Source organism: Pseudomonas putida (assembly GCF_050989985.1).
GTDB classification, from domain to species: Bacteria; Pseudomonadota; Gammaproteobacteria; order Pseudomonadales; family Pseudomonadaceae; genus Aquipseudomonas; species Aquipseudomonas putida_AI.
On the sequence record NZ_CP158815.1, the window covers coordinates 6,193,426 to 6,424,111 of the forward strand.

At 61.0% G+C, this 230,686-nt stretch carries 190 protein-coding genes, 2 tRNA genes, 9 pseudogenes and 1 riboswitch (2 of these 202 running past the window's edge); of the genes and pseudogenes, 90 read left to right on the forward strand and 111 right to left on the reverse strand.

The features are described 5' to 3' along the window. On the reverse strand, positions 1 to 1,469 hold the beginning of the coding sequence (locus ABTV29_RS28300) for a dermonecrotic toxin domain-containing protein (RefSeq protein WP_433767826.1). 3,793 nt of this gene lie to the left of the window's left edge; only the first 1,469 of its 5,262 coding nucleotides appear in the window; its start codon is at positions 1,467 to 1,469; its stop codon lies beyond the left edge, outside the window. A gap of 246 nt (positions 1,470 to 1,715) precedes the next feature. Between ABTV29_RS28300 and ABTV29_RS28305 the strand changes: the two genes are divergently transcribed. Both ABTV29_RS28305 and ABTV29_RS28310 read left to right on the forward strand, forming a co-directional pair. Continuing rightward, on the forward strand, positions 1,716 to 2,843 hold the full coding sequence (locus tag ABTV29_RS28305; RefSeq protein WP_433767827.1) for a sensor histidine kinase: 1,128 nt from the start codon (positions 1,716 to 1,718) through the stop codon (positions 2,841 to 2,843). A 163-nt stretch (positions 2,844 to 3,006) separates the two neighbouring features. Continuing rightward, complete coding sequence (locus ABTV29_RS28310; protein WP_433767828.1) at positions 3,007 to 3,840, forward strand: RHS repeat-associated core domain-containing protein; 834 nt, start codon at positions 3,007 to 3,009, stop codon at positions 3,838 to 3,840. A gap of 43 nt (positions 3,841 to 3,883) precedes the next feature. On the opposite strand, the gene ABTV29_RS28315 is transcribed toward ABTV29_RS28310, so the two are convergent. Beyond that, positions 3,884 to 4,189 carry a chaperone modulator CbpM gene (locus tag ABTV29_RS28315; RefSeq protein ID WP_433767829.1) on the reverse strand — a complete coding sequence of 102 codons (306 nt, stop codon included), beginning with the start codon at positions 4,187 to 4,189 and terminating at the stop codon, positions 3,884 to 3,886. A 23-nt stretch (positions 4,190 to 4,212) separates the two neighbouring features. After that, positions 4,213 to 5,160: a DnaJ C-terminal domain-containing protein gene (locus ABTV29_RS28320; RefSeq protein WP_433767830.1), complete on the reverse strand. Its 948-nt coding sequence runs from the start codon at positions 5,158 to 5,160 to the stop codon at positions 4,213 to 4,215. A gap of 296 nt (positions 5,161 to 5,456) precedes the next feature. On the opposite strand from ABTV29_RS28320, the gene ABTV29_RS28325 reads away from it, so the two are divergent. After that, positions 5,457 to 6,731, forward strand: coding sequence for an Hsp70 family protein (locus tag ABTV29_RS28325; protein ID WP_433767831.1), 1,275 nt, complete (start codon positions 5,457 to 5,459; stop codon positions 6,729 to 6,731). A gap of 115 nt (positions 6,732 to 6,846) precedes the next feature. Here ABTV29_RS28325 and ABTV29_RS28330 read toward each other — a convergent pair whose 3' ends face one another. The 3 genes from ABTV29_RS28330 to ABTV29_RS28340 all read right to left on the reverse strand — a co-directional run bounded on the left by ABTV29_RS28330 (position 6,847) and on the right by ABTV29_RS28340 (position 9,261). Beyond that, on the reverse strand, positions 6,847 to 7,860 hold the full coding sequence (locus ABTV29_RS28330; protein ID WP_433767833.1) for an AI-2E family transporter: 1,014 nt from the start codon (positions 7,858 to 7,860) through the stop codon (positions 6,847 to 6,849). A gap of 236 nt (positions 7,861 to 8,096) precedes the next feature. After that, a complete protein-coding gene (locus tag ABTV29_RS28335) occupies positions 8,097 to 8,402 on the reverse strand; it encodes a PsiF family protein (protein ID WP_175375493.1) in 306 nt (101 codons plus the stop codon). A 64-nt stretch (positions 8,403 to 8,466) separates the two neighbouring features. Further along, the gene (locus tag ABTV29_RS28340; RefSeq protein ID WP_433767834.1) at positions 8,467 to 9,261 is read right to left on the reverse strand and encodes an AraC family transcriptional regulator; all 795 of its coding nucleotides are present in this window, start codon (positions 9,259 to 9,261) and stop codon (positions 8,467 to 8,469) included. A 96-nt stretch (positions 9,262 to 9,357) separates the two neighbouring features. Here ABTV29_RS28340 and ABTV29_RS28345 point away from each other — a divergent pair, with 96 nt between their 5' ends. After that, the gene (locus ABTV29_RS28345) at positions 9,358 to 10,284 is read left to right on the forward strand and encodes a DMT family transporter (protein ID WP_433767835.1); all 927 of its coding nucleotides are present in this window, start codon (positions 9,358 to 9,360) and stop codon (positions 10,282 to 10,284) included. 51 nt (positions 10,285 to 10,335) lie between these two features. Here ABTV29_RS28345 and ABTV29_RS28350 read toward each other — a convergent pair whose 3' ends face one another. From ABTV29_RS28350 to ABTV29_RS28360, 3 genes are all read right to left on the reverse strand, one after another. Continuing rightward, entirely contained in the window at positions 10,336 to 11,226 is an 891-nt protein-coding gene (locus tag ABTV29_RS28350; protein WP_433767836.1) for an alpha/beta fold hydrolase, read from the reverse strand. 103 nt (positions 11,227 to 11,329) lie between these two features. Beyond that, positions 11,330 to 11,635 (reverse strand): DMT family transporter, encoded by a 306-nt coding sequence (locus ABTV29_RS28355; protein WP_095192092.1) that lies wholly within the window; start codon positions 11,633 to 11,635, stop codon positions 11,330 to 11,332. After that, positions 11,636 to 12,274 (reverse strand): FMN-dependent NADH-azoreductase, encoded by a 639-nt coding sequence (locus tag ABTV29_RS28360; protein WP_433767837.1) that lies wholly within the window; start codon positions 12,272 to 12,274, stop codon positions 11,636 to 11,638. It abuts the gene before it with no gap. Positions 12,275 to 12,394: 120 nt separating this feature from the next. Between ABTV29_RS28360 and ABTV29_RS28365 the strand changes: the two genes are divergently transcribed. From ABTV29_RS28365 to ABTV29_RS28375, 3 genes are all read left to right on the forward strand, one after another. After that, complete coding sequence (locus tag ABTV29_RS28365; RefSeq protein ID WP_433767838.1) at positions 12,395 to 13,285, forward strand: LysR substrate-binding domain-containing protein; 891 nt, start codon at positions 12,395 to 12,397, stop codon at positions 13,283 to 13,285. A 167-nt stretch (positions 13,286 to 13,452) separates the two neighbouring features. After that, positions 13,453 to 14,220 carry a hypothetical protein gene (locus tag ABTV29_RS28370; protein ID WP_433767839.1) on the forward strand — a complete coding sequence of 256 codons (768 nt, stop codon included), beginning with the start codon at positions 13,453 to 13,455 and terminating at the stop codon, positions 14,218 to 14,220. Between the two features lie 392 nt (positions 14,221 to 14,612). Next, on the forward strand, positions 14,613 to 15,005 hold the full coding sequence (locus ABTV29_RS28375; protein WP_433767840.1) for a hypothetical protein: 393 nt from the start codon (positions 14,613 to 14,615) through the stop codon (positions 15,003 to 15,005). 73 nt (positions 15,006 to 15,078) lie between these two features. Here ABTV29_RS28375 and ABTV29_RS28380 read toward each other — a convergent pair whose 3' ends face one another. Further along, complete coding sequence (locus ABTV29_RS28380) at positions 15,079 to 17,148, reverse strand: AsmA family protein (protein WP_433767841.1); 2,070 nt, start codon at positions 17,146 to 17,148, stop codon at positions 15,079 to 15,081. A 386-nt stretch (positions 17,149 to 17,534) separates the two neighbouring features. Here ABTV29_RS28380 and ABTV29_RS28385 point away from each other — a divergent pair, with 386 nt between their 5' ends. From ABTV29_RS28385 to ABTV29_RS28415, 7 genes are all read left to right on the forward strand, one after another. Beyond that, a complete protein-coding gene (locus ABTV29_RS28385; RefSeq protein ID WP_433767842.1) occupies positions 17,535 to 17,951 on the forward strand; it encodes a hypothetical protein in 417 nt (138 codons plus the stop codon). A 173-nt stretch (positions 17,952 to 18,124) separates the two neighbouring features. Continuing rightward, positions 18,125 to 18,757, forward strand: coding sequence for a TetR family transcriptional regulator (locus ABTV29_RS28390; protein ID WP_433767843.1), 633 nt, complete (start codon positions 18,125 to 18,127; stop codon positions 18,755 to 18,757). A 270-nt stretch (positions 18,758 to 19,027) separates the two neighbouring features. Beyond that, complete coding sequence (gene ureE / locus ABTV29_RS28395) at positions 19,028 to 19,528, forward strand: urease accessory protein UreE (RefSeq protein WP_433767844.1); 501 nt, start codon at positions 19,028 to 19,030, stop codon at positions 19,526 to 19,528. Further along, positions 19,525 to 20,199: an urease accessory protein UreF gene (locus ABTV29_RS28400; protein ID WP_433767845.1), complete on the forward strand. Its 675-nt coding sequence runs from the start codon at positions 19,525 to 19,527 to the stop codon at positions 20,197 to 20,199. Before ureE ends, ABTV29_RS28400 begins: the two co-directional genes overlap by 4 nt. A 36-nt stretch (positions 20,200 to 20,235) precedes the next feature. Continuing rightward, positions 20,236 to 20,850: an urease accessory protein UreG gene (gene ureG, locus ABTV29_RS28405; RefSeq protein ID WP_077045358.1), complete on the forward strand. Its 615-nt coding sequence runs from the start codon at positions 20,236 to 20,238 to the stop codon at positions 20,848 to 20,850. Positions 20,851 to 20,879: 29 nt separating this feature from the next. Continuing rightward, positions 20,880 to 21,452 carry a HupE/UreJ family protein gene (locus tag ABTV29_RS28410; protein ID WP_433767846.1) on the forward strand — a complete coding sequence of 191 codons (573 nt, stop codon included), beginning with the start codon at positions 20,880 to 20,882 and terminating at the stop codon, positions 21,450 to 21,452. A 173-nt stretch (positions 21,453 to 21,625) separates the two neighbouring features. Further along, positions 21,626 to 22,759: an AGE family epimerase/isomerase gene (locus ABTV29_RS28415; RefSeq protein WP_433767847.1), complete on the forward strand. Its 1,134-nt coding sequence runs from the start codon at positions 21,626 to 21,628 to the stop codon at positions 22,757 to 22,759. 121 nt (positions 22,760 to 22,880) lie between these two features. Here the strand turns inward: ABTV29_RS28415 and ABTV29_RS28420 are convergent, their stop codons facing one another. From ABTV29_RS28420 to amaB, 9 genes are all read right to left on the reverse strand, one after another. Then, positions 22,881 to 23,651, reverse strand: coding sequence for an SDR family oxidoreductase (locus tag ABTV29_RS28420; protein WP_433767848.1), 771 nt, complete (start codon positions 23,649 to 23,651; stop codon positions 22,881 to 22,883). A 113-nt stretch (positions 23,652 to 23,764) separates the two neighbouring features. Next, the gene (locus ABTV29_RS28425; RefSeq protein ID WP_433767849.1) at positions 23,765 to 24,199 is read right to left on the reverse strand and encodes a hypothetical protein; all 435 of its coding nucleotides are present in this window, start codon (positions 24,197 to 24,199) and stop codon (positions 23,765 to 23,767) included. 282 nt (positions 24,200 to 24,481) lie between these two features. Continuing rightward, positions 24,482 to 25,201, reverse strand: a complete 720-nt coding sequence (locus tag ABTV29_RS28430; RefSeq protein ID WP_433767850.1) for an ABC transporter ATP-binding protein — start codon at positions 25,199 to 25,201, stop codon at positions 24,482 to 24,484. Beyond that, positions 25,198 to 26,070, reverse strand: coding sequence for an ABC transporter ATP-binding protein (locus tag ABTV29_RS28435; protein WP_433767851.1), 873 nt, complete (start codon positions 26,068 to 26,070; stop codon positions 25,198 to 25,200). Before ABTV29_RS28435 ends, ABTV29_RS28430 begins: the two co-directional genes overlap by 4 nt. Beyond that, entirely contained in the window at positions 26,067 to 27,350 is a 1,284-nt protein-coding gene (livM, locus tag ABTV29_RS28440) for a high-affinity branched-chain amino acid ABC transporter permease LivM (RefSeq protein ID WP_433767852.1), read from the reverse strand. Before livM ends, ABTV29_RS28435 begins: the two co-directional genes overlap by 4 nt. Positions 27,351 to 27,353: 3 nt before the next feature. After that, the gene (locus ABTV29_RS28445; RefSeq protein ID WP_110966091.1) at positions 27,354 to 28,268 is read right to left on the reverse strand and encodes an ABC transporter permease subunit; all 915 of its coding nucleotides are present in this window, start codon (positions 28,266 to 28,268) and stop codon (positions 27,354 to 27,356) included. A gap of 171 nt (positions 28,269 to 28,439) precedes the next feature. Further along, a complete protein-coding gene (locus ABTV29_RS28450; RefSeq protein ID WP_433767853.1) occupies positions 28,440 to 29,573 on the reverse strand; it encodes a branched-chain amino acid ABC transporter substrate-binding protein in 1,134 nt (377 codons plus the stop codon). Between the two features lie 364 nt (positions 29,574 to 29,937). Beyond that, positions 29,938 to 31,221, reverse strand: a complete 1,284-nt coding sequence (amaA, locus tag ABTV29_RS28455; protein ID WP_433767854.1) for an L-pipecolate oxidase — start codon at positions 31,219 to 31,221, stop codon at positions 29,938 to 29,940. 155 nt (positions 31,222 to 31,376) lie between these two features. After that, the gene (amaB, locus tag ABTV29_RS28460; RefSeq protein WP_433767855.1) at positions 31,377 to 32,867 is read right to left on the reverse strand and encodes an L-piperidine-6-carboxylate dehydrogenase; all 1,491 of its coding nucleotides are present in this window, start codon (positions 32,865 to 32,867) and stop codon (positions 31,377 to 31,379) included. Between the two features lie 175 nt (positions 32,868 to 33,042). Here amaB and ABTV29_RS28465 point away from each other — a divergent pair, with 175 nt between their 5' ends. From ABTV29_RS28465 to nadE, 3 genes are all read left to right on the forward strand, one after another. Next, the gene (locus ABTV29_RS28465) at positions 33,043 to 33,951 is read left to right on the forward strand and encodes a LysR family transcriptional regulator (RefSeq protein ID WP_433767856.1); all 909 of its coding nucleotides are present in this window, start codon (positions 33,043 to 33,045) and stop codon (positions 33,949 to 33,951) included. Between the two features lie 157 nt (positions 33,952 to 34,108). After that, positions 34,109 to 35,344, forward strand: a complete 1,236-nt coding sequence (pncB, locus tag ABTV29_RS28470; protein ID WP_433767857.1) for a nicotinate phosphoribosyltransferase — start codon at positions 34,109 to 34,111, stop codon at positions 35,342 to 35,344. Positions 35,345 to 35,348: 4 nt separating this feature from the next. Further along, positions 35,349 to 36,176 carry an ammonia-dependent NAD(+) synthetase gene (gene nadE / locus ABTV29_RS28475; protein ID WP_433767858.1) on the forward strand — a complete coding sequence of 276 codons (828 nt, stop codon included), beginning with the start codon at positions 35,349 to 35,351 and terminating at the stop codon, positions 36,174 to 36,176. A gap of 146 nt (positions 36,177 to 36,322) precedes the next feature. Here the strand turns inward: nadE and azu are convergent, their stop codons facing one another. Beyond that, the gene (azu, locus tag ABTV29_RS28480; RefSeq protein WP_433767859.1) at positions 36,323 to 36,769 is read right to left on the reverse strand and encodes an azurin; all 447 of its coding nucleotides are present in this window, start codon (positions 36,767 to 36,769) and stop codon (positions 36,323 to 36,325) included. Between the two features lie 344 nt (positions 36,770 to 37,113). Here azu and ABTV29_RS28485 point away from each other — a divergent pair, with 344 nt between their 5' ends. Then, positions 37,114 to 37,701, forward strand: a complete 588-nt coding sequence (locus tag ABTV29_RS28485; RefSeq protein WP_433767860.1) for a TIGR00730 family Rossman fold protein — start codon at positions 37,114 to 37,116, stop codon at positions 37,699 to 37,701. A 136-nt stretch (positions 37,702 to 37,837) separates the two neighbouring features. Here ABTV29_RS28485 and ABTV29_RS28490 read toward each other — a convergent pair whose 3' ends face one another. From ABTV29_RS28490 to rnr, 8 genes are all read right to left on the reverse strand, one after another. Further along, a complete protein-coding gene (locus tag ABTV29_RS28490) occupies positions 37,838 to 40,141 on the reverse strand; it encodes a YgiQ family radical SAM protein (protein ID WP_433767861.1) in 2,304 nt (767 codons plus the stop codon). Between the two features lie 189 nt (positions 40,142 to 40,330). Next, positions 40,331 to 41,728: a replicative DNA helicase gene (dnaB, locus tag ABTV29_RS28495; protein WP_433767862.1), complete on the reverse strand. Its 1,398-nt coding sequence runs from the start codon at positions 41,726 to 41,728 to the stop codon at positions 40,331 to 40,333. A gap of 131 nt (positions 41,729 to 41,859) precedes the next feature. After that, positions 41,860 to 42,306, reverse strand: coding sequence for a 50S ribosomal protein L9 (gene rplI / locus ABTV29_RS28500; protein WP_433767863.1), 447 nt, complete (start codon positions 42,304 to 42,306; stop codon positions 41,860 to 41,862). 21 nt (positions 42,307 to 42,327) lie between these two features. Beyond that, positions 42,328 to 43,221 (reverse strand): hypothetical protein, encoded by an 894-nt coding sequence (locus ABTV29_RS28505; RefSeq protein ID WP_433767864.1) that lies wholly within the window; start codon positions 43,219 to 43,221, stop codon positions 42,328 to 42,330. Positions 43,222 to 43,257: 36 nt separating this feature from the next. Next, on the reverse strand, positions 43,258 to 43,488 hold the full coding sequence (rpsR, locus tag ABTV29_RS28510) for a 30S ribosomal protein S18 (RefSeq protein WP_002551829.1): 231 nt from the start codon (positions 43,486 to 43,488) through the stop codon (positions 43,258 to 43,260). Between the two features lie 28 nt (positions 43,489 to 43,516). Next, entirely contained in the window at positions 43,517 to 43,939 is a 423-nt protein-coding gene (rpsF, locus tag ABTV29_RS28515; RefSeq protein WP_003221133.1) for a 30S ribosomal protein S6, read from the reverse strand. Between the two features lie 303 nt (positions 43,940 to 44,242). Next, the gene (gene rlmB, locus ABTV29_RS28520) at positions 44,243 to 45,010 is read right to left on the reverse strand and encodes a 23S rRNA (guanosine(2251)-2'-O)-methyltransferase RlmB (RefSeq protein WP_433767865.1); all 768 of its coding nucleotides are present in this window, start codon (positions 45,008 to 45,010) and stop codon (positions 44,243 to 44,245) included. Next, positions 45,007 to 47,643 carry a ribonuclease R gene (gene rnr, locus ABTV29_RS28525; protein ID WP_433767866.1) on the reverse strand — a complete coding sequence of 879 codons (2,637 nt, stop codon included), beginning with the start codon at positions 47,641 to 47,643 and terminating at the stop codon, positions 45,007 to 45,009. The genes rlmB and rnr overlap by 4 nt, the downstream gene beginning before the upstream one ends. A gap of 226 nt (positions 47,644 to 47,869) precedes the next feature. Here rnr and ABTV29_RS28530 point away from each other — a divergent pair. The 4 genes from ABTV29_RS28530 (at position 47,870) to ABTV29_RS28545 (ending at position 51,102) form a co-directional block, all read left to right on the forward strand. Then, positions 47,870 to 47,956 (forward strand) — tRNA-Leu (locus ABTV29_RS28530). A gap of 182 nt (positions 47,957 to 48,138) precedes the next feature. Next, positions 48,139 to 48,225: transfer RNA gene (locus ABTV29_RS28535), tRNA-Leu, on the forward strand. A 304-nt stretch (positions 48,226 to 48,529) separates the two neighbouring features. Further along, entirely contained in the window at positions 48,530 to 49,540 is a 1,011-nt protein-coding gene (locus ABTV29_RS28540) for an iron ABC transporter substrate-binding protein (protein WP_433767867.1), read from the forward strand. Beyond that, entirely contained in the window at positions 49,540 to 51,102 is a 1,563-nt protein-coding gene (locus tag ABTV29_RS28545; protein WP_433767868.1) for an ABC transporter permease, read from the forward strand. The genes ABTV29_RS28540 and ABTV29_RS28545 overlap by 1 nt, the downstream gene beginning before the upstream one ends. 96 nt (positions 51,103 to 51,198) lie before the next feature. Here the strand turns inward: ABTV29_RS28545 and ABTV29_RS28550 are convergent, their stop codons facing one another. The 12 genes from ABTV29_RS28550 to ABTV29_RS28605 form a co-directional block, all read right to left on the reverse strand. Then, positions 51,199 to 53,133 (reverse strand): methyl-accepting chemotaxis protein, encoded by a 1,935-nt coding sequence (locus ABTV29_RS28550; RefSeq protein ID WP_433767869.1) that lies wholly within the window; start codon positions 53,131 to 53,133, stop codon positions 51,199 to 51,201. 152 nt (positions 53,134 to 53,285) lie between these two features. Continuing rightward, positions 53,286 to 54,578: an adenylosuccinate synthase gene (locus ABTV29_RS28555; RefSeq protein WP_433767870.1), complete on the reverse strand. Its 1,293-nt coding sequence runs from the start codon at positions 54,576 to 54,578 to the stop codon at positions 53,286 to 53,288. Between the two features lie 54 nt (positions 54,579 to 54,632). After that, a complete protein-coding gene (locus ABTV29_RS28560; RefSeq protein ID WP_433767871.1) occupies positions 54,633 to 55,820 on the reverse strand; it encodes an ATP phosphoribosyltransferase regulatory subunit in 1,188 nt (395 codons plus the stop codon). Positions 55,821 to 56,132: 312 nt separating this feature from the next. Beyond that, entirely contained in the window at positions 56,133 to 57,002 is an 870-nt protein-coding gene (gene hflC, locus ABTV29_RS28565) for a protease modulator HflC (protein ID WP_095192129.1), read from the reverse strand. Beyond that, on the reverse strand, positions 57,002 to 58,180 hold the full coding sequence (gene hflK, locus ABTV29_RS28570) for an FtsH protease activity modulator HflK (RefSeq protein WP_433767872.1): 1,179 nt from the start codon (positions 58,178 to 58,180) through the stop codon (positions 57,002 to 57,004). Before hflK ends, hflC begins: the two co-directional genes overlap by 1 nt. Before the next feature lie 96 nt (positions 58,181 to 58,276). Continuing rightward, positions 58,277 to 59,578 carry a ribosome rescue GTPase HflX gene (gene hflX, locus ABTV29_RS28575; protein WP_433767873.1) on the reverse strand — a complete coding sequence of 434 codons (1,302 nt, stop codon included), beginning with the start codon at positions 59,576 to 59,578 and terminating at the stop codon, positions 58,277 to 58,279. Positions 59,579 to 59,590: 12 nt separating this feature from the next. Continuing rightward, positions 59,591 to 59,851 (reverse strand): RNA chaperone Hfq, encoded by a 261-nt coding sequence (hfq, locus tag ABTV29_RS28580; RefSeq protein ID WP_433767874.1) that lies wholly within the window; start codon positions 59,849 to 59,851, stop codon positions 59,591 to 59,593. Positions 59,852 to 59,945: 94 nt separating this feature from the next. Beyond that, positions 59,946 to 60,917 carry a tRNA (adenosine(37)-N6)-dimethylallyltransferase MiaA gene (gene miaA / locus ABTV29_RS28585; RefSeq protein ID WP_433767875.1) on the reverse strand — a complete coding sequence of 324 codons (972 nt, stop codon included), beginning with the start codon at positions 60,915 to 60,917 and terminating at the stop codon, positions 59,946 to 59,948. After that, positions 60,917 to 62,827 (reverse strand): DNA mismatch repair endonuclease MutL, encoded by a 1,911-nt coding sequence (gene mutL / locus ABTV29_RS28590; protein WP_433767876.1) that lies wholly within the window; start codon positions 62,825 to 62,827, stop codon positions 60,917 to 60,919. Before mutL ends, miaA begins: the two co-directional genes overlap by 1 nt. Then, positions 62,824 to 64,254: an N-acetylmuramoyl-L-alanine amidase gene (locus ABTV29_RS28595; protein WP_433767877.1), complete on the reverse strand. Its 1,431-nt coding sequence runs from the start codon at positions 64,252 to 64,254 to the stop codon at positions 62,824 to 62,826. The genes mutL and ABTV29_RS28595 overlap by 4 nt, the downstream gene beginning before the upstream one ends. Further along, a complete protein-coding gene (gene tsaE / locus ABTV29_RS28600) occupies positions 64,255 to 64,725 on the reverse strand; it encodes a tRNA (adenosine(37)-N6)-threonylcarbamoyltransferase complex ATPase subunit type 1 TsaE (protein WP_433767878.1) in 471 nt (156 codons plus the stop codon). Continuing rightward, a complete protein-coding gene (locus tag ABTV29_RS28605) occupies positions 64,713 to 66,212 on the reverse strand; it encodes an NAD(P)H-hydrate dehydratase (RefSeq protein ID WP_433767879.1) in 1,500 nt (499 codons plus the stop codon). The genes tsaE and ABTV29_RS28605 overlap by 13 nt, the downstream gene beginning before the upstream one ends. Positions 66,213 to 66,275: 63 nt before the next feature. Here ABTV29_RS28605 and queG point away from each other — a divergent pair, with 63 nt between their 5' ends. After that, the gene (gene queG, locus ABTV29_RS28610; protein ID WP_433767880.1) at positions 66,276 to 67,340 is read left to right on the forward strand and encodes a tRNA epoxyqueuosine(34) reductase QueG; all 1,065 of its coding nucleotides are present in this window, start codon (positions 66,276 to 66,278) and stop codon (positions 67,338 to 67,340) included. 7 nt (positions 67,341 to 67,347) lie between these two features. On the opposite strand, the gene ABTV29_RS28615 is transcribed toward queG, so the two are convergent. Together ABTV29_RS28615 and orn are read right to left on the reverse strand one after the other, a co-directional pair. After that, positions 67,348 to 67,959: a trimeric intracellular cation channel family protein gene (locus tag ABTV29_RS28615; protein WP_433767881.1), complete on the reverse strand. Its 612-nt coding sequence runs from the start codon at positions 67,957 to 67,959 to the stop codon at positions 67,348 to 67,350. A gap of 181 nt (positions 67,960 to 68,140) precedes the next feature. Further along, positions 68,141 to 68,683 (reverse strand): oligoribonuclease, encoded by a 543-nt coding sequence (gene orn, locus ABTV29_RS28620; protein ID WP_433767882.1) that lies wholly within the window; start codon positions 68,681 to 68,683, stop codon positions 68,141 to 68,143. 107 nt (positions 68,684 to 68,790) lie between these two features. Here orn and rsgA point away from each other — a divergent pair, with 107 nt between their 5' ends. Continuing rightward, positions 68,791 to 69,822 carry a small ribosomal subunit biogenesis GTPase RsgA gene (gene rsgA / locus ABTV29_RS28625; RefSeq protein WP_433767883.1) on the forward strand — a complete coding sequence of 344 codons (1,032 nt, stop codon included), beginning with the start codon at positions 68,791 to 68,793 and terminating at the stop codon, positions 69,820 to 69,822. Positions 69,823 to 69,874: 52 nt separating this feature from the next. Here the strand turns inward: rsgA and motB are convergent, their stop codons facing one another. Further along, entirely contained in the window at positions 69,875 to 70,897 is a 1,023-nt protein-coding gene (motB, locus tag ABTV29_RS28630) for a flagellar motor protein MotB (protein WP_433767884.1), read from the reverse strand. A gap of 3 nt (positions 70,898 to 70,900) precedes the next feature. Further along, the gene (gene motA, locus ABTV29_RS28635; RefSeq protein WP_433767885.1) at positions 70,901 to 71,752 is read right to left on the reverse strand and encodes a flagellar motor stator protein MotA; all 852 of its coding nucleotides are present in this window, start codon (positions 71,750 to 71,752) and stop codon (positions 70,901 to 70,903) included. 166 nt (positions 71,753 to 71,918) lie between these two features. Between motA and ABTV29_RS28640 the strand changes: the two genes are divergently transcribed. From ABTV29_RS28640 to asd, 3 genes are read left to right on the forward strand one after another with little or no spacing between them, the layout of a single operon-like run. Further along, positions 71,919 to 73,457: an HDOD domain-containing protein gene (locus ABTV29_RS28640; RefSeq protein WP_433767886.1), complete on the forward strand. Its 1,539-nt coding sequence runs from the start codon at positions 71,919 to 71,921 to the stop codon at positions 73,455 to 73,457. A gap of 43 nt (positions 73,458 to 73,500) precedes the next feature. Then, positions 73,501 to 74,316 (forward strand): thiosulfate sulfurtransferase, encoded by an 816-nt coding sequence (gene rhdA / locus ABTV29_RS28645; RefSeq protein WP_433767887.1) that lies wholly within the window; start codon positions 73,501 to 73,503, stop codon positions 74,314 to 74,316. Positions 74,317 to 74,334: 18 nt separating this feature from the next. After that, complete coding sequence (asd, locus tag ABTV29_RS28650) at positions 74,335 to 75,195, forward strand: archaetidylserine decarboxylase (protein ID WP_433767888.1); 861 nt, start codon at positions 74,335 to 74,337, stop codon at positions 75,193 to 75,195. Positions 75,196 to 75,319: 124 nt separating this feature from the next. On the opposite strand, the gene serB is transcribed toward asd, so the two are convergent. After that, positions 75,320 to 76,534, reverse strand: a complete 1,215-nt coding sequence (serB, locus tag ABTV29_RS28655) for a phosphoserine phosphatase SerB (RefSeq protein ID WP_110966054.1) — start codon at positions 76,532 to 76,534, stop codon at positions 75,320 to 75,322. Positions 76,535 to 76,669: 135 nt separating this feature from the next. On the opposite strand from serB, the gene ABTV29_RS28660 reads away from it, so the two are divergent. Beyond that, the gene (locus ABTV29_RS28660; RefSeq protein WP_433767889.1) at positions 76,670 to 78,151 is read left to right on the forward strand and encodes an AhpA/YtjB family protein; all 1,482 of its coding nucleotides are present in this window, start codon (positions 76,670 to 76,672) and stop codon (positions 78,149 to 78,151) included. Between the two features lie 254 nt (positions 78,152 to 78,405). Here the strand turns inward: ABTV29_RS28660 and ABTV29_RS28665 are convergent, their stop codons facing one another. The 9 genes from ABTV29_RS28665 to ABTV29_RS28705 form a co-directional block, all read right to left on the reverse strand. Beyond that, positions 78,406 to 79,119: a PqiC family protein gene (locus tag ABTV29_RS28665; protein WP_433767890.1), complete on the reverse strand. Its 714-nt coding sequence runs from the start codon at positions 79,117 to 79,119 to the stop codon at positions 78,406 to 78,408. A 177-nt stretch (positions 79,120 to 79,296) separates the two neighbouring features. After that, entirely contained in the window at positions 79,297 to 81,561 is a 2,265-nt protein-coding gene (parC, locus tag ABTV29_RS28670; protein WP_433767891.1) for a DNA topoisomerase IV subunit A, read from the reverse strand. A 7-nt stretch (positions 81,562 to 81,568) separates the two neighbouring features. Beyond that, positions 81,569 to 82,093 carry a retropepsin-like aspartic protease family protein gene (locus ABTV29_RS28675; RefSeq protein WP_433767892.1) on the reverse strand — a complete coding sequence of 175 codons (525 nt, stop codon included), beginning with the start codon at positions 82,091 to 82,093 and terminating at the stop codon, positions 81,569 to 81,571. Further along, entirely contained in the window at positions 82,090 to 83,079 is a 990-nt protein-coding gene (locus ABTV29_RS28680) for an esterase-like activity of phytase family protein (protein ID WP_433767893.1), read from the reverse strand. The genes ABTV29_RS28675 and ABTV29_RS28680 overlap by 4 nt, the downstream gene beginning before the upstream one ends. Next, entirely contained in the window at positions 83,079 to 84,986 is a 1,908-nt protein-coding gene (gene parE, locus ABTV29_RS28685; protein WP_433767894.1) for a DNA topoisomerase IV subunit B, read from the reverse strand. Before parE ends, ABTV29_RS28680 begins: the two co-directional genes overlap by 1 nt. 78 nt (positions 84,987 to 85,064) lie before the next feature. Continuing rightward, on the reverse strand, positions 85,065 to 85,673 hold the full coding sequence (locus ABTV29_RS28690) for a YqiA/YcfP family alpha/beta fold hydrolase (RefSeq protein WP_433767895.1): 609 nt from the start codon (positions 85,671 to 85,673) through the stop codon (positions 85,065 to 85,067). Positions 85,674 to 85,760: 87 nt separating this feature from the next. Continuing rightward, positions 85,761 to 86,576 (reverse strand): 3',5'-cyclic-AMP phosphodiesterase, encoded by an 816-nt coding sequence (cpdA, locus tag ABTV29_RS28695; protein WP_433772056.1) that lies wholly within the window; start codon positions 86,574 to 86,576, stop codon positions 85,761 to 85,763. Between the two features lie 104 nt (positions 86,577 to 86,680). Next, positions 86,681 to 87,133, reverse strand: coding sequence for a DUF1249 domain-containing protein (locus tag ABTV29_RS28700; RefSeq protein WP_433767896.1), 453 nt, complete (start codon positions 87,131 to 87,133; stop codon positions 86,681 to 86,683). Continuing rightward, positions 87,124 to 87,741, reverse strand: a complete 618-nt coding sequence (locus ABTV29_RS28705; RefSeq protein WP_433767897.1) for an NUDIX domain-containing protein — start codon at positions 87,739 to 87,741, stop codon at positions 87,124 to 87,126. The genes ABTV29_RS28700 and ABTV29_RS28705 overlap by 10 nt, the downstream gene beginning before the upstream one ends. Positions 87,742 to 87,965: 224 nt before the next feature. On the opposite strand from ABTV29_RS28705, the gene ABTV29_RS28710 reads away from it, so the two are divergent. Continuing rightward, entirely contained in the window at positions 87,966 to 88,712 is a 747-nt protein-coding gene (locus tag ABTV29_RS28710; protein ID WP_433767898.1) for an RsiV family protein, read from the forward strand. Here ABTV29_RS28710 and cytX read toward each other — a convergent pair. Continuing rightward, on the reverse strand, positions 88,681 to 89,973 hold the full coding sequence (gene cytX / locus ABTV29_RS28715) for a putative hydroxymethylpyrimidine transporter CytX (RefSeq protein ID WP_433767899.1): 1,293 nt from the start codon (positions 89,971 to 89,973) through the stop codon (positions 88,681 to 88,683). The two genes, ABTV29_RS28710 and cytX, sit on opposite strands and share 32 nt — an antisense overlap. A gap of 139 nt (positions 89,974 to 90,112) precedes the next feature. Further along, the gene (gene thiC, locus ABTV29_RS28720; protein WP_433767900.1) at positions 90,113 to 92,002 is read right to left on the reverse strand and encodes a phosphomethylpyrimidine synthase ThiC; all 1,890 of its coding nucleotides are present in this window, start codon (positions 92,000 to 92,002) and stop codon (positions 90,113 to 90,115) included. Between the two features lie 162 nt (positions 92,003 to 92,164). After that, positions 92,165 to 92,270, reverse strand: a riboswitch (TPP riboswitch). A gap of 203 nt (positions 92,271 to 92,473) precedes the next feature. Between thiC and ABTV29_RS28725 the strand changes: the two genes are divergently transcribed. Further along, a complete protein-coding gene (locus ABTV29_RS28725; protein WP_433767901.1) occupies positions 92,474 to 93,907 on the forward strand; it encodes a TolC family outer membrane protein in 1,434 nt (477 codons plus the stop codon). A gap of 93 nt (positions 93,908 to 94,000) precedes the next feature. On the opposite strand, the gene waaA is transcribed toward ABTV29_RS28725, so the two are convergent. Continuing rightward, positions 94,001 to 95,278, reverse strand: coding sequence for a lipid IV(A) 3-deoxy-D-manno-octulosonic acid transferase (gene waaA, locus ABTV29_RS28730; protein ID WP_433767902.1), 1,278 nt, complete (start codon positions 95,276 to 95,278; stop codon positions 94,001 to 94,003). Then, complete coding sequence (locus ABTV29_RS28735) at positions 95,271 to 96,191, reverse strand: LysR family transcriptional regulator (RefSeq protein ID WP_433767903.1); 921 nt, start codon at positions 96,189 to 96,191, stop codon at positions 95,271 to 95,273. The genes waaA and ABTV29_RS28735 overlap by 8 nt, the downstream gene beginning before the upstream one ends. A gap of 102 nt (positions 96,192 to 96,293) precedes the next feature. On the opposite strand from ABTV29_RS28735, the gene ABTV29_RS28740 reads away from it, so the two are divergent. From ABTV29_RS28740 to ABTV29_RS28755, 4 genes are all read left to right on the forward strand, one after another. Further along, entirely contained in the window at positions 96,294 to 96,626 is a 333-nt protein-coding gene (locus ABTV29_RS28740; RefSeq protein WP_433767904.1) for a DMT family transporter, read from the forward strand. Between the two features lie 176 nt (positions 96,627 to 96,802). Continuing rightward, complete coding sequence (locus ABTV29_RS28745; RefSeq protein ID WP_433767905.1) at positions 96,803 to 97,978, forward strand: NAD(P)/FAD-dependent oxidoreductase; 1,176 nt, start codon at positions 96,803 to 96,805, stop codon at positions 97,976 to 97,978. Then, positions 97,975 to 98,787 (forward strand): aldo/keto reductase, encoded by an 813-nt coding sequence (locus tag ABTV29_RS28750; protein WP_433767906.1) that lies wholly within the window; start codon positions 97,975 to 97,977, stop codon positions 98,785 to 98,787. The genes ABTV29_RS28745 and ABTV29_RS28750 overlap by 4 nt, the downstream gene beginning before the upstream one ends. Before the next feature lie 33 nt (positions 98,788 to 98,820). Beyond that, positions 98,821 to 99,789, forward strand: coding sequence for a metal ABC transporter ATPase (locus tag ABTV29_RS28755; protein ID WP_433767907.1), 969 nt, complete (start codon positions 98,821 to 98,823; stop codon positions 99,787 to 99,789). Positions 99,790 to 99,873: 84 nt separating this feature from the next. On the opposite strand, the gene hldE is transcribed toward ABTV29_RS28755, so the two are convergent. From hldE to ABTV29_RS28780, 5 genes are all read right to left on the reverse strand, one after another. After that, complete coding sequence (gene hldE / locus ABTV29_RS28760; protein ID WP_433767908.1) at positions 99,874 to 101,298, reverse strand: bifunctional D-glycero-beta-D-manno-heptose-7-phosphate kinase/D-glycero-beta-D-manno-heptose 1-phosphate adenylyltransferase HldE; 1,425 nt, start codon at positions 101,296 to 101,298, stop codon at positions 99,874 to 99,876. 102 nt (positions 101,299 to 101,400) lie between these two features. Next, on the reverse strand, positions 101,401 to 102,006 hold the full coding sequence (cysC, locus tag ABTV29_RS28765; RefSeq protein ID WP_433767909.1) for an adenylyl-sulfate kinase: 606 nt from the start codon (positions 102,004 to 102,006) through the stop codon (positions 101,401 to 101,403). Further along, on the reverse strand, positions 101,999 to 102,703 hold the full coding sequence (locus ABTV29_RS28770) for a sulfotransferase family 2 domain-containing protein (protein ID WP_433767910.1): 705 nt from the start codon (positions 102,701 to 102,703) through the stop codon (positions 101,999 to 102,001). The genes cysC and ABTV29_RS28770 overlap by 8 nt, the downstream gene beginning before the upstream one ends. A 187-nt stretch (positions 102,704 to 102,890) precedes the next feature. Beyond that, positions 102,891 to 104,696, reverse strand: coding sequence for a lipid A export permease/ATP-binding protein MsbA (msbA, locus tag ABTV29_RS28775; protein ID WP_433767911.1), 1,806 nt, complete (start codon positions 104,694 to 104,696; stop codon positions 102,891 to 102,893). Positions 104,697 to 104,711: 15 nt separating this feature from the next. Further along, the gene (locus ABTV29_RS28780; protein WP_433767912.1) at positions 104,712 to 105,884 is read right to left on the reverse strand and encodes an O-antigen ligase family protein; all 1,173 of its coding nucleotides are present in this window, start codon (positions 105,882 to 105,884) and stop codon (positions 104,712 to 104,714) included. 110 nt (positions 105,885 to 105,994) lie between these two features. Here ABTV29_RS28780 and ABTV29_RS28785 point away from each other — a divergent pair, with 110 nt between their 5' ends. Further along, positions 105,995 to 106,606, forward strand: a complete 612-nt coding sequence (locus ABTV29_RS28785; RefSeq protein ID WP_433767913.1) for a toluene tolerance protein — start codon at positions 105,995 to 105,997, stop codon at positions 106,604 to 106,606. Here the strand turns inward: ABTV29_RS28785 and ABTV29_RS28790 are convergent. From ABTV29_RS28790 to glnE, 16 genes are all read right to left on the reverse strand, one after another. Then, positions 106,595 to 107,689, reverse strand: coding sequence for a glycosyltransferase (locus tag ABTV29_RS28790; RefSeq protein WP_433767914.1), 1,095 nt, complete (start codon positions 107,687 to 107,689; stop codon positions 106,595 to 106,597). The genes ABTV29_RS28785 and ABTV29_RS28790 overlap by 12 nt on opposite strands. A 48-nt stretch (positions 107,690 to 107,737) precedes the next feature. Next, positions 107,738 to 108,499 carry a glycosyltransferase family 2 protein gene (locus tag ABTV29_RS28795; RefSeq protein WP_433767915.1) on the reverse strand — a complete coding sequence of 254 codons (762 nt, stop codon included), beginning with the start codon at positions 108,497 to 108,499 and terminating at the stop codon, positions 107,738 to 107,740. Between the two features lie 58 nt (positions 108,500 to 108,557). After that, on the reverse strand, positions 108,558 to 109,514 hold the full coding sequence (locus ABTV29_RS28800) for a glycosyltransferase (protein WP_433767916.1): 957 nt from the start codon (positions 109,512 to 109,514) through the stop codon (positions 108,558 to 108,560). 83 nt (positions 109,515 to 109,597) lie between these two features. Continuing rightward, on the reverse strand, positions 109,598 to 110,998 hold the full coding sequence (locus tag ABTV29_RS28805; RefSeq protein ID WP_433767917.1) for a PIG-L deacetylase family protein: 1,401 nt from the start codon (positions 110,996 to 110,998) through the stop codon (positions 109,598 to 109,600). 8 nt (positions 110,999 to 111,006) lie between these two features. Then, positions 111,007 to 111,903 carry an antimicrobial resistance protein Mig-14 gene (locus tag ABTV29_RS28810; RefSeq protein ID WP_433767918.1) on the reverse strand — a complete coding sequence of 299 codons (897 nt, stop codon included), beginning with the start codon at positions 111,901 to 111,903 and terminating at the stop codon, positions 111,007 to 111,009. Continuing rightward, a complete protein-coding gene (locus tag ABTV29_RS28815; protein ID WP_433767919.1) occupies positions 111,903 to 113,033 on the reverse strand; it encodes a glycosyltransferase in 1,131 nt (376 codons plus the stop codon). The genes ABTV29_RS28810 and ABTV29_RS28815 overlap by 1 nt, the downstream gene beginning before the upstream one ends. Beyond that, positions 113,017 to 114,774, reverse strand: coding sequence for a carbamoyltransferase family protein (locus ABTV29_RS28820; RefSeq protein WP_433767920.1), 1,758 nt, complete (start codon positions 114,772 to 114,774; stop codon positions 113,017 to 113,019). Before ABTV29_RS28820 ends, ABTV29_RS28815 begins: the two co-directional genes overlap by 17 nt. Positions 114,775 to 114,939: 165 nt before the next feature. Further along, positions 114,940 to 115,275, reverse strand: a complete 336-nt coding sequence (locus ABTV29_RS28825; RefSeq protein ID WP_433767921.1) for a YceK/YidQ family lipoprotein — start codon at positions 115,273 to 115,275, stop codon at positions 114,940 to 114,942. 238 nt (positions 115,276 to 115,513) lie between these two features. Then, complete coding sequence (locus ABTV29_RS28830; RefSeq protein WP_433767922.1) at positions 115,514 to 116,965, reverse strand: lipopolysaccharide kinase InaA family protein; 1,452 nt, start codon at positions 116,963 to 116,965, stop codon at positions 115,514 to 115,516. Continuing rightward, positions 116,965 to 117,717 carry a lipopolysaccharide kinase InaA family protein gene (locus ABTV29_RS28835; protein WP_433767923.1) on the reverse strand — a complete coding sequence of 251 codons (753 nt, stop codon included), beginning with the start codon at positions 117,715 to 117,717 and terminating at the stop codon, positions 116,965 to 116,967. Before ABTV29_RS28835 ends, ABTV29_RS28830 begins: the two co-directional genes overlap by 1 nt. Then, positions 117,714 to 118,448, reverse strand: coding sequence for a lipopolysaccharide kinase InaA family protein (locus tag ABTV29_RS28840; RefSeq protein WP_433767924.1), 735 nt, complete (start codon positions 118,446 to 118,448; stop codon positions 117,714 to 117,716). Before ABTV29_RS28840 ends, ABTV29_RS28835 begins: the two co-directional genes overlap by 4 nt. Continuing rightward, a complete protein-coding gene (gene rfaP / locus ABTV29_RS28845) occupies positions 118,448 to 119,254 on the reverse strand; it encodes a lipopolysaccharide core heptose(I) kinase RfaP (protein ID WP_433767925.1) in 807 nt (268 codons plus the stop codon). Before rfaP ends, ABTV29_RS28840 begins: the two co-directional genes overlap by 1 nt. Next, entirely contained in the window at positions 119,255 to 120,376 is a 1,122-nt protein-coding gene (locus ABTV29_RS28850) for a glycosyltransferase family 4 protein (protein ID WP_433767926.1), read from the reverse strand. Next, positions 120,376 to 121,437, reverse strand: a complete 1,062-nt coding sequence (waaC, locus tag ABTV29_RS28855; protein ID WP_433767927.1) for a lipopolysaccharide heptosyltransferase I — start codon at positions 121,435 to 121,437, stop codon at positions 120,376 to 120,378. Before waaC ends, ABTV29_RS28850 begins: the two co-directional genes overlap by 1 nt. A gap of 1 nt (position 121,438) precedes the next feature. Beyond that, positions 121,439 to 122,473 carry a lipopolysaccharide heptosyltransferase II gene (waaF, locus tag ABTV29_RS28860; RefSeq protein WP_433767928.1) on the reverse strand — a complete coding sequence of 345 codons (1,035 nt, stop codon included), beginning with the start codon at positions 122,471 to 122,473 and terminating at the stop codon, positions 121,439 to 121,441. 193 nt (positions 122,474 to 122,666) lie between these two features. Next, positions 122,667 to 125,606 carry a bifunctional [glutamate--ammonia ligase]-adenylyl-L-tyrosine phosphorylase/[glutamate--ammonia-ligase] adenylyltransferase gene (gene glnE, locus ABTV29_RS28865; protein ID WP_433767929.1) on the reverse strand — a complete coding sequence of 980 codons (2,940 nt, stop codon included), beginning with the start codon at positions 125,604 to 125,606 and terminating at the stop codon, positions 122,667 to 122,669. A gap of 384 nt (positions 125,607 to 125,990) precedes the next feature. Between glnE and aceE the strand changes: the two genes are divergently transcribed. From aceE to msrA, 5 genes are all read left to right on the forward strand, one after another. Continuing rightward, positions 125,991 to 128,636, forward strand: a complete 2,646-nt coding sequence (gene aceE / locus ABTV29_RS28870) for a pyruvate dehydrogenase (acetyl-transferring), homodimeric type (protein WP_433767930.1) — start codon at positions 125,991 to 125,993, stop codon at positions 128,634 to 128,636. An 11-nt stretch (positions 128,637 to 128,647) separates the two neighbouring features. Then, the gene (aceF, locus tag ABTV29_RS28875; protein ID WP_433767931.1) at positions 128,648 to 130,603 is read left to right on the forward strand and encodes a dihydrolipoyllysine-residue acetyltransferase; all 1,956 of its coding nucleotides are present in this window, start codon (positions 128,648 to 128,650) and stop codon (positions 130,601 to 130,603) included. A 248-nt stretch (positions 130,604 to 130,851) separates the two neighbouring features. Then, complete coding sequence (locus ABTV29_RS28880) at positions 130,852 to 132,237, forward strand: alkaline phosphatase D family protein (RefSeq protein WP_433767932.1); 1,386 nt, start codon at positions 130,852 to 130,854, stop codon at positions 132,235 to 132,237. 263 nt (positions 132,238 to 132,500) lie between these two features. Continuing rightward, on the forward strand, positions 132,501 to 135,194 hold the full coding sequence (locus ABTV29_RS28885) for a sensor domain-containing phosphodiesterase (RefSeq protein WP_433767933.1): 2,694 nt from the start codon (positions 132,501 to 132,503) through the stop codon (positions 135,192 to 135,194). A 178-nt stretch (positions 135,195 to 135,372) separates the two neighbouring features. Beyond that, positions 135,373 to 136,023, forward strand: a complete 651-nt coding sequence (msrA, locus tag ABTV29_RS28890) for a peptide-methionine (S)-S-oxide reductase MsrA (RefSeq protein WP_433767934.1) — start codon at positions 135,373 to 135,375, stop codon at positions 136,021 to 136,023. Positions 136,024 to 136,142: 119 nt separating this feature from the next. On the opposite strand, the gene ABTV29_RS28895 is transcribed toward msrA, so the two are convergent. Further along, positions 136,143 to 136,982: a 23S rRNA (adenine(2030)-N(6))-methyltransferase RlmJ gene (locus ABTV29_RS28895; protein WP_433767935.1), complete on the reverse strand. Its 840-nt coding sequence runs from the start codon at positions 136,980 to 136,982 to the stop codon at positions 136,143 to 136,145. Between the two features lie 409 nt (positions 136,983 to 137,391). Between ABTV29_RS28895 and putA the strand changes: the two genes are divergently transcribed. After that, positions 137,392 to 141,345, forward strand: coding sequence for a trifunctional transcriptional regulator/proline dehydrogenase/L-glutamate gamma-semialdehyde dehydrogenase (putA, locus tag ABTV29_RS28900; protein WP_433767936.1), 3,954 nt, complete (start codon positions 137,392 to 137,394; stop codon positions 141,343 to 141,345). A 253-nt stretch (positions 141,346 to 141,598) separates the two neighbouring features. Further along, positions 141,599 to 143,401: an acyl-CoA dehydrogenase gene (locus tag ABTV29_RS28905; protein WP_433767937.1), complete on the forward strand. Its 1,803-nt coding sequence runs from the start codon at positions 141,599 to 141,601 to the stop codon at positions 143,399 to 143,401. 114 nt (positions 143,402 to 143,515) lie between these two features. Here ABTV29_RS28905 and ABTV29_RS28910 read toward each other — a convergent pair whose 3' ends face one another. The 4 genes and pseudogenes from ABTV29_RS28910 to ABTV29_RS28925 all read right to left on the reverse strand — a co-directional run bounded on the left by ABTV29_RS28910 (position 143,516) and on the right by ABTV29_RS28925 (position 146,077). Continuing rightward, a complete protein-coding gene (locus ABTV29_RS28910) occupies positions 143,516 to 144,361 on the reverse strand; it encodes a methyl-accepting chemotaxis protein (RefSeq protein WP_433772058.1) in 846 nt (281 codons plus the stop codon). A 66-nt stretch (positions 144,362 to 144,427) separates the two neighbouring features. Next, positions 144,428 to 145,495, reverse strand: a pseudogene (locus tag ABTV29_RS28915) (cache domain-containing protein); the annotation flags it as partial. A gap of 55 nt (positions 145,496 to 145,550) precedes the next feature. Next, complete coding sequence (locus ABTV29_RS28920; protein ID WP_433767938.1) at positions 145,551 to 145,850, reverse strand: cell division protein ZapA; 300 nt, start codon at positions 145,848 to 145,850, stop codon at positions 145,551 to 145,553. Then, positions 145,847 to 146,077 carry a hypothetical protein gene (locus ABTV29_RS28925; RefSeq protein WP_056852308.1) on the reverse strand — a complete coding sequence of 77 codons (231 nt, stop codon included), beginning with the start codon at positions 146,075 to 146,077 and terminating at the stop codon, positions 145,847 to 145,849. Before ABTV29_RS28925 ends, ABTV29_RS28920 begins: the two co-directional genes overlap by 4 nt. 364 nt (positions 146,078 to 146,441) lie before the next feature. On the opposite strand from ABTV29_RS28925, the gene ABTV29_RS28930 reads away from it, so the two are divergent. From ABTV29_RS28930 to selO, 4 genes are all read left to right on the forward strand, one after another. Then, on the forward strand, positions 146,442 to 148,067 hold the full coding sequence (locus ABTV29_RS28930) for a methyl-accepting chemotaxis protein (RefSeq protein ID WP_433767939.1): 1,626 nt from the start codon (positions 146,442 to 146,444) through the stop codon (positions 148,065 to 148,067). Positions 148,068 to 148,331: 264 nt separating this feature from the next. After that, on the forward strand, positions 148,332 to 150,074 hold the full coding sequence (locus ABTV29_RS28935) for a potassium/proton antiporter (RefSeq protein ID WP_433767940.1): 1,743 nt from the start codon (positions 148,332 to 148,334) through the stop codon (positions 150,072 to 150,074). Between the two features lie 35 nt (positions 150,075 to 150,109). Then, positions 150,110 to 153,463: a mechanosensitive channel MscK gene (mscK, locus tag ABTV29_RS28940; RefSeq protein WP_433767941.1), complete on the forward strand. Its 3,354-nt coding sequence runs from the start codon at positions 150,110 to 150,112 to the stop codon at positions 153,461 to 153,463. Positions 153,464 to 153,511: 48 nt separating this feature from the next. Beyond that, entirely contained in the window at positions 153,512 to 154,975 is a 1,464-nt protein-coding gene (selO, locus tag ABTV29_RS28945; protein WP_433767942.1) for a protein adenylyltransferase SelO, read from the forward strand. A 6-nt stretch (positions 154,976 to 154,981) separates the two neighbouring features. On the opposite strand, the gene ABTV29_RS28950 is transcribed toward selO, so the two are convergent. Together ABTV29_RS28950 and ABTV29_RS28955 are read right to left on the reverse strand one after the other, a co-directional pair. Next, the gene (locus tag ABTV29_RS28950; RefSeq protein WP_433767943.1) at positions 154,982 to 155,383 is read right to left on the reverse strand and encodes a helix-turn-helix domain-containing protein; all 402 of its coding nucleotides are present in this window, start codon (positions 155,381 to 155,383) and stop codon (positions 154,982 to 154,984) included. Between the two features lie 2 nt (positions 155,384 to 155,385). After that, positions 155,386 to 155,676 (reverse strand): type II toxin-antitoxin system HigB family toxin, encoded by a 291-nt coding sequence (locus ABTV29_RS28955; RefSeq protein WP_433767944.1) that lies wholly within the window; start codon positions 155,674 to 155,676, stop codon positions 155,386 to 155,388. Positions 155,677 to 155,870: 194 nt separating this feature from the next. Here ABTV29_RS28955 and trxC point away from each other — a divergent pair, with 194 nt between their 5' ends. Next, positions 155,871 to 156,305 carry a thioredoxin TrxC gene (gene trxC, locus ABTV29_RS28960; RefSeq protein WP_433767945.1) on the forward strand — a complete coding sequence of 145 codons (435 nt, stop codon included), beginning with the start codon at positions 155,871 to 155,873 and terminating at the stop codon, positions 156,303 to 156,305. A gap of 111 nt (positions 156,306 to 156,416) precedes the next feature. Here trxC and ABTV29_RS28965 read toward each other — a convergent pair whose 3' ends face one another. Beyond that, a complete protein-coding gene (locus ABTV29_RS28965) occupies positions 156,417 to 157,187 on the reverse strand; it encodes a ParA family protein (RefSeq protein ID WP_433767946.1) in 771 nt (256 codons plus the stop codon). 354 nt (positions 157,188 to 157,541) lie between these two features. Here ABTV29_RS28965 and ABTV29_RS28970 point away from each other — a divergent pair, with 354 nt between their 5' ends. The 20 genes and pseudogenes from ABTV29_RS28970 to ABTV29_RS29065 all read left to right on the forward strand — a co-directional run bounded on the left by ABTV29_RS28970 (position 157,542) and on the right by ABTV29_RS29065 (position 175,922). Then, entirely contained in the window at positions 157,542 to 158,267 is a 726-nt protein-coding gene (locus tag ABTV29_RS28970) for a beta-ketoacyl synthase chain length factor (protein ID WP_433767947.1), read from the forward strand. Next, entirely contained in the window at positions 158,243 to 159,055 is an 813-nt protein-coding gene (locus ABTV29_RS28975) for a lysophospholipid acyltransferase family protein (protein ID WP_433767948.1), read from the forward strand. The genes ABTV29_RS28970 and ABTV29_RS28975 overlap by 25 nt, the downstream gene beginning before the upstream one ends. Beyond that, positions 159,033 to 159,308, forward strand: a complete 276-nt coding sequence (locus ABTV29_RS28980; RefSeq protein ID WP_077045064.1) for a phosphopantetheine-binding protein — start codon at positions 159,033 to 159,035, stop codon at positions 159,306 to 159,308. Before ABTV29_RS28975 ends, ABTV29_RS28980 begins: the two co-directional genes overlap by 23 nt. A gap of 9 nt (positions 159,309 to 159,317) precedes the next feature. After that, positions 159,318 to 159,572, forward strand: a complete 255-nt coding sequence (locus tag ABTV29_RS28985; protein WP_110965992.1) for an acyl carrier protein — start codon at positions 159,318 to 159,320, stop codon at positions 159,570 to 159,572. Continuing rightward, a complete protein-coding gene (locus tag ABTV29_RS28990; RefSeq protein WP_433767949.1) occupies positions 159,569 to 160,114 on the forward strand; it encodes a hypothetical protein in 546 nt (181 codons plus the stop codon). Before ABTV29_RS28985 ends, ABTV29_RS28990 begins: the two co-directional genes overlap by 4 nt. Continuing rightward, a pseudogene (locus ABTV29_RS28995) lies at positions 160,111 to 161,769 on the forward strand (AMP-binding protein); the annotation flags it as partial. The gene ABTV29_RS28990 and the pseudogene ABTV29_RS28995, both read left to right, overlap by 4 nt. 203 nt (positions 161,770 to 161,972) lie before the next feature. Further along, positions 161,973 to 162,702: pseudogene (locus ABTV29_RS29000) on the forward strand (glycosyltransferase family 2 protein); the annotation flags it as partial. A 1-nt stretch (position 162,703) separates the two neighbouring features. Further along, positions 162,704 to 163,652, forward strand: a pseudogene (locus ABTV29_RS29005) (glycosyl transferase). Then, positions 163,633 to 165,179, forward strand: a pseudogene (locus ABTV29_RS29010) (HAL/PAL/TAL family ammonia-lyase). The pseudogenes ABTV29_RS29005 and ABTV29_RS29010 overlap by 20 nt, the downstream one beginning before the upstream one ends. Further along, positions 165,161 to 165,637, forward strand: a pseudogene (locus tag ABTV29_RS29015) (acyl-CoA thioesterase). The pseudogenes ABTV29_RS29010 and ABTV29_RS29015 overlap by 19 nt, the downstream one beginning before the upstream one ends. Positions 165,638 to 165,660: 23 nt before the next feature. Beyond that, a pseudogene (locus tag ABTV29_RS29020) lies at positions 165,661 to 166,248 on the forward strand (outer membrane lipoprotein carrier protein LolA). Beyond that, positions 166,232 to 168,579, forward strand: a pseudogene (locus tag ABTV29_RS29025) (MMPL family transporter). The pseudogenes ABTV29_RS29020 and ABTV29_RS29025 overlap by 17 nt, the downstream one beginning before the upstream one ends. Before the next feature lie 19 nt (positions 168,580 to 168,598). After that, positions 168,599 to 169,735, forward strand: coding sequence for a sodium:proton antiporter (locus tag ABTV29_RS29030; RefSeq protein WP_433767950.1), 1,137 nt, complete (start codon positions 168,599 to 168,601; stop codon positions 169,733 to 169,735). Then, on the forward strand, positions 169,722 to 170,969 hold the full coding sequence (locus ABTV29_RS29035; RefSeq protein ID WP_433767951.1) for an NAD(P)/FAD-dependent oxidoreductase: 1,248 nt from the start codon (positions 169,722 to 169,724) through the stop codon (positions 170,967 to 170,969). Before ABTV29_RS29030 ends, ABTV29_RS29035 begins: the two co-directional genes overlap by 14 nt. Next, a complete protein-coding gene (locus ABTV29_RS29040; protein ID WP_433767952.1) occupies positions 170,966 to 171,691 on the forward strand; it encodes a class I SAM-dependent methyltransferase in 726 nt (241 codons plus the stop codon). The genes ABTV29_RS29035 and ABTV29_RS29040 overlap by 4 nt, the downstream gene beginning before the upstream one ends. A gap of 116 nt (positions 171,692 to 171,807) precedes the next feature. After that, on the forward strand, positions 171,808 to 172,308 hold the full coding sequence (locus tag ABTV29_RS29045) for a hypothetical protein (RefSeq protein ID WP_433767953.1): 501 nt from the start codon (positions 171,808 to 171,810) through the stop codon (positions 172,306 to 172,308). After that, entirely contained in the window at positions 172,305 to 173,501 is a 1,197-nt protein-coding gene (locus tag ABTV29_RS29050; RefSeq protein ID WP_433767954.1) for a beta-ketoacyl-[acyl-carrier-protein] synthase family protein, read from the forward strand. The genes ABTV29_RS29045 and ABTV29_RS29050 overlap by 4 nt, the downstream gene beginning before the upstream one ends. Then, positions 173,498 to 173,971 carry a hotdog family protein gene (locus tag ABTV29_RS29055; RefSeq protein ID WP_433767955.1) on the forward strand — a complete coding sequence of 158 codons (474 nt, stop codon included), beginning with the start codon at positions 173,498 to 173,500 and terminating at the stop codon, positions 173,969 to 173,971. Before ABTV29_RS29050 ends, ABTV29_RS29055 begins: the two co-directional genes overlap by 4 nt. Then, entirely contained in the window at positions 173,968 to 174,696 is a 729-nt protein-coding gene (fabG, locus tag ABTV29_RS29060; protein ID WP_433767956.1) for a 3-oxoacyl-ACP reductase FabG, read from the forward strand. Before ABTV29_RS29055 ends, fabG begins: the two co-directional genes overlap by 4 nt. Further along, on the forward strand, positions 174,696 to 175,922 hold the full coding sequence (locus tag ABTV29_RS29065; protein WP_433767957.1) for a beta-ketoacyl-ACP synthase: 1,227 nt from the start codon (positions 174,696 to 174,698) through the stop codon (positions 175,920 to 175,922). Before fabG ends, ABTV29_RS29065 begins: the two co-directional genes overlap by 1 nt. Before the next feature lie 200 nt (positions 175,923 to 176,122). Here the strand turns inward: ABTV29_RS29065 and ABTV29_RS29070 are convergent, their stop codons facing one another. Both ABTV29_RS29070 and ABTV29_RS29075 read right to left on the reverse strand, forming a co-directional pair. Next, positions 176,123 to 176,356: a DUF6124 family protein gene (locus ABTV29_RS29070; RefSeq protein WP_433767958.1), complete on the reverse strand. Its 234-nt coding sequence runs from the start codon at positions 176,354 to 176,356 to the stop codon at positions 176,123 to 176,125. A gap of 483 nt (positions 176,357 to 176,839) precedes the next feature. Further along, entirely contained in the window at positions 176,840 to 177,742 is a 903-nt protein-coding gene (locus ABTV29_RS29075) for a LysR substrate-binding domain-containing protein (RefSeq protein ID WP_433767959.1), read from the reverse strand. Between the two features lie 152 nt (positions 177,743 to 177,894). Between ABTV29_RS29075 and ABTV29_RS29080 the strand changes: the two genes are divergently transcribed. Further along, on the forward strand, positions 177,895 to 179,136 hold the full coding sequence (locus ABTV29_RS29080; protein WP_433772059.1) for an MFS transporter: 1,242 nt from the start codon (positions 177,895 to 177,897) through the stop codon (positions 179,134 to 179,136). A 128-nt stretch (positions 179,137 to 179,264) separates the two neighbouring features. On the opposite strand, the gene hemE is transcribed toward ABTV29_RS29080, so the two are convergent. The 11 genes from hemE to ABTV29_RS29135 all read right to left on the reverse strand — a co-directional run bounded on the left by hemE (position 179,265) and on the right by ABTV29_RS29135 (position 195,076). Next, the gene (hemE, locus tag ABTV29_RS29085) at positions 179,265 to 180,332 is read right to left on the reverse strand and encodes a uroporphyrinogen decarboxylase (protein ID WP_433767960.1); all 1,068 of its coding nucleotides are present in this window, start codon (positions 180,330 to 180,332) and stop codon (positions 179,265 to 179,267) included. Positions 180,333 to 180,571: 239 nt separating this feature from the next. Further along, positions 180,572 to 181,990, reverse strand: a complete 1,419-nt coding sequence (locus ABTV29_RS29090; RefSeq protein ID WP_110965971.1) for an FAD-dependent oxidoreductase — start codon at positions 181,988 to 181,990, stop codon at positions 180,572 to 180,574. Between the two features lie 33 nt (positions 181,991 to 182,023). After that, complete coding sequence (gltB, locus tag ABTV29_RS29095) at positions 182,024 to 186,469, reverse strand: glutamate synthase large subunit (protein ID WP_433767961.1); 4,446 nt, start codon at positions 186,467 to 186,469, stop codon at positions 182,024 to 182,026. Positions 186,470 to 186,816: 347 nt separating this feature from the next. Further along, complete coding sequence (locus tag ABTV29_RS29100; RefSeq protein WP_433767962.1) at positions 186,817 to 188,418, reverse strand: AAA family ATPase; 1,602 nt, start codon at positions 188,416 to 188,418, stop codon at positions 186,817 to 186,819. A gap of 10 nt (positions 188,419 to 188,428) precedes the next feature. Beyond that, positions 188,429 to 189,529 carry a 3-dehydroquinate synthase gene (gene aroB / locus ABTV29_RS29105; protein ID WP_433767963.1) on the reverse strand — a complete coding sequence of 367 codons (1,101 nt, stop codon included), beginning with the start codon at positions 189,527 to 189,529 and terminating at the stop codon, positions 188,429 to 188,431. 151 nt (positions 189,530 to 189,680) lie between these two features. Then, the gene (gene aroK / locus ABTV29_RS29110) at positions 189,681 to 190,199 is read right to left on the reverse strand and encodes a shikimate kinase AroK (protein WP_056725695.1); all 519 of its coding nucleotides are present in this window, start codon (positions 190,197 to 190,199) and stop codon (positions 189,681 to 189,683) included. Between the two features lie 4 nt (positions 190,200 to 190,203). After that, complete coding sequence (pilQ, locus tag ABTV29_RS29115; RefSeq protein ID WP_433767964.1) at positions 190,204 to 192,291, reverse strand: type IV pilus secretin PilQ; 2,088 nt, start codon at positions 192,289 to 192,291, stop codon at positions 190,204 to 190,206. A 13-nt stretch (positions 192,292 to 192,304) separates the two neighbouring features. Beyond that, entirely contained in the window at positions 192,305 to 192,832 is a 528-nt protein-coding gene (locus ABTV29_RS29120; RefSeq protein WP_433767965.1) for a pilus assembly protein PilP, read from the reverse strand. Further along, positions 192,829 to 193,452 (reverse strand): type 4a pilus biogenesis protein PilO, encoded by a 624-nt coding sequence (gene pilO / locus ABTV29_RS29125; protein ID WP_433767966.1) that lies wholly within the window; start codon positions 193,450 to 193,452, stop codon positions 192,829 to 192,831. Before pilO ends, ABTV29_RS29120 begins: the two co-directional genes overlap by 4 nt. Further along, positions 193,449 to 194,015: a PilN domain-containing protein gene (locus tag ABTV29_RS29130; RefSeq protein ID WP_433767967.1), complete on the reverse strand. Its 567-nt coding sequence runs from the start codon at positions 194,013 to 194,015 to the stop codon at positions 193,449 to 193,451. The genes pilO and ABTV29_RS29130 overlap by 4 nt, the downstream gene beginning before the upstream one ends. After that, positions 194,015 to 195,076 carry a pilus assembly protein PilM gene (locus tag ABTV29_RS29135; RefSeq protein ID WP_433767968.1) on the reverse strand — a complete coding sequence of 354 codons (1,062 nt, stop codon included), beginning with the start codon at positions 195,074 to 195,076 and terminating at the stop codon, positions 194,015 to 194,017. Before ABTV29_RS29135 ends, ABTV29_RS29130 begins: the two co-directional genes overlap by 1 nt. 216 nt (positions 195,077 to 195,292) lie before the next feature. Between ABTV29_RS29135 and ABTV29_RS29140 the strand changes: the two genes are divergently transcribed. After that, a complete protein-coding gene (locus ABTV29_RS29140; protein ID WP_433772061.1) occupies positions 195,293 to 197,734 on the forward strand; it encodes a penicillin-binding protein 1A in 2,442 nt (813 codons plus the stop codon). A gap of 233 nt (positions 197,735 to 197,967) precedes the next feature. Here the strand turns inward: ABTV29_RS29140 and ABTV29_RS29145 are convergent, their stop codons facing one another. The 3 genes from ABTV29_RS29145 to rpmE form a co-directional block, all read right to left on the reverse strand. After that, complete coding sequence (locus ABTV29_RS29145; RefSeq protein ID WP_433767969.1) at positions 197,968 to 199,236, reverse strand: malic enzyme-like NAD(P)-binding protein; 1,269 nt, start codon at positions 199,234 to 199,236, stop codon at positions 197,968 to 197,970. Between the two features lie 179 nt (positions 199,237 to 199,415). Further along, positions 199,416 to 200,207: a thermonuclease family protein gene (locus tag ABTV29_RS29150; protein ID WP_433767970.1), complete on the reverse strand. Its 792-nt coding sequence runs from the start codon at positions 200,205 to 200,207 to the stop codon at positions 199,416 to 199,418. A gap of 35 nt (positions 200,208 to 200,242) precedes the next feature. Further along, positions 200,243 to 200,461 carry a 50S ribosomal protein L31 gene (gene rpmE, locus ABTV29_RS29155; RefSeq protein ID WP_007975586.1) on the reverse strand — a complete coding sequence of 73 codons (219 nt, stop codon included), beginning with the start codon at positions 200,459 to 200,461 and terminating at the stop codon, positions 200,243 to 200,245. 282 nt (positions 200,462 to 200,743) lie between these two features. Here rpmE and ABTV29_RS29160 point away from each other — a divergent pair, with 282 nt between their 5' ends. The 10 genes from ABTV29_RS29160 (at position 200,744) to ABTV29_RS29205 (ending at position 213,871) form a co-directional block, all read left to right on the forward strand. Further along, on the forward strand, positions 200,744 to 202,963 hold the full coding sequence (locus ABTV29_RS29160; protein WP_433767971.1) for a primosomal protein N': 2,220 nt from the start codon (positions 200,744 to 200,746) through the stop codon (positions 202,961 to 202,963). 217 nt (positions 202,964 to 203,180) lie between these two features. After that, entirely contained in the window at positions 203,181 to 204,917 is a 1,737-nt protein-coding gene (gene argS / locus ABTV29_RS29165; protein WP_433767972.1) for an arginine--tRNA ligase, read from the forward strand. 1 nt (position 204,918) lies between these two features. Continuing rightward, entirely contained in the window at positions 204,919 to 205,629 is a 711-nt protein-coding gene (locus ABTV29_RS29170; protein WP_433767973.1) for an SPOR domain-containing protein, read from the forward strand. A 231-nt stretch (positions 205,630 to 205,860) separates the two neighbouring features. Further along, positions 205,861 to 206,400: an ATP-dependent protease subunit HslV gene (hslV, locus tag ABTV29_RS29175; RefSeq protein WP_150771882.1), complete on the forward strand. Its 540-nt coding sequence runs from the start codon at positions 205,861 to 205,863 to the stop codon at positions 206,398 to 206,400. A gap of 52 nt (positions 206,401 to 206,452) precedes the next feature. After that, positions 206,453 to 207,790, forward strand: coding sequence for an HslU--HslV peptidase ATPase subunit (gene hslU, locus ABTV29_RS29180; protein WP_433767974.1), 1,338 nt, complete (start codon positions 206,453 to 206,455; stop codon positions 207,788 to 207,790). A 143-nt stretch (positions 207,791 to 207,933) separates the two neighbouring features. Beyond that, entirely contained in the window at positions 207,934 to 208,305 is a 372-nt protein-coding gene (locus ABTV29_RS29185; protein ID WP_433767975.1) for a gamma-butyrobetaine hydroxylase-like domain-containing protein, read from the forward strand. Positions 208,306 to 208,562: 257 nt separating this feature from the next. Beyond that, positions 208,563 to 210,242 carry a class II poly(R)-hydroxyalkanoic acid synthase gene (phaC, locus tag ABTV29_RS29190; protein WP_433767976.1) on the forward strand — a complete coding sequence of 560 codons (1,680 nt, stop codon included), beginning with the start codon at positions 208,563 to 208,565 and terminating at the stop codon, positions 210,240 to 210,242. Between the two features lie 172 nt (positions 210,243 to 210,414). Then, positions 210,415 to 211,269 carry a poly(3-hydroxyalkanoate) depolymerase gene (phaZ, locus tag ABTV29_RS29195; protein WP_433767977.1) on the forward strand — a complete coding sequence of 285 codons (855 nt, stop codon included), beginning with the start codon at positions 210,415 to 210,417 and terminating at the stop codon, positions 211,267 to 211,269. A gap of 127 nt (positions 211,270 to 211,396) precedes the next feature. Beyond that, positions 211,397 to 213,079 carry a class II poly(R)-hydroxyalkanoic acid synthase gene (gene phaC / locus ABTV29_RS29200; RefSeq protein WP_433767978.1) on the forward strand — a complete coding sequence of 561 codons (1,683 nt, stop codon included), beginning with the start codon at positions 211,397 to 211,399 and terminating at the stop codon, positions 213,077 to 213,079. Between the two features lie 171 nt (positions 213,080 to 213,250). Beyond that, positions 213,251 to 213,871 carry a TetR/AcrR family transcriptional regulator gene (locus ABTV29_RS29205; RefSeq protein WP_433767979.1) on the forward strand — a complete coding sequence of 207 codons (621 nt, stop codon included), beginning with the start codon at positions 213,251 to 213,253 and terminating at the stop codon, positions 213,869 to 213,871. A 193-nt stretch (positions 213,872 to 214,064) separates the two neighbouring features. Here the strand turns inward: ABTV29_RS29205 and ABTV29_RS29210 are convergent, their stop codons facing one another. From ABTV29_RS29210 to ABTV29_RS29220, 3 genes are all read right to left on the reverse strand, one after another. After that, entirely contained in the window at positions 214,065 to 214,955 is an 891-nt protein-coding gene (locus ABTV29_RS29210) for a phasin family protein (protein ID WP_433767980.1), read from the reverse strand. Between the two features lie 10 nt (positions 214,956 to 214,965). Then, the gene (locus ABTV29_RS29215; protein WP_433767981.1) at positions 214,966 to 215,388 is read right to left on the reverse strand and encodes a phasin family protein; all 423 of its coding nucleotides are present in this window, start codon (positions 215,386 to 215,388) and stop codon (positions 214,966 to 214,968) included. A gap of 245 nt (positions 215,389 to 215,633) precedes the next feature. Beyond that, the gene (locus ABTV29_RS29220; RefSeq protein WP_433767982.1) at positions 215,634 to 215,909 is read right to left on the reverse strand and encodes a polyhydroxyalkanoic acid system family protein; all 276 of its coding nucleotides are present in this window, start codon (positions 215,907 to 215,909) and stop codon (positions 215,634 to 215,636) included. 167 nt (positions 215,910 to 216,076) lie between these two features. Between ABTV29_RS29220 and ubiE the strand changes: the two genes are divergently transcribed. From ubiE to ABTV29_RS29275, 11 genes and pseudogenes are all read left to right on the forward strand, one after another. Continuing rightward, on the forward strand, positions 216,077 to 216,847 hold the full coding sequence (gene ubiE / locus ABTV29_RS29225) for a bifunctional demethylmenaquinone methyltransferase/2-methoxy-6-polyprenyl-1,4-benzoquinol methylase UbiE (protein WP_007975568.1): 771 nt from the start codon (positions 216,077 to 216,079) through the stop codon (positions 216,845 to 216,847). Continuing rightward, positions 216,847 to 217,470 carry a ubiquinone biosynthesis accessory factor UbiJ gene (locus ABTV29_RS29230; protein ID WP_433767983.1) on the forward strand — a complete coding sequence of 208 codons (624 nt, stop codon included), beginning with the start codon at positions 216,847 to 216,849 and terminating at the stop codon, positions 217,468 to 217,470. The genes ubiE and ABTV29_RS29230 overlap by 1 nt, the downstream gene beginning before the upstream one ends. Next, complete coding sequence (gene ubiB / locus ABTV29_RS29235; protein WP_433767984.1) at positions 217,467 to 219,071, forward strand: ubiquinone biosynthesis regulatory protein kinase UbiB; 1,605 nt, start codon at positions 217,467 to 217,469, stop codon at positions 219,069 to 219,071. Before ABTV29_RS29230 ends, ubiB begins: the two co-directional genes overlap by 4 nt. Before the next feature lie 161 nt (positions 219,072 to 219,232). Further along, positions 219,233 to 219,634, forward strand: coding sequence for a phosphoribosyl-AMP cyclohydrolase (gene hisI, locus ABTV29_RS29240; protein ID WP_400775256.1), 402 nt, complete (start codon positions 219,233 to 219,235; stop codon positions 219,632 to 219,634). Beyond that, the gene (locus tag ABTV29_RS29245; protein WP_065261771.1) at positions 219,627 to 219,959 is read left to right on the forward strand and encodes a phosphoribosyl-ATP diphosphatase; all 333 of its coding nucleotides are present in this window, start codon (positions 219,627 to 219,629) and stop codon (positions 219,957 to 219,959) included. The genes hisI and ABTV29_RS29245 overlap by 8 nt, the downstream gene beginning before the upstream one ends. Before the next feature lie 25 nt (positions 219,960 to 219,984). Next, positions 219,985 to 220,257, forward strand: coding sequence for a twin-arginine translocase TatA/TatE family subunit (locus ABTV29_RS29250; protein WP_218439040.1), 273 nt, complete (start codon positions 219,985 to 219,987; stop codon positions 220,255 to 220,257). A 10-nt stretch (positions 220,258 to 220,267) separates the two neighbouring features. Continuing rightward, positions 220,268 to 220,696, forward strand: a complete 429-nt coding sequence (tatB, locus tag ABTV29_RS29255; RefSeq protein ID WP_433767985.1) for a Sec-independent protein translocase protein TatB — start codon at positions 220,268 to 220,270, stop codon at positions 220,694 to 220,696. Next, a complete protein-coding gene (tatC, locus tag ABTV29_RS29260; RefSeq protein ID WP_433767986.1) occupies positions 220,693 to 221,487 on the forward strand; it encodes a twin-arginine translocase subunit TatC in 795 nt (264 codons plus the stop codon). The genes tatB and tatC overlap by 4 nt, the downstream gene beginning before the upstream one ends. Beyond that, a complete protein-coding gene (locus tag ABTV29_RS29265; RefSeq protein WP_433767987.1) occupies positions 221,484 to 222,191 on the forward strand; it encodes a 16S rRNA (uracil(1498)-N(3))-methyltransferase in 708 nt (235 codons plus the stop codon). The genes tatC and ABTV29_RS29265 overlap by 4 nt, the downstream gene beginning before the upstream one ends. Positions 222,192 to 222,409: 218 nt before the next feature. Then, positions 222,410 to 223,411: pseudogene (locus ABTV29_RS29270) on the forward strand (methyl-accepting chemotaxis protein); the annotation flags it as partial. 198 nt (positions 223,412 to 223,609) lie between these two features. Continuing rightward, on the forward strand, positions 223,610 to 224,314 hold the full coding sequence (locus tag ABTV29_RS29275; RefSeq protein WP_433772062.1) for a methyl-accepting chemotaxis protein: 705 nt from the start codon (positions 223,610 to 223,612) through the stop codon (positions 224,312 to 224,314). Positions 224,315 to 224,451: 137 nt separating this feature from the next. Here ABTV29_RS29275 and ABTV29_RS29280 read toward each other — a convergent pair whose 3' ends face one another. The 5 genes from ABTV29_RS29280 to ABTV29_RS29300 form a co-directional block, all read right to left on the reverse strand. Further along, positions 224,452 to 225,186, reverse strand: coding sequence for an amino acid ABC transporter ATP-binding protein (locus ABTV29_RS29280; RefSeq protein WP_433767988.1), 735 nt, complete (start codon positions 225,184 to 225,186; stop codon positions 224,452 to 224,454). Beyond that, entirely contained in the window at positions 225,179 to 226,138 is a 960-nt protein-coding gene (locus tag ABTV29_RS29285; protein ID WP_433767989.1) for an amino acid ABC transporter permease, read from the reverse strand. Before ABTV29_RS29285 ends, ABTV29_RS29280 begins: the two co-directional genes overlap by 8 nt. A gap of 153 nt (positions 226,139 to 226,291) precedes the next feature. Further along, entirely contained in the window at positions 226,292 to 227,089 is a 798-nt protein-coding gene (locus ABTV29_RS29290; RefSeq protein WP_433767990.1) for a transporter substrate-binding domain-containing protein, read from the reverse strand. A 306-nt stretch (positions 227,090 to 227,395) separates the two neighbouring features. Further along, a complete protein-coding gene (gene mdoH, locus ABTV29_RS29295; RefSeq protein WP_433767991.1) occupies positions 227,396 to 229,966 on the reverse strand; it encodes a glucans biosynthesis glucosyltransferase MdoH in 2,571 nt (856 codons plus the stop codon). After that, positions 229,959 to 230,686, reverse strand: partial view of a glucan biosynthesis protein G gene (locus tag ABTV29_RS29300; protein WP_433772064.1) — the final stretch only. The gene runs 1,090 nt beyond the window's last position; the window shows 728 of its 1,818 coding nt (coding positions 1,091-1,818); its start codon lies off the right edge, out of view — the gene reads right to left on this strand; it ends in the stop codon at positions 229,959 to 229,961. Before ABTV29_RS29300 ends, mdoH begins: the two co-directional genes overlap by 8 nt.

The window sequence follows — 230,686 nt, forward strand, 5'->3', positions numbered from 1 at the left end:
CTGATTGCATCTTCATCGCCGGTTGGCACAGCGATGAATCGCGCATCGCGGATAACCTTGGCCCGCCGCTCCTGGAACAGCGAGATCCACAGGTCATCGATGATCAGGTTGGTGATGGGTTCGGCGTTCGGATTCTCGATGGCGGTTTCGCGCCACCAGGGTCCCATGTCCAGTGGCTCCCGTTGATGCCAGGTGATGGTCTTGAGCCGTTCGTTGACCCGGGCAAAAAAATGGCCTTTGTCCTTCTGCGCCACGAACCGGCTGAAAAACGCCTGGTATTGCGGGTCGCGCAGTTGGCCGATCAATGCCTTCATGAACTCGGTCAGAGAGGCATATTCCTTGAGCGGATGGTCAGGGTCGTCGGGAATATAGGCGATCACGGTGCCGGCCAGACGGCTCTGATTGTAGATGTCATCACTGCGCAGCATTTCCTCTGCGACGCCGGTTGGGCCATTGGCGAAAAAAGCCTGGACCAGTTTGTATTGCTCATAGGCGTCGCCGGATAAACCCGGAATTCGCCGAGACCAGTCTGTCCAGAATTTCAGGCTGGCGGGCGTCATGGCATCCACAGCGTTTTTCAATGCCGAAGGCTCGCCCACGGCGCTGAACAATACGATGGATGTCAGGCGAAAACCCATCAGCGACAACCGGTGGTTGCGCAGGGGCAAGCCATGGAGCCTGGGGTCTTTTTTATCTTTGGCGATGTCCTGCAGCCGGTTGAAGGCATCGACGCTGATATCGCCTTTGAGGCGAGCGATGAACGCCGATGACCTGAAGGCGGCCTTTTCACTGGCAATCGAGCGTTCACGCAATGTGCGCTCGGCAATGGGGTCGGTGGGTGCGAGCTTTGCCTGGATATGGGTTTGATACTGCGCACCGATGTCCAGTCGCCGGCACAGGCTGGCGAACCGTGCCGGTGTGATGGCCTTTATTCGTATCGGAGTTCCTTGAGGGCTGGTGCGGAAAACACCCGAACCGCTCCTGAACGCCCCCTCTTGGGTTTCCGCTTCTTCGAAATTGTGTAGCGCTGCGGCGAGCAGCGAGCTGCGGCGTATACGCGTGGCGCCCTTATCGATGCCGAAGATGAGGGTGTCCGGCACTTCAAGGTGCAGTGACAGCGTTTCGGGGTCTTCAAAGCTGTTGAAGTTGGCCTGCAACGAGGTCTTCAGCAACCGCTTGGCAAAGGCATCGATATCGCTTTGCAGGTCAACCAGCAGTCGATCGAACTCCCCCTGCAAACGCCAGCGCTCATCGATCAAGGCTTTCAAATGTTGCCGGTCACTCTCCGGTAGCTGGATGTACCAGTCAGGCATGCTTGCCTTGAGTTTCAACATCGACTCAAGGGTGGCGGGTGATGCATTTTTAATTGCAGCGGGAATGACTTCAGTCACTCGTTGCTCATGAATACCCCGTTCAACGCTGGTTGAAGAGAGGGTGTTCGCCGGGTTGCTTCCTTGCAAATCGGACATGGTTCAAACCTTCCAATGAATAGTGGAGCCAATAGACTATTCATGACCCGGTAAATAAAAAGTTCGAATTGTTGGCCGTTCAAGCGCAATGGACAGGCTCATCATTCGAAAAGCAAAGGGATTGATATAGGTCCGTACCACCCCCAAAGCGGCTCACTGTGCGTCCGCCCTGTGGCAGGTTTACTCCCGGCGCAAAGGGGCTACTATTTCGACTCGTCTCGCCTTCATGTGCCCAGGAACCCACCCATGCGATTACCCGATTTCATCCGGCAACAGGTGGACCGCATCGTCGAAGAGTGGGAACACTTCGCCAGCACCCTCACGCCCGCCGCCGAATACCTTGACCGGGTGGGCCTGCGTGACCACGCCAGGGCGATTTTGCTGGCCGCAGCGCGGGACATGTGCAAGCCACAGAGCGTCAGCGAACAGATGGCCAAGGCCAAGGGCGAAGGCCCGGAAAAGACCCCAAGCCTGGACGAAGCCGGCGCCAGCCATGGCGAGTTGCGGCATACCGTGGGGTTCGACCTGATACAGATGACCAGTGAATTCCGCCACTTGCGGGCCTGCGTGATTCGCCTGTGGGTAAACAGCCTGGAATCACCGGATATGGCGCACATCCAGGACATGATCCGCTTCAACGAAGCCATCGACGAAGCGCTCGCCGAATCCACCGCGGCCTACGCCGAACAGGTCAATCGCTCGCGGGATATCTTCCTGGCGATTCTCGGCCATGACCTGCGTGCGCCGTTGCAGGCGGTGAGCATGTCCACCGAAATACTGCTGCGCAAAGCTGCGCTGGAGGGCGATGCGCTGGTTTGTGTCAACAACATCAAACACGGCGCCCGGCACATGGCGGCGATGGTCAGTGATTTGCTGGAACTGGTGCGCAGTCGCCTGGGCAAAAGCCTGCCAATCGAACCGGCGCCCATGGACCTGGCCGGCGCGACGCACGCGGCGATCGCACTCGCCTGTGCCGGTAACCCGGAGTGCGATCCGCAGGTGGTCGTCGAGGGGGATACGCAGGGCGTGTGGGACGGCGCGCGACTGGCTCAACTGCTGCAAAACCTGATCGGCAACGCGCTGCAGCATGGTTCGAACAATCGCAATGTCACAGTGACGCTCACCGGCTTGCCAGAGACTGTTCGCCTGACTGTGCATAACTACGGGGCGCCGATTGCCGAAGAGTCCATCGGCACCATTTTCGATCCGCTGGTGCGCAGCGCCGACGAAGAACTCGGCCAACCCTCCACCAGCCTGGGGCTGGGGTTGTTCATCGTCAAGGAAGTGGTGGATGCGCACGGAGGGACGATTGAGGTCAGTTCGAACGAAACCGACGGAACGTTGTTTACCGTGATGTTGCCAAGAAAGGTGTGACACTTCGCGAGCAGGTTCGCGAAGGGGCCATGCGGGCCAAAATGAAATTTCAGAACCGGCAACAGGGCGACTTCTCACTATCAGTTCTGCTAGTTCCCAGCCTTTCCTGGTCGAGTCAAACTGAGAGCATCGCTCCAAGTCCCCGATCAAGGACGGCTTCAACATGCCCAACCTGCCCTCTGCTAGCCAGACACGCACGATACTGCTGGCGCCCGACGACAAAAACTCGATACATGCCGAACTCGCGGGAGGGCAGCGCAACTCCATCGCTTATGCCCTATATGGCTACCGGTCCGCGCAGCAGGAAATAGCCGCGCATTTGGGGTTCAACGGTGAATTGTGCGAGAGAATTTTCGGCTGGTATTTGCTGGGCAAAGGCTACCGTGCCTACAACCCGATACTGATGCGTTTTCACAGTCCGGACAGTTGGAGTCCGTTTGGGAAAGGTGGGTTTAATGCTTATGCATATTGTGGGGGGGATCCGAGGAACTTAACGGATCCTACAGGGCATATGTTTAGAATGCCGAAGCTTTTTGGAAAGCTGGGGAACGAATCTGTAACCAGGACAACCAGTACTTCTAGCTTGAGCCCTCTCATCTCCAATGCCGCTGAAATGGCCTCTACAGCTCCGCCCGAAGCCACATCCAAAACCATACCAGCGCTCACCAGGGAGTCTCTTACCGAAACCATTGTGTCCGAACGCAACTTCATCGACTACGGACCTTCGCGCAAAACGCCTCTTCCAATTCCCTCAAAGCAACTGCCCCGAGTCAATGATACGGGGGGGCAGGTGCATATAAATGATAATGAGGTCTGGAGGAGCCAACCCTTTAAGTTCCCCCCCGCTCCTCTTCCACCACGAAGAGCCCTCAAAGGCGGCGGCACACGTGAGTACTCTGTGAGATATGACGACGCTGGTAATCCAACACAAACCAGCGTTGAAAAAATGAATATGAAACAAATCGTACGTTCGATCCGAAAAACAATGAAGTCGTGAAGCTGCAAGCGTGAATTTGAGCACGGAAGCTCTGTGAGAAAACCTACTCCACCACCAACCGCCCCAGCCGCTGCTTGAGCATACGGTTCTCCGCCCGTAGCAGTTGGACCTCTTCGAGCAGGTCCAGCGCCAGGGCGACGCCTTCCCAGTCCAGCTCCAGATCATGACGCAACTTCGCGGCGCGCTTGGCCAGCGCCAGCTCGTAATCGGTGAAACGCCAGTCCTTGGGAGCCGCCCCCTGAGGTTCGAGGATGCCGTGTTCGACGATTTCGATCACGTAGACGTCCGACAGGTCGGTCGCCTCACAGAATTCTGTCAGGTCCAGTTGAACGATCAGGGGACTGCTCATGGTCAGTGACTCCTTGGTTCCAATCAGAAATGCTCTCGCGGATCGAACGCGGCTTTCTTCGCCAGTTCCTGCCACAGGGCCTTGATGTCATCGTCGGATTTTTTCGGCATGACGGCCTTCAGTTGCACGAACAGGAAACCGCGCTCACCGGCCTTGTTCAACAGGCCGTGGCCCTTGGCGCGCATGCGCTGGCCATTCTGGCTGCCGGCCGGGACCTTGAGATTGATCTTGCCGGTCAGGGTCGGCACCGCGACTTCGGTGCCCAGCGCCAGCTCCCAGGGCGCCAGCGGCAACGTGATGATCAGGTTTTCACCTTCGACATCGAACTTGGGGTGCGGCGCAAAACGAATGGTCAGGTACAGATCGCCATTGGCGCCACCGCCAACCCCTGGCGCGCCCTGCCCTTTGAGGCGGATGCGTTCGCCGTCGCTCACACCGGCGGGGATCTTCACGTTCAGGCTTTTAGGGGTGTTGCTGACGTGCTGGCCTGCCGCGTTGTAGTGCGGTACCTGGAAGGTGACTTTCTTCGATTCGTTGGACAGGGTTTCCTCGAGGAAAACCCCCAGCTCCATTTCCACGTCCTGCCCACGACGACCGGTGCTGCGACGCGACTGGCCACCGCCACCAAAACCGGGGCCACGGTTACCGAAGATCGAACTGAAGAAGTCCGAAAAATCGCCAGTGTCTTGACCTCCGCCGCCAAAACCGCCACGGCTCTGCCAGCCCGGTGGTCCCTGGAACGGTTGGCCATGCTGGCCATAGCGGCGCAATTCGTCGTATTCGGCGCGCTTGTCGGCGCTTTTCAGCGCTTCATAGGCTTCCGAGGCGTCCTTGAACTTGGCTTCGGCGTCCTTTTCCTTGCTGACGTCGGGGTGGTATTTGCGCGCCAGCTTGCGATAGGCCGCCTTGATCGCCTTGTCGTCAGCTGTCGGCTCCACGCCGAGAATCTTGTAATAGTCTTTGAAGTCCATCGCGGGAATCACCATCCGTTATCGAAATCGCGCCACCTGCCACAGCATGCGCCATTTGGCTGCACACAAGTTGACCGATCTCAGGATTGTGACCGGGTAGCGCATCAGAAGTTTATCGGCAGCGGACGGGGTGACTTGCGTTCATCCCGTGGCTGTCCGGTTGATGCAGGGTAGTTTGGGGGTGATGGCACTTCTTTCAAGCGTTGAACGGCAAGATTTAGCGGATAACCGGCCTTCGATTCTGCGCCGCACTGACATACACTGCGCGGCCGTTTTTTAACCGGAACCTGAAAGACATGAAAAACGCCTCCCCAGCCCGTGCCTGCGGTATCGACTTCGGCACGTCCAACTCCACCGTCGGCTGGCTGCGCCCCGGCATGGAAACGCTGATTGCGCTGGAGGATGACAAGATCACCCTGCCCTCGGTGGTCTTCTTCAACCTCGAAGAACGCCGCCCGGTCTATGGCCGACTGGCGCTGCACGAGTACCTGGAAGGCTACGAAGGCCGCCTGATGCGCTCGCTCAAGAGCCTGTTGGGTTCCAAGCTGATCAAACACGACACCAGCGTCCTCGGCACGGCCATGCCGTTCAAGGACCTGCTCGGCCTGTTCATCGGCCAGCTCAAGAGCCGCGCCGAAGCCACCGCCGGTCGGGAATTCGAAGAAGTGGTGCTGGGCCGCCCGGTGTTTTTCGTCGACGAAGACCCGGTGGCCGACAAGGAAGCCGAAGACACCCTGGTGGAAGTGGCGCGCAAAATCGGCTTCAAGGAAGTCTCCTTCCAGTTCGAGCCGATTGCCGCAGCCTTCGACTATGAGTCGACCATCGAAAAGGAAGAGCTGGTACTGATCGTCGACATCGGCGGTGGTACGTCCGACTTTTCCCTGGTGCGCCTCTCCCCTGAACGTCGGGGCGTGGCTGACCGCCAGGATGACATCCTGGCCACCGGCGGTGTGCACATCGGCGGGACCGACTTCGACAAGCAACTGAGCCTGCAAGGCCTGATGCCACTCTTCGGCTACGGCAGCCGGATGAAGAGCGGCGCCTACATGCCCACCAGCCACCACATGAACCTGGCCACCTGGCACACCATCAACTCGGTGTATTCACAGAAGTCGCAACTGGCGCTGGGCAGCATGCGCTACGACATCGAGGACACCGGCGGCATCGATCGCCTGTTCAAGCTGATCGAACAGCGCGCCGGGCACTGGCTGGCGATGCTGACGGAAGAAACCAAGATCGAACTGACCTACAGCGACAGCCGCGTGGTGCCACTGGATCGCATCGAGACCGGCTTGAGCGTGGAGCTGACCCGCGTGCTGTTCGAATCGGCCATCGACAATTTGCTCGAGCGCGTGCGCAACAGCGTGAGCCAGTTGCTGACAGACGCCAATGTCGGGTTCGATCAGGTGGATACGGTGTTCTTCACCGGTGGTTCCAGCGGGATTCCGGCGCTGCGCAACAGCGTGTCGGCGATGCTGCCGAATGCGCGGCATGTGGAAGGAAACATCTTTGGCAGTATCGGTAGCGGTTTGGCCATTGAAGCGGCCAAGCGTTACGGCTCGATGGACTGATCCAGTCCGAGGCGCCCCTATCGCGAGCAGGCTCGCTCCCACAGTTGATCGCATGCTCCTGTGGGAGCGAGCCTGCTCGCGATGGGGCCCTGTCAGGCAATGAAGATCTGCCCGATCAAACCATCCCCACCTGCTTCAACTCACTCTTCAGGTACGCGTAGTAAATCGGCCCCGCCACCACCCCCGGCAAGCCGAACGCGGCTTCGAACACCAGCATCGCCAGCAGCAACTCCCAGGACTTGGCACTGATCTGCCCGCCGACAATGCGCGCGTTGAGAAAGTATTCGAGCTTGTGGATAAAGATCAGGTAACCCAGCGCCGCCATGGCCACCCAGATCGACAACGACAGGCCGACGATGGTGATCAGTGTGTTCGACATCAGGTTGCCGATCACCGGCAGCAGGCCGAGCAGGAAGGTCAGGACGATCAGGGTCTTGGTCAGTGGCAGCTTGATACCGAACATCGGCAGCACCACGGCCAGGAAGATACCGGTGAAGAAGGTGTTGAGCAGGGAAATCTTGATCTGCGCGAAGACGATATTGCGAAAGGCCTGGACCAGCAGGTGCAGACGATCGAACAGTGCGGCGGCCAAAGGCTTGCGCTTGGTCAGGTCCGGAATGCGCTGCAAGGCGATGATCGCCCCCAGCACCATGCCGATCAGCAGCGTCACGAACATGTGCGCCGCGTCCTTGCCTACGAGTTGCAAGTCACTGAGGTGTTTACTGATCCACTCGCCAATCGCCACACGAAACTCGGCGGCACTGGCCGGCAGGTAGGCATCGATGAAGGGTGGCAGTTGCCCGCGGGCACGGTCGACCACGCCCATGAACTTGTCGAGAGAGGCGCCGGGGTTTTCCGCCTCGTGCAGCAGAAAGCTGATGGCGCCGGCGAAGATCAGCGTCAACACACTGACAATCAATGTCCCCAGCAAGGCCACCGCGAGCCAGCGCGCGCGCCGACCTTCGATCAGTCGTTGCAACTGCGGGGTGAGCATGTTGACCAGTTCGAACACCAGCAACCCGGCCAGCAGGCTGGGCAACAGCCGCAGCGGGATCACCAGCAGCAGTCCGCCAAAAATGATGATCCAGCTGATCACCAGCAATACATGACGTTGAGAAAACGTTGGCATACAGCCTCAAAGCGAACAGCGTAAAAGGATTGGCAGTCTGCCAGCGTTCCGGTGACAGCACTAGGGATTGTGTGGGGCGACCTTGGTCGGGGGCAGTCGGTTTTTTTGCAGCGACTTCACCGGCCCTATCGCGAGCAGGCTCGCTCCCACAATGGAACTGCATGCACAGGACAAATGTGGGAGCGAGCCTGCTCGCGATGAGGCCCTCCCAACTCACTCAACTAAAAGTCCTGTGGTTATTTTTTCTTCAGGCAATCACTCATGAACGCCTTGCGCTCATCACCCTTCAAGGCCTTGGTCGCGGCATCGGCGTTACAGGTTTTCATCTTTTCCTGCTGCGGGGTCAGGGCCTTGGCATCGTTGGCCGCCGGGGCCGCTTTGAGGCAATTGCTCATGAAGGCTTTGCGTTCATCGCCCTTGAGGCTTTTTGCGGTGGCGTCGGCGTTGCAGGTGGTCATCTTGTTCTGTTGTTCAGTGGCGGCGAAGCCCTGAGAGCAGAGCAGCAACCCGATCATCAACAAAGGGACACGCAGCATCTTCATGGAGTTTTCTCCTTGTCGCCGCACCGAGGGGAACGGCCTTGCTCTGGAGTGTAGACAAAGCCTGTTACACATTCCTGCCCTCCAAATGGCTCCGTCGATACTGCTCCGGTGTACACCCGGCCTGGCGCTGGAACATCGCGATAAACGCCGAGCCCGTGCTGTAGCCCATGTCGAAGGCGATTTCCTGAATGCTGCGCTGGCTGTCCAGGGCCTCAATGGCGGCGAGAAACCGCAGGCGCTGGCGCCACTCGCCGAAGCTCATGCCCAGTTCGCGGACGAATTGCCGCGCCAGGGTGCGTTCACTCACATGAATCAGCAAAGCCCAATCCGCCAATGGCCGGTTATCCCCGGGATCGTTCTGCAGGGCTTCGAGAATGCCCAGCAGACCGGGGCTACTGGCGTAGGGCAGATAGCACTCATGCACGGGGGCCTGTTGCAATTGATCCACCAGCACCTGGGCCAGGCGTTGGTCCGCGTCTCGCTCGGGAACCTGTACATCGCGCGCGGCGAAGTCCTTGAGGATCGCCTTGAGAATGTCGCTGATGGCCAGGGTGCAGGCCTGCGGCGGCAGATCGCGACATATGGTCGGCGCAAGGCAGACCGCGCGGTAGTTGACCGGTTGGTGGCTGTAGAAACTGTGCTCGGTCTCGGGCGGGACCCACACGGCGTACTGTGGCGGTGACATGAAGCGGCTGCCTTCGATCTCCATGTGCAACACGCCATGGGCCGCATACTCCAGGCTGCCCCAGGGGTGTCGATGGGCCGAGGCAAAGCGGTGCGCGTCAAAATCGGCGTAGCGGAAGTACACCGGGGCCGGCAGTTCAGTGAATTCCAGGAGATCGATGTGTTGGCTGGTCATGCTGTCCGAAATCAGGGGCGGGTTGTCTGGATCGAAGTATAGGCCTGCATCCGGACAGGGGATAATTGCCCCTCATTAACGTTTTGGTTTCTCCCGATGCAATATGCGTATCCCCTGCTGGCCATTTTTATCTGGGCCGGCAACACCGTCGTCACCAAAATGTCGGCCGGGTCGATCTTCCCCGCCGAGATCGGTTTTTATCGCTGGCTGCTCGCCGGCCTGCTGTTCACCCCCTTCATGCTCAAACCGGTGATTACCCACTGGCCGGCGATTCGCCCGAACCTGGGCAAGGTTTTCATTCTTGGTGTACTGGGCATGGCGGTTTATCAGAGCCTGGCGTATTTCGCCGCGGCCCTGACCTCGGCCACCAACATGGGCATCATCCTGTCGCTGATGCCGCTTATGTCCCTGGCCATGGCGATCATCAGCCTCGGCCAGCGCCTGACCGCCGGTGCGCTGGCCGGTGCAGTGCTGTCGTTCGCCGGGGTATTGGTGGTCGTTTCCTCCGGCAGCCTCGCGGTGCTGCTGGAACATGGGGTGAACCTGGGCGATGCGATGATGCTGGTCGCCACGCTCGCCTACGCGGTCTACAGCACCCTGCTGAAAAAATGGCAGCTGAAATTGCCACCGCTGGTGCTCTTGTATTTGCAGGTGCTGGTGGCGGTGGTGGTGCTGTTTCCGCTGTTTCTCATCTCACCGAAAATCGGCCTGACCCTGCAGAACATCCCGCTGGTGCTGTATGCGTGCCTGCTGGCATCGATGCTCGCGCCACTGGCGTGGATGCAGGCGGTGGTACGCCTGGGACCGAGCCGGACCACGCTGTTCTTCAATTTGCTGCCGGTGATGACTGCGTTGATCGCGGCGGTGGTGCTGCGCGAGCAGCTGGCGGTTTATCACCTCGTGGGTGGGGTGTTGACGTTGGGCGGGGTGATTGTTTCGGAGCGGTGGACCACTGTGCTGGGGCGTAAGGTCAGCGTCACCTTACACGGCCTCATCGCGAGCAGGCTCGCTCCCATACTTTGAAATGCATTCCCCTGTGGGAGCGAGCCTGCTCGCGATGAACGATAACGCGGTCTAAAGCCCTGCCGCCTTGAGTCGAGCCCCATGCTCGACAAACAACCGGATCGGCTCCGCCCCCTTCCCCACCAGCCCCAGCGACTGATTGACGATATCGAAATGGTCCAGCGGGTAGTCATCGCCAATCACCGTGCCCAGATGCGAACTGTAACGCCCGACCATCCCGTCGCAATGCCCAGCCTCGCGCACGAAGGTTCTGGCGAACAATCGGCAACTGCGGTTGGTGCCATCGAGCAGGTTGCGCCCACGGTTGGTCTTGCCGGGTTGCAGGGTGCCCGACCAGGAGTAATAGCGAACGCCATTCACTTGCGGCGGCCCATGCCCGCCCCACGTCTCGGGCAACCCTTGTGGATAACGCTGATTGAACAGCGCCACGCCTTCGGTGGTGAGTGAATGATGGGAAGCGTGAATATCCACCGGCAGCTTCGGCCCGCGATAACCGGTTTCCAGCAGGCTCATCAGCGCGGCGATCATCCGGATCAGAACACTCAACAGCCGGCCTCGCACGCTGTCATGGGGATAGTGTGTGTGCAGGTAATCGGCAAGCTCCGAGCCGTGATTGGGCCCCGCCACCGAGGTGACCGACGCTACCCGATCCGGTCGCGTGGCGGCCGCATAGCGGGCTGTCAGGGCGCCCTGGCTGTGGCCGATCAGGTTGACCTTCTCGGCCCCGGTCTCGCGCAGGATTTCCTCGATCCGCGCCAGCAATTGCTCACCGCGCACCTCACAGCAATGCAGGGGCGAGACCTGCACCGCGAATACCTGTGCACCACCCTGGCGCAACGCCGGAATGATCCCGTACCAATACGGATAGAGCAGCAGCCGGACAAACCCGAGCATTCCCGGGACCAGCACCAGCGGGTAACGCGTGGCACAACCTTGCGGCATGTTGGACATCCTTGTGGTCGAGGGGATGCAAGACGGGATGCAAGACATCCGCCAAGCATCACCAGCGAAGATGACAACTCAACATGCAGTCTATGACATCCGCCTACTTCAACCCGACGACCCCCGCCACGATCAGCCCGACCGACAGCAACTTCACTGCACTGAGGCTTTCCCCCAACAGCGCAAACCCGAGAAACACCGTGCCCAGCGAACCGATGGCGGTCCAGATCGGGTACGCGATGCTCACCGGCAACTCGCGCATGGCCAGGGTCAGGAAGTACACCCCGCCCACCGCCGCCACCACGGTGATCAACGACGGCCACAGGCGGGTGAAGCCTTCGGCGTACTTCATGCCCATGGCGAAGGTGACTTCGAAGCCGGCGGCGATCAGCAAAAACAGCCAGGCCATCTAGAACTCCCTGGCCAGCGCGACCAGCCGTTGTTCGGCCTCGGCGGCGGACACCGCGAAGGTGCGCGCTTCGGACTCTTCACCCTCGGCGGCAACCACCGTGACATCGGTGATGCCGATAAAACCCAATGCCGTGCGCAGCAAAGGATCGGCGTGGTTCATGGCTTCCAGCTCACCGCCCGGGCCGAAACCGAAGCCACCGCGGCTGGTGACGATCAAGGCCTTTTTGCCATGCACCAACGGCTCGTACTGGGCCACGCCATTGTCCAGGGTGTGGTTGAAGGTCAGGCCGATGCGCACGATCTGATCAATCCAGGCTTTCAAGCCACTGGGGACGCTGAAGTTGTGCATGGGCGTGGAAATCACCAACAGATCGTGGCCCAGCAATTCGCCAACCAGTTCGTCACTGAACGCCAGGTCCGCTTGCATCGACAGTGGCCGCGCATCCGGCTCCGGGTAAAACGCCGCGGCCACGAATGCCTCGTTGACCGGCGGGATCAGCGCCCGCCCGACTTCGCGGCGGGTCAGTTGCGCGTGCGGGCTGCGTGCTTGCAAGGCTGAAAGAAACACTTCGGCCAAACGCCGTGAGTGGGAACGCTCACCACGTGGGCTGGCATGAACGGCAAGAATTTTACTCATCTGAATCTCCTTGGGACTAAACTCAAACTGCTTGTGGCTTGCAGCTTGAAACTTGCAGCTACCCCTATTCAACTGAGGAAAAATCAGTTTGGATGAATCCATTTCATCCATGGAGTGTTCATGTTTGCCTCTTTGCCGCTGACCGCCCTGCGTGCCTTTGAATCGGCTTCGCGCCTGCTGAGTTTCAAAGCCGCCGCCGAAGAACTTTCCGTGACCCCGACGGCGGTGTCCCATCAGATCCGTTCACTGGAAACCTGGCTCGGCGTGCAGTTGTTCGAGCGCTTGCCACGCCAGGTGCGCCTGACCGAAGGCGGTGAGCGACTGTTCCACAGCCTGCATGGCGCGTTTCTAGAGGTGGCGCAAAGCGTCGACACCCTGCGCCCGCAACGCAGCGGCGCAAGCCTGACGATCTCCACCACCGCCGCCTTCGCCGCCCTGTGGCTGGTGCCGCGCCTGGGCCGCTTCTACGCCCGTCATCCGAACATCAGCCTGCGCCTGGATACCCATTGCGAAGTCATCGACCTGCATCAGGACGCCAGCGTCGACCTGGTGGTGCGCTACAGCCTTGATGACTACCCGAATCTGTATGGGCAATGCCTGTTCGATGAAACCTTTGGTGTCTATGGCTCACCGGAACAAGTGAACCTCGCCGCCACTCGCACGCCAACACTGATCAGCGTGCGCTGGCACAACTCCAAGCTCTATGCCCACGGCTGGGAGGCCTGGTGTGCTCAGTCCGGCGAGACTTGGCTGACCGGCCAGCCAGCCGTGCGCGAGTACGATGAAGAGCATTACGCCTTGCAAGCGGCAATTGCCGGACAAGGGGTGGTGCTGGCGAGCAATATTCTGGTGTCCGAAAGCGTGGCCAGTGGATTACTGATGCCTTATCGGGGCGATGTGCAGGTGGATGGCGCGGGTTACAGCGCATTGTGCGTGCCGGGACGGGAGCGACATCCACCGGTTCGGGCGTTTTTTGCGTGGTTGCGTGAAGAGGCGGCAATATCTGCCTGACATATTTATTTAACACGGCACCCAACTAAATCACGAAAACTTAAACCGCACCAATCCTGCTTATATTTTAAAGTTACAAACCAAACATGGACTTTCATCAGCCCGAACTTATTCTAATACTTGCAACCACCCGGTTGGCCACACAAACCAAGTAAAGGAATACATTCATGCTACTTGAACAACGACTCGAATTCATTGAATCCCTACCTCCATTTCCACCAATCGCAATGCCACGGACATTTACCGACTTCGGAGAGTACACACCACCTCACGACACTAACAAGCCAACAGCAAGTGTAATGCCCGAAACAATAAACGCGTTTCTTCCGGGGGTTCCAAAACAAACCATTGATGATGTAAATCTTTGCAAAATGGTTGCGCAGCGCAACGCCTCTCATCATTTCCCAGAGGAAAGCCAGTTATTTCAGTGGTACAAAGAATACGTTAAAACCCTGACAAGTTTTGGCTGGATAATTCAAGACAAAGACATTCAAGAGGTCGCCATCAGGGGAGTCGGCCTGACGATGGATCAGGTTGCTTTCGACATTGCCTCGAGACTGATGAGTCCGAAGGCCGCGGACGTTCTGGCCAAGGTATCGAAACAAGCTGTAGATACCGTACAACAAAGCCCAAAGGCGACCCAAATATTCAACATTGGGGCAAAACTCGGCGCTCAGGCCAAGTTCGACCTCGCGCCAGTCTGGGTCGACAACTACGGTCAAGCGAATATGGTCCTTAACTGCATCTCCCTCGATGCACGGGAAAGTACCCGTGGCATTCTGTTCTGGAAATCCACAAAACAATCCACGACGATCAAAACCGGTGCTGTGCGCTGTTATCTGGATAACAACGCTTTCTCGGGAGTACGTGCCAAGTTGTTGAGCAGATACACCGATGCCACCAACAAGTACATTGACAACCTTCCTGATTTTTAAAACTTGCGAACGTTTAAATCGGCAGCAACCTGTCGATTTAAACAGCTCGCATATATATTGAGCACTTACAACCATGGACACACCCACTTATGACATCTACCTGATCAACGGTAACATCACCGTTTTTTTGTGGTGCACACGACGAGAATTTTAAAAAAGACATTCTTTACTCCAGCCTTCTGGGCGACCTCATAACAACTTCCAAACGGCTGCAGAGTCCGGAACAGATATTTTCCAGTTATGCAAATGAAGTCGGTAGATTTGGCTGGATTCAAAATAGCCGCGAAATAAAACGTTGCGAGTTCTCATCAAACAGCCTTTTCAAGACCATCGAAACAGGCATTGGCACATCTCTGACCAAAGAGGAAAAACAACGTTTATGTAACGCTTTCATGCAACTGAAAAAACCGCCTACCCATTCGCCGGTTATCAAAACCGCTCTCGATAGACTTCAGGCCAACTCGTTTACCCCAGGCCACGAGATGCATGTCGGTGTCTCAACCAAAGCGCCAGTTGCCACGTCAACGCGGCTAACCATTGTTCGCAACAATGCAAGCATCCTCACCCTGCAGGTTGCCTTCAAAACGACCAATGGAATCAGCATGGACATCCTGGATCAACCCGTCCTTAACGCCATCAGGGACGGAAAAACCAACATGTGGTTACTGGTCAGTTCGCTGGACGTTCGGGAATACGACAAGATCAGAGCCGCTGTCATTAAAAAAATGGGCAATCACGTCAACACCGATTTACTACATGTTCAAACGCCAAACCACGTGAATTGAAAAACCATCAACACCCACGTTTGATCGCCCCCGGACATTGGTTCGGGCGCGATCAAACTTTTTCAAGCCCGCATCAGTTTTTCACGGTCTTGGGGGCCTTCCCCGCCTTCATCTGCTCCAGTAAAGGTGCACACTGATTCGGTTCTCCCGCACTCGGAGCCACCAGCGCCAGCAACCCGGCCGCTGGCGCAGCAATCACGCCCAGCGCCACCATCCCCGCCCCGCGCAACATTAACGGTACGGCCTTCACCCCCGCATCGGGCTTGATGAACTTGCCCCGCACGTACAGCGGCGAGCGCAACGAAATCAAGCGCCAGCCCTTGGATTCCGGGGTAACGGTCAGATCCAGTTGCTCGGTCGCCATGTTTGCCGTGCCGTCGACATAGATGATCGCGTTCTCGGTATCGAAGACGAACAGCCGCGTGGTTGCCAGACCGCTCTTGATGTCGAAGTCGGCAGCCGCGCAGTTGATCTTCACTTCCTTGTCGCCAAAGATTTTGCCAACCACATAGTTGCCGACGTTCAACCCCGCCAGCTCCATCAGTTCGCGACTGATGGCGCCATCGTTGATCAGCATTTTCAGATTGCCGTTGGCGCTGCCCAGCAACTTGGCCACCGAGTTGCCACGCCCGGTGATATCGGCATCACCATTGAGCTCGCCAAAACTGGTTTTCATCGGCTCGAACGTAGGGAACAGCTGTTTGAGCTTGAAGCCCCGCGCGGTGAGCTTTGCCTTGCCCTCCAAAGGCTCGGTGTGCCCGTTCAGGCGTATCTGCGAATCCAGCTTGCCGCCTGCCACGCCAAAGCGCAGCGGTTCCAGGCTGAGCACCCCATCGGTGAGGACCAGATGGGTATAGAGGTCGGTGAATGGCAGTTTTTCGCTGTGGACGATGCGCTTGCCGGTGAACTCGACGTCGGCGTCCATATCGCGCCAGCGCTCGGTCTTGAACTCCTCGACCGGCAATACCTTGTCCGCCGGTTGCTTGCTCTCACCACCGCGGGCCTTTTGCTTGGCGTTGGAGTCCGCGCCGATCAACGGCGCCAGGTCGGCAAACAGCAGTTGATTGGACAGCAGAGCCCCACTGAGTTTGGGCCGTGGCTGGCTGGCGACATAGCTCAGGTTGCCGTGAATATCGCTGGAGCCGATGGTGCCGTTGAACTCTTCATAGCGGAACACCGCCCCGCCCGCCTCATGCAACTTGGCGATCAAGTGACCGTCGGTGGCATAGGGCGGGGTATCCGGCAGTGTCACGCCGGTCAGCGGGTAGAGATTGCCGAGACTGCTGCCCGCGAGTTTCAGGCGCAGGTCCAGGGCGCCGAGGTTCAGCGGATCGCTCAGGGTGCCGGCCAGCTCGACGCTGGTGTCGGCGATCTTCACCTGTGCCTGCAACGGAAATGGCCGAGCGGCATCCTGCAATGCCAGCAGACCGCCGATCTTGCCCTGGCCCGCCAGCTGTTGACCGTGGTACTGGCCTTTCACCTTGAGTCCAAACGCGTAGTCTTGCGGCGTCGAGCCCTTCTCCCGGGCGGTTTTCGCGGCTTTGTCGCCCACGATCTCGCTGAACGGAACGGGTTTGCCCAACGGATCGATCAAGACGTCGAGCTGAGTCTTCAAGTTCTGATCGTCGAGGGTCACGTGGCCCCTGTCGAAGCCGATCGCACCGATGTCCAGCACCCAGGGCGACGGTTCGGCGTTCGGGTCTTTCGGGTCGAACTTGAACGTCCAGTTGGCGCGACCGTCCGCCAGACGTTGCAGTTCGGCATTGGGTTCGGTCAGGTCGATGCGCGGGATCACCACCCGCTGCGCCAGCAACCCCAAAGGCGAAATGCGCAGTTCCACGCGTTTGAGCGTGGCCATCTGCGGCGCTTTCGACCAGTCCGGGTTGCCCAGGCTCAAGTCCTCGGCCACCACATGGGGCCACGGCACCCAGGCGCGCCAACCGCCCTCCTCGACTTCACGTCGCCAGACCACCGACAGGTTGCCGTTGATGGCGAACTGTCGGTGCAATTCCTCGGAAACCTTGGCATTGAGCGTCGGTTTGATCCGGTTCCAATCGAAGAACACGATGAACAGCACCAGCACCGCCAGCAAGGCAACCAGGGTGGTGAAGGTCCAGGCGAAGATTTTACGAGTGCGCGTCATTGCACAAAGCTCCTGATACGGCTGAGCGTCCTGACCACGACACCCATGAGAAACGGCGGGCGATAACCGACCCGCTATGGAATCTACGACTGAAAAACGGCCCGCAGGTTTAATCGAAAAACCGTTTTCGACACAACCGAACCGTCGATTTTGCCCTCTGCCGCACAGCGAGCGTTACCGCACCCGCACTTTTGTGCGGCACAAGTGAGTCGAAAATACCCACCTCGGTGCAAAACCATCGACCTGAAAGGCCCGGTTTAGAGCCTTCGCCGAGAACAATCAATTCCGTTGATTATTAACATTGCGTTTATGAACTTTTATATCGACTTCTCGAGGGTAACATTGCACTCGTACCCACTTTATCGCCCTGCCACGGAGCACAGATCATGAAACGCCAGTTACTGCTTAGTCTTTCCCTTTCTCTGTTGGCCAGCACTGCCTTCGCGCTGCCGGCCGCTGAACAGGCTACTCCGCAAGTCAAAGACAGCCACTCGGTGTTCAGCCAAACCGTCGCCGCCGATGGTTCCGACCGTACTCCGGGCCAAACCCTGGCCGAAGGTGGTAACGATCGCCTGAAAGAAAAAAACCTGATCACTGAAGACGGCTACGACCAGACCCCACAAGGCCAGACTGTTGCTGCCGACGGCTCTGATCGCACCCCTGGCCAAACCCTGGCTGCTGATGGTTCCGATCGCACCCCTGGCCAAACCGTTGCCGCTGACGGCTCCGACCGCACTCCTGGCCAAACCCTGGCCGAAGGTGGTGGTGACCGTGTGATCGAACGCAACAGTTCGATGAGCTAAGCCCCATGGCCGCCTTGAAAAAAAGCCCAATCACCGGATTGGGCTTTTGATTTTCTGGCTCTCCAGACTGTCGATTCCTCACATCCCCGCCGCATCTCCCTATCGTTGTTCGACGCCGGCAAAGCCGATTTGCTAGAGTGCGCCGCTCTCCATTTCCAGAAAACGCCCTTGCGATGCTGCCCCGCGCTGAACAGAAACAACAAACCCGCGTCGCCCTGATGGACGCTGCCCGGCACCTGATGGAAGGTGGCCGCGGATTCGGCAGCCTGAGCCTGCGCGAAGTGGCGAAAACCGCCGGGATCGTCCCGACCGGTTTCTATCGGCATTTCGCCGATATGGACGAACTGGGCCTGGCGCTTGTCTGCGAGGTCGGCCAGACCTTCCGCGAAACCATCCGTTTGGTGCGACATAACGAGTTCGTCATGGGCGGCATCATCGATGCGTCGGTGCGGATCTTCCTCGACGTGGTCAGCGCCAACCGTTCGCAATTTCTGTTTCTGGCCCGCGAGCAATACGGGGGTTCGTTGCCGGTACGTCTGGCGATTGGCCGCCTGCGGGAAAACATCAGCTCGGACCTCGCGGCCGACCTGTCGTTGATGCCCAAGCTGCAGCACCTGAACATCGCCGGCCTGAGTGTGATGGCCGACCTGATCGTCAAAAGCGTATTCGCCACCTTGCCGGACATCATCGACCCGCCGGCCGAGGCACTGCCCGAGCACCTGACGCCTCAGGCGAAGATCACTCAGCAGCTGCGCTTTATCTTTATTGGTCTCAAACACTGGCAAGGGCTGGGCAGCACTGAGTAATCCTTGTAGGAGCGAGCCTGCTCGCGAAAGCGCCAGCTCATTCAACACCGAGTTGACTGATCTGCCCCATTCGCGAGCAGGCTCGCTCCTACAGAAAAGCGAAATCGCCTCACGTTGGTGCACTGCAAAAAACTCTCGCACCAACATCACTCAAAACCATCACCTTGAGTAGGCTCGCCTCACGCCTCCGTCAGCCATTTCCTACGCATCCCGCCGATTGGCAAGCCCCTTGCTCTAGCCTGTGCATCGTCCATTGCTGGAAGCTTTCCAATGCTGGTGATTCATCGAAGAATCGACCCTCAACCTGTCTGGGCCGCCGAGTTGCACTTGAGCTTCGAAGCCCGGAGCAAAAGCCGTTTGCGCTGTTTCAGTGCCGAAGGCGAAGACGTCGGGTTGTTTTTGGAGCGCGGCCAGTCGCCCCTGCATGACGGCGAGTGCCTGCAGGCCGAAGACGGTCGCATCGTCCGTGTCTGCGCCAGCCCCGAACAACTGCTGCACGTCACCTGCGCCAATGCGTTCGAATTGACCCGCGCCGCCTATCACCTGGGCAATCGCCACGTCGCCCTGCAAGTAGGTGATGGCTGGCTGCGCCTGCTCGACGATTACGTGCTCAAGGCCATGCTCGAACAGCTCGGCGCCACCACCGAATCCATCGAAGCGCCGTTCCAGCCGGAACACGGTGCCTACGGCGGTGGACATCATCATTCGCGCCATGGCGATGAAGACTTCAACTACCCGCCCAAACTGCATCAGTTTGGCGTGCGCCTGTGAACCCGGCCTGGGCCCTGCTGCGTCTGGCCAGTCCGCAACTGCCGATTGGTGGCTACAGCTATTCCCAGGGCCTGGAAATGGCGGTAGAGAACGGCCGCGTCAACGATCCCGACAGCGCGCGACGCTGGATCAGCGATCAATTGCTGCTCAATCTCGCCCGCTTCGAAGCCCCGCTGCTGCTTGCCCATTGCGTCGCGGCGCAGGAAGAAAACTGGTGCGAACTGCTGCAGCGCTGCGAAGAACACCGCGCCAGCCGGGAAACCCGCGAGCTGCATCTGGAGAGCCGGCAGATGGGCTACTCCCTGCAACAACTGCTCAACGGTTTGCCGGAACTGGATACCGCGGCCCGTGACTTTCTTGCCCAGCAGCCGGAGCCACACCTGGCGCTGGGCTGGGCCCTGGCTGCCCGTGCCTGGCGGATCAGCCCGCAGGATGCGCTGGCCGCGTGGCTCTGGAGCTGGCTGGAAAACCAACTGGCAGTGCTGATGAAGACCCTGCCGCTGGGCCAGCAGGCCGCCCAGCGCCTGACCAGTGAATTGTTGCCGCTGTTGCAGCAAGTCCAGCACAACGCTACCCACCTCAACCCCGAACACATGGGCAGCGCCGTTTTCGGCCTGTCCCTGGCGTGCATGGCCCACGAGCGCCAGTACAGCCGGCTGTTCCGCTCCTGAGCCCTTTATTTTGGACGCCCTATTTTGGAGAAGCACATGAACACACAACCCCTGCGCGTCGGCATCGGCGGCCCGGTCGGTTCCGGCAAGACCGCCCTGACCCTGGCCCTATGCCTGGCCCTGCGCGACCGTTACAACCTGGCCGTGGTGACCAACGACATCTACACCCGTGAAGACGCGGACTTTCTGGTGCGCAACCAGGCCCTGGCGCCGGAACGCATCATCGGTGTGGAAACCGGCGGCTGCCCGCACACGGCGATCCGCGAAGACGCCTCGATCAACCTTGAAGCCGTGGATCAGCTGAACCGGCGCTTTCCGGGCCTGGATCTGATCCTGGTGGAGTCCGGGGGTGACAACCTGTCGGCGACCTTCAGCCCGGAACTGTCCGACCTGACCATCTACGTGATCGATGTGTCCGCCGGCGACAAGCTGCCGCGCAAGGGCGGGCCAGGAATCTGCAAATCCGATCTGCTGGTGATCAACAAAATCGATCTGGCACCGCTGGTGGGGGCTTCCCTGACCCTGATGGACAGTGACACCACGCGCATGCGCAACGGCAAGCCGTTCGTCTTCAGCAACCAGAAAACCGGCCAGGGCCTGGAAGAGATCATCGCCTTCATCGAACGCCAGGGCTTGCTGACCGCAGCCTGAAAACCATTGATCAACAAGGAAGCTCACCCATGACACTTAAACGCATTCTCGGCGCCATGGCCCTGCTGTTGACCCCGGCCCTCGCCTTCGCCCACCCGGGGCACGGCGACAATGGCCTGGTCGCGGGCATCAGTCATCCGATCGGCGGGCTCGACCATTTGCTGGCGATGCTCGCGGTGGGCCTCTGGGCGGCGCAGCAAAAAGGCGCGGCGCGCTGGGCGCTGCCGTGCACCTTCGTCGGCACCATGCTGCTGGGCGGGTTGTTGGGTTTCGAAGGGTTGAACCTGCCGGCGCTGGAGGGCGGGATTGCCGCGTCTGTGCTGGCCCTGGGGCTGGCGGTGGCATTGGCGGTGCGTCCGCCGTTGAGCATGGCGCTGGCCGCGACGGCGATGTTTGCGCTGTTTCATGGCGTGGCTCATGGGCTGGAACTGCCTGACATGTCGAGCCCGTGGGCGTATGCAGCCGGGTTCGTGGCAGCGACGGCGGCGTTGCATGGAGCGGGCTATGCGCTGGTAAGGGCGTTGCCTCAAGCGGCAGCTCCACTGGTTCGGCTGGCAGGAGCGGCTTCGGCGGCGACCGGGGTGTGGTTGTTGGCGGGTTGATTCTTTATTGCCTGTGATGGCCTCATCGCGAGCAAGCTCGCTCCCACAGTGGTTCGGTGGACACAAATCCATTGTAGGAGCGAGCCTGCTCGCGATGACGGCCTGACAGACACCACAAACCTCAGGCCTGCTAACATGTCGCGCAATCAACCCTGCCGTGACGACGCCAGCCAATGCCGCAAGCCTCCCGCTCCGCCTCCCAGCCTGAATTGACTGCCCTGTTCAGCGACGTGCAACAACACTTTCTGAACGTGATCGTGCCGCTCTGGCAAGGTCCGGGCTGGAATGCCGACATGGCGCTGCCCCATGAGGCACTGGACGCCGAACACCAGCCATTGCCTGCCCAGCGTTATCGCGCCATGGCCTGTGCGCGGCAGTTGTATCTGTTCGCCAGCCTGATCGGCCAGGTGCCGGCGGCCGAAGAACGTGCGGCGGCCCTGTTCCGCTCGTTGCAGCGGCATTTCCACGATGCCGAGCATGGCGGCTGGTTCTACAGCATCGACCCGCAAGGCGCGCCGCTGGACACTCGCAAGGACCTCTACACCCACGCCTTCATCCTGTTCGCCTGCGCCCATTACTGGGACAAAGTGCGCGAACCGCTGGTGGAGTCGGTGCTCAACGCCAGCCTTGAAGTGATCGCGCAACGTTTCGCCACAGGCGACGGCCTCTATGAAGCCAGCCTCGATCGCGACTGGTCATCCCTGAACAGCGGCCCGCTGCAAAATCCCCTGATGCACCTGGCCGAAGCTTTCCTTGCCACCCTGTCGGTGCGCGAAGATCTCGCGGTGCAACAAGCGCTCGTCGAGTTATGCACAGCCATGCAAAAGCGCTTTATCGATCCCGAGCAAAGCGTGTTGATGGAAAAGCCGCTGGGCGCTGTGGATAACTGGTTTGAGCCGGGGCATCAGTTCGAGTGGTATTTCCTGCTGGAGTCGTCCGACTTGCTGCGCGGCTCGGCATTGCACGCGTCCCTGGAGCGTGCGTTCGCCTTCACCGAGCAGTTGGGGGTCGATCAACAGACCGGCGCCGTGCGCGCCATGCTTGATCTCGGTCCGGATGGCGGTTCGCGCGACGCTACCCAGCGCATCTGGGCCCAGGCCGAGTACCTGCGGGCATTGACCCTGCGTCCGGATAGCGAGGCGGCTGTCTTGCGTCAATTGCAGGCGCTGCAACAACGTTCGCTGCACGCGGGAGGCTGGTATGAGTGCCGTGATGAGCACGGGGAAGTGAGTCGCCGCGACATGCCGTCGACTACGCCTTATCACCTGGCGACCTGTTATGCCGGATTGGCTGAATATCTTCGCTGACTGATAAATCGCTTTCGCGGGCAAGCCCGCTCCCACAGGGATTTGCGGTGTACATGCTATCTATGCCACGCAACATCCCACTGTGGGAGCGGGCTTGCCCGCGATTAGCCGTTATGCGGTCTTACGCCTTGCCAGCACTGCGATCAATCGCAAACCCCGCCCAGCTCTGGCTCACCGGCATCAGCTCCAATGTGTTGATGTTGATGTGCGCCGGGGCATTGAGAATCCAGAAGATGGTGTCGGCAATGTCCTGCGGCTGGATCGGCTCGGCACCGGCGTAGGTGGCGTTGTAACGCTCCTGGTCACCGCCAAAACGCACCAGCGAAAACTCACTCTCGCACAGGCCCGGCTCGAGGTTGCTGACGCGCACACCGGTGCCTTGCAGGTCACAGCGCAGGCTCAGGGAGAACTGTTGGACGAAGGCCTTGGTCCCGCCATACACATGGCTGCCCGGGTACGGATAATTGCCGGCGACGGAACCCAGGTTGACGATACCGGCGCCACGACCATGGGCAATCAGGCGCGGCAGCAGCAGGCGAGTGCTGTACATCAGGCCCTTGATGTTGGTATCGACCATGGTGTCCCAGTCGTCCAGGCTGCACTTTGGCGCCGGATCAGCGCCCAGGGCCAGGCCTGCGTTGTTGATCAGCCCGCGCAGCTTGTCGAAGCTCGGTGGCAGGTTGGCAATGGCGTCTTCCATGGCCTTGCGGTCACGCACGTCCAGCACCAGGCCATGCACTTCAGTCTGCTTCGACAGCTCGGCGCACAGCGCGTTGAGGCGTTCTTCACGACGGCCGGTCAGCACCAGCTTCCAGCCAGCCTCGGCAAAACGACGGGCACAGGCTTCACCAAAACCGGAGGTCGCGCCGGTAATAAAAAGGGTGTTGGACATCGTGTTCTCCTTGCGTCGGCTGAGGGTCAGCCATTGGAATGGACAATCAGCGGGCAGCATGCCCGGCCACGCTCTTACCAGCAACCACGTTGCCGTACCTGTTCAAAAAATGCTCAACGCGCTGATAGCCAGACCCGCCGGGGCCTGCAGCCAATTGCGCGCACGTTATCCACAAGCGGGTCCACAGTCTCTGGGGGCAAGTGGAAAAGCTGCAAGCCGCTATCCACAAGGCTTTGCGCGGGGTTTGAAAACTTTTTCGCTTGACCCTCATCCCCCTGCCGTGTAGCCCAAGGACTTTTTCTCGACCGGGTGGTCAAGCAAGCGATGGCCGCAAGCCAGTAACCACGGCCTTCAGCGCTGTCTTTCCAGAGTTTAATCACAGACTTATCCACAGGCTTGTTCACACCCGATTGCTGCCGTTTCACCCTCAATAAAATAGTTGACAAACCCTGCCTCAAGCCAAGCAAAAAAGCCTGATCAAAAAACGACCACATTGCTGCAAGCCCCGGTTTAAAAGGCTTCCAGCCAGCTACTACCAAGTTATTCACAGCCCGCTCCACAGCAAACGGGGACAAGTCAAAACCGTGACAAAACAGCGATTTGCAGCGGTTTTATGTCGCAGTTCGGGAGCTTGGAAAATTTGTTTTCCACAATTTCCCGAAAAGCACCTCTTCAGCACTTGCTCGCGATCACGGTGTGCCAGTCACTTCAATGTTGGCTGTCCTGCCGCCATCGCGAGCAGGCTCGCTCCCACAGGGGTTTGAGGTGCAAGGGAGATATAAAAAAGCCCCGGAGCTTTCGCGCCGGGGCCCGTGTAAAACAACGAAGAATCAGTGCCCGCCGAGATAGGCGTTACGCACATCCTCATTCACCAGCAATTCCTTGCCGGTACCGCTCATGCGGATCTCGCCGTTGACCATTACATAAGCCCGGTCCGACAGCCTGAGCGCGTGGTTGGCGTTCTGCTCCACCAGGAAGATGGTCATGCCGGTCTTTGCCAGTTCCCGCAGGGTGGCGAAGATCTGTTTCACCACGATCGGAGCCAGACCCAGGCTCGGCTCGTCGAGCAGCAACAGCTTCGGCCGGCTCATCAGCGCACGGGCGATGGCGAGCATTTGCTGCTCGCCGCCGGACATGGTCATGGCGCGCTGGTTACGCCGCTCTTCGAGCCGCGGGAACAGCTCGAACATGCGTTGCATGTCTTCCTTGGCGTACTTGTCACCGATAGGGATGGTGCCCATCAGCAAGTTTTCCTCGACGGTCATGTCGGGGAATACCCGCCGCCCTTCCGGCGATTGCGCGATACCGTTGGAGGCGATGTAGTGCGACGACTTGTGGGTGATGTCCACGCCCTGATAGACAATCTGCCCGTCCGCCGCCCGTGGCTGACCGAAAATCGACATCAGCAGGGTCGACTTGCCGGCGCCGTTGGAGCCGATCAGGCTGACGGTTTCACCTTCATTGATGTGCAGCGAGACTTTCTTCAGGGCCTGGATCGGCCCGTAAAACACGTCCAGCTCCTTGAGTTCGAGGATGGCACCGTTAGTCATACCAGCTCCTCTTCGTCGGCGCCCAGGTAAGCGGCAATCACTTTCGGATCGTTGCGGATGTCGTCGGGGCCGCCCTCGGCGATGACGACGCCGTGGTCCAGCACCACGATGTGGTCGGAAATGCTCATTACCATGCCCATGTCGTGTTCGATCAGCACCACGGTCAGATCGTGCTCGTCGCGCAGCAGCCGGATCATCGCGCTCAGCGCTTCGGTTTCCTGAGGGTTGAGGCCGGCGGCCGGTTCGTCGAGGCAGATGATCTGCGGACGGGTGCACATGGCCCGGGCAATTTCCAGGCGGCGTTGCTGACCGTAGGACAGCTCACCGGCCAGACGGTTGGCGCAGTCCACCAGGTCCACCACTTCAAGCCAGTAGAAGGCGTGGTCCAGCGCGTCGCTTTCGGCCTTGCGGTAGCCCTTGGTATTGAGGATGCCCGCCAGCATGCTGCGGTTGACCCACATGTGCTGGGCCACCAGCAGGTTTTCCAGCACCGACATTTCCCTGAACAGCCGAATGTTCTGGAAGGTTCGCGCCAGGCCCGCGCGGTTGACCAGGTGGGTGCCACCGAACGCCTTGTAGTACAGGCGGCTGGCGAAGGTCTTCGGCGAGACGAAGTCGGTCGGCTTGAAGGATTCGCCCAGCAGCTTGATGACGTTGGTCTGCTGGCCACGCAAGTTGAGTTCGATCTTGCCGCCGGAGGCCTTGTAGAACCCGGTCAGGCAGTTGAACACCGTGGTCTTGCCGGCGCCGTTGGGGCCGATCAGGGCGAAGATCGAGTTGCGCTTGACCTTCAGGCTGACATCGTTCAACGCCTTGATGCCGCCGAAGTGCATCATCAGTTTTTCGACACTGAGTACGACTTCGCTCATGGCGCTACTCCTTTACGCGGGGTCACACCGGTACGGCTGATCCGAATCAGTCCGCGCGGTCGCCAGATCATCATCAACACCATCAGCATGCCGAACAGCAGGACGCGGTATTCGGCAAAGCCACGCAACAGCTCCGGAGCCACGGTCAGCACGAACGCGGCGATCACCACGCCGATGGTCGAACCCATGCCGCCCAGGACCACGATGGCGAGGATCAGTGCCGATTCGAAGAAGGTGAACGAGGTCGGGTTGACGAAGCCCTGGTAGGTGGCGAAGAACACACCGGCCAGACCCGCCGTCGAAGCACCGATGGTGAACGCCGAGAGTTTGACCAGCACGTGGTTCAGGCCCATCGAGCGGCAGGCGATTTCATCTTCGCGCAGCGCTTCCCAGGCACGACCGACCGGCATGCGGGTCAGGCGATGCTTGATATACAGCACGGCCAGCACGACCAGGAACAACACCGCGTAGATGAAGTAGTACTTCACGTCGGGGTTGTAGGCGATGCCGAAGAACTCATGGAACGGCACACCGCCGTCCTTGGCCCGCTTGCCGAATTCCAGGCCGAAGAAGGTCGGCAATGGCGCCGGCATGCCGTTCGGGCCGCCGGTCAGGGACAACCAGTTGTTGAGGATCAGGCGAATGATTTCACCGAAGCCCAGGGTCACGATCGCCAGGTAGTCGCCATGCAGGCGCAGCACCGGGAAACCGAGGATGCAACCGGCTAGCCCGGCAGTGATCGCCGCCAGTGGCAGCACGGTCCAGAAACCCAGCCCCAGATACTGATAGCCGAGCGCCAGACCATAGGCACCAATGGCGTAGAACGCCACGTAACCCAGGTCGAGCAGGCCGGCCAGGCCGACCACGATGTTCAGCCCCAGGCCCAGCAGTACGTAGATCAGCCCGAGGATGACCACGCCCAGCAGGTACGAGTTGGAGAAAAACGGCAGCGCCACGGCGATGACGATCATCAGCGGGATGATCCAGCGCAGGCGTGATTTGTAGTCGGGCGGCAGCACGTGCACCCCGGAACCGGGGCTTTCAAAGCTTTCGAGAATTCTCAGGCCTTTTGGGGTCTGCAGGAACATGCTGAGGGCAAAACGACCGGCCATGACAATGGCGATGATCCATGCCACCCGCGACGTTTCCAGGTTGAAGCCGTAGCCATCGAGCACGACACCGACGATTGGCCCGAACACGATCAGGGCAACGAGGCCGGAGAGAATCGCATCAACCAGACTTTTTTTGAGATCAATGGTTTTTTTAGTGGTTGAAGACATCGCTTACACCTTCGACACAAGAGGACGGCCGAGCAGGCCTTGAGGCCGAAAGACCAGAACGAGTACCAGCAGCGAGAAGCTGAATACGTCTTTGTAGTCCGAGTTGACCAGACCGGAGAACAGCGACTCGGAAATCCCGAGGATGATCCCGCCGAGCATGGCGCCAGGCAGCGAGCCGATCCCGCCGAGTACCGCGGCAGTGAAGGCCTTGATGCCGATGACGAAGCCCGCGTAGAAGTCGAACGTGCCGTAGTTCATGGTGATCAGCACGCCGGCCAGGGCCGCCATGGCTGCACCGATGATGAACACGTAGGAAATCACCCGGTCGGTGTTGATCCCCAGGATCGAGGCCATCTTGCGGTCTTGCTGGGTCGCGCGGCACATGCGGCCGAGCTTGGTGTACTTGATGATGTAGGTCAGCGCGGCCATACCGGCGAATGCGGCGACCAGAATGAAGATCTTGGTGTAGGTGAGCTGGACGAAGCCAGTGCCTACGTCGATACGCCATGCGCCGGTCAACAGTGTCGGAACACCCTGTTGGCGGGCACCCTGGCTGATCTGGGCATAGTTTTGCAGGATCAGCGAGATACCGATGGCGCTGATCAGCGGTGCCAGGCGGGTGGAGTTACGCAGGGGTTTGTAGGCGATGCGTTCGATGACCCAGCCATAGACCCCGGTGACGACAATGGTGAACACCAGTGTGCCAAGCATCAGCAGAGGGAAGGATTCAATACCGAAGTAAGCCAGCAGTGCCAGACTGATTGCCGCGAGGTAAGCGGAAATCATGTAAACCTCGCCGTGGGCGAAGTTGATCATGCCAATGATGCCATAGACCATTGTGTAGCCGATGGCGATCAGGCCATAGACCGACCCGAGGGTCAGGCCGTTGACCAGTTGCTGCAGGAAAATACCATCCATAACGCAATCTCACGCATTTGAGAGACTGCACAGAAGCCGCCTGCGACGGACCGGGGTTCAGCCGCCGGCGCAATACGGTTGTGTGCAGCTCTACGAGAAAAGACAGGTACTGCACGGACATGTTCGTTGAACACCCGGCGCACAAGGCGCCGGGCTTTTCAGCAGGTCATGTCACTTCTGCTTGTCCAGCTGATGGTATTTGCCGTTTGCGTCCCACTCGTAAACCACGTAGTCGGAGACTTTCAGGTCGCCCTTGCTGTCCCAGGTCTTCTCGCCCATGACGGTTTTGACCGGGTTTTTCTTCAGCCACGCAGCTGCGTCTTCGCCCTTGTTGGACTTGGCGCCGTTGAAGGCAGCAGCCAGGGTCTGGACCGAAGCGTAGGCGTACAGGGTGTAGCCTTCAGGCTCGGTACCGGCTTTGCGGAATTGCTCTACCACGGTCTTGCTGTCTGGCAGCAGGCGAGGGTCGGCACCGAAAGTCATCAGTACACCGTTGGTGTATTGCGGGCCGCCAGCGGTGGTCACCAGTTCGTCGGTCACGATGCCGTCGTCGGACATGAATTTCACGTCCTTCAGGCCTTCGGTACGCAGTTGTTTAACCAGTGGACCGGCTTCCGGGTGCAGGCCACCGAAGTAGACCACGTCGGCACCAGCGGCACGGATCTTGGTCACGACGGCGCTGAAATCTTTCTCGCCGCGGGTCAGGCCTTCGTACAGCACCGGCTTCACGCCGCGTTTTTCCAGCTGGGCCTTGGTGGCGTCAGCCAGGCCTTGGCCGTAGGTGTCCTTGTCGTGCAGCACGACGACTTTCTTGCCCTTGAGCACGTCGACGATGTAGTCGCCGGCCACGATGCCTTGCTGGTCGTCACGTCCGCACATACGGAACATGGCGCTCAGGCCGCGTTCGGTAACGGCCGGGTTGGTGGAGCCTGGAGTGATGGCGATGATGCCCGCTTCGTCGTAGATCTCGGAGGCCGGGATAGTCGACGAGGAGCAGAAGTGACCGACCACGCCGGCAACTTTCTGGTTGGTGAGGTCCTTGGCGACCGTCACAGCCTGTTTCGGTTCGCAGGCGTCATCGCCCTTGACCAGTACGATTTTTTCCCCGTTCACGCCGCCTGCTGCGTTGACCGCATCGGCCGCCGCCTGTGCACCCTTCATGTACTGCTCGCCAAATGCCGCGTTGGCGCCCGTCATTGGACCCGCTACGCCGATCTTGATGTCAGCCTGAGCAAACGCAGAAACACCCAACGCAGTAGCCACTGCGAGGGCCAAAAAGCCTTTTTTGTAAAACGTCTGGGACATGAGGTGGTGCTCCAAGGTTTTTTTTTAATTGGCACTGCGACTTCACTGAATGCTCAGAGCAAGGGCCGTGCCATCGGTTTTTTATTCTTCAAAAAGTCGCTGCTTTATTGTTATTTCGACTGTTTCGGTCCCATTTTCATTGGGCGTGCAACCGTCTAAACCGCGGAAGGTGAAACCTTATTATTTCTTAGGCGCAACCCTGCTGCGCCATCATTGCAACCGCGGCATTAAACGACGTGCAACCAGCCTGTAACAACGTGCGTCACCGAACTGCACACTGCTGGTGCGGGACTGCTACAACACGCACCACTACAGGCTAGTCGCTACGCCGAAAAGCGCCGCTTTCGACTACAAAATTCAACAATCAGATGACGATCCGCAAGCACTGGCCCGCGTGATACAGCGAGAAACCGGCCTCGTATAGACAACTGCGCAACCCTACCCCGGTCAGCGGCTGCATCGGTGCAAAGGGAATCGGTAGCGCTTGAGGATTTCCGTTACACAAATAGTCGGCGAAAGCCTTGCCGACCACCGTCCCCGTGGTCACGCCACGACCGTTGTAGCCGGTCACTGCCACTATGCCGGGCGCCGGCTCGAACAGACGCATCAGGTGATCAGGAGTGAAGGCGATGCGCCCCGTCCAGGTGCATTCCCACTCCACCGGCTTGAGGTTGGGGAAGTAATGCTGCTGCACCCGATCAGCCCAGGCCTTGAGGAACCAGGTGGGTTTCTGGTTGCCATTGCCAAGGCTGCCCAGCAACAGGCGCCCGTCCTTGTCACGACGAATGCTGCTCAGCACCTGCCGGGTATCCCACGAGCCCTGGCCACCTGGCAGGATTTCCTGTGCGGCGTCTTCCGTCAGCGGTACCGACGCCACTTGATAGTAATAACCGGGGAAGAAATTGCGCTTGAGTTCGGTCCAGTCGCCTTCGGTGTAGGCGTTGGAGGCAATCACCACTTGCCCGGCCAGCACCGAACCCTGTGCGGTTTGCACCGACCACTTCTGGCCCTGACGTTCGAGGCGGGTGACGGGCGAATGGTCGAACATCTGACCGCCAAGGCTCTTGGCCGCTTTGGCCAGCCCAGTGGTGTATGCCATTGGGTTGAGTGTGCCCGCACGCTTGTCGAGCAGCGCCGCGGCAATTTTTTTGGTGCCCGTCGCCTGCTGGCAAGCCTGCCCGGTCAGCAATTCCACCGGCGCACCGCGACGTTTCCACTGTTCTTCACGACTGCGCAGATCGGCTTCGCCACGGGCGTTGTGCGCCATGTGCAGCGTACCTTCGCGGCGCAACTGGCAATCGATGTTGTATTTATCCACCAGGCTGAACACCAACGAGGGTGCCGCACCCAGCATGCGGTTGAGCTGGCTGCCGACCGCCTCGCCAAAACCGGCTTCGATCTCGTCCGGCGGAATCCACATCCCGGCATTGACCAGCCCGACGTTGCGTCCGGAACCGCCATGGCCGGCGCGATGGGCTTCCAGCACGCAGACACTTTTGCCCTGCTCCAGCAGATGCACGGCCGCCGACAGCCCGGTAAAACCGGCGCCGATGACGCAGACATCAACTGTTACTTCACCCTTGAGCGCCGCATTGTCGGGCCTTTGTGGCGTCAGTTTTTCCCACAGACACTCTTCGCGTAACGGCATTGCCAGACTCCAACAGAAACCTAACCAACCCACACAAATTATTGTGGGAGCGGGCTTGCTGGCGAAAGCGGTATATCAGCCATCGTCGATATCGGCTGAACACTGCATTCGCGAGCCAGCTCGCTCCCACAAGGGATCACTGCCTGGCTGAAAGATCAGTCAAAGGTGATGCCCTGCGCCAACGGCAACTCCAGCGAGTAGTTCACGGTGTTGGTCTGACGACGCATGTACGCGCGCCATGCATCGGAGCCGGACTCGCGACCGCCACCGGTTTCTTTCTCGCCACCGAACGCGCCACCAATTTCCGCACCGCTTGGGCCGATGTTGACGTTGGCGATGCCGCAGTCGCTGCCCACAGCCGACATGAACTGCTCGGCTTCACGCACGTCGGTGGTGAAGATGCAGGACGACAGGCCTTGCGGCACGGCGTTGTTCAGACGCAGGGCTTCGTTGAAATCGGTGTAACCGACCACGTAGAGAATCGGTGCGAAGGTTTCGTGGCAGACCACGTCGCTCTGCTCCGGCATTTCGACGATGGCCGGCGCCACGTAGTAGGCATTCGGGAATTTGTCTTCAAGCTGACGCTGACCGCCAAATACCCGGCCGCCTTCGCTCAGGGCGCGCTCCAGCGCGTCCTGCATGTTGTCGAAGCTTTGCTTGTCGATCAGCGGGCCGATCAGGTTACCTTCCAGCGGATGGCCAATGCGCACCTTGGAATAGGCGGCCTTGAGGCGGGTGACGATTTCTTCCTTCACCGACTCGTGGGCAATCAGGCGGCGCAGCGTGGTGCAACGCTGGCCGGCGGTGCCGACGGCGCTGAACAGGATCGCGCGAACGGCCATGTCCAGGTCGGCGCTTGGGCCGAGGATCATCGCGTTGTTGCCGCCCAGTTCCAGGATGCTGCGGGCGAAGCGTGCGGCGATTTTCGGCGCCACTTCACGGCCCATGCGGGTGCTGCCGGTGGCGCTGACCAGGGCAACGCGCGGGTCATCGACCAGGGCTTCGCCGGCGTCGCGGCCGCCGATGATGACCTGGCTCAGGTACGGTGGCGCATCGCTGAAATTCTTCAGCACGCGATCGAACAGCGCCTGGCAGGCCAATGCGGTCAGAGGGGTTTTTTCCGAAGGTTTCCAGACCACCGGGTTGCCGCAGACCAGCGCCAGCGTGGCGTTCCAGGCCCAGACCGCCACCGGGAAGTTGAAGGCGCTGATCACACCGACGACGCCCAGCGGATGCCAGGTTTCACGCATGTGGTGGCCAGGGCGCTCGGAAGCGATGGTCAAACCGTACAGTTGACGGGACAGACCGACCGCAAAGTCGCAGATGTCGATCATTTCCTGTACTTCACCCAGACCTTCCTGGGTGATCTTGCCGGCTTCCCAGGAAACCAGTTCACCGAGATCGGCCTTGTATTCACGCAGGATGTCGCCCAGTTGACGCACCAGTTCGCCACGGCGCGGTGCCGGAACCTTGCGCCACAGTTCGAACGCATGATCTGCACGACTGATGTGCTGCTCGACTTCGGCGGCACCCTCCCAGTTCACGGCGGCGATGCGGCTGCCGTCGATGGGCGAATGCACGGGCACTTTGCCGTTCTGGTACAGGGCCGGGTTCACACCAAGACGATCAAGCAATGCGGCAACCATGGGTTACTCCTCAAGCAAAAAACGGTACGTGTGCAGCCGCGCGATCACGGCTGATCAGGCCTGTAGTTTTAGCTCCCCGGAGGTTACTCAACAAACGACCTTTAAGAGAGATATCATTCCGTTTATTCATGCTGTGCATCGCAGGCAATAAAGAGACAAGAACAAAGGACCGCCCATGCTGAACAAACGCTATTTGCCATCGATCGCTGCCCTGCAGTGTTTCGAAGCCGTGACCCGGCATCTGAGCTTCACCCGGGCCGCCGAAGAGCTGAACCTGACCCAGAGCGCTGTCAGCAAGCAGGTCGCGCAGCTGGAAGAGTTGCTGCAGCATTTGCTGTTTCGCCGGGTGCGTCGCCGCCTGCAAATGACTCCGGCGGGGGATTTGTACCTGGTCGAAGTACGAAAAATCCTCACGCAGGTCGAGATGTCCACCCATTACCTGCGTTCCTACGGTGGCGAAACGGAAGTCCTGCGGGTCTCCACACCGCCGACTTTCGGTGCGCGCTGGCTGGTGCCACGGCTCAAGGGCTGGCGACTGCGCCATCCGTCGATTCACCTGGACCTGTGCAGCGAGCAGGAAGCGGATGACTTGCTGCAAGGTCGTAGCGACCTGGCGTTCTACTTCGGCCAGGGTTCACGCCCCGGCACCGAATGCCTGAAGCTGTTCAGTGAAGAGCTGGTGCCCGTGTGCGCCCCCGGCAGCCTGCCGGCCGAGCCCTTCACCGACCCGACGCAACTGACCGATCTGGTCCTGCTGCAAAACGCCTCCCGCCCCCAGGCCTGGCATGACTGGTTCGACAGCCAGGGCTACCACACCGAACACAGCTACCACGGCCCGCGCTTCGAAACCTTCTATATGTGCATCCGTGCTGCGCAGGTCGGCTGCGGCGTGGCGTTGCTGCCACGGTTCCTGGTGGAAGAAGAGTTGGCCGAAGGCAAGCTGGTCATTCCCTGGAAGCATGCAATGCCCAGTACCGACGCCTATTACCTGGCCTACCCGGAACATTCGGCGGAAGTGCCCAAGGTGCGGGATTTCGTGAAGTGGATGCTGGAGCAGGTCGACAGCCCTGCATCCGCCGATTGACTCTTGTAGGAGCTGTCGAGTGAAACGAGGCTGCGATCTTTTGATCTTAAAAAAAGATCGCAGCCTCGTTTCACTCGACAGCTCCTACGCCGATATGTGCCACTAGCGCCATTGATTGATATCGCGCCACGCCGCGAAACGCCCGGAGATTCCCGTTATGAGCGAGAGTGTATTTGCCGATCGCATCGTGCAGAACCTGCTCGACACCGACTTCTACAAGCTGACGATGATGCAAGCGGTACTGCACAACTACCCCAACGTCGAAGTCGAATGGGAGTTTCGTTGCCGTAACAACGAGGATTTGCGTCCGTATCTTCAGGAAATCCGCTTGCAGATCGAACGCCTGGCCGAGTTGAGCCTCAGCGCCGACCAGCTGAGCTTCCTCGAGCGCATCACCTTCCTGAAACCGGATTTCCTGCGCTTTCTCGGGCTGTTTCGCTTCAACCTGCGCTACATCCACACCGGCATCGAAAACGGCGAGCTGTTCATCCGCCTGCGCGGCCCGTGGCTGCATGTGATCCTGTTTGAAGTGCCGATACTGGCCATGGTCAGCGAAGTGCGTAACCGCTCTCGCCACAGCGACATCGTCCTGGAACAGGCCCGCGAGCAGCTGTATCGCAAGTTCGACTGGTTGACCACCAATGCCAGCCCCGACGAGCTGTCCGAGTTGCAGGTCGCCGATTTCGGCACCCGCCGGCGCTTCTCGTATCGCGTGCAGGAAGAAGTGGTGAACGTGCTCAAACACGATTTCCCGGGGCGTTTCGTCGGCACCAGTAACGTGCACCTGTCCCGGGAACTGGACATGAAACCGCTGGGCACCATGGCCCACGAGTGGATCATGGCCCACCAGCAACTGGGGCCTCGGCTGATCGACAGCCAGATCGCCGCCCTCGATTGCTGGGTCCGCGAGTACCGTGGCCTGCTGGGGATCGCCCTGACCGACTGCATCACCAGCGACGCGTTCCTCGGCGATTTCGACCTGTTTTTCGCCAAACTCTTCGACGGTTTGCGCCACGACTCCGGCGATCCGGTGCTGTGGGCGGAAAAAGCCATCGCGCACTATCACAAGCTCGGCATCGACCCGATGAGCAAGACGCTGACGTTCTCCGACAGCCTGACACTGCCAAAAGCCCTGGAAATATTCCGCGCGCTGCGCGGTCGGATCAATGTCAGCTTCGGCATTGGCACCAACCTGACGTGCGATATTCCGGGTGTCGAACCGATGAGCATCGTGCTTAAAATGACCGCCTGCAACGGTGCGCCAGTGGCGAAGATCTCCGACGAGCCCGGCAAGACCCACTGCAAAGACCCGAATTTCGTCGCCTACTTGCGACACGTTTTCCAAGTACCTGCCCCTCTTTCCGGCACATCCGGTCCATCTAGCAAGGAGTGAATTCATGCAAGCCGTACAGCGTGAGATTGCTGAGCAGCTCAAGGTTCAACCGCCGTTCGCCGACGAGGCCGCCCTGGAAGCGGAAGTCGCCCGGCGCATCACCTTCATTCAGGACTGCCTGGTCAATTCCGGGCTCAAGACCCTGGTGCTTGGCATCAGCGGCGGTGTCGACTCCCTGACCGCCGGCCTGCTGGCCCAGCGCGCGATGCGTGAACTTCGCCAGCGCACCGGGGACGGAAACTATAAGTTCATCGCCGTGCGCCTGCCGTACGAGACCCAGTTCGATGAGCACGACGCCCAGGCTTCGGTGGACTTCATCGCCCCAGACGAGCGTCATACCGTGAACATCGGCCCGGCAGTCAAATCCCTGGCCAATGAAGTCGCGGCATTCGAGGGCAAGCACGCCGTTTCCGTGGATTTCGTTCTCGGTAACACCAAGGCCCGCATGCGCATGGTCGCCCAGTACACCATCGCCGGCGCGACCCACGGCCTGGTGATTGGTACCGATCACGCGGCGGAAGCGGTGATGGGTTTCTTCACCAAGTTCGGTGATGGCGCCTGCGACCTGGCACCGCTCAGCGGCCTGGTGAAAAACCAGGTCCGGGCGATTGCTCGCAGCTTCGGTGCGCCGGAATCTCTGGTGGAAAAAGTCCCGACCGCCGACCTGGAAGACCTGTCGCCCGGCAAACCGGACGAAGCCTCCCACGGCGTGACCTACGCCGAAATCGACGCCTTCCTGCACGGCAACCCGGTCCGTGAGGAAGCGTTCAAGATCATCGTCGATACGTACAACAAGACCCATCACAAGCGAGTGATGCCGTTTGCGCCTTGACTGACGCCTTCGCGAGCAGGCTCGCTCCCACATGGACAGCGCCGTACCTGTGGGAGCGAGCCTGCTCGCGATGAACGATGACTCGGTCAAATGTCGTGCAAAAAAAAGCGCCCATCACGGGCGCTTTTTTTATGAACGCATTTCGATCACTTCAGAGTGACTGTGCCTTTCATCATCGAGATGTGGCCCGGGAACGAGCAGAAGAAGCCGTATTTTTCAGCCGGGTCGAGCTTCGACACATCGAAGGTCACCGAGTCGGTTTCCTTGGCGCCGATGATCTTGGTGTGAGCGATGATGCGGGCATCGCCTTCTTTCAGGTAGTTCTTGTCGATACCGGCGCTCAAGCCGTCGGTGGCGATTGGCTGCATGTCGGCTTCTTTGCTGATCACCAGGTTATGGCCCATGACGTTCTTCGGCAGGCTGCCGGAATGGGTCAGTTCGACGGTGAAGGTTTTGCAGCTCTTGTCGATTTCAATGGCCTTCGTGCCGAAGGACATCTGGTCTGTGGAGTCAACGGTGACTTTGCACTCCGCAGCCATCAATTGGCTGCTGGCCAGTGTCAACAGGGATACCGCAACGAGTTTGGCAAACATGGTGAATCTCCAAGGCAGGGTTATCGAAAAATGCGAATGGACAGAAGACTGCCTGAAAACTTCGCAAGTTCATATGACCTGAATCAAAAATTGTATACAACTTTTGGGCTATGAGACCCATCGAGACAATCTACCAGCCAGGCGTCTGGCCCGGGCCTATGATCAGTCCATCATCACTGATTGGAGTCTTTGACATGTCCCTCAACAGCCTTTTGTGCAGCTTGCTGGCCGCCTACGCCTGTGGCGCCAGCGGTACCTTTGAAACACCCAAGCGGGAAGTTTAGCCCTTGGAGCGCGGTACGCATGCCTTTACTCTGTGGCCCTGATCGACCATGGAGTAAGGCATGTCTTTAACATCCGTATGTGTATTTTGTGGTGCCAGTACCGGCACCAACCCGGCTTACCGCGAAGCGGCCGTCGCCCTGGGCCAGGCATTGGCCGAACGCAAGCTGACCCTGGTCTACGGCGGCGGCGCTGTGGGCCTGATGGGCATTGTGGCCGACGCTGCGCTGGCGGCCGGCGGTGAAGTGATCGGCATCATTCCGCAAAGCCTCAAGGACAAGGAAATCGGTCACAGCGGCCTGACCCGACTGGAAGTGGTCGACGGCATGCACGCGCGCAAGGCCCGGATGGCCGAACTCAGCGATGCCTTCATCGCCCTGCCCGGCGGCCTGGGCACGCTGGAGGAGCTGTTCGAAGTCTGGACCTGGGGTCAACTGGGCTACCACGGCAAACCGCTGGGCCTGCTGGAAGTGAACGGCTTCTACAGCAAACTCACCGGCTTTCTCGATCATATTGTCGACGAAGGTTTCGTTCGCGGCGCGCACCGCGACATGCTGCAAGTAAACGAATCGCCACAGACGCTGCTCGACGCCCTGCAGAACTGGCAACCGAGCGTTGCGCCGAAGTGGGTCGAGCAAAAGCCCGACTGACGACTTTGCGCCGGTCGGGATAACCCCCGCTCAGCTCCCTTTTCAGGATCTGCCGAAGGCCTCGAACCCCTGGCCTTCAAACCCATAATGCAAAACGCCAACCCGAGGGTTGGCGCTTTGTGCAGCTCACGAAGATTTAGCGCGGAACAACCGGCTTGCGCCCGGCCTTGGGCCCCTTGCCCTTGGCCGCTTCCTTGCGCTCCTTGGCCGCCTGCTGGTTGCGCGCGAACGCTGCAGCCTTGGCCTGCTCACGCTTGTCCCATGGGTTGCCGCCATCGCTGGCGCGCGGCGGCAAGCCGGTGTGCTGAGTCAGGATCTTGGTGGTCTTTTCCCCGGATACCTTATGGCTGCCGGCCGGCGTCGAGTTCTTGCGACGGGCGCTCTGGTAGCTGTCGGTAGACGGCTGGTGCAGCGGGATCAGCTGATTCTTGCCCGGCCCGATCAGGTCGCTACGGCCCATGCGGATCAACGCCTCACGCAGCATCGGCCAGCCCTTGGGGTCGTGATAACGCAAGAAGGCCTTGTGCAGGCGACGCTGCTCTTCGCTCTTGACGATGGTTACCGCGTCGCTCTTGTAGGTCACCTTGCGCAGCGGGTTCTTGCCCGAGTGGTACATCGCGGTGGCACTGGCCATGGGCGACGGGTAGAACGCCTGCACCTGGTCGGCACGGAAACCATTGCCCTTGAGCCACAGCGCCAAGTTCATCATGTCTTCGTCGGTGGTCCCGGGGTGGGCAGCGATGAAGTACGGGATCAGGTACTGCTCTTTCCCCGCTTCCTTCGAGTACTTCTCGAACATGCGCTTGAACCGGTCATAACTGCCGATGCCCGGTTTCATCATCTGGTTGAGCGGACCTTCCTCGGTATGTTCCGGGGCGATCTTCAGGTAGCCACCGACGTGGTGGGTCACCAGCTCTTTCACGTACTCCGGCGACTCGACCGCGAGGTCGTAGCGCAGGCCGGATGCGATCAGGATCTTCTTCACGCCCGGCAAGGCACGGGCGCTGCGGTACAGCTGGATCAGCGACGAGTGGTCGGTGTTCAGGTTCGGGCAGATGCCCGGGAACACGCACGATGGCTTGCGGCACGCGGATTCGATTTCCGGGCTCTTGCAGGCAATGCGGTACATGTTCGCGGTCGGCCCGCCAAGGTCGGAAATGACGCCGGTAAAACCCGGGACCTTGTCGCGAATTTCTTCGATCTCGCGAATGATCGACTCTTCGGAACGGTTCTGGATGATCCGGCCTTCGTGCTCGGTGATCGAGCAGAAAGTGCAGCCGCCGAAGCAGCCACGCATGATGTTCACCGAGAAACGGATCATGTCGTAGGCCGGGATTTTCTCCTTGCCATACGCCGGGTGCGGAACGCGCTGATAAGGCATGCCGAACACGTAGTCCATTTCTTCGGTGGTCATCGGAATTGGAGGCGGGTTGAACCAGACGTCGACTTCACCGTGCTTTTGCACCAGGGCACGGGCGTTGCCCGGGTTGGTTTCCAGGTGCAGCACACGGTTGGCGTGAGCATAGAGCACCGCGTCGTTACGGACCTTCTCCACGGATGGCAGACGAATCACGGTCTTGTCGCGGGTCATCTTCGGGCTGGCCAGGATCTGCACGACCTTGGCTTCCTGCGGATCTTCAACCGGGCCCTTCTCCTGCTCGATGGCGCAGGCAGCAGTGTCCTGGGTATTCACGTACGGGTTGATGATCTTGTCGATCTTGCCCGGACGGTCGATGCGCGTGGAGTCGACTTCGTACCAGCCTTGCGGCGTGTCACGACGGATGAACGCGGTGCCGCGCACATCGGTGATGTCTTCGATCTTTTGACCGTAGGACAGGCGCTGGGCGACTTCGACAATCGCGCGCTCGGCGTTGCCGTAGAGCAGGATGTCGGCGCTGGCGTCGATCAGGATCGAGTTGCGCACCCGGTCCTGCCAGTAGTCGTAGTGGGCGATGCGGCGCAGGGACGCTTCGATGCCGCCGAGCACGATCGGCACGTGCTTGTAGGCTTCCTTGCAGCGCTGGCTGTACACCAGGCTCGCGCGGTCCGGACGTTTGCCGGCCATGCCACCCGGGGTGTAGGCGTCGTCGGAACGGATTTTCTTGTCCGCGGTGTAGCGGTTGATCATCGAGTCCATGTTGCCGGCCGCGACACCGAAAAACAGATTCGGCTCGCCGAGCTTCATGAAGTCGTCTTTGGACTGCCAGTTCGGCTGTGCAATGATCCCGACGCGGAAGCCCTGGGCCTCCAGCAGCCGGCCGATGATGGCCATGCCGAACGACGGGTGGTCGACGTAGGCATCACCGGTGACGATGATGATGTCGCATGAATCCCAGCCAAGCTGATCCATCTCCTCCCTGCTCATCGGCAGGAATGGCGCTGGCCCGAAACATTCGGCCCAGTACTTGGGATAGTCAAATAACGGCTTGGCTGCTTGCATGTCGATAACCGGTGTTGGCTTTCATTGAATTTCGCGGGCGCGGAATATAGCACAAATTTTGATCAATTCCGACGGCTGTTGTCGGAAATCTCAAACCCCCAATCGCGAGCAGGCTCGCTCCCACGAGGATCACACTGAACCTGTGGGAGCGAGCCTGCTCGCGATTGGTCGGGTCAGACGATGAAGATATTACTCATCGTCATCGAAGTTATAACTACCCGGCGCCAGGTTCTCGAACCGGGTGTATTTACCGATGAACGCCAGCCGGATAAAGCCGATCGGGCCGTTCCGCTGCTTGCCGATGATGATCTCGGCAATGCCCTTGTGCTCGGTTTCCGGGTGATAAACCTCGTCGCGGTACACGAACATGATCACGTCGGCGTCCTGCTCGATCGCTCCGGATTCCCGCAAGTCGGAGTTCACCGGGCGCTTGTTCGGCCGCTGTTCCAGGGAACGGTTGAGCTGTGACAGCGCCACTACCGGGCAGTTGAATTCCTTGGCCAGGGCTTTCAGGGACCGGGAGATCTCGGAAATCTCGTTGGTCCGGTTGTCACCGCTGGAGCCGGGGATCTGCATCAACTGCAAGTAGTCGATCATGATCAGGCCAACTTCGCCGTGCTCACGCACCAGGCGCCGGGTGCGGGCGCGCATCTCGGACGGGCTGATACCGGCGGTATCGTCGATGAAAAGCTTACGATCGTTGAGCAGGTTGACCGCCGAGGTCAGGCGCGGCCAGTCGTCGTCTTCCAGCTGGCCGGAACGAACCTTGGTCTGATCGATGCGGCCCAGGGAGGACAGCATACGCATGATCAGCGATTCGCCAGGCATCTCGAGGGAGTACACCAGAACCGCCTTATCGCTGCGTAGCACGGCGTTTTCCACGAGATTCATCGCGAAGGTGGTCTTACCCATCGACGGACGGCCTGCGACGATGATCAGGTCGGCCGGTTGCAAGCCGCTGGTTTTTTCGTCGAGGTCGGTGTAGCCGGTGGACAGGCCAGTGATCCCTTCACCTGTGTTGAACAGGGTGTCAATGCGGTCGATGGCCTTGGTCAGCAAATCGTTGACACCCACCGGGCCGGTGGTCTTCGGACGGGCCTCGGCGATCTGGAAGATCTGCCGTTCGGCTTCATCGAGGATCTCTTCTGCGGTACGGCCTTCGGGGTTGAAGGCGCTGTCGGCGATCTCGTTGCTGATACCGATCAGCTGGCGCAACGTCGCACGCTGGCGGACGATCTGCGCATAAGCCTTGATGTTGGCGACGGACGGCGTGTTTTTCGCCAGTTCGCCCAGGTAACCGAGGCCGCCGACTTGCGAAGTCTGCCCTTCCTTGTCCAATTGCTCGGCCAGGGTCACGACGTCGATCGGCATGTTCTGATCGGCCAGCTTGGCGATCGCGCGGAATATCAGGCGGTGGTCATGTCGATAGAAATCGCCGTCGGAGACTTGATCGAGCACGCGTTCCCAGGCGTTGTTGTCCAGCATCAGACCACCGAGTACAGCCTGTTCGGCTTCGATGGAATGCGGCGGCACCTTCAGCGCGGCGGTTTGCAGATCGTATTGCTCGGGGACTGAGATTTCGTTCATGGCCACTTGGTTTTGGGAAAGCAGGGGTTGAAAAACAGGCGTTACCAGAAAGACAAAGGGCACGACCTGTAAACAGGATCGTGCCCGATGTTACCGGCAAGCACCCGAGGGTGCCAGCCGACAAGTACTGCTTAAGCTGCTACTACGACAACGCGTACAGTGGCTTCGACTTCGGCGTGCAGGTGCACGGCTACGTCGTATTCGCCAACCTGACGGATGGTGCCGTTCGGCAGACGAACTTCGCTCTTGGCAACTTCAACGCCGGAGGCGGTCAGTGCGTCAGCGATGTCGTGGGTGCCGATCGAACCGAACAGCTTGCCTTCGTCGCCAGCGGTGGCAGTGATGGTCACTTCCAGCTCGGCCAGTTGGGCAGCGCGGCTTTCAGCCGACGATTTACGCTCAGCTGCAGCTTTTTCCAGCTCGGCGCGACGCTCTTCGAACGCAGCCAGGTTGGCAGCGGTCGCAGCGGTGGCTTTGCCAAAAGGCAGCAGGTAGTTACGACCGTAGCCAGCCTTAACTTTTACTTTGTCGCCCAGGTTGCCCAGGTTGGCGATTTTTTCCAGCAGGATCAGTTCCATTTGGTATTAACCTCTTAACTTTTAACCTTCACCGTTCGCGTTATCGGCGTCTTTCGGCGCCAGACGACCGCGAAAATCAATCAGGCTGTCGACGATGGCCAAGACCACCAGCAACGGATAGATCAGCTGCATGAACAGCAACAGCGTTACGTACAACCCCACCAGCCAGAACCTGGCCAGTCGCTTTTGCGCCACCAGCCCGTGAATCAGGGCCAGCCCGGCGAAAACCAGCGGTACGCTGCACAACGGTACAAGCATGGACATCTGGGCACCGAAATTCGGTGTCACAACCATACCCGCCAGCAGCAACATCGCGGGCCCCAGCGGGATTCGCACGGCGCGAAACTCGCGACCGAAACCACCGGGGTTGTACAACAACGCCTGCCAGTAGCGCCCGACAATCAGGCTCAGCACACTGACGATTTGCAGCAAGGCCGCTATCAGGCCGGTCAGGATAGGTGCAATCAGGGCCGCGAAACGCGCTTGCTCGTCTACCGACATCTGTTGGTAGACCTGACCGAGTAGCGACGGCATGACTTTGATCAAAGCCTGCGCCAGCATCTCGATCTGGGGACCAAAAGCCGTCCCCAGCACCACTGAAAACACCACTCCCATCGCTATGCTGACCAGCAGCACGCGGTTCCAGGACTCGCTTGCGCGCAAAACCAACGCAAGGCTCGCAGACCCCAGCAGCACCAGAAGTGCCCGCGGGTCGTCGGAGTAAAGCCACCAGATCAACGCCGGCAGCAGTCCCAGAGCAAGAACGCTAAAAGCGTCCCTCATTCCGCGCCGCAGGAGCACAAGGCATCCGGCGGCAGCACCCAACCAATACAACAGCGGCAACGCCGCGCATCCGGCCACTACCAGAGTGGCCTGCATACGGCCCCGCATGATGAACTCAGCTAAGGCACGCATACATTCAATCCTTTGCTACGTGTCGACTGCCCGGTCTCAGCGGCCGTGGCTGTCGGTGTAGGCCAGCAGGGCCAGGAAGCGGGCGCGCTTGATAGCGGTGGCCAGCTGACGCTGATAACGAGCTTTGGTACCGGTGATGCGGCTTGGAACGATTTTGCCGGTCTCGGATACGTAGGCTTTCAGAGTGTTGAGATCTTTGTAGTCGATCTCTTTCACGTCTTCAGCGGTGAAGCGGCAGAATTTACGACGACGGAAGAAACGTGCCATTTGATAGGCTCCTTAAAAGGTCCGTGGATTACTCGTCAGCGTTATCGCTGTTGTCGCTGTCATCACCCTCAACGCCATCGGCGTCGGAGTGCTCAGGACGGTCGCGACGCTCACGGCGCTCACTGCGGTTTTCTTCAGCCTTGAGCATCTCGGACTGGCCGGTAACGGCTTCGTCGCGACGGATGACCAGGTTACGGATCACTGCATCGTTGTAACGGAAGTTGTCTTCCAGCTCGGCCAGGGCCTTGCCGGTGCACTCAACGTTCAGCATCACGTAGTGAGCCTTGTGAACATTGTTGATTGCGTAGGCCAGTTGACGACGGCCCCAGTCTTCCAGACGGTGGATTTTGCCGCCGTCTTCTTCGATCAGCTTGGTGTAACGCTCAACCATGCCGCCGACTTGCTCGCTTTGATCCGGGTGGACCAAAAAGATGATTTCGTAATGACGCATGAATGCTCCTTACGGGTTGTAGCCTGCCGCTCAAAAGCGATCAGACAAGGAGTGAATGACACTTGTGGACTTGCGTGGGTGAGGCACATGCGCGCCTGCCGTCACAGCAAGGGGCGCAATTGTAGAGAAGGGGCGTGGGAGGTGCAAGGTAATTGGTGATTATTTGAACAATCCAATCTTTCCCTTCACCACAAAACACTGTGGGAGCGAGCTTGCTCGCGATTGGGATAAGACATTCACATTTGATGCTGAATGTTTCTCCGCTTCGCGAGCAGGCTCGCTCCCACAGGGACTGCAGCCGGATCAGGGCTTTTTGGCGGCAGCCTTGGCTTTGGCGCCGCGCTGGCGCTGTGCTTCGAACAGGCAGACGCCCGTTGCCACCGAAACGTTCAGACTGCTGACGCTACCGGCCATCGGCAGGTGCACCAGGTAATCGCAATGCTCGCGAGTGAGGCGGCGCATGCCCTTGCCTTCGGCACCCATGATCAGGATGGTAGGGCCGGTCAGGTCCTGGTCATAAATGCTGACCTCAGCCTCCCCCGCCGTGCCGACAACCCACAATCCGCGCTGCTGGAGCTTTTCCAGGGTACGCGCCAGGTTGGTCACGGCAACCAGAGGAATCACTTCCGCCGCCCCACAAGCAACCTTTCGCACGACCGGCGTCAGGGTGGCTGACTTGTCTTTCGGCACGATCACCGCCAGCGCACCCGCCGCATCGGCGGAACGCAGGCAGGCGCCCAGGTTGTGCGGATCGGTCACGCCATCGAGCACCAGCAGCAGCGGCGCGCCTTCGGTGCGATCCAGCAGCTCGTCGAGCATCGCCTCGCCCCAGACCTGGCTCGGGCTGACCTCCGCGACCACACCTTGATGCACACCCTCGACCCAAGCGTCCATTTCCCGGCGCTCGGCCTGACCGACCTGGACACGATTCTCGCTGGCCAGCTCGATCAGCGTCTGCACCCGCGGATCACTGCGGCCTTCGGCCAGCCAGATCTGCTTGACGCGCTTGGGGTGGTGACGCAGCAACGCTTCTACCGCATGAACGCCGTAGATTTTTTCCAACTGACTCATGACTTGGCCTTAGGTTTACGCGCCCCACCGCTTTTTGCTGGGGCCGAGCCCGCTTTTGGCGGACCTTTACGATGTTTGCTCGGCTTGGCCGGCTTGCCGCCGACGGCCTTGTCAGGCGCCGACCGTCCGGTCTTTCCCGAAGACGACGCTTTACCGCCGTTCTTCGCATCGGCCAGCAGTGCCTTTTTCAGTTCGCGACTCTTGCGCACCTCAGCGTTTTTCGCCGCGGCATCGCTCGAACGGTAGGCTTCGACAGGCTTTTCCTTGGCTGGACGACGGCCGATTTTCGCCGGCGCCGGCTCTGCAGCCGCTTTGGTAGACGCTGGCGCTGGAGCTGCGGTTTCGCTGCCGCGCTTTTTGCGACCGACTGGCGCGCTGACGGTTTTTTCTGACATCTCGAAGTCGATCTTGCGCTCGTCGAGATCGACGCGCATGACCCGCACTTCGACGGTATCGCCAAGACGGAAGCTGCGACCGGTACGCTCGCCCGCCAGGCGGTGGTGCACGGGATCGAAGTGGTAGTAGTCACCCGGCAGAGCGGTAACGTGCACCAGACCTTCGACGTAGATATCGGTCAACTCGACGAACAGGCCGAAACCGGTCACGGCGGTGATCACACCCGGGAAGGACTCGCCCACGCGATCTTTCATGAACTCGCACTTGAGCCAGTTCACCACGTCGCGGGTCGCCTCGTCGGCACGGCGTTCACTCATCGAGCACTGTTCGCCGAGCTGCTCCAGAGCCGCTTCGTCGTACGGATAGATGCGTGCCTTTGGAATGGTCATCGCACCGGCACGGCGAACGTGCGGAGTGTCCTGCTTGGAGTGAATGACGCTGCGAATCGCCCGGTGCGTGAGCAAGTCCGGGTAACGACGAATCGGCGAGGTGAAGTGGGTGTAAGCCTCGTAGTTCAGGCCGAAGTGACCCTGGTTATCGGAGGTGTACACCGCCTGGCTCAAGGAGCGCAGCATGACCGTCTGGATCAGGTGGAAGTCCGGACGATCCTTGATGCTGGCCAGCAGAGCCTGGTAATCCTTCGGCGTCGGACCGTCCTTGCCTTTGTGCAGGGACAGACCCAACTCGCCCAGGAAGGCACGCAGCTTTTCCAGACGCTCTGGCGGCGGACCGTCGTGAACGCGGTACAGGGCAGGGATTTCGTGCTTTTGCAGGAATTCGGCAGTGGCCACGTTGGCGGCCAGCATGCACTCCTCGATCAGCTTGTGCGCATCGTTACGCACGGTCGGCCGGATTTCGGCGATCTTGCGCTCGGAGCCGAAGATGATCCGGGTTTCCTGGGTTTCGAAGTCGATCGCGCCACGGACATGACGGGCGGCCAGCAACACCTTGTACAGCGCATACAGCTGCTTGAGGTGCGGCACGAGGTCGGTGTATTCGCCGCGCAGCTTGCGCGCCTCCGCCAGTTTCGGCGTTTCGAGCATGGCGCTGACCTTGTTGTAGGTCAGGCGCGCATGGGAGTGGATCACCGCTTCATAGAAGCAGTAGTCGGTCATTTCGCCGGATTTTGAGATGGTCATCTCGCAAACCATGGCCAAGCGATCGACCAGCGGATTCAGCGAACACAAGCCATTGGACAATTGCTCGGGCAACATCGGGATCACGCGCTCGGGGAAGTACACCGAGTTGCCGCGAACCTGAGCCTCGGCATCCAGCGCCGAACCGAGCTTCACGTAGCTGGAAACGTCGGCAATCGCCACGTAAAGCTTCCAGCCGCCTGAGAACAGGCGCAGCTTGCCCGGACGGGCTTCGCAGTAGACCGCGTCATCGAAGTCGCGGGCATCTTCGCCGTCGATGGTGACAAACGGCAGATGGCGCAGGTCGATGCGCTTCTCTTTATCTTTCTCTTCGACTTCCGGCTTGAGCTTGCCGGCTTCCTTGAGCACAGCGTCCGGCCAGACGTGAGGAATGTCGTAAGTGCGCAGGGCGACATCGATCTCCATGCCCGGCGCCATGTAGTTGCCCACGACTTCGATCACGTCGCCTTGCGGCTGGAAGCGTGGTGTCGGCCAGTGGGTGATCTTCACTTCGACGAACTGACCGATATCGGCGTTGGCGTTGCGACCTGGAGTCACCAGCACTTCCTGCTGGATCTTCGGATTGTCAGCGACGACAAAACCAATGCCGCCTTCTTCGAAGTAGCGACCGACGATGGTTTCGTGGGCACGGGATACCACTTCGACGATCATGCCTTCGCGGCGACCGCGACGGTCCAGGCCGGATACACGGGCCAGAGCGCGGTCACCATCGAACACCAGGCGCATTTGCGCAGGGCTCAGGAACAGATCGTCGCTGCCATCATCCGGCACCAGGAAGCCGAAGCCGTCGCGGTGACCGCTGATGCGCCCCAGAATCAGGTCGAGCTTGTCCACCGGTGCATAAGTGCCGCGGCGGGTATAAATGAGTTGTGCATCGCGCTCCATGGCGCGCAGACGGCGGCGCAGGGCCTCGATCTGGTCTTCTGTGGTCAGACCAAACTCTTCGACCAGCTGCTCGCGGGCAGCAGGCGAACCGCGATCAGCAAGGTGCTGAAGGATCAGTTCGCGGCTAGGGATGGGGTTTTCGTATTTTTCCGCTTCACGAGCGGCCTCGGGATCGAGGGATTGCCAATCGGCCATTAGAGAGTTTTCACCTTGTCTATATGCGGGTTAGTTTGGCATAGGCGTAATGAAACGGGAAATTTCGAACTATATAGAGGCCATATGACGTCTTGTATCGACGCTTCCAAAGCGTTTTGAACACCGCTGGTAAAAAAAATCATTTTTTTTGGCGACGGGGGTTTACAGTTAAAAAAGCGCTCCGTATAGTGCGCGCCATCGACGACACAGACACGTTGTCGAAGCTGCCCAGGTGGTGAAATTGGTAGACACGCCAGCTTCAGGTGCTGGTGACCTTACGGTCGTGGAAGTTCGAGTCTTCTCCTGGGCACCAATTTCGACTTTGAGACTAGATCAGTTTCAAGGCTCACACAAAAAACCCGCGAAAGCGGGTTTTTTGCATTCTGGACACGCGTTTTGTCCGAACTGATTTATTAAAATTAAATCAGGGGTTTACAGATCAAAATGCGGTCCGTATAGTGCGCCACATCAACAGCGGCAACGCTGAAGATGAATGCCCAGATGGTGAAATTGGTAGACACGCCAGCTTCAGGTGCTGGTGACCTTACGGTCGTGGAAGTTCGAGTCTTCTTCTGGGCACCAATTCCAATTCAAGGTTACGGCCTTGAATTTCACAAAAACCCGCGAAAGCGGGTTTTTGCGTTTCTGGTGGTCGAAAAAGCCACCCCCAAACCTGTAGGAGCGAGCTTGCTCGCGATGGATGTACAGGCGACGCATTTCTCCAGAACACCTTCGTTTCCTTGCACGGCCTTCGCGAGCAAGTTCGCTCCTACAGAAGCAATGCGCGCCAATCGAACACATGTGAACCCCACGAAGCGCATTTGAGAAACAATATCGTTTATCATTGTTGCAAGTTTTTGCAATGCGACAGTGAGGAACCCTGCGAATGATGTTTCGAAATACCCTGCGCCGAGGCTTGACCATCACCCTTCTCGGCCTGGCACTCGCCACTCCCCTCACCCAAGCCGACGACAAGGTTTCCCTGACGCTCTACAACGGCCAGCACAAGGAAGTGGGTGACGCTGTCGCCAAGGCCTTCGAAGCCAAGACCGGCATTCATGTCAATGTACGCAAGGGCAGCAGCAACCAGCTTGCCAGCCAGATCGTCGAAGAAGGCGACCGCTCCCCGGCCGACGTGATCTACACCGAAGAATCGCCGCCACTGAACAAGCTCGGCGAGCAAGGCCTGCTGGCCAAGACTGACGATGCAACCCTGGCAGTCCTGCCCAAGCAATACGTCGCGGGCAATGGCACCTGGATCGGCGTCACTGCCCGGGTCCGGGTCGTCGCCTACAACCCGAAATTGATCGATGAAAAAGATTTGCCCAAGTCCGTAATGGCGTTCTCCGATCCGAAATGGCAAGGCAAGGTCGGGTTCGTACCCACCAGCGGCGCATTCCAGGAACAAGCTGTAGCGATTATCAAGATGCACGGCATGGACGCTGCTGAAGAATGGCTCACCGGCCTGCGCGCCTTCGGCAAGACCTACAGCAACAACATGGTCGCACTCAAAGCCGTGGAAAACGGTGAGGTCGCCACTGTGCTGGTCAACAACTACTACTGGTTCGCCCTGCAGCGCGAAAAAGGCCAGCTCGACTCGAAACTGCATTACTTCACCGGTGGCGACGTCGGCGGGCTGATCACCGTTTCCAGCGCCGCCGTGCTGAAATCCAGCAAGCATCCACAAGAAGCCCAACAACTGCTCGCTTACATGGCCAGCGAAGAAGGTCAGCGCGTGATCACCCAGACCACCGCCGAGTACCCGCTGCACAAAGGCATGGAATCGGATCGCGGTCTCAAGCCCTTCAGCGAGCTGGAAGCACCGAAAGTCACCCCGGCGGACCTTGGCAACGCAGAAGAAGCCCTCGACCTGGAACGTGACGTTGGCCTGAACTGATGAGCGCATCGCTATCCGTCGCCCCACACGGCAGCTACGTACCAAGACGCAAGCAGCCATCGATCTGGTTGCTGCTGCCGGTTTTTCTGCTGGTCCTGCTCAGCCTGCTGCCACTGGCCTATGTCGGGCTCAAGGCCTGGCAAGCAGGCTGGGCTGAGGCGCTGCACCTGCTGTGGCGCCCCTACGTGTTCGGCCTGTTGCGCAACACGTTGGCACTGATGGTTGGCGTGACGCTGGCTTGCGGCGTGATCGGCCTGTCGTTGGCGTGGCTGCTGGAACGCAGCAATCTGCCGGGACGGCGATTGTGGGGTGTGATTCTGTGTTTGCCATTCGCCGTACCGGCGTTTGTCAGCAGCTTCACCTGGGTTTCGCTGAGCGCGCACTTCGAAGGACTGGGCGGAGCCATTCTGGTCATGACCCTGTCCAAATACCCGCTGATTTTCCTGCCGGTGGCGGCAACCCTGCGCAACCTTGACCCTTCACTGGAAGAGTCCGGGCGCACACTGGGCCAGAATCACTGGGGCGTGTTTTTCAAGATCACCCTGCCCCTGCTCTGGCCGTCACTGCTCGCCGGCTCACTGCTGATTGCCTTGCACATGCTGGTGGAATTCGGCGCGCTGTCGATCATCGGCCTGCAAACCTTCACCACCGCGATCTATCAGCAATTCGAACTGGAGTTCAGCAACGCCAATGCCGCGATGCTATCTGCCGTGCTGCTGGTGTTGTGCCTGGCCCTGCTATGGCTGGAATTGCGCGTTCGCGGCAAAGGCCGCCACGTACGCACCGGCCAGGGTGCGGCGCGTCAGGCGGAACAGGTTCGGTTGGGGGCCTGGGCGATTGGCGGGCAACTGTATTGCCTGTTGCTGGCGATCATCGGCAGCGGCATTCCACTGGGCATGTTGGGGTACTGGCTGGCCGTCGGATCATCAGCCGCCTTTCCGGTTGCCGCCATCAGCGAGGCGCTGCTGTCGTCCCTGGCCCTGTCGCTGGGCGGCGCGGCGCTATGTCTCGTGTTAGCGGTTCCGGTGGGGTTGCTGGTCGTGCGCTACAAGGGCCGGCTGGCAATCTGGGCTGAACGCCTGCCGTATTTGCTGCATGCGCTTCCCGGCCTGGTGATCGCACTGACCCTGGTGTATTTCGCCCTGCACTATGTGCCGGCGCTGTATCAGACCACGGCGCTGCTGCTGATCGCCTATGCACTGCTGTTTTTGCCATTGGCCCAGGCACCGATTCGCACGGCGCTGAACAAGGCTGCTCCGCAACTGGAAGAGGCGGCGCGCACATTGGGCGCGTCTTCGTTCACCGCGTTTTGCCGGGTGACATTGCCGATCATCTTCCCGGCACTGGGGGCGGCGTTTGCGCTGGTGTTCCTGGATGCGATGAAGGAGCTGACGGCGACGCTGCTGCTGAGTCCGACCGGGCTCAATACCTTGGCGACGGAAGTCTGGGCGCATACTGCCAATGTGGAGTTTGCGGCGGCGGCGCCTTATGCGGCGCTGTTGATATTGGTATCGGGGTTGCCGGTTTATCTACTTACGACGCGGATGTATTTGAGCCGCTGAGATAGCTTTCGCGAGCAGGCTCGCTCCCACAAAAGAACGCAGTCCAATGTGGGAGCGAGCCTGCTCGCGAAGGGGCCCGCTCAATCAAAGACAAACTTAAGCCCTGAACTGCCCCAGGCTCGCCTTCAACTGCGCCGCCAAGCCATCCAGTACCTTGCCGCTGGCCGTGGTCTCCACTACCGCCTGCGCCGCCCTCTCGGCCTGCGCATGAATCGTTTCTACGCGACCCCGCACGGCTTGAGCCCCCTGAGCCTGATGTGCCGCCGCTTGAGTAGCCAGACCAATCGCCGCATGCACCTGCTCCACCGAAGCCTGTACCGACTGCTGCAACCGCGCGCTGTCACGCAACACCAGCAGCCCCTCGCTGGCCTGGCGCCCTGCCTGGCCGATCGCGGCTACCGCTTCGCGGGCGCCTTGCTGCAATGCCACGATGTGCGCCTGAATATCGCCCGTGGAGCTCTGAGTCTTGCTCGCCAGCGCTCGCACCTCATCAGCCACCACCGCAAACCCGCGACCGGTTTCGCCTGCCCGCGCCGCTTCGATGGCCGCGTTCAATGCCAGCAGGTTGGTCTGCTCGGCGATCCCGTGAATCACGGTCAGCACCACTTCAATCTGCTCACTCTGTTGCGCCAGCCGCTCGATCACTTGCGCACCGGTATCGACCTGCCCGGCCAGCGCTTCGATCAGGCTGCCGACTTTCGCCGAGGTCCGGGTGTTTTCATCGGTGGCCTGACGGATATCCACAACCTGCTTCAACGCCGCCTGCATGGCCTGGCTCTCGGATTGAGCCTCATCCGCCATTTGCGACAACGCTCGCAGGCTCTCGGCCACTTCATCACGCTGCATGCCCGCTGCCGCATCGGCTCCGGCATTGCGCAGGGTCATGGCACCGATTTCCACGCCGGTGCGCTGAGCCACGTCGCCTGCCTCGCGCACGATCGGCTGCAACTTATCCACAAAGCGATTGACCGCCGAGGCCATGTCGCCGATTTCATCCTTGCTGTTGATTTGCACACGCTTGGTCAAATCGCCTTCGCCCGCCGCCAGATCATCCATGGCGCTAATCAGCATCTTCAAACGATTGACCACTCGACGCCCCAGCACTACGGCAAGTAGCAGCAGAACGCCGGCACCCACCACCGCCAGGCCCACGCCGATGCGCCAGCGCAAGGTAGCCGCCGCTTCCTGCACCGTGTCGGTGGTATTGGCTTTCATCTCGGAAGCGGTGGACTGCGCCGACTGCAAGCGTGAACGCATGGCTGCAGCGCTGTCAGCTGCCGCACCTTTGAGGCTATCGCCCACCAGCTGGTCGCTACTGGCGATCAGTGCGGAGAAGCGCTTGTCCAGGGCAGCAAGATCGGTTTCCACCGAGGCGGTGGAAACCCCCATCAGCACCTTGCCGATTTCCACGCCATTGGGATTGATCGAGGCCTCGATGTAAAACACCGACGGATCGTTTTTCGCGGCATCCAGCACCTTGTCCAGTGCCCGCTCACCCTGGCCTTTTTCCAGCAAAGCCTTGTTGATCGCGTTTTCCCGGTTGAGGTATCGCGTCAGGTGCTGACCCGTCGCGTCGTCATAGACCACGAACAACACATTAGGGTTGCGCTGTGCCCGGCGGGCAAATTCGGAGAGGGTCGGAATATCGTTGTCCCACATCGCGCGGGGAGCAACCGAAGCCAGGAGCTGCGCCATATCACTGGCGGAATCCTTCAGGTCTTTTTCCAGGGTCGCACGCAGTTGCGCCTGCTCTTCCTCCAGCCGCGAGGACAGACCGGCCGTGAGCCGCTGCCGCGTGCTGGTGGACAGACTGTCGAGGCTCGAGGTGACTTCACGCCCCGCCTGTTCGAGTTCGCCGGACAGTTTTTGACTATCGGCCCCCAGACGCGAGCCCAGATCGGCTTCCAGCGCAGTCACCGTGCTCCGGGTCAGGGCAACAGCCACCAATACCTGCACTAAAAGGGCGATACCGAGAGTAACGAACACTGGCCGTAAAAGACGGCTTTGTAACAGTGAGAGAACGGCTGACACTGGAGACCCCCCCTGCTTTTGGCGCCATTAAATTGATGGCACGCCAGAAGCTATGCTTTTTTTAATGTTCGCTGCAAGGGGCATGCCGTCCAACAGGCATAAACGACAAAGGCCCCGATTAAGGAGCCTTTGTTTTTTACATCAACGACTTATCAGGCGAACGGGTGACGCAGAACGATGGTTTCGTTGCGATCCGGACCCGTCGAAATAATGTCGATCGGTGCACCGACCAACTCTTCGACGCGCTTGATGTAGTTGCGTGCCGCCTGTGGCAGCTCTTCCAGCGTCTTGGCACCGAGGGTGGATTCTTTCCAGCCCGGCATCTCTTCGTACACTGGCTCCAGGCCGATGTAGCTGTCGGCATCGGTCGGTGCGTCGATCACTGCACCGTCCTGGTTCTTGTAGCCAACGCAGATGTTGATGGTTTCCAGGCCGTCCAGAACGTCCAGCTTGGTCAGGCACAGGCCCGAGATGCTGTTGACGTCGATGGCGCGACGCAGGATGACGGCATCGAACCATCCGCAACGACGGGCGCGACCGGTGGTTGCACCGAATTCGTGACCGCGCTTGGCCAGGAAAGCACCGACGTCGTCGAACAGCTCAGTCGGGAACGGGCCCGAACCGACGCGAGTTGTGTAGGCCTTGGTGATACCCAGGATGTAGTCGAGGAACATTGGGCCCACACCGGAACCGGTGGCAATGCCGCCCGCGGTGGTGTTGGAGCTGGTGACGTACGGGTAGGTACCGTGGTCGATGTCCAGCAGGGAACCCTGGGCGCCTTCGAACATGATGTCCTTGCCATCGCGACGCAGCTGGTGCAGCTCGGCGGTGACGTCGAGCATCATCGGCTTGAGCAGCTCGGCGTATTCCATGCACTCGTCCAGAGTCTTCTGGAAGTCGATCGCAGGCTCTTTGTAGTAATTGACCAGTACGAAGTTGTGGTAGTCCAGCAACTCGCCCAGCTTGGCGGCGAAACGCTCGCGGTGGAACAGGTCGCCGATGCGCAGGCCGCGACGTGCAACCTTGTCTTCGTATGCCGGGCCGATGCCACGACCGGTAGTACCGATCTTCTGCTCGCCACGGGCTTTTTCACGAGCCTGGTCCAGTGCTACGTGGTAGGACAGGATCAGCGGGCAGGAAGGGCTGATGCGCAGGCGCTCGCGCACCGGTACGCCCTTCTCTTCCAGCTTGTTGATTTCCCGCAGCAGGGCGTCAGGTGCAACCACCACGCCGTTGCCGATCAGGCACTGCACGCCTTCGCGCAGCACGCCCGACGGGATCAGGTGCAAGACGGTTTTTTCGCCGTCGATCACCAGCGTGTGGCCAGCGTTGTGGCCACCCTGGTAGCGCACTACGGCGGCAGCATGTTCGGTCAGCAGATCAACGATCTTGCCTTTGCCCTCATCACCCCATTGGGTGCCCAGGACTACGACATTCTTACCCATAACACTTGTCCTCATTCGCGCAAACTTGGTGCCGGCGGCGGCCGGCAGGAAAACTCAAGAAGCCAGTGGCGATACTTGCCAAAGCCCATTCTGCTGAATCAATTGCCGGTCGCAGTCCGCTTCACGGGCGGCGGCCAGAGGTTGCCCAGGCAAGGCCTGAACGACACGCTGACCCTCACTGCGCAACTGGCAAACCTGCTGCCAGAGTGCCGCATCCGTACTGTCAGGCATCCAGATACCGCCAGACGGTAGCTCGATCTCAGCACGCCCCAGGGTCACCAGGGTTTTCAAATCGGTAGAGAAACCGGTTGCCGGACGGGCACGACCGAAGTCGGCGCCGATGTCGTCGTAACGACCGCCCTGGGCAATGGACTGGCCAACGCCCGGCACGAATGCCGCGAACACCACACCGGTGTGATAGTGGTAGCCGCGCAACTCGCCGAGGTCGAAATACAGCGGCAGTTCCGGGAAACGTACGGACAGGCGCTCGGCGATTGCCAGCAAGTCGTCCAGTGCAGCGATGACCTCTGACGGGGCTTTCGCCAGACGCTCGCGAGCGGCCACCAGCACTTCACGATCACCGCACAGATCAACCAACGCCCGCAGCATGCCCGACAGATCCGCCGGCAGACCTTCGGTCAAGGTAATGACCTCGTCGATGGCCTTACGTTGCAATGCATCGAACAACTGCTGTTCAACTTCACCGGACAATCCGGCTGCGCGAGCGAGCCCGCGGTAAATGCCTACGTGCCCCAGGTCCATGTGCACGTCAGGCACATCGGCCAGTTGCAGCATGGCGAGCATCAAGCTGATGACTTCGACGTCACTGCTCGGGCTGGCATCGCCGTAAAGCTCGGCACCCAACTGGATCGGGCTGCGCGAGGACGACAACGCCCGCGGCTGGGCGTGCAATACACTGCCGGCATAGCACAGGCGGTTGGGGCCTTCGCGACGCAGGGTATGCGCATCGATACGCGCTACTTGCGGCGTAATGTCGGCACGGAAACCCATCTGCCGACCCGATTGCGGGTCGATGACCTTGAAAGTGCGCAGATCCAGGTCCTGGCCTGCGCCGGTCAGCAGGGATTCCAGGTACTCGATATGGGGAGTCACGACGAACTCGTAACCCCAGCTCTGGAACAGATCCAACACCTGACGACGCGCGACTTCTATGCGCGCCGCCTCCGGTGGCAGTACTTCTTCGATGCCATCTGGCAGCAGCCAGCGGTCTACCGTTGCCATTACGCCATTCCCCCATGATCCGGGCGGCAAGCCGTTGGGCGAGCCTTGAGTGAAGCAGAAAATGATCCGCCCAGCGAAAACAACGCGCATGAGCGACGAAGCGAAAAGCCTGAAATGGGCTTCGCCAAGCACTTTCCTCGTAAAACCTGTCAGGCCATCGGGCCCTGGCACCTGCACAAAAACAGCAATCAAACGTGCAGACGCAAAAAAGCCGGGAATTTCCCGGCTGCCGCATCATACACACGTTTTCCCAAAGGATCACCCCGCCAGAGGTTTTAACCGCCGGGCGGGATGATTCAGGTCAACGGCGTATCAAGGCTTGGCTTTTTCCAGGTAGTGGAAGAAGTCACTGCTTGGGTCGAGAACCATGACGTCGGATTTATTCGCGAAGCTTTCACGGTAGGCACGCAGGCTACGGTAGAACGCGTAGAACTCCTGATCCTGACCGTAGGCCTTGGAGTAGATCGCGGCGGCCTGGGCATCGCCGTCACCGCGAATCTCTTCAGACTCACGATAGGCTTCGGCCAGCAACACGCGGCGTTGACGGTCAGCGTCGGCACGGATGCCTTCAGCCAGCTCGTTACCCTTGGCGCGGTGCTCGCGAGCTTCACGCTCACGCTCGGTGCTCATACGCTCGAACACACTGCGGTTCACTTCTTTAGGCAGGTCGATGGTTTTGACGCGAACGTCGACCACTTCGATGCCCAGTTCCTTTTCAGCCATCTTGTTCAGCGAAGCGGTGATGTCGGCCATCAGCGCATCACGCTCACCCGATACCACTTCGTGCAGGGTGCGCTTACCGAACTGGTCACGCAGGCCCGATTCCAGACGACGGGACAGACGCTCGTCGGCGATCTGCTTGAGGCCGGAAGTCGCGGTGTAGAAACGCTCGGCGTCCTTCACGCGCCACTTGGCGTAGGCATCGACCATCACGGCTTTCTTTTCCAGGGTCAGGAAGCGTTGTGTCGGCGCGTCCAGCGTCATCAGGCGGGCGTCGAATTTGCGCACCTGGTTAACGTAAGGCACCTTCACATGCAGGCCTGGCTGAACATCGGTCTGGACCACGCGACCGAACTGCAGCAACACCGCACGCTCGGTCTGAGCCACGATGTAGAAGCAGTTCCAGGCAGCGATCGCCACGACGACGCCGACAATAAGGGCGATCAGCGATTTATTGCTCATCAGCGACTCTCCCTGGTACGTGCTGGCTGTTGCTGCAGATCAGCTGCCGCACGCGCATTCGCTTCATTGCTGGTAGCTGCAGCACTGCTCATCGGTGTGCTGGTGCTGCGACCACTACTGTCGATCATCTTGTCCAGCGGCAGGTAAAGCAGATTGCTCTGGCCATTCTTGTTGCCGGTCACGAGAACCTTGCTGGTGTTGCTGAAGACTTCCTGCATGGTGTCCAGATACAGACGCTGGCGAGTGACTTCAGGCGCCTTGCGGTACTCGGCAACCAGCTTGGTGAAGCGATCGGCCTCACCCTTGGCGCGCGAGATCGTTTCATCACGGTAACCGTTGGCATCTTCGAGAATGCGCTGGGCCTGACCACGAGCTTCCGGCACGACGCCGTTGGCATAGGTTTCAGCCTGGTTGCGCGACCGCTGCTCGTCTTCACGGGCACGGATCACGTCATCGAAGGCTTCCTGCACTTCACGCGGTGCCGCTGCGCTCTGTACGTTGACCTGGGTCACGGTGATACCGGTGCGATAGGTATCCATGAAGCGTTGCAGGCGCTCCTTGATTTCGCTGGCCATCTGCTCACGACCTTCGGTCAACACCTGGTCCATCGCGGTGGAACCCACCACATGGCGCAAGGCACTGTCAGTCGCGTGCTGCAGGCTGATCTCCGGCTGATCAACGCTCAGCACGAAATCCTGCAGGTTGCTGATCTTGTACTGCACGGTCAGCGGCACTTCGACGATGTTTTCGTCTTCGGTGAGCATCTGGCCCTGCTTGGTGTACGCACGCTCACGCGTGACGTTTTCCATGTACTTCTTGTCGATCGGCGGGAAATAGATGTTCAGGCCCGGGCCGACGGTTTCGTAGTACTTGCCGAAGCGCAGCACCACGGCTTGCTCCTGCTCGTCGACTACGTAGACCGCGCTGTACAGCCAGACAGCGGCGGCAACGACCAGGCCGATGCCGAGCAGACCGCCAAAGCCGCCACTCTTGCCCGGACCACCACCGTCATCCCCACCACGTTTCTTACCACCACCGAACAACCCGTTCAGGCTTTCCTGCAGCTTTCGGAAGGCCTCGTCGAGATCTGGCGGCCCCTTGCGATCGCCGTTATTACGGCGCTTGCCACCCCAAGGATCTTGATTATTCGAGTTGCCACCCGGCTCATTCCAAGCCATAGCGCTCTCCATCTGATAAAGCAAAGACGCACCCACGGCGCGCCGGCCAATGCTACAGAATGCCTGTCACCACGACACAACCGCTTTCTCAGGCTTTTATTGCAAAGTGTGTTGCTCGATGAAGTCCAGTGGCTGCAAACCTTCGCGGCTCACCAGCCGATTCAATTCGGCCCGTGGCAAACGAACGGCCAGCAAGCTGAGACCTTCTTCGTCATGTTCTTCTTTCTGTACCGCACCGAGTTCGAAAAACTGCGCACGCAGTCGAGCAAAACGTTGCGGCAAGCGCAAGGTACCAACAAACAAATCATCGCCGAGCAGCTCGGCCACGGCCTGCTTGAGCAGATCCAGGCCAGTACCGTCCTTGGCCGACAACCAGACCCGCTGCGGCTTGCCATCGGCATCACGCTGGATCTGCGGCTCAACGCCCTCGAGCAAATCGAGTTTGTTGTATACCTCAAGGATCGGCAAGTCCTGGGCCCCGATCTCCCCGAGCACCACCATGACCTGTTCGATCTGGGCCATGCGGTCGGGCTCATGGGAGTCGATCACGTGCAGCAGCAGGTCGGAGTTGCTCGACTCTTCGAGCGTAGCCCGAAATGCCTCGACCAGTTTGTGCGGCAGGTGGCGAATGAACCCCACGGTATCGGCCAGCACGATTGGCCCGAGGTCATCGAGCTCAAGCCGGCGCAGGGTAGGATCGAGGGTCGCGAACAGTTGATCCGCGGCGAAGACGTCGGATTCGGTGACGGAGTTGAACAGCGTCGACTTGCCGGCGTTGGTGTAACCCACCAGTGAAACAGTCGGGATATCAGCGCGCTTGCGGCCACGACGCGACTGCTCACGCTGGCTGCGGACCTTTTCCAGGCGCCCCTTGATCTGCCGCAGACGAACCCGCAACAGACGTCGGTCGGTTTCCAGTTGGGTTTCACCCGGACCGCGCAGACCGATACCGCCCTTCTGCCGCTCAAGGTGAGTCCAGCCGCGAACCAGCCGCGTACTCATGTGCTCAAGCTGTGCCAGTTCGACCTGGAGCTTGCCTTCATGGGTGCGGGCGCGTTGGGCGAAGATATCGAGAATCAGGCCCGTGCGGTCGATCACGCGACACTCGAAAACACGTTCGAGGTTACGTTCCTGACTGGGCGTGAGGATGTGATTGAAAATCACCAGATCGACCTGCTCGGCTTTGACCAGGTCGCGCAGTTCCTCGACCTTGCCACTGCCAATCAGGTACTTGGCGGTTGGCCGATTACGCGGCACGTTGAAAAACGCGGCGGTCTCGGCGCCAGCCGACGTTGCCAGCTCCTGAAACTCCTGCGGATCTTCGCGCGCCTCAGGGTCCTGACCATCCAAGTGAACGAGAATGGCTCGCTCACCACCACCGTGGCGCTCAAAGAACAAAGGAGACTCCTATCAGGCGTTACCTGGCTCAGTATCACCAGACTCGTTATCACCTGCGCTAGGCAGACGAATCGGGCGAACCGGCACTACTGTAGAGATAGCGTGTTTGTAGACCATCTGGCTTACGGTGTTTTTCAGCAGAATAACGAACTGGTCGAAAGACTCGATCGTGCCTTGCAGTTTGATACCGTTGACCAGGTAGATGGACACCCCAACTTTCTCTTTACGTAAAGTGTTCAAGTAAGGGTCTTGTAGCGAATGCCCTTTTGACATGTGCCGCACTCCTTTAAGGATTCAATATAAAAAATAGGTAAACAGATGACTTGTGGCCGTCACACCCCCAAGGATAGACGGCAATTGCAAGGACTCAGCTCAATATGGAGATGGTCCCCAAGTATTTCAAGGCGCGCGGCAGATTGTCGCAATCCAGACTGTCCAGCCAATGTAAATCAGTCCAACTGCGCAACCAGGTGAACTGACGCTTTGCCAATTGTCGCGTGGCGATGATTCCACGCTCCTGCATCTCGGCTGACGTCAGCTTGCCATCCAGGTAATCCCAGACTTGTCGGTAGCCTACCGCACGTATAGACGGCAACCCGGCATGCAGGTCACTTCGCTCACGCAGGGCTACGACCTCGTCGATGAATCCCTGTTCCAACATTAAAGTGAATCTTTGTTTAATTCGCTCGTGCAGTACCTGACGATTTGCCGGAGCAATCGCCAAGTTCGCGACAGTATAGGGCAATTGTTGCCGTCCCGAAGCCGCAGCTTCAGTACTTTGCGCAGATTGTTGCAAGCGCAGGTCGGTCATGCTTTGACCGCTTACGCGATAAACTTCCAGTGCTCGACTGAGCCGCTGCGGATCGTTCGGATGAATGCGCGCGGCGGAAACCGGGTCGATCACCGCGAGTTGATCGTGCAGGGCTTGCCAACCAAGGCGCGCGGCTTCTTCTTCAATCTGTGCACGCACTTGCGGATCGGCTGCCGGCATATCCGCCAGACCCTCGAGCAATGCCTTGTAATAGAGCATCGTGCCGCCGACCAGCAGCGGAATTTTTCCCCGTGCGGTGATGTCAGCCATGGCTTCGAGGGCATCACGGCGAAAATCCGCTGCCGAATAACTCTCTGCCGGATCAAGAATATCGATCAGACGGTGCGGAAACTCCGCCAAAAGTTCTTTGGACGGCTTGGCGGTGCCGATATCCATGCCACGGTAGACCAACGCCGAATCGACGCTGATCAACTCGCAGGGCAGCACCTTGGTGAGCTCGATGGCCAGATCGGTCTTGCCCGCCGCAGTCGGGCCCATCAGAAAAATCGCGGGTGGGAACTGACTCATCAACGACCGCGCAAGAACAGTTTGTCCAGATCATCCAGACCCAGTTGGGTCCAGGTCGGCCGGCCATGGTTGCATTGACCGCTGCGCTCGGTATTTTCCATGTCGCGCAGCAGAGCGTTCATTTCCGGTATCGCCAGGCGCCGATTCGCTCGAACCGCGCCGTGGCAGGCCATGGTCCCGAGCAATTCGTTCAGGTGCGCCTGAATTCGGTCGCTGGTGCCGTACTCCATCAGGTCGGCCAATACATCGCCCACCAGCCGGTTGGCCTCAGCCTGCTTGAGCAGCGCCGGAATTTGCCGGATCGCCAGGGTTTCAGGTCCCAGACGCTGCAACTCGAAGCCCAGGCGCTGGAACCAGGCGACATGCTCTTCGGCACAGTCGGCCTCACGCTGACTCACCGCCAGCGATTCGGGCACCAGCAGTGGCTGGCCGCTGAGGCCCTCACTGGCCATCGCAACTTTCAGGCGCTCGTACATGATCCGCTCATGGGCGGCGTGCATGTCCACCAACACCAGGCCCTGGGCGTTTTCCGAAAGAATATAGATACCCTTGAGCTGGGCCAGCGCATAGCCCAGTGGCGGAATATCGCCCTGCCCGGCTGGCAACGCCGTCGCATTGGCTTCGGGCAGCGGCGCGAAGAACTCACGATAGGCAGCCTGCGCCTCAGCGGCGGGAACAGCCGATTGCGGACGCGGGGTGTACTGATACTGGTAACCCCCGCCAGAACCGGAGTTCGACGGCGTGTTGAATGACGGTTGCGCCTGAGGCTGCTCCAGCAACGCGTTGGCAGCCAGGCTCATTTCACCCTGGGGCCCGAATTCACCCGCCTCGATGCCCGTTGGCCGCACGACGGCTGTCGCGACCGGTGCTGCAAGATGATCCTCTGGCCGCACATCGCCCAGGGCGCGGTGCAAGGTGCCATAAAGGAAGTCGTGAACCATGCGCCCTTCACGGAAGCGTACTTCGTGTTTGGTCGGGTGCACGTTGACGTCGACGCCGGTCGGATCGACCTCGAAAAACAGCACGAACGTCGGGTGCCGGCCATTGAACAGCACGTCGCGATAGGCCTGGCGCACTGCGTGAGCCACCAGCTTGTCCCGCACCGCACGGCCATTGACGAAGAAATACTGCAGATCCGCCTGGCTGCGGTTGAATGTCGGCAACCCGACCCAGCCCCACAAATGCAGGCCGTTGCGCTCGATCTCGATCGGCAGCGCCTGCTCCAGGAAACCGGGCCCGCAAATGGCGGCGACCCGCCGGGCACGGGCCGCATCATCGCGGGCTTCATGCAGACTGAGGATGGTCTTGCCGTTATGGCGCAAATGGAACGCCACGTCGAAACGTGCCAGAGCCAGACGCCTGATCACTTCTTGAAGATGATCGAATTCGGTTTTTTCGGTCTTGAGAAACTTGCGCCGTGCCGGCGTATTGAAAAACAGGTCGCGGACTTCGACGGAAGTCCCCACCGGATGCGCGGCCGGTTGCACCCGGGGCGACATCTCACGGCCTTCGGTCTCGACCTGCCAGGCCTGATCGGCATCGCGGGTGCGCGAGGTCAGGGTCAGGCGCGCCACGGAACTGATCGAAGCCAGTGCCTCGCCACGAAAACCCAGGCTCATGACCTGTTCGAGGTCTTCCAGATTACGGATTTTGCTGGTGGCGTGACGGGCCAGGGCCAACGGCAGGTCATCGGCGGAAATGCCGCTGCCATCGTCGCGCACCCGCAGCAGTTTGACGCCGCCCTGCTCCACATCGACATCAATGCGCCGGGCCCCAGAGTCGAGGCTGTTTTCCAGCAATTCCTTGATCACCGACGCCGGACGCTCAACTACCTCGCCGGCAGCGATCTGGTTCGCCAGCCGTGGGCTGAGCAGCTCGATGCGAGCGCGGTTGATCACGACCTCATTCATTCTTTGGCCGCCAGTTCAGTACCCGGGATGGTCAAGTGCTGTCCAACCTTGAGCTCATCGTTCGACAGGTTGTTGGCACTGCGCAGCGTGGCTGGCGACACCTGATAACGCACAGCGATCATCGCCAGGGTTTCACCAGGGTTTACCCGGTGGTCACGCGGGCCCTGGGCGATCTTGCCGGAGTCACGCAGCCAGGCGATGTAGGTGCCCGGTGGCGGATTCTGCTGGAAGAACTGACGCACGCCACTGCTGATGGAGCGCGCAAGCGCCTGCTGGTGGCTAGAAGCGGCAAGTTTCGAGGCTTCGTTGGCATTGGAGATGAACCCGGTTTCCACCAGGATCGACGGAATGTCCGGCGACTTCAGTACCATGAACCCGGCTTGTTCAACCCGCTGCTTGTGCAGCGGTGTGACCCGACCGATGTTGCTCAGGACTTTCTGACCGACGTTCAGGCTGGACGTCAGGGACGCGGTCATCGAGAGATCCAGCAGCACGCCGGCGAGCATGCGGTCCTTGTCATCGAGGCTGACGTTGCCGGCACCACCGATCAAGTCGGAACGGTTTTCACTGTCGGCCAGCCAGCGCGCGGTTTCCGAGGTGGCACCGCGATCAGACAGAGCGAATACCGAGGCACCGAAAGCGGCAGCCGAAGGCGCGGCGTCGGCGTGGATCGAAACGAACAGGTCCGCGCCCTTCTTGCGGGCGATTTCGGTACGGCCGCGCAGCGGAATGAAGTAGTCGCCAGTACGGGTCAGCTCGGCGCGGAAGCCTTTCATGCCGTTGACCTGACGCTGCAGTTCGCGGGCAATCTGCAGCACCACATCTTTTTCGCGCTGGCCGCGGGAGCCGGAAGCGCCAGGGTCTTCACCGCCGTGACCGGCATCGATCACCACAATAATGTCGCGCTTGCCGGCAGGCGCCGGCGGCAACTTGATCGCCGGCTCCGCAGGCGTGACCGGCACGGCCGGCACAGTGGCCACCGACGGCGTCGGCGCTGGCGGCGGCGCGGCGTCTGCCGGGTTATCGAAGAGGTCGACCACCAGCCGGTTGCCGTATTGGGCATTGGGGGCCAGGGAGAAGCTTTTCGGGGTGACGGCCTTTTTCAGGTCGATGACCACCCGCAGGTCGGTCGGCGTGCGTTGGGCAGAACGCATCGCCGTGATCGGAGTATTGGCGCTGTTGATGTTCAACGGTGCGCCCAGGGTCGCGCCGTTGATGTCGATGACCAGGCGGTCGGGCGCCGTCAGGGTAAAGACGCTGTGTTGCACGGGGCCGCTCAGGTCAAACACCAGCCGCGTGTTGTCCGGCGCCCGCCACAGGCGCACGCTGTTGACCTTCGTCTCGGCCAAAGCGTCGACGGTCACCGCCAGAAACAACACCCCAACGGCAGCAACCAACGCGCGAAAGCGCATACCTAACCCCATCATCTATTTGGATTCCAATGCCAAAGCGGCACACCACGACTCGCCTCGCGAGCCTTGGGACAAAATTTTCAGCGAACGCCCGCTGTCTTGCGGGCTAATGGTAATGGTCAGGTCAGGCTTTGGCAAAAAGCCTGCACCTTTATCGGGCCACTCGATCAGACACAGGGCATCGTCTTCGAAGTAGTCGCGGATACCGAGGAATTCCAGCTCTTCCGGGTCGACCAAGCGATACAGGTCGAAGTGGAAGGCCCGAATGTTGCCGATCTCGTAGGGTTCGACCAGGGTAAAGGTCGGGCTTTTCACCGCCCCGACATGCCCAAGCCCCCGGATAATGCCCCGGGACAGGGTGGTTTTGCCCATGCCCAGGTTGCCTTCGAGAAAGATCAGGCCATGCCCTTTTGTGATCTGGGCGATACGTGCGCCAAACGCGGTCATCGCCTCTTCATCCGCCAGGTACAGGGTTACTTCAGACACGGTGCTTGCTCCTCCAACAACTGACGAATGGCTGGAATCAGATCACTGGCCGCCAGCCCACGGCCGAATTTACCTTGTTGCTCACCGGCTTTGGCGTGCAGCCAGACCGCCAGGCAGGCAGCGTCGAACGCACTCATGCCCTGGGCCAGCAGTGAGCCGACCAAGCCGGCCAGAACATCCCCCAAACCCGCGGCGGCCATTGCCGGATGCCCCTGATGACACACCGCCAGCCGTCCGTCGGGGCTGGCGATCAGGCTGCCAGCCCCCTTGAGCACCACCACCGCTGAGTATTTTCTGCTCAGCGCATGGGCTGCCGCAGGGCGATCGGCCTGAACCTGGGCGGTACTGATGCCAAGAAGCCGTGCCGCTTCGCCCGGATGAGGCGTGATTACACAATCTTTAGGCAAATTCACGCGCTCTTCGGCCAACAGGTTCAGCGCGTCTGCGTCCCAGACTTGCGGCAGCGGTGCGTTGGCAGCAGCGGACAACAGGCCACGCCCCCAGGCGGCTTGCCCCAGACCGGGACCGACGACCAAAACGGACACTTTTTGAAGCAATTCCATCAACTGATTGGCCGAGGAAGTGCCCAACACCATCGCCTCTGGAATTCTCGCCAGCGCGGCTGCCACATGTTCGCTGCGAGTCGCCACCGACACCATGCCCGCGCCGCTGCGCAATGCACTCTGCGCGCTCAGCAGAATCGCCCCGCCCAATCCGCGATCGCCGCCGATCAGCAGCAGATGGCCGAACTTGCCTTTATGGGAAGTGGCTGGCCGGGAAGCCAGGCGTGGCAGATTGCCGACGGTCAAGCGAAGGGCACTGGCCCGCGCAGCCTCCAGTAGTTGCGGATCGGCGTGCAGGTCGTTGAAAACCAGTTCACCCACTACATCCGCTGCATCACCGGTGAACAGGCCCAGTTTCAAACCGATGAAAGTGACGGTCAGGTCGGCTCGCACCGCGCAACCTAGGATGCGGCCGGTATCGGCGCACAGCCCGGAGGGGATATCCACTGCCGCGACCGGCAGCCCGCTGGCGTTGAGCGCAGCAATCACACTGGCGTAGGGCTCGCGCACGTCACCGCTGAGGCCGATACCGAGCAATGCGTCCAGCACGAGGCCGCGCAATTCGGATTGCGCGGTCCAGGGCTCAATGGAAATTTTTTCGGCCATGGCTTCGGTGTGGGCCGAAGCCGCATCACCGCGCAGCAATTGTGGATCGCCCGCCGCCAATACCCGCACCGACCACCCGGCGCGCCTGGCCAATACCGCGACAAGATAGCCATCCCCGGCGTTATTGCCGTGGCCGGCAACGACGGTCAATTCATTCGCCGTCGGCCACTGGCGTACCAGTGCGCGCCATGTAGCCCTGGCGGCGCGCTGCATCAGTTCGAAGCCCGGTGTACCGGCGGCGATCAGGCTCGCATCGAGTGCTCGAACCTGCGCAGCACTGTACAGCGCGTCGGGGAAATCATCTTTAGTGTGCGGCATGCGTCTTCGGGCTCCGATGTCTGGCAGAATTATACGCACCTCAGCTCCGGTTTCTCTCGCCTCATGCCCGCTATTACCTCAGACCTGCCCGCCCTCGCCCAATCCATCAAGGACTGGGGCCGCGAGCTGGGTTTCCAGCAAGTCGGCATCAGTGGCCTCGACCTGGGTGAGCACGAGCATCACCTGGAGCGCTGGCTCGAAGCCGGCTACCACGGCGAAATGGACTACATGGGCGCCCATGGCAGCAAACGCTCGCACCCGGAAGAGCTGGTACCGGGCACGTTGCGTGTGGTTTCACTGCGCATGGACTACCTGTCGGGCGATACAAAAATGGCGCAGTTGCTGGCCCAGCCGGAAAAAGCCTACGTCTCGCGATACGCCTTGGGCCGCGATTACCACAAATTGATCCGCAAGCGCGTGCAACAACTGGCGGAAAAAATTCAGGCCGTCATCGGCCCATTCGGCTACCGCGCCTTCGTCGACAGCGCTCCAGTGCTGGAAAAAGCCATCGCGGAAAAGGCCGGCCTGGGCTGGATCGGCAAAAACACCTTGGTCTTGAATCGCAAGGCGGGAAGTTATTTCTTCCTCGCCGAACTGTTCGTCGATTTACCGCTGCCTGTGGATCCACCCCACGCCACCGAACATTGCGGCCGATGCAGCGCCTGCCTGGACATCTGTCCGACCAATGCCTTTATCGGCCCCTATGTACTGGACGCTCGCCGCTGCATTTCCTACCTGACGATCGAACTCAAGGGCGCGATTCCCGAGGAACTGCGACCGTTGATCGGCAACCGGGTATTCGGCTGCGACGACTGCCAGATCGTCTGCCCATGGAACCGCTTTGCCCGTCCGTCGGGGGAAAGCGATTTCAAACCGCGCCACAATCTGGACAACGCCGACCTGGCCGAACTGTTCATGTGGGATGAAGACAAGTTTTTGAGCAGCACCGAAGGCTCGCCGCTGCGGCGGGCGGGTTATCAGAGTTGGCTGCGTAATCTGGCGGTGGGCCTGGGCAATGCGCCGTCGACAATTCCCGTGATCGAGGCCTTGAAGGCACGGCGCGAGCACCCGTCCGAGATGGTCCGCGAACACGTCGAATGGGCCCTGAAACAACACGGCATCGGGTAAAAACGCTTCAGGCTTCGTCGTTGTAGACGAACTTGGGCATTTCCCAGTGAAAACGGATCGCCAGCAAGCGCAACAGGAAGCCGCCGAACAGCGTGATCAGAATCGACTGTTCGCTCGGCAGGTTCAGATAGAGGCAAAGCATGTAACACCACGCCGCCGCGAAGGAGACGCTGGCGTAGAGTTCGCGACGGAAAATCAGCGGAATGTCGTTGCAGAAGATATCCCGCAGGATGCCGCCGAAAACCCCGGTGATCACACCGCTGACAGAGGCGACCAACATGCCATGGCCCATTTCCAGGGCGGTCATGCAGCCGATCAGGGTGAAGGCCACCAGGCCGACGGCGTCGAGCACCAGAAACAGCGAGCGCAGGTGACGCATCCAGCGGGCGGTGAATACCGTGAACATCGCCGCGATGCTGGTCAGCACCAGGTATTCCGGGTGCTTGACCCAGGTCAGGGGATAGTGGCCGAGCAACACATCCCGCACCGAACCGCCACCCAATGCCGTGACGCAAGCGATCAGCACCACGCCAAACCAGTCCATACCGCGTCGGCCCGCGGACAGCGCTCCGGTCATGGCTTCGGCGGTGATGGCGATCAGGTAGAGCATCAGCAACATGGTGGCGATCCTTGCGAAAAAGGCGCGCAGTCTACGCACTTCACCCAGGCACCAAAAGAGGGCAGCTTTCCGCGCCCCCTGTAGGAGCTGCCGCAGGCTGCGATCCTTTGATGTTGTCTTTAAAACAAAGTCAAAAGATCGCAGCCTGCGGCAGCTCCTACATGGAGACCGCGTTCATTAGTCAGAACTTGATGAAGTGCTTGCGGTAATGCTGCAACTCGGCGATGGATTCGCGGATGTCGTCCAGGGCCAGGTGGGTGCTGCCCTTTTTGAAGCTATCGCGCACGTCCGGCGCCCAGCGAGCCGCCAGTTCCTTGAGCGTCGAAACGTCGAGGTTGCGGTAGTGGAAGAAGCTTTCCAGGGATTTCATGTGCGTATAAAGGAAGCGGCGATCCTGGCAGATGCTGTTGCCGCAGATCGGCGACTTGCCCTTCGGCACCCACTTCTCCAGGAACTCGATGGTCTGGGCTTCGGCTTCGGCCATGCTGATGCGGCTCTCGCGCACACGCTGGGTCAGGCCCGAGTTGCCGTGGGTGCGGGTATTCCACTCGTCCATCGTGGCGAGGACTTCGTCACTGTGGTGGATGGCGATGACCGGACCTTCGGCCAAAGTATTCAGGTCACTGTCGGTGACGATGGTGGCCATTTCGATGATGACGTCGGTGTCCGGGTTCAGACCGGTCATTTCCAGGTCGATCCAGATCAGGTTTTGCGAACTTTGCATGTGTCGGCTCCTAGGCAATGCTGCGCAGTTTAGCCTAGGCAGGTGGCCGGGCGTGCTAAACTCGCGGCCGTTTTACCTAATCGCTGCATTCTTGATACGGAACACCCATGGCCAAACGCCAACTCAATCGTCGTCAAAACTGGCGCATCGAAAAGATTCAGGGCGAACGCGCTGCCCGCGCCGCCAAACGCGAGTCCTCGGCTGTCCAGGCACTCGAGGGTGGCGACCTGGGCCCGGAACAGCACGGCCTGGTGATCGCACACTTCGGTGTGCAGGTCGAAGTCGAGGCCCGTGATGGCGAGCATGCCGGCCAGGTGTTCCGTTGCCACCTGCGCGCCAACCTGCCGGCGCTGGTGACCGGCGACCAGGTGGTCTGGCGTGCAGGCAATCAGGGTATCGGCGTGATCGTCGCGCAGCTGCCGCGCCATACCGAGTTGTGCCGTCCGGACAGCCGAGGCCAGCTCAAGCCGGTGGCGGCCAACGTCGACATGATCGTCATCGTTTTCGCGCCGCTGCCCGAGCCCCACGCCAACCTGATCGACCGCTACCTCGTCGCCGCCGAACACGCGGGCATCAAGCCGTTGCTGTTGCTGAACAAGTACGACCTGATCGATGAACACAACGCTCCGGCGCTGAATGCCTTGCTCGCCGTCTACCGCACCCTGGGCTATCCAGTGCTCGAAGTGTCGGCCCACCACGGCAATGGCATGGAGCAACTCCAGCAGCGGCTGGATGGGCGCATCAGCGTGTTCGTCGGCCAGTCCGGTGTCGGCAAGTCTTCGCTGGTCAACAGCCTGCTGCCCGACGTCGAAACCCGCGTCGGCCCGCTGTCCGAGCTATCCGGCCAGGGCACCCACACCACCACCACCGCGCGACTGTTCCATTTCCCCGGCGGCGGTGAGCTGATCGACTCCCCGGGTATCCGTGAATTCGGCCTGGGCCACGTCAGCCGTGCCGATGTCGAAGCCGGCTTCATCGAGTTCAATGATCTGCTCGGCACTTGCCGTTTCCGCGACTGCAAGCACGACCGCGAACCCGGTTGCGCCCTGCTCAAGGCCCTGGAAGACGGTCGCGTCCAGCAACAACGGATGAACAGCTACCGCTCGATCATCGCCAGCCTGCCGGAGAACGGCTACTGAGTCGTTTCCCGCAGACATGAAAAAGCCGCGAATTTCGCGGCTTTTTCATGGGTCACTGCTTGGGCGCTTCACCCGGCTTCGGTGCCGGATCATCAAACAGGTTCAAACGCTCACGAAGCTCGTGCGCCGGCAACGGTTCCTTGTCCGCCGGCAACGCGTTCGGGTCGGCCGGCGTGGCCGGTGCCGCGCCCGGAGCCGCAGGCGGGGTCTCCGGAGCCGGTTCCGCGCCTTGCGAACCTTCGATGGCGCGCTGGGCTTTCTTGGTCAGCACGATGATGTCGATACGGCGGTTGACCGGATTGAACGGATGTTCGCGGTCAAACAGCGCCGACGACGCATAACCAACCACCCGCGCCACTTGCTGATCCGGATAACTGCCCGCCACCAGCGCACGGCGCGCGGCGTTGGCACGGTTGGCCGAAAGCTCCCAGTTACCGAAATCACCCTGGCCGCTGTACGGCTTGGCGTCGGTGTGACCACTGATGCTGATCTTGTTCGGCACCGCCTTGATGGTGTCGGCCATGGCCAGCAGGATGTCTTCGAAATACGGCTTCAGGCGTGCAGAGCCCGAGTCGAACATCGGCCGGTTCTCGGCGTCCACGATCTGGATGCGCAAACCGTCCGGCGTGATCTCGAACATGATCTGGTCTTTGAACTTCTGCAGCTGCGGATTCTCTTCGACCTTGTTCTGCAACTCCTGCAGCAACAGCTCGAGGCGCTCCTTCTCGACCATCTCGGCCATGCCTTCGACCTGTTCGGCGTCGACTGTGACCTTGTCCGGCTGCGGCTGGGACTTCACCTCGGGGTTGAGGGTGTTTTCCGGCGCCAGGGTCGGCGTACCGCCCAAATCGATGATGTAGGGCGTGCCGCTTTCGGAGAAGCCGATCGGGTCCTTGAAGTAACCGGCGATGGCGATCTTCTGTTCCGGCGTTGCGGTAGACAACAGCCACAACACCAGGAAGAACGCCATCATCGCCGTGGCGAAGTCGGCGAAGGCGATTTTCCAGGCGCCCCCGTGATGCCCGCCGGCGATGCGCTTGACGCGCTTGATGATTATCGGCTGATTGTTCTCCATGGCTTAACGACCGCGAACCGCTTGTTCCAGCTCGGCGAAGCTAGGACGGTGCGCCGGGTACAGAACCTTGCGCCCGAACTCCACGGCCAGCGATGGCGGCATGCCGGAAGCCGAGGCGACCAGCGAGGCCTTGATGGCTTCGTAGATGTTCAGTTCTTCCTTGGCATCATGAGCCAGGGAATGGGCCAGCGGGCCGAAGAAGCCGTAGGCGGCGAGAATACCGAAGAAGGTACCCACCAGTGCCGCACCCACGTGCAGGCCGATGGATTTCTGATCGCCTTCACCCAGGGAGGCCATGGTCACAACGATACCCAGTACCGCCGCGACGATACCGAAACCGGGCATGGCGTCGGCGATGCCGTTTACTGCGTGGGACGGGTGCTCCAGATCTTCCTTGAGGCTGTACAGTTCCATGTCGAACAGACCTTCGAGTTCGTGGGGAGCCATGTTGCCGGAGGACATGATGCGCAGGTAATCGCAGATGAACGCGGTCATGCGTTCGTCCTTGAGGACCGACGGGTACTTGGCGAAGATCGGGCTCGCGGCGGCGTCTTCGATGTCGCCTTCGATGGCCATCATGCCTTCGCGGCGACTCTTGTTGAGGATCTCGTAGATCAGGCCCAGCACTTCCAGATAGAAGCCGTGGCTGAAACGCGAACCGAACATGCTCAGGGACTTCTTGAGCACGTGCATCGTCATGTAGCCGGGGTTGGCCTGAAGGAATGCGCCGAGGGCCGCACCACCGATGATCATGACCTCGAAGGGCTGGATCAGAGCGGCAATTTTACCGTGGGAGAGCACGTATCCGCCGAGCACGCTCGCGAATACGACGATGATGCCGATTATTTTAGCCATAGGTAGGGGAGCACTTACTGAGTCGGGTTCAAGGTCATATTCGGAAGTTAATAAATCTCTTCTTCTACTTATCGGCAAAACTGCGCCAGACTAAAGGCAGTTCAGGCGAAAAGCCAATTTGACCCACTCCGGGCCCCGGTATTTCTGACGATGATCGCCTCCAGACATGGCTAACGAAACTAACGCTGCGACTCAAAAACCGACCACCCTCGACGGCTGGGTCAAGCTTCTGGATGGCGTGCGACTGCCGGTTCCGCAGGCCAGTCACGACCGTGTCTGCCGGGCGATCCGCGACAATCGCAGCTCATTGCGCAACATCGCCGAATTGATGCAGGACAGTCCCGCCCTGGCCCTGAGCATCTTCCGCGAAGCCAATCGGCACACCCAGGGCAGCTTGAGCGAGCCTGCGGAAAACCTTGAAGTTGCGATCAGTCGCCTCGGCCTCAAGCGCACCGAGGAATTGCTCGAACGCCTGCCCGCCGTACCCCAGAACGAAATCCCCAAGCCCCTGCGCCAACTGCAGATGATCAGCCAGCACGCCACACAACAGGCCAATGGCTTTTTCGCCAGTCGCCTGGCGCGGCTGTGGCAGGACATCCACTGGGGCAGCCTGTTGTTTCTCTCGCCACTGTGGCCATTGGCGCTGACTCATCCGCAGTTGCTCGAGGACTGGGAACTGCGGGTCATCCATAAAGGTGAGTCGGCGCGCAAAGTCGAAAAGCAGTTGTTTGGCGCGCGCCTGTTGCAAATCGCCCTGGCCCTGGTGGACCTCTGGCGCCTGCCGATCTGGGTACAGCAGGGCTATAAACTGTTGCTGACCGAGCAACGGGAACTGGTGAAAGTGCTGCAAATTGCCCGCGACAGCGAGCATCCCTTGCGCCAGCAGAATCGCCTCGACGACGACCCGACCCTGCGCCGCTGGCTCAATCAACCGGCCAACACGGTGCTATTGGCCAACGGCTTGGCTCTTTCGGCGCAACAGGCCTGGGACAGCCCACACAGCCAGCGCTGGCAGTACCTGACCAGCCTGTACCTGCAAATCCCGATGGACGAAGTGCAGCAGCAACTGCACCAGCAGGCGGCCAACAGTGCGCGCCACCATGCCATGCCAGACCTGTGGCACCCCGCCGTTGCGCTGCTCTGGCCGTGGGGCACGAATCGTGTTCACGCCGGCCTGCTGCCAGCCCCGGCCCCCACCGCCGAAGACCTGGCGAAGTGGCGCAGCCAATGCGCCGAACTCCTGGTCGAGCCGAGTCGCTTCACCAACGCCATGCACCTGACCACCTCGGCCCGTGATGCATTGGTTGCCTGTGGCATGCGCCGGGTAATGATCCTGATGGCCGACCGCACCCACGCCAATCTGCGGGTGCACCAGACGGCCGGATTGCCAAAAGAAGCCGCCGGCCTGAACTTCGTGGTCAGCCAGAGCAACGTGCTGCAGCGTTTGCTTGCGCAACAGGCTCAGGTACGGGTGACACCGGACAACAACGCGCAATTTTCCGCCTTGTTACCCAATGGCCTGCGAGCACAATTTGGTGGCGAACACCTGTTGCTGCGATCACTGGTCAACAATGGCCGGGTGATCATGATCGTCGTCGCCGACCAGGGTGGCGGACCGTTTTCCGAGATCACCGTGCAAGCCTTTGGCAAAACCGCGCAGTGCATCGAGAAGGCGTTGAATAGCTTTAGTCAGCGCGGCAAATAAGCCTGCGTTACAATCCCCACTTTTTGTGCTCTGGAGACCTCACATGTCTGACTTCTCTGGCTTGCCGCTGGTCATCGAGCCGAGCGACTTGCTCCCTCGCCTCGAATCCCGCGATCTGATTCTGGTCGACCTGACCAGCAGCGCCCGCTATACCGAAGGGCACATTCCGGGTGCACGATTCGTCGACCCGAAACGCACCCAGCTTGGCCAGGCGCCTGCGCCGGGGCTGATGCCGCCGCAAGCTGCACTCGAAGCCCTGTTCGGCGAGCTGGGACACAACCCTGATGCGGTCTACGTGGTCTATGACGACGAAGGCGGCGGCTGGGCCGGGCGTTTCATCTGGCTGCTGGATGTCATTGGTCACCACAATTACCACTACATCGACGGCGGCCTGCCGGCCTGGCTGGCAGAAGGCTTGCCGATGTCGATTCAGGTCCCGGCACCCGTGGGTGGCCCGGTGCCGTTGACCCTGCACAACGAACCGACCGCGACCCGCGAATACCTGCAAAGCCGGCTCGGCGCTGCCGACCTGGCGATCTGGGATGCGCGCGGGCCGCTGGAGTTCTCCGGAGAGAAAGTCCTGGCTGCCAAGGGCGGGCACATTCCGGGCGCGGTCAATTTCGAATGGACCGCCGGCATGGATCAGTCACGCCAGCTGCGTATTCGCACTGACATGCCGCAAATCCTAGAGAAACTGGGCATCACGCCTGACAAAGAAATCATTACCCACTGCCAGACCCATCACCGGTCCGGCTTCACGTATCTGGTGGCCAAGTCCCTCGGTTATCCGCGGGTCAAGGGCTACGCCGGCTCCTGGGGCGAATGGGGCAACCATCCCGACACCCCTGTAGAGAATTAAGGTTTTAAAGGACAGTTAATGAACAAGCGTCTGTTTATCGTCAGCCAGTACCTGCTACCCCATAACCTGCTCTCGCGACTGGCCGGCTGCATCGCCGAATGCCGCGTGCGCTGGTTCAAGAATGCCTTCACCGCCTGGTTCGCCAAACGTTACCAGGTGAACATGTCCGAGGCCCTGGTCGAAGACCTGACCGCCTACGAGCACTTCAATGCCTTCTTCACCCGCGCCCTGAAAGACGGCGCCCGTCCGCTGGACGAAACACCGGACGCGATCCTCAGCCCGGCCGACGGTGCGGTCAGCCAGCTCGGCCCGATCGAGCACGGCCGCGTGTTCCAGGCCAAGGGCCACAGCTTCAGCGTGCTGGAACTGCTGGGTGGCGACGCTGCCAACGCAGCGCCGTTCATGGGCGGTGATTTCGCGACCATCTACCTGTCGCCGAAGGACTACCACCGCGTGCACATGCCGCTGGCCGGCACCCTGCGCGAAATGGTCTACATTCCGGGCCGCCTGTTCTCGGTCAACCAGACCACCGCCGAAAACGTGCCGGAACTGTTCGCCCGTAATGAGCGTGTGGCGTGCATTTTCGACACTGAGCGCGGGCCGATGGCCGTGGTGCTGGTGGGCGCGATGATCGTTGCTTCGATCGAAACCGTTTGGGCCGGCCTGGTGACTCCACCGAAGCGCGAATTGAAGACCTTCCGTTACGACGAAGCCGCCCGTGCGCCTATCCATCTGGAAAAAGGTGCAGAGCTGGGTCGCTTCAAGCTGGGTTCGACCGCAGTCGTGCTGTTCGGGCCAGATCAGGTGAAATGGGCCGAAGAGCTGGCGGCGGGATCGCCGGTGCGGATGGGTCAGGGGATGGGCCTGCCAAAAGCCTGATCGGCAGAAACACTTGTGGGAGCGAGCCTGCTCGCGATGCAGGCACCGCGGTCTATCTGATAAACCGCGGTGATGCTATCGCGAGCAGGCTCGCTCCCACAGGGATCAACTGTTGCCTGTCGTGTTAGAGCTGGCCGTCGCGATCGCGCAAGCCCAGCAGGTACAGCACACCATCGAGGCCCAGGGTCGAAATCGCCTGCTTGGCCGACTGTTTGACCAGCGGCTTGGCGCGGAACGCCACGCCCAATCCGGCAATCGCCAGCATCGGCAAGTCATTGGCACCGTCGCCGACCGCAATGGTCTGCTCCAGCCTCAAACCTTCCTTGTGCGCCAGTTCCTTCAGCAGATCAGCCTTGCGCTGCGCATCGACAATAGGCTCGATCGCGACACCGGTCACCTTGCCATCGACCACTTCCAGTTCATTGGCGAACACATAGTCAATGCCCAGCTTCGCCTGCAATTGCTTGGCGAAGTAGGTGAAACCGCCTGACAGAATGGCCGTCTTGTAGCCCAAGCGCTTGAGTTCGGCGAACAGGGTTTCGGCGCCCTCGGTCAGACGCAGCGAGGCGCCGATCGAATCCAGCACACCCACATCCAGACCTTTGAGCAAGGCCAGGCGCTCCTTGAAGCTGGCACGGAAATCCAGCTCGCCGGCCATGGCCCGCTCGGTAATTTCCGAGACCTTGTCGCCTACACCGGCCGCCTTGGCCAGTTCGTCGATGACCTCGGCTTCGATCAGGGTCGAGTCCATATCGAACACCGCCAGACGACGGTTGCGACGGAACAGCGAATCTTCCTGGAAGGCGATGTCGACGTTCAGCTCCTGGGCCACGCTGAGGAATTCGGCCCGCAACGCCTGTGGATCGGCCGCTTCGCCGCGTACGGAGAACTCGATGCAACCCTTGCCCTTATCGGCCGGGGTATCGAGTGGCATGCGCCCGGACAGTCGGTCGATGTGATCGATGTTCAGGCCGTACTTGGCAGTGATCGAACTCACGGCCTGCAATTGACCGGCGGTCACCTTGCGCGTCAACAGCGTCACGATGTGGCGCTTTTTGCCCTGGTTACCAACCCACTGCTGGTAATCCTGCTCGGACACAGGCGTGAAACGCACCTGCTGATCCAGCTCATAGCCTTTGAACAGGATGTCCTTGAGTACCGACCGACCCTGTTCGGTGTCGGGAATTTCAACCAGGATGCCGAACGACAGGGTGTCGTGGATCACCGCCTGACCGATGTCGAGAATGTTCACACCACCCTGGGCCAAAACGCCGGTAATGGCCGCAGTCAGACCCGGACGATCGGATCCCGTGATGTTTATCAGGACGATTTCGCGCAAGGCGCACCCCCGCAAGTGGAAAAAAACCGCATTCTACCCACTTTCAGTGACCATCGGGCACCGCGAGCGCTTTGCCGGTCTAGGGCCTGTCGCTATACTGCGCGTCAACTTCACGGACAAAAGAGCCGAGCTCAAGTGAACCGGCCCACGCCAGTAAAAACCGATAACTTCTTTCTGCTGATCTTCCGTGCACTGCGCCATCGCCGTGTACCGATTGCATTGCGCATTGCCAGTCATAACGTGATCCTGGTCGCTCTGGCCCTGGTGATCTATGCCGGCGTGATGGGCTTGCAGTTCAAGCAGGCCATGCACGAGCAGGCGGATGCGCTGGGTGAAAGCCTGACCACGCAGACCGCGACCTCCGCCACCGAGCTGTTGGTGTCCAACGACATCCTCAGCCTCAACGTGCTGCTCAACAACCTGACCAAAAACAAGCTGGTGGCCCACGCCGCCATCTACAGCATGGATAACCGCATCCTTGCCGAAGCCGGTCAGCGTCCCAAGCACGGCCTGCTGGGCGAGGCCGAAGGCATCTATCAGAGCAAGATCACCTTCCAGGACGTGACCGCCGGCCAGCTGCGCATCAGCCTGGACATGGATCAGTTCCAACAGCCGATGACCATCAGCCTGCAGAGCATGGGCATCCTGAGTGCGATCCTGCTGGCGCTGTCCCTGGCCTTGAGCCTGCGCCTGGGCCGGCACATCACTACACCTCTCCTGCAATTGCGAGTGTGGTTGCGCCACATCGACGAGCACACCCCGGGCACCGAACGCCAGGACGAGATCGGTGACCTGGCGCGCCAGCTGCACGCCGACTTCGCCCCGGAACCGGCCGAACCCGAGCCTGTGCCGGAACCCGAGTTCGACGACAACGATTACGACGATGCCGAACCCGGCTTCGACGAAAGCCGCCCGATGACTGCGGTGAAAGCTGCGCCACGGCGAGCAGTGAGCACCGTCGATGACGATGATGACGACGCTTTCGCCGATCTGCTCGATGATTCAGAGGACAGCCCGGCAAAAACGCCGGCCAAATCCAGCGTTCCGCAACACAGCGCGGTCCTGGCCGTACAGCTGGGCTCCCAGGAGCAATTGCGTCGCCTGCCCCGCGCCCGCCTGGAAGAACTGCTCAAGCGCTATCGTGACTGCCTCGACCAGGCTGCGTCGCTCTATCAGAGCGAACTGCATACCCTGAACGATGGCAGCACACTGATGCTGTTCCACACTGAGGACAGTGGCGACGACTACCTGACCAACGCCATCTGCTGCGGCGAGCTGCTGCGGGCACTGGGTCACCAGTTGCAGATCGAAGTCGCCGACAGCGGCATCACCCTGCAATTGCAGTTGGGCCTGACCCTGGGCGATGAGCTGTTCGGCCTGAGCCAGATCGACCTGCTGCTGACCGACCCTGCCCAGGATGCCCTGGCCCTGTCGCAACACAGCCGCAATCTGCTGCTGGTGGAGCGCAAGATCAGTGACGATGCGTTGATCCGTCAGCGTGCGCGCATCCGACCGATTGCCAGCCCTGAGGGCGCGTGCTGCGTGGAGCGTCTGATGGAGCCTTATCCGTCGATGCTCGAAAGGCAGCTGGCGCGGATGCATGAGCGCCGGGCATAAGCCTCAGCCCTAATGTGAAAAAGCCCGCACGCGAGTGATCGTCTGCGGGCTTTTTTGTCGCCTGTGCCGGCCCCATCGCGAGCAGGCTCGCTCCCACAGTGAGTCTTCGGTGAACACACTCTTTGCGGGCATACCCGATCAATTGTGGGAGCGAGACTGCTCGCGATGGGGCCGGGACAGACAGCAAAGATCTCCAACCTGCAGAAACAACAAAGCCCGCATCAATGCGGGCTTTGTTTTGTTTCGATCCAGACTTAGAAGCGGAACACTTCCATATCCGTGCGGATCGGTGCAGCCATCGGGATCTTCGGCTGTTTTTCCGCTTCCGCCGCAGGCGCCACAGGTTTGGCTGCCGGCTTTTTTGGCACTTCGGCAATTGGCGGCTGGTTGGCCAGAGGCTTGAGCGCAACCGACAACTGCTCGGCGAGTTTCTGCAACAACACACCCTGAGCCTGAACCTGCGCGGCCGTGGTGCCGGCGTGTTGCTCCTGAAGGTGAATGATGCGGTTGTCACGTACTTGACCACGACGATCGATCAGACGCCACTGGGCGTCGAGGATCGCCGGCTGCTTTTCGCCCGAATCCAGGCGAGTGATGGTCAGCAGCACCTGAACATCCGGGGTGAAACCCGTGGTAGCCGGTGCCAGCACGACACGCTGGCTGTCCAGGCGACCGGACACCTGACGCAGCAGCAACTGATCGATGTCCGAAGACAGGCTGCCCGCCCAACGACCATCGGTCGAAGCTTGCAGGCTGCCGTCAGGCTGACGTTGCAACAGGGTTTCACGCTGCAGATAGTCGGCAACGGTTACGGGCCCCAGCAATACCGCCATGCCAGCGCTTTGCGCAGGCTGAACCGGACTTCCGCTGTCCAGTTGATACAGCGACACCGGCTGGTGCACGCTGCAACCCGCCAGGCCAAGAATGCCGGCGAGCATGAAAATAAAAGGAAGGCGCAGAGCAGTCATCGTCCCCATCCAGGTGATCGCCATAAGGCCAATCACAGTGAAAATACTCAACAAATATGAAGAACGCTCGGCCACGCCGGCGCTTGAAAGGGCATATCATCCGTGAATATGCGCTCCGACTCCAGCGTCAAAGCGCCGATCTACGCGTTAAATCGTAGATCGAGCGCTCTGGGACGCTTAATTGAGGTTTTCGACGAGCAGCGCATCTACCCGCTGGAAGCCACGTGGCAACTTGTTGCCACGACGCCCACGCTCACCTTTGTAGTGTTCGAGGTCGTCCGCTTTCAGTGACAAGGTACGTTTTCCGGCCTGCAGCACCAAAGTAGCGCCTTCCGGTATGACGGCGATGTCCGTGACAAACTCTTCGCGACTGGCTACCCGCTCACCCGAAATCCCGATGATCTTGTTGCCTTTGCCCTTACCTAATTGTGGCAGATCGCTGATTTTGAAGATCAGCAGGCGACCTTCGGTGGTCACCGACGCCAGCCAGTTCTGCTCACGATCGGCTACCGGGCGCGGCGAAATCACTTTCGCGTTGTTCGGCAGGCTCAACAGCGCCTTGCCCGCCTTGTTCTTGGCCTGCAGGTCTTCACCCTTGACCACGAAACCGTAACCGGCGTCGGAGGCAATGACGTACAGCGCATCGTCTTCGGGCATCAGCACACACTCGAAGCTCGCCCCGGGCGGTGGCGTCAGACGGCCGGTCAGCGGCTCGCCCTGGCCCCGGGCCGATGGCAAGGTATGCGCGGCCACCGAATAACTGCGTCCGGTGGAGTCGATAAACACCGCAAACTGATTGGAACGCCCGGCTGCCGAGGTCTTGAAGCCGTCCCCCGCCTTGTAGGAAAGCCCGGTGGCGTCGATTTCATGACCCTTGGCGGAACGCACCCAGCCTTTTTCCGACAGAACGACAGTAATTTTTTCGTTCGGCAGCAGTTCGGTTTCGGTCAGGGCCTTGGCTTCGGCGCGCTCGACGATTGGCGACCGACGGTCGTCGCCATAGGTTTCGGCGTCCTTGATCAGCTCGCTGCGAACCAGCTTCTTCAGCTTGGCTTCGCTGCTCAGCAGGGCTTGCAGCTTGGCCTGTTCCTTGAGCAGTTCATCCTGCTCGGCACGCAGCTTCATTTCTTCCAGTCGCGCCAACTGACGCAAACGGGTATCGAGGATGTAGTCGGCCTGGATTTCGCTCAGGGCGAAACGCTCGATCAGCTTGGCCCGCGGATGCTCCTCGGTGCGGATGATGTGGATCACTTCGTCCAGGTTGAGGTAGGCAATCAGCAAACCATCCAACAGGTGCAGGCGGCGCTCGACTTTATCGAGGCGGAATTGCAGGCGCCGACGTACGGTCAGCACACGGAATTCCAGCCACTCCACCAGCAAGGCACGCAGATTCTTCAGCTGCGGCTTGCCGTCGAGACCAATGATATTGACGTTGACCCGGTAGCTGGACTCCAGGTCGGTGGTGGCGAACAGGTGCTGCATCAGCGCTTCATGATCGACACGGCTGTTGACCGGGATGATCACAATGCGGCACGGGTTCTCGTGGTCCGACTCGTCGCGCAGGTCCGCAACCTGCGGCGCCTTGGACGGCTTGGCCTGCATCATCGCGGCGATTTGCTCCAGGACCTTGGCCCCGGAGACCTGATGCGGCAGTGCCGTGACGACGATGTCGCCGTCCTCGATGTGATAAACCGCGCGCATGCGCACCGAGCCCTTGCCGCTTTCGTACATTTTCAGCAGTTCGGCGCGCGGCGTGATGATTTCCGCTTCGGTCGGGTAATCCGGGCCCTGGATGTGTTCGCAGAGCTGTTCGACCGTGGCCTTGGGCTCATCGAGCAGGCGCACGCAGGCGCTGGCGACTTCCCGCAGGTTGTGCGGCGGAACGTCGGTGGCCATGCCCACGGCGATGCCGGTGGTGCCGTTGAGGAGGATGTTCGGCAAACGTGCCGGCAACACCAGCGGTTCGTCGAGGGTGCCGTCGAAGTTCGGGCCCCAGTCGGCGGTGCCCTGCCCCAGTTCGCTGAGCAGCACTTCGGAATAACGCGACAGCCGCGCTTCGGTGTATCGCATGGCGGCGAAGGACTTGGGATCGTCCGGCGCACCCCAGTTACCCTGGCCGTCGACCAGCGTGTAGCGATAGCTGAATGGCTGGGCCATCAGCACCATGGCTTCGTAGCACGCCGAGTCGCCGTGGGGGTGAAACTTACCGAGCACGTCACCGACGGTACGCGCCGATTTCTTGTGCTTGGAGTCGGCATCCAGTCCCAACTCGCTCATGGCGTAGACGATGCGCCGTTGTACGGGCTTCAGGCCGTCGCCGATATGCGGCAAGGCACGGTCCATGATCACGTACATGGAGTAGTTGAGGTAGGCATTTTCGGTGAAGTCAGCCAGCGATCGGCGTTCTACGCCATCTAAGCTGTCTGCAAGAATGTCGCTCATGCGGGCCTCATCGGTTCGTTGTCTGGCGCAGCAGCATGGTGCCACCGCGCTGGGTAAATTCAAGTTTGTTCAGGGCGCTCATGCCGAGCAGCACCTGATCGCCATGCAGGCCGGGCGCCACCAGTGCACGGACATCCCGCAGCACGATGTCGCCCAGTTGCAGGCGGTCGATACGGGTGCGATAGCCCTGGCTCAGGCCGTTGGCCGTGCTCAGGGTCACACCGAAACCTTCTTCGAGCTTCAAGCGATTGGCCAGGTCCGCCGGGATCGCCACATCAGTCGCCCCGGTGTCGAGCATGAAATCCACTGGCTGGCCGTTGATATGGCCGCTGGCGACGAAATGCCCCTGGGCGTTGCTGACCAGTTTCACCTCGACAAAACCATCGCCCTGCTCCGAGCTGATCACCACATTCGGGTTCTGCTGGCGCTCTTCCCACTGACCAAAAAATCGCGTCGCCAGAAACAGCGCGGCGCACCACGCCACGATCAGCAACACCCGACCGGCGCGCTTGCCCGGCGCTTGCTGAGTCACGGCTTGGCGCTCCAGCCACCCTCAGGCGCGGCAAAGCGCCAGACGATCGGGCGTACCTCACCATCGGCGCGGGCATCATTGTTGTTATCGATACCGATCCAGGCGCCCTCTTCATCGATCACCAACGCTTCCGCCAGCCCAAAGGGCTGCGGGTAACGGCGATTTTCCTGCAACGCCTCCTTGGCATAAGACCAGCAGCGCTCGACCTTGGCCGTCACCGCGTCACGACGGCAGATCTCGTATGCATTGCGTTCGAGGGTAAACAGCTTGCCGTTGAACAGCGACAGGTCGGCGAAATCCCTGGGCATCGGTTTGGCCCCGGGAAACTGTGCAGGCTGCATTTCCTTTCCGGCTTCGCTCAGCAATACGCAACCACCATCGCAATCCCAGACAGTCTGCTTGCGCTTGATCAGCAACAATCCGCGGCTCTCGCGCTCGGCAGCCAGCCACAATCTGTCCCCTTCAGGACTGACCGCCAGGCCTTCGAACACCGCATTGAAGTTCAGCAACATACCCCTGGCCCGTGCTTCACGGACCATGAGCGGCGAAATTTTCAGCCAGGAAGTCGGCCCCGTTGGCGGAATCTGCAGCACGGCTGCGTGGGCCTCGCTGACGGCGTAGCGATTGCCGGCGCTGTCGCAAGTGATGCCTTCGAAATCCAGATCGCCGCCACGTACAAAGGACGCCACCCAGGCACGGGAACGCAGCCCCCAGGGCAAACCGCTGTCCGGCACGGGAGGAACACCGATGCCGACGGTTTCCGCGTGCCAGACACCATCGCCGGTTTCGAGGCGATAGATCTGGTCGTCGTCGCGATCGGATACCGCCCACAGTTCCTTGCCGCACTGGGCCAACCCCGACAGGTTGCCGCCGCGCATGCCTTCGACGGCATGCTCGGACAACAGTCGCAGTTGGGGTGCCGGCTCGGCAGAGACCGTGATCGAGGTCAGCAGCAACGCACACGCCAGGGCAAAGCCCTGACGCATCAGCTCAGCACCTCGGCCAGGTTGCCCTTGGACTCCAGCCAGGTTTTACGGTCGCCCGCACGTTTTTTCGCCAGCAGCATGTCCATCATTTCCGAGGTCGTGGCGAAATCTTCGCCCAAGGTCAGTTGCACCAGACGTCGGGTGTTCGGATCCATGGTGGTTTCACGCAGCTGCGGCGGGTTCATTTCACCCAGACCCTTGAATCGGGTGACCTGTGGCTTGCCGCGTTTCTTCTCGGCGACCAGGCGATCGAGGATGCCATCGCGCTCGGCTTCGTCCAGGGCGTAGTAAATTTCCTTGCCCAGGTCGATGCGGTACAGCGGCGGCATGGCGACGTAGACGTGACCGGCCTCGACCAGCGCGCGGAAGTGCTGGACGAACAGGGCACAGAGCAGGGTCGCGATATGCAGGCCGTCGGAGTCGGCGTCGGCAAGGATGCAGATTTTGCCGTAGCGCAGCTGGCTCATGTCCGCCGCGCCCGGATCAACGCCGATGGCCACGGCAATGTTGTGCACTTCCTGGCTGGCCAGCACTTCGCTGCCGTCGACTTCCCAAGTGTTGAGGATCTTGCCCCGCAACGGCAGGATCGCCTGGAACTCTTTATCCCGCGCCTGCTTGGCCGAACCGCCGGCGGAGTCACCTTCCACCAGGAACAGCTCGGAACGCATCGGGTCCTGCCCGGCGCAGTCGGCGAGTTTGCCCGGCAACGCCGGCCCCTGGGTGATGCGCTTGCGCTCGACTTTCTTGCTGGCTTTGAGGCGACGACCGGCGTTGTTGATCGCCAGTTCGGCCAGCGCCAGGCCGGTTTCCGGATGAGCGTTGAGCCACAGGCTGAACGCATCCTTGACCACACCGGAAACGAACGCCGCCGCTTCACGGGACGACAGGCGCTCCTTGGTCTGGCCGGAGAATTGCGGCTCCTGCATCTTCATCGACAGCACGAACGCGATGCGCTCCCAGACGTCTTCCGGCGCCAGCTTCACACCGCGCGGCAGCAGGTTGCGGAACTCGCAGAACTCGCGCATGGCATCGAGCAGGCCCTGACGCAGGCCGTTGACGTGGGTTCCGCCCTGGGCGGTCGGAATCAGGTTGACGTAGCTTTCCTGCACCGCGTCGCCACCTTCCGGCAGCCACAGCAGCGCCCAGTCCACCGCTTCCTTGTTACCGGCCAGGCTGCCGCAGAACGGCTCATCCGGCAGGCGTTCGAACTCGCTGACCGCGTCAACCAGGTAGGAACGCAGGCCGTCTTCGTAATGCCATTCGACTTTCTCGCCGGTGGCCTTGTCTTCAAAACTGACCAGCAGCCCCGGGCACAGTACGGCCTTGGCCTTGAGCACGTGCTTGAGACGGCTGATGGAGAATTTCGGCGAATCGAAGTACTTCGGGTCCGGGGAGAAGTACACGCTGGTGCCGGTGTTGCGCTTGCCGACGGTACCAACCACTTCCAGTTCGGTGGCCTTGAAGCCGTCGGCAAAGGTCATCTGGTATTCATTGCCGTCGCGCTTGACCCGCACTCGCACTTGCGTCGACAGGGCGTTGACCACGGAAATACCCACCCCGTGCAGACCGCCGGAGAACTGGTAGTTCTTGTTGGAGAATTTGCCGCCCGCGTGGAGCTTGGTGAGGATCAGTTCGACGCCCGACACGCCTTCTTCGGGGTGAATGTCCACCGGCATGCCACGACCATCGTCACAGACTTCCAGCGAGTGATCGGCGTGCAGGATGACCTGCACCGATTTGGCATGCCCGGCCAAGGCTTCGTCGACGCTGTTGTCGATGACTTCCTGGGCGAGGTGGTTCGGTCGGCTGGTGTCGGTGTACATGCCGGGGCGCTTGCGCACCGGGTCGAGGCCCGAGAGGACTTCGATGGCGTCGGCGTTATAAGAGCTAGCGCTGGGAGTGGCCATGGGGTCTCGTCGTCCTTCAGTGAAAAGCTGTTCAGTGAAAAAAATTCAGTACAAAAAGGGGCAACGCCTGCCGCAAGTTCAAAGCGCCGTGAAATCGATGGCCTGATACACATCCACCCCGATACCGGCAAAACTCAGTATGGCCGGAAGCCGCTCGGCAAAGCCTTGGAAACTGTGGTCGCCACCGGCCTGGATACGCAATGCACAGGCCCGGTAATACTGCTGGGCGAGGCGATAGTCCAACGTTTCGTCTCCGGTCTGCAACCACACCTGATAACGCTGCGGGTCCTGCGGTGCCGGCACTTCCAGCTCGGCCAAGGCCGTCACGTGGTCGTGGGTCAACTCCCAGGTCTCATCGGTATACAGGTTTTTCTGCGTTCCCAGGAATCCGTCGAACATCCGGTGCGGACTGACAGCAGGGTTGATCAACAGGGCTTTCAAGCCATGACGCTCGGCCAGATGAGTCGCATAGTAGCCGCCGAGCGAGCTGCCGACCAGCAATGGCCGACCCAGCTCGACAATCGCCTGTTCCAGCTGGCCAATGGCCTCGCGGGGATGGTGATGCAAAGCCGGGACACGCAGGTGATTGCCCAGGCCCAGGCGCCCCATCACTTCGCTCAACACCGTGGCCTTTTTCGAGGCGGGCGCGCTGTTGAAACCGTGGATATAGAGGATCGAGCCGGACATGAAGACTCCCTGTGGGTCGGGTAAAGAAGGAGGGAGTTTACTGTAGGAGCTGCCGAGTGCAACGAGGCAGCTCCTACGAGGGCTTTATCAGTAACCGTTGGAGCCGTAATCGACCTGGAAGTCGAACCCGGTCACCCGCTCTACGCCGGTTTCCAGCCGCCCATCCGGCAACAGGCGCAACCATCGATAACCAGGCGCCTGCTCCCCGACCTTGAAATCTTCGCTACCCGGTTCGAACTGAATGCAGGTCGAAGGCGAAGCCATCAGGCGCACGTCGTTACGCAATTGATCGATTTCCTGATGCACATGCCCCCAGAGCACGGCGCGCACCTGTGGAAAACGATCCAGCACCGCAAACAGTGCGTCGGGATTGCGCAGCCCGATCGGCTCCATCCAGGCACAACCGATCGATACCGGGTGGTGATGAAAGCACACCAGATGATGGCGCTGCGGCGCCTCGCTCAACGAGCGGGCCAGCAACTGCAACTGGTCGTCGCGCAAATACCCCGGCACCGAGCCTGGCACTGCCGAGTCGAGCAAGGTGACACGCCAGTTGCCAATGTCCACCACCGACTCCAGCAACGCACTTTCCACGGCGGCTTCGGCCATGATCAGCGGTTCGTCGTGATTGCCGGGAATCCAGCGTGCCGGCGCATCGAGCTGGCGGGTCGCGTCGCGAAATTGCTGGTAGGACTCCAGCGTGCCGTCCTGGGACAGATCGCCGGTAGCCAGGATCAGATCGATTCGCGGTTGCTGCATGCGCACCAGATCAATGACTTTTTGCAGGCTGTCGCGGGTGTTCATGCCCAGCAGCGCAGCGTCTGCCTCGGCAAACAGGTGGCTGTCGGAGAGTTGCACCAGCAACGCCGTGTCGGTGGTGGTCAATGTGGATACGCTCGGCAAGGCGTTCTCCCAGGGCGTGATCACGGGATGGGGTCAGTGGCGCAATTATGCTGGGGGATGATCGAAAAGGGGAATCGGCGAACCTGACGCAGTTCACAAGAACGTTAACGTACTACTTCGTACTCATGCCCCAGCGCCAGGCAATGGCTCAGCCACTCGCCCAGGAACATGTTCAATTGGGCCTTTTCATCAGGCTGGTGCATCAAGGCGTTCGGGTAAGGATAGATGCCGCGAAAGCGCCGGGCATGTTCGGCGCTGACCACTTCCGCCATGCAGGCGTCGTGATAGACCTGCACTTCCAGTTGCGGCACCGGCAACCAAGGCAGGCTGTGTTCCTGGCGCACTTGCAGGGTGGTGGTGTAGGGACAGACCTGCAGCACTTCCAGCGCCAGCACGCCGAGCATCTGGTCGCCATGGGTCACTGCGATGCGCCGCGCCGCCGGCTCGCTGCGCATGTCCGGCAACAGTCGCATCAGGCGCGCGTAGTTCGCCTCGCAGGACGCTTGCAGCCCCGCCAGGTCCACCCGATAGCGCTCGCGCAGCTTGTTTACGACCATAACCCCCTCACTTCAACGCGGTTCAAAGCCAGCCATTGCAAGGCAATGATTGTGGCCGCGTTGGCAATACGTCCGTCGCGTACGGCTTGCAGGGCATCATCAAAAGCCCACACCGTAACGCGGATATCTTCTGCCTCGTCCTCCAGCCCATGCAGGCCGCCGACCCCGGTTGTCTCGCAACGCCCCAGGTACAGGTGCACGAATTCATTACTGCCGCCGGGCGATGGAAAATACTTGGTCATCGGCCACAGCGCCCCGAATACAACCCCAGCTTCCTCCTGCCCTTCGCGGCGAGCAACTTCTTCCGGTTGTTCGTCCCTGTCGATCAGACCAGCGACCAGTTCGACCAGCCATGGATTGTCGGTCTTGCCCAAGGCGCCTACGCGAAACTGCTCCAGCAGCACCACTTCGTCGCGCTGCGGATCGTAAGGAAGGACACATACGGCATCGTGGCGGACAAACAATTCCCGGTTGATTTCACGACTCATGCCCCCCGCGAACAATTCGTGGCGCAAGTGCACGCGATCGAGCTTGTAGAAGCCCTCGAAGCACTTTTCGCGCCGAACGATATCGACGGCGGTCGGAATGGCATTGGCAAAATCAGTCATGACGATCCTCGTTACTACGCGTCCGATACGAGGCTCCTTTTTCCTGCAACCTCGACTTCGCGCCATCCTAACGCGCCCGCGCCGTTTGATGCAGCCCCTTTCCCGTCAGCGGGATAGACGGTGAAGGCGAAACCCACTCTAATTAGCTTAGTGGCGAACTGATTGCGTCGTTGAGAGTCGAAGCGGGTAACTTTTTGCCTTTCCCTGTTTTATGAAGGACACCCATGTCGCTTTTTAAAATTGCCTCCGCGGCCGCTATCGCCCTGACCCTGGGCGCCTGCCAGAGCCTGTTCCAGCCCAACTATCGCGTGCCGCTGGAGACTACCCGCGACGCCACCGAACAGCTCAAGCCAGGCTGCTCGGACCAGGACTGCCCGCTGGTGAACATCGACATCGTGCACTTTCCCGCCGAACCCGTGCTGGACAACGTCGTCGAAAAACGCCTGCTGCAAATGACCCGCACCTCGCCCGACAGCCCGGCCGCGCCGACGCTGGCGGCTTACCGCGAACAGTTCTTGCGCAACGCCGGACCGCGGTACAGCAGTTATCTGCAAGCCAAGGTACGCGAGCAGCATGACGGCTTGGTGATTGTCGAATTGTCCAGCTACCTGGACACCGGCGGTGCCCATGGCATGCCGGGGCGAGGCTTCATCAACTATTCACGCCAGGAACACAGGGTGCTGACGCTGTCGGACATGCTGGTGCCGGGGCAGGAAGAAGCGTTCTGGAAAGCCGCGCAGGTCGCGCACAACAGCTGGCTGATCAGCACCAAGCTCGATCAGGAGCCGGAGTTCGTCAAGAACTGGCCGTTCCAGAAAACCCAGAACGTGGCGCTGACCTACGGCGCGGTGATCCTCAAGTACGACACCACCACCATCGCGCCTTACGCGCTGGGCCATGTCGAACTGAAGATCCCCTACCCTCGTCTCAATGGCATTCTCAAGCCCGAGCTGTTTCCCGGCCGTAGCTGAAGGCACGGCCCAGCACCAGCTGCAACAGCCCTGCCAGGACCAGTGCCGGCAGGGTTGCACCGACGTCCGGGTACAGATTGGCCAACAGATGATAAGTGCTGATGCCGCCCAGCCAGGCGAGCAGCGCCGGCCAGCGCAACGCGGCTGAGGCTACCTGGCCACTGCGCTTGCGCAGGATGAAGTGATCCACCAGCACCACGCCGAACAGCGGCGCGAACACCGAACCGATCAGCAGCAGGAAGTTCTGGTACTGAGCCAGAGGCGCCAGCAAGGCGATCAAGGTGCAGACCACACCGATGGCCAGCGCCAGGTGCTCGACCTTCATGCGCAACAGGATCCCGCTGGACACCGCCGCCGAGTGAATATCGGCAAAGGCGTTTTCCGACTCATCGAGCAGGATCAGCAACAGCGGAATCCCAAGGCCAGCACCAGCCAGTGCCAGCAGCAGCGCATTGACTTCACCACTCGGCGCGAACGCCAGGGTGTAGGCCACGCCCAGGCTCATCAGCCAGAAGTTACCGATAAAGAAGCCGATCGCGGTGCCACCGAAGACGTTCTTCGCGCGCTTGCCGAAACGCGAGTAGTCGGCAATCAGCGGCAGCCACGACAGCGGCATGGCGATGGCGATGTCGAAACCCACGGCGAACGGCATCGAACCGTCACCGGCCTGGGCCCACAACGCGGCCAGGTCAGCCTTGGCAAAGAGGTTCCAGGTCAGCCAGGTGCAGGCGGCCAGCAGCAGCCAGATGCCCCACTTGCGCAGGATCTGCCGCACGAAAGTCAGCGGACCGCTGACGGCCAGCAGGGTCGCCAGGCCACCAAAGAACACCGTCCAGAGCAGCGGATTCGACAGCAGGCTGCCTTCGCTGAATGCACGCGCCCCCAATAGGCTGGCGGCGTCGCGCATGACGATGATTTCGAACGAGCCCCAACCGATCAGTTGCAGCAGGTTCAGCACCGCCGGCAGGCTCGCGCCCTTGGCGCCGAGGCTGAGCTTGAGTGCCGCCATCGACGACAGACCGGTATCGCTGCCAATCACGCCGACCGCGGCCAGCAGCAGAACGCCGACCAGGGTGCCGAGGAAAATCGCCAGCAACGAGCCGGACAGGCCAAGACCGGGCGCGAGCAAGGCACCGGTCTGCAGGACCATCAGGCCGATGCCGAGGGAGAACCACAGGGAAAACAGATCGCGGCCGCCGAAGACACGTTTGTCGGTCGGCACTGCGATATCGGGTGAATAAGTGCTGGGTTGAATGCTCAAGGGTGTTATCTCAGAGGGACATTTGTTGTTTTTTTGATCGCTTCGCGAGCAGGCTCGCTCCCACAGGAGAATGCATTCCAATGTGGGAGCGAGCCTGCTCGCGAAGAGGGCCTTTCAGGCCCCACCTTTTCGGGTCAGATCAAACTTTCTGGTACAGCTGACTGCCTTCCTGCTTGAAGCGCTCGGCCTGTTCAGCCATGCCTTGGGCGACGTCCACGTCGACCGCTTCGATCCGTTGGTTGGCCGCGTATTCGCGTACTTCCTGGGTGATTTTCATCGAGCAGAATTTCGGCCCGCACATGGAGCAGAAGTGCGCGACCTTGGCCGAATCCTTCGGCAGGGTTTCATCGTGATACGAACGGGCGGTGTCCGGATCAAGGCCCAGGTTGAACTGGTCTTCCCAACGGAATTCGAAGCGCGCCTTGCTCAGGGCATTGTCGCGGATCTGCGCGCCCGGATGCCCTTTGGCCAGATCGGCGGCATGGGCGGCGATCTTGTAGGTGATGATCCCGGTCTTCACGTCATCCTTGTTCGGCAGGCCCAGGTGCTCCTTCGGCGTCACGTAGCAGAGCATGGCGCAACCGAACCAGCCGATCATCGCCGCGCCGATGCCGGAGGTGATGTGGTCGTAGCCCGGCGCGATGTCGGTGGTCAGCGGGCCGAGGGTATAGAACGGCGCCTCGTCGCAGCACTCGAGCTGCTTGTCCATGTTCTCCTTGATCAACTGCATCGGCACATGGCCCGGGCCTTCGATCATGCACTGCACGTCATGCTTCCAGGCGATCTTGGTCAGCTCGCCGAGGGTTTCCAGCTCGCCGAACTGCGCTTCGTCGTTGGCGTCGGCAATCGAACCCGGACGCAGGCCATCGCCCAGCGAGAAGCTGACGTCGTAGGCCTTCATGATTTCGCAGATGTCTTCGAAATGGGTGTAGAGGAAGTTTTCCTTGTGATGCGCCAGGCACCACTTGGCCATGATCGAACCGCCGCGGGAAACGATGCCGGTCACGCGCTTGGCGGTCATCGGCACGTAGCGCAGCAGCACGCCGGCGTGGATGGTGAAGTAGTCGACGCCCTGCTCCGCCTGCTCGATCAACGTGTCGCGGAACAGCTCCCAGGTCAGGTCTTCGGCCACGCCGTTGACTTTTTCCAGGGCCTGGTAGATCGGCACGGTACCGATCGGCACCGGCGAGTTGCGGATGATCCACTCGCGGGTTTCGTGAATGTGCTTGCCGGTGGACAGGTCCATGACCGTGTCCGAACCCCAGCGAATGCCCCAGGTCAGTTTCGCCACTTCTTCTTCGATGGACGAACCCAGGGCGCTGTTGCCGATGTTGCCGTTGATCTTCACCAGGAAGTTACGGCCGATGATCATCGGTTCCAGTTCGGTATGGTTGATGTTGGCCGGAATGATCGCGCGACCGCGGGCGATCTCGTCACGAACGAATTCGGGGGTGATGATTTTCGGCACGCTGGCGCCGAAGCTGTGGCCGGCGTGTTGCTGGTCCAGCAGGCCGGCGGCGCGGGCCACTTCCAGCTTCATGTTCTCGCGGATGGCGACGTATTCCATCTCGGCGGTAATGATGCCTTGGCGGGCGTAGTGCATCTGGGTGACGTTGGCACCGGCCTTGGCGCGACGCGGATTGTTGACGTGGGCAAAACGCAGCTTGGTCAGTTCCGGATCGGCGAGGCGCTCCTGGCCGAAATTCGAGCTCAGGCCGCTCAGACGCTCGGTGTCGCCACGGGCTTCGATCCACGGCGAACGCACATCGGCCAGGCCTTTGCGCACGTCGATGATCACGTTGGGGTCGGTGTACGGGCCGGAAGTGTCATAGACCGTGACGGGTGCGTTGACCTCGCCACCGAAGTCGGTCGGCGTCACGTCAAGGCTGATTTCGCGCATCGGGACGAGGATGTCGGGACGGCTGCCCTGGACGTAGATTTTTTTCGAACGGGTAAACGGCTGAACCGATTGCTGATCGACCTTGGCCGAGTCACTCAGGTTGGTGGCGATCTTTTCTTTTATGGTCATCACGGGCTCTCCAGACAGCATCCAGGCAGTGGAATTTTGTCGGAGCGAACCTGTAAACGAATGGACGCACGGGCGCTGGAAAACCAGCTGTGCTGTGCTCAGTGCTCGAGGGTGTTCGATTGTCGAACAACATCCCGGACGAAGCACAAGAGGACTCGCCGGGTGACGAGAAATCTTGTTCCCTACGCAGGCGCTAACCTGATCAGGTTCAACGGGATCCGAAATTATTCGATCTCAGCCTCATAGCAAGGCACCCCGACAAGAACGGGGCCAGTCTAGACACAACTGGTCAAGAACGCCAACACCGCGATAAACACCGTGATGAATGGCGCAATTACCGGGAACGTCATGATTGTTGCCAAACGTACGTGCAACTACACTCGCAACGGCCATGCTGCGCATTGACGCTCCATGTGCCGCGCCGTAGCCTTGGCGCTCAAATTATCAGTGTAATTTTCTAGGGATCGCCGAATGCTGCGCAAACTCTCACTGGCCATTGCCGTGTCTTGTGCGTCCAATGGAATGGCCTGGGCAGCAGAAGCGCCCTTATCGACCAAGACCGACCTGGTCAGCGTTTATCAGGAAGCGGTGGATAACAACGCCGACCTCGCGGCGGCCATCGCCCAATACGGCGCGCAGAAAGAAGTCGTACCCCAGGCCCGCGCCGGGTTGCTGCCCAACCTGTCTGGCGGTGCCGATGTGACCGCCGTACGCACCAAGCTCGACCAGCCTTCGGCCACCGCCAACCGTGACGCCCATTCGTATCAGGCCACCCTGGCGCAACCGCTGTTCCGCGCTGATCGATGGTTCCAGTTCCAGGCGGCCAAGGATGTCAACGAACAGGCTGCGCTGCAGCTTTCGGCGACCCAACAGAACCTGATCCTGCAAACCGCCGACACCTATTTCAATGTGCTGCGCAGTCAGGACAACCTCGCCTCCACCAAGGCCGAGGAAGCCGCGTTCAAGCGTCAGCTCGATCAGTCCAATGAGCGCTTCGATGTCGGCCTTTCGGACAAGACCGACGTCCTTAACTCACAGGCCAGCTATGACACCGCACGGGCCAACCGCATCGTTGCGCAACGTCAGGTGGATGATGCGTTCGAAGCGTTGGTCACCCTGACCAACCGTCGATACAACTCGATCCAGGGCATCAAGCACAGTCTGCCGATCCTGCCGCCCGCGCCAAACGACGCCAAGGCCTGGGTCGAAACGGCTGCCCAGCAGAATCTCAATTTGTTGGCCAGCAATTACGCGGTCAGTGCCGCCGAGCAAACCCTCAAGCAACGCAAGGCCGGGCATGCGCCAACGGTCGATGCGGTGGCCACATACGAGAAAGGCGACAACGATGCCCTGGGCTTCAGCAACCCGAACGGCTTCCCACAACCGTTCCGTGGCCCCGTCGAGCAAACGTCGGTGGGGCTGCAACTGAACATTCCGATCTACAGCGGCGGCCTGATCAATTCCCAGGTCCGTCAGTCGTATGCCCAACTGGATCAGACCGAGCAGCAACGCGAATCCCTGCGCCGCTCCATCGTGGAAAACACCCGCGACCTGCACCGCGCGGTGAACACCGACGTTGAGCAGGTCCAGGCGCGCAAACAATCGATCATCTCCAACCAGAGTGCGGTGGAAGCAACCGAGATCGGCTATCAGGTGGGGACGCGAAACATCGTCGACGTGCTGGATGCGCAGCGTTCGCTGTACACCTCGGTCCGTGACTACAACAACACCCGCTACGACTACATCCTCGACAACCTGCGCCTGAAACAACAGGCCGGTACGTTGAACCCGGGGGATCTGCAGGACCTGGCGCGCTGGCTCAAGCCGGACTACAACCCGGACAAGGACTTCCTGCCGCCGGACCTGGCCAAGGCTGCGGCTGAACAGCTCAAAGCCCGGCCCTGAGAAAACCAATGTGGGAGCAAGGCTTGCCCGCGATGGCGTCCCTGAGATCGCCATCGCGAGCAAGCTTTGCTCCCACAGGGTATGCGTGCGGATCTAGCGTTTGATCAACCGCCCCAACCCATCCAGCAATCGCTGCAACGCCCCCTGATTGCTGCGCATCACCTTCAGCCCCGCCTCCGCCATACGCTGCGCATCCCGCGGCAACTCGAACAGACGTTGTACGGCCAGGGCCAATCCGTCGGCATCTTCCACTTCCTGCAACGCCCCGGCACTGCGCAACTGCGAGGCAATTTCGAGGAAGTTGAACAGGTGCGGACCGCTGAGTACCGGTTTGGCCAGCGCCGCCGGCTCCAGCAGGTTATGCCCGCCATTGGGCACCAGGCTGCCACCGACGAAAGCGCTGTCGGCCAGCGCGTAGAGAAACAGCAGCTCGCCCATGGTGTCACCCAGCAGCACCGAAGTGCCGGCGGTGACCGGCTCGCCGCTGGAGCGCCGGACCGTGGCGAACCCCTGCTGGCGGCACAATTCGAACACCGGATTGAAGCGCTCGGGATGACGCGGCACCAGAATCAGCAAGGCATCGGGATGGCTCGCCAGCAGTCGGCGATGGGCCGCGAGCACCACTTCGTCTTCACCGTCGTGGGTGCTGGCGGAGATCCACACCGGGCGTTCCTGCGCCTGCCATTGCCCACGTAGTTCGGCGGCACGCTGCAACAGTTGCGGGTCGATGGCCAGGTCAAACTTGATAGAGCCGGTGACTTCGACGGTTTCCGTCCGCGCGCCCAACTCACGGAAGCGCTGCGCCTCGGCTTCGGTCTGCACCGCGAACAGGCTCATCTCGGCGAGCATCGGCCCGGTCAACTTGCCGAAACGGCCATAGCCTCTGGCCGAGCGTTCCGACAGTCGTGCATTGGCCAGGGCCACGGGAATCCCGCGTTTGGCGCACTGGTGGATGTGGTTGGGCCAGAGCTCGGTTTCCATGATCACCGCCAGTTTCGGCTGGACCCGATCAAGGAAACGCTTCGCCGCGCACGGCAGGTCATAAGGCAGATAGCAGTGCTGGATGCGCGGCTCATTGGCGAACAGCGCCTGGATGCGCTCCGAACCGGTCGGGGTCATGCAGGTCACGGTAATCGGCAGCTGTGGATAACGTTGCAGCAGGGCGCGAATCATCGGCGCGGCGGCAATGCTCTCGCCCACCGACACCGCGTGCACCCAGATGCCACCGGGTTTCATCGCCGGCATGCCCCAGGAGAAGCGCTCGCCGATGCGCTTGGCATAAGCCGGCGCCTTGCGCGCCCGCAGCCACAGTCGAATCGCCACCAATGGCAGCCCCAGGTAAAACAGCGCGGTGTAGAGAGTTCTATTCATGGCGGCGGAGTTTATCGGTTTTTTCGCCGATCGCCTGCAAATGCACGGCAAAACGTTCGGCCAGCCAGCGCGCCGCAGGACCGAGCGGCTCATCGCGACGCCAGACCAGTTCCACCACCAGCGCTGGCGGGGTCCATTCGCTGTCCAACTCGACCATCTGGCCCTGGTAGGTCGGGTATTGCACCACATGACGCGGCAGCCAGGCCCAGCCCAGGCCACGCACCAGCCACTCGGCCATCACGTAGAAACTGTCCGCCCGCCAGACTTCCGGGCTGGCCGGCTCGCTGCCGGGATAAATGCTCGACTGGGTCGACATCAGCAACTGGCGATGCTGGGCCAGTTGCTGGCAATTGACCTGCGCCTGTTTCGCCAACGGATGACCGACGCCACAGACAGTGACCATTTCCACACTGCCGAGCACCCGCCGCTCCAGGGCTTCAGGGATCTGGTCGTGAAAGAACAGCAAGCCCAGATCGGCACGGCGCTCCACCAGTTTGCGCGCCACTTCGCCCTGGGCGGCGCTGGTCAATTGCACTTCAAGGCTGGGAAAGCGCTCGGCAAGTGCCTCGAAACTTTCGATGATCGGCTGATAAGGCATCGCCTCATCCTGGGCCAGCCGCAGGCGAGCTTCTTGCCCGCGCATCATCGCCAATGCCCGGCCATTGAGGCGCTCACACTGGCGCAGCACTTCCCGGGCCTCCTCCAGCAAGGCGGTACCGGCCTCGGTGAGCTTGGGCTGACGACCGCTGCTGCGGTCGAACAAACTCACGCCCAAATCTTCCTCCAGCAGCGCGATCGCACTGCTGACCGCCGACTGCGCCTTGCGCTGGTCTCGTGCCACGGCGGAAAACGAACGCTGCTCCGCTACGCTCACAAACAAGCGCAACTGCTCCAGATTCCATTGAATGTTCATGACCAACCCATCTTCAGAACAGATAGGTAATGACTTTACCGCATCTGGGGAATCTCTAGAATGCCGACCTCAGAGAGCAACACTTCACACGAGGATTGAACCATGACCGCTTACTACTACCTGGCCATAGCCATCTGCGCCGAAGTGATTGCCACTGTTTCGATGAAAGCCGTCAAAGGCATCAGCACCCCACTGCCGTTGATCCTGGTCATTATCGGTTATGGCATTGCCTTCTGGATGTTGACCCTGGTGGTGCGCAGCGTGCCTGTGGGCGTGGCTTACGCCGTATGGGCCGGCATGGGCATCGTGATGGTCAGCGTGGCCGCGCTGTTTCTCTATGGGCAGAAGCTGGATGTGCCGGCCATGCTGGGGATGGCGTTGATTGTGCTGGGGGTTGTCGTCATCCAGCTCTTCTCCAAAAGCACAGGGCACTGAAACCCGAACACCATCCTCTGTGGGAGCGAGCCTGCTCGCGATGACGGCAGTAGATTCAACATCTCTGTTGCTTCATACACCGCTTCGCGAGCAGGCTCGCTCCCACAGGTGCAACAGCCCCTCCAATCTTCGAGTCTGTATACTGCGCCCTTGTCTTGAACACTCGAGGTCGCTGCATGCCATCCGTTATTTCCACCGACGTTCTGATTGTCGGCGCTGGTGTCGCCGGCCTCTGGCTGAATGCGCGCCTGCGCCGCCAGGGGTTTTCGACCGTGCTGGTGGAAAGCGCCAGCCTCGGCGGCGGGCAGAGCATCAAGTCCCAGGGCATTATTCACGGCGGCGCCAAATACGCCCTGCACGGCGCCCTCACCGGCGCCTCGGAAGCCATCGCCGACATGCCCCGCCGCTGGCGTGAGGCCCTGGCCGGCAACGGCGAGCTCGACCTGTCCGGCGTGCGCCTGCTCTCCGAAGCCCATTACCTGTGGTCCCCCGGCACGATCGCCGGCAATCTCACCAGTTTCTTCGCCAGCAAGGCCGTGCGTGGGCGCGTCGATCAGGTCAAGGGCGATCAACTGCCCCCTGCCCTGCAAGACAAGCGCTTCAAGGGCAAGGTCTATCGCCTGGCCGAATTGGTGATCGACGTGCCAAGCCTGATCCAGCGCCTGGCCGACCTGGCGGGCGATGGCTTGCTCGCCGGGCAGAAGATCGAACCGCTGCTGGAAGGCGGCGTACTGGTCGGGCTCAAGGTGGACGAGCGGGAAATTCGTGCGCAACGCATTGTCCTGAGCGCCGGCGCCGGCACGGCCTCCTTGCTCGAAGCACTCGGCCTGAGCCATCCGGCCATGCAACGCCGCCCACTGCACATGATCATCGCCAAGGGCCCGGGCCTCAAACCGCTGTACGCCCATTGCCTGGGCGGTGGCACCAAACCGCGCCTCACCGTGACGACCCACCCGGCCGCCGACGGCCAGTGGGTCTGGTACATGGGTGGCGATATTGCCGAAGCCGATGGCGTGGCTCGCGAGCCCGCCGAACAGATCGCCACCGCGCAGAAAGAACTCGGCCAGTTGCTGCCCTGGATCGACCTGAACACCGCTCAATGGGCCACTTTGCGTGTGGATCGCGCCGAGCCGCTGCAGTCGGGGCTGACCCGCCCCGACAACGCATTCCTGGCCGAAGAGGGCCGACTGCTGGTGGGCTGGCCAACCAAGCTTGCCCTGGCACCGGACTTTGCCGACCGCGTCATCGACAGCCTGACCCGCGACGGTATCCAGCCGGGTCCGGCAACCCCGCTGCCAGAATTGCCGAAGCCGCCCCTCGGAGTGCCGGCCTGGGAGCAACTGCTGCCATGAGCCAACCGACCCTGCACGATCTGCATCGCCCCTTGGGCAGCACCGGCCTGCTGGTTTCGCCGCTGGGCCTGGGCACGGTGAAGCTCGGCCGCGATCAAGGGGTGAAGTACCCCAACGGCTTTCAGATCCCTGATGACGACGACGCACGCAGGCTGCTCAAGCTCACCCGCGACCTGGGCATCAACCTGATCGACACCGCCCCGGCCTACGGTCGCAGCGAGGAACGTCTCGGCCCGTTGCTGCGCGGGCAGCGCCAGGACTGGGTCATTGTCAGCAAGGTCGGCGAAGAATTTGCCGACGGACAGTCTCGTCACGATTTCACCGCCGCCCACACGCGACTGTCAGTGGAACGCAGCCTGCAACGCCTGGAGACGGATTTCATCGATCTGGTGCTGGTGCATTCCGACGGCAACGACCTCGCGATCCTCAACGACTGTGAGGTTTACGCAACCCTCGCGGCGCTCAAGGCCGAAGGCAAGATTCGCGGATTCGGCTTTTCCGGCAAAACCGTCGAGGGCGGTTTGAAGGCTCTGGAGCAAGGTGATTGCGCGATGGTCACCTACAATCTGAACGAACAGAACGAAAAGCCCGTCATTGACTATGCTGCTGCTCACGGCAAAGCCATTCTGGTGAAAAAAGCCCTCGCCAGCGGTCATGTATGTCTGAGCCCGGGTGTGGACCCGGTGCGCGCGAGTTTCGAATTGCTGTTCGAACATCCGGGTGTTGCCAGTGCTATTGTCGGGACCATCAATCCGCTGCACCTCGCCCACAATGTCTCGACCGTAGCCCAGATCCTACGTAGCAACTGACGCCGCCCTACGCGGCCTTAAGCAGGAGCCGACATGCCGCGTACGCTCATCAGAAAGAATCCGAGCAACTTCAAGACCCTGCCGTTATTCGTCGAAGCGACTCCCGAAGGCCTGTGTTACCAGAGCGTCGGGAGACCGCTGAACTTCTCCCAGATCCTGCAGCGCCGCCGCCCGGTGACGGTCGCCGATAACCAGCGTTTTGCCCTGGAACTGGCCAACCTCGGGGTTTCGGTGCGCCTGACCCTGCATTGGCAGAATCGCGATTACTGGGTGCTGGTTCGCCAACGTCGACAGGACCGTGGCGATGTGGTGCTCAAGCTGATCTCCGGTTATGTGCCAGCCCATGAACTGAACCTGCCACTGCATACGGCCATTCAGGAAATCGCCGAGGAATGCCTGCTGGAAACACCGGAAGGCTGGCTCAATGGTCGCTTCAACGACACCTGGCTGCCGGCGCCCTATTCGTCGGCGCTGCACTATCGCGAAGCGCTGCCCTTTCGCCTGTCGCCGCTGTCGGGGTCGGCACGACCGGTACGTTGCGCCAACCTGCAATTGATCGAACGCCCACGGGCCTATGTGCACCTGCCCACGGCCTCCTTGCAGCTGATCTACGATTTGCGCCTGGACGTGCCCCGGGAAGCCAAGTCCCTGAGTCTGTTCCATGTCGACGAGCGCCTGGAAGGCGATCAACTGGTGGCCCGCCTGGACCGCAAGCGCCCCGACCTGTACCTGATGCCCTTGCAGGACGGCCATCCTTTGGCCGAGCTCTACACATTGAAGAAGGATCAACTGTACCCGGCGAGCACCCGCGGGCTGTACCTGGCCGAAAGCTTTGCCCGGCAGGAAGGGTGGCTGGTCAAGGAAGAACGGATTCGCTGGAAGGATTGGGTGCGGCAGCAGGGTTTGACACCGCCGGGGAAAAATTCGGGGCTGGCGCTGCTGGGCGGAAAGGCAAAACAGCTGCTGAAGAAGATCGTGCCGCGTAAAAAAGTCAGCTCTTAAAGAAAAAGATCGCAGCCTGCGGCAGCTCCTACATTGGAATGCGTTTCCCTGTAGGAGCTGCCGCAGGCTGCGATCTTTTTGGCATCACTCGGACTTGCGGATCTTCTCGACAATCGCCGTGGTGGAGCTGTTTTCCACCAGCCCCAGCACTTTCACCGTCCCGCCGTAAGCCTTCACGATGTCGGCGCCGACCACCTGGTCGATCCCGTAATCCCCACCCTTGACCAGCACATCGGGCTTGACCTCGCGCAGCAGGTTTTCCGGGGTGCCTTCAGGGAAGCTGATCACCCAGTCCACCGCCCCCAACCCCGCCAGCACGGCCATGCGCCGGTCGACGCTGTTGATCGGTCGACCCGGCCCTTTCAGACGGCTGACCGACGCATCGTCATTGATCGCAACGATCAAGCGATCGCCCTGCGCCCGCGCCTGCTCAAGGTAGGTCACGTGCCCGGCATGCAGGATGTCGAAGCAGCCGTTGGTGAAGACGATTTTCTCGTTGTGCGCGCGGGCATCGTCGACCGCCAGCAGCAGCTGCTCGAGACCGAGCACACCCCGCTCGGAACCCTCTTCGCGCTGGATCGCGCGGCGCAATTCCGGCGCACTGATCGCCGCCGTACCGAGCTTGCCGACCACGATGCCTGCCGCCAGGTTGGCCAGGCCGACCGCGTGAGGCAGTTCCTCGCCTGCGGCAATCGCCGCCGCCAGGGTGGAAATCACCGTGTCGCCGGCACCGGTCACGTCGAACACTTCACGGGCACGGGCCGGCAGGTGCAGCGCCGGATGATCCGGACGCAGCAGGGTCATGCCGTGCTCGCCACGGGTCACCAGCAAGGCACCGAGATCCAGGTCGTGCATCAGCTGCGCGCCCTTGTTCACCAATTCGTGCTCATCGGCACAACGACCGACGATGGTTTCGAACTCGCTGAGGTTCGGCGTGATCAGGCTCGCCCCCCGGTAGATCGAAAAATCCTTGCCCTTGGGGTCGGCCAATACCGGAATGCCACGGGCACGGGCGGCCTGAATCAGGACCTGGTGATTTTTCAGCGCGCCTTTGCCGTAGTCGGACAGCACCAGCACCTTGACACCTTCCAGTAGCTCATCGACCTGCACCGACAGCGCCATGGCATCGGTGGCGAAAGGTTCTTCGAAGTCGATACGCAGCAGTTGCTGGTGACGACTCATGACTCGCAGCTTGACGATGGTCGGCTGGTGCGCAACGCGCTGGAACAACGCCCGAACACCAGCCCCCTTGAGACTGTTGGCCAGGCTGTCGGCGGCTTCATCGTCGCCGGTCACGCCGACCAGCGAGGCCGGGGCGCCGAGGGCGGCGATGTTCAACGCAACGTTGGCGGCACCGCCCGGGCGGTCCTCAATGTGATCGACCTTGACGACCGGTACCGGCGCCTCAGGGGAAATCCGTGAGGTACCACCATGCCAGTAACGGTCGAGCATGACATCGCCGACCACCAAGACAGGGGCTTGATCGAATCGCGGCATGGACAACTTCATGGAGCAACCCACATACAGAATGAACAGGGGCGCGATATTAGCACAGGGTAGGCATCGGCTTGTGTGACGGCTGCAACGGGATGGGACGGCTCGAAATTCTGCTCATTTTTTGAGCAGAAAACCTGCCAAATGCTGGCAGGCTTCGGCCATATCCAGCGCCTGGGTATCAATCTCGCATTCCGCCTTCAGCGGCGCTTCGTACGGACTATCGACCCCAGTGAAGTCCCTTATGAGCCCCTGCCGGGCCTTCTGGTAAAGACCTTTGGGGTCGCGCTGTGCGCAAACCGCGAACGAGGTGCTCACAAACACCTCGATGAAATCCCCCTTGCAGAACAGCTTTCGGGCTGCCTCGCGCTCGGCTCGGAATGGCGAGATGGCCGCGACAATCACAATCAGCCCGGCGTCGACCATCAGCCGCGCCACCTGAGCCATGCGCCGGATGTTTTCCCGGCGACAGTCGGCGCCCATCCCCAGATCACGACAGAGCCCGGCACGCACATTGTCTCCATCGAGCACATAGGTGTGTAACCCGTGTTGATTGAGGTATACCTCCAGCGCATTCGCCAAGGTCGATTTACCCGCACCCGACAATCCCGTCAGCCAGACACACCGCGCTCGTTGCGACTTGAGCGCGGCCCGGTCGGCGCTCGACAGCGTTAACGCATAGGGGCTGATTCGTGGACTCGATATCGACAGCCCCTCATTCATACCCGAGCATCTCGTAGTCGCGCTGATAGGCACGCCGGATCAGGCGACGGGTACGCGTGGTGCAAAAATCACGCGCCGCCGCTGAGCGACGCTGTTGCGAGCCATTGACGTGGGGCAACACCGTCTCGTGCCCCAACTGCTCGCAGACCAGTTGGAAGTCCCGCTGCAGATTTTCCTGGTACCCAATGAAATCCAGCGCCAGATGCCCCATGGCGTCAGTGATGAAGTCTGTCTGCGGAGCAAAATGCAGTTGTCGCTGGATCGTCTCGGGGTGCAGCCAGCGGGCGACAAAATCGTCGAAGTCACGGTAATGCCTGACCAGGCTTTGAGCAGGCTGGTCTCGTCGACTCAAGGCATTGCCTCGCAGGTAGGCGTAGGCCGAATACGCCCTTTCCAGCGGATCGCGGACGAAGGCGAACTTGAAGCTGCTGGAAAACTGTTCGGGAAATTGCTGTTCGTACCAATACAGCGGCAAGTGCCCCGGGGTCCAGCCATCGAACAATGCGACACAGACACTGCTGCCGGCGCACTTCGGAACGTGGATGAACAGGCAGGAGCGCTGCTGGAAAGGTCGGGGGAAACACACATTCGCCGACATCGACTTGTTCACCACCTGCCGATCCACCACCGATAATCGGCCCAGCAAGAATTGCCGCTGCGTCTTGGGCAGCAGCTTCCAGAGATAACGTTGCAACATTCCAGCACCCGCGCGAAAGGGATAGCCCTCTCGATTGAAGTCAAAGTTCGTTCAGGAACCTTAACAAGAGCGCTGCGCAGATTTATTCAGGTTTAGTCAACATGAGTAAGGATCTGGATACAAATCCTCAGGCGCATTGCGCGCCAAGGTTGTAACAGGGTGAGCCGGGCCCACCCTGTTACGGCGATCAGGCGATGTCTTCCGCCGGAGCATCCAGCCCCATTGCATGCAGGCGCGAGTAGTAGCCGTTTTGCGCCAACAGCTGTGCGTGAGTGCCTCGTTCGACGATCTGGCCCTGGTCCATTACCAGAATCAGGTCGGCCTTTTCGATGGTCGACAAACGGTGAGCGATGACCAGCGTGGTACGCCCTTTCATGACCTGATCCAGTGCGGCCTGGATGTGACGCTCGGACTCGGTATCAAGTGCCGATGTCGCCTCATCGAGAATCAGCAGCGGTGCATTCTTCAAAAGAGCCCGGGCGATGGCCAGGCGCTGACGCTGGCCACCGGACAGCAGCACGCCGTTTTCCCCGACCTGGGTATCGAGGCCATCAGGCATTTGCGAAATGAAGTCCATCGCGTAGGCATCGGTGGCGGCTTTTTCGATGTCGGCGCGAGGCGCGCCGGCCAGGTCGCCGTAGGCAATGTTATTGGCAATGGTGTCGTTGAACAGAGTCACATGCTGCGTGACCTGCGCCACATGCCGGCGCAGATTGCGCAGTCGATAATCTTCGATTTCGACGTCGTCGAGCAGGATTTCGCCAATATCGTGATGATAGAAACGCGGAATCAGGCTGGCCAGGGTCGACTTGCCGCTACCCGAGCGACCGACCAGGGCAATCATTTGCCCCGGTGCCGCCGAGAAGCTGATGTTTTTCAGCACCTCACGGTCGGATCCAGGGTAAGAGAAGCTGAGATTGCGCACGTCCAGGTGGCCGTTGATGCGCTCGCGCTCGACGGTGCCGTTGTCGACTTCAGGTTCGACGTCCAACTGCTCGAAAATGCTTTCGGCACCGGCCACGCCTTTCTGAATGGTCGAACTGACTTCCGACAACTGCCGGATCGGCTTTGGCAGCAAACCCGCGGCGGTGATGTAGGCCACCAGATCACCGGCGGTGGCGTCGCCGCGCAGGAACAGCACCAGGAACATCAACACGGCCATGGCGGTATAGATCACCAACTGCAGCATGGGCGTATAGACCGCGCCGGTCTTGGTCATGCGCAGTTGTTTGTCAGTGTTGCCCTGGCTGGCGGCGGCAAAGCGCTGCTCTTCATAGCTCTCGCCGCCGAAGCTGCGCACCACGCGATAGCCCTGGATGGTTTCGGAAGCGACATGAGTCACGTCGCCCATGGCGACCTGAATCTTCTTGCTCTGCTTGCGGAATTTCTTGCTGGTGTTACCGACCATCATTGCGATCAACGGCAGAATCGCCAGCATCACCAGCGTCAGCTTCCAGTTCATCCACACCAGGTAGGCAAACAGGAACACCACGGTCAGACCTTCGCGGATCACCACCTTGATGGCATCGGTAGCCGCACCGGTCACCATGGTCACGTTGAAGGTGATACGCGAGATCAAATGCCCGGAGTTGTGGGTATCGAAATAGCGATTGGGCAGAACCAGCAGCTTGTTGAACAACTCGACACGCAGGTCATGGACCAGCCCCAGCGAGACCTTCGCCAGATAATAGTTACCAAGAAACGAACCCAAACCTTGCCATGCCGCGATCAGGATGATCAGCAACGGCACGGCCATCAGCAGCTGCAAGTCTTTCAGATAGGGGACATTCGGGAAGAGCACCGCTTCGGGATTGCTCAGGCCGTCGACGAAATATTTGAGAATCCCGGCCAGCATCGGCTGCGTGGAAGCAAAAATGATGAAACCCACGATACTCAGCAGGAAAAGGCCAATATAGGGTTTTACATACCCCAACAGCCGAAGATAGATTTTCAGGCTGGAATCCTGTCCCGCGTCAGGCGGTGCATCACTCATCGTAGGGCTCACTGATTAGGAAGAACGCGAAATTTTATCACAAGCGCCGGGATTGCCCCGTGCCCATACCAAAACACTGGCCAAGCCAATGGGCAGCCAGCTGATGAACCACTCAGCTCTCGGCGTACCACTCATGCTGGCGGCGTCGAACTGCATTGCCAGGGTCGAGAACAACCAGATGCCAATGATTCCTTTGCCATAAAATGTCTCTCGGGCTTTCCAGGCCTCGCGCAGCACACCAAGCCAAACCGCACACCACAATAGCAACCCCGGAATGCCCAGCAAGATGGTTATATGGGAGAACAGGTTATGCGCATGGTCAAAGTACTGATCGGCGGCGAACACCCTGTAGCCGCTGCCAAGGCCCAAACCGATCCAAGGATGCTCCGCGATCATTTGCAAACTGGCCATCAGGATCTGAGGACGAAATGACACCCCCCGAGCCGTGACATACGATTCAAAAAACCAGAAAGCCAGGAACGCCACGACCAGAGCGGCCGCGGCGACAACGCGACTGCGGTGGTCGCGGCACCAGATCGGCATGGCAAGTATCGTAAAAAACAGAGCCAGGCCAGCGCCACGACTCTGGCTAAGCAACACAAATGCCCCAAGCACTGCCAACGCTACTGCCCAGGCCGCTTGAGTCAAGCCGGTGCGAGGTGACCAGAGCAAAAGCCACACCGCTGCCAGCCCGATGACGTACCCCCCCAGAATCGGATGAGACAACTCGCCCAGCCCTTCAGCCCGCGCGCTCCAGGCGTTGCCCGTCATCACGTAAAACTTGACGATGGCGACTACCGTTGCCGCCGCCAAGCCAATCCCTCCCCACTGCATGATGCGAATCACGCGATCGGGCCGGCCATTGGCGAAAACCGGAAAGAACAACAGGAACACGACGATGTACAACAAACGCTTGGGTTCACGACTGAGGTCGTGCGCGCTCGACCATGAAAGGCTGATGAGTGACCACACCAGCAGCCCGAGAAGCGGCAAATAGATCCAGCGTTGCTCGTGAATCACTTCCTTCACTCGGGCTCGCGCAGACCAGGCGAACACCAAAGTCGGCAACCAGAGAAATGCAACCAACCCCTGCTGATAGACTTTGTTGGTAGGTGCAACAGCGATACACAGCAGGAACCACAGCAACCCTATCGACATCCATGTTTGCGCCCAGCGTTTTTCGTGCATCAAATTGCTCCTGAAAGAGTTCACCTACCCAACTGGCATGGTTAAAGCTGAAACTTTTCGGCATCATTGCCCGCTACCGCGCCCCCGTTCTTCCAACAAGGCTTTCCACGATGCAATGTTCTCGGCTCCCGCAAGCCGCTTTAAATCAAATGGTTGACGGCGCCAGAGTGCTGGAAGCCGACAGCTACGGGCCGAAAGTCTACCTGCTGCCGGACGGGAATATTCTTAAACTATTCCGCCGCAAGCGTATTTTTTCATCGGCACTGTTTCGCCCCTATTCAAAACGCTTCATCGATAATGCCGTCGAACTGCAAAAACTCGGAGTACCGACCTTGCAGGTCCTGGAATTCTATCGGCTGCAAGCGCCAGGCATGACAGCTGTGCTCTACCAGCCGTTGCCAGGGGAAACTTTGCGTCAGATCGCCAACAAGGAAGGTTTCAACTGGAAGCAGGCCCTCCCGGATCTGATAGGCCTGATACGCAGTCTTCATGAATCGGGGATTTACTTTCGGTCACTGCATCTGGGCAACATCGTGGTGACACCCGAGCACCGCATGGGCCTTATCGATGTGGCTGACATGCGATTTCTTCGAGGGCCACTGCCCCGGCATTTGGTCAAGCGCAACCTGCAGCACTTCGCCCGTTACATCGCCCGCGAAAATCTCGGCGAGAGCTTTCCAATGCAGGCACTCGAACAGGCGCTGCTGTCGTCACAGGAGTAATGAACGGGCGGTTTGACTGAAGCTCTGCCAGGCCTGTTCGGGGCCCAGCGCCTGATACTGTTGTGTCGCGATCGATTGCGCAGAGACGTCAAACGCTCGAACGATTGCGGCGTGCCAACCGCTCACATCACCGACGGGCGCATACCAGCCAGAGGCTCCCAACTGCTCCCGAAACACGGCCAGGTCACTGGACAATACGGGAACGCCAGCCATTACGGCCTCTTGCATGATCAGCCCCAGACCTTCGCTCAAGGAAGGAATTGCGACCCAATCGAATGCCCGGTAAAGCTGCGCAGCGTCACCAAGGTGGCCCGGCAGGGAGACTTTGTCTCGCAACCCCCGAGCATCGACCTGAGCTTCCAGCGCTGCCCGCTCCGCTCCCTCGCCAATAATCGCCAACCGCAGACGCGGCCGCTCGTGCAATGCAGCAGCAAACGCATCAAGGAGGCAGCCAAACCCCTTTCCTGCCACCAGTCGTCCCACCGCCCCCAGCACCGGCGTATCGTCCGTGGGCAATCCCAATCGGGAACGCGCTTGCTCTCGATCAAGCAGAGCGGATCGAAAGACGACGGGATCGAATGCACTTCTCAACGTCACTACGGGAATCTGCAGGTCTGCGCTCAGTTTTTCCGCCAGGGTTTTCGACACCGCTGCCAATGTCAGCCGGGATGCCGGGATCTGTTGAAAGAGCGCACGATCAGCAGGATGCACTCGAGTCGACCCATGAAAAACCACCACCGCACGGACCTGCGGCAATGCCTCGAGAAGAGGCACGATCGTGCGCGCGACACCCAGGCCATCAAGCAGCAGCAGGCGCGCATCGCTTTCCTTGAGGGCATTCCTGAACCTTGCCCGCATCCACGGCCTGGTCAACCGCCAGAAATGCCGTCCCTTCAACTGCGCAGAGGTCAACCCCCACTCCCGAACCTCTCCGACAGTCACCCTGCATTCGGATGCGCTGCCCTGAAGCAGCCAGGTGTTGACCGGCAGGGAAGGCGAAGCCTGAGCGAGAATCTGCTGATGCACTTTATGAGTAGAGGCGAACGGAGCACCGCCGGCCCACATCACGTTAAGAATACTCATAGGGGGAAAAGCCAGTGCACAGGTCTCTGGATACAAGCTGCGGCGTACCTAGTTGATGAACCAGCCAATGCAGACTCCCAACGCCAAAGCCAACAAGAACTTGATCTGATCGCGCCGGTTGCGGCGTGCCTTGCGTTGACGCTCCACCGACGTTTGCACGTGGAGACCGAAGCCGGTGTGCATGACCGCATCCGCTTCGAGCGTCAGGGCTGTCAAATTCAGCTCTGAGTATCGCAGTGACAGCGCCTTCTCTCCACTGTAGTCGGTAAATGGCGCGCACAACCGGTAATCCTTCATCCGGCGCAATCCAGGGTTCAATGAAAAACCCTGCCACTCCGGCTTGTCGGAGATCAATGGATAGCAGGCCACGCCACCGACGATTTCCCGAGCACCCAGTCGGATGTAAGGGCTGTGAATCCGTAGATCATGGTTATAGCTGCGCAGCCATACCTGCAGGATTTCAGGACGCGCCTCAAGAATGGCCATGGAGTCTTCCACGAACCCCGGGCGATAGAATTCCCAGTCATCTTCGCAATGGAAAACATACGACGTTTTGGTGTGTTCGTAGGCCAGGTCGATCGAGGCAAGTTGACCCAGTTTCGGCCGGTTGACGAACACGGTGCAGTGATCCTTCCAATGAGCAGGAATAACCGCGTGCACACCTTCGTCACCCGCATCTTCAGTGATGAACACTTCACGAATGGGCGCTGTATTGAACCGATCGAAACTCTCGAGAGTAATCTTGAGCAGATCCAGGCGGCCACAGCTTGTGACCACAAATGTAATGTCACTTTCGTTGGAAAATCGCACTTGATTCTCAGTAACTGTTTTTAGAGTCGCAGCAATATCAAGCGCTGGACAGGTCTTGTCAAATACCCAGTTTCAGGCGGATTTTTTCGAGCAGACTCAGCGGCGCGCGCGGGCGCAATGCAGGTTCAAGCTCCTCGACGATACGCTGGCCGATGCGGGCAAAACTGAACTGGCTCACCGCCAGTTCGCGACCATTGTGCGCAATGCGCTGCGCCAGATCCGTATCGTTGCGCAAGATGGCCAGCTTCTCCTGAAGCTGCGCAATGCTCTGGTAGAACACGACGTTGTGCATATCCTGCAAACCCAGGGCCTGGCTTTCCGCCGCCCCCTGATCGTAAGCCAGCAATACGCAGCCACAGGCCATGGCTTCGAAGTTCTTGATCATGAATTCGCCCATGCCGACATCGGCACTGACGAAATAGCGAATGCGGTTGAGGGTGTCGCGATACTCTTCGCCGGATTTGGTACGCGTCACCACCAAAGGTTCGACCTGCCCCAACTCGTCGAGCAGCGCCTTGCGACCGCTGTAGGCGACGCTGTTGGTGCTGCCCACGAAAGCCAGTTCGATATCCCGCTCGCGCCCCTGATCTTCCAGCTGTGTCTGGTCGTATCCCTTGGGAACGAACACCGCGTCGAAACCCTCCTGGCGCAGGCGTTCGGTGACCACGAAACCGGAGCTGATCACCCGTGCCCACGGCAAGCGGCGGTAATGCGCGCTGAACTTGCCGGTGTACTTGCAAGGGATGTAGTTCTGGTAAGCGTCGTGCTCGAGAATCACCAGGTTGGGGATCGTGCGGATGAAGGCGACCTGACGGATTTCCTGCTTGAAGCGCAAGAAAAACACAATCCGGTCATACCGTGACACATCGACTTCACGCCGGAAATAACGACGCAGATTGCGCTGCTCGTCACTGCTCAGCCACCGCAGGTCGCATTCACAATGAGCCGCCACGCCGTCATAAAGACGGTCCAGAATCGCCCGCTGTTCTTTCTGCACCAGAAATAAAACTTTCATCGTCTTCCTTGCCGCAACAGGCAAACCGAGCAACACCTGAAATGATCCCCGCCGACGCGGGCGAATTTCAGGCCCGAAACACCTTACAAACGCCAGAACAGTTCGTGGCGACGTACAGCCTTGCGAAAAAACTCATTCTCGCCGTAAGGCGAACCGGAGCGCCCTGCCAACAGTCGCTGCAACCCTCTGCGCAGGCGGCGCTTGAACGGTGCCCGGGGCTGCAGATCGTGCATCATGCCCAAGGCCATGGCCTTGTCATGCTGTTGCACCTCGGTCAGCGAAAGGCAATAGGGATGCAGCGAGGCCGCTGGATCAAACACAGGCGCAAGAGTAATACCGGTGCCACTGTCACCCATTGGCCAACGATCATTGTCGTGCAGGTGATTGGCGTAGCCCAGCAAGGTCGGCTGCCATTCAAGCCCTTTCAGGGCTTCCAGGACCGCTTGTTGAGCACAGATGTGATCGGGATGGGGATCAAGGGTCGGATGCGGCAACACGATCACTTCAGGTTGAGCCCGTAGCATCAACGCTCTCAGATCGGCCAGCAAATTGTTCCAGGTCGGCGCACCATCGACATCGCCCGGCAGGGTAAAAGGGTTCAACTGACGGAACAACCGCGTGTCGCTCAAATCCGCTTCACGAGAACCCACCGGTTGCGCGGGTGAGGCTTGCATGGCAGCCAACTGAAGGCAGAAATAACCCAACTGCACGCAATGCGCTTCGGGCACCCCGGCCCAGCGCGGTACGGCCAGGCTGTCCCAGGCCCGCAAGCGACCCTTGAGCCGCGCCGCCTCGACTTTGCCCAGCCCCATTTGCTGATAGTGCTCGGCTTCGATTTCACCGGCGGTGAGCGTGACGATCCAGGCCTCATTTGCCTGACTGTACAAACCGTAGGCCGCAAGCTCCGCATCATCGGCATGGGGCGCAATGACCATCACCCGCTGCCGACGGTAGTCAGGATGCTCGATCGCCCACAGCACCGGCTCGCCGGACAGTCGGCAAAAGCGCCCGCGCAAGCGTAACTCCCCTCGCGACAAGACCTGTGCCTGACCACTGAGATTGAGATAACGCAGGCCGTTGACGCCGCGTTCGAAGGTCTGTCGATCCGGGTTCTCACCACCGGACAACTCCACCACCGGATCGAGAAAGCGCCCCAGCCAGGTACTTTTGATCCGCAGCGCCAACACCAGTGTTGCGTCGTCGACAAGCATCACCCCATCGTCCAGTCGCAGGCGATCGCCGTTCAGATGAACCTTGGGTTGCGGTGTATAGGGTGGAAAGTTGTACTGATAATCGTCTTTCGGCGAATAGAAAAGGTGGTCGGCGAACCAGGCCTCATGGGCAATCCAGCCCAGCACCGCCAGCACCGGTGGCAACCACCAGGCCACCCAGATACCGCAGACAATCAACAACGCCAAGGCAATCAACAGCGCAATGCGTTTATTGCGTCGATGACGCTTGAGCAATTGTTGTTTGCGGCTCATGGGCTGACTCATACGGTGTAGACCGGCACAGGATTGCACCAGCGATCCTTGTATTCCCGGTCGGCGCGGCCGAAGGAGAAGCGCAAGGGTTTGTCCAGCGCCCGGGCATGTTCCCAGGCTGCCTGGGTGTTGAGGAAGCTCAGCACACTGCCGGGGCTGAACTCGCGGGTTTCAGGGTCGACGCCGCCATTGATGTACTCGACGCTGATCCACTGCGGCGCCTCGACGCGGTACACCAGCTGGATCGCAATCGGTGCATCGTTGAGGAAAATCACCGAACCGATCAGCAGTTCGCGCAACAGCTCGATGACCTCTGCCATACGCGCGGCGCCCGTGGCCGGAAAACCCCAGCGACGCTGGAACAGGTCACAGTAGATCGACGCCAGCTCGGCAGCGGAGAAATCGGAGACCGGTCGAACCACGCCACCCGCCTCTTCCAGCAACCTGAGTTCACGGCGCTGGTTGTAGCGAAATTTCTTCGACAGCTCCTCCGGCGTGCGGGCCATGGCCAGTTGTTCAGCCTGCAACTTGATACCGGAAAAACGGCTTTCATTCAGCGCCGACAAGTAACGACCGCGATGACGCAGCGGCGCCTGGGCATTGTCAGCGGCAGGCAAGATGATCTCGGCATTACCAAGATCGAACAGGCCCTTTTTACCGTTGCGCTTGAGCACATCCTTGGACAAGGCGAGGTCACGACCCCAGGCCGGAATCGCCGCCATGATATCACCGTTCTGCTCCCAGGCCAGATATCGCACTGGAATGTCGGCCAACTGTGCCAGCCGTTCGACCACCATGGGATGGGTCGCGACGCTGCCGCCATAGCGCTGCCAGGTTTCGGCATAGGTCGAAGCATCGGCCACTGACCAGCCGCGTTCGCGCCAGCCTTGAAGTCGGTTGAGCATCAGCCCCTCGGTGCCAGTTCGATAACGTGCGGCAGATGCCAGAAAGCATCACGCACCGCGCGGTCGGAGAAACGCTCGTGCAAACGGTCGAGCATCAGCTCGGCGCATTGCTGGCGTTGCCGAGCATCCATCGCGGCCAGATGCTGCAGCCCTTGAGCCAGGTGTTCGGCATCGCCCAGCGGGAAAAGAATACCTACGCCTTCGACCACTTCCTTCGCCCCGCCACAGGCAGTGGCCAGCAACGGCACACCGGCGGCCATGGCTTCCAGCAATACCATGCCGAACGGCTCGTGGTCGGAACTCAGGGCAAACACATCAAAGGCACGGAAATAACGCCGCGCCTCAGGCACTTGGCCGAGGAACAGCACGCGATCGCCAATCCCCAGCTCGCGGGCCTGGGCCTTGAGATCCTGCTCCAGCCGACCTTTTCCGAGAATCACCAACTGACTGTTGGCCGGCAAACCCGGCAATGCCTTGGCGAACCCGTCCAGCAGCGTTGCCTGGTCCTTGTCCGGATGCAGGCGCCCGACGTTGCCGACAATCCAGGCATCCGGCGCCAGACCAAGTGTTTCCCGAGCCTCGAGCGCCGTCACCTGGCTATCCTGCAATGCCGGTACGTCGATACGGTTGTACAGCGTCTGAATCCGCGCCGCCGGCCACTTCGGCAGGCAACGGCGCATGTCATCGCGCACGGCATCGGAGACACCGAGCAGGCTCAGTCGCTTGCGGAAAATATGCGCGAACAGCTTGCGCGAACCACGCTTGTAATCGTCAAACGCGTGATGCACGCCAATCACCGGCAACGAAGTGCCGAGCAAGGCGATGTAGATCGGCTTGAAGCGATGGGCGATGCAGAAACTGAAATTGCGTGAAGCGGCGATCTTGCGCAGATCGCCGATGGCGCCCAGCTTCAGGCCACGAATGGCCCTGGAGCTGTATTCCATGAACAACACTTCATCGGAGGCGCAACCCGCGGCGACCTCGGCATCGGCAACCCCGGTCAGAAACACCGTGGTCACACGATAACCGGTCCCCGCGAACAGGCTGGCGTACTGCCGGGCGCAGTCCAGAAACGGCCCGTCATAGCCGTGGCAGAACTGCAGCACATGGCGTTCAGCCGAGCGTGTCATAGGCGTCCGCACCCTCTTTGACCACCAGGATGTCTTCCATGATCAGGTACTGCAGATCGGAGCCGAAGAACATGTTCAAGGCGTCCGTCGGCGAGCAGATCATCGGTTCACCACGGCGGTTGAGCGAGGTATTGAGCGACACGCCATTGCCGGTCAGGACTTCCAGCGCCTTCATCATGTCGTAGTAGCGCGGGTTGTATTCGCGCTTGAGCACCTGGGCGCGGGACGTGCCGTCTTCGTGGACGACTTCCGGCACGCGGGTCTTCCACTCTTCCGCCACTTCGAAGGTGAAGGTCATGAATGGCGCCGGGTGGTCGATCTTGATCATCTGCGGCGCGACGGTGTCGAGCATCGACGGGCAGAAAGGCCTCCAGCGCTCGCGGAACTTGATCTGATGGTTGATACGGTCGGCCACGCCGGCCACGCTCGGGCAACCGATGATCGAACGACCGCCCAGCGCGCGCGGACCGAATTCCATGCGACCCTGGAACCAGGCCACCGGGTTGCCGTCGACCATGATCTTGGCGATCTGCTCCGGCATGTTGTCGAGCTTGCGCCACGTTGGCTTGTTCTCGTGACGGGCACAGGCGGCGATCACGTCTTCGTTGCTGTACGACGGGCCGAGGTAGACGTGTTCCATCTTCTCGACCGGGACGCCGCGGGCGTGGGACACATAGGCCGCGGCACCGACCGCAGTGCCGGCGTCGCCGGATGCAGGCTGTACGAACAGCTCCTTGACGTCATCACGAGCGATGATTTTCTGGTTCAGTTTGACGTTCAACGCACAGCCACCGGCATAGGCCAGTTTGCCGGTTTCCTTGAGTATGTCGCCCAGATAGTAGTCGATCATCTGCAGCGCAATTTTTTCGAACAGCGCTTGAATGCTGGCGGCGTAGTGGATGTAAGGCTCATCGGCGATGTCGCCTTCGCGCTTTGGACCCAGCCACTCGATCAGCTTCGGCGAGAAGTAGTAACCCTTGCCCTTCTCTTTATAGCGACGCAGGCCGATCACGTTGGCGTAGTCGGTGTTGATCACCAGCTCGCCGTTTTCGAACGAAGCGAGGCGCGAGAAATCGTATTTGCTGGCGTCGCCATACGGCGCCATGCCCATGACCTTGAACTCACCGTCGAGCATGTCGAAACCGAGGAACTCGGTGATCGCGCCGTACAGGCCGCCGAGGGAGTCCGGATCGAAGAATTCCTTGATCTTGTGGATCTTGCCGTTCTGACCGTAACCGAAGAAGGTCGTGGCGTATTCACCCTTGCCATCGATCCCCAGGATCGCGGTTTTCTCTTTGAAACCGGAGCAGTGGTAGGCGCTGGAGGCGTGAGCCAGGTGATGTTCGACCGGCTCGATCTTGATCTTCTTCGGATCGAAGCCCAGTTGCTCCAGGCACCAGACGATCTTGTTGCGATAGCGTTTGTAGCGGCGGTTGCCCATCAGGATCGCGTCGAGGGCGCGGTCCGGGGCGTACCAGTAACGCTTGGCGTACTGCCAGCGCGCCTTGCCGAACAGGCTGATCGGCGCGAACGGAATCGCTACCACGTCAACGTCGGAAGGCTTGATGCCGGCCTGTTCCAGGCAGAACTTCGCCGATTCATAGGGCATGCGGTTCTTTGCATGTTTATCGCGCACGAAGCGCTCTTCTTCAGCCGCCGCGACCAGCTTGCCGTCGATGTACAAGGCTGCGGAAGGATCATGGCTAAGGGCGCCGGACAGGCCAAGAATCGTCAATGCCACAGGGGTCTAGCCTCTTTAGTCTGCATGCAGGCGCTCAAGCGCCTCAAAAATGATGTGCCCTCGCCGGGAGCGTGGGGCAGCTAAAGGGCGGGATTATAGCTTAAAAGCAGCGGCAAGCTGCTAGCTGCAAGCGGCAAGAGGGCGCGGTGGTGGCGCTGGTATTGTTTATCCGCCTGCGGGCCGCCAATAAATACGGATGTTGCCATCCGTGCTTTGCCGATAAATCGTGTACGGCAAGACGGCAGTATCCAGTGCGCCGGACAGCGCCAGGTCCAGCAAAACAAATGGCACGAGGATTCCTGTGGGGTCGGGCGGCGCGTTCAATACACAAAAATCGTAGGCCAGGCCGCTATAGACCCGGGGGATGGACTGGCAGTAGGTTTTTTGTCGGCGAAGGCCCTGGGCTGCTGCTGCGTCGTCCTGCAACACCGTTGCGACGGTCCCGCAACCCGTCAGAGTGAGTGAGATGGCACCTGATGCGACTGCTTTTCTTATAGTCAAAGCCTGTCCTCCGTGAGCGAAGGGCAAACTAGCATCGTGGTCATTCAGGCCACAGTTCATGGTTTCCCAAGATCATGTAGGACGGATCATAAGATCTTGTCCCTCATTCTCGACTGACTGCTCTGACCTCATCGCGAGCAAGCTCGCTCCCACAGGGATTGGCGTCGTACACAAATTCTGTGAACACCACTGAACACTGTGGGAGCGGGCTTGCCCGCGATAGGACCGAAGGTCCGATTCAGGAATCGCTGGAGATGTCTTTAGGCAAACGCTGGTCAATGACCTGATACAGCGCACTACTCTCGGGCCAGTTACGCATGAATCGCGCCCGATCCCGCGCATACGCCGGGGCGAAGCTGCCGAGCGAACCGTGCTGACACATCGAATCCAGATCGATAAGCGCCCAGCGGTCATCCTGCCAGAACAGGTTGTGCCCCTTGAAATCGCCGTGGCTGATGCGCTCGCGTATCAGTTCGGCAAACAGCCAATCCAGTGCGGCCAGCTCTGCCTCGGGCGCCTCGCCACTTTCAACATAGGGCGCGAACCGCTCAATGATGTCGGGCCCCGGCAGATGCTCGGTGATCAGGTAAGCGCGGCTGCGCAGCCAGAAAAAGCGCTTTTCCAGCAGCGCCAGGGGTTTGGGCGTAGCGATGCCGAGGAAGTCCAGGCGATTGCCTTCGCGCCAGGAATGCCAGGCGCGGCTCGGGCGCCAGAAGCGCTTGAGCCAGTGGGCGAACCCCTTGATGTTGTAGCGCTTGATCACCAGCGTACGGCCGTCCACCTCGACCTTGCCGACGCTCGCCGCGCCGCCGGTCTTGTACAGGTGGCCCTGATCGAGCAACACGTCGGCTTGAGCCAGAATCGGCACCATGGCCGCCTCTTCTTCACGACGAATCGCGCGCAGACCAAACGCACCGCGCTGGACGCTGAACAGCGTGCATTCGCGCCCGACCTTGATCAGATAATCCTTGAGGCGCCAGCTACGCACCTTGTCGATCTGCTTCTGCAAGGCTTCCATGGGCAAGGCATGCTCGCCATTGCTCAGCAGGTAATACACCAGCAACTCTTCGGTGAACGGCTCCAGCGTCTTGGGCAACTGGGCGAAAAACACACCGAGGTTTTCCAGGACCTTCTGCCGCGACAGCGGTTGGCCTGGAGTTTCGGCGCGGATCCCGGCACCGTCGATCAAGTACAGTCGGCTCCCCTGGCGCAGCAGGTTGTCCAGGTGCAGATCTTCCTGCCACAGGCCTTTGCGGTGCATTTGCCCGATCGCGCCCAAGGCTTCGGCCAGTACCGCCGATTGCTCATCGGCCAACGCCGGCAAGTGTTCGACCTGTTTCCAGTCGTCGCCCAGGCTTGTCGCGCCTTCCAGAAATTCGAATAGCAGCCAGCCACCCTCGCCGTCCTTGAGCCCATCCGCCAACAGCAGCGGCGTGGTCAAGCCCTGCGCCGCCAGCAGACGCACACCGTCCAGCTCCCGCTGAAAGTGTCGTGCCGCCTTGCTGCCAACCAACAACTTGGCCAACACCGGGCGACCGCGCCAGATGCCGGCGCCGACATAACGCTGCCCCGGCAATACCCGCAACAGGCTCAGTAGCTGCAAATCCGCAGGACCCGCGGCATCGGCCAGTGAAAGGCTCAGCGGCAAGGCCGGGCTGCGGCCAGCGCTTTTCAGTTCGGACAAACGCATCAGCGCTTCTCCTTGTGGCTACGTCGCGCAGTCAGGCGAGTCAGCCAGCTATCAATCAGCGTGCTGTCCTGCGGCTGATCCAGATAGGCGGCCAGCAAAATGCGCAGCTGCGACTCGCTCCACTCCGGCGCCCGACGCAACAGCGGCTCCAGATCCTTGACCCGATCCCGCTGACCGAACAGTAATGGCCGGGTCTTTTCCAGATCGATCAATTGCGCCTGGTAGCCGTCACCGGCGGCGCACAGAAAAATATGCTTGGGGTAAAAACAGCCATGTACCTGACGCATGCCGTGCAGGCGCTGCGCCAGTTTTCCGCAGGCCTGAAGGATCGCGACCTGTTGTGCCTCGCCGAGATCCGACCAACGCTGCAGCAGCGAGTCCAGGTCATCCCAGCCGTCCAGGGCGCGAGTCAGGAGAATCGCCCGGACCTCGCCGTCGACCTTGCGCTCACCGAAGAACACCGCTTTCAGCGCCGGAATGCCGAGCCTTTCATAGCGGCTGATGTTGCGAAATTCACGGGCAAAACTCGGTTCACCAAAGGGCGCGTGCAAGGTGTGCGTCTGGTAGTTGCTCTGACGCTTGAGGTAGAACCCCTGGCCCTCCAGATCCAGTCGAAACACACTGCTCCAACCACCACGACCGGTGTTGGGCTCGTCCACGGCATCAAGTTGCCGGGCCCAGAGTGCGTCGAACGTGCCTAGACCGTGGCGCTCAAGCAGCGCACGGTCTTCAGCGGCCAGAAAATCAGTCATTCGCGTCCCTCGAAAAATCTCACCACGTGCCGGATCCGTTTTTTATCGGCGGCATTGAGCCGGTCCCGTTGGCGGTAGTGCAGGTAAAAGCGCAGGCGCTGGGTGGCGGACAATTGGTACTTGGCGACCTTGTCCAGACACGCCAGATCCTTGGTGATGCGGTACTTGAGCCAGAAACCGCTCCAGAAATCACCGTTGGGGCAATCGATCAGGAACAGCTTGCCCTGGTCATCGATCAACAGGTTGCGCCACTTCAAATCATTGTGGGTAAAACGATGCTCGTGCATGGTCCGGGTGTGGCTGGCCAATTGGCGACTGACGCTGTCGACCCAGGCGCGATCCGCCAGTTTCGGGTCGTGCCGTTCGGCCAGCGCGGACAAGTCCTCGGTATGCGGCAACTCACGGGTGATCATTGCCCCGCGATCATAGGCCGCCCCACGCCGCTCCAGGCCCCAGGCCACCACCTCAGCGGTGGGAATGCCCCATTTGGCAAAGCGCTTGAGGTTCTGCCATTCCATTTTCACCCGAGGCTTGCCCAGGTAGCGACGCAGGCCCTTGCCCGCGCCCACGTAGCGTTTGACGTAGTAATTGACGCCATTGCGCTGCACGCGGATTACCTCGGACAGCGGGTCGCGGGTCAGGCGCTCACCCTCGAGTGCAAACACGGCGTCAAGGCTGCCGAAATCTTCTGCCAGGTCGCTGTAAGCCGGCTCCAGTGTCCAACCCGCCATCAGAGCGCATCCCCGTATCGCTGTTTGCGATCGTAGAGTTTGTTGGCCTTGCCTTCGAGCCAGCTCAGCAGCCTGGCCTCCTCGCGAAGAATCTGCCGCAGCGGCTGCTGGAAGTAACCCTTGAGAAAGCGCAGCTTGTCACGACGGGTCAGGCCGATATCCAGGGCCGAAAAATACAGCGCCGCCAGATCCTTGTTGCGCCAGCGCGAGGTGATCGCCGGGCGGGTCTGAGCGCGGTGCAGATCGATCACCGAGAGCTTGAAGTCGTCAGCCGTCACCGGTTTATCGGTGTGCAGCAAAAAGTGGCAGATGTAGCAGTCGCGATGGTTGACCCCGGCGCGGTGCATCATGCCGGTCATGCGTGCCACTTCGGCGATCAGGGCGCGTTTGAGTTTGGGCTCCGGTGGCTGCTTGACCCAGTTGATACTGAAGTCTTCAAGGCTGACGGTGGGCGCCAGTTCTTCGGTGACGATGAACGAATGCTGGTCAGCCGGGTTGCTGCCCTTTTCGCCGTAGGCAACGGCGGTCATGGTCGGCACACCCACTTCCTGCAGACGCTGGATGGCCGTCCATTCCTGGCCCGCTCCGAGCACCGGCAACTTGACGGTGAGCAGATTCTTGAAGATCTCACCCCAGCCAATGCCGCGATGAATTTTCACAAAATAACCATTGCCGTCCACTTCGGTGCGCAAGGTCCGGCGCGCTTCCAGCTCCCGATAAACCTCGCCCTTCAAGCCTTCGACTTCGGTGAACGCATCGCGTCCGGCCCAAAGGCTCTTGAACGGTTCAGCCAGCATCAACTTCATTTAAGCGTGCTCCGCCAGAATCACATCAGCCGCGTGCTGCGGCATGCTGTAGAGGTCCGCCGTCTCGGCGAAGGCCAGACCATTGCGGCTCCAGGCCGCCCTTGCTTGTGCGTCGTTCAACATGCCGGTCAGGTACTGCGTCAGCTGCGCCTGATCGAACGGTTCGTCCAGCACCAGGCCGGCATCGGCCTCGGCAATGTAATGGGCATAACCGCAGACTGCACTGACCAGCACCGGCAAGCCCGCCACCAGCGCTTCAAGCAGCACGGTGCCGGTGTTTTCGTTGTAAGCCGGATGAATCAACAGATCGGCCCCGAGCAGGAAACGCGGAATATCGCTGCGCCCCTTGAGGAAGGTCACGTTATCGCCGAGCCCCAGCGTGGCGCTCTGCATCTGGAACAATTTGGGGTCATCCTGGCCGATTACAAACAGCCGGGTACGTTTCTTCAGGTCTGCAGGCAAGGCTGCCAGCGCCTTCAGGCTGCGATCCACGCCCTTTGTCTTGAATCCGGAGCCGATCTGCACCAATAGCAGCTCATCGTCCTTGAGACTGAATTCAGCGCGAAACCCGGCACGGATCTCGTCCGCATCGGCAGGTCGACGACGGTCCTGGGCGATACCCGGCGGCAGCAGGTGGAAGCGCTTGAGCGGTGTGTCGTAATGCTTGATGAACAGCGGTTGCTGCACTTCGGAAATCATCAGTACTTCGGTCTTGGCGTCCTTGGCGAACACCGCCCGCTCGTACTCGGCGAAGTGGCGATAGCGGCCCCAACGACGATATAGCGAGTTGCGCAGGTTCTGCGCCTTGTCTTCGAAGCAACCGTCGGCGGCGTAATAGACGTCCAGCCCCGGCATCTTGTTGAAGCCGATCAGGCGGTCGACCGGGCGCTTGGCCAGGTCCGCCTCCATCCACTCACTGAGTTTTTCGTTGCGTCGATGGTTGAAGAACGCCTTGACCGGCGCCACCAGCACTTCAAAACCCGGCGGTACGTCGCCTTCCCAGATCAAGGTGTAGACGCGAATCTGGTGGCCACGCTTCTGGCATTCCAGGGCGATTCGCATGAAATCGCGCTGCAGGCCGCCAAAGGGGAAATATTTATAAAGGACGAATGCCAATTGCATCAGCGCAGCTCCTCGGCCAGTAACAACGTGCTCAGCCGGCTGGCGACGCGCTCGGGATTCAGGCGAGTGAAGCACAGGGGCCACTCGCGCTTGAGGTCAAACCGACGGCCATCTTCGGCCGTCGGTTGATAGGTACATTTCTTCGACAGGCAGGGCGCGCACGGGAAATCGCTGGCCAGGTGGATCTGTGACTTGCCATAGGCGCCGGTCAGGCCGGGGTTGGTCGGACCGAACAGCGACAGCGTCGGCACGTCCAGCGCAGCGGCTAGGTGACCGAGACCGGTGTCCACCGCCACGCAGGCCTGTGCGCCGGCCAGAACCTTGCCGACGCCGGCCAGATTCAGCTTGGGCAACACTTCAACGTGCTTCATGTCTTTGGCGATGCGCTCGGCGCGGGCCTTCTCGATCGCGTTGCCCCACGGCAGTTTCACCCCGACACCCAGGTAACCCACGCGCTCGGCCAACTCACGCCAGTAGGCCTCGGGCCAGTGCTTGGTGTCCCAGGTGGTGCCGTGCAGGAACAGCACGTACGGATTCTTGCGCGGCAATTCCACCAGACGCTCGACATTCAGGCCGTAGTCGCCCAAGCCTTTGGGCAAGTCATAACCCAGTGCCACGGCAAACAGCTGACGCACCCGCTCCACCGCGTGCTGCCCACGGGCCACGGCCAGGCGGCGGGAATAGAAACGCGCGGCAATCGGCTCGCGGGCGGAATCCTTGTCCAGCCCGGCGACCGGGGCTTTGACGTAACGCGTCAGCAAGGCACTTTTGAGCAGGCCCTGGGCATCGATGACCAGATCGTATTTCGTGGCGCGAAGGCTTTGCTTGAAGCGCTTCCACTCGCCGCTCTTGATGGTCTGCCAGATGTTCTTGCGCCAGCGGCGGATCGCCACCGGAATCACCTTGCCCACCGCCGGGTGCCAGGTCGGGATTTCGGCGAAGCCTTCTTCCACCACCCAGTCGAACGTGATGCCGGGAATCGCCCGCGCCGCGTCGGTCAGCGCCGGCAACGCGTGAATCACGTCACCCAGCGATGAAGTCTTGATCAGCAGTACCCGCAAACTATTGAACCTCGACCACAGTGCCCTGCAAACGCTGCAAGGCTTCGTTCACCGCCTGCGGCATCAGCTGGCGCAAGCAGTTGTAATGACCGAACCGGCACGTGCGATCGAAGCACGGGCTGCATTCGATGCCCAGGCGCACGATCTCGACATGCTCGGCCAACGGCGGCGTGAAACCCGGCGACGTAGAACCGTAGACCGCCACCAGCGGACGGTTCAGCGCAGCGGCGACGTGCATCAGGCCGGAGTCGTTGGACACCACCGAGTCGGCGCAGGACAGCAGGTCGATCGCCTCGGCCAGCGAGGTGCCGCCGCTGAGGTTCACCGACTCTTCACGCAGGCCGGGAATCAAGCGCGAGCGGATGTCTTCGCCCACGGCATGATCGTTTTTCGAACCGAACAGCCAGACTTGCCAGCCTTCGCGGATCTTCGCTTCGGCGACCTTGGCATAGTGCTCCGACGGCCAGCGCTTGGACTCGCCGAACTCGGCGCCGGGGCACAGCGCCAACACCGGGCGGTCGAGTTCCAGGCCGAACTTGGCCAGCGCCGCCTCGCGGGTCACCGGGTCGATCCGCAGGTTCGGGCGCGGATAAGGCTTGGGCAGCTCCACGCCCGGCTCGTAAGCCAGGGCCATGAAACGCTCGATCATCAGCGGGTAACGCTCTTTATCCAGCGTGCGCACATCGTTGAGCAGGCCGTAGCGGAACTCGCCACGCCAACCGGTGCGCTTGGGGATACCGGCGAAAAACGGCACCAGCGCCGATTTCAGGGAATTGGGCAGCAGGATCGCCTGGTCGTACTGACCGGCCAGGGATTTGCCGATGCGTCGGCGCGTGGCCAGTTCCAGTACGCCGTGGCCGAGCGGAAAGCTCAAGGCCTGGCGGACTTCGGGCATGCGCTCAAGAATCGGCCGGCTCCATTCGGGGGCCAGCACGTCGATTTCGCATTGCGGGTGGCGCTGCTTGAGGCACTGAAACAGTGTCTGCGCCATCACCATGTCACCGACCCAACTGGGCCCAACGATCAGAATATTCATGTGGCTTCCATAAACGAACCGGGGAGGCATACGCCTCCCCGCCTCGATAATTCTACAAAACACTGCAGATCTAACGTGGGAGCGAGCCTGCTCGCGATGGCGGCGTGACAGTCAGCATAACTGTTGTATATGACGACCTCATCGCGAGCAGGCTCGCTTCCACATTGGAATCGGGCACTTCAAATGTTCCGATTCAGCTTAGTCCCAGCTCACGCCAGATCCGCATGACCTGTCGCCGTTCGTCCGCAAACTGATCGCCGGGTATCACCCCGGGATCCTTCTGCAAGGCCTGCCGGTGAGCGGCGGAGCGGTAGGCCTTATAGGCCTCGCGCAACAGGCTGGCATCTTCGGCGGGCATCAGCCCTTCGTGTTCCAGCTCTTCCAGAATGCGGATATTGTCGGTCCAGCGCAGCAATGGCGGGTGTGTTTCGGACCACGCCAGGGCCGCGTATTGCACCATAAATTCAATATCGACGATACCACCGGCATCCTGCTTGAGATCGAACGGCGCCGAGGCCTCGAAGGCATTTGCCCCGGTTCCGGCCGTCGTGCTCTTGCTGCCCAGGTTATCGCGCATCTTGGCGCGCATCTCGCTCACCTCCTGACGCAGCTTCGGCAGATCGCGAGCCTTGCCCAGGATCGCCGCCCGCACCTGCTCGAACGCCCGGCCGACATCTTCACTGCCCACCAGCACCCGCGCCCGCACCAGCGCCTGATGCTCCCAGGTCCAGGCTTCGCCCTCCTGATAACGGGCAAACGCGCCCAGCGAACTCACCAACAGGCCCGATGCACCGGACGGTCGCAGGCGCATATCCACTTCATACAGCTGACCGGAGTTGGTCTGGGCCGTCAGCAAGTGAATGATCCGCTGCCCAAGCCGGGTGAAAAATTGCGCGCCATCGATGGGTTTCGCCCCGTCGGTTTCCGCCTGCGGATCGCCATCGTGGATGAACACCAGGTCCAGATCCGAACCATGCCCCAGTTCCAGCCCGCCGACTTTCCCATAACCGACAATGATGAAGCCGGGATCGCACAAGGTGCCGTCGGTGCGCAGAGGCGTGCCGTACTTGGCCACGGTCTGGCGCCAGGCCAGGGCCAGCACTTGCTCCAGGATCGCCTCGGCGAGCCAGGTCAGGTAATCGCTGACTTTCATCAGGGGCAGGTGACCGGCGATTTCCGAGGCGGCAACCCGCAAGCGATGCGCCAGTTTGAAATGGCGCAAGGCTTCCATTTGTTGCTCTAGGTCGTCCTCGGGAATCCGCGTCAGGCGCTCGCGCAACTCGGCAGCGAGCTCCGGCGCCAATGGCGGCTTGAACAGTCGCCCTTCGTTAAGCAGCTCGTCGAGCAGCAACGGGAAGCGCGTGATTTGCTCGGCGATCCACGGGCTGGCCGCACACAAGGTCAGCAAGCGTCGCAACGCGCCGGGGTTTTCGGTCAGCAGCACCAGATAAGCCGAACGACGCGCCACGGCTTCCACCAGCGGCAGCACACGCTCGAGCACCAGATCCGGATTGGCGTGTTCCACCGCCTGGGCCAGCAAGCGTGGAATAAAGGCATCGAGGCGCTCGCGACCCAGACGCTGCATGGCACGCAACTGCGGGCTGCTGCGCAGACCGGCCAGTGCCTTCAGCGCTTTCGGGGCATCCCTGAACCCACCCTCCTGCAATTGCCGGCAAGCCGCTTCTTCGTCCTGGGCTTCTTCCCACAACGGCAGCCACTCACCGCCAACCACCACTTCGCTCTCGGCGCCCTGCTCTTCATCAGGGTCGGCAATGACCTGGCCGAAGTGCCAGGCGATACGACCGCGCCAGAACATCAGCTTTTCATGAAAGGCCGCCCAGTCGTCGAAGCCCAGCATAAAGGCAATACGCGCCTGATCCTGAGCGCCGTCGGGCAGCATCTGGGTCTGGCGGTCTGCGATCGTCTGGATCGCATGTTCGGTGTAACGCAGGAATTCGTAGCCTTCGCGCAGCTCGCTGACCACCGCCGGCGGCAGATAGCCCTGGCCTTCGAGGGTGCTCAGCACCTTCAGCAGCGGACGTTGCTGCAGGCTCAGGTCGCGACCACCGTGAATCAGCTGGAAGGCCTGGGCGATGAACTCCACTTCGCGGATGCCGCCGGAGCCCAGCTTGATATTGTCGGCCATGCCTTTGCGCCGCACTTCCTGCTGGATCAGCTGCTTCATGGTGCGCAGCGCTTCGATCGCGGAGAAATCCAGATAACGCCGGTACACGAACGGTCGCAGCATGTCTTGCAGCTGCGCGCCGGCAACCTGGTCACCGGCCACCACCCGCGACTTGATCATCGCGTAGCGTTCCCAGTCGCGCCCCTGATCCTGGTAGTACTGCTCCAGCGCGTTGAAACTCAGGACCAGCGCGCCCGACGAACCATAGGGCCGCAGGCGCATGTCGACACGGAACACGAAGCCGTCGACGGTCATCGGGTCCAGGGCCTTGATCAGACGCTGGCCGAGACGAATGAAAAATTCCTGGTTATCCAGCGGGCGTTTCGCACCGACGGTTTCACCGCCTTCGGGGTAGGCGAAGATCAGGTCGATGTCCGACGACAGATTGAGTTCCACCGCACCGAGCTTGCCCATGCCGAGCACGACCATTTGCTGTGGCTCACCGCTGCGGTGGCCGGTGGGCACGCCGAACTGCTGGCAATGCCGCGCGTACAACCATTGATAAGCCTGATCGATGCTGGCATCGGCCATGTCCGAAAGGTCGCGGCAGGTCTGGATCAGGTCGGCCTGGCGAGTGAGGTCGCGCCAGATGATCCGCACTTGATGACGGGCGCGTTGCCGGCGCAAGGCACGACCCAACAGGTCATCGGTTTCGGCAACGCTCGCCGCCGCGGCGATCTGGGCGCATAACTCACCGGGGGCATAGGCGCGATCCAGCTCCCCGGAGCGCACCAGCTCCAGCAGCATCATCGGATCACGCACACATTGTTCGGTCACGAAGTCGCTGGCGGCGGTCACGCGGGCAAATTGCGCCCAGCGCTCAGGGGTCCATGCGGACAGCCCGTGATCATCATCCAGAGCCTCGACGGCGGCGCGAAAAGACTGCTCGGCGCGGGTGACAAACGGCAGCAGGACAGGGGGCAGTTGAGCAAGCAAAGGAAGGCTCATGGTCTATCCTTGATCGGCGTGTAATGAACCGAATGTAGTGTTTTGCACGAATGCACTACCAAATGGACTGTCGAACAAAAGTTAGAAATAGCTGAAATTTCATTATTTTTGGCAGCCAACATCAAACTCGCACCTTTTCTGATTGGAAAAAGACCAACCTTAACGATTATTCTCACAACGTAGTCGGAGGCCACAAGCCAATCATCTGTAGTTTTACTACTCGTATATACATTCGGATAGCTGAAATGCCCGAAGATTTGTAGTAAAACTACACGCCGCCGGAACCTACCTCTCGGCAATCCAAGAATTCATAACGTCTGCCCACAAGGCCAGTCGCTAACTCAGGCAACCGATTCTGGTAGCCTTTCCGCCCTGGAGCAAGCCATGCAAGACCTCGATCCCGTCGAAACCCAGGAATGGCTGGACGCCCTGGAATCGGTTCTCGACAAAGAAGGCGAAGACCGTGCTCACTATCTGATGACCCGTATGGGCGAACTCGCGACCCGCAGCGGCTCGCAATTGCCTTACGCCATCACCACGCCTTACCGCAACACCATCCCCGTTACCCACGAAGCACGCATGCCTGGCGACCTGTTCATGGAACGCCGCATTCGCTCGCTGGTACGCTGGAACGCGATGGCCATGGTAATGCGTACGAACCTGAAAGATTCTGACCTGGGTGGTCACATCTCCAGCTTCGCATCCAGTGCGACCCTGTATGACATCGGCTTCAACTACTTCTTCCAGGCTCCGACCGAAGAACACGGCGGCGACCTGATCTACTTCCAGGGCCACACCTCCCCGGGCGTGTACGCCCGTGCGTTCATGGAAGGCCGCATCAGCGAAGAGCAGATGAACAACTTCCGCCAGGAAGTGGACGGTCAGGGCCTGTCGTCCTACCCACACCCTTGGCTGATGCCTGATTTCTGGCAGTTCCCGACCGTATCCATGGGTCTGGGCCCGATCCAGGCGATCTACCAGGCACGCTTCATGAAGTACCTGGAAGCCCGTGGCTTCATCCAGCCAGGCAAGCAGAAAGTCTGGTGCTTCCTGGGCGACGGCGAGTGCGACGAGCCGGAATCTTTGGGCGCGATCTCGCTGGCTGGCCGCGAGAAGCTGGACAACCTGATCTTCGTCATCAACTGCAACCTGCAGCGCCTCGACGGCCCGGTTCGCGGCAACGGCAAGATCATCCAGGAACTCGAAGGCGTGTTCCGCGGTGCTCAGTGGAACGTGACCAAAGTCATCTGGGGCCGTTTCTGGGACCCACTGCTGGCCAAGGACGTCGACGGCATCCTGCAACGTCGCATGGACGAAGTCATCGACGGCGAGTACCAGAACTACAAAGCCAAAGACGGCGCGTTCGTTCGCGAACACTTCTTCAACACGCCTGAACTCAAGGCGATGGTTGCAGACCTGTCCGACGACGAGATCTGGAAACTCAACCGTGGCGGCCACGACCCGTACAAGGTCTACGCGGCGTACCACGAAGCGGTCAACCACAAGGAACAACCTACCGTCATCCTGGCCAAGACCATCAAGGGTTATGGCACCGGTGCCGGCGAAGCGAAGAACACCGCGCACAACACCAAGAAAGTCGACGTCGACAGCCTGAAGTTGTTCCGTGACCGCTTCGACATCCCGGTCAAGGACGAAGAACTGGAAAACCTGCCGTTCTTCAAGCCGGAGCCGAACAGCGCCGAAGCCCGCTACCTGAGCGAGCGTCGCACTGCACTGGGCGGGTTCGTGCCACAGCGCCGCGCCAAGAGCTTCAACATCCCGACCCCGCCGCTCGATACCCTCAAGGCTATCCTCGACGGTTCGGGCGACCGTGAAATTTCCACCACCATGGCGTTCGTGCGGATCCTCGCGCAGCTGGTCAAGGACAAGGAAATCGGCCCGCGCATCGTTCCGATCATCCCGGACGAAGCCCGTACCTTCGGTATGGAAGGCATGTTCCGTCAGTTGGGCATCTACTCGTCCGTCGGCCAGCTCTACGAGCCAGTCGATAAAGACCAGGTGATGTTCTACAAGGAAGACAAGAAGGGCCAGATCCTCGAAGAAGGCATCAACGAAGCGGGCGCCATGAGCTCCTTCATCGCGGCCGGTACTTCGTTCTCCAGCCACAACCAGCCGATGCTGCCGTTCTACATCTTCTACTCGATGTTCGGCTTCCAGCGTATCGGCGACCTGGCCTGGGCCGCTGGCGACAGCCGTACCCGTGGCTTCCTGATCGGCGGCACCGCCGGCCGTACCACCCTCAACGGTGAAGGCCTGCAGCACGAAGACGGTCACAGCCACCTGCTGGCTGCCACCATCCCGAACTGCCGCACCTATGATCCAACCTACGGCTACGAGCTGGCGGTGATCATTCAGGACGGCATGAGGAAGATGACCGAAGAGCAACAGGACGTCTTCTACTACATCACCGTGATGAACGAGTCCTACCAGCAGCCAGCCATGCCGGCCGGTGCCGAGGAAGGCATCAAGAAGGGCATGTACCTGCTTGAAGAAGACACTCGCGAAGCGGCGCACCACGTTCAGCTGATGGGCTCCGGCACCATCCTGCGTGAAGTCCGTGAAGCGGCGAAGATCCTGCGCGAGCAGTTCAACGTCGGCGCTGACGTATGGAGCGTTACCAGCTTCAACGAACTGCGTCGCGATGGCCTGGCCGTCGAGCGCAGCAACCGCCTGCACCCGGGCCAGAAGCCTAAGCTGAGCTACGTTGAAGAGTGCCTGAACGGCCGTAAAGGTCCGGTCATCGCCTCTACCGACTACATGAAACTGTTCGCCGAGCAGATCCGTCAGTGGGTACCGTCCAAGGAATTCAAAGTCCTGGGCACCGACGGTTTCGGCCGCAGCGACAGCCGCAAGAAACTGCGTCATTTCTTCGAAGTCGACCGTCATTTCGTGGTGTTGGCAGCCCTTGAAGCACTGGCTGACCGTGGTGATATCGAACCTAAGGTGGTGTCTGAAGCCATCGCCAAGTTCGGGATCGACCCGGAAAAACGCAACCCACTGGACTGCTGAGGAGAGATTCTGTGAGCGAACTCATTCGCGTACCTGACATCGGCAGCGGTGAAGGTGAAGTAATTGAACTGTTTGTGAAGGTCGGCGACCGTATCGAAGCCGATCAGAGCATCCTGACCCTGGAATCGGACAAGGCGAGCATGGAAGTGCCTGCGCCGAAGGCCGGCATCATCAAGAGCCTGAAAGTGAAGCTGGGCGATCGCCTGAAAGAAGGCGACGAACTGCTGGAGCTGGAAGTCGAAGGTGCCGCTGCTGCCCCTGCGCCGGCTGCCGCGCCTGCTGCGAAAGCCGCAGAGAAACCGGCTGCTGCGCCAGCGCCGGCCGCTCCTGCTGCTGCGCCAGCCGCCGCTTCGGTTCAGCAAGTGCACGTGCCGGACATCGGTTCGTCGGGCAAGGCCCAGATCATCGAGATCCAGGTCAAGGTCGGCGACACCGTCGAGGCTGATCAGTCGCTGATCACCCTGGAATCCGATAAGGCGAGCATGGAAATCCCGTCGCCTGCCGCTGGCGTGGTCAAGGCCATCAGCGTCAAGCTCAACGACGAAGTCGGCACTGGCGACCTGATCCTGGACCTGGAAGTAGTGGGTGCCGCGGCACCGGCTGCGGCCGCGCCAGCCCAGGCTGCTGCTCCTGCCGCCGCTCCTGCGCCAGCCGCCGCAGCCCCGGCTGCACCCGTAGCCGACAGCGTTCAGGACATCCACGTTCCGGACATCGGTTCGGCCGGCAAGGCCAAGATCATCGAAGTACTGGTCAAGGCCGGCGACAGCGTCGAAGCCGACCAGTCGCTGATCACCCTGGAATCCGACAAGGCGAGCATGGAAATTCCATCGCCTGCTGCTGGCGTGGTGGAAAGCGTTTCCATCAAGCTCGATGACGAAGTCGGCACCGGCGACCTGATCCTCAAGCTGAAAGTCAAAGGCGCGGCCCCGGCTGCTGCTCCGGCTCCTGCCGCTGCTGCGAGCGCACCTGCTCCAGCCGCTGCTGCACCGGCTGCCGCGGCTCCTGCTCCTGCTGCCGCCCCGGCCGCTGCTCCAGCCAAGCCGGGCGCCAAAGTTCACGCCGGCCCTGCCGTGCGTCAACTGGCCCGTGAGTTCGGCGTCGAGCTGAGCGCTGTCAGCGCCAGCGGTCCGCACGGTCGCATCCTGAAGGAAGACGTGCAGGTTTACGTCAAGGCCATGATGCAGAAGGCCAAGGAAGCGCCAGCCGCTGCTGCCGGCGCAACCGGTGGCGCCGGCATCCCGCCGATTCCGGCCGTGGACTTCAGCCGCTTCGGTGAAATCGAAGAAGTGCCGATGACCCGCCTGATGCAGGTCGGCGCCGCCAACCTGCACCGCAGCTGGCTGAACGTGCCGCACGTGACGCAATTCGACTCGGCGGATATCACCGAGCTCGAAGCGTTCCGTAACGCCCAGAAAGCCGTCGCAGAGAAGGCCGGCGTCAAGCTGACCATCCTGCCGCTGCTGCTCAAGTCCTGCGCGCACCTGCTCAAGGAACTGCCGGACTTCAACAGCTCGCTGGCACCAAGCGGCAAGGCGATCATCCGCAAGAAATACGTGAACATCGGCTTCGCCGTCGACACCCCGGATGGCCTGCTGGTACCGGTCATCAAGAACGTCGACCAGAAGAGCCTGCTGCAACTGGCCGCCGAAGCCGCTTCCCTGGCTGAAAAAGCCCGGACCAAGAAGCTCTCGTCGGACGAGATGCAAGGCGCCTGCTTCACCATTTCCAGCCTCGGCCACATTGGCGGCACCGGCTTCACGCCGATCGTCAACGCGCCGGAAGTGGCGATCCTCGGTGTTTCCAAGGCAACCATGCAGCCAGTCTGGGACGGCAAAGCCTTCCAGCCGAAGCTGATGCTGCCATTGTCGCTGTCCTACGATCACCGCGTGATCAACGGCGCCGCTGCTGCACGCTTCACCAAGCGTCTGAGCGACCTGCTGGCGGACATCCGCACCATCCTGCTGTAACTCCCGACAGGCCCTCCTTCACCGGAGGGCCTGCCGCGTTTCACGTTTCCGAGCGCCACGCTCGTACCTCAACCCCGCCAAGTTGGCGGGGCTTTTTTTGCCTGAAGTTTTTACCTGAAGAGCAAGCCTTCCTACGTTTGTGGCTGATATCGCCCACAACGCAGGTCGCACTCGGCCGCGCTTCATTCACGCCCAAATCAGTAGGCTCAATTCGAAAGGACCCACATGTAACCTTCAGGGAATCGAATATGTTGAAACCTACAGTCGGCCCGATCATCGGCCATACGACGACGCACCAAACCCGCATATTTTTGCGCGGAGGCTGGCACAAAGACGCCGAGGTATACACCGCGATTCGCTATCGAAGAGCCGGCGAAGAACACTGGGGCAAAGGCACTTTTAGCCCGCTGACAAAAACCTGCGACGGCGCCGCAGTGATCGCCCTCCAGGACCTTGCCGCCGATACCGAATACGAATACCAGGCCGGCTGGTTCAAATCGTTGAACACGACGCCTACCGAAAAACCATTGCCGGACAGGCCGCTGCAATGGCCCCCGACCCTCTACCGTTTTCGCACTCAATCCAGCGAAACCACTATCCCGCGGGCCTACATCGTCGGCTCGTGCCGCTACTTGCAAATGACGGCCGGTGTGCCATGGGCTCCCTACCTGGGTGACCGGATCTTCGCTTCAATCAACAACCTGGCCCGGCACGCCACACCGCCGATCAGCGCCGTGCTGATGACCGGTGACCAGGTTTATGTCGATGACTTGAACTTCATCGCTCCCGATCGGGAGTACGACGACATACTGGCCAAATATCGCGCGGCGTTTTCACAGCCGCACATTGCAACCCTGATGTCCGGCACGCCGACCTACATGATCCTCGACGACCATGAAATCGAGGACAACTGGCCGGCCAACAAAAACAAGGGCGATGAGCATCTCTACAACAACGCCATGAAGGCTTATGAGCTGTATCAAGCCAGCCACGGCCCCGCCTGCCCGCTGGACGGATTCGGCCGGCCAATGGCCCGATACTGGTATCAATTCAGCCATGGCGATATCGAATGGTTCGTTACCGACAGTCGCACCCGACGCAATCTCGCAACCAACGACCGGCGCATCCTTGATATCGAACAGGAACAGGCTTTGTGCGACTGGCTGATCAACAGCCAGGCAAGGGTCAAATTCGTCGTCACCAGCGTGATGTTCTACCCCGATCGCATACGCCTGGGTGATGACGCCTGGAAAGCCTTTCCCGCCCAACGCCTGCGACTACTGGAAGCCATCCGGACTCACAAAATCAGGAACGTCATCTTTGTGTCCGGCGACGTCCACGGCTCATTGACCAGCCGCCTGACCCACAGCAAAGACCCGGACTTCGAAGTCCATACCATCGTGTCCTCGCCCCTGTGCAACAGCAAACTGCTGCCGTATGCCAAAGCCTCCACATTCATTCTTGATCAACCGCTGGCCCGAACCGTCGCCGGGGATTATCGACATGAACTTACAGGCGGGGTGATCAGCCAGGACAACTTCGCGCACGTGATAGTCGATACCCGGCAGATTCATGTGCGATATCACGATCGCAATGGCAAGCTGCTGCAATCGACAAGAATTCACTTGCGTTGAAAAGCAAAGATCGCAGCCTTCGACAGCTCCTACAGACGTACGCTTAACCCTGTAGGAGCTGCCGAAGGCTGCGATCTTTCATTAAATAGCCTTACTTTTGGCTTTAATTGAAGAAAACTTCATTGCTGCCGACATATTCTTATAGCACTTGGCCTTCATCTCTCTTGTCAGTCGGTAGCGCAATGATGCAACCTTGCCGCTGGCAACAGTAAGAGGGCGCGAGCCCGGCGCGTTCAGCAAATTCGAAGCGAGTTTTCCTTCATATGAAAAGCCAACCCGATGCCGCCAGCCGAATGGTGGCCGAGGTAGTGACGCAGTTGCCTGTGCCCTCGCGGCTCGGCATGCTGCGTTTCGAGCGGCTGAATGAACCAAGCTGGGCGCTGCTGTTTCTTGATCCCAATTGCGAACGACAGTTCGGCTTGCCAGCCGTGGAACTCTGCGCCCTGGTCGGCTCGCCCTACGCCAGCCTGATGGAGCCTGAAGCGCGCTATCAGTTGCACGACGCCATTCAGCTGCAACTGAGCGAAGGCTCGCACTATCTGATCCGCTACACCCTGCACACGGCCTCCGGCTCGCTGAACCTGCTGGAGCTGGGCGAAGCCTACAAACAACACAATCGACACCTGTTGCGCGGCTACCTGCTGGTCATCGACGGCTTGTTCGAGGACGACCCGCTACTGCCCGCCCTCGATCTGGAAACCCAGAACTCGCGCCTGCAAATCGCCCTGGAGCTCAACCAGCGCGCCCAGCAGGAACAATTGCAGCATCTGGACCGGGTGCGTGCCCAGCAGGACCTGATCCTGCTGCTGACCCGCCAACGCTACACCAGCAATAACTCCCTGCAAGAAGCCGCCGAACTGATCACCCGTAGCGCCTGCGAGATCTACGAAATCGACTGCGCCAGCCTGTGGAACCTCGAAGGCCCGATGCTCGTGCCGATCTCGGCCTTCCATCGCGCGAGCCAGGAATACCTGTTGCCGCAGCCGATCGACGTCAGCGGTTTTCCCGACTACCTCGACGCCTTGCACACCGGCCGGGCCATCGACGCCCATAACGCCATGCGCGACCCACGGACCCGGGAAATCGCCGAAGCCCTGCGCCCTCGCGACGTCAACGCCATGCTCGACGCCAGCATCCGCGTCGATGGCCAGGTGGTCGGCGTACTGTGCCTTGAGCAGACCGGCGCCACCCGCGCCTGGCAATCGGATGAAATCGCTTTCGCCGGCGAACTGGCCGACCAGTTCGCCCAGGTCATCAGCAACCACAACCGACGCACCGCCACCAGCGCCCTGCACCTGTTCCAGCGTGCAGTCGAGCAAAGCGCCAACGCCTTTCTGCTGGTCAACTGCGATGGCGTGGTGGAATACGTCAACCCGAGCTTCACCGCGATCACCCAGTACAGCACCGAAGAAGTCCACGGCCAGCGCCTGTCGGAACTGCCGGCCCTGGAGAACCTCAGTGAATTGTTGTTCGACGCGCCTTCGGCGCTGGCCAAGAGCAACAGCTGGCAGGGCGAATTCAAGAGCCGCCGAAAAAACCTCGAACCCTACTGGGGCCAGTTGTCGATCTCCAAGGTCTACGGCGACAACCGCGAACTGACCCACTACATCGGCATCTACGAAGACATCACCCATACCAAGCTCGCGCAGCAACGCATCGAGCGTCTGGCCTACACCGACAACCTGACCAACCTGGGCAACCGTCCGGCGTTCATCCGCAACCTCGACGAACGCTTTGCCCGGGACAGCGATGCGCCAATCAGCCTGCTGCTGGTGGACATCGACAACTTCAAGCGAATCAACGACAGCCTCGGCCACCAGACCGGCGACAAGCTGCTGATCAGCCTGGCCCGACGCTTGCGCAACAGCCTGAGCCCGAGCGGCAGCCTGGCCCGCTTCGCCAGTAACGAGTTTGCGGTGCTGCTGGACAACACCGACCTGCACACCGGCCAGCAGGTCGCCAGCCAGTTGCTGACCACCCTCGACAAACCGATGTTCGTCGACAACCAGTTGATCAGCGTGACCGGTTCCGTGGGCCTGGCCTGCGCCCCGCTGCATGGCCGCGACCCGCAGACCCTGATGCGCAACGCCGGCCTGGCACTGCACAAGGCCAAGGCCAACGGCAAACATCAGGTGCAGGTCTTTACCGAAGCGCTGAACGCCGAGGCCAGTTACAAGCTGTTCGTCGAGAACAACCTGCGCCGCGCCCTGACCCAGAACGAACTGGATGTGTTCTACCAACCCAAGCTCTGCCTGCGCAGCGGCCGCCTGCTGGGTATGGAAGCATTGTTGCGCTGGGATCATCCGGAAAAGGGCATGATCCGCCCGGACCAGTTCATCAGCGTCGCCGAAGAAACCGGCCTGATCATTCCGATCGGCAAATGGATCGCCCGCCAGGCGTGCCGCATGAGCAAGGCACTGACCGCCGCCGGGCTGGGCAATCTGCAAGTGGCGATCAACCTGTCGCCCAAGCAGTTCTCCGACCCGGACCTGGTGGCCTCCATCACCAACATCCTCAAGGAAGAAGCCCTGCCGGCGCACCTGCTGGAGCTTGAACTGACGGAAGGCCTGCTGCTCGAAGCCACCGAAGACACCCACCTGCAACTCGACCAGCTCAAGCGCCTGGGCCTGACCCTGGCAATGGACGATTTCGGCACCGGTTACTCGTCGCTCAGTTACTTGAAAAAATTCCCCATCGACATCATTAAGATCGACCGAAGCTTCATCCACGAAATCCCGGACAACCAGGACGACATGGAAATCACCTCCGCGGTGATCGCCATGGCCCACAACCTGAAACTCAAGGTCGTGGCTGAAGGTATCGAAACCGCCGAGCAACTGTCCTTCCTGCGTCGCCACCGCTGTGACGTCGGCCAGGGCTACCTGTTCGACCAACCGATCCCGGGCTCCGATCTGATCGAGAAACTCAAGCGCTACCCGCGCGGCCCGATCGCCTGATTGAAATAACCCTGTGGGAGCGAGCCTGCTCGCGATAGCGGTGTATCTGCCAAATTGATGTTGGATGTGCCGTCGTCTTCGCGAGCAGGCCCGCCCCCACAGGGATAGTGCTTAACTCGCCGGCATTCGGCACACTGATAGTCTGTCTATTTACATCCATCCTGACTGAGGACTGATAATGGTTCTGCGCTCGGAAATTCTGGTGAACAAAAACGTGCTCCCTACCAAAGAACAAGCTCTGCCTGGCCGCGAAACCCCGATGGTCCTGCCCGAAAAACACTTCGTTTTCGAAGATACCCCGCTGCTGGGCCCCTTCTTTCAGGACGTCGATTTCGCCATCTTCGGCCTGGGCTGCTTCTGGGGTGCCGAGCGACGTTTCTGGCAGCGTGAAGGCGTGGTCAGCACCGTGGTCGGCTACGCCGGCGGCTTTACCCCGAACCCGACCTACGAAGAAGTCTGCTCGGGCCTGACCGGCCACGCGGAAGTGGTGCTGGTGGTGTATGACAAGGACAAAGTCAGCTACGACGAGCTGTTGAAGATGTTCTGGGAACTGCACAACCCGACCCAGGGCATGCGCCAGGGCAACGACATCGGCACTCAGTATCGCTCGACCATCTACTGCACCAGCCCAGAGCACCTGGATAAGGCCCTGGCCAGCAAGCAGGCGTTCCAGGCCGAACTGAGCAAGTCCGGTTTCGGCGAGATCACCACCGAAGTCGATCAGGCACCGACCGTGTACTTTGCCGAGGCTTATCACCAGCAATACCTGGCCAAGAACCCGGAAGGCTACTGCGGGATTGGCGGCACCGGTGTGACCTGCCCTATCTGATTGGTCAATAAAAAACTGTAGGAGCGAGCTTGCTCGCGAGAAACCTGAGAACACCACGGTGAATCAGGTTTCCCGCGTTATCGTTCACGACCATCGCGAGCAAGCTCGCTCCTACAGAATCAACTCTCGGCGATCAACCAATCCATCTTCCAGCTACCCTGGGTCTGCCCAAGCTTTTCGGACAACCACGGCAGCAACTCACGCAATTCTTCCTCCAGCCCCCACGGCGGATTGGCAATCGCCAGACCGGAACCGTTCAGGCTGTTTGGCGTATCCAGCGGATGCACCAGCAACTCCACGCGCAACAACTTCGGCGCACCGGTACCAGCCAGGTCCTGATAGAAGCGACGCAACGCACGCTGATCCTTCACCGGGTACCAGATCGCCGCAACGGTCTGGCGCATCCGGCCAATCGCTTCCTTCATCGCCAGCGCGCAACGCTGCATCTCGTCGAGCTTTTCGAACGGCGGGTCGATCAGCATCACCGCGCGCTTTTCCGGTACCGGCAGCAAGGCTCGCGGCACATGCCAGCCTTCGCCCAGGTGCACCTTCACCCGACGATCACCGGCCATGTTCTCCTTGAGCAACAGGCCGTCCTCGGGGTGCTTCTCGTTGATCAGCACGCGGTCCTGCGGGCGGGTCAGGCGCCGCGCCAGCTCAGGCGAGCCCGGGTAATAGCGCAACTGGCCATCCGGGTTCATCTCGTGCAGCACCTGCATGTAGTCGGCGGTCAGGATCGGCAGATCCGGCTGATCCCACAAGCGCGCGATGCCTTCCAGGTACTCACCGGTACGACTGGCCTGATCGCCCTGCAGGTCATACAGACCAATGCCGGCGTGGGTATCGAGATAGGCGAACGGCTGCTCCTTGCGCGACATCAGGGCGATGAGGCGGGTCAAGGTCAGGTGTTTGAACACATCGGCGTGATTGCCGGCGTGGAAGGCGTGACGATAGTTCATGGTTGCTCCTGCGAAGGCCGGGAAGTTTACCTTCTAGCGGCCCGCAAGTCAGGGGTTCACGGCTGAGCGGCCTCTGCGAAGCCAATTTGGCAAACACCCTGCCCCGCTATAGGAACGAGCCTCCATGGCAAGCCCCACCAAAAGGTGCAACCTCCTTCAGAGCAAGGGTGCCCTTGGGAAAAAAGATGCAAAACCTGTGTTTTTTGCTCCTTTTTGGCTCAATTAAAGCCATTTTTAGAAGTAAATGCATTAAGCAGGCAGCCCATGCCCTGCATGAATTCAATTCCCGACGAGGCGCTGAATATTCCCGCAAAAAAAGGGTTGCACCCGGTTGCACCTCTGTCGATGCACGGCTAATCTTGCCGCCAGCTGATGCCACGCCGTCGTGGCAAACATGAGGACAAAAAACATGGCTACCACCACCCTCGGGGTCAAACTCGACGACCCGACCCGCGAACGCCTCAAGGCCGCCGCGACCTCGATTGATCGCACGCCGCACTGGCTGATCAAGCAGGCAATTTTCAATTACCTGGAAAAACTCGAGGGTGGTGCAACCCTGACCGAGCTGAACGGCTTGGCAACCGCCGTGGCTGACGACGCCGGCGAAGTCCACGTCGATCACGCCCACCAGTGCTTCCTCGAATTCGCCGAAAGCATCCTGCCGCAATCGGTGCTGCGCGCCTCGATTACCGCCGCTTACCGCCGCCCTGAGCCGGAAGTGGTGCCGATGCTGATCGAGCAAGCTCGCCTGCCGGCGCCGATGGCCGAGGCCACCAACAAGCTCGCCGCTTCCATTGCCGAAAAACTGCGTAACCAGAAGAGTGCCGGCGGCCGTGCCGGTATTGTTCAGGGCCTGCTGCAGGAATTTTCCCTGTCGTCCCAGGAAGGCGTGGCGCTGATGTGCCTGGCCGAAGCGCTTCTGCGCATCCCGGACAAAGGCACCCGTGACGCGCTGATCCGCGACAAGATCAGCACCGGCAACTGGCAGCCGCACCTGGGCAACAGCCCTTCGCTGTTCGTCAACGCCGCCACCTGGGGCCTGCTGCTGACCGGCAAGCTGGTGTCCACCCACAACGAAGCTGGCCTGACTTCGTCCCTGAGCCGCATCATCGGCAAGAGCGGCGAGCCGATGATCCGCAAGGGCGTCGACATGGCGATGCGCCTGATGGGCGAGCAGTTCGTCACCGGTGAAACCATCGCCGAAGCCCTGGCCAACGCGAGCAAGTTCGAAGCCAAGGGCTTCCGCTACTCCTACGACATGCTCGGTGAAGCGGCGCTGACCGAACACGACGCGCAGAAGTACCTGGCCTCGTACGAACAAGCCATCCACTCGATCGGCAAAGCCTCCCACGGCCGTGGGATTTATGAAGGCCCGGGCATTTCGATCAAGCTGTCCGCCCTGCACCCGCGCTACAGCCGCGCCCAGTACGAGCGCGTGATGGACGAGCTGTACCCGCGCCTGCTGTCGCTGACCCTGCTGGCCAAGCAATACGACATCGGCCTGAACATCGACGCCGAAGAAGCCGATCGCCTCGAGCTGTCGCTGGATCTGCTGGAGCGCCTGTGCTTCGAGCCGCAACTGACCGGCTGGAACGGCATCGGTTTCGTGATCCAGGCGTACCAGAAGCGCTGCCCGTACGTGATCGACTACGTGATCGACCTGGCTCGCCGCAGCCGTCATCGCCTGATGATCCGCCTGGTGAAAGGCGCGTACTGGGACAGCGAAATCAAGCGCGCCCAGGTCGAAGGCCTGGAAGGCTATCCGGTCTACACCCGCAAGGTGTACACCGACGTGTCGTACATCGCCTGCGCACGCAAGCTGCTGTCGGTGCCGGAAGTCATCTACCCGCAGTTCGCCACGCACAACGCCCACACCCTGTCGGCCATCTACCACATCGCCGGTCAGAACTATTACCCGGGCCAGTACGAGTTCCAGTGCCTGCACGGCATGGGTGAACCACTGTACGAACAGGTCGTGGGCAAAATTTCCGAAGGCAAGCTGAACCGTCCGTGCCGCGTGTACGCTCCGGTCGGCACTCACGAAACCCTGCTGGCGTACCTGGTGCGTCGACTGCTGGAAAACGGCGCGAACACTTCGTTCGTCAACCGCATTGCCGACCAGTCGATCTCGATCCAGGAACTGGTGGCCGATCCGGTGGCGAGCATCGAGAAGATGGCGACCGTGGAAGGCGGCTTCGGCCTGCCGCACCCGCGCATTCCATTGCCGCGCGACCTGTATGGCGCCGAGCGCGCCAACTCCAGCGGCATCGATATGGCCAACGAACATCGCCTGGCCTCCTTGTCCTGCGCCCTGCTGGCCACTGCGCACAACCACTGGAAAGCCGCGCCGATGCTCGGTTGCGCCTCCAGCACTGAAACCCCGGTGCCGGTGCTCAACCCATCCGATCTGCGGGATGTGGTTGGCCACGTGCAGGAAGCCACCGTCGATGACGTCGACAACGCCATTCAATGCGCCCTGAACGCCGCACCGATCTGGCAGGCCACCCCGCCCGCCGAGCGCGCCGCGATTCTGGAGCGTGCCGCCGACCTGATGGAAGGCGAGATCCAGCCGCTGATGGGCCTGCTGGCTCGCGAAGCCGGCAAGACCTTCGCCAACGCCATCGCCGAAGTGCGCGAAGCCGTGGACTTCCTGCGTTACTACGCGGTGCAGGCACGCAACGACTTCACCAATGACGCCCACCGCCCATTGGGTCCGGTGGTGTGCATCAGCCCGTGGAACTTCCCGCTGGCGATCTTCAGTGGCCAGGTTGCCGCCGCACTGGCCGCCGGTAACCCGGTACTGGCCAAACCTGCGGAACAGACTCCGCTGGTCGCTGCCCAGGCCGTGCGCCTGCTGCTCGAAGCCGGCATTCCGGAAGGCGTGCTGCAACTGCTGCCGGGCCGTGGCGAAACTGTCGGTGCCGGCCTGGTCGGCGACGATCGCGTCAAAGGCGTGATATTCACCGGCTCCACCGAAGTCGCTCGCCTGCTGCAACGTAACATCGCCGGTCGCCTGGACAGCCAGGGCCGTCCGATTCCGCTGATCGCCGAAACCGGTGGCCAGAACGCGATGATCGTCGACTCTTCGGCGCTGACCGAACAAGTGGTCATCGACGTCGTGTCCTCGGCCTTCGACAGCGCCGGCCAGCGTTGCTCGGCCCTGCGCGTGCTGTGCCTGCAGGAAGATTCCGCCGACCGCGTCATCGAAATGCTCAAGGGCGCCATGGCTGAAAGCCGTCTCGGTAATCCTGAGCGCCTGTCCGTGGACATCGGCCCGGTGATCGACGCCGAAGCCAAGGCTGGCATCGAGAAACACATCCAGGCCATGCGCGACAAAGGTCGCAGCGTGTACCAGGTGGCCATCGCCGACGCCGAGGAAGTCAAACGCGGCACCTTCGTGATGCCGACACTGATCGAACTGGAAAGCTTCGACGAGCTGCAGCGGGAGATCTTCGGCCCGGTGCTGCACGTGGTTCGCTACAAGCGCAAGGACATCGACCAGTTGATCGCTCAGATCAATGCATCCGGCTACGGCCTGACCCTGGGCGTGCACACTCGCATCGACGAGACCATCGCCAAGGTGATCGACACCGTCAACGCCGGTAACGTCTACGTCAACCGCAACATCGTCGGCGCCGTGGTCGGTGTGCAGCCGTTTGGCGGCGAAGGCCTGTCGGGTACCGGTCCGAAGGCCGGTGGTCCGCTGTACCTGTACCGCCTGCTGTCGACTCGCCCTACAGACGCGATCGAACAATCCTTCGCCCGCGCCGATGCCGCCACGGCACCGGACGTGCGCCTGCGTGACGCCATGAGCAAGCCGCTGACCGCCCTCAAAGCCTGGGCCGACAGCAACAAGTTCGCCGACCTGAGCGCCCTGTGCGTGCAGTTCGCCGCGCAATCGCAAAGCGGTATCACCCGCGTCCTGGCCGGCCCGACCGGCGAGCGCAACAGCTATGCGATCCTGCCGCGTGAACACGTGCTGTGCCTGGCGGAAGTCGAAGGCGACCTGCTGACGCAACTGGCAGCGGTCCTGGCCGTCGGCGGTTCGGCGGTGTGGCCGGAAACCGAACTGGGCAAGGCACTGTTCGCACGTCTGCCGAAGGACATTCAGGCGCGCATCAAGCTGGTAGCCGACTGGAACAAGGAAGAAGTGGTGTTTGATGCGGTTCTGCATCATGGCCATTCCGATCAGTTGCGTGCGGTCTGCCAGCAAGTGGCCAAGCGCGCCGGCGCCATCGTGGGTGTGCAGGGTCTGTCCCAGGGCGAATCCAACATTGCGCTGGAGCGTCTGGTGATCGAACGGGCGTTGAGCGTCAACACCGCGGCAGCGGGTGGTAATGCCAGTCTGATGACGATCGGTTAAACCGACAAGCCGGGCTGCCGCAATGGCCACCCGGTACGCAATACCCTGTGGGAGCGAGCCTGCTCGCGATAGCGGTCTTTCAGTCACATCTGTTTTGGATGTGCCGCCGTCATCGCGAGCAGGCTCGCTCCCACAGTTGTTTGTGATGCCTGCTAAGTCGTCGCTCTGCCCCACCATCACGCAGATCAATCATCCTGTTCAACCACTATTCCCCCACCTAGACTCGGCCCATCCCAATAAAAGGTAGGCCGCCATGTCCGAGACGTTGCTCAGTTCCCGCAATCTGGCTTTCGAGCTGTATGAAGTCCTCGATGCCGAGGGCCTGACCCAGCGTGAGCGTTTCGCCGAGCACAACCGCGAAACCTTCGATGCCGCCCTCGGCACCGCCCGCAGCATCGCCGAGAAGTTCTTCGCACCGCACAACCGCAAGGGTGACGAGAACGAGCCTCGCTACGAGGACGGCCGGGCGATTCTGATTCCGGAAGTGAAACCGGCGGTGGACGCCTTTCTTGAAGCCGGTTTCCTCAACGCCGCGCGCAGTTTCGACGCCGGCGGCATGCAACTTCCTACGCTGCTGTCCCAGGCCTGCTTCGCCCACTTCCAATCGGCCAACGCGGCATCGACTTCGTACCCGTTCCTGACCATGGGCGCAGCCAACCTGATCGAAAGCTTCGGCACCGAAGAGCAGAAACGCCGTTTCCTGCAACCGATGATCGACGGCCGCTTCTTCGGCACCATGGCCCTGACCGAACCCCACGCAGGTTCGTCGCTGTCGGATATTCGTACACGGGCCGAGCCTGCTTCCGACGGTACCTATCGCCTCAAGGGCAACAAGATCTTCATTTCCGGCGGCGATCACCCGTTGTCGGAAAACATCGTGCACATGGTGCTCGCCAAGCTGCCGGACGCGCCCGCCGGGGTGAAGGGCATCTCGCTGTTTATCGTGCCCAAGTTCCTGGTCAACGATGACGGTAGCCTGGGCAAGCGCAACGACGTATTGCTGGCCGGCCTGTTCCACAAGATGGGCTGGCGCGGCACCACCTCCACCGCACTGAATTTCGGCGATAACGGTGACTGTGTCGGTTATCTGGTGGGCAAGCCGCACCACGGCTTGAGCTACATGTTCCAGATGATGAACGAAGCGCGGATCGGCGTCGGCATGGGCGCGGTGATGCTCGGTTACGCGGGCTATCTGTATTCACTGGAGTACGCCCGTGAGCGTCCGCAGGGCCGCTTGCCCGACAGCAAGGACCCGAACACCGCACCGGTGGCGATCATTGCGCACGCCGACGTCAAACGCATGCTGCTGACCCAGAAGGCTTACGTCGAAGGCTCCTTCGATCTGGGGCTGTACGCCGCGCGACTGTTCGACGACACCACCACCCTGGAAACTGAAGCCGAACGCAAACAGGCCCACGAGCTGCTGGATTTGCTGACGCCAATCGTCAAATCCTGGCCGTCGGAGTTCTGCCTGAGGGCCAACGAACTGGCGATCCAGATCCTCGGCGGCCATGGCTACACCCGCGAATACCCGGTAGAACAGTACTACCGCGACAACCGCCTGAACCCGATCCACGAAGGCACCCACGGCATCCAGTCGCTGGACCTGCTGGGGCGCAAACTGGCGCAGAACGGCGGTGCCGGGCTCAAGCAACTGATCCGCCTGATCGCCGACACCGCCGAGCGCGCGCAAGCGTTCGAGTCACTGTCGCCGCTGCGTGAACCACTGGAGAAGCTGGTCGCCCGCTTGCAAACCGTGACCATCGGCCTGCTGACGGACATGGCCCAGGGCAAGGTCAACACCAGCCTGGCGAATTCGGCGCTGTACCTGAAAGTGTTCGGCCACACCGTGATTGGCTGGCGCTGGCTGGAACAGGCGATTCGCGCCGAGGAAGGGTTGGCCAAGGGTAATTCGGCAGATGCGGGCTTCTATAAGGGCAAGCTGCAGGCGGCACGGTATTTCCTGACCTGGGAAATTCCGGGTTGCCACCATGAGCTGGCGATTCTTGAGGCGCGGGATGATGTGTGTTTGAACATGCAGGATGAGTGGTTCTGATCCTGCATTTGTGGCGTAGCTGAATCCAATCGCGAGCAGGCTCGCTCCCACAAGGGAATGCATTCCAACTGTGGGAGCGAGCCTGCTCGCGATGGCGTCAGCGAAAAATATGCATCAACCCAGCTTGAACCCACCCATCTGCCGCGCCAAATCATCCGCCAACCGCTGCAACGTCTGGCAATCCTCACGACATGCCCTGACCTCCCCCGCCGTCGCCCGCGCCAGATCGGAAATCCCCTGAACGTTGCGGTTGATCTCCTCGGTCACCGCCGACTGCTCTTCGGTTGCCGTCGCCACCTGATGGTTCATATCGCTGATGCGCTCGACCTGCCCGGTAATCGCGGTCAACGACGCCCCGGTGCGCTGGCTCGACTCGACACCGGTTCCGGTGGCCGCCTGCCCGCTGTGCATCGACGACACAGCGTTCTCCGCGCCCTGCTTGAGGCTGCCGATCATTTGCTGGATCTCGTCGGTGGACGATTGCGTGCGTCGGGCCAGGGTCCGAACTTCATCGGCCACCACGGCAAACCCGCGCCCCATGTCCCCGGCCCGGGCCGCTTCGATAGCCGCGTTCAGTGCCAGCAGGTTGGTCTGTTCGGAGATCCCGCGAATCACCGCCAGCACCTGATCGATCGACGCCACCTGATCCGCCAGCTCGCCCACGGCGCTGGCGGCGACGCCGATTTCGCTGGACATGCTTTCGATATGACGGATAGAGCCGCCGACAACTTCCCGCGCCTGCATGGCTTCATCCCGGGCATTTTGCGAAGCCACTGCCGCATTGCCGGCGTTTTGCGCAATTTCCTGCACCGTCAGGCCCATTTCGTGGACAGCGGTGGCAACCATGTCGGTCATTTCCTGCTGACGCCCGGAACGCTCGGCGGTGTTATCCACCACCTTGGCCACCTGGCCGACCGCCGTGCGCAGGCGTTCGCTGGTGGTCAACACTTCGCCGATCATGTCGCGCTGACTGTCGAGGAAGCGGTTGAAGCCTCGCGCAAGATCGCCCAACTCATCGGCGCGGCTGGAATCCAACCGCTGGGTCAAATCTCCACCACCGCTACCGATGGCTACCAGCGCTGCTGTTACCTGACGAATCGGTCGCACCAGCCCACGGGCCAGCAACACCACCAGCAACAGGCACACCAGCGCTACCGCCAGACCAATGCCGCTACTCATCCACATCGCGCGTCGCGCTTCGGCGTAGATCTGCGACTGTGGCACTTCGGCCACCAGCGTCCAGCCCAGATCCCGCAGCGGCAGACTCAATGCGAGAAAATCTTCGCCATCACGAACGAAGCTGGTGGCGACGGCTTTTTGACCCATGACCGCTTGGGCCGCCGAGGCGCCAATTTGCTCGGCCAACGTACGTTTACCGCTAAATTGCGCCTCCGGATGCACCTGGATCAAACCGTCGGAACGCACGAGATAGACCTTGCCGCGTGCTCCGAAACTGAAGTTGTGGATCAGCTCCGACAGCTCTTTCATGCTCAGGCCAAGCCCCGCCACGCCCACGATTTTGCCGGCCTGCTCGACCTTGAGGTCGATGAACAGCGCCAATTCTCCGGTGGCCGTGTCGTTGTCGATATTGAGGGTGCGTGGCTGGTTGCTGTCGAGGAACGAGTAGAACCAGGTGTCCTTGGGATTGGAACGGCTCAGGGTCCGGTCCAGGCCTTTTTCCGTGTAGTAGTGGTTCGACGCGGTGCCGATAATCAGCGCGGTAAACGCCTTGTGTTCGCCGCGGATACCTTCCAGATACTCCACGAACGCAGGGGTTTTGCTGCCGTCTTCGCCGCTGGCAAGCCAGTCGCGCACCATGCTGTTGTTGGCGATATCCCTGGCGGCGGTGAGAGGCTGGACGAGGATGCGCTCGATGTCGTTGCGCATCGCTTCGATGCTCGACGGCAGCGCTTGTTCGACCAGATAGCTCTGGGCGAGGCGGTTGACCACGAGGGTATAAATGCCAACCACGATCAGCACGCTGACCAGCAGGGCGGTGCCCATGCTCAAGATCAACTGCCATTGAATACTGCGTCGCCAGAACTGCATGGAGCACCCCCAAAGAATAAGAGGCTGAAACACTGCAACAGCCATGCCGATCGTATACAACTCGTTCGACAATTTATTCTTTGGTTGTGCGCAAAGCCGATCAGGCCTGATTGATCGTCTTGGAAATCACTTCAACCGTGGCGCTGACTTGCTCTTGGTAACGGTCGAGTTCGAGCTTGTGCTGCTTTTGCATTTCGATCTGCTTGGAACACAGGTTCATCGCGGCCAGCACCAGCAGTCGGTCACCGATCAGGGCCGGGTACTTCTTTTTGGTCTCGGCCAGGGCCGCCTTGAGCATCAACGCCGCGTCGAGCAGCGTCTGCTCTTCACCTTCGGGTGCCTTGATCGAATAGTCCTCTCCCAGGATCGAGACGACCTTTACTCCTGCACCGTAACTCATGCGCTGACAGGGCCTGCGCTGACACGCTCAACCAGGGCCTGGATGCGCGCGGCGGTGGCGCCTTGTTTCTCTTCCTGCTCCATCAGGCTCAGTTGCAGGCTTTCGTTTTCATCCTTGGCCTGGGCCAGTTCTGCGCTCAGGGCTTGGTTGGTGCCGAGCAGCGTCTGGTTCTGCTGCACAAGGTCGCTGACCAGTTGTTCCAATTGGCTTAGGGATGCTTCCAACATTTTGATTTTCCAGGCATTTTCAAAGGGCGCGTACGATAAAGAAAAGTCTCTGTGGATGCCAGGGTTAAACAGGCGCAAAGCCTTGATTTTGCTGGCGAGTGACCTTTCTCGCGAACTTTAGAGACTGTGATTGGCCGATCTGGTTCCTGCACTTCGTCGCCCGCCCTTTGTGGGAGCGAGCTTGATCGCGATGGTGGCATGGGCACCGCGTTTATTCAGGTAGCCCTCGTCATCGTTGACGACCATCGCGAGCAGGCTCGCTCCTACAGTTAGGGCAAGGCCTCAAGACTTCGTGCGCATGACCGATAAGTCATCCATCCAGCCGCCTCAACTGCGCACGTATGCGCCCTTTCCGGTAACCGCCATGTCCCTTCGCAATATGAATATCGCCCCTCGGGCGTTCCTCAGTTTCGCCCTGATCGGTGGCTTGATGATGGTTCTGGGGGTGTTTGCCTTGAACCAGATGAGCAAGATCCGTGGCGCGGCCGAAAACATCACCAATAACAGCGTGCCGAGCATCAAGAGCCTCGACGACTTCACCCAGCTGACCCTGCGCCTGCGCGTGCTGTCCTACCGCTTGCTGGTGAACCGCGAACCGGATGTCCAGCAGAAGACCATGGACCTGCTGGAACAACGCAACCAGCAGATCCGCGTCGCCCAGGCCACCTACGAAAAACTGATCGCCAACCCGCAGGAACGCGCGATCTACGACCAGTATGTGCAGCTGCTGGGGCAATACCGCCAGATCGAAGACCGGATGAAGACCTTGTCACGCAACAATCAGGTCGATGAACTGCGCGGCCTGCTCAACACCGAGCTGCTGAACAACTCCGAAGCGATCAATGCGGTGCTGGCCAAGTTGCTGGACATCAACACCCAGCAGAGCCTCGACACCAATCAGCAAGCCGCCGACCAGTACGGCATGGCGTTCAATCTGGTCGTCCTGATGCTGGTAATCGCCACGGCCCTGACCCTTCTGTTCGCCTGGCTGCTGACCAACAGCATCACCAAGCCGATTGCCGCTGCCTTGAATGCCGCCGAGCAAATCGCCGAAGGCAACCTGACGCGCCCGATTGCCGTCGATGGCGAGGACGAAGCGGGTCGTCTGCTGCTGGCGATGTCGAAGATGCAGGACAAGCTGCGCGACACCCTGCAGCGGATTTCCGGCTCGGCCACTCAGCTGGCGTCTGCCGCCGAAGAGCTCAACAGCGTGACCGACGAAAGCGCCCGGGGCCTGACGCAGCAGAACAACGAAATCGAACAGGCCGCCACGGCGGTCAACGAAATGACCAGCGCCGTGGAAGAAGTCGCGCGCAATGCGGTGAGCACCTCCGAAGCGTCGAAAAACGCCACCTCTTCCGCTGGTGACGGACGCGATCTGGTGCAGGAAACCGTCAGCGCCATCGAACGCATGAGCGCCGACGTGCAAAGCACTGCGACACTGATCAGCGATCTGGCCAATGAGTCCCGGGATATCGGCAAGGTACTGGACGTGATTCGCGGCCTGGCCGACCAGACCAACCTGCTGGCACTGAACGCCGCCATCGAAGCCGCCCGCGCCGGTGAAGCCGGTCGCGGCTTTGCGGTGGTGGCGGACGAGGTGCGCGCCCTTGCACATCGCACCCAGCAGTCGACCAGTGAAATCGAACGCATGATCGGCAGCATCCAGAGCGGCACCGAGCATGCAGTGGATTCGATGCGCAACAGCACCGAGCGCGCCGAGTCGACCTTGAACATCGCCCGTGGTGCCGGGATGTCGCTGGACACCATCAACAGTGCCATCGTCGAAATCAACGAGCGCAACCTGGTGATCGCCAGCGCCGCCGAAGAGCAGGCACAAGTGGCCCGCGAAGTGGACCGCAACCTGGTGAACATTCGTGATCTGTCGGTGCAATCGGCCACCGGCGCCAACCAGACCAGCGCGGCCAGCAATGAGCTGTCGCGGCTGGCGGTGGACCTGAACACCATGGTTGGGCGGTTTAGCCTGTAGCCTTATACGGGATCGTTCCCACGCTCCGCGTGGGAATGCAGCCCGGGACGCTCTGCGTCCCATCCGTGTCAGACTGGTAATCGGCATCGGGGCTGGAACGCGGAGCGTCCCTTGAGGCATTCCCACGCAGAGCGTGGGAACGATCTGGCAAAGAAGCGCGCAAAAAGCTTTTTGACAGCATCACATTTCAAAAGGTTAGAATCGCTGGCACGCAGACTGCATGGTCAGTTTGTGCCCGCCTTTCAGCTTTCTGGAGTACTGCCTTTGAATGCGACGACCATCAACAGCCTGTTCTTGATCGGCGCGTTGCTGGTAGGTGCGAGCATTCTGGTGAGCTCACTTTCATCGCGCCTGGGTATCCCGATTCTGGTGATCATCCTGGCCGTAGGCATGGCCGCCGGTGTCGATGGTGGCGGCATCATCTTCAACAACTACCCCACGGCCTATCTGGTCGGCAACCTGGCACTGGCGGTGATCCTGCTCGATGGTGGCTTGCGCACCCGGGTGTCGAGTTTCCGGGTGGCGCTATGGCCCGCCTTGTCGCTGGCCACGGTCGGGGTATTGATTACTACCGGGTTGACCGGCATGGCCGCGGCCTGGCTGTTCGATCTGAACCTGATCCAGGGCTTGCTGATCGGCGCCATCGTCGGCTCCACCGATGCGGCGGCGGTGTTCTCGCTGCTGGGCGGCAAAGGCCTGAACGAACGGGTCACGGCGAGCCTGGAAATCGAATCCGGCAGCAACGATCCGATGGCGGTGTTCCTCACCGTGACCCTGATCGACATGCTCGCCAGCGGCCAGACCGGCCTGCACTGGAGCCTGTTGACCCACCTGCTGCGCGAGTTCGGCATCGGCAGCGTCATCGGCCTGGGCGGCGGCTGGCTCATGCTGCAACTGGTCAACCGCATCAACCTGGCCACCGGCCTTTATCCGATCCTGGTCATCGCCGGCGGACTGCTGGTATTTGCCCTGACCAACGCCCTGCACGGCAGCGGCTTCCTGGCGGTGTACCTGTGCGGCCTGGTGATCGGCAACCGTCCGGTGCGCAGTCGCCACGGCATCCTGCACATGCTCGACGGCATGGCCTGGCTGGCGCAGATCGGCATGTTCCTGGTGCTGGGCCTTCTGGTCACGCCCCATGACCTGCTACCGATTGCCCTGCCGGCGCTGGCTCTGGCGCTGTGGATGATCCTGTTTGCCCGGCCGCTTTCCGTGCTGGTCGGCCTGCTGCCGTTCAAGGCGTTCCACGGTCGCGAGAAGGCCTTTATCTCCTGGGTCGGCCTGCGCGGCGCGGTACCGATCATTCTGGCGGTGTTCCCGTTGATGGCGGGCCTGCCCAACGCCCAGCTCTATTTCAACCTCGCCTTCTTTATCGTTCTGGTGTCGCTGCTGGTGCAGGGCACGAGCCTGCCGTGGATCGCCAAGCTGCTGAAAGTGACGGTGCCACCGGAGCCCGCCCCCATCTCTCGCTCGGCGCTGGAAGTGCACGTCACCAGCGAATGGGAGCTGTTCGTCTATCGCCTCGGCGCTGAAAAATGGTGCATCGGCTCGCACCTTCGTGAGCTGAAAATGCCCGACGGCACCCGGATCGCCGCCCTGTTTCGTGGCGAACAACTGCTCCATCCGTCGGGTAGTACGGTGCTGGAAGTCGACGATTTGCTCTGCGTAATCGGCCACGAACACAACCTGCCGGCCCTCGGAAAACTCTTCAGCCAGGCACCGCAACGGGGCCTCGATTTGCGCTTCTTCGGCGACTTCGTACTCGAAGGAGACGCCCAGCTGGCCGCGGTTGCCGCCCTGTACGGGTTGAAAGTCGAAGGCATCGATCCGGACATGTCCCTGGCCCGCTTCATCGCCCAGAAAGTGGGGGGTGCACCGGTGGTCGGCGACCAGGTGGAATGGAACAACACCATCTGGACCGTCGCGGTCATGGACGGGAACAAGATCGGCAAAGTGGGCGTCAGATTCCCCGAAGGAAGTCGCCCGGGTCCCGGCCTCTTCCTCTAAACTCCACTCTTCGCCTCGTACTTTGATCGGTCTTTATGTCAAGTCTGCGCACCTTTTTCGCCCTGGTCCTGTTGGGCCTGAGTCTCTCCGTCGGCACGCTGCAAGCCGCCGAACCGCCCACCCGCGAATCCGTGCAGACGAGTCTGGACAAGATCGCCGACCGCAAACTGCCGGAGGCCGACCAGAAGGCCTTGCAGTCAGTCCTGCAGGGCACGCTGACCCAGCTCAACAGTCGCCGCGACTACGAGCAGAAACTCAACGATCTCAAGCAGCAGCTGGCGACCGCGCCCAAGCAGACCGTCGAGAACCAGCGCGAGCTGACGCGTCTCAAGGCCAGCGCGGTGGTGCCGGTTGCGCAACGCTATACCAAGGAGTCGATTCAGCAGCTTGAGCAAATGCTCACCGAGCGCGCGACCCAGCAAGCCGACCTGCAAAAGGCCCTGTCAGACGCCAACAGCCTGATCATTACCGCCCAGACGCGCCCCGAGCGGGCACAGGCCGAGATCGCCAGCAGCCAGACGCGCATCCAGCAGATCAACAACATTCTCAAGACCGGCAAGGACAGCGGAAAGACCCTGAGCGCCGAGCAGCGCGACCAGCTCAACGCCGAACTGGCCGCACTCAACGCCTTGATCCCCCTGCGTCGCCAGGAACTGGCCGGCAACACACAGCTGCAGGATTTGGGCAACAGCCAGCATGACTTGCTGTCGGAACGCTCCGACCGACTGGATCAGGAGATCCAGGAACTGCAAAACCTGATCAACCAGAAGCGCCTGGCACAGTCCCAGGAGACGGTGACTCAGCAGTCCATCGAAGCGCAAAAGGCCGGTGGCAGCAGCCTGCTGGCCACCGAAAGCGCCACCAACCTGAGGCTTTCCGATTACCTGCTCAAAAGCACGGACCGGCTCAACGAAGTCACCCAGAAGAATCTCTCGACCAAGCAGCAACTGGACAGCGTGACCCAGAGCGACGCAGCCCTGGACGAGCAGATCAACGTGCTTAAGGGCAGCCTGCTGCTCTCGAAGATTCTCTACAAACAGAAACAGGCCTTGCCACGGCTGAGGGTCGACCGAGACTTGGCCGACCAGATCGCCGACATTCGCCTGTATCAGTTCGAAGTCAGCCAGCAACGGGAGTTGCTCAGCAGTCCGGCCACTTACGTCGACAATCTGCTCTCGACCCAACCGCCCGAGCAAGTCACCCCGCAACTGCGCAAGAGCCTGCTGGAGCTGGCGACCACCCGCGCGGACCTGCTGGAGCGGCTCAATCGTGAACTGAGCGCCGTGCTCAACGAGTCCATCACCCTGCAACTGAACCAGAAACAGTTGCTGAGCACCGCGCAAAGCCTGCGGGCGACGCTCGATGAGCAGATGTTCTGGATCCCCAGCAACAAGCCGCTGGATCTGGAATGGGTACGTGGCGTGCCTGATCGCCTGATGCGCCAGCTCGACGCCCTTCCCCTGGCATCGAGCCTGAGTGAGCTGACTGATGGCCTGACCCAGCGCCCGCTACTGTTCTTGCCACTGGCATTGCTGATCGGTGCGCTGCTGTGGCGTCGCAAGCAGCTGTATGCGCGACTGAACAAGGTCCACCAGGACATCGGCCACTTCAAGCGCGACAGCCAGTGGCACACGCCGCAAGCGATTCTGATCAATATCTTGCTGGCGATGCCGGTGTCGCTGGGCCTGGGGCTGTGCGGCCTGGCCCTGCAAATCGACGCGCGCGGACAGAACGCCAACATGGGTGCGGCACTGATGCAAATGGCGGGGGCCTGGCTGGTGTTCTACACCGCCTACCGGGTCCTGGCGCCGGGCGGCGTGGCGGAGCTGCATTTCCGTTGGGAAAAGCCGCAGGTCGAATTCCTCCGCGGCTGGGTCCGCAGGCTTGGCATGGTGGTGATGGCGCTGGTCGCCGTCGTGGCGGTTGCCGAACTGCAGCCGGCAATACTGGCCGACGACGTACTGGGCATGCCGGTGGTGCTGATCTGCTATGCCTTGATGACCTGGTTGCTCAGCCGCCTGCTGCTCAGCAGCCCGACCCACGAACACGCCTCGCTGTTCCGCAAGGCCGTGGCCATCATGTTCACAGCCCTGCCGGTGGCGCTGTTCGTGGCCGTGTGCTTCGGCTACTACTACACCGCGCTGAAACTCAGCGACCGGTTGATCAACACCTTGTACCTGCTGATGTTCTGGATAGTGATCGAAGCCACCTTCGTGCGCGGCCTCAGTGTCGCGGCACGCCGCCTGGCCTACCAGCGCGCCCTGGCCAAACGCCAGGCCGCCAAGGAAGCGGGCGATGGCGAGGCGGTGATCGAAGAACCGAGCCTGGATATCGAGAAGGTCAACGAACAGTCCCTGCGCCTGATCCGCCTGGCCCTGCTCGGCGGCTTCATGGCGTTGCTGTACTGGGTCTGGGCCGACCTGATCACGGTGTTCTCGTACCTGGACAACGTCACCCTGTACGAATACACCAGCGGCACCGGCGCCAACATGAGCATGGTGCCGATCAGCATTGGCGACATGCTCGGCGCGCTGATCATTATCGGCATCACCTTCGCCCTGGCGCGCAACCTGCCGGGCCTGCTGGAAGTGTTCGTGCTGTCGAAGCTGGATCTGGCGCAAGGCAGCGCCTACGCCACCACAACGCTGCTGTCCTACGCCATTGCCGGCGTCGGTTTCGTCTCGACGCTGTCGACACTCGGCGTGAGCTGGGACAAGTTGCAGTGGCTGGTGGCGGCGCTGTCGGTAGGCCTGGGTTTCGGCATGCAGGAAATCTTCGCCAACTTCATCTCCGGCATCATGATCCTGTTCGAACGCCCGGTACGGATCGGCGACACCATCACCATCGGCAACCTGTCGGGCACGGTGAGCAAGATCCGCATCCGCGCCACGACCATCACCGATTTCGACCGCAAGGACATCATCGTCCCGAACAAGACGTTCATTACTGGGCAACTGATCAACTGGTCCCTGACCGACACCATCACCCGGGTAACGCTCAAGCTCGGGGTCGATTACGGTTCAGACCTGGACCTGGTCAAGGAATTGCTGCTCAAGGCCGCGCGGGAGAACCCGCGGGTGCTCAAGGAACCCGAGCCGCACGTGTACTTCCTGAACTTCGGTGAAAGCACCCTCGACCACGAGCTGCGCATGCATGTGCGCGACCTCGGCGACCGCAACCCGGTCATCGATGAGGTCAACCGCTTCATCAACCGCGAGTTCAAGAAGCAGCACATCAACATCTCGTTCCGGCAGATGGAGGTCTACCTCAAGAACCTGCACGGCCAGGAATACAAAATGGTGCCCATCGAGCCGGAAGCGAAAACCATCGTGCCACTCAACGATGACAAGCAACCGCCCCTGGCACCGCCTGCCGCCAAACTCGACTAACCGGCCATTCCCCAGCAGAATGCTCGGACATTCTGCTGGAGACGGCCCTTGAAAGCCCTCGACGAACTGACCTTCGATAATCGCTTCGACCGCCTGGGCGATGCGTTTTCCGCCCATGTGCTGCCCGAGCCGATCGACAATCCACGCCTGGTAGTCGCCAGCCCGGCTGCCATGGCCCTGCTGGATCTCGACCCGGCCGTGGCCGAAACGCAAGAGTTCGCGGAATTATTCAGCGGCCACAAGTTGTGGGCCGACTCGATCCCGAGGGCGATGGTCTACTCCGGTCATCAATTCGGTTCCTACAACCCGCAACTGGGCGACGGGCGCGGGCTTTTGCTGGGCGAGGTGTACAACGCCGCCGGCGAGCATTGGGACCTGCACCTCAAGGGCGCCGGTCAGACGCCCTTTTCGCGCATGGGTGACGGACGAGCGGTGCTGCGCTCCTCGATCCGCGAATTCCTCGCCTCCGAAGCCCTGCATGCCCTGAACATCCCGACCACCCGGGCGCTGTGCGTGATCGGCTCCGACACGCCGGTCTGGCGCGAGAAACGGGAGAGTGCGGCCATGGTCCTGCGCTTGGCGCCGAGCCATGTGCGCTTCGGCCATTTCGAATACTTCTACTACACCAAACGCCCCGAACTGCAGAAAACCCTCGGCGACCACGTGCTGGCCATGCATTTCCCGGAGTGCCTTGAACAGCCGGAGCCTTATCTGGCGATGTTCCGCGAAGTCGTCGAACGCAATGCCGAACTGATCGCCAAATGGCAGGCCTATGGCTTCTGTCACGGGGTGATGAACACCGACAACATGTCGATCCTGGGCATTACCTTCGACTTCGGCCCGTTCGCCTTCCTCGACGACTTCGACGCCAATTTCATCTGCAACCACTCCGATGATCAGGGCCGCTATTCCTTCAGCAACCAAGTGCCGATCGGCCAGTGGAACCTCAGCGCCCTGGCCCAGGCCCTGACGCCGTTCATCAGCGTCGAGGCCCTGCGCGAAACCCTCGGCCTGTACCTGCCGCTGTTCCAGGCCCACTACCTGGACCTGATGCGCCGCCGCCTGGGCTTCACCACTGCTGAAGATGACGACCAGAAATTGCTGGAGCAGCTGCTGCAACTGATGCAGAACAGCGGCGTCGACTACAGCCTGTTCTTCCGCCGCCTGGGTGATGAATCACCGCAAGCGGCCATCGGTCGCCTGCGCGACGACTTCGTCGACCTCAAGGGCTTCGATGCCTGGGGCGAGCAATACATCGCCCGGGCAGCCCGCGAAGGCGAACTCGATCAGGAACAGCGTCGCCAGCGGATGCACGCCGTGAACCCGCTCTACATCCTGCGCAACTACCTGGCGCAGAACGCTATCGATGCCGCGGAAAAAGGCGACTACTCGGAAGTCCGCCGGCTGCATGCGGTGCTGAGCAATCCGTTTGAGGAGCAGCCGGGGATGGAGAGCTATGCGCAGCGGCCTCCGGAGTGGGGCAAGCATCTGGAGATCAGTTGTTCGTCGTGAGGCAGGTCAGATGAAGACATCTACCGGCACATTGAATCGCTCGGCCAACCAGCGGATCTGCCGCAGGTTGAGCTGGCGCTTTCCGCTCAGGATCTCGGATACGACCGATTGAGGGCCGACACCTGGCAGGTCGCTTTGAGTCAATCCGTGTTCCCGCATCATGTAACCAAGCACTTCGGTACCAGTGGCTTCGGGCATAGGGTGATGTTTGTGATCCCATTCCTCAATCCAGTCACCGATGATATCCACCAAGCTCATCAGAGGATGCGACTCGTCAACTCCGGTCATCTCGAGTAACTCGTCGAGTGCCTGCACCAGCGTGTCATAGTCGTCTTCGTTTTTGGGTTTACGCAGCAATGGCGATACGAACTCCCAATGCTCGGCCGCGTTTTTGATCAGAACGCTCATGTTCATCCCTCCTTCCATTTACCGCGGTCATATTCGCGGTGATCCAGCACATGTTTGATATAGATTTTTTGATGCGGATATCGAACATAGGCGATCAGTCGTAATTTGTTACCGCCAATATCGAAAACGTGAAACTCACCGACCTTGTCGGTTGCGGGAAATGTCGATTTCATTTCCGCAAAATCCCTTGGCTTGACGCGCTTTGCGGTTCGATACCACTGGTCCAGTGCGCTGGCCGCTTGCGGCCACCTTTCCTTGGCATCCCGGATTCGTTTTTCGGAAAACACTCGCATGCAATATCCTTATCGCATTCTGCTATGGGGAGTTAATCACAGACAAAAAATATCGCAAGTTGCGATAATCATCGACAGACCAGCGGCCTGGTTCAGCAGGACTCAGCCTAGTTTTGTCGCCAGACACTGCGCGATTGAAAATATGAGCAAACGTCTCCAACTAGGTGTTACCAGCTTCCGATTGGATATCGCTCATGTCAGAACCACTCCTCATCCCCTGCCCCCACTGTAACGGCCTCAACCGCATCCCCGCCGAGCGTCTGGGCGATCACCCCAAATGCGGGCGCTGCAAGTCCGAAGTCCTGCTGAACAAGCCTTTCGAACTGAAACAGGGTGACTACGCCAGTCAGATCAAGGGCGATCTGCCGCTGTTGGTGGATGTCTGGGCGGATTGGTGTGGGCCGTGCAAGTCGTTTGCGCCGATATTCGAGCAGGCGGCCGGGCAGTTGGCGGGCAAGTGCCGGTTGGCCAAGCTCGATAGCGAGGCGAATCAGCAGTTGTCGGCGCAATTGGGGATTCGTTCTATTCCGAGCCTGATCCTGTTCAAGAACGGCCGCGAAGTTGCGCGCCAGAGCGGGGCGTTTCCGTTGCCGCAGCTGATGAGCTGGCTGCGTAGTCAGGGGATTTAAAGCCGCCACAAATCACTGTGGGAGCGAGCCTGCTCGCGATGAGGCCAGCACATTCAACATAGTTGTCGTCTGACAGTCCGCCATCGCGAGCAAGCTCGCTCCTACAATTTGTCAGGCGTTTTCGAGCAGGTTATGCAACTCGACAAACTGCTGCGTCAGCTTGTGCCGTGGATCAAGGTGGATCAGCGGCGTGTTGGCCTGGTGAGATTCGCGCATGCGTACAGAGCTGCCCAGGTACACCGGCAACACCGGCAGGCCTTCGGCGATCAATTCGTCGAGCATCAGCTGAGGCAGGCTGGCACGGGCCTGGAACTGGTTGACCACGATCCCTTCAACCGCCAGCTCTTCATTGTGGTCTTCCTTCAACTCTTCGATTTCCGCCAGCAGGCCGTACAGCGCCTGGCGCGAGAAGCTGTCGCAATCGAACGGAATCAGCACGCGATCGGCAGCAATCAGCGCCGAAACCGCATAAAAATTCAACGCCGGAGGCGTATCGAGGTAAATGCGGTCGTAGTCTTCGTCGAGCTCTTCCAGCAATTTACGCAGCTTGTTGATCTTGTGCTTGGCTTCGAGCTTGGGCTGCAAGTCCGCCAGTTCGGCCGTGGCGGTGATGACGTGGAGGTTGTCGAACGGGGTTTCGTAGATATCGACCTGTTTTTTCCTGGAGAAAGGCCCGGATGACAAGGTCTGCTTGAAGAAATCGGCGATACCCATCGGAATGTCGTCACCGGTGAGCCCCGTCAGGTATTGGGTGGAGTTAGCCTGGGCATCGAGATCCACCAACAGGGTGCGATAGCCCTCATTGGCGCTGACCGCCGCCAGATTGCAGGCAATGCTGGATTTGCCCACGCCACCTTTCTGATTGAACACCACACGCCGCATGTCAAAACCTCCGTGTATCAAAGAATGACCGAGTGTAGTGGTCCACGGCATGGCTTAGCTACCACCCAGGCAACGGGACTGCACAGTCATCGGCGATTCCCGCCGAAAGGACGACAAGCTCTCGCATCAACCTCAATCGGACACGACAAACGTGGCGACTGGAAATACGAATAATTGGCAACTGCTCGGTTTTAACGATCGGCTGGGTACAACCGGCTGTGCAAAATGTAACCAGCATTTGCTACACGTTCCCGGCACCGCGATAATGCGCAGCACTCTGCGCCAGGCGCCACGCAGAGGAAGTCGGTTATCTACCACTTGCCGCGCCAAACAAGCCCTCCAGGGCGGGAAAAAATGTCTGTGATCAATTTCAACATCGCCCAATGGCGCGCTTGGGCCCCGGGGCTTGAAAGCGTGGACGATTGGCAGGCGTGGAGCCGACAACCGGTCGAGTTGCCGCCCAGCGATGCCGCTCCAGACGTGTCGTTCCTGCCTGCCATGCAACGCCGGCGCCTGAGTCGGCTGGCGCGGATGGCGTTCAGCGTCGGCTGGCCATTGGCCGAGGGCCAGCAGGCCTTGCCGCTGGTCTTCGTTTCTCGCCACGGCGAAACCCCGCGCACCGTCGAGATTCTCAGCGACCTGGCTGCCGACCAGCCTTTGTCGCCCACGCAATTCAGCCTGTCGGTGCATAACGCGATCATTGGCCTGTGGTCGATCATGCGCGGCGAAACCAGCGAAATGACCGCCCTGGCCGCCGCCGGTGATGGCCTGGAGCACGGCATGCTGGAAGCGGCGGCCCTGCTCGATGAGGGCGCGAGCGCGGTATTGCTGGTGGTCACCGAAGAGCAACCGCCGCAGGCCTATTCGACCTGGATCGACGATGTGCCATTTCCCTACGCCGTCGGCCTGTTGATCACGCCCGGAAATGACTGGCAGCTGTCCCTGAACAGCCCCTCGGATGCGTTGTCCAAATCCCGATGGCCACACGCGTTGAATCTGTTGCGCGCGCTGCTCGGCCAGCAAACCACCTGCCAACATGCCTGGAAAAATCGTGTATGGACATGGCAACGCAAGCCGTGACCGAAAAGAACCGCGACGCCTACCACTGGCGCCTGCTGGCCACCGCCGCAAGCTTCGCCCTGTTCGGGCTGGGCGGGCTGTGCCTGCGCCTGGTGGTTTTTCCGATGCTGAGCTGCCTGCCGGGCGACGCCGTGACCCATCGGTTGCGCGCGCGGCAAACCGTCAGTCGCTGCTTCTGGCTTTTCGTTCGTTTCATGGCCCGTACCGGCGTGCTGACCTACGACATTCAGGGCGCTGAAAAACTCGGCCGCCCCGGGCAGATGATCGTCGCCAATCACCCCTCGCTGATCGACGTGGTGTTCCTGATCGGACTCGTGCGCCACGCCAACTGCGTGGTCAAACAAAGCCTCTGGGACAACCCGTTCACCCGCGCCCCGCTGCGCCGGACCGAATACATCAGCAACGACGGCAGCATGGACATGCTCGATGCCGCCGCCGATGCCTTGAAAAGCGGCCAGACCCTGATCATCTTTCCCGAAGGCACCCGGACCCAGCCGGGCCAGGCGCCGGCCTTTCATCGGGGGGGTGCGGCAATTGCCCTGCGGGGTGCGAAAATCCTCACCCCCGTGGTGATCAAGGTCAGCCCGACAACATTGACCAAGGCCGAGCCCTGGTACCGCATCCCCAAACGCCGCGTGCACTTCAGTTTCCGTGTCGGCGCCGATATAGACCCGCAGGCCTTCGCCGCGCTGGGTCCGGCCCCGCAAGCCTCGCGCAAGCTCAACGATTATCTGCATTCTTACTTCATCAAGGAGCTCGCCGAAGATGAGCGATCTGAACACCGATAGCCTGAACCGGGACATCAAAGAATTGATCATCGAAGCCCTCGGCCTCGAAGACATCAGCGCCGAAGACATCGGCGACCAGCAGACGCTGTTCGGCGAAGGCCTGGGCCTGGACTCGGTGGACGCCCTGGAACTGGGCCTGGCCATCCAGAAAAAGTACGGCATCAAGATCGACGCCGACGCCAAGGACACCCGTAATCACTTCAGCAACGTGGCGAGCCTTGCGGCGTTCGTCACCGCAAAACAGGCAGCTTGAGACCGGACCATGCAAACTCGTGACGACATTTTCAACACACTGCGCGATGCCCTGGTCGAGCTGTTCGAGCTGGACCCCAAGCGGGTGAGTCTCGAATCCAACCTGTACCAGGATCTTGAGATCGACAGCATCGATGCCGTCGACCTGATCGATCACATCAAGCGCCAGACCGGCAAGAAAATCGCCGCCGAAGAATTCAAATCGGTGCGTACCGTCAGTGACGTGGTCGAGGCGGTCTACCGTCTGGTTCAACCCGCCGCATGAGTCGCCTGATCGGCCTTGGCCTGCTGCTGGCGGGCCTGCTGTACCCCTTTGCGGTGTATTTCGGCATGGAGCACTTCGCCCCGTGGCAGTTCGGCCTGTTGCTGGGCAGTCTGTGGCTGGCCCGCGTGCTGACCGGCAAGCGCCAGCCCGGCAGCCTGTGGATGGCCCTGGTGGCCATTGTTTTTTGCCTGTTGCTGGCGTTGTTCGACAACCCGGAACTGCTGCGCTGGTACCCGGTACTGATCAGCGCCTTCATGCTCGCGCTGTTTGGCGGCAGCCTGATTTACGGCCCCCCGGTGGTCGAGCGCCTGGCCCGGGTGCGTGAACCGGATCTGCCCGACGAAGGCATTCGCTACACCCGTCAGGTGACCATCGCCTGGAGCGTGTTTTTTCTCTGCAACGGTTTGTGCGCCGCCGCCCTGACGCTTTGGGCGCCGCTGAGCTGGTGGATGGTGTACACCGGGCTGATTTCCTACGGACTGATAGGCCTGATGTTTGCCATTGAACTGCTCATACGCATACGGGTACGAGGCCGTATATGAATTGGATAAAACTTGAGCAGCTGCTGCTCAAGGCCCAGCCGGAACGCGCGGCAGCGGTCGCGCCGGCCTTGAGTCACGGGCAACTGTGCGAACAGGCCCTGAGCCTGGCCGCCGGCCTGCAGGCACGGGGCGTGCGGCGCATGGCCGTGCACCTGGAGGATGCCGCCGACCTGGCGATTGTCCTGCTGGGTGCCTGGCGCGCCGGGGTCGGCGTGTTGCTGCCCGCCGACCTGCAACCCCAGACCCGCCTGCGTTGGGTGAATGACGTCGACCTGTGGCTGACCGATCAGCCCGGCGACGCACACCTGAACGATTTCCAGCATCCGCCGCTGGCCGCCGCCGAACTGGATCTGGATCGCTGCACCCTGAGCCTGTGCACTTCCGGCTCCAGCGGCGAACCCAAGCGCATCGAAAAAACCCTGCGCCAACTGGTCAATGAAGTCGAAGCCCTGGAGCGCCTGTGGGGTGCCGACCTGGGCCCGGCGTGCATCATCGGCAGCGTCGCCACCCAACACATTTATGGCCTGCTGTTTCGGGTGTTGTGGCCCCTGTTCGCCGGGCGCACGTTCGTGCGCAAGCAACTGGCCTTTCCCGAAGACCTGCAGCGCGCCAGCCGCGAGCATGGGGCATTTGCCTGGGTCGCCAGCCCGGCGCTGCTCAAGCGCATGGGCGACAACCTCGACTGGCCAGCATTGAGCGCGGTGCGTCGAGTGTTTTCTTCCGGTGGCGCATTGCCCGCCGAGGCCGCGCAAAGCCTGCAGCAGCGCCTGCGGCAATGGCCGACGGAAATTTTCGGCAGTTCGGAAACCGGCGGCATTGCCTGGCGCCAGGGGCGCGATTGTGGCAGCCCTTTGCCGACGTGCGAGCTCAGCCAGGACAGCGACGGCGCCCTGCTCATCGCTTCGCCCTATCTTGCCCGCTGGCCATGTCGAACACACCGCCGACGCGGCACGAATCGCCGCAGATGGGCGCTTTCGAGCTCCTCGGGCGACTGGACCGTATCGTCAAGCTCGAAGAAAAACGCATCTCGCTGCCGATGCTCGAGCAAGCGCTGGTGGCCCACGACTGGGTCGCCGAAGCGCGGCTGGCGGTGGTGCAGGAGAATCGTGCCTCGCTCGGCGCGCTGCTGGTGCTGAGCGACGCGGGCCTGCGCGCCTTGCGCAATCAGGGCCGGCGCGCCGTTACCGAAGGCCTGCGTCGGCACCTGAGCGAACATTGCGAAACCCTCGCCCTGCCACGGCGCTGGCGCTGGTTGCGGCAGTTGCCGCTCAACGCCCAGGGCAAGCTGCCCCAGGCCGATGTCGAGGCGCTGCTGATGGCGCCACGCGCCCAAGGCTCCCGAAGTGTTGGAACACGTCGAAGCCGACGGTGAGTGGAGCCTGCAACTGGTCGTGCCGCCGGACCTGGCGTACTTCAGCGGCCACTTCCCCACCGCACCGGTACTGCCGGGCGTGGTGCAAGTCGATTGGGCCTTGAGCCTGGGCCGGCAATTGATGGACCTGCCGCCCCGGTTCGTCGGCATGGAAGTGCTCAAGTTCCAGCAACTGGTGCGCCCGGCGATGAAGTCCAACTGCACCTGCGCTTCGACCGCGAGCCGCGGCAAGCTGTACTTCGCCTACCGCAATGACACGGCCGCCTGCTCCAGTGGGCGGATCTGTGTTGGGGAAAACATGCCTAGCATCTGCACAGATCACTGTGCGAGGAGCTTGCTCCGCTGGCTGCGTAGAGCTGTCGAGTGCAACGAGCTGCGATCTTGTCCTAGCATTGAGTCCAAGCGAAGATCAAGATCGCCGCCTCGGCAGCTCTACGGCGGGAGCAAGCTCCCTCGCCACATGGATCTTGTCGGAGGGCAGAAAACATGCATAACCCCTGCGCCGTCATTCCGGTCTACAACCACGAAACCGCCATCTCCGCGGTGGTCCAGGCGTTGCTCGCCAGCGATCTGCCCTGCGTGCTGGTGGATGACGCCAGCTAACCCGCGTGTGCCGCCGTGCTCGATCGACTGGCCGAGGCGCGAGACGGTTCATCTGGTCAGGCTCGCCGTCAACCAGGGCAAGGGCGGCGCGGTCATGACTGGCCTGCGCGAGGCTGCGCGCCTGGGTTTCAGCCACGCCTTGCAGGTGGACGCCGACGGCCAGCACGATCTTGCAGATGTCGATAGCCTTCATCGAACACTCCCGTGCCCATCCCGACGCGGTGATCTGTGGTTATCCGCGCTACGACGCCAGTGTGCCGAAAGGTCGTCTGTACGCGCGCTACCTGACCCACGTCATGGTCTGGATCAACACCCTGTCCTTGCAGATCCGCGATTCCATGTGCGGCTTTCGTGTCTATCCCCTGGCACCGACCCTGGTGCTGATCGACTCGGCCAATATCGGCAAGCGCATGGACTTCGATTCGGACATCCTCGTGCGCCTGGCCTGGCGCAATCAGCCAATGCACTGGCTGCACACGCGGGTCCATTACCCTCTGGACGGGGTCTCGCACTTTCGCATGTTCCACGACAACGTGCTGATTTCGAGCATGCACACCCGCTATTCTTCGGCATGCTCGTGCGTTCGCCCCTGATTCTCTGGCGGCGGTGGCGGCATGAGCCTTCAGGAAGACAAGCAACACTGGGCCGACCGCGAGGAGCGCGGCAGTTTCTGGCTGATGAAGCTCACCGCATTCGCCGCCAAGGTGCTCGGCCGCCGCTTGCTGACCCGGTGCTGTACGGCATCGTGCTGTACTTCTTCCTTTTCGGACGCAGTGCCCGCCATAGCGCCTGGCAATACCAGCAACGCCTGGCCGACTGGAGCGCACGTCCCGGAGCTGCGCCCGAGCCCGCTGGCGGGTGTTCGGCCAATTCATGGCCTTCGCCGACTCGATGCTCGACAAGCTCGACGTCTGGAACCGCAAGCTTAGCATCGACCAGATCGAAATCGTCGATACGGCGCTGCTTGCGCCATCACTTGCGAGGCACCCGCGGGCAAATGCTGGTGGGCGCTCACCTGGGCAACCTGGAAATGTGCCGGGCCCTGGCCGAGATCGGTGAGAAAGTCACCATGAACGTGCTGGTGCACACCAAGCACGCCGAGCAGTTCAATCGCTTGCTGGGCGAAGCCGGTGCCACGCAACCTGCGGCTGATCCAGGTCAGCGAGCTGAACCCGGTGATCATGCTGCAGTTGAGCGAGCGCCTGGAGCGCGGCGAGTGGCTGGCGATTGCCGGCGACCGCGTACCGCTGCACGGCGGACGCAGCGTGACCGTCGACTTCATGGGCCTCGCGGCCGCATTCCCCCAAGGCCCATGGCTGCTGGCCGGCCTGCTGAAATGCCCAGTCAACCTGCTGATGTGCCTCAAGCACCGAGGGCGACTATCGCATCACCCTCGAACCCTTCGCCGATGCCGTGGCCTGGAAACGCAACGACCGCGAGCAAGTGATCGCCCACTGGGCCTGCCGCTACGCCGAGCGCCTGGCGCAGTACTGCCTCGCAGGGCCCCAACAGTGGTTCAACTTTTACCCTTTCTGGAAGACCGATGACGATGCCCACGCTTGAGCCGGTAACCTTCGGCGAACGCCCCTTGCGCATCGAAGATGTGCTGGCCGTGGCCAACCGTCAGGCACCCGACGCAGTTGCAGGGCGACCCGGCGTTCCGCGAGCGCATCGCCAAGGGTGCGCGATTCCTCGATTCGCTGCTGGACAAGGAAGGCGTTATCTACGGCGTGACCACCGGTTACGGCGACTCCTGCGTGGTGGCCGTGCCGCTGCACCACGTCGAGGCACTGCCGCGTCACCTGTTCACGTTCCATGGCTGCGGCCTGGGCAAGCTGCTCGACGCCCAGGCCACCCGTGCGGTGCTGGCGGCGCGTCTGCAGTCGCTGTGCCACGGCGTTGTCCGGGGTGCGCGTGGAACTGCTGGAGCGCCTCCAGGCCTTTCTCGAACACGACATCCTGCCGCTGATTCCGGAGGAAGGCTCGGTGGGCGCCAGTGGCGACCTGACGCCGCTGTCCTATGTCGCCGCGACCCTGTCCGGCGAGCGTGAAGTGATGTATCGCGGCGAGCGCCGACAAGCCGCCGATGTGCATCGCGAGCTGGGCTGGCAGCCACTGGTACTGCGCCCGAAAGAAGCCCTGGCCCTGATGAACGGCACGGCAGTGATGACCGGCCTTGCCTGCCTGGCCTACGCCCGCGCCGACTACCTGCTGCAACTGGCAACGCGCATCACCGCGCTGAACGTGGTCGCCCTGCAAGGCAACCCCGAGCACTTCGACGAGCGCCTGTTCGCCGCCAAGCCGCATCCGGGACAGATGCAGGTGGCCGCCTGGTTGCGCAAGGACCTGGCTATCGACGCACCGACCGCGCCGCTGCATCGCCTGCAAGACCGTTACTCCCTGCGCTGCGCCCCCCATGTCCTGGGAGTGCTGGCCGACAGCCTGAACTGGTTGCGTTCGTTCATCGAAACCGAGCTCAACAGCGCCAACGACAATCCGATCATTGACGCCGAAGCCGAACGCGTGCTCCACGGTGGGCACTTCTATGGCGGCCATATCGCCTTCGCCATGGACAGCCTGAAAAACCTGGTGGCCAACGTCGCCGACCTGCTGGATCGCCAGCTCGCGTTGCTGGTGGACGAGCGCTACAACCACGGCTTGCCGAGCAACCTGTCGGGCGCCAGCGCCGAGCGGGCGATGCTCAACCACGGCTTCAAGGCCGTGCAGATCGGCGCCAGCGCCTGGACGGCCGAAGCACTGAAAAACACCATGCCGGCCAGCGTGTTCTCGCGCTCCACCGAGTGCCATAACCAGGACAAGGTGAGCATGGGCACCATTGCCGCCCGCGATGCGATTCGTGTGCTGGAGCTGACCGAACAGGTGGCCGCCGCCACCTTGCTGGCCGCCAACCAGGGCGTGTGGCTGCGTGGCCAGGTCGAAGATGCGCGGCCACTGCCCCCGGCCCTCGCCGCCATGCACGAAGAACTGGCCAGGGACTTTGCGCCAGTGATCGAAGACCGTGCCCTGGAAGGCGAACTGCGCCTGTGCCTGCAACGAATCGCCGAACAACACTGGAGGCTGCATGCGTAAGCAAGGGAGTTCTGCACGTCGATACGGAAATCCTCGTGCCGTTCTTTGACGTGGACAGCATGAACGTGGTCTGGCACGGCCATTACGTGAAGTATCTGGAAGTCGCCCGCTGCGCCTTGCTCGATCAGATCGGCCACAACTACAACGACATGCTCAGAGTCCGGCTACGCATGGCCGGTCATCGACCTGCAACTGCGCTACGTGCGCAGCTGCGGTGTTCGGTCAGAGCCTGACCGTGCGCGCGAGCCTGGTGGAGTGGGAGAACCGTCTGAAGATCAATTACCTGATCAGCGACGCAACCACGGCGAACGCTTGACCCGTGCCGTTCCGTGCAAGTCGCCGTCGACCTCGCCAGTCGCGAGATGCTGCTGGCTCGCGAGTCTTACCGCGCCGTCGAGGGTCCTGCTGTGCTCAACGCCCGTGGAGGAGCCTCGCGATGGTCAAACGATGCGCACTGACACCCGGCGCCTCGTTTCCGAGCATGCTCGCTCCGTTGTCTGCGTGCTGCTGGCGATCCGGGCTGGCTCAGGCGTTCGACTTGCAACAGTTGAGCGACCAACTGGCCACGCCTGAGGTGATCCACGGCAGTTTCATCCAGGAAAAACACCTGCGCGCCCTGCCCCAGCCGCTCACCAGCAAGGGCACGCTTCGTGCTGGCGAAAAACCACGGCCTGCTCTGGCTTCTGCAAACACCGCTGCAACAGGATTACCGCATCACCGCCACGGGCATCGCTCGACGCGATGGCACGCGTTGGCAGATGCTGCCGGACAAGAGCGCCGGCGCCGAGCAGAACCGCTTGTTCCTCTCTGTGCTGCAAGGTGACAGCAGCTGGCTTGCAACGGGACTTCGAACTGTCCCTGTCGGCGAGCCGCAACAATGGAAGCTCACCCTGACCCGCGCTCGATGCTGCTCAAACAGGTGTTCAACCAGATCAACATCGACGGCGGCGAACTGGTGCAGCGCATCGAACTGCTGGAAACCCAAGGCGACAGTACCGTGCTGCGCATGCAGGACAGCAACAGCGCACAACCGTTGAGCGAAGCGGAGCAACATGACTTTGCCGAATGAACGCATGCTGCCCCGCCTGTTCCTGATCCTGCTGCTGGCAGTGCTCGCGCTCGCCGGTTGGCAATGGCGCAACGGCGCGCCGCTGTCGGCCAACCTCATGGAGCTGGTGCCCGGCACATCGCCCGACGCCCTGGAGCTGATCGGCCGAACAGCGCATGCAGGAGCCGCTCAATCGCGAAGTGCTGGTGCTGGTCGGTCACATGCCGATCGCCAGCAGGCCGTCGCCATGGCGCAAACCCTCGGCGAGCAGTGGCAGGCCAGCGGTCTGTTCGACAAGGTGCAGTGGAACGTTGCAGGCCGACTTGCCGGCGCTGCGCGCGCAATTGCTGCAACGGGCGCCTGGCGATGCTCTCGGCGGCGGACCGCCAGCAACTGATCGAGCAGCCCCGACGCGTTCATCCAACAACGGGTGCAGGCCCTGTTCGACCCGTTCAGCGGCTTCAGCCTGGTGCCGAGCCAGGACGACTGGCTGGGCCTGACCGGGCGCATCCAGAACAGCCAGCCACAACGCGGCGCGATCAAGTTCGACATCGGCAGCGGTGCACTGGTCGCCGATGCCGACGGTAAAAGCTGGGTGATGCTGCGGCCCGCGCCCACGGGCAACGCCTTCGACATGAACCTGCCGCTGCAAGTGGCGAGCTGCTGCAACGCAGCCGCGACCAGGCGAGCCAGTCCCACGTCAACTGCTGGCGGCCAGCGGCCTGCTGTACGCCGCCAGCGGCCAAGCAACAGGCGTCGCGGGAATCACCTGGGTCGGCGGTGGCGCGACCGCTCGGCATCTTGCTGCTGCTGTTGCTGGCCTTCCGGCGCCTGGCGCGTATGGCTGGCGTTCGTGCCGGTACTGGTGGGCGTGCTGTTTGGCGCCGTGGTCTGCGTGGCCTTGTTTGGCCGCATGCATGTCATGACCCTGGTGCTGGGTTCCAGCCTGATTGGCGTGGCCGTCGATTACCCGCTGCACTACCTGTCCAAGAGCTGGAGCCTGAAGCCATGGCGCAGCTGGCCGGCCTTGCGCCTGACCCTGCCGGGCTGAGCCTGAGCCTTGTGACTACCTGCCATCGGCTACCTGGCCCTGGCCTGGACGCCCGTTCCCGGCGCTGACCCAGATCGCGATATTTTCCGCCGCTGGCCTGGTCGGTGCCTACCTGTGCGCCGTCTGCCTGCTACCGGCGCTGCTCAAGGGCGCAGAGTTGCGTCCCGCCCAATGGCCGCTCCAGGTCTGCCATTCCTGCTCAGCGCTCGCGAAGCCCTGCTGAAACGCGTACGCACGCCCGTGCTTCTGCACTGCTGATTGCCGTTCTGCGCCGGTGGGCTCTGGCAACTGACCACGAAAACGATATCCGCCAATGGATCGGCACGCCCCAGCACCTTACCGACGAAGCACGCGACCATCGCGCGCATCACCGGCTTCCAGCCCACCAGCCAGTTCTTCCTGATCCGGCGCCGACGATCAGTCCAACTGCTCGAGCGCCAGACCGCCCTCAACGAGCGGCTGGATCAGCTGATCGGCCTGGAAAAGCTCCAGGGCTACCTGTCGCTCAACCAACTGGTCAGCCCGCCCGCCGAACAACAGAAAGTGCGTGAGGCCCTGGCCCGCCTGCCAGCCTTCTGGCAACCACTGCTGGACCTGGGCGTCCCGGTCGCTGCGCTGCAAGCCGAGCTGGCGCAACTTGCAGGCCTTGCCCGTGACCGACATCGACGCCGCGATGGTCGGTCCCTTGTCCGAACCGTATCGCACTCTGTGGCTCGGATCAACAGAGCACGGCGTCGCGGCGGTGGTCAGTCTGCAAGGTTTGAATGATGCGTCCCTGCTGCGCGTCCAGGCGGTGGATCTGCCAGGTGTACAAGCTGGTGGATCGCCTGGGCGACCTCAACCAGGTCTTCGCCGCCACGCAGGTCAGCGCCGCCGAGTTGAAACTGGCCTCCTGCGTGCTGATTGTGCTGGTGCTGATCTGGCCGTTTGGCGTCGGCGGCGCCTTGCGCATCGTGTCATTGCCGCTGCTGGCCGCACTGTGCAGCCTGGCGAGTCTCGGCTGGCTGGGGCAGCCACTGACCTTGTTCAGCCTGTTCGGCCTGTTGCTGGTGACGGCCATCGGCGTCGACTACGCGATCCTGATGCGCGAGCAGATCGGCGGCGCGGCCGTGAGCCTGCTGGGCACGTTCCTGGCGGCGGTCACCACCTGGCTGTCGTTCGGCCTGCTGGCGCTGTCCAGCACACCGGCGGTGAGTAACTTCGGCCTGGCGGTGAGCCTGGGGCTGGCCTTCAGCTTCATGTTGGCGCCGTGGGCCGGACATCAAGCCCACGCGGCGACGGTCGCGGAGCCCGCACAATGATGCCCTGCTGTTCTGGCTCATGGCCCTGGGCCTGTTCGCAGTCGCCACACGCCTGGGTGCTCGCGTCGGGTTGATTCCGATTGTCAGTCAGTTGTTGTTTGCAACCGTCGGCCTGCCGTTGCTGATGTACTTCTGGATCGAACCGCAATGGCAACTCAGCGGCGCTGCGCTGGTGTCGCCGGTCTGGCTGAAAAACCTCTACAGCTTGAGTTTTGCGCTGTTGCTGGGCTACATCCTCAGCGACGTGATCGACCTGCAACTGGATCGCCAGAGCCTGAAAATCGCCCTGCCGAGTTTCTGCATTCCCTTTGCCTGCGGCCTGGCCACGGCGATCTGGCTGCTGCCACCGCAACCCTGGATCAGTTCCCTGGCCGTCGGCCTGCTGTTCGCCATCACCGCGATTCCGGTGCTGTACCTGTACCTGCGGCACATCGATTATCCGACCGGCGCCACCCGCCGACTGGTGCAAACCGCGATCCTCATCGACCTCGCTTGCTGGACCCTGTTCGCCATCGCCCAGGGCACCCTGCACCTGAGCAGCCTGCTGTTGCCCCTGGCCGGCGCCTGTCTGCCCCTGGTGTTGCGCCTGCTCGGCCTGCGCCAGTTGTGGCTGTACAGCCTGGGCTTTTTCGGGCTGCTGGTGGTGGCCGAGCACTACAAGCTCAACGCGCTGATTTTCGGCATCGGTTATGTGCTGATCATGGCCGCGCTGAAGGCACCCTTGACCCACCCGCTGCCGGCGATCTGGATGAGCCGCCTGCAAACCTGGGTGGCGATCCCGCTGATCCTCACTTTCGGCATCGTGCAGATCAACGTCCACAGCGCGCTGGACAGCCTCGGCTGGGGCCAACTGGCGGCGCTGCTGCTGTTGCCGATTGCCAGCAAAATGCTCGGCAACTGGCTCGGTCTCGGCTGGGCCGGCGCTTCGTTCCCGGGCGCCAGTCGCTGGCGGGAAAGCGTGTTGCTGAACATTCGCGGCTTGAGCGAAATCGTGTTTCTCAACCTGCTGCTGCAACAACAGCTCATCAGCCCGGCGCTGTACTTCGCGTTGATGGTGATGGGCCTGGTCGCGACATTGCTGCCGGCATTGGCTGGTATGCACCGCATTCCCCTGAACGCAGCTACCCCGGCAAGGAGCCCCCATGCCCACCGTTGAAATGGAACGCCGCCAGGTCCTGGTGATCGGCGCCGGGCCTTCGGGCGCCATCGCCGCCGCGCTGCTCAAGCGCAAGGGCCACGATGTACTGGTGATCGAGCGCCAGCATTTCCCACGGTTTTCCATTGGCGAAAGCCTGTTGGCCCATTGCCTGGATTTCGTCGAGGAAGCGGGCATGCTCGAAGCCGTCAACGCGGCGGGTTTCCAGGTCAAGACCGGCGCCGCATTTGCCTGGGGCGAGCAGTATAGCGCCTTCGATTTCGGGGAAGCCTTCAGTCAGGGCAAGACCACCACGTTCCAGGTGCAACGGGCCGATTTCGATCAGTTGCTGGCCGATCAGGCGACGCTGCAAGGCGTGGAAATCCGCTACGGCGAAACCATTGTCAGCGTCGATATCGAGTCGGCCAAGCCCCAACTCGGCGTGCGCCGCGAAGATGGCAGCGAGTACCGCATCGAAGCGGACTTCATGCTCGATGCCAGTGGTTACGGGCGGGTCCTGCCACGCTTGCTCGACCTCGAAGCGGCGTCGAATTTCCCCGTGCGCCAGGCGGTGTTCACCCACGTCGAAGACCATATCGACAGCCCGGATTTCGACCGCACCAAGATCCTCGTCACCACCCATCCGACCCAGCGTGATATCTGGTTCTGGACCATCCCGTTCAGCAACGGCCGCTGTTCGGTCGGCGTAGTGGCTGCGGCTGAGCACTTCAAGGGTCGTAGCGACGATCTTGATGCGTGCCTGCGCAGCTTCATCGCCGAGACCCCAAGCCTGGCTCGCGTGCTCGGCGATGCCGTGTGGGATACCCCGGCACGCACCATCGGCGGTTACGCCGCCAACGTCAAAACCCTGCACGGTCCGGGCTTTGCGCTGCTGGGCAACGCCGCTGAGTTCCTCGACCCGGTGTTTTCCTCCGGCGTGACCATCGCCATGCGTTCGGCGAGCATGGCGGCGGGCGTCCTGCACCGCCAGTTGCAGGGCGAAACGGTCGATTGGCAGGGGGAATTCGCCGAACCGCTCAAGCGGGGTGTCGACACCTTCCGCTGCTACGTCGAAGGCTGGTACGCCGGGACTTTCCAGGATGTGATTTTCCATGAGGGCAGTTCCCGGGAAATCCGCGGCATGATCAGTTCGATCCTCGCCGGTTATGCCTGGGATATCCGCAATCCGTTCGTCAGCGAAGCCAGGCGCCGGTTGAAGGCGATTTCAGAATTCTGTGCAAGGACGGCGTCATGACCTATTCGAGCGACACTTACGTCGAGGAAACCCGCTTCGGTCTGTGGTTCCTGCGCAGCCGCACCTGGCAGCACTATGTGCTGCGCGTGGCGATCGAGGATCTGCGCGGCCTGTTCAGCGAAGCCCCGCCGAGCCAACCGCTGCTGCTGGATGCCGGTTGCGGTCAGGGCAAGTCGTTCAAGTACCTGCGCCAGGCCTTCATGCCCGGCCGTCTGATCGGCGTGGATGCCGACCCGCAGAGCCTGCAACGCAGCCGCGAAGAAGCGGTCAATCTGGGTATGGCGGTGGAGTTGATCGACAGCGACTGCGCGAACCTGCAGATGGCGGATGCCAGCGTCGACCTGCTGTTCTGTCACCAGACCTTCCATCATCTGGTGGAGCAGGAAAAGGCGCTGGCCGAGTTCTATCGCGTGCTCAAGCCGGGTGGCTATCTGCTGTTCGCCGAGTCCACCGAGGCCTACATTGATACCTGGGTGATTCGCTGGCTGTTCAGGCACCCGATGCAGGTGCAGAAAAGCGCGGCGCAGTACCTGGAAATGATCCGCCAGCAGGGTTTCGAATTCGGGCCGCAGAACGTGTCCTATCCCTACCTGTGGTGGAGCCGCGCCACGGATTTCGGCCTGCTGGAACAGCTGGGCTTGCGCAAGCCCAAACCCTTTGGCCAGCGGGAAGAGACGTTGGTCAATGTGGTGGCGCGCAAGCCCCTTGAAGGTGTTGTTTGATGTTCACAGTCATTCGCCCAATGCTCTCAACTGTAGGAGCGAGCATGCTCGCGAAAAACGCTTGGTCAACGCGTTTAACCAGGCAGCACGCGTTATCGTTGACGTCCATCGCGAGCATGCTCGCTCCTACAGGGGTAATGGGTGTTCTTTTGCTTGGCGTGGTTCTGCTGTTGAGCGGTTGCTCCAGCCGCGCACCGCTGCCCGAGCAAACGCCGACGCTACCGCTACCCCTGCAACTGCACATCGAACGCCTGCAAGCCGAACAGCGCCAGGACTGGGTGCTGGTGATCCAGCAGGAAGGCCCGGCCATTCGCTGGTCGATGATGGACTTGCTGGGCATTCCCCAGGCCCGGCAGAAACTCAGGGATGGCCAATGGCAGGCCGATGGCTTGCTGCCGCCCAATCCGGAAGCCCGGGAGCTGTTCGCCGCGCTGCTGTTTGCGCTGACACCCAAGGACGAACTCACCGTCAACTACCCGGACGCCTGGCAACATGGCGAACAACGCTCCTTGCCGGAGCGCTGGGACGTCCGCTATTCACAATCGATGAACTTTGAATTGAATCTGCCCAAAGGCCCGAAATACCACGTCACGCCGCTGAGCGGAGAGACACCATGAGCGGCTATCTGAACGCCCTCGGGGTGATCTGCTCACTGGGCCGTGGCAAGGATGAAGTCGCGCGAAACCTGTTTGCCGGCGATTGCTCCGGCATGCGCAGCGAATCGGGCTGGGTACCGCAGCGCTCGTTGCCGGTGGGCTCAGTACGTGGCGAACTGACGGCCCTGCCAGCCGAGCTGTCCCGCCAGGACAGCCGCAACAATCGCTTGTTGCTGGAAGCCGCGCTGCAAATCCGCGAGGACATCGACCAGGCCATTCAGACCTACGGCCGCGACCGCATCGGCGTGGTACTGGGCACCAGCACCTCCGGAATCGAAGAAGCCAGCCAGGGCCTGGCCCATTACCTGGACGCCGGCCAATTCCCCGCCGAGTACGACTACCAGCAACAGGAACTCAGCGCGCCGGCGAATTTTCTCGCCGACTGGCTGCAATTGAGCGGGCCGGCCTATGTGATTTCCACCGCCTGCACCTCCAGCGCCCGCGCCCTGATGAGTGCCCGGCGCCTGCTCGACCTGGGCCTGTGCGACGTGGTGCTGTGCGGTGGCGTCGACAGCCTGTGCAAACTGACCCTCAACGGTTTCTCGGCACTGGAAGCGGTCTGTGACCAGCGCTGCAACCCGTTCTCGGTGAATCGCAACGGCATCAACATCGGCGAAGCGGCGGTGCTGTTTCTGATGAGCAGACAGCCCGGCAACAACCCGTCGATCGCCCTGCTCGGCAGCGGCGCCAGTTCCGACGCCCACCACATTTCCGCCCCCGAACCGAGCGGCCGTGGCGCCCTGCAGGCCATGGGCAAGGCCCTGAGCCGCGCCGGGCTGCAACCGCACCAAATCAGTTACCTGAACCTGCACGGCACCGCCACGCAACACAACGACGCCATGGAAAGCACGGCGGTCAACACGCTGTTCCCGGCCGGAGTGCTGTGCTCGTCAACCAAACCCATGACCGGCCACACCCTCGGTGCAGCGGGAGCGCTGGAAGCGGCGTTCTGCTGGCTGAGCCTGAGTGCCGACAACCGCGACCTGGCCCTGCCACCGCACGTCTGGGACAACCAGCCGGATCCCGAGCTGCCCGCCCTGAAATGGGTGACCCCGGCCACGCGCCTGACGTCCACTGGTCCCCGCTACCTGATGAGCAATTCCTTCGCCTTCGGTGGCAATAACGTCAGCCTGATTATCGGAGACGCCCCATGATTGACTGGCCGCTCGCCGAACTGCTGCCCCACGCTGGCGACATGATCCTCATCGACCGGATCCTGGCGTTCGATGCGGAGCAGATTCACACCTGCCTTACCGTCAAACCCACCGGGCTGTTCAATCGCCCCGACGGCAGCCTGCCCGCCTGGGTGGGCATCGAGCTGATGGCCCAGAGCGTTGCCGCCTTCGCCGGTTGCCATGCGCGCCAGCGCGGGGATGAGGTGGAACTCGGCTTCCTGCTCGGCAGCCGCAAGTTCGAATGCAACGTCGAGAGTTTCCCTGCCGGCACCGAGCTGACCATCCATGGCCTGCGCTCGCTGGAAGACGACAACGGCATGGGTGTTTTCGAATGCCACATCAATGCGCCGGGCATTCACGCCAGCGCCCGCCTGAACGTGTATCGCCCGCCTCAGGCCACTCAATATCTTCATGAGCCCCAAGGCTCCTCACAAGGAACGCAGGCATGACTGAATCCGTACTGGTCACCGGTTCCAGCCGTGGCATTGGCCGCGCCATCGCCCTGCGACTGGCCCAGGCCGGCCATGACATCGTGCTGCACTGCCGCAGCGGCGTGGCCGAAGCCGAGGCCGTCAAGGGCGAAATCGAGGCCCTGAGTCGCCAGGCGCGCATCCTGCAGTTCGACGTATCCGACCGCGCCGCGTGCAAGGCCACCCTCGAAGCCGATGTGGAAAGCCACGGCGCCTATTACGGCGTGGTGCTCAACGCCGGTCTGACGCGTGACGGTGCTTTTCCGGCGCTGAGCGAGGATGATTGGGATGTGGTGATGCGCACCAACCTCGACGGTTTCTACAACGTACTGCACCCGGTGATGATGCCGATGATCCGTCGTCGCGCCGCCGGGCGAATTGTCTGCATCACCTCGGTTTCCGGGCTGATCGGCAACCGTGGCCAGGTCAACTACAGCGCCTCCAAGGCCGGGTTGATCGGTGCGGCGAAGGCATTGGCCACCGAACTGGCCAAACGCAAGATTACCGTCAACTGTGTCGCCCCCGGCCTGATCGACACAGCGATGCTCGACGAAAACGTGCCGGTGGAAGAACTGATGAAAATGATTCCCGCACAACGCATGGGTACCCCTGAAGAGGTGGCCGGCGCGGTGAATTTCCTGATGTCGGCGGAAGCGTCGTACATCACCCGCCAGGTGCTGGCCGTCAACGGAGGCCTGTGCTGATGAAGCGCGTCGTTGTCACCGGCATGGCCGGCATCACCTCACTGGGCAGCGACTGGGCCACCATCGCCGGCCATTTCGCGGCCAACCGTAGCGGCATCCGCCGGATGGACGAGTGGGATCGCTTCACCGAACTCAACACCCGCCTGGCCGGCCCCATCGACGATTTCAAGGTGCCGGCCCACTGGACCCGCAAACAGCTGCGCAGCATGGGCCGGGTCTCGCGGCTTGCCGTGGGCGCTGCCGAGCAGGCGTTGGCCGACGCCGGGCTGCTGGGTGACGAATCGATCAAGGACGGGCGCATGGGCGTCGCCTGCGGCTCCTCCACCGGCAGCACCGACGAGATCAAGGCATTCGGCAACATGCTGCTCAATTCGGTGGCCGAAGGCCTGAACGCCAACTCCTACGTGCGCATGATGCCGCACACCACGGCGGCCAATATCAGCATCTTCTTCGGCCTCACCGGGCGCCTGATCCCGACGTCCAGCGCCTGCACCAGCGGCAGCCAGGGCATCGGCTATGCCTACGAGGCCATCAAGTTCGGGCGCCTGCCGCTGATGCTCGCAGGCGGTGCCGAAGAGCTGTGCCCGACCGAAGCCATGGTCTTCGATGCGCTCTACGCCACCAGCCTGAAAAACGATACCCCGCACCTGTCCCCGCGCCCCTACGACACCGGCCGCGACGGCCTGGTGATCGGTGAAGGCGCCGGCATGCTGGTGCTGGAAGAACTGGAACACGCCCTGGCTCGGGGTGCGCATATCCACGCCGAAATCGTCGGCTTCGGCAGCAACGCCGACGGCCAGCACACCACCCGTCCGGAACAGGTCACCATGCGCCGGGCCATGGAACTGGCCCTGGAAGACGCCGGCCTTGCGCCGTCGGCCATCGGCTACGTGAACGGCCACGGCACCGCCACCGAACAGGGCGACATCGCCGAAACCCTGGCCACCAGCAGCCTGTTCGGCGAACACATGCCCATCAGCTCGCAGAAAAGCTTCCTCGGCCACACTCTTGGCGCCTGCGGTGCGCTGGAATCCTGGTTCAGCATCGAAATGCTCAACCGCGACCTGTACGTGCACACCCTCAACCTCGATGAAGTCGACCCCAACTGCGGCAAGCTCGATTACCTGCGCGGCGAGTTCCGGCAGATGAGCCACCAGTTCGTGATGAACAACAACTTCGCGTTTGGCGGGGTGAATACGTCGCTGATCTTCAAGCGCTGGGTGTAGGAGCTGCCGCAGGCTGCGATCTCTTGATCTTGCCTTTGACAGTCAAAAGATCGCAGCCTCGTTGCACTCGACAGCTCCTACAGGGGAACGCGTATCCCTTGTAGGAGCGAGCCTGCTCGCGATGGACGTTAACGATGACGCGTGCTGCCTGAATGGCCGCATTGACCGAATTTTTCGCGAGCAGGCTCGCTCCCACAGGGTCACGGTGGATCGAGGTTATCCAGCACCCGGTTCACCGCCAATTCTCCAAGCATGATCGACTGCTGAATCCCCAACAGTACCTGCCCCTGCGGCCCTTTCAGATCTCTGGAGAAGTCGCTGGCCATGGCACTGGCGGAGGCCAGGGAGACGCAGGCGTATTCAAGCAAGGTGTGGTTGTCGATGTCGGGGGCGATGAGGAAGATCGGGCTGGGTGAATTGGGCGTATGGGTCATGATTCAGTGTCCTGAAAGAAGGGGAGCCGACACCGAATCGCCAGATCAGAAGGGTGGCAGCTGTACGCAGGTTAGTAGACCGGACGAAGTGCAAACCGGCGCGCCCGAAGGCGCCCTGCGCACAGCTACCGTCATGGGCAGGTATGGACATACCTGCCTATCAGGAGCGCGAATGCGCTTTACTTCGATACGGGCTACTAAACCCGATCACTGACCATCAGTGACCCGAATCAAGTTAGCGACGGCCCTCAAAGCACACAAGCCGGCGGATTCTGGAGTAGGTGTAGGCCGCGCCGCAAGGCGCTGTAGCCTGTTGGAGGGATTTCAGAAATGCCCTACAGCCAAGGTTGAAAGGTCTGATCGTCCGGTGGCTGGCTGATGGTTTTTGGGTGTTCTTGCGATCGCCTTCGCGAGCAGGCTCGCTCCCACAGTTAAAGCGTTCCAATGTGGGAGCGAGCCTGCTCGCGATTGACTGCGAAGCAGTCACGTTTTCAGCGGTTCGACCTTGCGTGTGAGCAACTCCACAAACGCCCGCGCCATCGCCGACTTCTGATCCTTGCGCTGCACCAGCCACACCGCCGAGACCGCCGCCGGATCGAGCAATGGCCGATACACCACGCCATCGATGCGCATCCGCTGATAGGACGCCGGCAGTACCGACACGCCCAACCCCGCCGCCACCAGCCCGATGATGGTCATCGCCTCGCCTGCTTCCTGGGCAAAGTGCGGGCTGAAACCAGCGTCCCGGGCCAGGCTCAGCAGTTGCGCGTACAGACCACTGCCATAGCTGCGCGGGAAAAATACGAAAGGCTCGAGAGCCAGGGCCGACAGGAACAAGCCCTCTTCACTGTCCTTCACCAGTGGATGCTTGGAGCTGAGCACCGCGACCAGCGGCTCGCGCATCAGCTCGACCACACTGAGCGAGTCGGGCAGCCCAAGTGGCCGCATGATGCCGACCTCGATCGACTCGTCGACCAGGGCATCGGCCACTTGCGTGCTGCTCATTTCCCGCAGATTCAGATGCACCGCCGGGAAGCGCTGGCGGAACGAGAAAATCGCCTGGGGAATGGTCGAGTTGAACGGTGCCGATGAGGTGAAGCCGATTTTCAGTTCGCCCAACTCGCCCAACTGCGCCCGCCGCGCGACGTCCGCCGCTTTGTCGACCTGCGCCAGCACCAGCCGCGCCTCTTCCAGAAACAACCGACCGGCTTCGCTCAGCTCGACCCGACGATTGGTACGCTCGAACAATCGCGCGCCGACCTCCTGTTCCAGCGCCTGGATCTGCTGGCTCAGTGGCGGCTGGGAGATGCCCAGCGCCTGTGCGGCGCGGCCGAAGTGCAGTTCTTCGGCGACGGCGATGAAGTAGCGCAGATGACGCAATTCCATGGAAACCCCATTAGGTCGTTAAAGCTATCAAACAGGTCGAACAATATATTGGATTGAATCATTAGCCAGCTATATGCTTTTTTCATTGCCTGACCGGCTGTGCGCTTCCGAGGTCCCCCGTGAAAACTGCTGTCGCTCCACTCGCCCATGAAATTACACCCGCCGCACAAGGCGATGTTGCCGCCGAGCTGGCGCAGATCTACATCGAAAAAGGCACGCCGGCGTTCATGCGTACGGTGCTGGCGCTGTTCTCCGGCGGCTTCGCGACCTTCGCCCTGCTCTATTGCGTGCAGCCGATGATGCCGCTGCTGTCCCACGAATATTCGATCAACGCGGCGCAGAGCAGCCTGATCCTCTCGGTGGCCACGGGCATGCTCGCCATCGGCCTGCTGATCACCGGCCCGCTGTCCGATCGCATCGGGCGCAAGCCGGTGATGGTCGCGGCACTGTTCGCCGCGGCGTTGTGCACCATGGCCAGCGCGATGATGCCCAGCTGGCACGGTGTGTTGATCATGCGCGCGCTGATCGGCTTGTCCCTGAGCGGTCTGGCGGCGGTCGCCATGACCTATCTGAGCGAAGAGATCCACCCGCAACACCTGGGTCTGGCCATGGGCCTGTACATCGCGGGCAACGCCATCGGTGGCATGAGCGGGCGCTTGATTACCGGGGTTCTGATCGACTTCATCAGCTGGCACTCGGCGATGCTGGTGATTGGTGGCCTGGCGTTGATCGCCGCGGCGGTGTTCTGGAAGATCCTCCCCGAATCGCGCAACTTCCGCGCCCGCTCCTTGCACCCGCGCAGCCTGCTCGATGGTTTCACCATGCACTTTCGCGACGCCGGCCTGCCGCTGCTGTTCCTGGAAGCCTTCGTGCTGATGGGCGCGTTCGTCACCCTGTTCAACTATGTCGGCTATCGCTTGCTGGCCGAGCCGTATCACCTGGAACAAGCCTTTGTCGGCCTGCTGTCGCTGGTGTACCTGTCGGGTATCTACAGTTCGGCGAAAGTCGGTTCGCTGGCCGACAGACTAGGCCGGCGCAAAGTGCTCTGGAGCACGATCGTGCTGATGATCGCCGGCCTCGCGCTGACGATGTTCACCCCGCTACCACTGGTGATCCTTGGCATGCTGGTATTCACCTTCGGCTTCTTCGGCGCCCATTCGGTGGCCAGCAGCTGGATCGGCCGCCGCGCCACCAAGGCCAAGGGCCAGGCGTCGTCGCTGTACCTGTTCAGCTACTACGCCGGCTCAAGCGTTGCCGGTACGGCGGGCGGTGTGTTCTGGCATGTGGGCGGCTGGAATGGCATCGGCCTGTTCATCGGCGCGTTGCTGCTGGTGGCGTTGGGGGTGGCGTTGAAGCTGTCGAAGTTGCCGCCATTGGGTGGCGTGAAGGCCTGAAGTCGACACACCACAAACAACTGTGGGAGCGAGCCTGCTCGCGATGGGGGCGTCACATTCAACAACCTTGTTGACTGATCCACCGCTATCGCGAGCAAGCTCGCTCCCACATTGAAACCGGGCGCTGGTTACTCGTGATACTGCGCCGACAGCTCATGCACCGCGCGCAAGAAGGCGCCTGCATGCTCCGGATCGACTTCCGGGGTGATGCCGTGACCCAGGTTGAACACATGGCCACTGCCCTTGCCATAGCTGGCGAGGATGCGTCCGACTTCGGTGCGAATCGCTTCTGGCTTGGCGTAGAGCACGGTCGGGTCCATGTTGCCTTGCAGGGCGACTTTGTCACCGACACGGGCGCGGGCGTTGCCGATGTCGCAGGTCCAGTCCAGGCCCAGCGCGTCGGCACCGGCGTCGGCGATGCTTTCCAGCCACAGGCCGCCGTTCTTGGTGAACAGGATCACCGGCACCTTGCGACCTTCGTGCTCGCGGATCAGGCCGCTGACGATTTTCTTCATGTAGGCCAGGGAGAATTCCTGATAGGCCGCGGCCGACAGGTTGCCACCCCAGGTATCGAAGATCTGCACCGCTTGCGCACCGGCCTTGATCTGGCCGTTGAGGTAGCTGGTGACCGACTGTGCGAGCTTGTCCAGCAGCAGATGCATGGCTTGCGGGTTGTCGTAGAGCATGGCTTTGGTTTTGCGGAAGTCTTTCGACGAACCGCCTTCGACCATGTAGGTGGCCAGGGTCCACGGGCTGCCGGAGAAGCCGATCAGCGGTACGCGGCCGTTGAGTTCGCGGCGGATGGTGCTGACGGCATCCATCACGTAACCCAGGTCTTTCTGCGGGTCTGGAATCGGCAGGGCTACGATATCGGCCAGGGTGCTGACGACTTTCTTGAAGCGTGGACCTTCGCCGGTCTCGAAGTACAGGCCCTGACCCATGGCATCGGGGATGGTCAGGATGTCGGAGAAGAGGATCGCCGCATCCAGCTGCGGATAACGGTCCAGCGGCTGCAACGTGACTTCGCAGGCGAACGACGGGTTCATGCACAGGCTCATGAAATCGCCGGCCTTGGCACGGCTGGCGCGGTATTCAGGCAGGTAGCGGCCGGCCTGACGCATCATCCACACGGGAGTGACGTCTACGGGTTGCTTGAGCAGGGCGCGCAGGAAACGGTCGTTCTTCAGGGCAGTCATGTCGGCATCCGGAAAAAAAGTGCGGGCATTTTCTCAGAGCCGGGCGCAAAAGGCACGAATGCAGGTCAGCCTTTTGTCTATCGGGTCAATTTGTCGCGGGGGACAGAGGTCTTCGCAACACCCTAAAACGACTGTAGGAGCGAGCCTGCTCGCGATAGCTGAGTGTCAGTCAATACATCTGGTGACTGATTCACCGCCATCGCGAGCAGGCTCGCTCCTACAGGTTTTGTGTCGCCTGGTTAGACGCCCAGGTAATCCAGAATCCCTTCAGCCGCATTACGGCCTTCAAAGATCGCCGTCACCACCAGGTCGGAACCGCGCACCATGTCGCCACCGGCGAAGATTTTCGGGTTGCTGGTCTGGTGCTTGTACTGGCCTTGTTCCGGTGCCACGACGCGCCCCTGGCTGTCGGTCTGGATGCTGAACTGCTCGAACCACGGTGCCGGGCTCGGGCGGAAGCCGAAGGCGATGACCACGGCGTCGGCCGGGATGATCTCTTCGGAGCCCGGGATAGGCTCGGGGCTGCGACGGCCACGGGCGTCCGGCTCGCCGAGACGGGTCTCGACCACCTTCACACCTTCGACCTTGTCTTCACCGACGATCGCGATCGGCTGGCGGTTGTAGAGGAATTTCACGCCCTCTTCCTTGGCGTTCTTCACCTCTTTGCGCGAGCCCGGCATGTTCGCTTCGTCACGACGATAGGCACAGGTCACCGACTTGGCGCCCTGGCGGATCGAAGTACGGTTGCAGTCCATCGCCGTGTCGCCACCACCGAGTACCACGACCTTCTTGCCCTTCATGTCGACGAAATCTTCCGGCGACTTTTCAAAGCCCAGGTTGCGGTTGACGTTGGCGATCAGGAAGTCCAGCGCGTCGTAGACGCCCGGCAGGTCCTCACCGGCAAAGCCGCCCTTCATGTAGGTGTAGGTGCCCATGCCCATGAACACGGCATCGTATTCTTCGAGCAGTTGCTCCATGGTCACGTCCTTGCCCACCTCGGTGTTGAGGCGGAACTCGATGCCCATGCCGCTGAAGACTTCGCGACGATTGCTCAGCACGGTCTTTTCCAGCTTGAACTCAGGGATGCCGAAGGTCAGCAGACCGCCGATTTCCGGGTTCTTGTCGAACACCACCGGAGTCACGCCGCCGCGCACCAGCACGTCGGCACAGCCAAGGCCCGCAGGGCCCGCACCGATGATCGCGACACGCTTGCCGGTCGGCTTGACCCGAGACATGTCCGGGCGCCAGCCCATGGCGAAGGCGGTGTCGGTGATGTACTTCTCCACCGAACCGATGGTCACCGCGCCGAAGCCGTCGTTGAGGGTGCAGGCACCCTCGCACAGACGGTCCTGCGGGCACACCCGGCCGCAGACTTCCGGCAGGGTGTTGGTCTGGTGCGACAGCTCGGCGGCGGCGAGGATGTTGCCCTCGGCCACCAGCTTCAGCCAGTTGGGAATGAAGTTGTGCACCGGGCACTTCCATTCGCAATACGGGTTACCGCAACCCAGGCAGCGGTGGGCCTGCTCGGCCGACTGCTGGGGTTTGAAGGGTTCGTAGATTTCCACGAACTCTTTCTTGCGTTGACGCAACAGTTTCTTCTTCGGATCCTTGCGCCCGACCTCGATGAACTGGAAGTCATTATTCAGACGTTCAGCCATTGTTAAAACCTCATCAAACTCTTCAGGCGCATATCACTGCGGGTTGGCACGGGTGCTGGAAAGCAACGACTTCAGGGAGGCAGCCTTGGGCTTGACCAACCAGAAACGACGCAGATAGTCATCGAGGTTCTCGGCGAGTTCACGACCCCACTCGCTGTCGGTTTCCTCGACGTACTCGTTCAGCACGCGTTGCAAATGGCTACGGTAGGCTTCCATCGCCTCGCCGCTGATCCGCTGGATTTCCACCAGTTCGTGGTTGACCCGGTCAACGAAGGTGTTGTCCTGGTCGAGCACGTAGGCGAAACCGCCGGTCATGCCAGAGCCAAAGTTGTAACCGGTCTTGCCCAGTACGCAGACGAAACCGCCGGTCATGTACTCGCAGCAGTGATCGCCAGTGCCTTCCACGACAGTGTGGGCACCGGAGTTACGCACGGCGAAACGCTCACCCGCGGTGCCGGCGGCGAACAGCTTGCCGCCGGTGGCGCCGTACAGGCAGGTGTTGCCGACGATGGCACTGTCCTGAGTCTTGTAGATGCTGCCTTTAGGCGGAACGATCACCAGCTTGCCGCCAGTCATGCCCTTGCCCACGTAGTCGTTGGCGTCACCTTCCAGGTACATGTTCAGGCCGCCGGCGTTCCACACGCCGAAGCTCTGGCCAGCGGTGCCCTTGAAGCGGAAGGTGATCGGCGCGTTGGCCATGCCCTGGTTGCCATGCTTGCGGGCGATTTCACCGGAGATCCGCGCGCCGATGGAACGGTCGCAGTTGCAGATATCCAGGGCGAACTCGGCGCCGCTCAGGTCGTTGATCGCCGAGGTGGCCATGTCGACCATTTTCTCGGCCAGCAGGCCCTTGTCGAACGGTGGGTTGCGATCCACACCGCAGAACTGAGGCTTGTCCGCCGGAATGTGATCGCTGCCCAGCAACGGGGTCAGGTCCAGGTGATGTTGCTTGGTGGTCTGACCTTCGATGATGTCCAACAGATCGGTACGGCCGATCAGCTCTTCGAGGGAGCGCACACCCAGTTTGGCCAGCCACTCACGGGTTTCTTCGGCGACGTAGGTGAAGAAGTTCACCACCATGTCGACGGTACCGATGTAGTGATCCTTGCGCAGCTTCTCGTTCTGAGTCGCAACGCCGGTGGCGCAGTTGTTCAGATGGCAGATACGCAGGTATTTGCAACCCAGGGCAATCATTGGCGCGGTACCGAAGCCAAAGCTTTCGGCGCCGAGGATCGCGGCCTTGATCACGTCGAGGCCGGTTTTCAGGCCACCGTCGGTCTGGACCTTGACCTTGCCACGCAGGTCGTTGCCACGCAGGGTCTGGTGGGTTTCGGCCAGACCGAGTTCCCACGGAGCGCCCGCGTATTTGATCGAGGTCAGCGGCGAAGCACCGGTGCCGCCGTCGTAGCCGGAGATGGTGATCAGGTCCGCATAGGCCTTGGCCACACCGGCAGCGATGGTGCCGACGCCTGCTTCTGCCACCAGCTTGACCGAGACCAGCGCCTTCGGGTTGACCTGTTTCAGGTCGAAAATCAGCTGCGACAAGTCTTCGATCGAGTAGATGTCGTGGTGCGGCGGTGGCGAGATCAGGGTCACGCCCGGTACCGCGTAACGCAGCTTGGCGATCAGACCGTTGACCTTGCCGCCTGGCAGTTGACCGCCTTCGCCGGGCTTGGCGCCCTGGGCGACCTTGATCTGCAGCACTTCGGCGTTGACCAGGTATTCCGGGGTCACACCGAAACGGCCGGTGGCAACCTGCTTGATTTTCGAGCTCTTGATGGTGCCGTAGCGCGCCGGGTCTTCACCGCCTTCACCGGAGTTGGAACGCGCACCGAGGCGGTTCATGGCTTCGGCCAGGGCTTCGTGAGCTTCCGGCGACAGGGCGCCCAGCGAGATACCGGCGGAGTCGAAGCGCTTGAGCACCGATTCCAGCGGCTCGACTTCGCTGATGTCCAGCGGCGTGTCGAGGGTCTTGACCTTGAGCAGGTCGCGGATCATCGACACCGGACGGTTGTCCACCAGCGCTGTGTATTCCTTGAACTTGCTGTAGTCGCCCTGCTGCACGGCGGCTTGCAGGGTGTTGACCACGTCCGGGTTGTAGGCGTGATATTCGCCACCGTGGACGAACTTCAGCAGACCGCCCTGCTGGATCGGCTTGCGCGGGCTCCAGGCTTCGGCGGCCAGGGCTTTCTGCTCGGCTTCGATGTCGACGAAACGCGCACCCTTGATGCGGCTCGGTACGCCCTTGAAGCTCAGGTTGCAGACTTCCTCGGACAGGCCGATGGCTTCGAACAGCTGCGCACCACGGTACGAAGTGATGGTCGAGATACCCATCTTCGACAGGATCTTGAGCAGGCCCTTGGTGATGCCTTTGCGGTAGTTCTTGAACACCTCGTAGAGGTCGCCCAGCACTTCACCGGTACGGATCAGGTCGCCCAGCACTTCGTAGGCCAGGAACGGATAAACGGCAGAGGCGCCGAAACCGACCAGTACGGCGAAGTGATGCGGATCGCGGGCGGTCGCGGTTTCCACCAGGATGTTGGAATCGCAGCGCAGGCCTTTTTCGGTCAGGCGGTGGTGTACCGCACCGGTGGCCAGGGAAGCGTGGATCGGCAGCTTGCCCGGCGCGATGTGACGGTCACTCAGCACGACCTGGGTGCGACCGGAGCGCACGGCTTCTTCAGCCTGGTCGGCAACGCTGCGGATGGCCGCTTCGAGGCCGATGCTCTCGTCGTAGTTGAGGTCGATGATCGCCCGTTCGAAACCCGGACGGTCGAGGTTCATCAGCGAGCGCCACTTGGCCGGGGAAATGATCGGCGAGCTGAGGATCACGCGCGAGGCGTGTTCCGGCGACTCCTGGAAGATGTTGCGCTCGGCACCGAGGCAGATCTCCAGCGACATGACGATGGCTTCGCGCAGCGGGTCGATCGGCGGGTTGGTGACCTGCGCGAACTGCTGGCGGAAATAGTCGTACGGCGTGCGCACGCGCTGGGACAGCACGGCCATCGGCGTATCGTCGCCCATCGAGCCCACGGCTTCGTAGCCTTGCTCGCCGAGCGGACGCAGTACCTGGTCGCGCTCTTCGAACGTGACCTGGTACATCTTCATGTATTGCTTGAGCTGATCGACGTCGTAGAAGGCCGAACCGTGGTCGTTGTCTTCCATGGTCGCCTGGATGCGCAGGGCGTTCTTGCGCAGCCATTGCTTGTACGGATGACGGGACTTCAGACGGTTATCGATGGCGTCGGTGTCGAGGATCTGGCCGGTTTCGGTGTCCACGGCGAAGATCTGGCCCGGGCCGACACGGCCCTTGGCGATAACGTCTTCGGGCTGGTAGTCCCAGACGCCGATTTCCGAAGCCAGGGTGATGAAGCCGTTCTTGGTGGTGACCCAGCGCGCCGGACGCAGACCGTTACGGTCGAGCAGGCACACCGCGTAGCGACCGTCGGTCATTACCACGCCGGCCGGGCCGTCCCACGGCTCCATGTGCATCGAGTTGTATTCGTAGAATGCACGCAGATCCGGGTCCATGGTCTCGACGTTCTGCCACGCTGGCGGAATGATCATCCGCACGCCACGGAACAGGTCGATGCCACCGGTGACCATCAGCTCGAGCATGTTGTCCATGCTGGAGGAGTCGGAGCCGACACGGTTGACCAGCGGGCCGAGTTCTTCCAGGTCCATCAAGTCGTTGGTGAACTTGGTGCGACGGGCCACGGCCCAGTTGCGGTTGCCGGTGATGGTGTTGATCTCGCCGTTGTGCGCCAGGAAGCGGAACGGTTGAGCCAGCGGCCATTTCGGCAGGGTGTTGGTGGAGAAGCGCTGGTGGAATACGCAAATCGAGGTTTGCAGGCGCTCATCGCTCAGGTCCGGATAGAAGGCGGCGAGGTCCGCCGGCATCATCAGGCCTTTATAAATGATGGTCTTGTGGGAAAAGCTGCACACGTAGTGGTCGGTGTCGGCGGCGTTGGCCACGGACGAGCGGCGACGGGAGGTGAACAGCTTGACGGCCATGTCCTGGTCGCTCAGGCCTTCACCACCGATGAACACTTGTTCGATCTGTGGCAGTCGCTCCAGAGCCAGGCGGCCGAGGACGCTGGTGTCGATCGGCACTTTGCGCCAGCCGACGAGCTGCAGGCCGGCGGCCAGGATCTCGCGGTTCATGTTCTCGCGAGCGGCTTCGGCCTTTACAGGGTCCTGGTTGAAGAAAACCATGCCCACGGCATATTGCTTGGGCATTTCGACGCCGAAGGTTTCCTGGGCAATGGCTCGCAGGAACGCATCCGGCTTTTGAATCAGCAGACCGCAACCGTCACCGGTCTTGCCGTCGGCATTAATCCCACCGCGGTGGGTCATGCAGGTCAGGGCCTCGATGGCCGTTTGCAAAAGGGTATGACTGGGCTCGCCCTGCATATGGGCTATCAGGCCGAAACCGCAGTTATCCTTGAATTCATCTGGTTGGTACAGACCTGCTTTCATAGACACTTTCTCACCAGGCTGCCTCTTAGCGAGGCAAATTTCTTTTCAATTCAACCAGTTGCGATCCGCGCCGAACGTACGCCGGCTTTGCGAGAGCAAAAGGGAGGTCATTGTACACACCGACACAAGGCCTCACAAATTTGACGACGAAATGTCGCAAATCTATGTCGCATTTGTGAAAGGTTTAAAGCGATCCGCTGTGCTAGTCAAAACTTTTTTAGTTTCGACCGCTACGACTCAAAGACTACTGTGACGCAGACACCACAACGCACGCGACCCGAAAGTCGCATGCGTTGCAGAAATTTTGAGGTGCCGGGAGAGGCGGCCTGGGTAAGGCCGCCGAATCTTCAGCGAGTTGTTGCCAGTTCCTGTTGGACGCTGGCGACAGTGCGAGGCCAAGGTTTACCAGCCTGAACCTTCGCTGGCAAGGCCTTGATGGCGGTTACGGCTGCATCGCGGTTGGCGAAGTTACCGTAAGTGATGACGTAAAGCGGTTTGCCATTGAGGACTTTCTTGAAATAACGGTACTCGCCACCCTGCTCCTTGACGAAGTTCTGGGCGGTCGCCTCGGAGCTGGTGCCGAGGATTTGCACCACGTAGTTGCCCGGCGCCTGGCCTGCATACCAGGTGCCGCCAGCGGCCTTGGCTGCAGGAGCTGCGGGCTTCTCGACAGGCTTGGCAGCGGCGACAGCGGCCGGTTTGGCTGGCACTGGAGCAGGCTTGGCCGCCGGTGCTGGTGCCGGAGCCGGTGCGGGCTTGGCGGTTGCCACCTGAGTCGGTGCTGGGGTCGGTTTGGCCGCTGGCGTCGGCGCAGGGCCGGCTGGCACGCCCTCAGGCGGTGCAGTGGTGGTCACGGTCGGCGGTGTTGCGCTGGAGCCTTCCACCGGCACGCCATCATCACCCTCGGTGATGCCGCCTGCGGCTTCGGCCAGCGGTTTGCGCATCACCGGTTGCGAATTACCGACCAGCGGCAACGGCATCGGCTGCGTATTACCGGCGAATTCGACGGCCGGAGCACCGCCCGCCTGTGGCTGTCCCTGCCCCAGTGGCAGTTGCGCCTGCTCATTGGCCGGTGCACCCGTGGTCGGTGCCTTGCTGCGACCCGGCATCAACCAGGCGGCGGCTACCGCGACCACAACGACGGCTGAAATCGCCAATACGTGTTTCTTCGGCATATTGAACCCCATACTTGGACGCTTGACCGCTGAGCGGCTGGCAATCATGGCTTCGATCATTGCATCGCGGGCGACCTGATTGATGTTGCCAGGCCAACCTTCGGAGCTTTCGTGAATATCAGAGATCTGGTCTGCGGTAAAAAGTTCGATACCCCGGCCTGCGCCTTCAAGCCGCTGGTCGAGATATTCGCGGGTTTCTTCTTCGGTGTAAGGCTGCAGTTCGATGACGTGGAAGCGCTCTTCCTCAAGCTGCAAAGCTTCAAGTTGAGCGATCAGCGACGATTCACCGAACAGGAAAACATGCGGACGGCCTTCCGGCGCACCAGCGGCCAGCGCCATCAACGCTTCCAGGGCGGATTCGTCGAGCTGCTCGGCATCATCGACCAGCAGATAAACTTCCTGCCCCGTCAGGGCCAGCTGTACCACCTGATCCAGGATGGCGCCGACCTCGGCCTGGGCAATATCCAGCGCCTGGGCCACCTGACGCAGCACGCCAGCCGCATCGCCGGCACCCCGCGCGGAAACCACCACACTCTGCACCGATTGCTTGTTGGTGCTGGCTACCAGCGCCTGACGCAACAAGGTCTTGCCACTGCCTTGAGGGCCCGTGACCACCAGCAGCAGCTGGCTGTAGCGCGCCAGGTGGTGCAGCTGGCCGAGCACCGGTTTGCGCTGGGCCGGGAAAAACTTGAAGCCAGGTACCCGTGGCGCAAAGGGGTCATGGTTCAACTGGTAATGGCCGAGGAAAGCCTCGTCGGCATGCAAACTAGTCATCGATTTCTTATTAACCTTTAAGCTGAGCCAGGGCGCGGTAATCCGCTCCCAGCGTGGCCTGTAGAACCTCTTTCGGATAATCGTCGGTCACCACCGCTTCGCCCATGTGGCGCAGCAATACCAGGCGCAAACGACCGTCGATCACTTTTTTATCAACTGACATGTGTTCGAGGAAATCAGCCTCGCTCATCTCTTCAGGCGGGATCACCGGCAAACCGGCACGCTGGAACAGGCGAATGCCGCGATCGCGTTCCTGTTCGCTGATCCAGCCCAGGCGCGCGGACATCTCCAGCGCCATCACGGTACCAGTAGCGACCGCTTCGCCGTGCAGCCAGACGCCGTAGCCCATATGGGTTTCGATGGCGTGGCCGAAGGTGTGTCCCAGGTTGAGCGTGGCCCGCACACCGGTCTCTTTCTCGTCGGCACCGACGACAGCGGCCTTGGCCGCGCAAGAGCGTTCGATGGCATAGGTGAGGGCTTGCTGGTCCAGGCTGCGCAGGCGATCCACGTTGTCTTCGAGCCAGGTCAGGAACGGCTCATCGCAGATCAGGCCGTACTTGATGACCTCGGCAAGCCCGGCGGACAGTTCACGGGCCGGCAGGGTGTTGAGGGAAGCGGTGTCGATCAGCACGACATTCGGCTGATAGAACGCGCCGATCATGTTCTTGCCCAACGGGTGATTGATGCCGGTCTTGCCGCCAACCGAAGAGTCGACTTGCGACAGCAGGGTGGTCGGGACCTGAATGAAATCGACCCCACGCTGGTAGCAGGCCGCCGCAAAACCGGCCATGTCGCCGATCACACCGCCACCAAGGGCGATCACCGTGGTACGGCGGTCGTGCCGCGCGGTCAGCAGGCCGTCGAAAATCAGCTGCAGGGTTTCCCAGTTCTTGAAGGCTTCGCCATCGGGCAACACGACGGAGATCACCGAAAACTGCGCGAGGCTGCGGGTCAGACGTTCAAGATAGAGCGGCGCAACGGTTTCATTGGAGATGATTGCGACTTGCCGTCCGCGAATATGCGGGGCCAGCAGCTCGGGCTGATCCAACAAACCTTCGCCAATGTGAATCGGGTAGCTGCGCTCGCCTAGATCGACCTTGAGTGTCTGCATGTGTCCCCACAGTGAAGATGAAATCAGGCATCCCGCCTTGAATTATCGAAAGTCCACGACATCTGCTGGTGTGACGCCGCACCAGAGCCATCCGCCACAATCCGGTGCGGATGTGGCAGGACGCCGAGGATAGCGCATTTCGCGTCGCGCTTTAACGGGGAGGCAGTTGCTGCAAGCGTTCGAGAATATCGAGTACGACCATTCTTGGCGGCCGCTCATCGGTTTCCACCACCAGATCGGCGATTTCCCGATAAAGCGGATCGCGGATCGCCAGCAGATCCCGAAGGGTCTTGGCTGGATCGGCGGTACGCAGCAACGGTCGATTGCGATCGCGAGACGTGCGACCGACCTGTTGCTCGACAGAGGCATGCAGGTAAACCACCCGTCCACCGGCATGCAGTGCCCGACGATTGGCTTCGCGCATCACTGCGCCACCGCCGGTCGCCAACACCACGCCGTCGTAATCGCACAGCTCGGCAATCATTGCCTGCTCACGATCACGAAAGCCCGGTTCGCCTTCCTTATCGAAGATCCAAGGGATATTGGCGCCCGTGCGCAATTCAATTTCCTTGTCGGAATCCTTGAATGGCAAGCGCAGCTCTTTGGCCAGCAATCGGCCGATGGTGCTTTTTCCAGCCCCCATCGGCCCTACAAGAATCAAATTTCGCACAGAATCAACGACTCACAGCAAACGCCTGGTTATTCATGATACGCGGAGTGAGAAACACCAACAGCTCGGATTTTTTCTCCGAAACCACGTCACGCCGGAAAAGGCGGCCAAGATACGGCACATCGCCAAGAAATGGCACCTTATCTACAACCTTGCTCTGAGTATTTGAGAAAACGCCGCCAATCACGATGGTCTCGCCATCATTGACCAGGACCTTGGCATTGACCTCGTTTTTCTTGATCGGCGGTACATCCTGCACTTTGTTCAGGAAGTCAGGTTCGTCCTTGGTGACCTTGACCTCCATGATGATCCGGTTGTCCGGAGTGATTTGCGGCGTGACCTCCAGCGACAGCGACGCCTCCTTGAAAGACACGGATGTCGCGCCGCTGGAGCTTGCTTCCTGATAGGGAATTTCGGTGCCCTTGAGGATCTTCGCGGTTTCCTTGTCGGACGTGACCACCTTGGGTTGCGAGACGATTTCACCGTTGCCGGTCTTCTCCATGGCCGTCAGTTCAAGATCGAGCAAAACGTTGTCGGTAATGAACGCGATGCCGATTCCCGACGTATTACCTGCAGCGCCCATGTCGACGAACGGTGTATTGGTGCTGGTACTGCCGGGCGTGCCTATGGTCGTCGAGGCGTTGGCGCCGTTGCTGACGCCAGAGGTGTTCCAGTTGCCCTTGTTCTGGATCGAGCCACCCCAGCGCACGCCGAGGCTCTTGTCGTAATCCACGTTGGCCTCGACGATTCGCGCCTCGATCATCACCTGACGCACCGGAATATCCAGTTGCGCCACGATTCGGCGCAGCTCGTCGAGCCGGTCCTGGGTCTGGTAGGCAATGATGTTGTTGGTCCGCTCATCGACGGTGATCGAGCCACGTTCGTCGACTTTCGCCTCAGCACTGGTCACCGACTGGAACAGCTTGGCGATATCGGCCGCCTTGGCGTAGTTGACCTGCAACAGCTCACGCCGCAAAGGCGCCAGCTCCGCGATCTGCTTTTGCGACTCCAGCTCCTGGCGCTCCCGGGCGGCGATTTCATCGGCCGGCGCCACCAGCAACACGTTTCCGATCTTGCGCTTGTCCAGGCCCTTGGTTTTCAACACCAGATCCAGCGCCTGATCCCAGGGCACATTTTGCAGACGCAGGGTGATACCACCTTGCACCGTATCGCTGGCCACCAGATTGAGGTTGGTGAAGTCGGCAATCAGCTGCAGCACCGAACGCACATCGATGTCCTGGAAATTCAGCGACAGCTTTTCGCCGCTGTAGGCGTATCGATCGGCGTTACGTTTTTGCAGGTCATCGACGGTCATCGCACGGATGCTGACGGTCAACTTGTTGTCGGTCTGATAGGTGGAGTAATCGAATGCGCCGCTGGGCTCGATGGTGATCGTGGCCCGATCACCGGTGGCGCTGGCGTTGACGAATTGCACCGGAGTGGCGAAATCCTTGACGTCCAGGCGCACACGCAGCGGTTCGGGCAATTGGGTCCTGGCGAAACCGAGAACGATCTTGCCTTCGCGCTCCTGAATGTCCGGGGCAATGGACGGATCCGACAAGTCGATCACTACGTTGCCTTCACCTTGAGTGCCGCGCTGGAAATCCACCCCACGAATGGCCTTGGAGGTCGCCACGGGCGCACGCGTCGGGGCCGGTGTCGACACCGCGGCGGCAGGCGCCCTGGAGGCCGGCGCTTTGGCAGCCGTCTTGCTTCCCTGGCCCACCTCCACGAACAGGTTGTAGCCTTCGACCCGTGTGCTGTAGGGGGTCAATTGGGTCAGGTTGATGATCAACCGCGTGCGATCAGCGGCCTCGACCACCGTCGCACTTCGGGCATTGCCGCTGCCCAGATCACGGGTCTTGCTTGCCAATTGACTGACAACACCGGGCAAATCCAGCGCGATCCGCGCGGGCGACTCCGTGGTGTAGCCGCGGGGCGCCGGCGGCGGCTGATCGAACGCCAGCTTCAACTCGACGCGGTCTCCGGGCAGCGCGGCGACATCCAGCGCCTTGAGGTTGGCCGCTTGTACCATCGGCGAAAGCAGCGCTATCCATAGCGACATTCCGAGGGTGGAGAAAATCCTGTTCATTTTTCGAGTTCCACTATGAGTGTTCTTTCAAAGGAATGGTCCGCGGCCGCTCAAGCCAGGCACCTTCGCCATCAGGGACGATTTCGATCACATCGACTTGCGTGGCATTGATGGCGACGATCCGCCCGTCGTTGCGCCCCAGGTAATCTCCGACTTTCAGCCGGTGCACCCCGCCCGCCCCGCGCAACAACGCAAAGGAGCCCGATGCATTGGAGATCGTGCCGACCATTTCAAACTGCTCGATGTTGAAACCCTCGAGGTATTGCTTGACCCGATCAGGGTCCGGCTTGACGTTGCGCGAGCCGTGCCTCTGGCCGGCCAGGTCGACCCTGACCTGCCGCGAAAAGGGGCTGCGCAGGTTGGCGGCGTTGTAGGTGAATGTCGGGTAAGACCGGAATGTGGGCGTTGGTTCAATCTTGCCCGGCGCCCGCAGACGCATTTCGTTCATGTAGGCGTCGAGGTCGCTGAAGTCATCACCGCCGCCACAACCGGCCAGGACCGCCAGGGTCGCAGCCATGAAAATCATGCGTATCGGGCTCATGGATGCAGCCCCTTGTCGTTATAGCGATAGGTCTTGGCGAGGATGCTCATGCGCAATTTCGGCCCGCCGTCGGGATTGGCCGGTGCCAGGTCGAAATCATGCAGGGTCACGATGCGCGGCAGCCCGGCCACGCCACTGACGAAAGTGGCCAGGTCGTGATAGGCACCGGTGACGGTAATCTGGATCGGCAGCTCGATGTAGAAAGGCTGGGTGACCTCGGGCAGCAGCTTGATCTCTTCGAACTCCAGGCCACTGCCAAGACCGGTGCGGGTGATGTCTTCCAGCAGGCCGGGGACTTCGGTGTCACTGGGCAATTGCCGCAGCAGCACGCCAAATGAGTTCTCCATTTCCTTCATCTGCTGGGTGTAGAGCTCGAGATTGGCCGCCATGCGGGACTTGTCGGCGAATTGTTCCTTGAGCGTCGACTCTTCTTCGCGCTTGAGATTCAGCTGATTCTCGAGCTCGCTCGTAGAAAAGCTGTAACCCACCGCCAGCACCAACACCATGACCAACGCGCCCACCACCACCTTGATTGCCGGCGGCCATGAACCGATGTTGTTGGTATCCAGATCGTTGATATCGATCCTGCGCAGCCCTTCCAGCCATCCGGACAGATTCATTTGCCGTCCTCCGCAACAGCGGGCTGGGTCTGACGAACGGTCAGCTGGAAGACGTTGGCCTGGTCAACCTGGCCCGCGGTAGTCGCCTTCACCTCCGTCAGGCTGGGCGCATCGAACCAGTCCGACGCCTCCAGATTGCGCATCAGGTCGGAAACACGGTTGTTGGATTCCGCGGCGCCGGAGATGGACAAGGTTTTGCCGTCCATTTTCACCTCCGTGAAATACACCCCGTCCGGCAGGGTCCGCGCCAATTGATCAAAAATTCGCCCACTGATGGGCCGATTGCCCTGCAAGTCCTGGATGATCCGCATGCGTTCGACCAACTGCTGCCGACGGGCCTTGAGATCGCTGATCTGCTTGATCCGTTCGTCGACCACGGCGATCTGTTTGCCGATGTAGTTGTTGCGCGCAACCTGTCGGTCTATCGCGCTGCTGATCACCTGGTTTGCGATCAGCACCGCGCCCGCCGTGCCCACCAGCACACCGACCAGAATCAGCAGAAAGCGCTTGCGGCGCTCTTCGCGCAGCTCTTCGCGCCAGGGTAAAAGATTGATCCGCGCCATCAGTCGAAACTCCTGAGGGCCAGCCCGCAGGCGATCATCAGGGCGGGCGCGTCGCTGGCCAGCGCTGCGGCGTTTACCTTAGTGTTCAAGGTCATGTCGGCAAACGGGTTGGCCACCAGTGTCGGCGTGCCCAACTGCTGTTCGATCAGTCGATCCAGCCCGGAGACCGAGGCTGTGCCGCCGGCCAGCACAATATGGTCGACCGCGTGGTACTGGCCGGACGCAAAGAAAAACTGCAATGAGCGCGAGACCTGCTGCACCAGGGCCTCACGAAATGGCTGCAAGACTGCGCTGACGTAGTCGCTGGGCAAGCCGCCCTGCTTTTTGGCCAACCCGGCCTGCTCGACGGTCAGGCCATATCGACGCTGAATCTCTTCGGTCAACTGGCGACCGCCGAACAACTGTTCGCGGGTATAGATGATCCGCCCACCCAGCAGCACGCTCAGGGTCGTCATGGTCGCGCCGATGTCGACCACCGCCACCAAACGTTCCGGGGAAACCATCGTGTGGTTCGCCAGCAGGCCGAAGGAGCGCTCCAGGGCGTAGGCCTCCACGTCGACCACACGGGCAGTCAGGCCGGCGAGGGTCAGGGCGGCCTCACGCACTTCGACGTTTTCCTTGCGGCAGGCGGCGAGCAGCACGTTGACCCGCTCGGGGTTACGCGCGGACGCGCCCTGGACTTCGAAATCGATGGCGACTTCATCCAGCGGGTAGGGGATGTACTGATCGGCCTCGATCTTCAGCTGGCTTTCCATCTCGTCATCGGAAAGACCGGCATCCATCTCGATGGTCTTGGTGATCACCGCCGACCCGGCGACGGCCACCGCAACGTTCTTGAGGCTGGTCCTGGCCTTGGTCACCACGCGTGCGAGCGCCTGGCCAACGCCTTCGAGCTCGGCGATGTTTTTCTCGGTCACCGCATTGGCGGGCAGGGGTTCGACTGCGTAAGCCTCGACCCGATAGCGGTCGCCCTGGCGGCTCAACTCCAGCAATTTCACCGATGTGGAGCTGATGTCGATACCCAGAAGCGTGTTGGCCTTTTTGTTGAAGAGTCCTGGCACTAGCAATTCCCTATGACTATCCGTGAGTTACGGACTCTGTAATGTGTATTGCGTTCCATCCACCCGTCTTGACATTAGCCGCCAATGACGCCTGCGACGGAAAAATGCTTATAATGCCCAGCGTTTTTTTCCGCTTTTCTCAAGCGCGGGTCGTTCGCCTTTAACCTGAACCCTGATGCCTCATTCAATTTTTACCCTGGATATCCAAAAGCCTTGATTCGTCTGCTGAAATTTCTCGGTTGGTCCATCGTCGCGATATTCTGCGGACTGCTTCTGGGTCTGAGCGGGGCGTTTCTTTACCTTAGCCCCGGATTGCCATCTGTGGAGGCACTGAGAAGCATTCAGTTGCAGATTCCGCTGCGGGTCTATAGCAGCGACAACAAGTTGATCGCAGAATTCGGCGAAATGCGCCGCACGCCGATCCGTTTCGCCGACATTCCACCCAATTTCATCAATGCGTTGCTGAGTGCCGAAGACGATAACTTCGCCAATCACTACGGCGTCGACCCCAGCAGTCTCATGCGCGCCGCCACCCAACTGGTCAAAAGCGGGCACATCCAGTCCGGCGGCAGCACCATCACCATGCAGGTGGCGAAGAACTTCTTCCTGACCAGCGAACGCAGCTTTTCCCGCAAGACCACTGAAATTCTCCTGGCGCTGCAGATCGAACGGCAGCTGACCAAGGACGAGATCCTCGAGCTGTACGTCAACAAGATCTATCTGGGCAACCGCGCCTACGGCATCGAGGCGGCGGCGCAGGTTTACTACGGCAAGTCGATTCGTGACGTCAGCCTGGCGCAGATGGCGATGATTGCCGGCCTGCCGAAAGCCCCGTCGCGCTTCAACCCGCTCGCCAACCCAGCCCGCAGTAAAGAGCGTCGCGACTGGATCCTGGGGCGGATGTACAAGCTCGGCAAAATCAGCGAAGCCGATTACACCGCCGCGATCAACGAACCGCTGAACGCCAGCTATCACGTGCCGACGCCGGAAGTTAACGCCCCGTACATCGCCGAGATGGCCCGCGCCGAAATGGTCGGCCGCTACGGCAGTGACGCCTATACCGAAGGTTTCCGCGTCACTACCACCGTCCCGAGCAATCTGCAGGAACTGGCCAACACCGCCGTCCATGAAGGCCTGATGACCTACGACCAGCGTCATGGCTATCGTGGGCCGGAGTCACGCTTGCCGGGCAAGACCCGCGAGGCATGGGCAACCGAGCTGACCAAGCAACGCACCATCAGCGGCCTTGAGCCGGCCATCGTCACCCAGGTCGACAAGAACGGCCTGCAGGTGCTGACCCGCACCGGCAATGAGCACGTCAGCTGGGACACCATGAAATGGGCCCGCCCGTTCCTCAACACCAACAGCATGGGCGCCAACCCAAGGCAACCGTCGGATGTGGCCCAGGTCGGCGACCTGATCCGCGTACAGCGCCAGCAGGACGACTCGCTGAAGTTCAGCCAGATCCCGCAGGCCCAGGGCGCGCTGGTGTCCCTCGACCCGCAGAACGGTGCGATCCGCTCGCTGGTCGGCGGCTTTGCCTTCGAGCAGAGCAACTACAACCGCGCGTTGCAGGCCAAGCGCCAGCCGGGTTCGAGCTTCAAGCCATTCGTCTACAGCGCCGCACTGGATAACGGCTACACCGCCGCCAGCCTGGTGAACGACGCGCCGATCGTGTTCGTCGACGAATACCTGGACAAGGTTTGGCGCCCGAAAAACGACACCAACACCTTCCTTGGCCCGATCCGCCTGCGCGAGGCGCTGTACAAGTCGCGTAACCTGGTGTCGATCCGCCTGCTGCAGGCCATGGGCGTTGGCAAAACCATCGACTACATCACCCGCTTTGGCTTCAACAAGCAGGATCTGCCGCCCAACCTTTCATTGGCGCTGGGCACCGCGACCCTGACCCCGATGGAGATCGCCACCGGCTGGAGCACCTTCGCCAACGGCGGTTACAAGATCACCCCGTACATCATCGACAAGATCGAAAGCCGCAATGGCGATACGCTGTTCGTCGCCAACCCGCCGAGCGTTCCGAAAGGTGGCGCCGCCAGCGACGGTATTGCCGCGCCAGTCGCCGAGGCCTTCACGGTCAACGCCACGCCGGGCGACACACTGACCGCCAGCCAGCCGACACCACAAGCGCCAGCCGTGGCTGAACGTATTGTCGATGGCCGCACGACCTACATTCTCAACAGCATGCTCGAGGATGTGATCAAACTCGGTACCGGCCGCCGCGCCCTGGCCCTGGGCCGCAGCGACATCGCCGGCAAGACCGGTACCACCAACGAATCCAAGGACGCATGGTTCTCCGGCTACAACGCCGATTACGTGACCACCGTGTGGACCGGGTTCGACCAGCCCGAGAGCCTGGGTCGCAAAGAGTTCGGCGGTACGGTCGCTCTGCCGATCTGGATGAACTACATGGGCGCCGCGCTCAAGGGCCTGCCGCCGCATACGCAACAGGAGCCTGAAGGCATCCTGAGCCTGCGTGTCGACCCGGTCAGCGGTCGTGCAGCTACCCCAGGCACCCCTGGCGCCTACTTCGAACTGTTCAAGGCCGAAGACACGCCACCGTCGGTGAACGAGCTGGGTAACGGCAATGCGCCAAGCAGCCCGCTGCCAGCGGATGAAGCGGCGCCGATCGATTTGTTCTGATTCGATGATGCAAAACAAAAAGCCCCGCCCTTCGCTAGAAGGCGGGGCTTTTTGGTTTATGGGTTTCCTGTAACGCCGCCTTCGCGAGCAGGCTCGCTCCCACAGTTGATCTCATTCCCCTGTAGGAGCGAGCCTGCTCGCGAAGGCGGCCGGATAGTCACCACATAACCCGCAGGCAATAAAAAGCCCCGACTCACAAGAGCCGGGGCTTTTGGTTGAAGCGCTACAACGACTTAGCCGTTGAACACGTCATCCACGCTTTTCAGCGGATAGTGCTTCGGATACGGCAGGGTCGCCACACCGGTCTCGATCGCGGCCTTGGCCACTGCGTCGGAGATCAGGGTGATCAGGCGTGCGTCCATTGGTTTCGGAATGATGTACTCACGACCGAATTCCAGCTTGATGCCGCCGTAGGCGTCGCACACTTCCTGAGGCACTGGCAGCTTGGCCAGTTCACGCAGGGCGTTGGCCGCAGCCACTTTCATTTCTTCGTTGATGCGCTTGGCGCGAACGTCCAGGGCACCACGGAAGATGAACGGGAAGCCCAGTACGTTGTTGACCTGGTTCGGGTAGTCCGAACGACCGGTTGCCATGATCACGTCGCTACGGGTGGCGTGCGCCAGCTCTGGCGAAATTTCCGGATCCGGGTTCGAGCATGCGAAGACGATCGGGTTGGCCGCCATGCGCTTGAGTTGCTCAGGGCTCAGCAGGTTCGGACCCGACAGGCCTACGAACACGTCGGCGCCTTCGATGGCGTCGTCCAGTGTGCGTTTCTCGGTGGCGTGGGCGAACACCGCCTTGTACTGGTTCAGGTCGTCACGGCCAGCATGGATCACACCGGTACGGTCGATCATGAAGATGTTCTCGACCTTGGCGCCCATGCTCACCAGCAACTTCATGCAGGAGATGGCAGCAGCACCGGCACCCAGGCAGACGATCTTGGCTTCAGGCAGGGTTTTGCCAGCGATTTCCAGGGCGTTGATCATGCCGGCGGCGGTCACGATAGCGGTGCCGTGCTGGTCATCGTGGAACACCGGAATGTCGCACTGCTCGATCAGAGCGCGTTCGATCTCAAAGCACTCAGGTGCCTTGATATCTTCCAGGTTGATGCCACCGAAGGTGATGGAGATGCGCTTGACGGTGTCGATGAAGGCTTGCGGGCTTTCGGAGTCGACTTCGATGTCGAAAACGTCGATGCCGGCGAAGCGCTTGAACAGCACGCCCTTGCCTTCCATCACTGGCTTGGAAGCCAATGGGCCGAGGTTACCCAGGCCGAGAATCGCGGTGCCATCGGAAATGACTGCAACCAGGTTGCCCTTGCCGGTGTACTTGTAGGCCAGCTCAGGGTCGCGAGCGATTTCGCGCACTGGTTCGGCTACGCCGGGGCTGTAGGCCAGCGACAGGTCGCGGGCAGTAGCGGTAGGCTTGGTGAGCTCGACGCTCAGCTTTCCTGGACGAGGATTGGCGTGATACTCGAGAGCGGCAGTTTTCAAATCAGACATGTGGGCATTCCGCTTTTACTGTTGGACAGACTGGTCAGCGAGGATACGCGCCTCGCAAAATCCCCACAAGACTGCCCGGTCACCCCTGTCAACCGCCCTGCCCTACGACTTTTGGCCAAGAGCCACGGAACACAAGGGCTAGACTGTTCACAATCTACAGTAAAAATGTCTACAATTTTTTATCGCGACGTCACTTCGAGCATCGCCGGATCGGTCAGCGGCAACATCCAGCGTGCCTGACCATCCTTGAGCCCGCCGCGGCGCGAACGATCGAGCACCCAGCCACGCGCCTCGATTTGCTTGCCTTCGAGCTTTTGCAGCGAATTCGCATCGAAACGGGCGAGGAAATTGGGTGCAACGCGCAACACAACCGAATCCTGCAATTCGATCCAAATCCCGCCACGATTGCGCTGAACCTTGCTCACACGACCGCTGAGCACAGCAAAACCGGCGGTGTTGATCTGATCTGCTTTCAGTACAGGCGACTGGCGCCACACGCCAAGCCCCGCCTGACGCGCACTGCGTTCGGCGGCCTGCTGGCAGGCGACCAGATCGACATTCGGCGGGACCGCCACCAGAAAACCGAGGCCTTCGGCGAGCATTTGCGCTTCGAGATTGGCGCCGTCGGCGCCGTAGACATGGGCCAGGGTCCGGCCATAGTGATCTTTGCTTTCTTTGCCGGGCAACAAACCTACCCGCCCGTCGCTCGCCGCCACCAGGGCCTCGAGGCGTTTGCGCGCGGCAACGGCGAACGGCTCATCGGAGCGGCCTTTCTTGCCCAGCTCCGGCGTGTTCAAGCCGATCATGCGTACGCTGCGGCCATCGTCCAGGCGCAGCGTGTCACCATCCACCACCCGCTGTACCGCCACGAGAGTCAGGGCGCTCGGCGCCGGACAGAAAGCCTGTGCAGTGGAGAGCCAAATTGCGGACACAAAAAAGGCGCCCACAAGGGACGCCTTTTTCATCAGCATGGAAAAACCGTGACGGCTTCCCAAGTTGAGAGGCCTTAGGCCTTTTTCGCGCCGAAAGCACCGAAACGGTCGGCGAACTTCTGAACGCGGCCGCCAGTGTCCAGAGTCTTTTGCTTACCGGTGTAGAACGGGTGGCATTCGTTGCAAACGTCGATCGCCAGGGCTTTGCCGAAGGTCGAACGAGTTTCGAACTTGTTGCCGCAGCTGCAGGTAACAGCAACTGCTGGGTATTCTGGATGGATATCAGCTTTCATGGTGTCTTCCTCAGGCTAGCGTGCCGCCACCCAACACTATTGTTGAATACCGCACGTAATTAGGCCGCGGATTCTACCAGACAATGCCAATCGCGCAAGCTGTCGCTTCTACCGACCGTCTGCTAGGCTCCCGGCCCCAAGCACATCCCTCTGTGGGAGCGAGCTTGCTCGCGATAGCGCCGTGTCAGGCGACGCAAATGCTGGCTGACAGGGCCTCATCGCGAGCAAGCTCGCTCCCACAGGACATGCGTTACCCTTCTTTGTTTATCGAGAATCCCCCGCGTGCCCGACGCCATTTTGCGCCTTGCCCTGCCTTCGCCGCTGCGCCGCCTGTTCGACTATCGGGCACCGGCTGGGGTCCTGCGTGCCCGGCTGCATCCCGGCATGCGCCTGCGGGTGCCGTTCGGCCGGCGGGAGATGATCGGAATCCTGGTGGAGGTCACCGAGACCAGCGAAGTGCCGGCGGAAAAACTCAAACGCGCCCTGGCGCTGCTCGATGCCACCCCACCGCTGCCGCCCGCGCTGTTCAAGCTGTGCCAGTGGACCGCCCAGTATTATCAGCACAGCCTCGGCGACACCCTGAGCTGGGCACTGCCGGTGTTGCTGCGCCAGGGTGAACTGGCCGAAGCGCGCCAGGAACGCTTCTGGTCCGTCGCTCCCGGCGCCAGGCTCGATGATCCACGCATCGCCCGCGCCCCGCGTCAGCGTGAGGCCCTGGCGACACTGGCCCAGCATCCCCATGGCGTCGCCCATCAGTTGCTGAGCAAACTGATGTTGAGCAAGGACAGCCTCGATTTGCTGCTGGCCAAGGATCTGGTGCAAGTCGAAGTCCGTCGCCATGCGCCCGGCGCCCGCCACGAACACTGGCTGGCCCAGCCGGAGCTGCCGCTCAATGCGGAACAAAGCGCCGCTTGCGAAGCGATTCGCGCCGGGTTCGACAGTTATCACGCCTTTCTGCTGGCCGGCGTCACCGGCAGCGGCAAGACCGAAGTGTATTTGCAGCTGATTCGCCAAACCCTGGAAGCCGGCAAACAGGCGCTGGTATTGATCCCGGAAATCAACCTCGGCCCGCAGACCCTGGCGCGTTTCGAGCAGCGCTTCAATGCGCGTATTGCCCTGCTTCACTCGGCAGTCAACGATCGCGAACGCCTCGACGCCTGGCTCGCAGCCCGGGATGGCGAGGCCGACATCATTATCGGCACCCGTTCGGCGCTGTTCACGCCGATGAAAAATCCGGGGCTGATCATTATCGATGAAGAGCACGACGGCTCTTATAAACAGCAGGAAGGCCTGCGCTATCACGCCCGGGATCTGGCGCTGGTCCGCGCCCGACAGGAAAACATCCCGATTGTGCTTGGCTCGGCCACACCGTCACTGGAAAGCCTGCACAACGCCTACACCGGCCGCTATGGCCTGCTACGACTCAACGACCGCGCCGGCGGCGCCAAGCAGCCGCGCTTCCTGCGCCTGGACGTAAAAAGCCGCCCGCTGGACAGCGGCATTTCCGGGCCGATGCAACAGGCGATTGGCCAGACCCTCGCGGCCGGCCAGCAAGTGCTGGTGTTCCTCAACCGCCGCGGTTTCGCCCCCACGCTGCTGTGCCACGACTGCGGCTGGATGTCCGAATGCCAACGCTGCGATGCACGCATGACCGTGCATCAGCGCTACGGCGAACTGCGCTGCCACCATTGCGGTTACGTCGAACGCGTGCCGCGCCAGTGCCCGAAGTGCAACAAGGTCGATTTGCGTCCGGTGGGCGCCGGCACCGAACGAGCCGAAGAACGCCTGGCGATCCTGTTTCCGGACTACCCGGTCTTGCGGGTCGATCGTGACAGCACATCGCGCAAAGACGCGATGAACCAGCTGTTCGCGACCATCCAGAAGGGCCAGCCATGCATTCTGGTGGGCACGCAAATGCTCGCCAAGGGCCACCATTTCCCACGGGTGACGCTGGTATCGATTCTCGATGCCGACGGCGGCCTGTTTTCCGGCGACTTCCGCGCCAGCGAGCGCATGGCGCAACTGATCGTCCAGGTCGCCGGGCGCGCCGGACGGGCCGAAGAACCCGGCAAGGTCATCATCCAGACGCACCTGGCGGATCACCCCCTGCTGGTGCAATTGACCGAGCAGGGTTACTTCGCCTTTGCCGAGCAGGCCTTGAGCGAGCGCCGCGCGGCGGGCTTGCCGCCGTTCGCGCACCTGGCACTGTTGCGGGCCGAGGCGCATAAACCGGGTCAGGCTGAAGGATTTCTCGATGAGGCGTGCAGCGAGGCCGAGCGTCTGCTGGCCGAACAGAATCTGACCGGCATTGAACTCCTGGGGCCGGTGCCGGCGCCGATGGAGCGTCGGGCCGGGCGCTACCGTGCCCAGCTACTATTGCAGGCCAACGCTCGGGCGCCGTTGCACCGGTTGCTGGCCAATTGGTTGCTGGTGCTGGAGCAGATGCCGAGCGGACGGGCGGTGCGCTGGTCGCTGGACGTCGATCCCGTCGATCTGTATTGATTTTGGAATTGCTTTCGCGAGCAGGCTCGCTCCCACATTAGTTTTGTTTACGCAGTTCCACTGTAGGAGCGAGCCTGCTCGCGATAGCAATCGATTTGACACCGCATATCCACAACCTGCCCGCTATAGTTGGCAAGCCCGCCTTCGCAACGGATAATGCCCAGTTTTTCCACCAGCGCACGATGCGCCGCCGCGCCTGCGGTCGAAAGAGAAGACCATGAAAGACACCATTCGCCAGCTGATCCAACAAGCCATCACCCAACTCGTCAACGAAGGTGTGTTGCCTGAAGGCCTGTCGCCGGCGATCCAGGTGGAGAACTCCCGCGACAAGAAGAACGGCGACTTCGCCAGCAACATCGCCATGATGCTGGCCAAGCCGGCCGGCATGAAGCCACGCGACCTGGCGGAAAAAATCATCGCCGCGCTGCCGGCTGACGAGAACGTCTCCAAGGCCGAAATCGCCGGTCCCGGCTTCCTCAACTTCTTCCAGAACACCCAGGCCCTGGCTTCCCGCCTGGACGCCGCGCTGGCCGACGCCAACATCGGCGTGCGCAAGGCCGGCCCTGTGCAGCGCACCGTGGTCGACCTGTCCGCGCCGAACCTGGCCAAAGAGATGCACGTCGGCCACTTGCGCTCGACCATCATCGGCGACGGCGTCGCTCGCGTGCTCGAATTCCTCGGCGATACCGTGATCCGTCAGAACCACGTCGGCGACTGGGGCACCCAGTTCGGCATGCTGATGGCCTATCTTCAGGAAAACCCGATCACCAGCGACGAGCTGTCGGACCTGGAGAACTTCTACCGCGCAGCCAAGCAGCGCTTCGACGAATCCGAAGAGTTCGCCGACCGCGCCCGTGGCCTGGTGGTCAAGCTGCAGGCCGGCGACCCTGATTGCCTGGCGCTGTGGACCAAGTTCAAGGACATCTCGCTGTCCCACTGCCAGAAAATCTACGAGCTGCTGAACGTCAAGCTGACCATGGCCGACGTGATGGGCGAAAGCGCCTACAACGACGACCTGATCAACGTGGTCAACGACCTCAAGGCCGCCGGCATGCTGGTCGAAAGCAACGGCGCCCAGTGCGTGTTCCTCGACGAATTCAAGAACGCCGATGGCGACCCGCTGCCGGTGATCATCGTCAAGGCGGACGGCGGCTACCTCTACGCCACCACCGACCTGGCCGCCGTGCGCTACCGCAGCGGCAAGCTCAAGGCCGATCGCGCCCTGTACTTCGTCGACCAGCGCCAGGCCCTGCACTTCCAGCAAGTGTTCGCCGTGGCACGCAAGGCCGGCTTCGTGACGCACCCGATGGAAATGGAGCACATGGGCTTCGGCACCATGAACGGCGCCGACGGCCGTCCGTTCAAGACCCGCGACGGCGGCACCGTGAAGCTGATCGACCTGCTCACCGAAGCCCAGGAACGCGCCTACACCCTGGTGAAGGACAAGAACCCGGAGCTGGCCGAGGCCGATCTGCGCAACATCGCCAAAGTCGTCGGCATCGGCGCAGTGAAATACGCCGACCTGTCGAAACACCGCACCAGCGACTACAGCTTCAACTTCGACCTGATGCTGAATTTCGAAGGCAACACCGCGCCATACCTGCTGTACGCCTACACCCGCGTGGCCGGCGTGTTCCGCAAGCTGGGCAAGGACTTCAGCGAAGTCGAAGGGCAGATCGTTCTCGACGCCCCGCACGAACTGGAACTGGCGGCGAAACTCGCGCAGTTCGGCGAAGTGCTGAACAACGTATCCGAGAAGGGCACGCCGCACATTCTGTGCACCTACCTGTACGACGTCGCCGGCCTGTTCTCCAGCTTCTACGAGAACTGCCCGATCCTCGCCGCCGAGACCCCGGAACAAATGCAGAGCCGCCTGCGCCTCGCTGCGCTGACCGGCCGTACTCTCAAGCAAGGCCTGGAGCTGCTGGGCCTGGAAACCCTGGAGCGCATGTAAGTTGGCTGCCAAGAAAAAACCTGCACCCAAGCGTGGCGCCAGCCGTTACCAAGCTCCAGCGAAACAACCGATTCCGGGTTGGCTGTGGATGGCCATCGGCCTGACGGTCGGTGCCTTCATCGTATTCCTGATGAAGCTGGAGCCGGGCAAGGGCAGCGATACGGTCAAGCGCGAGAAGGTCGAGCAGCAGCAGAAAGCCACCAAGATCGCCGAGGCCAACAAGACCCCGCCGAGCCCGACGCAGCCAGTGAAGCCGAAGTACGACTTCTACACCCTGCTGCCGGAATCGGAAGTGATCGTGCCGCCGGATGCCGTGCCGGAAAAAACCTTGCCGACACCGCAAGTGCCGGCCGTTCCGACCACGCCGGTTACCCCGGCGGAAGCGGCGAAGATCGACACGGCCCGCGCCCAGGCCGCGCTGTCCGGGATCACGCCGCCACCTGCGCCGCCAGTCGCCAAGGCCGCGCCGGTGACCAAGTTCTTCCTGCAGGCCGGCTCGTTCCGCAAGGAAGCTGATGCCGACAAGGTTCGGGCCCAGATCATCCTGCTCGGCCAGGCCGTGGCGGTGGAGTCCGGTACGGTGAAGGACGAGACCTGGTATCGGGTATTGGTAGGTCCGTTCAGCAATCGCGAACAATTGACTACCGCACAGAAACAACTGTCCGGCGCCGGGTTTAGCAATCTGTTGTTACAACAACGCCAGAGCCGCTGATCCCACCGAAAAACTGTGTAATCGTTCATCGCGGGCAAGCCTTGCTCCTACAGGAGTTGCGTGACTCCTGTAGGAGCAAGGCTTGCCCGCGATGGCGCCAGAACTGACAACACACCATCCCCCGTCCTACACCGCTCGTCCCCTCTCCCGCCCCACAGTTGAAATCTTTTCCTACACCCCCATATGGGTTGGCATAAGGCACTTTCGCCCAGCTGCGTGGAGACTCTTCCCTTGACCACCATCGTTTCAGTTCGCCGCCAAGGCAAAGTCGTCATGGGCGGCGACGGCCAGGTTTCTCTCGGCAATACCGTGATGAAAGGCAACGCCAAGAAAGTCCGTCGCCTGTACCACGGTGAAGTCCTTGCCGGTTTCGCCGGCGCCACGGCTGACGCCTTTACCCTTTTCGAACGCTTCGAAGGCCAGCTGGAAAAACATCAGGGCCATCTGGTTCGCGCCGCCGTCGAGCTCGCCAAAGAATGGCGCACCGACCGCTCCCTGAGCCGCCTCGAAGCCATGCTCGCGGTCGCCAACAAGGATGCCTCCCTGATCATCACCGGCAACGGTGACGTGGTCGAGCCGGAAAACGGCCTGATCGCCATGGGTTCCGGTGGCGCCTATGCCCAGGCCGCCGCCAGCGCACTGCTGAAGAAAACCGACCTGTCCGCCCGGGAAATCGTCGAGACCGCTCTCGGCATCGCCGGCGACATCTGCGTATTCACCAACCACACTCAGACCATTGAGGAGCAGGACTGCGCCAAAGGCGACGAGTAAGTCTGTTTCGGCCGCATGCCACGACTCACTTGTTTAAGGTCCGTCAAATATTATGTCCATGACTCCCCGTGAAATCGTCCACGAACTCAATCGCCATATCATCGGCCAGGACGATGCCAAGCGCGCCGTCGCCATTGCCCTGCGCAACCGCTGGCGCCGGATGCAGCTTCCTGAAGAGCTGCGCGTAGAAGTCACCCCGAAAAACATCCTGATGATCGGCCCGACCGGTGTCGGTAAAACCGAGATCGCTCGTCGCCTGGCCAAACTGGCCAACGCGCCGTTCATCAAAGTCGAAGCCACCAAGTTCACCGAAGTCGGTTATGTCGGTCGCGACGTCGAATCGATCATTCGTGACCTGGCTGACGCCGCGATCAAACTGCTGCGCGAACAGGAAATCACCAAGGTTCGCCACCGCGCCGAAGACGCCGCCGAAGAGCGCATCCTCGACGCGCTGCTGCCACCGGCACGCATGGGCTTCAGCAGCGACGATGCCCCGACCTCCGATTCCAACACCCGCCAGCTGTTCCGCAAGCGCCTGCGCGAAGGCCAGCTGGATGACAAGGAAATCGAAATCGAAGTCGCCGAAATGTCCGGCGTCGATATCTCCGCGCCTCCGGGCATGGAAGAGATGACCAATCAGCTGCAGAGCCTGTTCGCCAACATGGGCAAGGGCAAGCGCAAGAGCCGCAAGCTCAAGGTCAAGGAAGCGCTGAAGCTGGTGCGCGATGAAGAAGCCAGCCGCCTGGTCAACGATGAAGAGTTGAAGGCCAAGGCCCTGGAAGCGGTCGAACAGCACGGCATCGTGTTCATCGACGAAATCGACAAGGTCGCCAAGCGCGGTAACGTCGGCGGCGCCGATGTGTCCCGTGAAGGCGTACAGCGCGACCTGCTGCCGCTGATCGAAGGCTGTACCGTCAACACCAAGCTGGGCATGGTCAAGACCGACCACATCCTGTTCATTGCTTCCGGTGCATTCCACCTGAGCAAGCCAAGCGACCTGGTGCCAGAGCTGCAAGGCCGCCTGCCGATTCGCGTTGAGCTCAAGGCCCTGTCGCCGCAGGACTTCGAGCGCATTCTCAGCGAGCCGCACGCTTCGCTCACCGAGCAATACTGCGCTCTGCTGAAAACCGAAGGCCTGTCCATCGAGTTCCAGCCGGACGGCATCAAGCGCATCGCGGAGATCGCCTGGCAGGTCAACGAGAAAACCGAAAACATCGGTGCCCGTCGCCTGCACACCTTGCTCGAACGTCTGCTTGAAGAGGTGTCCTTCAGCGCCGGCGACCTGGCCAGCGCCCACGATGACAAGGCGATCCAGATCGACGCCGACTACGTCAACAACCACCTCGGTGAATTGGCGCAGAACGAAGACCTGTCCCGTTATATCCTGTAAGCAACTCTTACAGACGTAGCGGAACTGTGGGAGCGAGCCTGCTCGCGATGACGGCGGTACATTCAACCCCTGTGTTGACTGTTGCAGCGCTATCGCGAGCAGGCTCGCTCCCACAAGGCTCCGCACAAGACGGACATCCGGTCATGATCCCCACCGACATCAAACTGCACAAAGCCTCGAAAACCCTGACGCTCAAGTACGCGTCCGGCGAGGAATACACCCTGCCCGCCGAGTTCCTGCGCGTGCACTCTCCCTCCGCCGAGGTCCAGGGCCACGGCAAACCCATCCTGCAATTTGGCAAGATCAACGTAGGACTGACCAAGCTGGAACCGGCCGGTCAGTACGCACTGAAATTGACCTTCGACGATGGCCACGACAGCGGCCTGTTCACCTGGGAATACCTCTACGAACTGGGGCGACGTTATGACGCACTCTGGGAGGATTACCTGGCCGAGCTCAAAACCGCCGGAAAATCCCGCGACCCGAACGAGTCTGTCGTCAAGCTGATGCTCTAGACCGAGCCTCTTGTTCATTAGAAGGCATTTTCTAATTTCATCTGTTTGAATGCTCCGCTCCAAGGCAAGCAACGGGCCTGCTTGCGAAAAAAATTAAACTCGGGTAACCAATGGAGCTGGCAAGTTCCCTGCAGTGCTCTCTGCGAACAAAAAGCAGCGGTGCAGTCTTAACGGTCACCCGAGTTCGGTACCAGGTATTTGCTGAGTGACTGTGCAGCAGGACCGGGTACTCGTCTCAGGACAATGGAGCGTCGTAGATGAGTAAAGAGAATAACGATGACTTGAAGTATCAGGCCTCGGAAAACACCCTGGGTCTGAATCCTGTCGTTGGGCTGCGTGGAAAGGATCTACTGGCTTCTGCTCGAATGGTGCTCAGACAGGCCATCAAACAACCGATTCACAGCGCCAAGCATGTCGCGCATTTCGGTCTGGAACTCAAAAACGTACTGCTCGGCAAATCCGGGCTGCAACCGGCAGGCGATGACCGTCGCTTCGCCGATCCGGCCTGGAGCCAGAACCCGCTCTACAAACGTTATATGCAAACCTATCTGGCGTGGCGCAAGGAGCTTCACGACTGGATCGACGACAGTAACCTGCCAGCCAAGGATGTCAGCCGTGGGCACTTCGTGATCAACCTCATGACCGAAGCCATGGCCCCGACCAACAGCGCGGCCAACCCGGCGGCGGTCAAACGCTTCTTCGAAACCGGCGGCAAGAGCCTGCTCGATGGTCTTTCGCATTTGGCCAAGGACCTGGTGCACAACAATGGCATGCCGAGCCAGGTCAACATGGGCGCTTTCGAGGTCGGCAAGACCCTGGGTGTGTCCGAAGGCGCGGTGGTGTTTCGCAACGATGTGCTGGAGCTGATCCAGTACAAGCCGACCACCGAGCAGGTCCATGAGCGTCCGCTGCTGGTGGTACCGCCACAGATCAACAAATTCTACGTTTTCGACCTCAGCCCGGAAAAAAGCCTGGCGCGCTTCTGCCTGCGCAGCAACGTGCAGACCTTCATTGTCAGCTGGCGCAACCCCACCAAGGAGCAGCGCGAGTGGGGCCTGTCGACCTACATCGAGGCACTCAAGGAAGCGGTCGATGTGGTCACTGCGATCACCGGCAGCAAAGACGTGAACATGCTCGGCGCCTGCTCCGGCGGCATCACCTGCACCGCACTGCTGGGCCACTATGCCGCGATCGGCGAGAACAAGGTCAACGCCCTCACCCTGCTGGTGAGCGTGCTCGACACCACCCTGGACACCGATGTCGCCCTGTTCGTCAACGAGCAGACCCTGGAAGCCGCCAAGCGCCACTCCTATCAGGCAGGCGTGCTGGAAGGCCGCGACATGGCGAAAGTCTTCGCCTGGATGCGCCCCAACGATCTGATCTGGAACTATTGGGTCAACAACTACCTGCTGGGCAACGAGCCGCCGGTGTTCGACATCCTGTTCTGGAACAACGACACCACGCGACTGCCCGCAGCGTTTCACGGCGACCTGATCGAGTTGTTCAAAAACAACCCGTTGATCCGCCCGAATGCACTGGAAGTGTGCGGCACGCCGATTGACCTCAAGCAAGTGAAGGCCGACATCTTTTCCCTGGCCGGCACCACCGACCACATCACCCCGTGGAAGTCCTGCTACAAGTCGGCGCATCTGTTTGGCGGCAATGTCGAGTTCGTGCTGTCCAGCAGCGGCCATATCCAGAGCATCCTGAACCCGCCGGGCAATCCGAAATCCCGCTACATGACCAACAGCGAAGCGGCGGACACTGCCGAAGAATGGCAGGAGAACTCCACCAAGCACACCGACTCCTGGTGGCTGCACTGGCACGCCTGGCTGGCCGAGCGCTCGGGCGAGCTGAAAAAGGCGCCTTTGAAGTTGGGCAACAAGGCTCATCCGGCGGGCGAAGCCGCGCCGGGTACTTATGTGCATGAGCGGTAACTGACACGCCTCGCCCTACCCCGGTGTAGGAGCGAGCATGCTCGCGATGGGCGTTAACGATGACGCGGGGGATCTGAAACCCCGCGATGTTTTCGAGTCCATCGCGAGCATGCTCGCTCCTACAGAGGGATAGGGATCGAGGAAGAATTTGAGAGATCCACAGGGCCAGAGCATGCCGCAACCGTTCATATTCCGTACCGTCGAACTGGATGGCCAGACCCTCCGCACGGCGGTGCGCCCCGGCAAGCCTCACTTGACGCCCTTGCTGATTTTCAACGGCATCGGCGCCAACCTTGAGCTGGTGTTTCCGTTTGTCGCGGCGCTGGACCCGGACCTGGAAGTCATCGCGTTCGATGTACCCGGTGTCGGCGGCTCGTCGACGCCCAATCGTCCGTACCGGTTTCCGGGCCTGGCGAAACTCACGGCCCGCATGCTCGACTACCTCGACTACGGACAGGTCAATGCGATCGGCGTTTCCTGGGGTGGCGCGCTGGCCCAGCAGTTTGCCTATGACTACCCGGAACGCTGCAAGAAGCTGGTGCTGGCGGCGACGGCCGCTGGCGCGGTGATGGTACCGGGCAAGCCGAAAGTGCTGTGGATGATGGCCAGCCCGCGCCGCTACATCCAGCCTTCCCACGTGATCCGCATCGCGCCGATGATCTACGGCGGCGCGTTCCGCCGTGACCCGACGCTGGCCGCGAACCACGCGGCCAAGGTGCGTTCGGCGGGCAAGCTGGGCTACTACTGGCAATTGTTCGCCGGCCTTGGCTGGACCAGCATTCACTGGCTGCACAAGATCAACCAGCCGACCCTGGTCCTGGCTGGCGACGACGATCCGCTGATCCCGCTGGTCAACATGCGCCTGCTGGCCTGGCGGATTCCCAACGCCCAATTGCACATCATCGACGACGGGCATCTGTTCCTGATTACCCGGGCAGAAGCCGTGGCGCCGATCATCATGAAGTTTCTCCAGGAGGAGCGGCAGCGTGCGGTGATGCATCCGCGCCCGGCACCTTTGGGCGGTTGATCGAGCCGCTGGCCTTGATGCAAAGGGGACGGCAGGACGCCGCGCCGCGCAACAACCCGATACAGCGTCTATGGTGTTCTGGTTCAGTGTGTTTGTTTTTGGCCTGAAGACGAAGGAGTGTTGACTGATGCGTGAAAAACCAGCGAGGGACCTGGCGCCCTCTCCCGCCACCTTCATCAACGCACAGAGTGCGATCACCGGCCTGCGCGGCCGTGATCTGCTTTCAACGCTGCGCAGCGTCGCCGCGCATGGTTTGCGCAACCCCGTGCACAGCGCCCGCCACGCCCTGAAACTGGGTGGCCAATTAGGGCGCGTGCTGCTGGGTGAAACCCTGCATCCGACCAACCCCCATGACAGTCGCTTCGCCGATCCGGCCTGGAGCCTCAACCCTTTCTATCGTCGCAGCCTGCAGGCTTACCTGAGCTGGCAAAAGCAGGTCAGAAGCTGGATCGACGAAAGCAATATGAGCCCGGACGATCGCGCACGGGCACAGTTCGTATTCTCCCTGCTCAACGATGCCGTATCGCCGTCCAACAGCTTGCTCAATCCGCTGGCGATCAAGGAAATCTTCAACTCCGGCGGCAACAGCCTGGTGCGCGGGATCGGCCATCTGGTGGACGACTTGCTGCACAACGATGGCCTGCCCCGGCAGATCACCAAGCAGGCGTTCGAGGTCGGCAAGACGGTTGCCACCACCACCGGCGCCGTGGTGTTTCGCAACGAGCTGCTGGAGCTGATCCAGTACAAGCCGATGAGCGAAAAGCAGTATTCCAAGCCGCTGCTGGTGGTGCCGCCGCAGATCAACAAGTTCTACATTTTCGACCTGAGCCCCACCAACAGCTTCGTCCAGTTCGCACTCAAGAACGGCCTGCAAACCTTCATGATCAGCTGGCGCAACCCGGATGTACGCCACCGTGAATGGGGCCTGTCGACCTACGTTGAAGCGGTGGAAGAGGCGATGAATGTCTGCCGGGCGATCACCGGCGCGCGCGAGGTCAACCTGATGGGTGCCTGTGCCGGCGGGTTGACCATTGCCGCGCTGCAAGGCCACTTGCAGGCCAAGCGCCAGATGCGACGGGTATCGAGTGCCACCTACCTGGTGAGCCTGCTCGACAGCCAGCTGGACACGCCGGCCACCTTGTTCGCCGACGAACAGACCCTGGAAGCCGCCAAGCGCCGCTCCTATCAAAAAGGCGTGCTCGACGGCCGGGACATGGCCAAGGTCTTCGCCTGGATGCGCCCCAACGACTTGATCTGGAGCTACTTCGTCAACAACTACCTGCTGGGCAAGGAGCCGCCGGCCTTCGACATCCTTTACTGGAACAACGACACCACGCGCCTGCCGGCAGCCCTGCACGGCGACTTGCTGGACTTCTTCAAGCACAACCCGCTGGGCCATCCGGGCGGCCTCGAAGTGTGCGGCACGCCGATCGACTTGCAGAAAGTCACGGTCGACAGCTTCAGCGTCGCCGGCATCAACGACCACATCACGCCGTGGGATGCGGTGTATCGCTCGACCCTGCTGCTGGGCGGCGAGCGCCGTTTCGTGCTGTCCAACAGCGGTCACGTGCAGAGCATCCTCAATCCGCCGGGCAACCCGAAAGCCAACTACGTCGAGGGCGCCAAGCTGAGTAGCGACCCACGGGCCTGGTACTACGACGCCAAGCAGGTCGAGGGCAGTTGGTGGACGCAATGGCTGAGCTGGATTCAGGAACGCTCGGGGGCGCAGAAGGAAACCCTCATGACCCTCGGCAACCAGAACTATCCACCGATGGAGGCGGCACCCGGCACCTACGTGCGCGTGCGCTGACACTCAACACACTACAACCGGCACCCAACATTGCAGGAGCGAGCATGCTCGCGAAAAACGTTCAGGCAACGCGTTCATCCAGACAGCACGCGTTATCGTTAACGTCCATCGCGAGCATGCTCGCTCCTACAGGGTTTGGGGTTGGCTTGGCATGATCACTAAGAAGACTGGATGAAAACCCGCGACCGCATCCTCGAATGTGCCCTGCAGTTGTTCAATCAGAAGGGCGAACCGAATGTCTCCACCATGGAAGTTGCCAACGAAATGGGCATCAGCCCGGGCAACCTCTACTACCACTTCCACGGCAAGGAGCCGTTGATACTCGGGTTGTTCGAGCGCTTCCAGGCCGAGCTGACACCGCTGCTCGACCCACCCGTCGACGCCGAACTGGGCCCCGATGATTACTGGCTGTTCCTGCATCTGATCGTCGAGCGCCTGTCCCATTACCGCTTCCTGTTCCAGGACCTGTCGAACCTGGCCGGCCGCTTGCCGAAACTGGCCAAGGGCATTCGCAATCTGCTCAATGCACTCAAGCGCACACTGGCAACGTTGCTGGCGCGCCTGAAGGCTCAGGGGCAATTGGTCAGCGACACCCAGGCCCTGGGTCAACTGGTGGAGCAGATCACCATGACCCTGCTGTTTTCCCTGGACTACCAGCGGATTCTTGATCGTGAAGGTGAAGTGAGGCTGGTGGTTTACCAGATCATGATGCTGGTGGCGCCGCACCTGTTGCCGCCGATCAAGGTGGCGACCGAGCAATTGGCCCTTCAATACCTGGAAGAACACGAATAACCCTGGCCACAAAAAATCCTGTGGGAGCGAGCCTGCTCGCGATGGCAATTTATCCTTCAAAATCGATGTCGACTGACACACCGCTATCGCGAGCAGGCTCGCTCCCACAGGGGTGCCGCGGCGCTCTTGGAATCGCGTACAAACAAAAACGCCCGACCTTGGCAGGCCGGGCGTTTTTTTGAGCCCTGAAGAATCAGGACTGACTGGTTGGCGTCGATGGAGCTGGCGCGGCAGTCGGGGTGACAGCAGGGGTCGGCGCGGTTGCGGAATTCGATGCGCTGACAGGTGCAGCCGATGCGGCCGGGGTTGCCGGCTTGGCGGCGGCCACGGCTGGTTTGGCGGCGGCTTTTGGAGCGGCCGGCTTTTTCACTGCTGGCTTTTTCGCGGCCGCAGGTTTTGCTGCTGGCTTGGCTGTCGCTGGCTTGGCCGCTGCGGTTTTCGCCGCTGCCGGTTTGGCCGCAGGCTTGGCGGCTGGCTTGGCAGCTACCGGTTTGGCAGCAGGCTTGGCTGCGGCAGGTTTTGCAGCAGCGGTTTTGGCAGCAGGCTTGGCCGCGGCTTTAGCGGCAGGTTTGGCTGCAGGCTTGGCCGCCAGTGGCTTGGCTGCGGTCTTGGCGGCCGGTTTGGCAGCTGCGGGTTTGGCTGCGGCAGTTTTGGCCGCAACAGGCGCAACCTTGGCACCGGTCAGTTTTTCGATCTGCTTGGTCAGTTGCTCGACCTTGCTGTGCAGCGCCTTGACCTCATTGCGGCTTGGCACGCCCAGGCGCGAAATGGCGCTGTTCAGGCGCTTGTCGAAAGCCCCTTCCAGCTCATCCCACTTGCCCAGAGCCTTGTCTTTCACGCCGCTGATACGCGACTTGGCCGAAGAAGCGGTGTCCTTGGCGCTGTCCTTGGCAGTGTCGACTTTCTTGCCGATTGCCTTCTCGGCTTTCTCGCCGTCTTTAACCAATGCATCGAAGATTTTGCTGCCGTCAGTGTCGATCTTCGAGTACACGCCTAAACCAGCCAGCCAGATTTTTCGGGAGTAGTCTTCTACTTTCCCGATCCACGAGCTGCCTTCTTTTTCGGTGTTCTTTTTAACAGCCATCCCGTTCTCCTTAAGATTTACGCGCGACGCGTTCGAGCAGTGCCGTCAGCTCATCGAGCTTGACAGAGAGTGTCTCCACGTCATGTTTAGACGGAATGCCGATACGATTCAAGGCACTTGCGACACGCGAGTCGAACGCCTTCTCGACCTTGTCGAGTTGAACTTCGACCCGGCCCTTGAAAGTGCTCACTTCACTCTTGGCATCAGCGATCTCGGAGTTCGCTGCTTCGAGCTTTGCAGCTACTGCCTTTTTACCTTTGGTTTCAACAGCTTGACCGGTCTTGATCAGCTCCTGAATGTACTCGGCGCCCTCCTGGCCAACCTTGGCGTAGGCACCCAGGCCTGCCAGCCAGATCTTGCGGGCATAGGTTTTGACATCGCTCAGAGCAGTCGTCGAAGCGTCGATTTTTTTCTTCAAAATTACTTTGGCCATGGTCCACCTCACGCGCAGAAGGTTTGAGGAACTGCCCGGACAAGTGTCGGGCTCTGGCACAAAGTAGGGAGAAAAATTAGAAACGGCACCCTAACAACTGACATAAACCTTTGGATGCACCGCATTACAAACTGTAGGAGCGAGCCTGCTCGCGATGGCGGTGGATCAATCAACATCGATGTCGACTGACACTCCGTCATCGCGAGCAGGCTCGCTCCTACAGGGGATGTGATTTCAATCGGGGATCAGACGAGGGCCTTGTCCAGCGCCTTCTCGATTTCCGCTTTGATCATGCCGCTCATGGCCGACATCATCAGGCCCAGTTCCACGTCGACCCGGATCGAATCGTCAGCCACATGCACCGCGCCTTTCACACCTGAGCGCTTGAGGTTCAGGGTGTCCCCGGACCACTGCGGCTGCAGGCCATACTGGTCGGAGAGTTTCTGCGCCAGCTTGTCGGCTTTCTCGCGCGCCGCTTCCTTGCCCAGGCTGTGGGCACGCTCAACACTGATATGGGCCATCGAATGACTCCTGCTTTTTGAATACGGCTATGAATGCTTGCTCGATGAATCTTGACCGCCGCTGCGGCAAAAGGTCCCGAGGGTTGCCCATCTTACCTTTAGCCATTCCAAGACAAAGCATCCCTTGGGGATTAGAATGTCGCGCATTCTCTCTTGGTGACAGCGATATGACTGATCAGCGCAAAGGCAGCGATGCCGAACCCACCACTCACTTCGGCTTCAAAAACGTTCCGGAAAGCCAGAAAGCGGAAAAAGTCGCTGAAGTTTTCCACTCGGTAGCTGCCAAGTACGACTTGATGAACGACCTCCTGTCGGGCGGCATGCACCGCCTGTGGAAGCGTTTCGCGATCGAACTGTCGGGCGTACGCGCCGGCAACCGCGTGCTCGACATCGCCGGCGGTACTGGCGACCTGACCCGCAAATTCTCGCACCTGGTAGGCCCGACCGGCCAGGTGGTGCTGGCTGACATCAACGAGTCCATGCTCAAGGTCGGCCGTGACCGCCTGCTGGACCTGGGTGTGGCCGGCAACGTCGAATTCGTCCAGGCCGACGCGGAAAAACTGCCGTTCCCGGACAACCATTTCGACTGCGTGACCATCGCCTTCGGCCTGCGTAACGTGACGCACAAGGAAGACGCCCTGCGTTCGATGCTGCGCGTGCTCAAGCCTGGCGGACGCCTGCTGGTGCTGGAATTCTCCAAGCCCACCAACGCACTGATGTCCAAGGCCTACGACGCCTACTCGTTCGCCTTCATGCCATTGATGGGCAAGCTGATCACCAACGACTCGGAAAGCTATCGCTACCTGGCCGAATCGATCCGCATGCACCCCAACCAGGAAACCCTGAAGTCGATGATGGTCGAGGCCGGTTTCGACCGCGTGACCTATCACAACATGACCGCAGGCATCGTCGCCCTGCATCGCGGCATCAAGCCCTGATGCTGCTCGCCGGACTGCTCGCCAGCGTTGAACTCGGCCTGAACCGGGTGCTGCGTCTCGACAGCACGGCGCTGCCGCGGCTCGCGCATTTGAGCGGCAAGGTGATTGCCGTCGATTGCCGCAGCCCGGCATTGCAACTGTTCATCCTGCCCAGCGATGAAGGCCTGATGCTCGCCTCCCAGTGGGAAACCGGCGCCGACTGCACCTTGCGTGCACCGGCTTCGAGCCTGCTGAAACTGGCAATGAGCAAGGACAAGACCTCGGTGCTGCATGCCCCTGAAGTCGAGCTCGACGGCGACAGCGGCGTGCTGCTGGAACTGGCGGCCATCCTCCAGGACCTTGAGCTGGACTGGGAATACGAACTCTCGCGCTGGCTAGGCCCGGTCGCCACACAGTTGGTGGGTGGCCACCTGCGCAGCCGCGCGCGTTGGTATCAACAAGGATTTGCCAGCCTCAACCAGAACCTCGCCGAATACCTGGCCGAAGAATCGCGCAGCCTCGTCGGCAAGCGCGAAGCCGAAGCCCGATTCAGTGAACTGGACCAGATCAAGATCGATCTGGAACGACTCGAGGCGCGATTCGAGCGCCTTTCCCGATCCCTCGACCCAAGCGATAACGCATGAAGCTGCTTGCCGTCCGCCGTCTGTTGCGCATCCAGCGCGTCGTGATCCGCTACCGCCTCGATGACCTGCTGTTCGACCTGCCACTGCCCTGGTTCCTGCTGGTGCTGCGCTACGCCCTGCCGTGGCGCTGGTTCCCGCGCAAGACCCTGGACCTGAGCCGTGGCGCACGACTGCGCCTGGCGTTGCAGGACCTCGGGCCGATTTTCATCAAGTTCGGGCAGATTCTGTCCACCCGTCGCGACCTGTTGCCCGAGGACATCGCCGACGAGCTGATGAAGCTGCAGGACCGTGTGCCGCCGTTCGATTCGCAAGTGTCGGTCAAGCTGATCGAAGACCAGCTCGGCAAGAAGATCAGCGAAGTGTTCAGCCGTTTCGACGTCGAACCCCTGGCCTCGGCCTCGGTAGCGCAGGTGCATGCCGCGCAGTTGAAAACCGGTGAAGAAGTGGTGGTCAAGGTGATCCGCCCGGGCCTCAAACCGGTCATCAAGCAAGATCTGGCGTGGCTGTTCATCCTCGCCCGCGCCGCCGAAAGGGTCTCGGCCGATGCGCGTTTGCTGCACCCGGTGGACGTTGTCAGCGACTACGAAAAAACCATCTACGACGAACTCGACCTGCTGCGCGAGGCGGCCAACGCCAGCCAGCTCAAGCGCAACTTCGAAGGCTCGCCGTTGCTCTACGTGCCGCAGGTCTATTGGGACTGGTGCCGGCCGAAAGTGCTGGTGATGGAGCGCATCTACGGCATTCAGGTGACCGACCTGGCCACCCTGGCCGACCAGCGCACCGACATGAAAATGCTCGCCGAGCGTGGCGTGGAGATCTTCTTCACCCAGGTGTTCCGCGACAGTTTCTTCCATGCCGACATGCACCCCGGCAACATTTTCGTCAGCACCGTGAGCCCGTGGAGCCCGCAGTACATTGCGATCGACTGCGGCATCGTCGGCAGCCTGACCCCGGAAGACCAGGACTATCTGGCACGCAACCTGTTCGCCTTCTTCAAGCGCGACTACCGCCGCGTGGCGCAATTGCACATCGATTCGGGCTGGGTGCCGGCGGAAACCAAACTCAACGAATTCGAAGCGGCGATCCGTACCGTGTGCGAGCCCATCTTCGAAAAGCCGTTGAAGGATATTTCCTTCGGCCAGGTGCTGATGCGCCTGTTCCAGACCGCGCGCCGCTTCAACATGGAAGTGCAGCCACAGCTGGTTCTTCTGCAGAAAACCCTGCTAAACATCGAAGGCCTGGGCCGCCAGCTGTACCCGGACCTCGATCTGTGGAACACCGCGCAGCCATTCCTCGAGCGCTGGATGCGCGAGCGCGTCAGCCCCAAGGCCCTGTTCGGCAACGTGCAGAGCCAGATCGAACAGATCCCGCATCTGGCCAACATGACGCGCGACCTGCTCGAACGCCTGTCCCAGCCTCACGCCAGCGACCCACCGCCACCCTGGCACCGTCGCCGCGACGACTGGTTCCTGCGCCTGCTGGGAACCGCCCATCTGGCTGGCGGCGCCATTCTCGCCGCCGGTGGTCCGCTTAATCAGTTGGCTTATTGGCCCGCGGGAATCATGATGGCCGTCGGCTTGTATCTGGTCGTGCGTCGATAGCATGAATCAGCTGCAAGTTATAAGCTGCAAGCGACGCTCGTAGCACTCATGTTTAATTCACGCCTGCAGACAGGCGTTGCACAATGCGAAAGAACGAAGTGGACTGGCTTTTACTCGTGGCTTGAAGCTTGAAGCTTGTCGCTGCACCTCGGGAACTGAAGATGAAAAACTGGCTGGACGAGATCAAGTGGGACGCCGATGGCCTGGTGCCAGCGATTGCCCAGGATCACAAGACCGGGCGCGTCCTGATGATGGCCTGGATGAACCGTGAAGCACTGGAACTGACCGCTGCGGAGAACCGCGCCATCTACTGGTCGCGCTCCCGTGGCAAGCTGTGGCGCAAGGGCGAAGAATCCGGCCACGTGCAGACCCTGCATGAGATGCGCCTGGATTGCGATGCCGACGTCATCATCCTGATGGTCGAGCAGATTGGCAATATCGCCTGCCATACCGGCCGTCAGAGCTGCTTCTATCGCGTCTTCGAGAACGGCGACTGGAAAACCGTCGATCCGGTCCTGAAAGACCCGCATGCCATCTACTCCGCAGGACATAAACATGAGTGACACGCTGAACCGTCTGGCCCAGGTACTGGAAGAGCGCAAAGGCGCCGCCGCCGACAGCTCGTATGTCGCCAGCCTGTACCACAAGGGCTTGAACAAGATTCTGGAAAAAGTCGGCGAAGAGTCGGTCGAAACCATCATTGCCGCCAAGGATGCCGCCGTCAGCGGCGACTGCAGCGATGTGATCTACGAAACCGCCGATTTGTGGTTCCACAGCATGGTCATGCTCGCCCAATTGGGGCAGCATCCACAGGCTGTACTCGATGAACTGGACCGTCGCTTCGGTCTCTCCGGACATGTAGAGAAAGCCTCGCGTCCGTCTGCCTGAACAATTATTAGAGAGGAGCAGCACCATGGGTATTTTTGACTGGAAACACTGGATCGTCATCCTGGTTGTAGTCGTACTGGTGTTCGGCACCAAGAAGCTGAAAAACCTCGGCACTGACGTCGGCGAATCGATCAAGGGCTTCAAGAAAGCCATGAACGACGACGAAAAACCGGCCGACCCGACTGCGACCCCGGCACAACCGGTTCCACCTGTTCAGCCGCAGGCCTCGGTGAACCAGCCGCACACCATCGACGTGCAGGCACAGAAAGTCGAAGAGCCGATCCGCAAAGACGTGTGAGCACAGACTAATGTTTGGTATCAGCTTCTCTGAACTGCTGCTCGTTGGCCTGGTGGCCCTGCTGGTGCTGGGTCCCGAGCGCCTGCCGCATGCTGCGCGCACCGCCGGCCTGTGGGTCGGGCGCCTGAAGCGCAGCTTCAATGCGATCAAACAGGAAGTTGAACGTGAAATCGGTGCCGACGAAATTCGTCGGCAACTGCACAACGAACACATTCTGTCGCTGGAACAGGAGGCGCGGAAGATTTTCACGCCGACCCAGCAGGAGCCGACACCGGTTACGCCTGAGGCAACGCCGACAGTAACGGCGCCTGTCGCCGAAGCTGCGCCTGTCGAAGCTGCGCCTGTTGTTGCGGCGACACCGGTTGAACCCGTGGTACCTGCGGCTGCGCCTGTCTCGCCAGCCCCTCAAGACCCTCCACTGCCGCCGCGAGCCCCATGAGCGATCTCCCTGAAAACGACCAGCACATGCCGCTGGTTTCGCACCTCACCGAGTTGCGCACCCGTCTGCTGCGCTGCGTAGCGGCGGTGTTCATCATCTTCGCCGGGTTGTTCGCCTTCACCCAGCAGATCTACACCTTCGTCTCCACACCGCTGCGCCAATACCTGCCGGCCGGTGCGACGATGATCGCCACCGATGTGTCGTCGCCGTTCCTGACGCCGCTGAAGCTGACGATGATGGTCTCGCTGTTCCTGGCGATCCCGGTGATCCTGCACCAGATCTGGGGCTTCATCGCGCCAGGCCTGTACAAGCATGAAAAGCGCATCGCCGTGCCCCTGCTGGTATCGAGCATCCTGCTGTTCTACGCCGGCATGGCCTTCGCCTACTTCCTGGTGTTCCCGCTGATCTTCAAGTTCTTCGCCGCCGCAACCCCGGCCGGCGTGGAAATGATGACCGACATCACCAGCTACCTCGATTTCGTCATGACGCTGTTCTTCGCCTTCGGCGTGGCGTTCGAAATCCCGGTGGCCGTGGTGCTGCTGGTGTGGATCGGCGTGGTCGACGTCAAATACCTGAAGAAGATCCGTCCGTACGTGATCATCGGCTGCTTCGTGGTCGGCATGATCCTGACCCCGCCGGACATCTTCTCGCAAACGCTGCTGGCGGTGCCGATGTGGCTGCTGTTCGAGATCGGCGTGCTGTTTGGCGGCCTGATCAGCAAGCGCGGCGAACATCCGGACGATCAGCCGGCTGACGACCACAACGACCAGCCGCCAGCGACCCAAGCGTGAACCTGCTGCTCCTTGAAGAGGCCGACTTCATCGCGGCCGACCGCGTGATCCTGCGTGATCGCCGGCTGACCCACATGCAGGAAGTCCATCGCTGCGAAGTCGGCGACAGCATGCGCGTCGGCCGTATCGGCGGCCTCATGGGCTCGGCCGAGGTATTGCGCCTGGATGCCAGCGAAGCGGAATTGCGTGTCACCCTCGACCAACTGCCGCCCGCCAAGCTGCCATTGACCCTGGTATTGGCCCTGCCACGCCCCAAAATGCTGCGCAGGGTGTTTCAGACCGTGGCAGCCATGGGAGTGCCGCGTATCGTGCTGGTGAACAGCTACCGCGTCGAGAAGAGCTTCTGGCAGACACCGTTCCTGGAGCCGGAAGCGATTCGCGAACAGTTGATCCTGGGCCTCGAACAGGCCCGGGACAGCGTGCTGCCTGAAGTCACCATCGAAAAGCGCTTCAAACCGTTCGTTGAAGACCGCCTGCCGGCCATCAGCGATGGCACCCTCGGCCTGGTCGGCCATCCGGGCAACTACCCGCCCTGCCCCCGCGCGCTGAATGAACCGGTGACCCTGGCCATCGGCCCCGAGGGCGGCTGGATTCCCTACGAAATCGACCTGCTGGGCAAATCCGGCCTGCAACCGGTGCAACTGGGCGAGCGCATCCTGCGCGTGGAAACCGCCGTCACTGCCTTGCTCGCACGCCTATTCTGACAACACTACCCCCCTGTGGGAGCGAGCCTGCTCGCGATAGCGATGGCACAGTCAACACTCCATTGACTGACCCGACGCCATCGCGAGCAGGCTCGCTCCCACAGGTCATCAATCATTCCCGCCGTCCATCGGATGCCTCCTATAGAACCCCCATCCCCTGCCGATATACCCCCCATAAAACCAATGTGGCCCGGGAGAGTTACCGCATGTACCAATGGATGGCCGATAAGCTGGGGAACGTAAGCGTCAATCGCAAGCTGGGTTTCGGTTTCGGTCTTGTGTTGCTGCTGACTTTATTGATCACCGTCACAGGCTGGAATGGCCTGAGCGAGGTCAGCAATCGCGGCGACAAGCTGGGGCTCATTTCCGACATCAACGCGATGACCAAGGACCTGCGCATTGCCCGCCTGGACTATGAAATGCGTCGCGGCGAACAAGGCCCCGGTGCCGTCAACGACATGCTCGGCAAGCTCGACAGCAGCCTGCAGGCCGCTCGCAAGTTGATTGAGCAACCCGCCGACATCGCGATGATCGAGCGACAACTGGCCGCTGTCGGTCAGTACAAGCAAGCCTTCGCGGCCATGACCCAGGCCGGAGCCAACCGCGAAGACGCCCGCAGCAAACTCGGCGCTACCGCCGACAATGCCGTGGCCAGGGTTGCCGAAGTTGAAAAGTCCATGCTGCAAGGCGACAGCGTTGTGCAATTCAACAGCGTGATCGACCTGAGCAAACTGATCCAGCAGGCGCGCTTCCAGGTGCGTGGCTACACCTACAGCGGCAAGACCGAGGCCGAACAGCCTGCGCTGGACGCCATCGACAATGCGCTCAAATACCTCGAAAGCCTGCCATCGAAGCTGCCGGAACAGCACATCGCCAACCTGCAGCAGGCCACCGACTCGCTCAAGGCCTATCGCGCCGCAGTCAGCCAGTACCGTGATTCCCAGGTCGCCAGCGCCGAAGCGCTGAAACGCATGGCTGCCCAAGGCGAAATCCTGCTGGACGTCAGCAAGGAACTCACCGTCTCGCAAACCAACAAACGCGACATCGACGTGGCACATGCCAAGAACATGCTGTTGCTGGCCACCGTCCTGGCGCTGGTATTCGGTCTGTTCGCCGCCTGGGCCATCACCCGGCAGATTGTGATTCCGCTGAACCAGACCCTCAAAGTGGCCGAACGCATTGCCGCCGGCGACCTGAGCCACAACCTGGTTTCCAAGCGCCAGGACGAACTGGGCCAGCTGCAGCGCTCCATTCAGAGCATGACCCAAGGCCTGCGCGAACTGATCGGCGGCATCAGCGACGGCGTGACGCAGATCGCCAGCGCCGCCGAAGAACTGTCGGCTGTCACCGAGCAGACCAGCGCCGGGGTCAACAGCCAGAAGGTCGAAACAGATCAGGTGGCTACTGCGATGAACGAAATGACCGCCACCGTGCAGGAAGTCGCGCGCAATGCCGAGGAGGCCTCCGAGGCCGCCGTTGCCGCCGACCAGCAGGCCCGCGAAGGTGACAAGGTCGTGGGAGAAGCCATCGCCCAGATCGAGCGTCTGGCCCTGGAAGTGGGACATTCCACCGAGGCCATGGGCGAACTCAAGCGTGAAAGCGACAAGATCGGCAGCGTGCTCGACGTGATCAAGTCCGTGGCCCAGCAAACCAACCTGCTGGCGCTCAACGCTGCCATCGAAGCCGCCCGGGCCGGTGAAGCCGGACGTGGTTTTGCCGTGGTCGCCGACGAAGTGCGCAGCCTGGCCCAGCGCACCCAGAAGTCCACCGAAGAGATCGAAGAACTGATCGTCGGCCTGCAGAACGGCACCCAGCAAGTGGCGACCATCATGGACAACAGCCGCAGCCTGACCGACAGCAGCGTCGAGCTGACCCGCCGCGCCGGCGGCTCACTGGAAAGCATCACCCGCACCGTCTCGGCCATCCAGGCCATGAACCAGCAGATTGCGGCCGCGGCCGAGCAGCAAAGCGCCGTGGCGGAAGAGATCAACCGTAGCGTGCTGAATGTGCGGGATGTGTCGGATCAGACCTCGGCGGCGAGTGAGGAAACCGCCGCGTCCAGCGTCGAGCTGGCGCGGTTGGGGACGCATTTGCAGATGTTGGTGGGGCGGTTCAAGGTTTGAGGTGATTTGTGCACCTCGGTTCACATGGGACCGAGGTGATGCCATCGCGAGCAGGCTCGCTCCCACAGGGTTCTGTCGTACACAGATCCACTGTGGGAGCGAGCCTGCTCGCGATGGCGGTGCAACCGACGCTGAAATTACAGAACCTGGCGAAGGAACGCCTGCGCCCGCGGATCCTTCGGCGCATCGAAGAACTGCGCCGGCGAGGCATCTTCCAGCAACTTGCCGTGATCGAAGAACAGCACCCGGTCCGCCACTTCCCGCGCAAAACCCATTTCGTGGGTCACGCAGACCATGGTCATGCCTTCCACGGCCAGGTTTTTCATCACATCCAGCACCTCGCCGACCATTTCCGGGTCGAGCGCCGAGGTCGGCTCGTCGAACAACATGACCTTGGGCTCCATCGCCAGCGCCCGGGCAATCGCCACGCGCTGTTGCTGGCCACCGGACAGGCGCGACGGAAATTCGTTGGCCTTCTGCGCAATCCCGACCTTTTCCAGCAGCGCCATGGCCTTGGCCTCGCGCTCCTTCTTGCCGCGCTTGCGCACGACTTTCTGCGCCAGGCACAGGTTCTCCAGCACGGTCATGTGCGGGAACAGGTTGAAATGCTGGAACACCATGCCGACTTCGCGGCGGTAGGCGTTGATGTCGGTTTTCGGGTCGGCCAGTTGCAGGCCGTCGATGCTCACCGAGCCGGAGTCGAACTCCTCCAGGCCGTTGAGGCAACGCAGGAAGGTCGATTTGCCGGAGCCCGACGGGCCGATCACCACCAGCACTTCGCCCTTGGCAACGCGGGTGGAAACGTTATCCACCGCGCGAACCACCTGGCCACGGGTGTCGAAGACTTTTACCAGATCGCGGACTTCAATCACTTTGCGCGAGCCTCCGCTCAAGCCGGCCGGCGATTTTCGACAGCGGCAGGTTGATCAACAAATACAGACCGGCAACACAGAACAGGATTTCGAACGGCGAAAACGAGGTGGTGATGACCTCGCGACCGCTTTTCAGCAGTTCGGTGATCGCAATGACCGACACCAGCGACGTGTCTTTCACCAGGCTGATGAACTGCCCGGCCAGCGGCGGCAGCACGCGCTTGAACGCTTGCGGCAGCACCACGTGACGCATCGATTGCCCGGCGCTCAAACCCAGGGAGCGCGCGGCCTCGTTCTGGCCGCGGGCGATCGACTGCACGCCGGAGCGGATGATTTCCGCTACATAGGCACCGGTGAACAGCGACAGTGCGGCGATCCCGGCGAGCTCCCGGGACAGGTTCATCACGGTGCCGATGAAGAAGTAGAAAATGAAAATCTGCACCAGCAGCGGCGTGCCGCGCACCAGCTCGACGTAAATGGTCGAGAGATCGCGCAGGGTCGGGTTGTTCGACAGCCGGCACAGGCCGGTGAACAGCCCGATCAACAACCCCAGCACACCCGACACCACGGACAGCCACAAGGTTGTCCACAGGCCCCACAGCAGTGGCCCTGCGGCCCAGTGGCGGGTGACCCCGATCACATCGCCTTCAGCCACGTCATCGCCCTGGGCAACTTGCAGGCTGTTCTCATCGACGGTCAGTTTCTGCTCGTCACCTGCGTCGTTGCGCAGGGTGACTTCAGCCTGGTCGCCCTTGCGCAGCAGTTCGCTGACGGTGGAGATGTCGGCGGCGCGCTGGGACTCTTCGGCGTGGTAGGCGAAGTACTGCGGCACGCGGTTCCAGCGCCACTCGTAGGACATCAGCGAGGTGGCGTAATACAGCGCGCCGGCCAGGCCGATCAGCACCAGCACGGTGAGCACGTGCCAGGGCCATTGGGCTTTTTTCTGTTTCATTGCAGGTTCCGGGATTTGTGTTGCCTGTCAGGCCGTCATCGCGAGCAAGCTCGCTCCCACAGGTTTCGCGCGGGGCACAAAAATGTGTTCACACCGACCACTGTGGGAGCGGGCTTGCCCGCGATTGAAGGCGACTCGGTCTGACTGACCGGGTTATTCCATGTCCTTGAGCCACTCGGAGCTCTTGAACCACTTGTCATGGATGCGATCGTAGGTGCCGTCTTCGTGGATCTGGTGCAGGAAGTTGTTGATGAAGTTGATGCTGTCGTAGTCACCTTTCTTCAGACCGAAGGCCAGCGGCTCGTAGGTGAACGGCTTGTCGAGGAACACCAGCTTGCCGTTGCCCACCTTGCTCAGCGCCACGACGTTGTAAGGCGCGTCGTAGATGAAGGCGTCGGCCTTGCCGTTGACCACGTCGAGCACGGCTTCTTGCTCATTGTCGTAGCCGTGGTACTTGGCCTTGGAGATCAGCTTCTTGGCAACCATCTCGCCGGTGGTGCCGAGCTTGGAGGTGATGCGGTAATCGGCGGTGTTCAGGTCTTTATAGGACTTGATGGTGCCTTCCAGCTCCTTGCGGATCAGCAGGGTCTGGCCAACCACGATGAAGGGTTCGCTGAAATTCAGGCGCAGGTTGCGTTCCTGGGTCAGGGTCATGCCGCTGCCGATCATGTCGAACTTGTCGGTCAGCAGTGCCGGGATGATGCCGTCGTATCCGGTGGACACCAGCTCCAGCTTGACGCCCATGGCCTTGGTCATGGCCTTGAGGATGTCGACTTCGAAGCCGATGATCTCGCCACGCTTGTTGGTCATTTCGAACGGCATGTAGGTCGGGTCCATGCCGACTTTCAAGGTGCCGCGCTTGACCGCGTCATCGATGGCACCGGCCTGCGCCGTGCTGACTGCAACCAACGCCGTGACGCCAGCCAGCAGCATCGACAGATACTTCTTCATCTTCAACTCCCCAAACCATTGCATTTGCGGCGCGAAAATCGACAGTTTTCCAATGAAAACCGATAGATACGGACACAAAACGGTCCGGGCGCACCTTTTTCGGGGGCGGATGCTAACGCAATGAGTCGAATGCACAAGGGTTTAGGCGGGAATTGTTGTGTTTTGACCGATCATTCCCACGCTCTGCGTGGGAATGCAGCCCGGGACGCTCTGCGTCCCATCAACAGCCGAACGCGGAGCGTCCGTAGAGGCATTCCCACGCAGAGCGTGGGAACGATCAGCCCCGCTGATCAGCGGGGCTCAACGTCAGGCCAACTGAGGCTGCACGCTCAGCGGCTTGAGCGGCAGCAGCGGTGCATGGGGGTCGGCCTTGACCGACTTGCGCCATGCGCCCAGCCACTCGGCGTGGCCTTCGCTCCAGACCTGCTCATGCAGGCGAGCCAGGGCTACCGGGTCACTCAGCAGTTGCACACGCTCGTTGTTGTTCAGGCCTTGCGGCCCGACCTTCATCGCGTGCCGTACCCGCTCGACCCGCATCCATTCGATCGGCTCGGCCTGACGGTGACGGGAAGTCGCCAGCGAGCACGCCAGTGCGTTCTGCTGTGGATCGACCACCGAACGGATGAAGCCGTCGTTCAGCGCGTGATAACGGTTTTCGTGGGTGTACTGGTCGGTGGCCAGCAGCGCCTGCGGCGGATTGTATTCCTCAGGAATCAGGAACAGGCTCTCGTCACGGGACTTGAGGCCCAGGCCGACTCGGCTGGAAATCACCGACACCGGGATCGACAGCATCAGCGAACCGACGATCGGCACCAGCCACCACAGGAAGCTCGGGTTCAGCCAGATCACCAGCAAGGCCCACAGGAAGCCCAGCACGGTTTGCGGACCGTGACGCTTGACCGCCTCGCTCCATGGCGTGGAGTCGTCGTCACGCTGCGGCGAATTCCAGGTCGCGGCCCAGCCGAGGAACGCGGCGAGGACGAAGCGGGTGTGGAAAATCATCCGCACCGGCGCCAGCAGCATGGAGAACAGCATCTCCAGCAGCATCGACATCGTCACCTTGAACTTGCCGCCGAACTCTTTCGCGCCCTTGGCCCAGATCAGGATCACGCTCAACAGCTTCGGCAAGAACAGCAGCACGACAGTCGTCGAGAACAGCGCGATCGCCTTGTCCGGATGCCATTGCGGCCACAGCGGGTAAAGCTGGCGCGGTTCGAGGAAGTACTGCGGCTCCATCAGGGTGTTGACCGCCAGCAACGCCGTCGACAGCACCAGGAAGAAGAACCACAGCGGTGCCGACAGGTAGGACATCACGCCGGTCAGGAACACCGCGCGGTGCACCGGGTGCATGCCCTTGACCAGGAACAGGCGGAAGTTCATCAGGTTGCCGTGGCACCAGCGACGGTCACGCTTGAGTTCGTCCAGCAGGTTCGGTGGAAGCTCTTCGTAGCTGCCCGGCAGGTCGTAGGCGATCCAAACGCCCCAGCCCGCACGACGCATCAGCGCGGCTTCAACGAAGTCGTGGGACAGGATCGCACCGGCGAACGCGCCTTTACCGGGCAGCGGCGCCAGGGCGCAGTGCTCGATGAACGGCTTCATGCGGATGATCGCGTTATGGCCCCAGTAGTGGGATTCGCCCAGTTGCCAGAAGTGCAGGCCGGCAGTGAACAGCGGACCGTACACGCGGGTGGCGAACTGCTGCATACGCGCATACAGCGTGTCCATGCCCGATGCCCGTGGCGCGGTCTGGATGATCCCGGCGTCCGGCGTGGCTTCCATCAGGCGAACCAGACTGGTCAGGCACTCGCCGCTCATGACCGAGTCGGCGTCGAGCACGACCATGTACTTGTAGTCACCGCCCCAACGACGGCAGAAGTCGTCGAGGTTACCGCTCTTGCGTTTCACGCGACGGCGGCGACGGCGATAGAAAATCTTGCCGAAGCCCTTGGCTTCACGGCAGACATCCAGCCAGGCCTGTTGTTCGGCGACGCAGATGTCGGCGTCGTTACTGTCGCTGAGAACGAAGAAGTCGAAGCGATCCAGGTCACCCGTGGCGGCCACCGACTCGAACGTCGCGCGCAGACCGGCGAATACCCGTGGCACGTCTTCGTTGCAGATCGGCATCACCAGTGCGGTGCGCGCGTTCTTCGGAATCGGCTCGTTGCCGGCACTTTTACCGGAAATCCGGTATTTATCGTGACCGGTCAACAATTCGAGGAAGCCCATCAACGCAGTCCAGAAACCGGCCGATACCCAGCAGAACAGAATCCCGAACATGATCAGGATGCTGGTCTGCAACGCGTACGGCAGCACTTGCGTGGCGGTTTGCAGCAGCGGTTGGTGCAGGACTTCTTCGAGGTCGACGAATGACCAGCCCTGGTACGGCATGATGCCTTTCATGTACCAGCCGGCGACGATGGTCTGGCCGAGCATCAACACCAGCAGAATGTAGCGACGGATCGAACCGACGGTGCGCCAGCGCGCCGCCGGCAGCACGTTGGCATCTTTCGGCGGCTTCGGCGGGTTGGTGCGACCGGTCAGGCGACGCCAGCCGCGCACCAGAATGTTGGTACGCCACGGCTCCGGCACGACCTTGGTCCGACGAATCGGCGGGGTCGCCTTGAGGCAAACCCGACCGCTGGCGTCAACGCCCAACATCTCGGCGTCCTGCAATTCCTCGGCGGTGCTCAGGACCAGGCGCTTGCCCACCGAAGCCTGGGCGGCCTCGGTCGGGGCGTCGAAGGTCTGGGAAGACAGGCGCTCGTGCAATTCGCTGAAAGACTTGCAGCCCGCGAGCTCCGCGCGCTGCTGGTCGGTCATCGGCAGATGGGCCAGATACTCGGAAAGAGTTTCTGGCTGAACTTGAGAATTACTCATCGGCAGGCAACTGATAGCTCCAGGTCTCGGTCAGGACTTCTTCAGTCGGTGCCGATTCCGGTGTGGCTGGGGCCGCAGCAGCTGCAGGCTGCTTGGCGTCATTGTTGTTCGCCTTGTCCTTGGCATCTGCGACCGGCTTGGCCTCGGCCTTGTTGGCTTCGGCGGCGGCCTTCGCGTCCTTTTCCGCTTTTTCCGCTTGCTTGGCAGCGACCTTGTCGGCCTTGGCAACGGAAGAGCTGGACGCTGGAATCGACGTCTTGGTCAGATCCGCAGGCACGATGTTCTGCACCAGTGCCGCACGCATCTCGGTGGATTTGCTCGGGTCCTTGATCTTCATGCGCAGGGTCAGGCGCCAGCCCTTGGTTTCAGGGTTGTAGCGCACGCTGTTCTCGACCAGTTCGGCGTTGTCGCCGACGCTGACCTGACTGCGCACGTCGGTATCCGCTGGCAATGCCGCCAGGGACGGACCTTCGAAATCGACCAGATAGGCAACGCTGCCATCGGGCTGACGAATCAGGTTGGACTGTTTTACGTCGCCGGTGGACTTCAGGGTCTGGCTGACCCAGGCGCTGTCCGGTGCGTGCAACGCGGCTTCGTCCATGGTCCAGTGCATACGGTAGGCGAAGTCCAGCGGCTTGCCTGGCTCCGGCATGGTTTCCGGGCTCCAGAAAGCCACGATATTGTCGTTGGTTTCATCAGCGGTCGGAATCTCGACCAGAT

Bases quoted from the DNA above. Each gene is read 5' to 3' on its own strand.
- ABTV29_RS28790 (WP_433767914.1), bottom strand. From the start codon at position 107,689: ATGAGTATTCTTAACGTGATGTGGGCCGGCGGTGCTCCGTTCGCCTCT.
- ABTV29_RS28770 (WP_433767910.1), bottom strand. From the start codon at position 102,703: ATGTTGCAACGTTATCTCTGGAAGCTGCTGCCCAAGACGCAGCGGCAA.
- pilO (WP_433767966.1), bottom strand. From the start codon at position 193,452: ATGAATCTGTCCGGATGGCTGGAAGGGCTGCGCAGGATCGATATCAAC.
- amaA (WP_433767854.1), bottom strand. From the start codon at position 31,221: ATGCCGTTACGCGAAGAGTGTCTGTGGGAAAAACTGACGCCACAAAGG.
- ABTV29_RS29040 (WP_433767952.1), top strand. From the start codon at position 170,966: ATGACCTATTCGAGCGACACTTACGTCGAGGAAACCCGCTTCGGTCTG.
- parC (WP_433767891.1), bottom strand. From the start codon at position 81,561: ATGAGCGACATTCTTGCAGACAGCTTAGATGGCGTAGAACGCCGATCG.
- azu (WP_433767859.1), bottom strand. From the start codon at position 36,769: ATGTTTGCCAAACTCGTTGCGGTATCCCTGTTGACACTGGCCAGCAGC.
- ABTV29_RS28705 (WP_433767897.1), bottom strand. From the start codon at position 87,741: ATGACTGATTTTGCCAATGCCATTCCGACCGCCGTCGATATCGTTCGG.
- ABTV29_RS29245 (WP_065261771.1), top strand. From the start codon at position 219,627: ATGAGTGACACGCTGAACCGTCTGGCCCAGGTACTGGAAGAGCGCAAA.
- ABTV29_RS28920 (WP_433767938.1), bottom strand. From the start codon at position 145,850: ATGAGTTACGGTGCAGGAGTAAAGGTCGTCTCGATCCTGGGAGAGGAC.
- rnr (WP_433767866.1), bottom strand. From the start codon at position 47,643: ATGGCCGATTGGCAATCCCTCGATCCCGAGGCCGCTCGTGAAGCGGAA.
- ABTV29_RS28315 (WP_433767829.1), bottom strand. From the start codon at position 4,189: ATGAGCAGTCCCCTGATCGTTCAACTGGACCTGACAGAATTCTGTGAG.
- tatC (WP_433767986.1), top strand. From the start codon at position 220,693: ATGAGCGATCTCCCTGAAAACGACCAGCACATGCCGCTGGTTTCGCAC.
- ABTV29_RS28370 (WP_433767839.1), top strand. From the start codon at position 13,453: ATGCTACTTGAACAACGACTCGAATTCATTGAATCCCTACCTCCATTT.
- hslU (WP_433767974.1), top strand. From the start codon at position 206,453: ATGTCCATGACTCCCCGTGAAATCGTCCACGAACTCAATCGCCATATC.
- ABTV29_RS28305 (WP_433767827.1), top strand. From the start codon at position 1,716: ATGCGATTACCCGATTTCATCCGGCAACAGGTGGACCGCATCGTCGAA.
- ABTV29_RS28640 (WP_433767886.1), top strand. From the start codon at position 71,919: ATGGCTAACGAAACTAACGCTGCGACTCAAAAACCGACCACCCTCGAC.
- ABTV29_RS28605 (WP_433767879.1), bottom strand. From the start codon at position 66,212: ATGCCGCACACTAAAGATGATTTCCCCGACGCGCTGTACAGTGCTGCG.
- ABTV29_RS28975 (WP_433767948.1), top strand. From the start codon at position 158,243: ATGGACATGGCAACGCAAGCCGTGACCGAAAAGAACCGCGACGCCTAC.
- ABTV29_RS29210 (WP_433767980.1), bottom strand. From the start codon at position 214,955: ATGGCTGTTAAAAAGAACACCGAAAAAGAAGGCAGCTCGTGGATCGGG.
- putA (WP_433767936.1), top strand. From the start codon at position 137,392: ATGGCTACCACCACCCTCGGGGTCAAACTCGACGACCCGACCCGCGAA.
- rplI (WP_433767863.1), bottom strand. From the start codon at position 42,306: ATGGAACTGATCCTGCTGGAAAAAATCGCCAACCTGGGCAACCTGGGC.
- rpsF (WP_003221133.1), bottom strand. From the start codon at position 43,939: ATGCGTCATTACGAAATCATCTTTTTGGTCCACCCGGATCAAAGCGAG.
- ABTV29_RS29045 (WP_433767953.1), top strand. From the start codon at position 171,808: ATGCTCGCTCCTACAGGGGTAATGGGTGTTCTTTTGCTTGGCGTGGTT.
- ABTV29_RS28910 (WP_433772058.1), bottom strand. From the start codon at position 144,361: ATGATCGGCGAAGTGTTGACCACCAGCGAACGCCTGCGCACGGCGGTC.
- hldE (WP_433767908.1), bottom strand. From the start codon at position 101,298: ATGAAGTTGTCCATGCCGCGATTCGATCAAGCCCCTGTCTTGGTGGTC.
- ABTV29_RS28320 (WP_433767830.1), bottom strand. From the start codon at position 5,160: ATGGACTTCAAAGACTATTACAAGATTCTCGGCGTGGAGCCGACAGCT.
- ABTV29_RS28665 (WP_433767890.1), bottom strand. From the start codon at position 79,119: ATGACTGCTCTGCGCCTTCCTTTTATTTTCATGCTCGCCGGCATTCTT.
- ABTV29_RS28540 (WP_433767867.1), top strand. From the start codon at position 48,530: ATGATGTTTCGAAATACCCTGCGCCGAGGCTTGACCATCACCCTTCTC.
- aceE (WP_433767930.1), top strand. From the start codon at position 125,991: ATGCAAGACCTCGATCCCGTCGAAACCCAGGAATGGCTGGACGCCCTG.
- ABTV29_RS28350 (WP_433767836.1), bottom strand. From the start codon at position 11,226: ATGCCGCAAGGTTGTGCCACGCGTTACCCGCTGGTGCTGGTCCCGGGA.
- ABTV29_RS29100 (WP_433767962.1), bottom strand. From the start codon at position 188,418: ATGACTAGTTTGCATGCCGACGAGGCTTTCCTCGGCCATTACCAGTTG.
- ABTV29_RS29065 (WP_433767957.1), top strand. From the start codon at position 174,696: ATGAAGCGCGTCGTTGTCACCGGCATGGCCGGCATCACCTCACTGGGC.
- ABTV29_RS28710 (WP_433767898.1), top strand. From the start codon at position 87,966: ATGTCGCTTTTTAAAATTGCCTCCGCGGCCGCTATCGCCCTGACCCTG.
- dnaB (WP_433767862.1), bottom strand. From the start codon at position 41,728: ATGAACGAAATCTCAGTCCCCGAGCAATACGATCTGCAAACCGCCGCG.
- ABTV29_RS28560 (WP_433767871.1), bottom strand. From the start codon at position 55,820: ATGGCAACGGTAGACCGCTGGCTGCTGCCAGATGGCATCGAAGAAGTA.
- pilQ (WP_433767964.1), bottom strand. From the start codon at position 192,291: ATGAACAGGATTTTCTCCACCCTCGGAATGTCGCTATGGATAGCGCTG.
- ABTV29_RS28930 (WP_433767939.1), top strand. From the start codon at position 146,442: ATGTCCCTTCGCAATATGAATATCGCCCCTCGGGCGTTCCTCAGTTTC.
- ABTV29_RS29055 (WP_433767955.1), top strand. From the start codon at position 173,498: ATGATTGACTGGCCGCTCGCCGAACTGCTGCCCCACGCTGGCGACATG.
- rhdA (WP_433767887.1), top strand. From the start codon at position 73,501: ATGTCTGACTTCTCTGGCTTGCCGCTGGTCATCGAGCCGAGCGACTTG.
- motB (WP_433767884.1), bottom strand. From the start codon at position 70,897: ATGGAGAACAATCAGCCGATAATCATCAAGCGCGTCAAGCGCATCGCC.
- tatB (WP_433767985.1), top strand. From the start codon at position 220,268: ATGTTTGGTATCAGCTTCTCTGAACTGCTGCTCGTTGGCCTGGTGGCC.
- ABTV29_RS29205 (WP_433767979.1), top strand. From the start codon at position 213,251: ATGAAAACCCGCGACCGCATCCTCGAATGTGCCCTGCAGTTGTTCAAT.
- ureE (WP_433767844.1), top strand. From the start codon at position 19,028: ATGCTGGTGATTCATCGAAGAATCGACCCTCAACCTGTCTGGGCCGCC.
- ABTV29_RS28330 (WP_433767833.1), bottom strand. From the start codon at position 7,860: ATGCCAACGTTTTCTCAACGTCATGTATTGCTGGTGATCAGCTGGATC.
- ABTV29_RS28385 (WP_433767842.1), top strand. From the start codon at position 17,535: ATGAAACGCCAGTTACTGCTTAGTCTTTCCCTTTCTCTGTTGGCCAGC.
- ABTV29_RS28700 (WP_433767896.1), bottom strand. From the start codon at position 87,133: ATGGTCGTAAACAAGCTGCGCGAGCGCTATCGGGTGGACCTGGCGGGG.
- ABTV29_RS28990 (WP_433767949.1), top strand. From the start codon at position 159,569: ATGAGTCGCCTGATCGGCCTTGGCCTGCTGCTGGCGGGCCTGCTGTAC.
- ABTV29_RS29150 (WP_433767970.1), bottom strand. From the start codon at position 200,207: ATGCTGATGAAAAAGGCGTCCCTTGTGGGCGCCTTTTTTGTGTCCGCA.
- ABTV29_RS29275 (WP_433772062.1), top strand. From the start codon at position 223,610: ATGACCGCCACCGTGCAGGAAGTCGCGCGCAATGCCGAGGAGGCCTCC.
- queG (WP_433767880.1), top strand. From the start codon at position 66,276: ATGCCCGCTATTACCTCAGACCTGCCCGCCCTCGCCCAATCCATCAAG.
- glnE (WP_433767929.1), bottom strand. From the start codon at position 125,606: ATGAGCCTTCCTTTGCTTGCTCAACTGCCCCCTGTCCTGCTGCCGTTT.
- ABTV29_RS29035 (WP_433767951.1), top strand. From the start codon at position 169,722: ATGCCCACCGTTGAAATGGAACGCCGCCAGGTCCTGGTGATCGGCGCC.
- hisI (WP_400775256.1), top strand. From the start codon at position 219,233: ATGAAAAACTGGCTGGACGAGATCAAGTGGGACGCCGATGGCCTGGTG.
- trxC (WP_433767945.1), top strand. From the start codon at position 155,871: ATGTCAGAACCACTCCTCATCCCCTGCCCCCACTGTAACGGCCTCAAC.
- ABTV29_RS28925 (WP_056852308.1), bottom strand. From the start codon at position 146,077: ATGTTGGAAGCATCCCTAAGCCAATTGGAACAACTGGTCAGCGACCTT.
- asd (WP_433767888.1), top strand. From the start codon at position 74,335: ATGAACAAGCGTCTGTTTATCGTCAGCCAGTACCTGCTACCCCATAAC.
- msrA (WP_433767934.1), top strand. From the start codon at position 135,373: ATGGTTCTGCGCTCGGAAATTCTGGTGAACAAAAACGTGCTCCCTACC.
- ABTV29_RS28885 (WP_433767933.1), top strand. From the start codon at position 132,501: ATGAAAAGCCAACCCGATGCCGCCAGCCGAATGGTGGCCGAGGTAGTG.
- ABTV29_RS28755 (WP_433767907.1), top strand. From the start codon at position 98,821: ATGCCGCGTACGCTCATCAGAAAGAATCCGAGCAACTTCAAGACCCTG.
- ABTV29_RS28740 (WP_433767904.1), top strand. From the start codon at position 96,294: ATGACCGCTTACTACTACCTGGCCATAGCCATCTGCGCCGAAGTGATT.
- pncB (WP_433767857.1), top strand. From the start codon at position 34,109: ATGAGCGAGAGTGTATTTGCCGATCGCATCGTGCAGAACCTGCTCGAC.
- rpmE (WP_007975586.1), bottom strand. From the start codon at position 200,461: ATGAAAGCTGATATCCATCCAGAATACCCAGCAGTTGCTGTTACCTGC.
- hemE (WP_433767960.1), bottom strand. From the start codon at position 180,332: ATGACTGCCCTGAAGAACGACCGTTTCCTGCGCGCCCTGCTCAAGCAA.
- ABTV29_RS29285 (WP_433767989.1), bottom strand. From the start codon at position 226,138: ATGAAACAGAAAAAAGCCCAATGGCCCTGGCACGTGCTCACCGTGCTG.
- ABTV29_RS28360 (WP_433767837.1), bottom strand. From the start codon at position 12,274: ATGAGTAAAATTCTTGCCGTTCATGCCAGCCCACGTGGTGAGCGTTCC.
- ABTV29_RS29090 (WP_110965971.1), bottom strand. From the start codon at position 181,990: ATGGCTGAACGTCTGAATAATGACTTCCAGTTCATCGAGGTCGGGCGC.
- orn (WP_433767882.1), bottom strand. From the start codon at position 68,683: ATGCAAAGTTCGCAAAACCTGATCTGGATCGACCTGGAAATGACCGGT.
- mdoH (WP_433767991.1), bottom strand. From the start codon at position 229,966: ATGAGTAATTCTCAAGTTCAGCCAGAAACTCTTTCCGAGTATCTGGCC.
- ABTV29_RS28895 (WP_433767935.1), bottom strand. From the start codon at position 136,982: ATGAACTATCGTCACGCCTTCCACGCCGGCAATCACGCCGATGTGTTC.
- parE (WP_433767894.1), bottom strand. From the start codon at position 84,986: ATGGCCACTCCCAGCGCTAGCTCTTATAACGCCGACGCCATCGAAGTC.
- ABTV29_RS28785 (WP_433767913.1), top strand. From the start codon at position 105,995: ATGCAATGTTCTCGGCTCCCGCAAGCCGCTTTAAATCAAATGGTTGAC.
- ABTV29_RS28840 (WP_433767924.1), bottom strand. From the start codon at position 118,448: ATGGCGGGTTGGACACTGGAGCCGGCTTACAGCGACCTGGCAGAAGAT.
- ABTV29_RS28340 (WP_433767834.1), bottom strand. From the start codon at position 9,261: ATGACCAGCCAACACATCGATCTCCTGGAATTCACTGAACTGCCGGCC.
- ABTV29_RS28415 (WP_433767847.1), top strand. From the start codon at position 21,626: ATGCCGCAAGCCTCCCGCTCCGCCTCCCAGCCTGAATTGACTGCCCTG.
- ABTV29_RS28830 (WP_433767922.1), bottom strand. From the start codon at position 116,965: ATGCGTTTGTCCGAACTGAAAAGCGCTGGCCGCAGCCCGGCCTTGCCG.
- ABTV29_RS29185 (WP_433767975.1), top strand. From the start codon at position 207,934: ATGATCCCCACCGACATCAAACTGCACAAAGCCTCGAAAACCCTGACG.
- ABTV29_RS28490 (WP_433767861.1), bottom strand. From the start codon at position 40,141: ATGCAAGCAGCCAAGCCGTTATTTGACTATCCCAAGTACTGGGCCGAA.
- ABTV29_RS28380 (WP_433767841.1), bottom strand. From the start codon at position 17,148: ATGACGCGCACTCGTAAAATCTTCGCCTGGACCTTCACCACCCTGGTT.
- ABTV29_RS28970 (WP_433767947.1), top strand. From the start codon at position 157,542: ATGTCTGTGATCAATTTCAACATCGCCCAATGGCGCGCTTGGGCCCCG.
- ABTV29_RS29290 (WP_433767990.1), bottom strand. From the start codon at position 227,089: ATGAAGAAGTATCTGTCGATGCTGCTGGCTGGCGTCACGGCGTTGGTT.
- ABTV29_RS28905 (WP_433767937.1), top strand. From the start codon at position 141,599: ATGTCCGAGACGTTGCTCAGTTCCCGCAATCTGGCTTTCGAGCTGTAT.
- ABTV29_RS28955 (WP_433767944.1), bottom strand. From the start codon at position 155,676: ATGCGAGTGTTTTCCGAAAAACGAATCCGGGATGCCAAGGAAAGGTGG.
- gltB (WP_433767961.1), bottom strand. From the start codon at position 186,469: ATGAAAGCAGGTCTGTACCAACCAGATGAATTCAAGGATAACTGCGGT.
- ABTV29_RS28445 (WP_110966091.1), bottom strand. From the start codon at position 28,268: ATGGATGGTATTTTCCTGCAGCAACTGGTCAACGGCCTGACCCTCGGG.
- ABTV29_RS29220 (WP_433767982.1), bottom strand. From the start codon at position 215,909: ATGGCCCATATCAGTGTTGAGCGTGCCCACAGCCTGGGCAAGGAAGCG.
- hfq (WP_433767874.1), bottom strand. From the start codon at position 59,851: ATGTCAAAAGGGCATTCGCTACAAGACCCTTACTTGAACACTTTACGT.
- ubiE (WP_007975568.1), top strand. From the start codon at position 216,077: ATGACTGATCAGCGCAAAGGCAGCGATGCCGAACCCACCACTCACTTC.
- phaZ (WP_433767977.1), top strand. From the start codon at position 210,415: ATGCCGCAACCGTTCATATTCCGTACCGTCGAACTGGATGGCCAGACC.
- ABTV29_RS28615 (WP_433767881.1), bottom strand. From the start codon at position 67,959: ATGTTGCTGATGCTCTACCTGATCGCCATCACCGCCGAAGCCATGACC.
- ABTV29_RS28345 (WP_433767835.1), top strand. From the start codon at position 9,358: ATGCAATATGCGTATCCCCTGCTGGCCATTTTTATCTGGGCCGGCAAC.
- rfaP (WP_433767925.1), bottom strand. From the start codon at position 119,254: ATGAAGTTGATGCTGGCTGAACCGTTCAAGAGCCTTTGGGCCGGACGC.
- ABTV29_RS29030 (WP_433767950.1), top strand. From the start codon at position 168,599: ATGGCCCTGGGCCTGTTCGCAGTCGCCACACGCCTGGGTGCTCGCGTC.
- ABTV29_RS28390 (WP_433767843.1), top strand. From the start codon at position 18,125: ATGCTGCCCCGCGCTGAACAGAAACAACAAACCCGCGTCGCCCTGATG.
- ureG (WP_077045358.1), top strand. From the start codon at position 20,236: ATGAACACACAACCCCTGCGCGTCGGCATCGGCGGCCCGGTCGGTTCC.
- ABTV29_RS28745 (WP_433767905.1), top strand. From the start codon at position 96,803: ATGCCATCCGTTATTTCCACCGACGTTCTGATTGTCGGCGCTGGTGTC.
- ABTV29_RS28435 (WP_433767851.1), bottom strand. From the start codon at position 26,070: ATGAGCGAAGTCGTACTCAGTGTCGAAAAACTGATGATGCACTTCGGC.
- rsgA (WP_433767883.1), top strand. From the start codon at position 68,791: ATGGCCAAACGCCAACTCAATCGTCGTCAAAACTGGCGCATCGAAAAG.
- ABTV29_RS28375 (WP_433767840.1), top strand. From the start codon at position 14,613: ATGCAACTGAAAAAACCGCCTACCCATTCGCCGGTTATCAAAACCGCT.
- mutL (WP_433767876.1), bottom strand. From the start codon at position 62,827: ATGAATGAGGTCGTGATCAACCGCGCTCGCATCGAGCTGCTCAGCCCA.
- ABTV29_RS28810 (WP_433767918.1), bottom strand. From the start codon at position 111,903: ATGCTCAACCGACTTCAAGGCTGGCGCGAACGCGGCTGGTCAGTGGCC.
- phaC (WP_433767978.1), top strand. From the start codon at position 211,397: ATGCGTGAAAAACCAGCGAGGGACCTGGCGCCCTCTCCCGCCACCTTC.
- ABTV29_RS28555 (WP_433767870.1), bottom strand. From the start codon at position 54,578: ATGGGTAAGAATGTCGTAGTCCTGGGCACCCAATGGGGTGATGAGGGC.
- phaC (WP_433767976.1), top strand. From the start codon at position 208,563: ATGAGTAAAGAGAATAACGATGACTTGAAGTATCAGGCCTCGGAAAAC.
- ABTV29_RS28880 (WP_433767932.1), top strand. From the start codon at position 130,852: ATGTTGAAACCTACAGTCGGCCCGATCATCGGCCATACGACGACGCAC.
- ABTV29_RS28485 (WP_433767860.1), top strand. From the start codon at position 37,114: ATGTCTTTAACATCCGTATGTGTATTTTGTGGTGCCAGTACCGGCACC.
- motA (WP_433767885.1), bottom strand. From the start codon at position 71,752: ATGGCTAAAATAATCGGCATCATCGTCGTATTCGCGAGCGTGCTCGGC.
- waaF (WP_433767928.1), bottom strand. From the start codon at position 122,473: ATGAATATTCTGATCGTTGGGCCCAGTTGGGTCGGTGACATGGTGATG.
- ABTV29_RS29250 (WP_218439040.1), top strand. From the start codon at position 219,985: ATGGGTATTTTTGACTGGAAACACTGGATCGTCATCCTGGTTGTAGTC.
- ABTV29_RS28335 (WP_175375493.1), bottom strand. From the start codon at position 8,402: ATGAAGATGCTGCGTGTCCCTTTGTTGATGATCGGGTTGCTGCTCTGC.
- ABTV29_RS28690 (WP_433767895.1), bottom strand. From the start codon at position 85,673: ATGTCCGGCTCGATCCTCTATATCCACGGTTTCAACAGCGCGCCCGCC.
- ABTV29_RS28365 (WP_433767838.1), top strand. From the start codon at position 12,395: ATGTTTGCCTCTTTGCCGCTGACCGCCCTGCGTGCCTTTGAATCGGCT.
- ABTV29_RS28950 (WP_433767943.1), bottom strand. From the start codon at position 155,383: ATGAGCGTTCTGATCAAAAACGCGGCCGAGCATTGGGAGTTCGTATCG.
- rpsR (WP_002551829.1), bottom strand. From the start codon at position 43,488: ATGGCACGTTTCTTCCGTCGTCGTAAATTCTGCCGCTTCACCGCTGAA.
- ABTV29_RS28800 (WP_433767916.1), bottom strand. From the start codon at position 109,514: ATGAAAGTTTTATTTCTGGTGCAGAAAGAACAGCGGGCGATTCTGGAC.
- ABTV29_RS28980 (WP_077045064.1), top strand. From the start codon at position 159,033: ATGAGCGATCTGAACACCGATAGCCTGAACCGGGACATCAAAGAATTG.
- ABTV29_RS29120 (WP_433767965.1), bottom strand. From the start codon at position 192,832: ATGAGCCCGATACGCATGATTTTCATGGCTGCGACCCTGGCGGTCCTG.
- amaB (WP_433767855.1), bottom strand. From the start codon at position 32,867: ATGGTTGCCGCATTGCTTGATCGTCTTGGTGTGAACCCGGCCCTGTAC.
- aroB (WP_433767963.1), bottom strand. From the start codon at position 189,529: ATGCAGACACTCAAGGTCGATCTAGGCGAGCGCAGCTACCCGATTCAC.
- cysC (WP_433767909.1), bottom strand. From the start codon at position 102,006: ATGAATGAGGGGCTGTCGATATCGAGTCCACGAATCAGCCCCTATGCG.
- ABTV29_RS28355 (WP_095192092.1), bottom strand. From the start codon at position 11,635: ATGGCCTGGCTGTTTTTGCTGATCGCCGCCGGCTTCGAAGTCACCTTC.
- ABTV29_RS28835 (WP_433767923.1), bottom strand. From the start codon at position 117,717: ATGACTGATTTTCTGGCCGCTGAAGACCGTGCGCTGCTTGAGCGCCAC.
- ABTV29_RS28750 (WP_433767906.1), top strand. From the start codon at position 97,975: ATGAGCCAACCGACCCTGCACGATCTGCATCGCCCCTTGGGCAGCACC.
- ABTV29_RS28725 (WP_433767901.1), top strand. From the start codon at position 92,474: ATGCTGCGCAAACTCTCACTGGCCATTGCCGTGTCTTGTGCGTCCAAT.
- hflC (WP_095192129.1), bottom strand. From the start codon at position 57,002: ATGAGCAATAAATCGCTGATCGCCCTTATTGTCGGCGTCGTCGTGGCG.
- ABTV29_RS28545 (WP_433767868.1), top strand. From the start codon at position 49,540: ATGAGCGCATCGCTATCCGTCGCCCCACACGGCAGCTACGTACCAAGA.
- argS (WP_433767972.1), top strand. From the start codon at position 203,181: ATGAAAGACACCATTCGCCAGCTGATCCAACAAGCCATCACCCAACTC.
- ubiB (WP_433767984.1), top strand. From the start codon at position 217,467: ATGAAGCTGCTTGCCGTCCGCCGTCTGTTGCGCATCCAGCGCGTCGTG.
- ABTV29_RS29075 (WP_433767959.1), bottom strand. From the start codon at position 177,742: ATGGAATTGCGTCATCTGCGCTACTTCATCGCCGTCGCCGAAGAACTG.
- livM (WP_433767852.1), bottom strand. From the start codon at position 27,350: ATGTCTTCAACCACTAAAAAAACCATTGATCTCAAAAAAAGTCTGGTT.
- ABTV29_RS29145 (WP_433767969.1), bottom strand. From the start codon at position 199,236: ATGTCTGATTTGAAAACTGCCGCTCTCGAGTATCACGCCAATCCTCGT.
- ABTV29_RS28465 (WP_433767856.1), top strand. From the start codon at position 33,043: ATGCTGAACAAACGCTATTTGCCATCGATCGCTGCCCTGCAGTGTTTC.
- ABTV29_RS29230 (WP_433767983.1), top strand. From the start codon at position 216,847: ATGCTGCTCGCCGGACTGCTCGCCAGCGTTGAACTCGGCCTGAACCGG.
- ABTV29_RS28985 (WP_110965992.1), top strand. From the start codon at position 159,318: ATGCAAACTCGTGACGACATTTTCAACACACTGCGCGATGCCCTGGTC.
- hflK (WP_433767872.1), bottom strand. From the start codon at position 58,180: ATGGCTTGGAATGAGCCGGGTGGCAACTCGAATAATCAAGATCCTTGG.
- ABTV29_RS28780 (WP_433767912.1), bottom strand. From the start codon at position 105,884: ATGCACGAAAAACGCTGGGCGCAAACATGGATGTCGATAGGGTTGCTG.
- miaA (WP_433767875.1), bottom strand. From the start codon at position 60,917: ATGAGTCAGTTCCCACCCGCGATTTTTCTGATGGGCCCGACTGCGGCG.
- ABTV29_RS28965 (WP_433767946.1), bottom strand. From the start codon at position 157,187: ATGCGGCGTGTGGTGTTCAATCAGAAAGGTGGCGTGGGCAAATCCAGC.
- ABTV29_RS28450 (WP_433767853.1), bottom strand. From the start codon at position 29,573: ATGTCCCAGACGTTTTACAAAAAAGGCTTTTTGGCCCTCGCAGTGGCT.
- ABTV29_RS28505 (WP_433767864.1), bottom strand. From the start codon at position 43,221: ATGCGTGCCTTAGCTGAGTTCATCATGCGGGGCCGTATGCAGGCCACT.
- ABTV29_RS28680 (WP_433767893.1), bottom strand. From the start codon at position 83,079: ATGCGTCAGGGCTTTGCCCTGGCGTGTGCGTTGCTGCTGACCTCGATC.
- thiC (WP_433767900.1), bottom strand. From the start codon at position 92,002: ATGACCATAAAAGAAAAGATCGCCACCAACCTGAGTGACTCGGCCAAG.
- msbA (WP_433767911.1), bottom strand. From the start codon at position 104,696: ATGAGTGATGCACCGCCTGACGCGGGACAGGATTCCAGCCTGAAAATC.
- nadE (WP_433767858.1), top strand. From the start codon at position 35,349: ATGCAAGCCGTACAGCGTGAGATTGCTGAGCAGCTCAAGGTTCAACCG.
- ABTV29_RS28805 (WP_433767917.1), bottom strand. From the start codon at position 110,998: ATGAGCCGCAAACAACAATTGCTCAAGCGTCATCGACGCAATAAACGC.
- ABTV29_RS29050 (WP_433767954.1), top strand. From the start codon at position 172,305: ATGAGCGGCTATCTGAACGCCCTCGGGGTGATCTGCTCACTGGGCCGT.
- waaA (WP_433767902.1), bottom strand. From the start codon at position 95,278: ATGAATAGAACTCTCTACACCGCGCTGTTTTACCTGGGGCTGCCATTG.
- ABTV29_RS28310 (WP_433767828.1), top strand. From the start codon at position 3,007: ATGCCCAACCTGCCCTCTGCTAGCCAGACACGCACGATACTGCTGGCG.
- rlmB (WP_433767865.1), bottom strand. From the start codon at position 45,010: ATGAGTCAGTTGGAAAAAATCTACGGCGTTCATGCGGTAGAAGCGTTG.
- ABTV29_RS29130 (WP_433767967.1), bottom strand. From the start codon at position 194,015: ATGGCGCGGATCAATCTTTTACCCTGGCGCGAAGAGCTGCGCGAAGAG.
- ABTV29_RS28815 (WP_433767919.1), bottom strand. From the start codon at position 113,033: ATGACACGCTCGGCTGAACGCCATGTGCTGCAGTTCTGCCACGGCTAT.
- ABTV29_RS28595 (WP_433767877.1), bottom strand. From the start codon at position 64,254: ATGATGGGGTTAGGTATGCGCTTTCGCGCGTTGGTTGCTGCCGTTGGG.
- ABTV29_RS29215 (WP_433767981.1), bottom strand. From the start codon at position 215,388: ATGGCCAAAGTAATTTTGAAGAAAAAAATCGACGCTTCGACGACTGCT.
- fabG (WP_433767956.1), top strand. From the start codon at position 173,968: ATGACTGAATCCGTACTGGTCACCGGTTCCAGCCGTGGCATTGGCCGC.
- ABTV29_RS28420 (WP_433767848.1), bottom strand. From the start codon at position 23,651: ATGTCCAACACCCTTTTTATTACCGGCGCGACCTCCGGTTTTGGTGAA.
- ABTV29_RS29070 (WP_433767958.1), bottom strand. From the start codon at position 176,356: ATGACCCATACGCCCAATTCACCCAGCCCGATCTTCCTCATCGCCCCC.
- ABTV29_RS28325 (WP_433767831.1), top strand. From the start codon at position 5,457: ATGAAAAACGCCTCCCCAGCCCGTGCCTGCGGTATCGACTTCGGCACG.
- ABTV29_RS28430 (WP_433767850.1), bottom strand. From the start codon at position 25,201: ATGACTAACGGTGCCATCCTCGAACTCAAGGAGCTGGACGTGTTTTAC.
- mscK (WP_433767941.1), top strand. From the start codon at position 150,110: ATGTCAAGTCTGCGCACCTTTTTCGCCCTGGTCCTGTTGGGCCTGAGT.
- ABTV29_RS28735 (WP_433767903.1), bottom strand. From the start codon at position 96,191: ATGAACATTCAATGGAATCTGGAGCAGTTGCGCTTGTTTGTGAGCGTA.
- ABTV29_RS28410 (WP_433767846.1), top strand. From the start codon at position 20,880: ATGACACTTAAACGCATTCTCGGCGCCATGGCCCTGCTGTTGACCCCG.
- ABTV29_RS28850 (WP_433767926.1), bottom strand. From the start codon at position 120,376: ATGCAATTGGCATTCGTCCTTTATAAATATTTCCCCTTTGGCGGCCTG.